This is a genomic window from Pseudomonas brassicacearum, assembly GCF_003732265.1.
GTDB classification, from domain to species: Bacteria; Pseudomonadota; Gammaproteobacteria; order Pseudomonadales; family Pseudomonadaceae; genus Aquipseudomonas; species Aquipseudomonas brassicacearum_D.
Map to the genome: position 1 here is coordinate 912,976 of NZ_MOBK01000001.1, position 230,686 is coordinate 1,143,661.

At 59.4% G+C, this 230,686-nt stretch carries 197 protein-coding genes and 3 pseudogenes (2 of these 200 running past the window's edge); 89 read left to right on the forward strand and 111 right to left on the reverse strand.

What is annotated here, in order from left to right; genetic code table 11:
- From BK660_RS04345 to BK660_RS04355, 3 genes are all read right to left on the reverse strand, one after another.
- Positions 1–298 carry the 5' end (the start) of a replication-associated recombination protein A gene (locus tag BK660_RS04345; RefSeq protein ID WP_123432244.1) on the reverse strand. It extends 1,025 nt beyond the left edge of the window, so only the first 298 of its 1,323 coding nucleotides appear in the window; its start codon is at positions 296–298; the stop codon falls past the left edge of the window.
- A 211-nt stretch (positions 299–509) separates the two neighbouring features.
- On the reverse strand, positions 510–1,133 hold the full coding sequence (gene lolA / locus BK660_RS04350; protein ID WP_054053642.1) for an outer membrane lipoprotein periplasmic chaperone LolA: 624 nt from the start codon (positions 1,131–1,133) through the stop codon (positions 510–512).
- A 67-nt stretch (positions 1,134–1,200) separates the two neighbouring features.
- Positions 1,201–3,606 carry a DNA translocase FtsK gene (locus tag BK660_RS04355; RefSeq protein ID WP_027925131.1) on the reverse strand — a complete coding sequence of 802 codons (2,406 nt, stop codon included), beginning with the start codon at positions 3,604–3,606 and terminating at the stop codon, positions 1,201–1,203.
- A gap of 308 nt (positions 3,607–3,914) precedes the next feature.
- Between BK660_RS04355 and trxB the strand changes: the two genes are divergently transcribed.
- The 4 genes from trxB (at position 3,915) to infA (ending at position 6,703) form a co-directional block, all read left to right on the forward strand.
- Positions 3,915–4,874: a thioredoxin-disulfide reductase gene (trxB, locus tag BK660_RS04360; RefSeq protein ID WP_123432245.1), complete on the forward strand. Its 960-nt coding sequence runs from the start codon at positions 3,915–3,917 to the stop codon at positions 4,872–4,874.
- 64 nt (positions 4,875–4,938) lie between these two features.
- Entirely contained in the window at positions 4,939–5,619 is a 681-nt protein-coding gene (gene aat, locus BK660_RS04365) for a leucyl/phenylalanyl-tRNA--protein transferase (RefSeq protein ID WP_123432246.1), read from the forward strand.
- A 57-nt stretch (positions 5,620–5,676) separates the two neighbouring features.
- Positions 5,677–6,384: an arginyltransferase gene (locus BK660_RS04370; protein ID WP_123432247.1), complete on the forward strand. Its 708-nt coding sequence runs from the start codon at positions 5,677–5,679 to the stop codon at positions 6,382–6,384.
- A 100-nt stretch (positions 6,385–6,484) separates the two neighbouring features.
- A complete protein-coding gene (gene infA, locus BK660_RS04375; protein ID WP_002553999.1) occupies positions 6,485–6,703 on the forward strand; it encodes a translation initiation factor IF-1 in 219 nt (72 codons plus the stop codon).
- A gap of 872 nt (positions 6,704–7,575) precedes the next feature.
- On the opposite strand, the gene clpA is transcribed toward infA, so the two are convergent.
- Positions 7,576–9,846 (reverse strand): ATP-dependent Clp protease ATP-binding subunit ClpA, encoded by a 2,271-nt coding sequence (gene clpA / locus BK660_RS04385; protein ID WP_027925125.1) that lies wholly within the window; start codon positions 9,844–9,846, stop codon positions 7,576–7,578.
- A 30-nt stretch (positions 9,847–9,876) separates the two neighbouring features.
- On the reverse strand, positions 9,877–10,239 hold the full coding sequence (clpS, locus tag BK660_RS04390; RefSeq protein WP_046032480.1) for an ATP-dependent Clp protease adapter ClpS: 363 nt from the start codon (positions 10,237–10,239) through the stop codon (positions 9,877–9,879).
- A gap of 225 nt (positions 10,240–10,464) precedes the next feature.
- Between clpS and BK660_RS04395 the strand changes: the two genes are divergently transcribed.
- Entirely contained in the window at positions 10,465–10,746 is a 282-nt protein-coding gene (locus BK660_RS04395; protein ID WP_123432543.1) for a cold shock domain-containing protein, read from the forward strand.
- Positions 10,747–10,806: 60 nt separating this feature from the next.
- Here the strand turns inward: BK660_RS04395 and icd are convergent, their stop codons facing one another.
- Positions 10,807–12,063 carry an NADP-dependent isocitrate dehydrogenase gene (icd, locus tag BK660_RS04400; RefSeq protein ID WP_027925122.1) on the reverse strand — a complete coding sequence of 419 codons (1,257 nt, stop codon included), beginning with the start codon at positions 12,061–12,063 and terminating at the stop codon, positions 10,807–10,809.
- 493 nt (positions 12,064–12,556) lie between these two features.
- Between icd and BK660_RS04410 the strand changes: the two genes are divergently transcribed.
- The 25 genes from BK660_RS04410 to BK660_RS04540 all read left to right on the forward strand — a co-directional run bounded on the left by BK660_RS04410 (position 12,557) and on the right by BK660_RS04540 (position 41,266).
- Positions 12,557–14,782 (forward strand): NADP-dependent isocitrate dehydrogenase, encoded by a 2,226-nt coding sequence (locus tag BK660_RS04410; RefSeq protein ID WP_123432249.1) that lies wholly within the window; start codon positions 12,557–12,559, stop codon positions 14,780–14,782.
- A 215-nt stretch (positions 14,783–14,997) separates the two neighbouring features.
- A complete protein-coding gene (locus tag BK660_RS04420; RefSeq protein ID WP_123432250.1) occupies positions 14,998–15,444 on the forward strand; it encodes an NUDIX hydrolase in 447 nt (148 codons plus the stop codon).
- 59 nt (positions 15,445–15,503) lie between these two features.
- A complete protein-coding gene (gene mnmA, locus BK660_RS04425) occupies positions 15,504–16,637 on the forward strand; it encodes a tRNA 2-thiouridine(34) synthase MnmA (protein WP_123432251.1) in 1,134 nt (377 codons plus the stop codon).
- On the forward strand, positions 16,634–17,257 hold the full coding sequence (gene hflD, locus BK660_RS04430) for a high frequency lysogenization protein HflD (RefSeq protein WP_123432252.1): 624 nt from the start codon (positions 16,634–16,636) through the stop codon (positions 17,255–17,257). Before mnmA ends, hflD begins: the two co-directional genes overlap by 4 nt.
- A gap of 124 nt (positions 17,258–17,381) precedes the next feature.
- Positions 17,382–18,752: an adenylosuccinate lyase gene (gene purB / locus BK660_RS04435; RefSeq protein ID WP_123432253.1), complete on the forward strand. Its 1,371-nt coding sequence runs from the start codon at positions 17,382–17,384 to the stop codon at positions 18,750–18,752.
- An 86-nt stretch (positions 18,753–18,838) separates the two neighbouring features.
- Positions 18,839–20,008 (forward strand): ribosomal protein uL16 3-hydroxylase, encoded by a 1,170-nt coding sequence (locus BK660_RS04440; RefSeq protein WP_123432254.1) that lies wholly within the window; start codon positions 18,839–18,841, stop codon positions 20,006–20,008.
- Entirely contained in the window at positions 20,001–20,426 is a 426-nt protein-coding gene (locus tag BK660_RS04445) for a GNAT family N-acetyltransferase (protein ID WP_027925115.1), read from the forward strand. The genes BK660_RS04440 and BK660_RS04445 overlap by 8 nt, the downstream gene beginning before the upstream one ends.
- A 162-nt stretch (positions 20,427–20,588) precedes the next feature.
- Positions 20,589–21,350 (forward strand): secretin N-terminal domain-containing protein, encoded by a 762-nt coding sequence (locus BK660_RS04450; protein ID WP_123432255.1) that lies wholly within the window; start codon positions 20,589–20,591, stop codon positions 21,348–21,350.
- Positions 21,351–21,823: 473 nt separating this feature from the next.
- Positions 21,824–23,149 (forward strand): isocitrate lyase, encoded by a 1,326-nt coding sequence (gene aceA, locus BK660_RS04455; protein ID WP_123432256.1) that lies wholly within the window; start codon positions 21,824–21,826, stop codon positions 23,147–23,149.
- 639 nt (positions 23,150–23,788) lie between these two features.
- On the forward strand, positions 23,789–24,202 hold the full coding sequence (locus tag BK660_RS04465; RefSeq protein WP_003223812.1) for an NADH-quinone oxidoreductase subunit A: 414 nt from the start codon (positions 23,789–23,791) through the stop codon (positions 24,200–24,202).
- A 10-nt stretch (positions 24,203–24,212) separates the two neighbouring features.
- Positions 24,213–24,887: a NuoB/complex I 20 kDa subunit family protein gene (locus BK660_RS04470; protein ID WP_007946424.1), complete on the forward strand. Its 675-nt coding sequence runs from the start codon at positions 24,213–24,215 to the stop codon at positions 24,885–24,887.
- A gap of 72 nt (positions 24,888–24,959) precedes the next feature.
- Positions 24,960–26,744, forward strand: coding sequence for an NADH-quinone oxidoreductase subunit C/D (gene nuoC / locus BK660_RS04475; protein ID WP_027925112.1), 1,785 nt, complete (start codon positions 24,960–24,962; stop codon positions 26,742–26,744).
- Between the two features lie 2 nt (positions 26,745–26,746).
- Complete coding sequence (nuoE, locus tag BK660_RS04480; protein WP_008020715.1) at positions 26,747–27,244, forward strand: NADH-quinone oxidoreductase subunit NuoE; 498 nt, start codon at positions 26,747–26,749, stop codon at positions 27,242–27,244.
- Positions 27,241–28,596, forward strand: a complete 1,356-nt coding sequence (gene nuoF, locus BK660_RS04485) for an NADH-quinone oxidoreductase subunit NuoF (RefSeq protein ID WP_027925111.1) — start codon at positions 27,241–27,243, stop codon at positions 28,594–28,596. The genes nuoE and nuoF overlap by 4 nt, the downstream gene beginning before the upstream one ends.
- Positions 28,597–28,734: 138 nt before the next feature.
- Positions 28,735–31,449 (forward strand): NADH-quinone oxidoreductase subunit NuoG, encoded by a 2,715-nt coding sequence (gene nuoG / locus BK660_RS04490; RefSeq protein WP_123432257.1) that lies wholly within the window; start codon positions 28,735–28,737, stop codon positions 31,447–31,449.
- On the forward strand, positions 31,446–32,453 hold the full coding sequence (gene nuoH / locus BK660_RS04495) for an NADH-quinone oxidoreductase subunit NuoH (RefSeq protein WP_027925109.1): 1,008 nt from the start codon (positions 31,446–31,448) through the stop codon (positions 32,451–32,453). The genes nuoG and nuoH overlap by 4 nt, the downstream gene beginning before the upstream one ends.
- A 12-nt stretch (positions 32,454–32,465) precedes the next feature.
- Positions 32,466–33,011, forward strand: coding sequence for an NADH-quinone oxidoreductase subunit NuoI (nuoI, locus tag BK660_RS04500; RefSeq protein WP_007946418.1), 546 nt, complete (start codon positions 32,466–32,468; stop codon positions 33,009–33,011).
- A gap of 9 nt (positions 33,012–33,020) precedes the next feature.
- Positions 33,021–33,524, forward strand: a complete 504-nt coding sequence (gene nuoJ, locus BK660_RS04505; protein ID WP_027925107.1) for an NADH-quinone oxidoreductase subunit J — start codon at positions 33,021–33,023, stop codon at positions 33,522–33,524.
- 2 nt (positions 33,525–33,526) lie between these two features.
- Entirely contained in the window at positions 33,527–33,835 is a 309-nt protein-coding gene (gene nuoK / locus BK660_RS04510) for an NADH-quinone oxidoreductase subunit NuoK (protein WP_007946416.1), read from the forward strand.
- Positions 33,832–35,685 (forward strand): NADH-quinone oxidoreductase subunit L, encoded by a 1,854-nt coding sequence (nuoL, locus tag BK660_RS04515; RefSeq protein ID WP_123432258.1) that lies wholly within the window; start codon positions 33,832–33,834, stop codon positions 35,683–35,685. The genes nuoK and nuoL overlap by 4 nt, the downstream gene beginning before the upstream one ends.
- A gap of 40 nt (positions 35,686–35,725) precedes the next feature.
- Positions 35,726–37,258: an NADH-quinone oxidoreductase subunit M gene (nuoM, locus tag BK660_RS04520; RefSeq protein WP_123432259.1), complete on the forward strand. Its 1,533-nt coding sequence runs from the start codon at positions 35,726–35,728 to the stop codon at positions 37,256–37,258.
- Positions 37,259–37,265: 7 nt separating this feature from the next.
- Positions 37,266–38,729, forward strand: coding sequence for an NADH-quinone oxidoreductase subunit NuoN (gene nuoN, locus BK660_RS04525; protein WP_123432260.1), 1,464 nt, complete (start codon positions 37,266–37,268; stop codon positions 38,727–38,729).
- A gap of 296 nt (positions 38,730–39,025) precedes the next feature.
- Complete coding sequence (locus BK660_RS32415; RefSeq protein WP_148057422.1) at positions 39,026–39,259, forward strand: iron-containing alcohol dehydrogenase; 234 nt, start codon at positions 39,026–39,028, stop codon at positions 39,257–39,259.
- 141 nt (positions 39,260–39,400) lie between these two features.
- Positions 39,401–40,363 (forward strand): hypothetical protein, encoded by a 963-nt coding sequence (locus BK660_RS04535; RefSeq protein ID WP_148057423.1) that lies wholly within the window; start codon positions 39,401–39,403, stop codon positions 40,361–40,363.
- Between the two features lie 108 nt (positions 40,364–40,471).
- The gene (locus tag BK660_RS04540) at positions 40,472–41,266 is read left to right on the forward strand and encodes a hypothetical protein (protein ID WP_259698478.1); all 795 of its coding nucleotides are present in this window, start codon (positions 40,472–40,474) and stop codon (positions 41,264–41,266) included.
- A gap of 85 nt (positions 41,267–41,351) precedes the next feature.
- Here the strand turns inward: BK660_RS04540 and BK660_RS04545 are convergent.
- Positions 41,352–41,731 (reverse strand): annotated as a pseudogene (locus BK660_RS04545) (DUF6124 family protein).
- A 592-nt stretch (positions 41,732–42,323) separates the two neighbouring features.
- On the opposite strand from BK660_RS04545, the gene BK660_RS04550 reads away from it, so the two are divergent.
- The 6 genes from BK660_RS04550 (at position 42,324) to BK660_RS04570 (ending at position 46,638) form a co-directional block, all read left to right on the forward strand.
- Positions 42,324–42,674: a toxin gene (locus BK660_RS04550; RefSeq protein ID WP_123432263.1), complete on the forward strand. Its 351-nt coding sequence runs from the start codon at positions 42,324–42,326 to the stop codon at positions 42,672–42,674.
- Positions 42,664–42,978 (forward strand): helix-turn-helix domain-containing protein, encoded by a 315-nt coding sequence (locus BK660_RS04555; protein ID WP_123432264.1) that lies wholly within the window; start codon positions 42,664–42,666, stop codon positions 42,976–42,978. The genes BK660_RS04550 and BK660_RS04555 overlap by 11 nt, the downstream gene beginning before the upstream one ends.
- Before the next feature lie 424 nt (positions 42,979–43,402).
- Positions 43,403–43,531, forward strand: a complete 129-nt coding sequence (locus BK660_RS32945) for a hypothetical protein (RefSeq protein ID WP_259698479.1) — start codon at positions 43,403–43,405, stop codon at positions 43,529–43,531.
- 43 nt (positions 43,532–43,574) lie between these two features.
- Positions 43,575–44,807 carry a YcaO-like family protein gene (locus BK660_RS04560; RefSeq protein WP_123432265.1) on the forward strand — a complete coding sequence of 411 codons (1,233 nt, stop codon included), beginning with the start codon at positions 43,575–43,577 and terminating at the stop codon, positions 44,805–44,807.
- On the forward strand, positions 44,804–45,766 hold the full coding sequence (locus tag BK660_RS04565; RefSeq protein ID WP_123432266.1) for a class I SAM-dependent methyltransferase: 963 nt from the start codon (positions 44,804–44,806) through the stop codon (positions 45,764–45,766). Before BK660_RS04560 ends, BK660_RS04565 begins: the two co-directional genes overlap by 4 nt.
- Entirely contained in the window at positions 45,763–46,638 is an 876-nt protein-coding gene (locus tag BK660_RS04570) for an alpha/beta fold hydrolase (RefSeq protein ID WP_123432267.1), read from the forward strand. The genes BK660_RS04565 and BK660_RS04570 overlap by 4 nt, the downstream gene beginning before the upstream one ends.
- A 136-nt stretch (positions 46,639–46,774) precedes the next feature.
- Here BK660_RS04570 and BK660_RS04575 read toward each other — a convergent pair whose 3' ends face one another.
- The 5 genes from BK660_RS04575 to BK660_RS04595 all read right to left on the reverse strand — a co-directional run bounded on the left by BK660_RS04575 (position 46,775) and on the right by BK660_RS04595 (position 53,125).
- Positions 46,775–47,107: a DUF2790 domain-containing protein gene (locus BK660_RS04575; protein ID WP_123432268.1), complete on the reverse strand. Its 333-nt coding sequence runs from the start codon at positions 47,105–47,107 to the stop codon at positions 46,775–46,777.
- 67 nt (positions 47,108–47,174) lie between these two features.
- A complete protein-coding gene (locus BK660_RS04580) occupies positions 47,175–47,375 on the reverse strand; it encodes a co-regulatory protein PtrA N-terminal domain-containing protein (RefSeq protein ID WP_123432269.1) in 201 nt (66 codons plus the stop codon).
- An 84-nt stretch (positions 47,376–47,459) separates the two neighbouring features.
- Complete coding sequence (locus BK660_RS04585) at positions 47,460–50,609, reverse strand: CusA/CzcA family heavy metal efflux RND transporter (protein ID WP_123432270.1); 3,150 nt, start codon at positions 50,607–50,609, stop codon at positions 47,460–47,462.
- Between the two features lie 16 nt (positions 50,610–50,625).
- The gene (locus BK660_RS04590) at positions 50,626–51,819 is read right to left on the reverse strand and encodes an efflux RND transporter periplasmic adaptor subunit (RefSeq protein WP_123432271.1); all 1,194 of its coding nucleotides are present in this window, start codon (positions 51,817–51,819) and stop codon (positions 50,626–50,628) included.
- A gap of 49 nt (positions 51,820–51,868) precedes the next feature.
- Positions 51,869–53,125, reverse strand: a complete 1,257-nt coding sequence (locus BK660_RS04595; RefSeq protein WP_123432272.1) for a TolC family protein — start codon at positions 53,123–53,125, stop codon at positions 51,869–51,871.
- Between the two features lie 456 nt (positions 53,126–53,581).
- Between BK660_RS04595 and BK660_RS04600 the strand changes: the two genes are divergently transcribed.
- Positions 53,582–54,256: a heavy metal response regulator transcription factor gene (locus BK660_RS04600; RefSeq protein ID WP_123432545.1), complete on the forward strand. Its 675-nt coding sequence runs from the start codon at positions 53,582–53,584 to the stop codon at positions 54,254–54,256.
- Entirely contained in the window at positions 54,253–55,674 is a 1,422-nt protein-coding gene (locus BK660_RS04605) for a heavy metal sensor histidine kinase (protein WP_123432273.1), read from the forward strand. The genes BK660_RS04600 and BK660_RS04605 overlap by 4 nt, the downstream gene beginning before the upstream one ends.
- Before the next feature lie 185 nt (positions 55,675–55,859).
- Here BK660_RS04605 and BK660_RS04610 read toward each other — a convergent pair whose 3' ends face one another.
- The 6 genes from BK660_RS04610 to BK660_RS04635 are packed head-to-tail and all read right to left on the reverse strand — an operon-like array spanning position 55,860 to position 61,795.
- On the reverse strand, positions 55,860–57,602 hold the full coding sequence (locus tag BK660_RS04610) for an ABC transporter substrate-binding protein (protein ID WP_123432274.1): 1,743 nt from the start codon (positions 57,600–57,602) through the stop codon (positions 55,860–55,862).
- Between the two features lie 47 nt (positions 57,603–57,649).
- On the reverse strand, positions 57,650–57,922 hold the full coding sequence (locus BK660_RS04615) for a DUF2160 domain-containing protein (protein ID WP_027925091.1): 273 nt from the start codon (positions 57,920–57,922) through the stop codon (positions 57,650–57,652).
- Between the two features lie 10 nt (positions 57,923–57,932).
- On the reverse strand, positions 57,933–58,733 hold the full coding sequence (locus tag BK660_RS04620; RefSeq protein ID WP_123432275.1) for a carbohydrate ABC transporter permease: 801 nt from the start codon (positions 58,731–58,733) through the stop codon (positions 57,933–57,935).
- Positions 58,734–58,740: 7 nt separating this feature from the next.
- Entirely contained in the window at positions 58,741–59,607 is an 867-nt protein-coding gene (locus tag BK660_RS04625) for a carbohydrate ABC transporter permease (protein ID WP_123432276.1), read from the reverse strand.
- Positions 59,604–60,701, reverse strand: coding sequence for an ABC transporter ATP-binding protein (locus tag BK660_RS04630; RefSeq protein ID WP_123432277.1), 1,098 nt, complete (start codon positions 60,699–60,701; stop codon positions 59,604–59,606). The genes BK660_RS04625 and BK660_RS04630 overlap by 4 nt, the downstream gene beginning before the upstream one ends.
- Complete coding sequence (locus tag BK660_RS04635) at positions 60,701–61,795, reverse strand: ABC transporter ATP-binding protein (protein WP_027925087.1); 1,095 nt, start codon at positions 61,793–61,795, stop codon at positions 60,701–60,703. Before BK660_RS04635 ends, BK660_RS04630 begins: the two co-directional genes overlap by 1 nt.
- Positions 61,796–62,223: 428 nt before the next feature.
- On the opposite strand from BK660_RS04635, the gene BK660_RS04640 reads away from it, so the two are divergent.
- Positions 62,224–64,074, forward strand: coding sequence for a sigma-54-dependent Fis family transcriptional regulator (locus BK660_RS04640; RefSeq protein ID WP_123432278.1), 1,851 nt, complete (start codon positions 62,224–62,226; stop codon positions 64,072–64,074).
- A 217-nt stretch (positions 64,075–64,291) separates the two neighbouring features.
- On the opposite strand, the gene cysS is transcribed toward BK660_RS04640, so the two are convergent.
- Positions 64,292–65,674 (reverse strand): cysteine--tRNA ligase, encoded by a 1,383-nt coding sequence (cysS, locus tag BK660_RS04645; RefSeq protein ID WP_123432279.1) that lies wholly within the window; start codon positions 65,672–65,674, stop codon positions 64,292–64,294.
- An 18-nt stretch (positions 65,675–65,692) separates the two neighbouring features.
- Positions 65,693–67,393 carry a glutamine--tRNA ligase/YqeY domain fusion protein gene (locus BK660_RS04650; protein WP_123432280.1) on the reverse strand — a complete coding sequence of 567 codons (1,701 nt, stop codon included), beginning with the start codon at positions 67,391–67,393 and terminating at the stop codon, positions 65,693–65,695.
- 249 nt (positions 67,394–67,642) lie between these two features.
- On the opposite strand from BK660_RS04650, the gene BK660_RS04655 reads away from it, so the two are divergent.
- Both BK660_RS04655 and lpxH read left to right on the forward strand, forming a co-directional pair.
- Entirely contained in the window at positions 67,643–68,146 is a 504-nt protein-coding gene (locus BK660_RS04655) for a peptidylprolyl isomerase (protein WP_123432281.1), read from the forward strand.
- Positions 68,143–68,895: a UDP-2,3-diacylglucosamine diphosphatase gene (gene lpxH, locus BK660_RS04660; protein WP_123432282.1), complete on the forward strand. Its 753-nt coding sequence runs from the start codon at positions 68,143–68,145 to the stop codon at positions 68,893–68,895. Before BK660_RS04655 ends, lpxH begins: the two co-directional genes overlap by 4 nt.
- Before the next feature lie 127 nt (positions 68,896–69,022).
- Here lpxH and BK660_RS04665 read toward each other — a convergent pair whose 3' ends face one another.
- The 8 genes from BK660_RS04665 to BK660_RS04705 form a co-directional block, all read right to left on the reverse strand.
- Positions 69,023–70,552 carry a DHA2 family efflux MFS transporter permease subunit gene (locus BK660_RS04665; protein WP_123432283.1) on the reverse strand — a complete coding sequence of 510 codons (1,530 nt, stop codon included), beginning with the start codon at positions 70,550–70,552 and terminating at the stop codon, positions 69,023–69,025.
- Positions 70,553–70,766: 214 nt separating this feature from the next.
- Positions 70,767–71,984 (reverse strand): HlyD/EmrA/EmrK family protein, encoded by a 1,218-nt coding sequence (locus BK660_RS04675; RefSeq protein WP_123432284.1) that lies wholly within the window; start codon positions 71,982–71,984, stop codon positions 70,767–70,769.
- A gap of 15 nt (positions 71,985–71,999) precedes the next feature.
- The gene (locus BK660_RS04680; protein ID WP_123432285.1) at positions 72,000–73,469 is read right to left on the reverse strand and encodes an efflux transporter outer membrane subunit; all 1,470 of its coding nucleotides are present in this window, start codon (positions 73,467–73,469) and stop codon (positions 72,000–72,002) included.
- The gene (locus BK660_RS04685) at positions 73,466–73,939 is read right to left on the reverse strand and encodes a MarR family winged helix-turn-helix transcriptional regulator (RefSeq protein ID WP_123432286.1); all 474 of its coding nucleotides are present in this window, start codon (positions 73,937–73,939) and stop codon (positions 73,466–73,468) included. Before BK660_RS04685 ends, BK660_RS04680 begins: the two co-directional genes overlap by 4 nt.
- Before the next feature lie 266 nt (positions 73,940–74,205).
- Complete coding sequence (locus BK660_RS04690) at positions 74,206–74,625, reverse strand: DUF3757 domain-containing protein (RefSeq protein WP_221178638.1); 420 nt, start codon at positions 74,623–74,625, stop codon at positions 74,206–74,208.
- A gap of 479 nt (positions 74,626–75,104) precedes the next feature.
- Positions 75,105–78,773 (reverse strand): translocation/assembly module TamB domain-containing protein, encoded by a 3,669-nt coding sequence (locus tag BK660_RS04695; protein ID WP_123432287.1) that lies wholly within the window; start codon positions 78,771–78,773, stop codon positions 75,105–75,107.
- The gene (locus BK660_RS04700) at positions 78,770–80,497 is read right to left on the reverse strand and encodes an autotransporter assembly complex protein TamA (protein WP_123432288.1); all 1,728 of its coding nucleotides are present in this window, start codon (positions 80,495–80,497) and stop codon (positions 78,770–78,772) included. Before BK660_RS04700 ends, BK660_RS04695 begins: the two co-directional genes overlap by 4 nt.
- 66 nt (positions 80,498–80,563) lie before the next feature.
- Positions 80,564–81,214, reverse strand: a complete 651-nt coding sequence (locus BK660_RS04705; protein ID WP_010458800.1) for a GNAT family N-acetyltransferase — start codon at positions 81,212–81,214, stop codon at positions 80,564–80,566.
- 293 nt (positions 81,215–81,507) lie between these two features.
- Here BK660_RS04705 and xthA point away from each other — a divergent pair, with 293 nt between their 5' ends.
- Entirely contained in the window at positions 81,508–82,320 is an 813-nt protein-coding gene (xthA, locus tag BK660_RS04710; protein ID WP_027925073.1) for an exodeoxyribonuclease III, read from the forward strand.
- A gap of 189 nt (positions 82,321–82,509) precedes the next feature.
- Entirely contained in the window at positions 82,510–83,850 is a 1,341-nt protein-coding gene (locus BK660_RS04715; RefSeq protein WP_123432289.1) for a substrate-binding domain-containing protein, read from the forward strand.
- Positions 83,851–83,990: 140 nt separating this feature from the next.
- Here BK660_RS04715 and BK660_RS04725 read toward each other — a convergent pair whose 3' ends face one another.
- Positions 83,991–85,220 (reverse strand): acyl-CoA dehydrogenase, encoded by a 1,230-nt coding sequence (locus tag BK660_RS04725; RefSeq protein ID WP_123432547.1) that lies wholly within the window; start codon positions 85,218–85,220, stop codon positions 83,991–83,993.
- A gap of 153 nt (positions 85,221–85,373) precedes the next feature.
- On the opposite strand from BK660_RS04725, the gene BK660_RS04730 reads away from it, so the two are divergent.
- The 3 genes from BK660_RS04730 (at position 85,374) to BK660_RS04740 (ending at position 87,956) form a co-directional block, all read left to right on the forward strand.
- Positions 85,374–86,303 carry a LysR family transcriptional regulator gene (locus BK660_RS04730; RefSeq protein WP_046032527.1) on the forward strand — a complete coding sequence of 310 codons (930 nt, stop codon included), beginning with the start codon at positions 85,374–85,376 and terminating at the stop codon, positions 86,301–86,303.
- A 207-nt stretch (positions 86,304–86,510) separates the two neighbouring features.
- Complete coding sequence (locus tag BK660_RS04735; protein WP_027925069.1) at positions 86,511–86,912, forward strand: MerR family transcriptional regulator; 402 nt, start codon at positions 86,511–86,513, stop codon at positions 86,910–86,912.
- Positions 86,913–87,056: 144 nt separating this feature from the next.
- Positions 87,057–87,956 carry a hydroxymethylglutaryl-CoA lyase gene (locus BK660_RS04740; RefSeq protein WP_123432290.1) on the forward strand — a complete coding sequence of 300 codons (900 nt, stop codon included), beginning with the start codon at positions 87,057–87,059 and terminating at the stop codon, positions 87,954–87,956.
- A 674-nt stretch (positions 87,957–88,630) separates the two neighbouring features.
- Here BK660_RS04740 and BK660_RS04745 read toward each other — a convergent pair.
- Positions 88,631–90,328, reverse strand: coding sequence for an AMP-binding protein (locus BK660_RS04745; RefSeq protein ID WP_123432291.1), 1,698 nt, complete (start codon positions 90,326–90,328; stop codon positions 88,631–88,633).
- Between the two features lie 193 nt (positions 90,329–90,521).
- Between BK660_RS04745 and BK660_RS04750 the strand changes: the two genes are divergently transcribed.
- From BK660_RS04750 to BK660_RS04765, 4 genes are read left to right on the forward strand one after another with little or no spacing between them, the layout of a single operon-like run.
- Positions 90,522–91,685 carry an isovaleryl-CoA dehydrogenase gene (locus BK660_RS04750; RefSeq protein ID WP_046032531.1) on the forward strand — a complete coding sequence of 388 codons (1,164 nt, stop codon included), beginning with the start codon at positions 90,522–90,524 and terminating at the stop codon, positions 91,683–91,685.
- Positions 91,686–91,697: 12 nt separating this feature from the next.
- Positions 91,698–93,305 carry a carboxyl transferase domain-containing protein gene (locus BK660_RS04755; RefSeq protein ID WP_123432292.1) on the forward strand — a complete coding sequence of 536 codons (1,608 nt, stop codon included), beginning with the start codon at positions 91,698–91,700 and terminating at the stop codon, positions 93,303–93,305.
- A 13-nt stretch (positions 93,306–93,318) separates the two neighbouring features.
- Positions 93,319–94,131: a gamma-carboxygeranoyl-CoA hydratase gene (locus BK660_RS04760; RefSeq protein ID WP_123432293.1), complete on the forward strand. Its 813-nt coding sequence runs from the start codon at positions 93,319–93,321 to the stop codon at positions 94,129–94,131.
- The gene (locus tag BK660_RS04765) at positions 94,131–96,080 is read left to right on the forward strand and encodes an acetyl/propionyl/methylcrotonyl-CoA carboxylase subunit alpha (RefSeq protein WP_123432294.1); all 1,950 of its coding nucleotides are present in this window, start codon (positions 94,131–94,133) and stop codon (positions 96,078–96,080) included. The genes BK660_RS04760 and BK660_RS04765 overlap by 1 nt, the downstream gene beginning before the upstream one ends.
- A gap of 39 nt (positions 96,081–96,119) precedes the next feature.
- On the opposite strand, the gene BK660_RS04770 is transcribed toward BK660_RS04765, so the two are convergent.
- A complete protein-coding gene (locus BK660_RS04770) occupies positions 96,120–96,761 on the reverse strand; it encodes a LexA family protein (protein WP_123432295.1) in 642 nt (213 codons plus the stop codon).
- A 129-nt stretch (positions 96,762–96,890) separates the two neighbouring features.
- Here BK660_RS04770 and BK660_RS04775 point away from each other — a divergent pair, with 129 nt between their 5' ends.
- Both BK660_RS04775 and BK660_RS04780 read left to right on the forward strand, forming a co-directional pair.
- Entirely contained in the window at positions 96,891–97,232 is a 342-nt protein-coding gene (locus BK660_RS04775; protein ID WP_123432296.1) for a DUF6124 family protein, read from the forward strand.
- A 484-nt stretch (positions 97,233–97,716) separates the two neighbouring features.
- Entirely contained in the window at positions 97,717–98,868 is a 1,152-nt protein-coding gene (locus tag BK660_RS04780) for a M14 family metallopeptidase (protein ID WP_123432297.1), read from the forward strand.
- Positions 98,869–98,920: 52 nt separating this feature from the next.
- On the opposite strand, the gene BK660_RS04785 is transcribed toward BK660_RS04780, so the two are convergent.
- The 5 genes from BK660_RS04785 to BK660_RS04805 all read right to left on the reverse strand — a co-directional run bounded on the left by BK660_RS04785 (position 98,921) and on the right by BK660_RS04805 (position 104,368).
- The gene (locus BK660_RS04785) at positions 98,921–99,466 is read right to left on the reverse strand and encodes a cytochrome b (protein WP_123432298.1); all 546 of its coding nucleotides are present in this window, start codon (positions 99,464–99,466) and stop codon (positions 98,921–98,923) included.
- Positions 99,463–100,557: a catalase family peroxidase gene (locus BK660_RS04790; protein WP_123432299.1), complete on the reverse strand. Its 1,095-nt coding sequence runs from the start codon at positions 100,555–100,557 to the stop codon at positions 99,463–99,465. Before BK660_RS04790 ends, BK660_RS04785 begins: the two co-directional genes overlap by 4 nt.
- Positions 100,558–100,679: 122 nt before the next feature.
- Positions 100,680–101,444, reverse strand: a complete 765-nt coding sequence (locus BK660_RS04795; RefSeq protein WP_123432300.1) for an enoyl-CoA hydratase-related protein — start codon at positions 101,442–101,444, stop codon at positions 100,680–100,682.
- A 48-nt stretch (positions 101,445–101,492) separates the two neighbouring features.
- Positions 101,493–102,818 (reverse strand): ferredoxin reductase domain-containing protein, encoded by a 1,326-nt coding sequence (locus tag BK660_RS04800; RefSeq protein WP_123432301.1) that lies wholly within the window; start codon positions 102,816–102,818, stop codon positions 101,493–101,495.
- On the reverse strand, positions 102,815–104,368 hold the full coding sequence (locus BK660_RS04805) for an amino acid adenylation domain-containing protein (protein ID WP_259698488.1): 1,554 nt from the start codon (positions 104,366–104,368) through the stop codon (positions 102,815–102,817). Before BK660_RS04805 ends, BK660_RS04800 begins: the two co-directional genes overlap by 4 nt.
- 316 nt (positions 104,369–104,684) lie before the next feature.
- On the opposite strand from BK660_RS04805, the gene BK660_RS04810 reads away from it, so the two are divergent.
- On the forward strand, positions 104,685–105,191 hold the full coding sequence (locus BK660_RS04810; protein WP_123432303.1) for an RNA polymerase sigma factor: 507 nt from the start codon (positions 104,685–104,687) through the stop codon (positions 105,189–105,191).
- Positions 105,188–105,940: an anti-sigma factor family protein gene (locus BK660_RS04815; protein WP_123432304.1), complete on the forward strand. Its 753-nt coding sequence runs from the start codon at positions 105,188–105,190 to the stop codon at positions 105,938–105,940. Before BK660_RS04810 ends, BK660_RS04815 begins: the two co-directional genes overlap by 4 nt.
- A 148-nt stretch (positions 105,941–106,088) precedes the next feature.
- On the opposite strand, the gene BK660_RS04820 is transcribed toward BK660_RS04815, so the two are convergent.
- A complete protein-coding gene (locus tag BK660_RS04820; RefSeq protein WP_123432305.1) occupies positions 106,089–106,925 on the reverse strand; it encodes an IclR family transcriptional regulator in 837 nt (278 codons plus the stop codon).
- Between the two features lie 242 nt (positions 106,926–107,167).
- Between BK660_RS04820 and BK660_RS04825 the strand changes: the two genes are divergently transcribed.
- The 9 genes from BK660_RS04825 to BK660_RS04865 all read left to right on the forward strand — a co-directional run bounded on the left by BK660_RS04825 (position 107,168) and on the right by BK660_RS04865 (position 117,252).
- Positions 107,168–108,187 carry an ABC transporter ATP-binding protein gene (locus BK660_RS04825; protein ID WP_027925047.1) on the forward strand — a complete coding sequence of 340 codons (1,020 nt, stop codon included), beginning with the start codon at positions 107,168–107,170 and terminating at the stop codon, positions 108,185–108,187.
- A complete protein-coding gene (locus tag BK660_RS04830; protein ID WP_123432306.1) occupies positions 108,184–109,053 on the forward strand; it encodes an ABC transporter permease in 870 nt (289 codons plus the stop codon). The genes BK660_RS04825 and BK660_RS04830 overlap by 4 nt, the downstream gene beginning before the upstream one ends.
- A gap of 6 nt (positions 109,054–109,059) precedes the next feature.
- The gene (locus BK660_RS04835) at positions 109,060–109,854 is read left to right on the forward strand and encodes an ABC transporter permease (protein ID WP_027925045.1); all 795 of its coding nucleotides are present in this window, start codon (positions 109,060–109,062) and stop codon (positions 109,852–109,854) included.
- A gap of 7 nt (positions 109,855–109,861) precedes the next feature.
- A complete protein-coding gene (locus BK660_RS04840) occupies positions 109,862–110,152 on the forward strand; it encodes a (2Fe-2S)-binding protein (protein WP_123432307.1) in 291 nt (96 codons plus the stop codon).
- 697 nt (positions 110,153–110,849) lie between these two features.
- Entirely contained in the window at positions 110,850–112,205 is a 1,356-nt protein-coding gene (locus tag BK660_RS04845; RefSeq protein ID WP_123432308.1) for an FAD/NAD(P)-dependent oxidoreductase, read from the forward strand.
- Entirely contained in the window at positions 112,202–113,317 is a 1,116-nt protein-coding gene (locus BK660_RS04850) for an NAD(P)/FAD-dependent oxidoreductase (protein ID WP_123432309.1), read from the forward strand. The genes BK660_RS04845 and BK660_RS04850 overlap by 4 nt, the downstream gene beginning before the upstream one ends.
- Positions 113,318–113,335: 18 nt before the next feature.
- A complete protein-coding gene (locus BK660_RS04855; protein WP_123432310.1) occupies positions 113,336–114,382 on the forward strand; it encodes an ABC transporter substrate-binding protein in 1,047 nt (348 codons plus the stop codon).
- Positions 114,383–114,727: 345 nt separating this feature from the next.
- A complete protein-coding gene (zapE, locus tag BK660_RS04860) occupies positions 114,728–115,858 on the forward strand; it encodes a cell division protein ZapE (protein WP_123432311.1) in 1,131 nt (376 codons plus the stop codon).
- An 80-nt stretch (positions 115,859–115,938) separates the two neighbouring features.
- Positions 115,939–117,252, forward strand: a complete 1,314-nt coding sequence (locus BK660_RS04865; RefSeq protein WP_123432312.1) for a protein kinase — start codon at positions 115,939–115,941, stop codon at positions 117,250–117,252.
- Between the two features lie 130 nt (positions 117,253–117,382).
- Here BK660_RS04865 and BK660_RS04870 read toward each other — a convergent pair whose 3' ends face one another.
- Positions 117,383–118,090: a YebC/PmpR family DNA-binding transcriptional regulator gene (locus BK660_RS04870; RefSeq protein ID WP_123432313.1), complete on the reverse strand. Its 708-nt coding sequence runs from the start codon at positions 118,088–118,090 to the stop codon at positions 117,383–117,385.
- A gap of 233 nt (positions 118,091–118,323) precedes the next feature.
- On the opposite strand from BK660_RS04870, the gene BK660_RS04875 reads away from it, so the two are divergent.
- A complete protein-coding gene (locus BK660_RS04875; RefSeq protein ID WP_123432314.1) occupies positions 118,324–119,724 on the forward strand; it encodes a type VI secretion system Vgr family protein in 1,401 nt (466 codons plus the stop codon).
- Here the strand turns inward: BK660_RS04875 and BK660_RS04880 are convergent.
- Both BK660_RS04880 and BK660_RS04885 read right to left on the reverse strand, forming a co-directional pair.
- Positions 119,721–121,112 (reverse strand): FAD-dependent oxidoreductase, encoded by a 1,392-nt coding sequence (locus tag BK660_RS04880; protein WP_123432315.1) that lies wholly within the window; start codon positions 121,110–121,112, stop codon positions 119,721–119,723. The two genes, BK660_RS04875 and BK660_RS04880, sit on opposite strands and share 4 nt — an antisense overlap.
- A gap of 69 nt (positions 121,113–121,181) precedes the next feature.
- Entirely contained in the window at positions 121,182–122,507 is a 1,326-nt protein-coding gene (locus BK660_RS04885) for an MFS transporter (RefSeq protein WP_123432316.1), read from the reverse strand.
- 267 nt (positions 122,508–122,774) lie between these two features.
- On the opposite strand from BK660_RS04885, the gene BK660_RS04890 reads away from it, so the two are divergent.
- Positions 122,775–123,647, forward strand: coding sequence for a LysR family transcriptional regulator (locus BK660_RS04890; RefSeq protein ID WP_123432317.1), 873 nt, complete (start codon positions 122,775–122,777; stop codon positions 123,645–123,647).
- Between the two features lie 103 nt (positions 123,648–123,750).
- On the opposite strand, the gene BK660_RS04895 is transcribed toward BK660_RS04890, so the two are convergent.
- The gene (locus BK660_RS04895) at positions 123,751–124,611 is read right to left on the reverse strand and encodes a LysR substrate-binding domain-containing protein (protein WP_123432318.1); all 861 of its coding nucleotides are present in this window, start codon (positions 124,609–124,611) and stop codon (positions 123,751–123,753) included.
- Between the two features lie 109 nt (positions 124,612–124,720).
- Here BK660_RS04895 and BK660_RS04900 point away from each other — a divergent pair, with 109 nt between their 5' ends.
- The 3 genes from BK660_RS04900 (at position 124,721) to BK660_RS04910 (ending at position 127,440) form a co-directional block, all read left to right on the forward strand.
- Complete coding sequence (locus BK660_RS04900) at positions 124,721–125,830, forward strand: 2-aminoethylphosphonate--pyruvate transaminase (RefSeq protein WP_123432319.1); 1,110 nt, start codon at positions 124,721–124,723, stop codon at positions 125,828–125,830.
- Between the two features lie 45 nt (positions 125,831–125,875).
- Positions 125,876–126,703: a phosphonoacetaldehyde hydrolase gene (gene phnX, locus BK660_RS04905; protein ID WP_123432320.1), complete on the forward strand. Its 828-nt coding sequence runs from the start codon at positions 125,876–125,878 to the stop codon at positions 126,701–126,703.
- A gap of 188 nt (positions 126,704–126,891) precedes the next feature.
- Positions 126,892–127,440, forward strand: a complete 549-nt coding sequence (locus BK660_RS04910; protein WP_123432321.1) for a cytochrome b — start codon at positions 126,892–126,894, stop codon at positions 127,438–127,440.
- Positions 127,441–127,453: 13 nt separating this feature from the next.
- On the opposite strand, the gene BK660_RS04915 is transcribed toward BK660_RS04910, so the two are convergent.
- The 21 genes and pseudogenes from BK660_RS04915 to BK660_RS05015 all read right to left on the reverse strand — a co-directional run bounded on the left by BK660_RS04915 (position 127,454) and on the right by BK660_RS05015 (position 150,058).
- Positions 127,454–128,371 (reverse strand): 1-aminocyclopropane-1-carboxylate deaminase/D-cysteine desulfhydrase, encoded by a 918-nt coding sequence (locus tag BK660_RS04915; protein ID WP_123432322.1) that lies wholly within the window; start codon positions 128,369–128,371, stop codon positions 127,454–127,456.
- A gap of 157 nt (positions 128,372–128,528) precedes the next feature.
- Positions 128,529–130,568 carry an NADPH-dependent 2,4-dienoyl-CoA reductase gene (locus tag BK660_RS04920; protein ID WP_123432323.1) on the reverse strand — a complete coding sequence of 680 codons (2,040 nt, stop codon included), beginning with the start codon at positions 130,566–130,568 and terminating at the stop codon, positions 128,529–128,531.
- A 770-nt stretch (positions 130,569–131,338) separates the two neighbouring features.
- A pseudogene (locus tag BK660_RS04925) lies at positions 131,339–131,991 on the reverse strand (Sir2 family NAD-dependent protein deacetylase).
- 49 nt (positions 131,992–132,040) lie between these two features.
- On the reverse strand, positions 132,041–132,235 hold the full coding sequence (locus tag BK660_RS04930) for an AbrB/MazE/SpoVT family DNA-binding domain-containing protein (RefSeq protein WP_123432548.1): 195 nt from the start codon (positions 132,233–132,235) through the stop codon (positions 132,041–132,043).
- Between the two features lie 647 nt (positions 132,236–132,882).
- Positions 132,883–134,088, reverse strand: coding sequence for an MFS transporter (locus tag BK660_RS04935; protein ID WP_123432324.1), 1,206 nt, complete (start codon positions 134,086–134,088; stop codon positions 132,883–132,885).
- A complete protein-coding gene (locus BK660_RS04940) occupies positions 134,088–134,828 on the reverse strand; it encodes an alpha/beta fold hydrolase (protein ID WP_123432325.1) in 741 nt (246 codons plus the stop codon). Before BK660_RS04940 ends, BK660_RS04935 begins: the two co-directional genes overlap by 1 nt.
- A 42-nt stretch (positions 134,829–134,870) precedes the next feature.
- Positions 134,871–135,728, reverse strand: coding sequence for a cache domain-containing protein (locus BK660_RS04945; protein ID WP_123432326.1), 858 nt, complete (start codon positions 135,726–135,728; stop codon positions 134,871–134,873).
- Between the two features lie 78 nt (positions 135,729–135,806).
- Positions 135,807–136,667, reverse strand: a complete 861-nt coding sequence (gene panC / locus BK660_RS04950; RefSeq protein ID WP_123432327.1) for a pantoate--beta-alanine ligase — start codon at positions 136,665–136,667, stop codon at positions 135,807–135,809.
- A 4-nt stretch (positions 136,668–136,671) separates the two neighbouring features.
- Positions 136,672–137,223: a glutathione peroxidase gene (locus BK660_RS04955; protein ID WP_123432328.1), complete on the reverse strand. Its 552-nt coding sequence runs from the start codon at positions 137,221–137,223 to the stop codon at positions 136,672–136,674.
- Between the two features lie 24 nt (positions 137,224–137,247).
- Entirely contained in the window at positions 137,248–138,372 is a 1,125-nt protein-coding gene (locus BK660_RS04960; RefSeq protein ID WP_123432329.1) for an acyl-CoA dehydrogenase family protein, read from the reverse strand.
- A gap of 42 nt (positions 138,373–138,414) precedes the next feature.
- The gene (locus tag BK660_RS04965; RefSeq protein WP_123432330.1) at positions 138,415–139,215 is read right to left on the reverse strand and encodes a crotonase/enoyl-CoA hydratase family protein; all 801 of its coding nucleotides are present in this window, start codon (positions 139,213–139,215) and stop codon (positions 138,415–138,417) included.
- Positions 139,212–140,285, reverse strand: coding sequence for an acyl-CoA dehydrogenase family protein (locus BK660_RS04970; protein ID WP_123432331.1), 1,074 nt, complete (start codon positions 140,283–140,285; stop codon positions 139,212–139,214). Before BK660_RS04970 ends, BK660_RS04965 begins: the two co-directional genes overlap by 4 nt.
- Positions 140,285–141,433: an acyl-CoA dehydrogenase family protein gene (locus BK660_RS04975; protein ID WP_123432332.1), complete on the reverse strand. Its 1,149-nt coding sequence runs from the start codon at positions 141,431–141,433 to the stop codon at positions 140,285–140,287. Before BK660_RS04975 ends, BK660_RS04970 begins: the two co-directional genes overlap by 1 nt.
- 111 nt (positions 141,434–141,544) lie before the next feature.
- Complete coding sequence (locus BK660_RS04980; RefSeq protein WP_123432333.1) at positions 141,545–142,852, reverse strand: amidohydrolase family protein; 1,308 nt, start codon at positions 142,850–142,852, stop codon at positions 141,545–141,547.
- Positions 142,853–143,052: 200 nt separating this feature from the next.
- Positions 143,053–144,330 carry a cytochrome P450 gene (locus BK660_RS04985; protein ID WP_123432334.1) on the reverse strand — a complete coding sequence of 426 codons (1,278 nt, stop codon included), beginning with the start codon at positions 144,328–144,330 and terminating at the stop codon, positions 143,053–143,055.
- A 140-nt stretch (positions 144,331–144,470) separates the two neighbouring features.
- Positions 144,471–144,974: a carboxymuconolactone decarboxylase family protein gene (locus BK660_RS04990; protein ID WP_185044966.1), complete on the reverse strand. Its 504-nt coding sequence runs from the start codon at positions 144,972–144,974 to the stop codon at positions 144,471–144,473.
- 1 nt (position 144,975) lies between these two features.
- Positions 144,976–146,151: a thiolase family protein gene (locus BK660_RS04995; protein ID WP_123432335.1), complete on the reverse strand. Its 1,176-nt coding sequence runs from the start codon at positions 146,149–146,151 to the stop codon at positions 144,976–144,978.
- Positions 146,148–147,050 carry a 3-hydroxyacyl-CoA dehydrogenase gene (locus BK660_RS05000; protein ID WP_123432336.1) on the reverse strand — a complete coding sequence of 301 codons (903 nt, stop codon included), beginning with the start codon at positions 147,048–147,050 and terminating at the stop codon, positions 146,148–146,150. Before BK660_RS05000 ends, BK660_RS04995 begins: the two co-directional genes overlap by 4 nt.
- Positions 147,051–147,063: 13 nt before the next feature.
- Entirely contained in the window at positions 147,064–147,915 is an 852-nt protein-coding gene (locus BK660_RS05005) for a fumarylacetoacetate hydrolase family protein (RefSeq protein WP_123432337.1), read from the reverse strand.
- The gene (locus BK660_RS05010; RefSeq protein WP_123432338.1) at positions 147,915–148,979 is read right to left on the reverse strand and encodes an amidohydrolase family protein; all 1,065 of its coding nucleotides are present in this window, start codon (positions 148,977–148,979) and stop codon (positions 147,915–147,917) included. The genes BK660_RS05005 and BK660_RS05010 overlap by 1 nt, the downstream gene beginning before the upstream one ends.
- Positions 148,980–149,326: 347 nt before the next feature.
- On the reverse strand, positions 149,327–150,058 hold the full coding sequence (locus tag BK660_RS05015; protein ID WP_123432339.1) for a TetR/AcrR family transcriptional regulator: 732 nt from the start codon (positions 150,056–150,058) through the stop codon (positions 149,327–149,329).
- Positions 150,059–150,241: 183 nt separating this feature from the next.
- Here BK660_RS05015 and BK660_RS05020 point away from each other — a divergent pair, with 183 nt between their 5' ends.
- Complete coding sequence (locus BK660_RS05020; RefSeq protein ID WP_123432340.1) at positions 150,242–151,873, forward strand: ATP-dependent acyl-CoA ligase; 1,632 nt, start codon at positions 150,242–150,244, stop codon at positions 151,871–151,873.
- Between the two features lie 67 nt (positions 151,874–151,940).
- Here BK660_RS05020 and BK660_RS05025 read toward each other — a convergent pair whose 3' ends face one another.
- A complete protein-coding gene (locus tag BK660_RS05025) occupies positions 151,941–152,741 on the reverse strand; it encodes an SDR family NAD(P)-dependent oxidoreductase (RefSeq protein ID WP_123432341.1) in 801 nt (266 codons plus the stop codon).
- A gap of 100 nt (positions 152,742–152,841) precedes the next feature.
- Here BK660_RS05025 and BK660_RS05030 point away from each other — a divergent pair, with 100 nt between their 5' ends.
- A complete protein-coding gene (locus BK660_RS05030; protein WP_123432342.1) occupies positions 152,842–153,582 on the forward strand; it encodes a DUF2889 domain-containing protein in 741 nt (246 codons plus the stop codon).
- A gap of 84 nt (positions 153,583–153,666) precedes the next feature.
- Here BK660_RS05030 and BK660_RS05035 read toward each other — a convergent pair whose 3' ends face one another.
- From BK660_RS05035 to BK660_RS05050, 4 genes are all read right to left on the reverse strand, one after another.
- Entirely contained in the window at positions 153,667–154,242 is a 576-nt protein-coding gene (locus BK660_RS05035) for an aromatic-ring-hydroxylating dioxygenase subunit beta (protein WP_123432343.1), read from the reverse strand.
- Between the two features lie 87 nt (positions 154,243–154,329).
- The gene (locus BK660_RS05040) at positions 154,330–155,730 is read right to left on the reverse strand and encodes an aromatic ring-hydroxylating dioxygenase subunit alpha (RefSeq protein ID WP_123432344.1); all 1,401 of its coding nucleotides are present in this window, start codon (positions 155,728–155,730) and stop codon (positions 154,330–154,332) included.
- Positions 155,731–155,852: 122 nt separating this feature from the next.
- On the reverse strand, positions 155,853–156,851 hold the full coding sequence (locus BK660_RS05045) for a fumarylacetoacetate hydrolase family protein (protein WP_123432345.1): 999 nt from the start codon (positions 156,849–156,851) through the stop codon (positions 155,853–155,855).
- A complete protein-coding gene (locus tag BK660_RS05050) occupies positions 156,848–157,549 on the reverse strand; it encodes an SDR family NAD(P)-dependent oxidoreductase (protein WP_123432346.1) in 702 nt (233 codons plus the stop codon). Before BK660_RS05050 ends, BK660_RS05045 begins: the two co-directional genes overlap by 4 nt.
- Positions 157,550–157,688: 139 nt before the next feature.
- On the opposite strand from BK660_RS05050, the gene BK660_RS05055 reads away from it, so the two are divergent.
- A complete protein-coding gene (locus tag BK660_RS05055) occupies positions 157,689–158,087 on the forward strand; it encodes a Zn-ribbon domain-containing OB-fold protein (RefSeq protein WP_123432550.1) in 399 nt (132 codons plus the stop codon).
- Entirely contained in the window at positions 158,087–159,277 is a 1,191-nt protein-coding gene (locus tag BK660_RS05060) for a thiolase family protein (protein WP_123432347.1), read from the forward strand. The genes BK660_RS05055 and BK660_RS05060 overlap by 1 nt, the downstream gene beginning before the upstream one ends.
- Positions 159,278–159,286: 9 nt before the next feature.
- Here BK660_RS05060 and BK660_RS05065 read toward each other — a convergent pair whose 3' ends face one another.
- From BK660_RS05065 to BK660_RS05090, 6 genes are all read right to left on the reverse strand, one after another.
- Complete coding sequence (locus BK660_RS05065) at positions 159,287–160,072, reverse strand: IclR family transcriptional regulator (protein ID WP_123432348.1); 786 nt, start codon at positions 160,070–160,072, stop codon at positions 159,287–159,289.
- Positions 160,073–160,160: 88 nt separating this feature from the next.
- A complete protein-coding gene (locus BK660_RS05070; RefSeq protein ID WP_123432349.1) occupies positions 160,161–161,747 on the reverse strand; it encodes an MFS transporter in 1,587 nt (528 codons plus the stop codon).
- Positions 161,748–161,785: 38 nt separating this feature from the next.
- On the reverse strand, positions 161,786–162,670 hold the full coding sequence (locus BK660_RS05075; protein WP_123432350.1) for a fumarylacetoacetate hydrolase family protein: 885 nt from the start codon (positions 162,668–162,670) through the stop codon (positions 161,786–161,788).
- 1 nt (position 162,671) lies between these two features.
- The gene (locus BK660_RS05080; protein WP_007942508.1) at positions 162,672–163,622 is read right to left on the reverse strand and encodes a 2,3-dihydroxybiphenyl 1,2-dioxygenase; all 951 of its coding nucleotides are present in this window, start codon (positions 163,620–163,622) and stop codon (positions 162,672–162,674) included.
- A 66-nt stretch (positions 163,623–163,688) separates the two neighbouring features.
- Positions 163,689–164,447: an SDR family NAD(P)-dependent oxidoreductase gene (locus BK660_RS05085; RefSeq protein ID WP_123432351.1), complete on the reverse strand. Its 759-nt coding sequence runs from the start codon at positions 164,445–164,447 to the stop codon at positions 163,689–163,691.
- 51 nt (positions 164,448–164,498) lie between these two features.
- The gene (locus tag BK660_RS05090) at positions 164,499–164,735 is read right to left on the reverse strand and encodes a ferredoxin (protein WP_123432352.1); all 237 of its coding nucleotides are present in this window, start codon (positions 164,733–164,735) and stop codon (positions 164,499–164,501) included.
- A gap of 413 nt (positions 164,736–165,148) precedes the next feature.
- Between BK660_RS05090 and BK660_RS05095 the strand changes: the two genes are divergently transcribed.
- The 4 genes from BK660_RS05095 (at position 165,149) to BK660_RS05110 (ending at position 168,933) form a co-directional block, all read left to right on the forward strand.
- Complete coding sequence (locus BK660_RS05095) at positions 165,149–166,411, forward strand: MFS transporter (RefSeq protein ID WP_123432551.1); 1,263 nt, start codon at positions 165,149–165,151, stop codon at positions 166,409–166,411.
- A gap of 26 nt (positions 166,412–166,437) precedes the next feature.
- Positions 166,438–166,758, forward strand: coding sequence for a 2Fe-2S iron-sulfur cluster-binding protein (locus tag BK660_RS05100; RefSeq protein WP_123432353.1), 321 nt, complete (start codon positions 166,438–166,440; stop codon positions 166,756–166,758).
- Between the two features lie 20 nt (positions 166,759–166,778).
- Positions 166,779–168,014 carry an NAD(P)/FAD-dependent oxidoreductase gene (locus tag BK660_RS05105; RefSeq protein ID WP_123432354.1) on the forward strand — a complete coding sequence of 412 codons (1,236 nt, stop codon included), beginning with the start codon at positions 166,779–166,781 and terminating at the stop codon, positions 168,012–168,014.
- A gap of 85 nt (positions 168,015–168,099) precedes the next feature.
- Complete coding sequence (locus BK660_RS05110; protein WP_123432355.1) at positions 168,100–168,933, forward strand: oxidoreductase; 834 nt, start codon at positions 168,100–168,102, stop codon at positions 168,931–168,933.
- A 56-nt stretch (positions 168,934–168,989) separates the two neighbouring features.
- On the opposite strand, the gene BK660_RS05115 is transcribed toward BK660_RS05110, so the two are convergent.
- The 5 genes from BK660_RS05115 to BK660_RS05135 all read right to left on the reverse strand — a co-directional run bounded on the left by BK660_RS05115 (position 168,990) and on the right by BK660_RS05135 (position 173,948).
- Positions 168,990–169,340 (reverse strand): nuclear transport factor 2 family protein, encoded by a 351-nt coding sequence (locus BK660_RS05115; protein ID WP_123432356.1) that lies wholly within the window; start codon positions 169,338–169,340, stop codon positions 168,990–168,992.
- A gap of 23 nt (positions 169,341–169,363) precedes the next feature.
- Entirely contained in the window at positions 169,364–170,665 is a 1,302-nt protein-coding gene (locus BK660_RS05120; protein WP_123432357.1) for an MFS transporter, read from the reverse strand.
- A 45-nt stretch (positions 170,666–170,710) separates the two neighbouring features.
- The gene (locus BK660_RS05125) at positions 170,711–171,499 is read right to left on the reverse strand and encodes an SDR family NAD(P)-dependent oxidoreductase (protein ID WP_123432358.1); all 789 of its coding nucleotides are present in this window, start codon (positions 171,497–171,499) and stop codon (positions 170,711–170,713) included.
- Positions 171,500–171,587: 88 nt separating this feature from the next.
- Positions 171,588–172,619: a hypothetical protein gene (locus tag BK660_RS05130; protein ID WP_123432359.1), complete on the reverse strand. Its 1,032-nt coding sequence runs from the start codon at positions 172,617–172,619 to the stop codon at positions 171,588–171,590.
- Between the two features lie 51 nt (positions 172,620–172,670).
- Positions 172,671–173,948: a cytochrome P450 gene (locus BK660_RS05135; protein WP_185044968.1), complete on the reverse strand. Its 1,278-nt coding sequence runs from the start codon at positions 173,946–173,948 to the stop codon at positions 172,671–172,673.
- 182 nt (positions 173,949–174,130) lie between these two features.
- Between BK660_RS05135 and BK660_RS05140 the strand changes: the two genes are divergently transcribed.
- Positions 174,131–174,793, forward strand: coding sequence for a TetR/AcrR family transcriptional regulator (locus BK660_RS05140; protein WP_123432360.1), 663 nt, complete (start codon positions 174,131–174,133; stop codon positions 174,791–174,793).
- A gap of 81 nt (positions 174,794–174,874) precedes the next feature.
- On the opposite strand, the gene BK660_RS05145 is transcribed toward BK660_RS05140, so the two are convergent.
- The 8 genes from BK660_RS05145 to BK660_RS05180 all read right to left on the reverse strand — a co-directional run bounded on the left by BK660_RS05145 (position 174,875) and on the right by BK660_RS05180 (position 186,107).
- Positions 174,875–176,479 carry a phytoene desaturase family protein gene (locus BK660_RS05145; protein ID WP_123432361.1) on the reverse strand — a complete coding sequence of 535 codons (1,605 nt, stop codon included), beginning with the start codon at positions 176,477–176,479 and terminating at the stop codon, positions 174,875–174,877.
- Between the two features lie 99 nt (positions 176,480–176,578).
- A complete protein-coding gene (locus tag BK660_RS05150; RefSeq protein ID WP_123432362.1) occupies positions 176,579–177,400 on the reverse strand; it encodes an SDR family NAD(P)-dependent oxidoreductase in 822 nt (273 codons plus the stop codon).
- 30 nt (positions 177,401–177,430) lie between these two features.
- Positions 177,431–178,249: an enoyl-CoA hydratase/isomerase family protein gene (locus BK660_RS05155; protein WP_123432363.1), complete on the reverse strand. Its 819-nt coding sequence runs from the start codon at positions 178,247–178,249 to the stop codon at positions 177,431–177,433.
- Entirely contained in the window at positions 178,246–179,217 is a 972-nt protein-coding gene (locus BK660_RS05160; RefSeq protein ID WP_123432364.1) for a VOC family protein, read from the reverse strand. The genes BK660_RS05155 and BK660_RS05160 overlap by 4 nt, the downstream gene beginning before the upstream one ends.
- Before the next feature lie 47 nt (positions 179,218–179,264).
- Positions 179,265–181,796 carry an efflux RND transporter permease subunit gene (locus tag BK660_RS05165; protein WP_123432365.1) on the reverse strand — a complete coding sequence of 844 codons (2,532 nt, stop codon included), beginning with the start codon at positions 181,794–181,796 and terminating at the stop codon, positions 179,265–179,267.
- A gap of 34 nt (positions 181,797–181,830) precedes the next feature.
- A complete protein-coding gene (locus BK660_RS05170) occupies positions 181,831–182,961 on the reverse strand; it encodes a YCF48-related protein (RefSeq protein WP_123432366.1) in 1,131 nt (376 codons plus the stop codon).
- Between the two features lie 95 nt (positions 182,962–183,056).
- Positions 183,057–184,415 (reverse strand): DUF1329 domain-containing protein, encoded by a 1,359-nt coding sequence (locus BK660_RS05175; protein ID WP_123432367.1) that lies wholly within the window; start codon positions 184,413–184,415, stop codon positions 183,057–183,059.
- Positions 184,416–184,445: 30 nt separating this feature from the next.
- The gene (locus BK660_RS05180; RefSeq protein WP_123432368.1) at positions 184,446–186,107 is read right to left on the reverse strand and encodes a DUF1302 domain-containing protein; all 1,662 of its coding nucleotides are present in this window, start codon (positions 186,105–186,107) and stop codon (positions 184,446–184,448) included.
- Positions 186,108–186,527: 420 nt separating this feature from the next.
- On the opposite strand from BK660_RS05180, the gene BK660_RS05185 reads away from it, so the two are divergent.
- Both BK660_RS05185 and BK660_RS05190 read left to right on the forward strand, forming a co-directional pair.
- Positions 186,528–187,373, forward strand: coding sequence for an SDR family oxidoreductase (locus BK660_RS05185; protein ID WP_123432369.1), 846 nt, complete (start codon positions 186,528–186,530; stop codon positions 187,371–187,373).
- Positions 187,374–187,462: 89 nt separating this feature from the next.
- The gene (locus BK660_RS05190) at positions 187,463–188,347 is read left to right on the forward strand and encodes a DMT family transporter (RefSeq protein WP_123432370.1); all 885 of its coding nucleotides are present in this window, start codon (positions 187,463–187,465) and stop codon (positions 188,345–188,347) included.
- On the opposite strand, the gene BK660_RS05195 is transcribed toward BK660_RS05190, so the two are convergent.
- The 9 genes from BK660_RS05195 to BK660_RS05235 all read right to left on the reverse strand — a co-directional run bounded on the left by BK660_RS05195 (position 188,344) and on the right by BK660_RS05235 (position 199,376).
- Positions 188,344–189,129 (reverse strand): tyrosine-protein phosphatase, encoded by a 786-nt coding sequence (locus tag BK660_RS05195; RefSeq protein WP_123432371.1) that lies wholly within the window; start codon positions 189,127–189,129, stop codon positions 188,344–188,346. The genes BK660_RS05190 and BK660_RS05195 overlap by 4 nt on opposite strands.
- A gap of 2 nt (positions 189,130–189,131) precedes the next feature.
- Positions 189,132–190,331 carry a phosphotransferase gene (locus tag BK660_RS05200; RefSeq protein ID WP_123432372.1) on the reverse strand — a complete coding sequence of 400 codons (1,200 nt, stop codon included), beginning with the start codon at positions 190,329–190,331 and terminating at the stop codon, positions 189,132–189,134.
- On the reverse strand, positions 190,328–191,365 hold the full coding sequence (locus tag BK660_RS05205; protein ID WP_123432373.1) for an amidohydrolase family protein: 1,038 nt from the start codon (positions 191,363–191,365) through the stop codon (positions 190,328–190,330). The genes BK660_RS05200 and BK660_RS05205 overlap by 4 nt, the downstream gene beginning before the upstream one ends.
- Before the next feature lie 231 nt (positions 191,366–191,596).
- Positions 191,597–192,958 carry a DUF1329 domain-containing protein gene (locus BK660_RS05210; RefSeq protein ID WP_123432374.1) on the reverse strand — a complete coding sequence of 454 codons (1,362 nt, stop codon included), beginning with the start codon at positions 192,956–192,958 and terminating at the stop codon, positions 191,597–191,599.
- Between the two features lie 27 nt (positions 192,959–192,985).
- Positions 192,986–194,653, reverse strand: coding sequence for a DUF1302 domain-containing protein (locus BK660_RS05215; protein WP_123432375.1), 1,668 nt, complete (start codon positions 194,651–194,653; stop codon positions 192,986–192,988).
- Between the two features lie 64 nt (positions 194,654–194,717).
- On the reverse strand, positions 194,718–196,208 hold the full coding sequence (locus BK660_RS05220) for an aldehyde dehydrogenase family protein (protein WP_123432376.1): 1,491 nt from the start codon (positions 196,206–196,208) through the stop codon (positions 194,718–194,720).
- The gene (locus tag BK660_RS05225) at positions 196,205–197,824 is read right to left on the reverse strand and encodes a GMC family oxidoreductase (protein WP_123432377.1); all 1,620 of its coding nucleotides are present in this window, start codon (positions 197,822–197,824) and stop codon (positions 196,205–196,207) included. Before BK660_RS05225 ends, BK660_RS05220 begins: the two co-directional genes overlap by 4 nt.
- Before the next feature lie 47 nt (positions 197,825–197,871).
- A complete protein-coding gene (locus tag BK660_RS05230) occupies positions 197,872–198,099 on the reverse strand; it encodes a ferredoxin (RefSeq protein WP_123432378.1) in 228 nt (75 codons plus the stop codon).
- Positions 198,096–199,376 carry a cytochrome P450 gene (locus BK660_RS05235; protein ID WP_123432379.1) on the reverse strand — a complete coding sequence of 427 codons (1,281 nt, stop codon included), beginning with the start codon at positions 199,374–199,376 and terminating at the stop codon, positions 198,096–198,098. The genes BK660_RS05230 and BK660_RS05235 overlap by 4 nt, the downstream gene beginning before the upstream one ends.
- A 240-nt stretch (positions 199,377–199,616) precedes the next feature.
- On the opposite strand from BK660_RS05235, the gene BK660_RS05240 reads away from it, so the two are divergent.
- Positions 199,617–200,240 carry a TetR/AcrR family transcriptional regulator gene (locus tag BK660_RS05240; protein ID WP_123432380.1) on the forward strand — a complete coding sequence of 208 codons (624 nt, stop codon included), beginning with the start codon at positions 199,617–199,619 and terminating at the stop codon, positions 200,238–200,240.
- Positions 200,241–200,245: 5 nt separating this feature from the next.
- Here BK660_RS05240 and BK660_RS05245 read toward each other — a convergent pair whose 3' ends face one another.
- Both BK660_RS05245 and BK660_RS05250 read right to left on the reverse strand, forming a co-directional pair.
- A complete protein-coding gene (locus BK660_RS05245) occupies positions 200,246–201,157 on the reverse strand; it encodes a LysR family transcriptional regulator (protein ID WP_123432381.1) in 912 nt (303 codons plus the stop codon).
- A 111-nt stretch (positions 201,158–201,268) separates the two neighbouring features.
- Positions 201,269–202,195: a quinone oxidoreductase family protein gene (locus BK660_RS05250; RefSeq protein ID WP_123432382.1), complete on the reverse strand. Its 927-nt coding sequence runs from the start codon at positions 202,193–202,195 to the stop codon at positions 201,269–201,271.
- 270 nt (positions 202,196–202,465) lie between these two features.
- On the opposite strand from BK660_RS05250, the gene BK660_RS05255 reads away from it, so the two are divergent.
- The 3 genes from BK660_RS05255 to folE all read left to right on the forward strand — a co-directional run bounded on the left by BK660_RS05255 (position 202,466) and on the right by folE (position 207,303).
- A complete protein-coding gene (locus BK660_RS05255) occupies positions 202,466–202,912 on the forward strand; it encodes a YajG family lipoprotein (RefSeq protein ID WP_123432383.1) in 447 nt (148 codons plus the stop codon).
- A 190-nt stretch (positions 202,913–203,102) separates the two neighbouring features.
- Entirely contained in the window at positions 203,103–206,666 is a 3,564-nt protein-coding gene (locus tag BK660_RS05260) for an indolepyruvate ferredoxin oxidoreductase family protein (protein WP_123432384.1), read from the forward strand.
- A 79-nt stretch (positions 206,667–206,745) separates the two neighbouring features.
- Positions 206,746–207,303, forward strand: a complete 558-nt coding sequence (folE, locus tag BK660_RS05265) for a GTP cyclohydrolase I FolE (protein ID WP_123432385.1) — start codon at positions 206,746–206,748, stop codon at positions 207,301–207,303.
- 39 nt (positions 207,304–207,342) lie between these two features.
- On the opposite strand, the gene BK660_RS05270 is transcribed toward folE, so the two are convergent.
- The 5 genes from BK660_RS05270 to BK660_RS05290 are packed head-to-tail and all read right to left on the reverse strand — an operon-like array spanning position 207,343 to position 213,522.
- Positions 207,343–208,098, reverse strand: a complete 756-nt coding sequence (locus tag BK660_RS05270; protein WP_123432386.1) for an SDR family NAD(P)-dependent oxidoreductase — start codon at positions 208,096–208,098, stop codon at positions 207,343–207,345.
- Positions 208,099–208,124: 26 nt separating this feature from the next.
- Positions 208,125–209,177 (reverse strand): phosphotransferase family protein, encoded by a 1,053-nt coding sequence (locus BK660_RS05275; RefSeq protein WP_123432387.1) that lies wholly within the window; start codon positions 209,175–209,177, stop codon positions 208,125–208,127.
- Positions 209,174–210,469, reverse strand: a complete 1,296-nt coding sequence (locus BK660_RS05280) for an acyl-CoA dehydrogenase family protein (RefSeq protein WP_123432388.1) — start codon at positions 210,467–210,469, stop codon at positions 209,174–209,176. The genes BK660_RS05275 and BK660_RS05280 overlap by 4 nt, the downstream gene beginning before the upstream one ends.
- A gap of 24 nt (positions 210,470–210,493) precedes the next feature.
- A complete protein-coding gene (locus BK660_RS05285; RefSeq protein WP_123432389.1) occupies positions 210,494–211,231 on the reverse strand; it encodes an SDR family NAD(P)-dependent oxidoreductase in 738 nt (245 codons plus the stop codon).
- A 50-nt stretch (positions 211,232–211,281) separates the two neighbouring features.
- Entirely contained in the window at positions 211,282–213,522 is a 2,241-nt protein-coding gene (locus BK660_RS05290) for a CoA transferase (RefSeq protein ID WP_123432390.1), read from the reverse strand.
- 189 nt (positions 213,523–213,711) lie between these two features.
- Between BK660_RS05290 and BK660_RS05295 the strand changes: the two genes are divergently transcribed.
- The gene (locus tag BK660_RS05295) at positions 213,712–214,119 is read left to right on the forward strand and encodes a VOC family protein (RefSeq protein ID WP_123432391.1); all 408 of its coding nucleotides are present in this window, start codon (positions 213,712–213,714) and stop codon (positions 214,117–214,119) included.
- Here BK660_RS05295 and BK660_RS05300 read toward each other — a convergent pair.
- The 3 genes from BK660_RS05300 to BK660_RS05310 are packed head-to-tail and all read right to left on the reverse strand — an operon-like array spanning position 214,116 to position 216,907.
- Positions 214,116–214,895 (reverse strand): SDR family oxidoreductase, encoded by a 780-nt coding sequence (locus tag BK660_RS05300; protein WP_123432392.1) that lies wholly within the window; start codon positions 214,893–214,895, stop codon positions 214,116–214,118. The two genes, BK660_RS05295 and BK660_RS05300, sit on opposite strands and share 4 nt — an antisense overlap.
- 24 nt (positions 214,896–214,919) lie before the next feature.
- Positions 214,920–215,948, reverse strand: coding sequence for an aromatic ring-hydroxylating oxygenase subunit alpha (locus tag BK660_RS05305; protein WP_123432393.1), 1,029 nt, complete (start codon positions 215,946–215,948; stop codon positions 214,920–214,922).
- 17 nt (positions 215,949–215,965) lie between these two features.
- Positions 215,966–216,907 carry a Rieske 2Fe-2S domain-containing protein gene (locus BK660_RS05310; RefSeq protein WP_123432394.1) on the reverse strand — a complete coding sequence of 314 codons (942 nt, stop codon included), beginning with the start codon at positions 216,905–216,907 and terminating at the stop codon, positions 215,966–215,968.
- 322 nt (positions 216,908–217,229) lie between these two features.
- Here BK660_RS05310 and BK660_RS05315 point away from each other — a divergent pair, with 322 nt between their 5' ends.
- The 3 genes from BK660_RS05315 to BK660_RS05325 are packed head-to-tail and all read left to right on the forward strand — an operon-like array spanning position 217,230 to position 220,402.
- Complete coding sequence (locus BK660_RS05315; protein WP_123432395.1) at positions 217,230–217,709, forward strand: MarR family winged helix-turn-helix transcriptional regulator; 480 nt, start codon at positions 217,230–217,232, stop codon at positions 217,707–217,709.
- Positions 217,702–218,883, forward strand: a complete 1,182-nt coding sequence (locus BK660_RS05320; protein WP_123432396.1) for an HlyD family secretion protein — start codon at positions 217,702–217,704, stop codon at positions 218,881–218,883. Before BK660_RS05315 ends, BK660_RS05320 begins: the two co-directional genes overlap by 8 nt.
- The gene (locus BK660_RS05325) at positions 218,876–220,402 is read left to right on the forward strand and encodes a DHA2 family efflux MFS transporter permease subunit (protein ID WP_123432397.1); all 1,527 of its coding nucleotides are present in this window, start codon (positions 218,876–218,878) and stop codon (positions 220,400–220,402) included. The genes BK660_RS05320 and BK660_RS05325 overlap by 8 nt, the downstream gene beginning before the upstream one ends.
- A 14-nt stretch (positions 220,403–220,416) precedes the next feature.
- On the opposite strand, the gene BK660_RS33545 is transcribed toward BK660_RS05325, so the two are convergent.
- Both BK660_RS33545 and BK660_RS33550 read right to left on the reverse strand, forming a co-directional pair.
- The gene (locus tag BK660_RS33545; RefSeq protein WP_404942935.1) at positions 220,417–221,262 is read right to left on the reverse strand and encodes a methyl-accepting chemotaxis protein; all 846 of its coding nucleotides are present in this window, start codon (positions 221,260–221,262) and stop codon (positions 220,417–220,419) included.
- Positions 221,263–221,280: 18 nt separating this feature from the next.
- Positions 221,281–222,069, reverse strand: a pseudogene (locus BK660_RS33550) (HAMP domain-containing protein); the annotation flags it as partial.
- 288 nt (positions 222,070–222,357) lie between these two features.
- Here BK660_RS33550 and BK660_RS05335 point away from each other — a divergent pair.
- Both BK660_RS05335 and BK660_RS05340 read left to right on the forward strand, forming a co-directional pair.
- The gene (locus tag BK660_RS05335; RefSeq protein WP_123432553.1) at positions 222,358–223,488 is read left to right on the forward strand and encodes a carbon-nitrogen hydrolase family protein; all 1,131 of its coding nucleotides are present in this window, start codon (positions 222,358–222,360) and stop codon (positions 223,486–223,488) included.
- Positions 223,489–223,491: 3 nt separating this feature from the next.
- Positions 223,492–224,532 carry an AraC family transcriptional regulator gene (locus BK660_RS05340; protein ID WP_123432399.1) on the forward strand — a complete coding sequence of 347 codons (1,041 nt, stop codon included), beginning with the start codon at positions 223,492–223,494 and terminating at the stop codon, positions 224,530–224,532.
- Positions 224,533–224,875: 343 nt separating this feature from the next.
- On the opposite strand, the gene BK660_RS05345 is transcribed toward BK660_RS05340, so the two are convergent.
- The 4 genes from BK660_RS05345 to lon form a co-directional block, all read right to left on the reverse strand.
- Entirely contained in the window at positions 224,876–225,724 is an 849-nt protein-coding gene (locus BK660_RS05345; protein WP_123432400.1) for a DUF2242 domain-containing protein, read from the reverse strand.
- 229 nt (positions 225,725–225,953) lie between these two features.
- Positions 225,954–227,825, reverse strand: a complete 1,872-nt coding sequence (locus BK660_RS05350; protein WP_123432401.1) for a SurA N-terminal domain-containing protein — start codon at positions 227,823–227,825, stop codon at positions 225,954–225,956.
- A 233-nt stretch (positions 227,826–228,058) separates the two neighbouring features.
- The gene (locus BK660_RS05360) at positions 228,059–228,331 is read right to left on the reverse strand and encodes an HU family DNA-binding protein (protein ID WP_027926068.1); all 273 of its coding nucleotides are present in this window, start codon (positions 228,329–228,331) and stop codon (positions 228,059–228,061) included.
- Between the two features lie 148 nt (positions 228,332–228,479).
- Positions 228,480–230,686: the 3' portion of an endopeptidase La gene (gene lon / locus BK660_RS05365; protein WP_027926069.1), read on the reverse strand. 190 nt of this gene lie beyond the right edge of the window; 2,207 of the gene's 2,397 nt are visible here — the last part of the coding sequence; its start codon lies beyond the right edge, outside the window — the gene reads right to left on this strand; the stop codon is at positions 228,480–228,482.

Consider the following 230,686-nt stretch of genomic DNA (forward strand, 5'->3'; position numbering starts at 1 on the left):
CGGCCTGTTGCTTGGCGATTTCCACTGCCTGACGGATTTCCTTCACGCCGGCCAGCACCGCCGAGACCGTTTCGAAGTGCGCATCCGAGACTTCCGCCAGCAACCGCGCCAGGGTGGTTTTGCCCACGCCCGGCGGGCCCCAGAAAATCATCGAATGCAGGGCACCCTGCTCCAGCGCTTCGCGCAAAGGCTTGCCGCGAGCGAGCAGGTGTTCCTGACCGACGTACTCGTCCAGATTGGCCGCACGCAGGCGGGCGGCCAAGGGCTGAGCAATCGGGGCGCTGCGAAACAGGTCCATCACGTGCGGTTAAAACCTCGCCTTTTGCGTAACTCTCGAGTTGGGCAAAAACCTGTGGCGAGGGGGCTTGCCCCCGTTCGGCTGCGAAGCAGTCGTAAAACATTGCATGCGGTCTATCTGATGTACCGCAATACAGGTTTTAGGGCCGCTTCGCGACCCAACGGGGGCAAGCCCCCTCGCCACACAACCTCGCTCCCACAGGTTTTGCGGTTTATTCCTGGATCACGTCCGCACCCTTGGGGATGTCGAACTTGAACTTGGACGCAGGGATCGGCTCGTTGGCCTTCACGCCGGTGAACAGGATATTGGTGCGCTGACCGACGCTGTCGATCAGTTGCATGTCGTTGACCAGACCGTTACGGAACGACAGGCGCAGGCTGTCGAACAGGGTGTCCTTGGTTTTCGGCTTCAGAGTGAAGTCGATCACGCCACCGGCTTCCTTGGCGCTGATGTCGAAGCTCTGGCTGATCTTGGACACGTCACCAGACAGCAGCAACGCCGGGGTCTGGGTCAGGCGCAGGTCGAGGGTCTTGATGGTGACCTGCTCCAGGTCCGGGTCCCACAAGGTCACTTTCTTGCCGTCGGACACCATGGTTTGTTCAGCCGGGGCATTGGTGTGCCAGTAGAACAGGCCCGGGCGCTGCAACGACATGTCGCCAGCCGTTTCCTGCAACTGGGTGCCGCTGCCATCAAGCGTCAGCTGGGAGAAACGCGCGGTCAGGGTCTTGGATGTTTCGAGTAATTGGGTCAGGCGCGCCACGTCCTTGTCATCGGCGTGGGCCGAAAGCGTGGTCAAAGCCAGAACCGGCAGCAACAACATGCGGATAAGACGCATGGGAGTCCTCTTGATATTCGTGGGGGTGCGAGTGGCGCGTCACTGCGCCACCCTGCTTCAAATCAAATCAGTCGCGTACCGGGCCAGGGGCCAGGACTTCACGCGAACCGTTGGTGTTCATGGACGTCACGACCCCGGCCATTTCCATGGCTTCGATCATGCGTGCGGCGCGGTTGTAGCCGATTTTCAGTTTGCGCTGAACGGCCGAAATGGACGCGCGACGGCTTTCGAGGACGAACTGCACCGCTTCGTCGTAGAGCGCATCGGTTTCAGCATCATCGTCGCCACCACCGCCGCCATTCTCAAAGCCGCTGCCGGCTTCTTCGACACCGGCGAGGATCTCGTCGTTGTACTCCGGTGCGCCGCGCAGTTTCCAGGCTTCCACCACGCGGTGAACCTCGTCATCGGACACGAACGCGCCGTGCACACGAATCGGCAGACTGGTGCCCGGCGGCATGTAGAGCATGTCACCGTGGCCCAGCAACTGCTCGGCGCCGCCCTGGTCGATGATGGTCCGGGAGTCGATCTTGCTCGATACCTGGAACGCCATACGCGTCGGGATGTTCGCCTTGATCAGACCGGTGATCACGTCCACCGACGGACGCTGGGTCGCCAGGATCAAGTGGATACCGGCAGCACGGGCCTTCTGGGCGATACGGGCGATCAGTTCTTCAACCTTCTTGCCGACGATCATCATCATGTCGGCGAATTCGTCGACGACCACGACGATGGTCGGCAGCTTGGTCAGCAGCGGCGCTTCGTCGTGAATGCTTTCGCGCTTGTACAGCGGGTCGGTCAGCGGCGTGCCGGCGTCCTGGGCTTCCTTGACCTTGGCGTTGAAGCCGGACAGGTTCCGTACGCCCATCTTCGCCATCAGTTTGTAGCGACGCTCCATCTCCGCCACGCTCCAGCGTAGGGCGTTGGCAGCGTCTTTCATGTCGGTCACGACCGGGCACAGCAAGTGCGGGATGCCTTCGTAGATCGACAGCTCAAGCATTTTCGGGTCGATCATGATCAGTTTGGCGTCTTCCGGGCCAGACTTGAACAGGATCGACAGGATCATCGCGTTCACGCCCACCGACTTACCGGAACCGGTCGTACCGGCCACCAGCAAGTGCGGCATTTTTGCCAGGTCAGTGATGACCGGCTTGCCGCCGATGTCGTGACCGAGGGCCAGGGTGACCGGCGACTTGAAGTTGTCGTACTCGGGGGTCGACAGCACTTCGGAGAACCGCACAATCTGCCGGTCTTCGTTGGGGATTTCGATACCGACGGTGGTCTTGCCGGGAATCACTTCAACCACACGCACGCTGGTCACGGCCAGGGAGCGCGCGAGGTCTTTCGCCAGGTTGGCGATGCGGCTGACTTTGACGCCTGCCGCCGGTTGAATTTCGTAACGGGTAATCACCGGGCCTGGGTGAATCGAATCCACCGAGACTTCGACGCCGAATTCCTTGAGCTTGATTTCCAGCAAATGGCCAACCGCAGCCAGGGATTCGGGCGAGTAATTGAGTTGTTTCTTTTCCGCAGGGTCGAGAATCGAGATCGGCGGCAAGGTGCCTTCCACGGCGCTGTCGACGAACAACGGTGCCTGCTTCTCTTTCTCCACGCGCTTGCTCGGTGCAGCGGGTTTCGGCGGCGCTGGCGCAATGACCGGCGGCACCTGCTTCTCGCGCTCCGACATGTGCTTGCTCAGGGCCTGTTCGCGTTCGATCAGGCGTTCCTTGACCTTGGCCTGCTCGCGCTTGTCGGTGACGGTCGGTGCGACCACGTCATGTACGCGGTCGTCCACTTCACGCAGTTGCGCCACCAGTTGCTTGCGTTCGGTACGGGCCGCCCACCAGCGATTGGCCGCGCCCTGGAACAGCTCGAACAGGTCGAGGGTGATCTTGCCGGTGACGTCCATCACCTTGAACCACGACAGGTCGGTGAACACCGTCAGGCCGAACAGGAACAGCGCGATGAACAGCAGCGTGCTGCCCTGGATGTTCAGCGCGTTCTTGGCCAGGTCGCCAAGGCTTTCGCCCAGCGCGCCGCCAGCACCCGCCGGCAGGCCTGTGGCCGCGTGGAAATGGATGTGCGCCAACGCAGCGCCGGACAGCACCAGAAACACCAGGCCGATCAGGCGCCAGGAGAACAGCCAGCCGCTCCACTGCCACGGTTCGTGGCGCTGACGGAAGATCTGATAGACCTTGACCGCCAGCAACAACGGGAAGATGTAGGCGAAGTAACCCAGCACCATGAACAGGATGTCGGCGCTGTAGGAACCGGCGGGGCCGCCGAAATTCTGCACGTCATCAATCTTGCTGTTGTGGCTCCAGCCCGGATCGTCCTTGCCGTAAGTCAGCAAGGCCATCATCAGGAACAGGCACAGAGCGCCAATGGCGATCAATGCACCTTCCTTGAGCCGGTAGTGCAAATGCTGGCGCCAGAGCGGAACGACTGTTTTGGGTGCTGCGGTGGATTTCTTCAAAACGCTTCTTTTCCTGCGCCCGAGGCGCGTCCATCTGTTGAATGACTATAAAAAACTGCCCAATCCAGGCAGGTAAAAAAGTGAACAGGCGCAACCGGGACTACTTTTAACACTGCACCCGGTCTTTTATAAACACGGTGCGCACTGCTTATTTTGTTACAACCCCCTTTGCACGCAGGCATTGTACGGGTTTGTTCGCCCGATAACATGCGTGAGGCACTGGGTACAGCATAGCCAAAAAGTGCCAATACAGGCGGCCAATTTGAGCATGCATTCTCTTTCGTGACAAAGGCTTATGAGGTGTTTTTATGAGCGAAGCGAAGCATTCACGCCTGATCATTCTGGGTTCCGGTCCTGCCGGTTACAGCGCAGCCGTTTATGCCGCCCGCGCCAACCTCAAACCCGTTGTCATTACTGGCATACAGGCAGGTGGCCAGCTCACCACCACCGTCGAAGTCGACAACTGGCCCGGTGACGTCGAAGGGCTCACCGGCCCGGTGCTGATGGAGCGCATGCAAAAACACGCCGAACGCTTTGACACAGAGATCGTTTACGACCACATCCATACCGCCAAGTTGCAACAGCGCCCATTCGAACTGATTGGCGACGGCGGCACCTACACCTGCGACGCCCTGATCATCGCCACCGGCGCTTCCGCGCAATACCTGGGCCTGCCCTCGGAAGAGACGTTCGCCGGCCGAGGGGTTTCCGCCTGCGCGACCTGCGACGGCTTCTTCTACCGCAATCAGGTGGTGGCAGTGGTCGGCGGCGGCAATACCGCCGTCGAGGAAGCCTTGTACCTGTCGAACATCGCCAAGGAAGTCCATCTGATTCACCGCCGCGACAAGTTGCGCTCGGAGAAGATCCTCCAGGACAAACTGTTCGAAAAAGCCGCCAACGGCAATATTCGTCTGCACTGGAATCAGAACCTGGATGAAGTGCTGGGCGATGCCAGCGGCGTGACCGGCGCGCGCCTGCGCGACAGCCTGACCGGCGAAACCCGTGAATTGGCGCTGGCCGGCGTGTTCATCGCCATCGGCCACAAACCCAATACCGATCTGTTTATCGACCAACTGCCGATGCACGACGGTTATCTGCGGGTCAAAAGCGGCAACGAAGGCGACGCCACTGCCACCATAATCCCCGGCGTGTTTGCCGCCGGCGATGTCGCCGATCACGTTTACCGCCAGGCTGTCACGTCCGCCGGGGCCGGTTGCATGGCCGCGCTGGACGCCGAAAAATACCTCGACGACATTCCCACCGTTTAACGGCACACTTTACGGCGGGCCCACCAGCCCGCCACCGCCCTCCCCTTCTGCAAGCCCGGATGCCATGCTGACTTGGTTACAACGCAATACCCTGACCTTTCCCCCGCTGGAAAAAGCCATGCGCGACCCCAACGGGTTGCTGGCCGCCGGGGGCGATCTGTCTGCCGATCGTCTGATTCAGGCCTATCGCCACGGCTGCTTTCCGTGGTTCTCCGAAGGCCAGCCGATTCTCTGGTGGTCGCCGGATCCGCGCACCGTGTTGTTTCCCGACGAACTGCACGTTTCCCGCAGCCTGGGCAAATTGCTGCGCCAACAGCGCTATCAAGTGACCTTCGATCAGGATTTCGCCGCCGTCATCCGTGCTTGCGCCGCGCCGCGCGATTACACCGACGGCACCTGGATCACCCAGGCCATGCAGGACGCCTACATTGAACTGCACAGGCGTGGCCACGCGCATTCGGTGGAAGTCTGGGATCAGGACGAGCTGGTCGGTGGCCTGTACGGCCTGGCGATGGGGCAGCTGTTCTTCGGCGAATCCATGTTCAGCCGAGCCGACAACGCCTCCAAATTTGGCTTTGCCACACTGGTGCGACATCTGAAAGACTCGGGTTTTGTGCTGATCGACTGCCAGATGCCGACCGATCATCTGCATAGCCTTGGCGCACGAGCGATCCCACGCCGCGAATTTGCCGGTTACCTGGCGCAACATCTGGATCAACCCAGTCGCGCAACCTGGGTTTGCTGAGCGACTTTTGCGCGGGTGGCTTACACTTAATTCAAAGCTTTTTCCCGAGGGTTGATCATGACCGAGTTGGCGCGTTTGAAGTTCTATGCCACTCAGCCCCACTCTTGCAGCTATCTGCCAGATGAACAGGCCACGACCCTGTTTCTCGACCCTAGCCAGCCCATGGATGTGCATGTCTATGCAGATTTGTCTGAAATGGGTTTTCGGCGCAGCGGCGACCACCTCTACCGGCCCCATTGCCAGAACTGCAACGCGTGCGTCCCGGCGCGCATCCCTGTGGCGCAATTCACCCCCAATCGCCAACAGAAGCGCATCTTCAAGCGCAACGCCGACCTGCAGGTTCGCCCCGCCAGGGCGCAGTTCAGCGAAGAGTATTTCGATCTCTACCAGCGCTACATCGAACAGCGCCACGCTGATGGCGACATGTACCCGCCGAGTCGTGATCAATTCTCCACGTTCCTTGTGAGGGATCTGCCGTTCTCGCGCTTCTACGAATTTCGTCTCGAAGGGCGGCTGCTGGCGGTTGCCGTCACCGACTTGCTGCCGAACGGTCTGTCGGCGGTTTATACCTTTTACGAACCGTCCGAAGAGCGTCGCAGCCTGGGGCGTTTCGCGATTCTGTGGCAGATCGGCGAGACCCGGCGCCTTGGACTGGAGGCTGTCTACCTCGGCTACTGGATCAAAAACTGCAAAAAGATGAGCTACAAGACCCAATATCGGCCTATCGAACTGCTGATTAATCAACGCTGGGTCATCCTGAACTAGAACCCCTTGGCTTAAACCCCATTTTTCGGGCACAATGCACGCCGCTTTTGCCTGGCGCAGTTGCACCGGGCCATTCATTGGACACCGAGGGCTTTACTGCATGTCGAAAGAAGACAGCTTCGAAATGGAAGGCACTGTCGTCGACACCCTGCCCAACACCATGTTTCGTGTGGAGTTGGAAAATGGGCACGTCGTAACCGCGCATATCTCCGGCAAGATGCGCAAGAACTACATTCGTATTCTTACCGGTGACAAAGTGCGCGTCGAGCTGACGCCCTATGACTTGAGCAAAGGGCGCATCACTTACCGCGCTCGCTAATCAAGTCAATACAAAACGCCCGGTTTATGCCGGGCGTTTTTGTTTGTCTGCGATTTGGTGGGGTTTTGGATTATTGGGTTCTTGGGTTTTGGGTGTATATCCGTTGCTGCGGTGATGGCTGAATATGGTTTCGCTCTTACAGCGAGTCCCTTTTTCAAACGCCAAAAAGGAACCAAAAGGCTTCGCCCCGGCGTACGGCACTTCGCTGAGGCTCAGTGTTCCCTCGCTACGGTATCCATCAGGGGACATCGCCTACGGTCTGCTTCGCTACGACCTCCTCTCGATGTGTGCGGCTTCGCCGCACGGCGCTACGCGCCTAATCCCCTGATGAACACCTCCACTCGGCCTGCCGAAGGGGCAAAAGATCAAAATCAAGATCAACGTCAAAAGCCAAAGGCAAAGCCAAAGCCAAAGCCAAAGCCAAAAGCTTCGCGAGCAAGCCCGCTCCCACATTGAATCGGCGTACACCCATTGCTTCTCACCACTCAACAGGCCGAGCGTTAGCTCGCCTGCAGCTTTTGATCTGCCCGCCCCTTCGGGAGGCTGAGTGGAGGTGTTCATCCGGGGAGTGGCGCGCAGCGCCGTTCGACGCAGTCGAACACGCTGCATGTAGGTCGTAGCGAAGCAGACCGGAGGGCAGTGTCCCCGGATGGATACCGGAGCGAAGGAACGCCGAGCCTAAGCGAGGGGCCGGACGCTCGGGGCGAGCCTTTTTTTTGCTTACTTTTTTTTTGGCGCTTGAAAAAAAAGTGAGTCGCCGTAAGGGCGAAACCCTAAGCAGCCGTTACCGCAGCAACGGATATACACTCAATCCAACAGACAACAAAAAGGCGCCCGAAGGCGCCTTTCGCTTTACAACAGATCAACACCCGTCAGGCCATTTCAGCCGTGGTCTCAAACTCGAAGGTCAGCTCGCCGTCCTTCAGATCGATATGCACCACGCCACCATGGTCGGCCAGCTCGCCAAAGAGGATCTCTTCGGCCAGTGGACGCTTGATCTTGTCCTGGATCAAACGCGCCATTGGACGAGCGCCCATTGCCGTATCGTAGCCCCCCACTGCCAGCCAGCCGCGCGCTGCGTCCGTCACTTCCAGCTGCACGCGCTTGTCTTCCAGCTGCGCCTGAAGCTCGGTAAGGAACTTGTCCACCACGCTTTTGATGACCTCATGGCTGAGGCGACCAAACTGGATAATGGTGTCCAGACGGTTGCGGAACTCTGGCGTGAAGCTCTTCTTGATCACTTCCATCGCATCGGACGAGTGGTCCTGATGGGTGAAACCGATCGAAGCACGCGCCGCTGTTTCGGCACCGGCGTTGGTCGTCATGATGACGATCACGTTACGGAAATCCGCCTTGCGCCCGTTGTTATCGGTCAGCGTACCGTGGTCCATGACCTGCAGCAGCAGGTTGAAGACTTCCGGATGCGCCTTCTCGATCTCATCGAGCAACAGCACGCAGTGAGGCTGCTTGGTGATGGCTTCGGTCAGCAGACCGCCCTGATCGAACCCGACGTAGCCTGGAGGCGCACCGATCAGACGCGATACGGTGTGGCGCTCCATGTACTCGGACATGTCGAAGCGAACCAGTTCGATGCCCAACGCCTTGGCCAGCTGACGCGCCGCTTCGGTTTTACCGACACCGGTCGGCCCTGCGAACAGGAACGAACCGACAGGCTTGTCAGGCGACTTTAGGCCCGCACGGGACAGCTTGATCGCCGTCGACAACGAGTCGATGGCGGCATCCTGGCCAAACACGGTGAGCTTCAGGTCACGCTCAAGGTTACGCAGCAGCTCTTTGTCGGAGCTGGTGACGTGCTTAGGCGGAATTCGGGCAATTTTCGCCACGATGTCCTCGACCTGAGGCACCTCGATGCGTTTCACACGTTTCTCGATTGGCTGCAGACGCTGGTAGGCGCCCGCCTCGTCGATGACGTCGATCGCCTTGTCCGGCATGTGCCGGTCATTGATATAGCGCGAAGCCAGTTCAGCGGCCGCACGCAGCGCCTCATCACTGTATTCGATGTTGTGGTGCGCTTCGAAACGCCCTTTCAGGCCGCGCAGGATGCCGATGGTGTCTTCCACCGAAGGCTCCGACACATCGACCTTCTGGAAGCGACGTGCCAAGGCACGGTCCTTCTCGAAGATCCCGCGGAATTCCTGGAAGGTGGTCGAGCCGATGCAACGGATATCACCCGAGGACAGCAACGGCTTGAGCAGGTTCGAGGCATCCATCACGCCACCGGACGCGGCACCCGCACCGATAATGGTGTGGATTTCGTCGATGAACAGGATCGCCTGCGGACGTTTTTTCAGTTCATTGAGCAGCGCCTTGAAGCGCTTCTCGAAATCACCACGGTATTTGGTCCCGGCCAGCAAGGCGCCCAGGTCGAGGGAATACACCACGCTGTTGGCCAGCAAATCCGGCACCTGGTTGTCGACAATGCGTTTGGCCAGGCCTTCGGCAATCGCGGTTTTACCCACGCCCGCCTCGCCCACCAGCAGCGGATTGTTTTTACGACGGCGCGCCAGAATCTGCGCAACGCGTTCGACTTCCAGCTCACGACCTACCAATGGATCGATTCGACCCTGGCGCGCGAGTTCGTTGAGGTTGCTGGCATAAGCATCCAGGGGATTGCCTGAAGATGAAGACTCACCGCCCTCGTCGTCCTGCATATCTTGCTCACCTTCAGAGTGATCGCCATGCCCGGGCACCTTGGAAATGCCATGGGCGATGTAGTTGACGACATCGATGCGCGCAACGCTCTGCTGTTTCAGCAGGAACACTGCCTGACTCTCTTGCTCACTAAAGATCGCGACCAGCACGTTGGCGCCAGTCACTTCGCGTTTGCCCGAGCTCTGTACGTGAAAAACAGCACGTTGCAGTACACGCTGGAAGCCCAGGGTTGGCTGGGTTTCACGATCTTCGTCATGGACGGGGATCAATGGCGTGGTGGAGTCGATGAACTCCTGCAGGTCGTGCTTGAGTTTGTCGAGGTTTGCGCCGCACGCACGCAAAACAGTGGCGGCAGCCTCATTGTCCAATAGGGCCAGCAGGAGATGTTCGACGGTCATGAATTCATGACGCTTCGAACGGGCCTCCTTGAAGGCTAGATTGAGGGTGACTTCGAGCTCGCGGTTTAACATAGCTTCACCTCATACCCAAGTGGTCGGCGATTAACCGTCCTTCTCGATTTCACAGAGTAGCGGATGCTGGCTTTCCCTGGCGTACTGGTTGACCTGCATGGCCTTTGTCTCGGCGATGTCGCGGGTAAACACTCCACATACTGCCCGCCCTTCTGTATGGACGGCCAGCATGACCTTGGTCGCCAGCTCGCGATTCAGGTTAAAAAACACCTCGAGCACTTCGACGACGAAATCCATCGGTGTGTAGTCATCGTTGAACAAAACCACCTTGTACATCGGCGGCGCCTGTAACGCAGGCTTTGCCTCCTGAACAGCAATACCCGCTGAATCGTCGTCGTGTGAATCAGGGCGATCCTGATTGAATGTTAGTCGAATCTGGCTGATTGCATGCATGGAAAGAAAGGTTCGTCAGTTGTGCTAATACAGTGGTGGGGGCGGCTAGGGACGATTTCAACACCGACCGCCCGGTCACCTTGACTATCGGGAAAACGGTGTTACAACCAATAGAGCCCACAGTGGGTAAAAAAGGTCCGCGGAGTCAATCTTATTTATAAAGAATGACTGCGGATGTACTGGATGATACTCCAGTGATGGAGTCTGTTGCAGAGGGATATGAGCATGGCAGTCGGCAAGGTGAAATGGTTCAACAACGCCAAGGGATTCGGTTTCATTAACACCGACGCCAGAGAAGGTCGTGACGAGGATGGCAAGGATATCGATTTCTTTGCCCACTATTCGGCCATCGAGATGGAGGGCTACAAGACCCTCAAGGCTGGACAGACCGTCAGCTTCGAGATCGTTCAAGGCCCGAAGGGATTGCACGCCGTAAAGATCGGTGCAGCGCCGCCAGAGAGCGAACCTGCCGCTCCCGTCGCCAAGCAGGAGACGGTATCGAACTGACGCCACCGGAATCCAGACATGAAAAAACCGCCCGAGGGCGGTTTTTTTGTGCCGGCTCGCTTACATATGCGAGATCAGCGCATCGCCAAAGCCGGAAGACGACACCAGCTTCGCGCCGTCCATCAGACGTTCGAAGTCATAGGTCACGGTCTTGGCGGAAATCGCGCCGTTGGTGCCCTTGATGATCAGGTCGGCCGCTTCGGTCCAGCCCATGTGACGCAGCATCATTTCAGCAGACAGGATCAGCGAACCCGGGTTGACCTGGTCCTTGCCGGCGTACTTCGGCGCAGTACCGTGGGTCGCTTCGAACATGGCAATGGTGTCGGACAGGTTGGCACCCGGTGCGATACCGATACCGCCCACTTCCGCCGCCAGGGCGTCGGAGAGGTAGTCGCCGTTGAGGTTCAGGGTCGCGATCACATCGTATTCGGCCGGACGCAGCAGAATCTGCTGGAGCATGGCGTCGGCGATGGCGTCCTTGACGATGACGTTCTTGCCGGTTTTCGGGTTCTTGAACTGCATCCACGGACCGCCGTCGAGCAGCGTCGCGCCAAACTCTTCAGCCGCCACTTCGTAGGCCCATTCCTTGAAGGCACCTTCGGTGAACTTCATGATGTTGCCTTTGTGCACGATGGTCAGCGAGTCGCGGTCGTTGTCGACCACATACTGCAGGGCCTTGCGCGCCAGACGCTTGGTGCCTTGCAGCGAAACCGGCTTGATGCCGATACCGCAGTTTTCGTCGAAGCGGATCTTGGTGACGCCCATTTCATCTTTAAGGAACTTGATGACTTTGGTCGCTTCCGGCGAACCGGCTTTCCACTCGATACCGGCGTAGATGTCTTCCGAGTTCTCACGGAAGATCGTCATGTCGACGTCGCCGGGCTTTTTAACCGGGCTAGGCACGCCTTCGAACCAGCGCACAGGGCGCAGGCACACATAAAGGTCGAGTTGCTGACGCAGGGCCACGTTCAGGGAACGAATGCCGCCGCCGACCGGGGTGGTCAGAGGGCCCTTGATGGAAACCACGTAATCTTTAACTGCGTCCAGGGTTTCCTGGGGTAGCCAGGTGTCCTGATCGTAAACCTGAGTCGCTTTTTCCCCGGCGTACACTTCCATCCAGGAAATTTTGCGCTCGCCGCCGTAAGCCTTCTTAACAGCAGCATCGACAACCTTGATCATGACCGGGCTGATATCAACACCAATACCATCACCTTCGATGAAGGGGATGATCGGGTTGTTAGGAACATTGAGAGAATGGTCCGCGTTGACGGTGATTTTGTCGCCGACTGCTGGAACCTGAATCTTCTTGTATCCCATGCTGAACTCCATTGTTTGGATTGAACATCTGGCTTCGTTCGAGCGTACCCCAGTTAAATCGGCACGCAAACCCTATGTTCCATCCATCTGCCGCAAAGCTGCACAGTTCGCGACGTACAAGCCTGAAAGCAAAGGGAAAAGCGCCAAACTCAAGCACGGTGCAAGACTCTACGCCCCACTCGCCCCTGCGACCTTTAGACCAATGGACGAGAATCGTTGCACATGAACCATCGGCAGATTGCCAGCTACCTATGTATAATGCGGCCGCTGACTAAAGGGTCACGACGGCGGAACGGCTCTATGACGAGAGTTTCCGCCCTATAAGCCGGTCTGTTACCGCAGCCCGAATGCTTGACGCCCTACTGATGCACCCAACATCACAGCAACGAAATCTCGATATTCGGCTCATGGATGACTTTGAACGAACGCGCTTACCCGGCGCCCCTCGAGTTTCTGCGCACGCTTTAGCAAAGAAGAGAGAGTTAATCCGAATATGCCCACCCGCTCGAAGATCATCTATACCTTCACCGACGAAGCCCCAGCCCTCGCCACCTATTCACTGTTGCCTATCGTAGAGGCCTTCACCGCCTCGGCTGATATCGCCGTTGAAACCCGCGATATCTCTCTTGCAGGACGCATTCTGGCCAGCTTCCCCGAGCAACTGGGTGACAAAGCCGTAGCCGACCACCTCGCCGAACTGGGCGACCTGGCCGTTACGCCTGAAGCCAACATCATCAAGCTGCCGAACATCAGTGCTTCCGTGCCGCAGCTGCAAGCCGCCATCAAAGAACTGCAAGCCCAGGGCTTCGCCGTTCCTGACTACCCGGAAACCGTGACCAGCGACGCCGACAAGCTCGCCAAGTCGCGCTACGACAAGATCAAGGGCAGCGCCGTAAACCCGGTTCTGCGCGAAGGCAACTCGGATCGTCGTGCACCGCTGTCGGTCAAGAATTACGCTCGCAAGCACCCGCACAAAATGGGCGCCTGGGCTAAAGACTCCAAGTCGCACGTTGCGCACATGAGCGCCGGCGATTTCTACGGCAGCGAAAAAGCCGCCCTGATCGAAGCCGCTGACGCCGTCAAAATCGAACTGATCGCTCAAGACGGCACCACCACCGTCCTGAAAGAAAAAACCACCGTACAAGCCGGTGAGATCCTCGATTGCGCGGTCATGAGCAAAAACGCTCTGCGCAGCTTCATCGCTGCCGAGATCGAAGACGCCAAAGCCAAAGGCGTGCTGCTGTCGGTTCACCTGAAAGCCACCATGATGAAGGTCTCCGACCCGATCATGTTCGGCCAGATCGTTGCCGAGTTCTATAAAGACGCACTGACCAAGCACGCTGACGTGCTGGCTCAGATCGGCTTCAACCTGAACAACGGCATCGGCGATCTGTACGCTCGCATCAAGGCCCTGCCTAGCGATCAGCAAGCGCAGATCGAAGCGGACATCCAGGCGGTCTACGCCGTTCGTCCGTCGTTGGCCATGGTCAACTCCGACAAAGGCATCACCAACCTGCACGTGCCGAGCGACGTCATCGTCGACGCCTCGATGCCAGCGATGATCCGTGACTCCGGCAAAATGTGGGGCACCGACGGCCAGCTGCACGACACCAAGGCTGTGATCCCGGATCGCTGCTACGCGACCATCTATCAGGCCGTGATCGAAGACTGCAAAGTCAACGGTGCTTTCGACCCGACCACCATGGGCAGCGTGCCAAACGTTGGCCTGATGGCGAAGAAAGCCGAAGAGTACGGTTCGCACGACAAGACTTTCCAGATCAAGAGCAACGGTGTGGTTCGGGTTTCCGACAGTGCCGGTCGCACTCTGCTGGAACAGTCGGTTGAAGCTGGCGACACCTTCCGCATGTGCCAGACCAAAGACGCGCCGATCCAGGACTGGGTCAAACTGGCCGTCAACCGTGCCCGCGCAAGCAGCACCCCGGCGATTTTCTGGCTCGACCCGATGCGCGCCCACGACGGCGTAGTGATCGAGAAAGTTCAGGCTTACCTGAAAGATCACGACACTGCCGGCCTGGACATCCAGATCATGGCGCCCGTCGACGCGATGAAGTTCACCCTGCAACGCACTCGCGAAGGCAAGGACACCATCTCGGTGACCGGCAACGTATTGCGCGACTACCTGACTGACCTGTTCCCGATCATGGAACTGGGCACCAGCGCCAAGATGCTGTCGATCGTTCCGCTGATGAATGGCGGCGGTCTGTTCGAAACCGGCGCTGGCGGTTCGGCTCCGAAGCACGTTCAGCAACTGCTGGAAGAAAACTTCCTGCGCTGGGATTCCCTGGGCGAGTTCCTGGCCCTGGCCGCTTCCCTTGAGCACCTGGGTGTGACTTACAACAACCCTAAGGCGCTGGTTCTGGCCAAGACCCTGGATCAGGCCACCGGCCAGTTCCTGGACAACAACAAGTCGCCATCGCGCAAAGTCGGCAACATCGACAACCGCGGCAGCCACTTCTACCTGGCGCTGTACTGGGCTCAAGCCCTGGCCGCCCAGACTGAAGACGCTGCACTGCAAGCGCAGTTCGCGACCCTGGCCAAAACCCTGACCGAGAACGAAGCAACCATCGTTGCCGAGCTCAACGCCGTTCAGGGCAAGCCAGTGGACATCGGCGGTTACTACCACGCCAATGCCGAGCTGATCAGCAAGGCCATGCGCCCTAGCGCAACCTTCAACGCAGCGGTTGCTGCGCTGGTTTAAGGTTGTAAGGAAGCAAAGAAGCCCCGGCCATGTGCCGGGGTTTCTGTTTGTGGCGCTCACACACTTCCAATGTGGACACCGAACAAATGTGGGAGCGGGCTTGCTCGCGAATGCGGTTTATCATTCAACAGTGATGTCGACTGACCCGCCGCCTTCGCGAGCAAGCCCGCTCCCACATTAATTTTTGTTCCAACTTTAGAATTTGAGGAAGGCTAATGGACTGGAAACCCCATATCACCGTCGCCACCATCGTCGAAGACAATGGCCGCTTCCTGATGGTCGAAGAACTCAAGCACGGCAACGTCGTACTCAACCAACCCGCCGGCCACCTCGATCCGAATGAAACCCTGATTGAAGCCGCGGTACGCGAAACCCTCGAAGAAACCGGCTGGGACGTCGAAGCCACCGGCGTAGTGGGCATTTACCTGTACACCGCCCCGAGCAACGGCGTGACTTACCAACGGGTCTGCTTCATTGCAAAACCGCTCAAACACCACCCGGACTATCAATTGGATGACGGCATCGTCGGTGCCAAGTGGCTGACGCGTGACGAATTGCTGGAACAGCGCGCAAACTGGCGCAGTGAGCTGATCATCCGCTGTATCGATGATTATCTGGACGGCAATCACTTCGGTCTCGATCTGATCCGCCCTTCTCTTTAGCCTTGCGGGCTCCAGCCTGCTAGAATCGCGTCCTTTTTCAAGACACTCATTGAATCCCTATGCGTGATCCAGCCCCTTCTGACACACAAAAGAAGCGCGTCATTGTCGGCATGTCCGGCGGCGTGGACTCTTCCGTTTCCGCTCTCCTGCTGATTGAGCAGGGTTATGAGGTGGAAGGCCTGTTCATGAAGAACTGGGAAGAAGACGATGGAACGGAATACTGCACCGCCATGGACGACCTGGCGGATGCGCAGGCTGTGTGCGACAAAATCGGTATCAAGCTGCATACCGCCAACTTCGCCGCCGAGTACTGGGACAACGTGTTCGAGCACTTCCTGGCCGAATACAAGGCCGGTCGCACGCCGAACCCCGACATCCTGTGCAACCGCGAAATCAAGTTCAAGGCGTTCCTCGACTACGCCATGATGCTCGGCGCTGACCTGATCGCCACCGGCCACTACGTGCGCCGCCGCGACATCGACGGTCGTACCGAACTGCTCAAGGGCCTGGACGCGAACAAGGACCAGAGCTACTTCCTGCACGCCGTCGGCGGCGAACAGATCGCCAAGACCCTGTTCCCGGTCGGCGAGCTGGAAAAACCGGAAGTGCGCGCGATTGCCGAGAAATACGAGCTGGCGACCGCGAAGAAAAAGGACTCCACCGGTATCTGCTTTATCGGCGAACGCCGCTTCAGCGACTTCCTCAAGCAGTACCTGCCGGCGCAACCCGGCGAGATCAAGACCACCGACGGCGAAGTGATCGGCCGTCACCACGGCTTGATGTACCACACCATCGGCCAGCGCCAGGGCCTGGGTATCGGCGGTTTGAAAGACGCCAGTGACGAGCCGTGGTACGTGCTGATCAAGGACCTGGAACACAACGAGCTGATCGTCGGCCAGGGCAATGACCACCCGTACCTGTTCTCCCGCGCCCTGCTCGCCTCGGACATCTATTGGGTCAACCCGATTGATTTGACCGAGCCGCGCAAACTGACCGCCAAGGTCCGTTATCGCCAGAGCGATCAGCCGTGCACGCTGGAGAAAACCGCCACCGGCTACCGCGCGACCTTCGATGACCCGCAACGCGCGGTCACCCCAGGCCAGTCCGTGGTGTTTTACGACGGTGAAATCTGCCTGGGCGGCGGCGTTATCGAAATTGCCGAGCCGTGGACCAGCAAAGGCCAGCAACAATGAGCCCCACTCAGGAGCAACTGACGGCGCTGGGCGGCGTGTTTCTCGCTGCCGTCCTCGTCGACAAGATTGCCAAGACTGGCCAGACCACCGAAGCCGGCCTGTCCTGCATGCTCGGCAGCCTGCTGATTCGCGACCCCAAGGACACGCTGGAAGTCTACGGCGGTGACGACCTCAATCTGCGCGAAGGTTATCGCGCGTTGGTGGGCGCACTTGAACGCGACCCGAGCGCCCTTCAGCGCGAACCCTTGCGTTACGCACTGGCGATGCTCGGTCTGGAGCGTCAACTGGCCAAGCGCGGCGACATGCTCGACGTGATCGGCAAGCGCTTGCCGCAGATTCAATCCCAGGTCGAGCACTTCGGCCCGGCCCACGAAAACGTGATTGCCGCGTGTGGCGCGCTGTACCAGGACACCCTGAGCACGCTGCGCCAACGGATTCAGGTCCACGGCGACATGCGCAACCTGCAGCAGCCGAGCAATGCCTCGAAAATCCGTGCCCTGTTGCTGGCCGGGATTCGTTCGGCGCGCCTGTGGCGACAGTTGGGCGGTCATCGCTGGCAACTGGTGATCAGCCGTCGCAAATTATTGAAAGAGCTTTACCCTTTGATGCGTAACGAATAAGTCACGCAGACAGCTATTTACTCCGCATTACGCGTAATACGCCGGTCAGTTGGCAACGGACCGACGGATTTTTTCATGTATGATACGCGCCCCATTTCGTTGCCCGACTGTCCGAGAACACCCCATGCAGCTTTCTTCGCTCACTGCGGTTTCCCCTGTTGACGGCCGCTACGCCGGCAAAACCCAGGCCCTGCGCCCGATTTTCAGTGAATACGGCCTGATCCGTGCTCGCGTTCTGGTTGAAGTGCGCTGGCTCCAGCGCCTGGCCGCTCACCCTGGCATCAGCGAAGTGCCGGCGTTCTCCGCCGAAGCCAACGCTGTGCTGAACACCCTGGCGGAAAACTTCGCTCTGGAGCACGCCGAGCGTGTCAAAGAGATCGAGCGCACCACCAACCACGACGTCAAAGCCATCGAATACCTGCTCAAAGAGCAAGCGGCCAAGCTGCCGGAACTGGCGGCCGTCAGCGAATTCATCCACTTTGCCTGCACCAGCGAGGACATCAACAACCTGTCCCACGCCCTGATGCTGCGCGAAGGCCGTGATGATGTGATGCTGCCGCTGATGCGCCAGACCGCTGAAGCCATTCGCGAACTGGCCATCCGTTTTGCCAACGTGCCAATGCTGTCGCGCACCCACGGTCAACCGGCTTCGCCGACCACCCTGGGCAAAGAGCTGGCGAACGTGGTTTACCGTCTGGAGCGTCAAATCGCCCAGGTCGCTGCCGTTCCGCTGCTGGGCAAGATCAACGGCGCTGTCGGCAACTACAACGCTCACCTGTCGGCCTACCCTGAGATCGACTGGGAAGAAAACGCCCGCGCCTTCATCGAAGACGAGCTAGGCCTGGGTTTCAACCCGTACACCACGCAGATCGAACCGCACGACTACATCGCCGAACTGTTCGACGCCATCGCGCGCTTCAACACCATCCTGATCGACTTCGACCGCGACATCTGGGGCTACATCTCCCTGGGTTATTTCAAACAGCGCACCATCGCTGGCGAAATCGGTTCGTCGACCATGCCGCACAAGGTCAACCCGATCGACTTCGAAAACTCCGAAGGCAACCTGGGCATCGCCAACGCACTGTTCCAGCACCTGGCGAGCAAACTGCCAATCTCCCGCTGGCAGCGTGACCTGACCGACTCCACCGTGCTGCGCAACCTCGGTGTCGGCTTCGCCCACAGCGTGATCGCGTACGAAGCCAGCCTCAAAGGCATCAGCAAGCTTGAGCTCAACGAGCAGAAGATCGCTGCCGACCTGGACGCTTGCTGGGAAGTGCTGGCCGAGCCGATCCAGACCGTCATGCGCCGTTACAACATCGAAAACCCGTACGAAAAGCTGAAAGAACTGACCCGCGGCAAGGGCATCAGCCCGCAAGCGCTGCAGACTTTCATCGACGGCCTGGACATGCCAGCCGCCGCCAAGGCCGAGCTGAAATTGCTCACCCCGGCGAACTACATCGGTAACGCTGTAGAGCAAGCCAAACGCATCTGATTGACCGCTGGACCTGCTTGAGACGCCCGGCCGCGCCGGGCGTTTTTATTCCTGTCTAAAAAGTAGTTTTTTTCAATAGGTTACACATGAATCCTGACATTCCTCTTCAACTTCTGGGCGGCATCACGGCGCGCGAATTCCTGCGCGACTACTGGCAGAAAAAACCGCTGCTGATCCGCCAGGCGATTCCTGATTTCGAAAGCCCGATCGACGCCGACGAACTGGCCGGCCTGGCGCTGGAAGAAGAAGTCGAATCGCGCCTGGTGATCGAGAACGGCGAGCGCCCATGGGAAATGCGCCGCGGCCCGTTCGCCGAAGACGAATTCAGCAAACTGCCGGAACGTGACTGGACCTTGCTGGTTCAAGCGGTCGATCAGTTTGTGCCGGAAGTCAGCGAACTGCTGGAAAACTTCCGCTTTCTACCGAGCTGGCGCGTCGACGACGTGATGATCAGCTTCGCCGCCCCTGGTGGCAGCGTCGGCCCGCACTTCGATAACTACGACGTGTTCCTGCTGCAAGGCCACGGCAAGCGCAACTGGAAAATCGGCCAGATGTGCGATGCCGAGAGCAAGCTGCTGCCACACGCAGACCTGCGCATCCTCGCTGAATTCGAAGCCACCGAAGAGTGGGTCCTGGAACCAGGCGACATGCTGTACCTGCCGCCCCGCCTGGCTCACTGCGGCGTCGCGGTCGATGACTGCATGACCTACTCGGTAGGCTTCCGTGCGCCAAGCGCCGCTGAAGTACTGACCCACTTCACTGACTTCCTCAGCCAGTTCCTGACGGACGAAGAGCGTTACACCGACGCCGACGCCCTGCCTGCAGTCGACCCACACCAGATCCAGCACGACGCCCTTGATCGCCTGAAAAGCCTGCTGGCCGAGCACATGAGTGACGAGCGCCTGCTGCTGACCTGGTTTGGCCAGTACATGACCGAGCCGCGCTACCCGGAACTGGTGGTTGGCCCGGAAGAGATCGAAGAAGACGACCTGCTCGCCAGCCTGGAGCAAGGCGCCGTCCTGATCCGCAACCCAAGCGCCCGCCTCGCCTGGTCCGAAGTCGATGACGACCTGCTGCTGTTCGCCAGCGGCCAGAGCCGTTACCTGCCGGGCAAGCTGCGCGAGCTGCTGAAAATGATCTGCGCCGCTGACGCGCTGCACATCGACAACCTCGGCGAGTGGCTGATCGATGAAGACGGTCGTGGCCTGATCTGTGAATTGATCAAGCAAGGAAGCCTGGGGTTTGCCGATGAATAAAATTCACGTACGTGTCGCAGACTGGCAGAAGGATATCGCCGAGATCCGGCGCATTCGTGAGACGGTATTCATCGCCGAGCAATCCGTTCCACCCGAGCTGGAATGGGATGCCGATGACGCCACCGCGGTGCATTTCCTGGCCTTCGAAGGCGACTTCCCGATTGGCACCGCTCGCCTGCTGCCCGATGGTCACATCGGCCGGGTTTCGGTGCTCAAAGACTGGCGCGGCCTGAAGGTCGGCGATGCACTGATGCATGCAGTGATTGGTGAAGCGGAGAAACGCGGGCTGAAGCAGCAACAGCTCAGCGCGCAAGTGCAGGCCACGGCGTTCTATGAGCGCCTGGGTTTTCACATCCTCAGCGAGGAATTCCTGGAAGCCGGGATTCCGCATGTGGACATGGTGCGTCACTCCGCATAACACCCTTGTGGCGAGGGAGCTTGCTTCCTCTCCACAGAAAACACCACAAAACGCCCCGCCATTTTCGGATGCCGGGGCGTTTTGCTGTCTACGATTCAACTTGCACCACGCCGGGCCGACAAACTGGCACTATCAAGACATTAGAAGTCGGAGATAACGGATATGTCCCTACGCACCCTGCTCACCACCCTGTTGCTGACCTGCAGTTTTTCAGCCATGGCTGCCACCGAGATCGTGCCCCTGAACTACCGCACCAGCGCCGATATGCTGCCCATGGCGCAGGATTTCATTGGCAAGGAAGGCCAGGTCAGCGCCTATGGAAATCAGCTGATCGTCAATGCAGATCAACGCAAGATCGACGAACTTAAAGCCTTGATCAGCCAACTCGACGTTGCCGCCAAGCGCTTGCTGATTACCGTCGACACCAATGAAAACAACTTTCAGGGCGATCAGGGCGTCTCGGTCAACGGCGCCAAGCCAAGCCAGACCCGAATCATCAATTACGGCACCGCCAGTCGCGACGGCGGCATCCAGCAGATTCAGGCCAGTGAAGGCACTCCCGCACTGATTCAGGTCGGCCAGAGCGTTCCGCTCACCAGCGCGCAGACTGATTCCTACGGTGATTTGCGCAGCCAGACTGAATACCGCAACGTCACTCAAGGCTTCTACGTTACCGCCAGCGTCACCGGTGACATCGTTCACCTGGCGATCAGTACCAACCGTGACCGCATGAGCCAGGAACGTCCCGATGTAGTGAACGTGCAAAGTACCGACACAACTGTCACGGGCCGCCTCGGCGAATGGATCCTGCTGGCCGGCGTCAATCGCCAGACCCAAGCCGACAAACAGGGCACGAGCCGCAACTACGCTACTCAGGGCCGGGATGACATGACCCTGCGGGTGAAAGTCGATACTTTGGACTAAACCACCGAAAACTGACTGATTAGTCGTATTAGACCAAAGATGTAGTGCCTGAAAAAAAGCACTACAAAACGTTTGACGATCGAAAAAAGCAAAGGCATGATGGCCTCGCTCCCGCTAATCAGGGGCCCTGGCAAGGGCCTTCGAAGCGATGCTCGCAACTACCCCGCGAGCCGCTTCGTGTCTGTACCGCCCACAAGGTGTGTTTGACGAGGTTGCCGACTGGAACGAAGTTGTCCCGAGGGACGGAAGCGTAATTAGGTAACCCGGCTTCACACTGATGTTTGCACCAAGGCCCACGATGCCCCAATGCGTTCGCCAGTTTGCCCTTACCTGCTCACTTCCCCTCGAGCCTATCGTTCATCCCGTCGCCACCCCGCCAAATCCGACTTGACCACCAAGCTTCTGGTCAGCGAGCGCATGAATTTTCCACCGCAGAACAACTTTCCGTAAAAGACGCGACGAGGTTTATCTCCATGGCACTGACACGCGAACAGCAAATTGCAGCCCTCGAAAAAGATTGGGCTGAAAACCCACGCTGGAAAGGCGTGACTCGCGCTTACTCCGCTGCTGACGTCGTCCGCCTGCGTGGCTCGGTTCAACCTGAGCACACCTTTGCAAAAATGGGCGCCGAAAAGCTGTGGAACCTGGTCACCCAGGGCGCCAAGCCATCCTTCCGTCCTGAGAAAGATTTCGTCAACTGCATGGGCGCCCTGACTGGCGGCCAGGCTGTACAGCAAGTTAAAGCCGGTATCCAGGCGATCTACCTGTCGGGCTGGCAAGTGGCTGCGGACAACAACTCCGCCGAATCGATGTACCCGGACCAGTCGCTGTACCCGGTGGACTCCGTTCCAACCGTGGTCAAGCGCATCAACAACTCGTTCCGTCGTGCTGACCAGATCCAGTGGAAAGCTGGCAAAGGCCCGGGCGACGAAGGCTACATCGACTACTTCGCTCCAATCGTGGCTGACGCTGAAGCCGGTTTCGGCGGCGTACTGAACGCTTACGAGCTGATGAAGAGCATGATCGAAGCGGGCGCCGCCGGCGTTCACTTCGAAGACCAACTGGCTTCCGTGAAGAAATGCGGCCACATGGGCGGCAAGGTACTGGTTCCTACCCAGGAAGCTGTACAGAAGCTGACCGCTGCTCGTCTGGCAGCTGACGTTGCCGGTACTCCGACCATCATCCTGGCCCGTACCGACGCTAACGCCGCTGACCTGCTGACTTCCGACTGCGACCCGTACGACCAGCCATTCGTAACTGGCGAACGTACCCAGGAAGGCTTCTACAAAGTGCGCGCCGGTCTGGACCAGGCCATCGCTCGCGGCCTGGCTTACGCTCCGTACGCCGACCTGATCTGGTGCGAAACCGCCAAGCCGGATCTGGACGAGGCTCGTCGCTTCGCTGAAGCGATCAAAAAGGAATACCCGGACCAACTGCTGTCGTACAACTGCTCGCCTTCCTTCAACTGGAAGAAAAACCTGGACGACGCGACCATCGCCAAGTTCCAGCGCGAACTGTCCGCCATGGGTTACAAGCACCAGTTCATCACCCTGGCCGGCATTCACAACATGTGGCACAGCATGTTCAACCTGGCGCACGACTACGCCCGCAACGACATGACTGCCTACGTGAAACTGCAAGAGCAAGAGTTCGCTGACGCTTCGAAAGGCTACACCTTCGTGGCTCACCAGCAGGAAGTGGGCACCGGCTACTTCGACGACATGACCACTGTGATCCAGGGTGGCACGTCTTCGGTAACCGCACTGACCGGTTCGACTGAAGAAGAACAGTTCCACTGATCTGCTTCGCCTGAACGATCGGCCGCTGCGGACCGACTGGAAAGCTAACCGCAACGCCGCACATCTGACGCCCCGACTGGTTCGGGGCGTTTTTTTGCCTGTGATTTAATGAACACCGCTCAATCCCTGTGGGAGCGGGCTTGCTCGCGAAGGCGCCGGATCAGTCGCCATCCATGGTGAATGACGAACCGCATTCGCGAGCAAGCCCGCTCCCACAAGGGATGGTGGCGCCCGAAGAAAACATTGATCCAGCGCGGTATCGGCGTCAGAAAAATCCGCTAAAACGGTCGCCTTCACTACTTGCTGTAACGCACATAAAAGACAACTTCCCTGCCCCAACCCGGATAACCCGTTTAAAAACCACTGCAAACAATATTGATTATCATTTGGCGACAACTATGTTCGTTACATTCCCTACAAAACAATATTGATGAAAACCCGGCTAATGCCCGCAACGCATGGGCTGCGCGGCTTTGGAGGTGCGCTATGTCCTTATTCCTGTAAATAATTTCGCTATAGGAATTTTACTTGCTGAGTGTTGTGCCATAAAATCAGCGGGATTGATTGCTGCGACATATCGTCACTGCTTTGTTTCTTTTCAAGCTCAGAGACCTTTGCTCTCTGTTAAGGATTACCAGCATGCCCGAAGCGACAGGACTCATGGCCCACAACTGGGGCTTTGCCATTTTCCTTCTGGGCGTCGTCGGCCTCTGCGCCTTCATGCTCGGCGTTTCCAGCCTCCTTGGGTCAAAAGCCTGGGGCCGCAGCAAAAACGAACCGTTCGAATCCGGCATGCTGCCTACAGGTGGCGCCCGTCTGCGGCTCTCAGCGAAATTCTATCTGGTCGCGATGCTCTTCGTGATCTTCGATATCGAAGCCCTCTTTCTCTTTGCATGGTCTGTGTCCGTCCGCGAAAGCGGCTGGACCGGATTCGTCGAAGCTCTCGTTTTCATAGCAATTCTGTTGGCAGGCCTTGTCTACCTATTCCGAGTGGGTGCCCTTGACTGGGCTCCGGAAGCTCGTCGTAAGCGGCAAGCGAAGCTGAAACAATGAGGCTTTGGCAATGCAATACAATCTCACCAGGATCGACCCCGATGCTCCTAACGAGCAGTATCCGATTGGCGAACGGGAAACCGTTTCCGATCCGTTAGAAGATCAAGTCCACAAAAACATCTTCATGGGCAAGCTCGAAGACGTGCTTAACGGCACGATCAACTGGGGGCGCAAGAACTCCCTGTGGCCGTATAACTTCGGTCTTTCGTGCTGCTACGTGGAAATGACCACCGCCTTCACGGCGCCCCACGACATCGCGCGCTTTGGCGCCGAGGTTATCCGGGCATCGCCGCGTCAGGCGGATTTCATGGTTATCGCCGGTACCTGCTTCATCAAGATGGCGCCGATCATTCAGCGTCTCTACGAGCAAATGCTCGAACCTAAATGGGTTATCTCCATGGGTTCGTGCGCCAACTCCGGTGGCATGTACGACATCTACTCTGTCGTTCAAGGGGTGGACAAGTTCCTGCCCGTGGACGTCTACGTGCCTGGCTGCCCGCCCCGTCCTGAAGCTTTCCTGCAAGGCTTGATGCTCTTGCAAGAGTCGATTGGACAGGAGCGTCGTCCGCTTTCCTGGGTCGTTGGTGATCAAGGCGTCTACCGCGCCGAGATGCCTTCCGAAAAGGAAAAGCGCCGCGAACAGCGAATCGCAGTCACCAACCTGCGCAGCCCCGACGAAGTCTGATCCAGATCTGCTTCTTTAATAGAACGAGACACTGGCTTCATTCTTTACGTTGACCGAAAGCGATAAATAACCATGACTACAGGCAGTGCTCTGTACATCCCGCCTTACAAGGCAGACGACCAGGATGTGGTCGTCGAACTGAACAACCGTTTTGGCGCGGACGCGTTCACCGCCCAGCCTACCCGCACCGGCATGCCGGTGCTTTGGGTTGCGCGTGCCAAACTCGTCGAAGTCCTGACCTTCCTGCGTAACCTGCCCAAGCCGTACGTCATGCTCTATGACCTGCACGGCGTGGACGAGCGTCTGCGCACCAAGCGTCAAGGACTGCCAAGCGGCGCCGACTTCACTGTGTTCTATCACTTGATGTCGATCGAACGTAACAGTGACGTGATGATCAAGGTCGCCTTGTCCGAGAGCGACCTCAACGTGCCGACCGTGACCGGTCTGTGGCCGAACGCCAACTGGTACGAGCGTGAAGTGTGGGACATGTACGGCATCAACTTTGCCGGTCACCCGCACCTGACCCGCATCATGATGCCGCCGACCTGGGAAGGTCACCCGCTGCGCAAGGACTTCCCGGCCCGTGCCACCGAGTTCGACCCGTTCACCCTGAACCTGGCCAAGCAACAGCTTGAGGAAGAAGCCGCGCGCTTCAAGCCTGAAGACTGGGGCATGAAGCGTTCCGGTGCGAACGAGGACTACATGTTCCTCAACCTCGGTCCCAACCACCCTTCCGCGCACGGTGCGTTCCGCATCATCCTGCAGCTGGACGGTGAAGAGATCGTCGATTGCGTACCAGACGTTGGCTACCACCACCGTGGTGCCGAGAAGATGGCCGAGCGTCAGTCCTGGCACAGTTTCATCCCGTACACCGACCGTATCGACTACCTCGGCGGCGTGATGAACAACCTGCCGTACGTGCTCTCGGTCGAGAAGCTGGCCGGCATCAAGGTGCCCGAGAAGGTCGACGTCATCCGCATCATGATGGCCGAGTTCTTCCGGATCACCAGCCACCTGCTGTTCCTGGGTACGTATATCCAGGACGTCGGCGCCATGACCCCGGTGTTCTTCACGTTCACCGACCGTCAAAAGGCGTACACGGTGATCGAAGCCATTACCGGTTTCCGTCTGCACCCGGCCTGGTACCGCATCGGTGGCGTCGCCCACGACCTGCCGCGCGGCTGGGAAAAACTGGTGAAAGACTTCGTCGAGTGGATGCCGAAGCGTCTGGACGAATACCAGAAAGCCGCCCTGGACAACAGCATCCTGCGTGGCCGGACCATCGGCGTCGCTGCCTACAACACCAAAGAGGCCCTGGAATGGGGCGTCACCGGTGCCGGCCTGCGTTCGACCGGTTGCGACTTCGACCTGCGCAAGGCACGTCCATACTCCGGTTACGAAAACTTCGAATTCGAAGTGCCGCTGGCCGCCAATGGCGATGCCTACGATCGTTGCATCGTGCGCGTCGAAGAAATGCGCCAGAGCATCAAGATCATCGAGCAGTGCATGCGCAACATGCCGGAAGGCCCGTACAAGGCGGATCACCCGCTGACCACGCCGCCGCCGAAAGAGCGCACGCTGCAGCACATCGAGACCCTGATCACGCACTTCCTGCAAGTTTCGTGGGGCCCGGTCATGCCGGCCAACGAATCCTTCCAGATGATCGAAGCGACCAAGGGCATCAACAGTTATTACCTGACGAGCGATGGCGGCACCATGAGCTACCGCACCCGGATTCGTACCCCAAGCTTCCCGCACCTGCAGCAGATCCCTTCGGTGATCAAAGGCAGCATGGTCGCGGACTTGATTGCGTACCTGGGTAGTATCGATTTCGTTATGGCCGACGTGGACCGCTAAGCATGAATAGCACGCTTATCCAGACAGACCGTTTCACCTTGAGTGAAACCGAGCGCTCGGCCATCGAGCACGAGTTGCATCACTACGAAGACCCGCGCGCGGCGTCGATCGAAGCCCTGAAGATCGTCCAGAAGGAACGTGGCTGGGTGCCGGACGGCGCTCTGTACGCCATCGGCGAGATCCTCGGCATCCCGGCGAGCGACGTTGAAGGTGTGGCGACGTTCTATAGCCAGATCTTCCGTCAACCCGTGGGCCGTCACATCATTCGCGTTTGCGACAGCATGGTCTGCTACATCGGTGGTCACGAATCCGTGGTCAGCGAAATCCAGAGCAAGCTGGGCATCGGCCTGGGTCAGACCACCGCCGACGGTCGTTTCACCCTGCTGCCGGTCTGCTGCCTCGGCAACTGCGACAAGGCGCCGGCGTTGATGATCGACGACGACACTTTCGGTGATGTGCAGCCTGCCGGCGTTGCCAAATTGCTCGAGGGCTACGTATGACCCTGACTTCCTTCGGTCCTGCCAACCGCATCAAGCGTTCGGCCGAGACTCACCCGCTGACCTGGCGTCTGCGTGACGACGGCGAAGCCGTGTGGCTCGACGAGTACCAGGCCAAGAACGGTTACGCCGCTGCGCGCAAGGCCTTTGCCGACATGGCGCAGGACGATATTGTCCAGACCGTGAAAGATTCCGGCTTGAAAGGTCGCGGCGGTGCAGGCTTCCCCACTGGCGTTAAGTGGGGCCTGATGCCCAAGGACGAATCCATCAACATCCGCTACCTGCTGTGCAACGCGGATGAAATGGAGCCGAACACCTGGAAAGACCGCATGCTGATGGAGCAACTGCCCCATCTGCTGATCGAAGGCATGCTGATCAGTGCTCGCGCGCTGAAAACCTATCGTGGCTACATCTTCCTGCGTGGCGAGTACACCACCGCCGCCAAGCACCTGAACCGTGCCGTGGAAGAAGCCAAGGCAGCAGGCCTGCTGGGCAAGAACATCCTGGGCAGCGGCTTCGATTTCGAGCTGTTCGTCCACACCGGCGCCGGGCGTTACATCTGCGGTGAAGAAACCGCACTGATCAACTCCCTCGAAGGCCGCCGCGCCAACCCGCGCTCCAAGCCGCCCTTCCCTGCCGCCGTTGGCGTGTGGGGCAAGCCGACCTGCGTGAACAACGTTGAAACCCTGTGCAACGTGCCGGCGATCATTGCCGACGGCGTGGACTGGTACAAATCGTTGTCCCGTGAAGGCAGTGAAGACATGGGCACCAAGCTCATGGGCTTCTCCGGCAAGGTCAAGAACCCGGGCCTGTGGGAACTGCCATTCGGCGTCACCGGTCGTGAGTTGTTCGAAGACTACGCTGGCGGCATGCGCGACGGCTTCAAGCTCAAGTGCTGGCAGCCTGGCGGCGCCGGTACCGGTTTCCTGTTGCCGGAACACCTGGACGCACAAATGTACGCCGGCGGCATCGCCAAGGTGGGCACCCGTATGGGTACCGGCCTGGCCATGGCGGTGGACGACAGCGTCAACATGGTTTCCCTGCTGCGCAACATGGAAGAGTTCTTCTCCCGTGAGTCGTGCGGTTTCTGCACCCCGTGCCGTGACGGTTTGCCGTGGAGCGTCAAGCTCCTGCGTGCGATCGAGAACGGTGAAGGGCAAGCCGGCGATATCGAGACCCTGCTGGGTCTGGTCGGCTTCCTCGGCCCTGGCAAGACCTTCTGTGCTCACGCACCGGGCGCCGTGGAGCCGTTGGGCAGCGCAATCAAATACTTCCGCCATGAGTTCGAAGCCGGCATCGCGCCTACCAGCGCCGTCGTCCCGCCTCTGGCACGGCCGATCGTAGTCGGCGCGTAAACGCTTAAAGAAGGCGAAGGGTCCGTGCCCTTCGCCTTCTCGTGTGATGACGCCTTTAACGGCTGTGTTGATTCACGCGAATAACAAGATTCCATTAGCCACGCCCGCTGACACCGGGCCAACGAAGAACTTTGAACCATGGCCACTATCCACGTAGACGGCAAAGAGCTCGAAGTCGATGGGGCAGACAACCTGTTACAGGCATGTCTGTCGCTAGGCCTCGATATCCCTTATTTCTGCTGGCACCCAGCCCTTGGCAGCGTTGGCGCTTGCCGCCAGTGCGCGGTCAAGCAGTACACCGACGAAAACGACAAGCGTGGTCGGATCGTCATGTCCTGCATGACGCCGGCGACCGACGGCAGCTGGATCTCCATCGACGACGAAGAAGCGAAAGTGTTTCGCGCCAGCGTCGTTGAATGGCTGATGACCAACCACCCTCACGACTGCCCGGTCTGTGAAGAAGGCGGTCACTGCCACCTGCAAGACATGACGGTAATGACCGGCCACAACGAGCGCCGTTACCGCTTCACCAAGCGTACCCACCAGAACCAGCAACTGGGCCCGTTCATTTCCCACGAAATGAACCGCTGCATCGCTTGCTACCGCTGCGTGCGCTTCTATAAGGATTACGCTGGCGGCACCGACCTCGGTGTGTTCGGCGCCCACGACAACGTGTACTTCGGTCGCGTTGAAGACGGCACCCTCGAAAGCGAGTTCTCCGGCAACCTCACCGAGGTCTGCCCGACCGGTGTGTTCACCGACAAGACTCACTCCGAGCGCTACAACCGCAAGTGGGACATGCAGTTCTCGCCGAGCATCTGCCATGGCTGCTCCAGCGGTTGCAACATCTCCCCGGGCGAGCGCTACGGTGAACTGCGTCGTATCGAAAACCGTTTCAACGGTTCGGTAAACCAGTACTTCCTGTGCGACCGTGGCCGTTTCGGCTATGGCTACGTCAACCGCGAAGACCGCCCGCGTCAGCCTCTGCTGGCCAACGGCGCCAAGCTGGGCCTCGACGAAGCGCTGGACAAAGCCGCTGACCTGCTGCGCGGTCGCAACATCGTCGGTATCGGTTCGCCGCGTGCCAGCCTTGAAAGCAACTACGCGTTGCGCGAGCTGGTGGGCGCCGAGCACTTCTACTCCGGTATCGAAGCCGCCGAGCTGGAGCGCATTCGTCTGGTCATGCAGGTGCTGAAAGACAGCCCGCTGCCGATCCCGAACATGCGCGACATCGAAGACCACGACGCGATTTTCGTTCTCGGTGAAGACCTGACCCAAACCGCAGCGCGTATGGCCCTGTCCCTGCGTCAATCGGTCAAAGGCAAGGCCGAAGACATGGCCGACGCCATGCGCGTTCAGCCTTGGCTCGACGCCGCGGTGAAGAACATCGGTCAGCACGCGCTGAACCCGCTGTTCATCGCCAGCCTGGCTGAAACCAAGCTCGACGACGTCGCCGAAGAATGCGTTCACGCAGCACCGGACGACCTGGCCCGCATCGGTTTCGCCGTGGCTCACGCCCTCGACGCCAGCGCCCCGGCCGTTGAAGGCCTGGACACTGAAGCCCTCGAACTGGCCAAGCGCATTGCCGACGCCCTGCTCGCCGCCAAGCGTCCATTGATCATTGCCGGCACCTCGTTGGGTTCCAAGGCGCTGATCGAAGCGGCTGCGAACATCGCCAAAGCCTTGAAGCTGCGCGAGAAGAACGGTTCCCTCAGCCTGATCGTGCCAGAGGCCAACAGCCTCGGCCTGGCCATGCTCGGTGGTGACTCGGTCGACGCCGCGCTGCAAGCCGTGATCGATGGCAAGGCCGACGCCATCGTCGTGCTGGAAAACGATCTGTACACCCGTACCGACAAAGCCAAGGTTGATGCTGCACTGACCGCCGCGAAAGTGGTGATCGTTGCCGACCATCAAAAAACCGCCACCAGCGATCGCGCGCACCTGGTTCTGCCAGCCGCCAGCTTCGCTGAAGGCGACGGCACCCTGGTCAGCCAGGAAGGTCGCGCACAGCGTTTCTTCCAGGTCTTTGATCCGAAGTACATGGACGCAAGCATCCTGGTTCACGAAGGCTGGCGCTGGCTGCATGCCCTGCGTTCGACCCTGCTGAACCAGCCGATCGACTGGACCCAGCTGGACCACGTCACCGCTGCCGTCGCCTCGAGCACGCCGCAACTGGCGCGCATCGTTGATGCCGCACCGTCCGCCGCGTTCCGCATCAAGGGCATGAAACTGGCCCGCGAACCGCTGCGTTATTCCGGTCGTACCGCCATGCGTGCTGACATCAGCGTGCACGAGCCGCGTACCCCGCAAGACAACGACACCGCGTTCAACTTCTCGATGGAAGGTTACTCGGGCTCGGTCGAACCGCGTCAGCAAGTGCCATTCGCCTGGTCTCCGGGCTGGAACTCGCCGCAAGCCTGGAACAAGTTCCAGGACGAAGTCGGTGGTCACATCCGCGCTGGCGACCCGGGCACCCGCCTGATCGAAAGCACCGGTGACTCGCTGAACTGGTTCGCCGCTGTACCGCGTGCGTTCAACCCGGCTCCGGGCACCTGGCAGGTTGTGCCGTTCTTCCACCTGCTCGGCAGCGAAGAGACTTCTTCGAAAGCCGCGCCGGTTCAGGAACGCATCCCGGCCGCTTACGTTGCCTTGGCCAAGTCCGAAGCCGATCGTCTGGGTGTCAATGACGGCGCCATGCTCAGCTTGAACGTTGCCGGCCAGACCCTGCGTCTGCCGCTGCGCATCAACGAAGAACTGGGTGCCGGTCTGGTTGCATTGCCTGCGGGCATCGCCGGCATTCCGCCAGCGATCTTTGGCAAATCCGTTGACGGTCTGCAGGAGGCAGCGCAATGACTTGGTTCACTCCTGAAGTGATCGACGTGATCATCGCAGTCATTCAGGCCATCGTGATTCTGCTCGCCGTGGTGGTGTGCGGCGCGCTGCTCAGCTGGGTCGAGCGTCGTTTGCTCGCCCTCTGGCAGGACCGTTACGGTCCGAACCGCGTCGGCCCGTTCGGCGCGTTCCAGATCGCGGCCGACATGATCAAGATGTTCTTCAAGGAAGACTGGACCCCACCGTTCGCCGACAAGATGATCTTCACGTTGGCACCAGTCGTGGCCATGAGCGCCCTGCTGATTGCCTTCGCGATCATCCCGATCACCCCGACCTGGGGCGTGGCGGACCTGAACATCGGCATCCTGTTCTTCTTCGCCATGGCCGGTCTGTCGGTCTACGCGGTGTTGTTCGCCGGTTGGTCGAGTAACAACAAGTTCGCCCTGTTGGGCAGCTTGCGGGCCTCGGCACAAACCGTGTCGTACGAAGTGTTCATGGGCCTGTCGCTGATGGGCATCGTGATCCAGGTCGGCTCGTTCAACATGCGCGACATCGTTGATTACCAGGCCCAGCACCTGTGGTTCATCATTCCGCAGATCTTCGGTTTCCTGACCTTCTTCATCGCTGGCGTCGCCGTGACTCACCGTCACCCGTTCGACCAGCCGGAAGCGGAACAGGAACTGGCCGACGGTTACCACATTGAATACGCCGGCATGAAATGGGGCATGTTCTTCGTCGGTGAGTACATCGGCATCGTGCTGATTTCGGCGCTGCTGGTGACCTTGTTCTTCGGTGGCTGGCACGGTCCGTTCGATATCCTGCCGCAGATCCCGTTCATCTGGTTTGCACTGAAAACCGCGTTCTTCATCATGATCTTCATCCTGCTGCGCGCTTCGATTCCGCGCCCACGGTATGACCAAGTGATGGATTTCAGCTGGAAGTTCTGCCTGCCGCTGACCCTCGTCAACATGCTGGTGACCGCTGCGATCGTGTTGCTCAACACGCCCGCCGTCGCGGCTCAGTGAGGATAGAGAATCATGAAGTACATATTTGACATCGTGCATGGCTTCTTCACCCAGCTTCGCAGCCTGGTGATGATTTTCGGCCACGCCTTCCGCAAGCGCGACACGCTGCAGTACCCGGAAGAAGCCGTGTACCTGCCGCCGCGCTACCGTGGCCGTATCGTCCTGACCCGCGACCCTGATGGCGAAGAGCGTTGTGTAGCCTGCAACCTGTGCGCCGTAGCGTGCCCGGTGGGCTGCATCTCGCTGCAGAAAGCTGAAACCGAAGACGGTCGATGGTACCCGGACTTCTTCCGCATCAACTTCTCGCGCTGCATTTTCTGCGGCCTCTGCGAGGAAGCCTGCCCGACCACCGCAATCCAGCTGACACCGGATTTCGAGATGGCCGAGTTCAAACGTCAGGACCTGGTGTACGAGAAAGAAGATCTGCTGATCTCCGGCCCCGGCAAAAACCCTGATTACAACTTCTATCGTGTTGCAGGTATGGCGATTGCCGGGAAGCCGAAAGGCTCCGCGCAGAACGAAGCCCAGCCGATCAACGTGAAGAGCTTGCTGCCTTAAGGAAGAAAGATGGAATTCGCTTTCTATTTCGCATCGGGTATCGCTGTGGTGTCCACGCTTCGCGTGATCACCAACACCAACCCCGTGCACGCCCTGCTCTACCTGATCATTTCGCTGATCGCCGTGGCCATGACGTTCTTCGCCCTCGGCGCACCGTTTGCCGGTGTCCTGGAAGTGATCGCCTACGCTGGCGCCATCATGGTGCTGTTCGTGTTCGTGGTGATGATGCTGAACCTGGGCCCGGCCTCGGTTCAGCAAGAGCGCGTCTGGCTCAAGCCCGGTATCTGGCTCGGCCCGGTCGCCCTCGGCACCCTGCTGCTGGTTGAACTGCTGTACGTGCTGTTCAGCCATTCCAGCGGCCAGGCCATCGGCCACACCACCGTAGACGCCAAGGCCGTGGGCATCAGCCTGTTCGGTCCGTACCTGCTGGTGGTCGAACTCGCCTCGATGCTGCTGCTTGCTGCAGCCGTCACGGCGTTCCACTTGGGCCGCAACGAAGCCAAGGAGCAATGACGATGCCTGCTATCCCTATGGAGCATGGTCTGGCGGTCGCCGGCATCCTGTTCTGCCTCGGTCTGGTCGGCCTGATGGTCCGCCGCAACATCCTTTTCGTGCTGATGAGCCTGGAGGTCATGATGAATGCCTCCGCACTGGCATTCATTGTTGCCGGTAGCCGCTGGGCGCAGCCGGATGGACAGATCATGTTCATCCTGGTGATCAGCCTGGCAGCCGCCGAGGCCAGTATTGGCCTGGCGATTCTGTTGCAGCTGTATCGCCGCTTCCACACTCTCGATATCGACGCTGCCAGCGAGATGCGCGGATGAATCTTCTCTATCTGACTTTCGTATTCCCTCTCATAGGTTTCCTGCTGCTGGCGTTCTCACGCGGCCGCTTCTCGGAAAACCTGTCGGCGCTGATCGGCGTCGGTTCCATCGGTCTGTCGGCCATCGTCACGGCTTACGTGATCTGGCAGTTCAACGTCGCCCCGCCCGAGGGCGGTCACTACACCCAGGTGTTGTGGCAGTGGATGGCGGTTGAAGGCTTTACGCCGAACTTCGCGCTGTACCTGGATGGCCTGTCGGTCACCATGCTCGGTGTGGTCGTCGGCGTCGGCTTCCTGATCCACCTGTTCGCGTCCTGGTACATGCGCGGTGAAGCCGGTTACTCGCGCTTCTTCGCCTACACCAACCTGTTTATCGCCAGCATGCTGTTCCTGGTCCTGGGCGATAACCTGTTGTTCCTGTACTTCGGCTGGGAAGGCGTGGGCCTGTGTTCGTACCTGTTGATCGGTTTCTACTACAGCAACCGCAACAACGGTAACGCGGCACTCAAGGCCTTCATCGTCACCCGTATCGGCGACGTGTTCATGGCCATCGGCCTGTTCATCCTGTTCCAACAGTTGGGCACGCTGAACATCCAGGAACTGCTGGTCAAGGCACCTGAGCACTTCAAGGTCGGCGACTTCTGGATCGTTCTGGCGACCCTGATGCTGCTGGGCGGCGCTGTCGGTAAATCCGCGCAACTGCCGCTGCAAACCTGGCTGGCGGATGCGATGGCCGGTCCTACCCCGGTTTCGGCACTGATCCACGCGGCAACCATGGTGACCGCAGGCGTTTACCTGATTGCCCGTACCCACGGCCTGTTTGCGTTGGCGCCGGACATCCTGCACCTCGTCGGCATCGTCGGCGGCGTGACCCTGGTGCTCGCCGGTTTCGCGGCACTGGTTCAGACCGACATCAAACGTATCCTCGCCTACTCGACCATGAGCCAGATCGGCTACATGTTCCTGGCGCTGGGCGTTGGCGCATGGGAAGGCGCGATCTTCCACCTGATGACCCACGCCTTCTTCAAGGCGCTGCTGTTCCTTGCCTCCGGTGCGGTGATCGTTGCCTGCCACCACGAGCAGAACATCTTCAAGATGGGCGGCCTGTGGAAGAAACTGCCGCTGGCCTACACCAGCTTCATCGTCGGCGGCGCGGCACTGTCTGCCCTGCCACTGGTGACCGCAGGCTTCTACTCCAAGGACGAAATCCTCTGGGAAGCGTTCGCCAGCGGCAACCACGGTCTGTTGTACGCAGGTCTGGTCGGCGCGTTCATGACTTCGCTGTACACCTTCCGCCTGATCTTCATCGCGTTCCACGGTGAAGCGAAGACCGAAGCGCACGCCGGTCACGGTATCGCTCACTGGCTGCCACTGTCGGTGCTGATCGTGCTGTCGACCTTCGTCGGCGCGATGATCGTTCCGCCGCTGCACGGTGTGCTGCCGGAAAGCGTCGGCCATGCCGGCGGCGAAGCCAAGCACAGCCTGGAAATCGCTTCGGGCGCCATCGCCCTGGCCGGTATCCTGCTGGCCGCGCTGCTGTTTCTCGGCAAGCGTCGTTTTGTCACTGCAATTGCCAACAGCGGCATCGGCCGCTTCCTTTCGGCCTGGTGGTTCGCTGCCTGGGGCTTCGACTGGATCTACGACAAACTGTTCGTCAAGCCATACCTTGCGATCAGCCACGTACTGCGCAAAGACCCGCTCGACCAGACCATCGGTCTGATCCCGCGTATGGCCAAAGGCGGCCACACCGCCCTGAGCCGTACCGAAACCGGTCAACTGCGTTGGTACGCGGCCTCGATGGCAGCCGGCTCCGTGCTGGTCATCGGCGCCATCGTGCTGGTAGCGGTCTGAATATGAACCTTGCGAACTTGCGAAAGGAATTGAGCCCGTCATGATTCTGCCTTGGCTAATCCTGATCCCCTTCATCGGCGGCCTGCTGTGCTGGATGGGTGAGCGCTTCGGCGCCACCCTCCCCCGCTGGATTGCGCTGTTGACCATGACCCTGGAACTCGCACTCGGCCTCTGGCTGTGGGCCCACGGTAATTATTCATTTGCTCCGGCGCCTGGCGCCGATCCGACCTGGGCGCTTGAGTTCAAGCACGTCTGGATCCAGCGTTTCGGCATCAGCGTGCACCTGGCCCTCGACGGCCTGTCGCTGCTGATGATCCTGCTGACCGGTCTGCTGGGTATCCTCTCGGTACTGTGCTCGTGGAAAGAGATTCAACGTCACGTTGGCTTCTTCCACCTGAACCTGATGTGGATCCTGGGCGGTGTCGTCGGCGTGTTCCTCGCCCTCGACCTGTTCATGTTCTTCTTCTTCTGGGAAATGATGCTGGTGCCGATGTACTTCCTCATCGCGCTCTGGGGTCACAGTTCTTCGGACGGCAAGAAAACCCGGATCTACGCGGCGACCAAGTTCTTCATCTTCACTCAGGCGTCCGGCCTGATTATGTTGGTGGCGATCCTGGGCCTGGTACTGGTCAACTTCAACAGCACCGGCGTGATCACCTTCAACTACGCCGACCTGCTGAAAACCAAGATGTCACTCACCACCGAGTACATCCTGATGCTCGGCTTCTTCATCGCCTTCGCGGTGAAGCTGCCGGTCGTACCGTTCCACTCCTGGTTGCCTGACGCTCACGCCCAGGCACCCACCGCGGGTTCGGTCGACCTGGCCGGTATCTTGTTGAAGACGGCGGCTTACGGCCTGCTGCGTTTCGCCCTGCCGCTGTTCCCGAATGCCTCGGCCGAGTTCGCGCCGTTTGCCATGACCCTGGGTCTGATCGGGATCTTCTACGGTGCGTTCCTGGCCTTCGCCCAAACCGACATCAAGCGTCTGATCGCCTACTCCTCCGTTTCCCACATGGGCTTCGTGTTGATCGGCATCTACTCCGGCAGCCAACTGGCGCTGCAGGGCGCGGTGATGCAGATGCTGGCGCACGGTCTGTCGGCGGCGGCACTCTTTATCCTCAGCGGTCAGTTGTACGAGCGCACCCACACCCGCGACATGCGTGAAATGGGTGGACTTTGGTCGAAGATTGCTTACCTGCCGGCCATCAGCCTGTTCTTCGCAGCAGCGTCCCTGGGCTTGCCGGGTACCGGTAACTTCGTCGGTGAGTTCCTGATCCTGATCGGCACCTTCGCCGCTGCGCCGTGGATCACCGCGATCGCAACGTCGGGCCTGGTGTTCGGTTCGGTCTACTCGCTGATCATGATCCACCGTGCCTACTTCGGCCCGTCCAAGTCGGACGCGGTGTTGCATGGCATGGATGGTCGCGAACTGATCATGGTGGTCGGTCTGGCGGCGCTGCTGATTTACATCGGCGTGTACCCACAACCGTTCCTCGATACCTCTGCCGCGACGATGCATGGCGTGCAGCAGTGGCTCGGCTCCGCCTTCACTCAACTCGCTTCGGCCCGGTAAGAGCGCTATGGAATTCACGACTCAACACTTTATCGCGCTAGCGCCGTTGTTGATCACCAGCGCCACGATCATCGTGGTGATGCTGGCGATTGCCTGGCGCCGCAACCACTCGCAGACCTTCCTTATTTCCGTGGCGGGCCTGAACCTGGCGCTGCTGTCGATCCTGCCAGCCCTGAAAGTCGCGCCATTGGCCGTGACCCCGTTGCTGCAAATCGATAGCTTTGCCTGCTTGTACATGGCGCTGATCCTGGTCGCCACCCTCGCTTGTGTGACCCTCGCCCACGCCTACCTCGGCGATGGCGGTTCGGGTTACCCGGGCAACCGTGAAGAACTGTACCTGCTGATCCTGATGTCCGCCGCCGGTGGCCTGGTTCTGGTCAGCGCGCAACACCTGGCCGGGTTGTTCATCGGTCTGGAACTGTTGTCGGTGCCGGTCTACGGTCTGGTGGCCTACGCCTTCTTCAACAAGCGTTCGCTGGAAGCCGGTATCAAGTACATGGTGCTGTCGGCCGCCGGTTCTGCGTTCCTGTTGTTCGGCATGGCATTGCTGTACGCCGATTCGGGCAGCCTGAGCTTCGTCGGTATCGGCCAGGCGCTGGCCGCCACCGGCCTGCCAAGCTCGCTGGCGCAACTGGGCCTGGGCATGATGCTGATCGGTCTGGCGTTCAAGCTGTCGCTGGTGCCGTTCCACCTCTGGACCCCGGACGTGTACGAAGGTGCTCCGGCACCGGTGGCCGCGTTCCTGGCCACCGCTTCCAAAGTCGCTGTGTTCGCGGTGATGGTGCGTCTGTTCCAGATCTCTCCAGCGGCAAGCAGCGGTGTGCTGAGCGACGTACTGACCATTATCGCCATCGCGTCGATCCTGTTCGGTAACCTGCTGGCACTGACCCAGAGCAACCTCAAGCGTCTGCTGGGTTACTCGTCCATCGCCCACTTCGGTTACCTGCTGATCGCCCTGGTGGCGAGCAAGGGTCTGGCCGTGGAAGCCATCGGCGTGTACCTGGTCACCTACGTGATCACCAGCCTCGGCGCGTTCGGCGTAATCACCCTGATGTCCTCGCCGTACAACGGCCGTGACGCGGATGCCCTGTACGAATACCGCGGCCTGTTCTGGCGCCGTCCGTACCTGACCGCCGTACTGACCGTGATGATGCTGTCCCTGGCCGGTATCCCGCTGACCGCGGGCTTCATCGGCAAGTTCTACATCATCGCGACCGGTGTCGAATCGCATCAATGGTGGCTCGTCGGTTCCCTGGTACTGGGCAGCGCCATCGGCGTTTTCTACTACCTGCGTGTGATGGTCACCCTGTACCTGATCGAGCCGAACCTGCGTCGCCACGATGCGCAACTGCACTGGGAACAACGTGCAGGCGGCGTGATGCTGCTGGCTATCGCTGTCGTAGCGTTCTTCCTCGGCGTTTACCCGCAGCCTCTGCTGGTCCTGGTTCAACAGGCCGGCTTGGCGGGTTGATCGCTTAAGCGACACGCGGTAGAAAACAGAAACGGCACCTTCGGGTGCCGTTTTTGCGTTTGTGGGATGTGTTGCGGCTGCCCTGCCCTCCTTGTGCAATTCCAGAAAGCTCAGGCGGGATTGTCCGCTCCTATGGGAAAGCTAAATCTTTTGGAGTCCTACGGGGGTGCCCTTTAATGCTTGACCTGAGGTACGCGGATAAATCGGACTTCCCCTACACCTAAAACGGAATCACCCGGCATTCAAACTTGAGGCTGCTCGCCAAAGTCCACCGTTTTACGAATCGGGACACGGACGTGACTAGACTCATCCCCAAAAGCGAACTCCATGGCCAACGTAACCAACTACTCGACCCTTACCACGCGATGGAAGACTTTCGACAGGCGCTGAACCGCCCGGATGAACTACCTGGCTTCGACGACTTGCTAAACGCAATGGGCCTCAATCGATCCAACTACATGCAAGGAGCCAACCAGCGAAAACTGATCGAGGCTGTCAGGAACGGCGACTGGGTAGTGGTGAAACCATGAGTCGTTACAGACAACGGCGGAGCGTCCTGGAACGCATTTAAACCCAAACCCGAGCCACCACCGGCCCAGCATCTGGTAGAAGAACACGCCTACACCCTGCCTCATCCGGTGGAATCCGGTTTTCACATCGTTCAGAAACCTGTGACTCTCGAAGCGTTGGAGCGCTCGCTGTACGAAGTCACACCCAGCGATGTGCTGCGCCGAGAGTTCCGGTCGCTCAATCGCCATCTCGATGAACAGGTAAAACCGGGGCAAATGGTCATCTTTAGCGACTCGCGCAACTATATGTGCCGACGCGAAGAGGCGCAGATGATGGCGGCTGCGGAAAAGGTGAATAAAGCGCTGAAAGATCTGACGGATGAAGAGGCATCATTCATGGTTGAGCACCATGAGGTGATTGAGCCGTTTTTGGGAGTTTCTTCCGGAGCGTTGGGTGTTGCATCCTTCATGGTAGGTCAGCATATGGACACGCTAAAAAACACACTGATAGAACTTGAGCGATTACACGTGGAGCAGCACCGCCAATATGGCCACCTGAATTCCCCGGACTTTTTTGCGAAACGTAAAAGACTTATGAAAAAACTGGATGCTGGTTTAGAACCTTTGGTTCGTAAAGCTACGGGACTATCAGATCATCCCAAACTGAAACGAGCACTAGGCTTGTCCACGCGAAGGATCGTGCACAACTGGAACAAGGCTGGAGCACCGAATCAATTGCCTGGCTACGCAACAAATATCGAGGGTGTGGCGCGAGCTTCAAAATATATGAAGGCAGGCGGTTATGTTGCGATTGGGCTGGGAGCGGGCTCTGCGGCGACGAAGATTTACGAAACCTGCCGCACCGGTCGCGAGGAAGAATGTCGTCAGGCGAAATTCGTAGAGGGGTCGAAACTGTCTGGAAACATCCTAGGCGGAGCAATAGCGGGCCGACTGGCGCCAACTCTTGCGCCAATGACATGCGCCGCGATTGGAGTAGGAACCGCTGGGACAGGAGGAGTCGTTTGCATGTTGGTTGTAAGCGGCCTGCTCGCCGCACAAATGGGAGACGGCGGTGGCCAAGCAGGAGAATTCATCGGTGAAAAACTGTACGAGGCGAGTAAATAATGCCCTTCGACCAAATTAACGACTTCCCCGGCAATCCACTTTTTATGTTGGACTACGTCTTTGCCGCTGATGGTCCTGGGATCGTTGGGACAACACTAAGGATCGCCCGTGATCGCCCAGCATCTTGACCTCATTTACCTCCTCTCATCGGGGGCTGTACTGCTACTTATTCTCCTCAGCGAGGCAATCGTGTTGTTTGCCGCCTATTTCCGGCTTGATCAAATGGAAGGCCACTTCATTGCGTCTCATCTTGTGGGCATTAATCGGAAAACTTTAGGAAACAGTCCGTTGGGACGAATGAAAAGGGTCCGGCAGATAGGCGCACTAACAGGTCGAATCACCTATTTTCAAATGCTGGATCGGTACGCGGTCATGGAGGCTGAAATCTTTCCGGAGCACCTCAAAAAATGGGTGAAGTTTCCGCGATACCTCATGCGGATCGCACTGACTGGAGCCTGTCTACTTTTGCTTTTGTTCGGGCTCGAGCGGATATTCAAGACAGTTTCCGAACCGGCAAGCGACCTGAAATTGCTATGTATGGCCGCATTGATCGCCTGTGTCGTCATGGCATTGATTGCGCTGTTTGTACGGACATACGTCAGTTTTTTCAAACTGGCTGAGATTGAATCCTTCCTGACAGAGTCGTACTTCGTCGCTCGCAATCGACGGGTGTTGGGAAACAGCGCTTATGGCCGTTTGTCCCGCTTGTCCCACATCTCGATCATTCTTTTACTGGACCATGATTTTTTGTCGGGAAGTGATCCTGATGCAATGAACGAGATTGCTCGCTTCCCATTACCCGTGCGACGCTGGGTCATCATTCCCGCTCGAATACTTGGCTATTCTTTTCTAGGTTATTGCGTGATCTATCTCGGCGGAGCCCTCTTTGGGGTATTTGCCTGACAGCAGCGAAACCGATTGTCAGCCTTTCAATAAAAACGCGGCCCTTCTGGCGCCGCGTTTTTTTGTGTCTGCTCAGTCTCGCTGATCAGCCAGCGGGGTCGACGTTATCCAACGCCTTGTTCACCGCCAGTTCGCCCAACATCACTACCTGCGAAATCCCCAGCAGCGTTCTGCGATGCGTGCCTTCCAGCAGCGCAGCAAAGTCGCCGAGCATGACCGTGGCCGATGCCAAGGATTCACAGGCATTGGCCAGCAACGATTCGGTATCGGCTTTGGGTTGACGAAGAACATTTCGTTGGGGGTGTATGGCGCGGCCATGATGTTGGCGGTGGGATTCAGATAGTAGTCGAGCGCGCGGTCGGCGGCTTCATGGAGTTTTCGGGTGTCGACAGAGGCGTAAGGGGATGTTGAGTCGGCGTCCGCAACGGAGTCTGCTTTGGGAGGGTTGGGTGTTGGTTTTTTCATAAGTAATTCCGGTGTGTGGCTGTGGAGCTGACCCATTCGGTTCCAATCGAAGGGGTGGCAGCTGTACGCAGGTTGGAACCCGGGACACCGAAAACCCGACAGACTCGAAGTCTCCCGCGTACAGCCGCCATAACGGAGTGCATACCATCAAGGTGCGCAAGCATACGTCATGAAAGCCACTTTTGCGCTTTCGGGGTGCCGGGGTTCCAATCCCGATCGCTGAATTGGCAGCGACGCTCACAGGCTAGAGAACGGACGTCCGACGGACAACCTGAAAACACTGTGGGAAGGTTCAGCTAATTCCACTAAACACTTAAACATTCAGAATAGAAATACGAACTGTGGTGCACGGAATTATAAGACCTGCTCCCACAGATTTAGAAGTGTAGACGAAGCCTGCTGCCCCCCGCGTCAGTCCTACTGCCAAGTATCCCCTCCCTTTTATCGAATGCTCTCACCGTACTGGTCGCCTTGTCCTACAGGTGTTTTTACGACCGGGGTCTACCGTTGAAATCAGAAACGAAAAGGATGGCGCTGATGCCTTGACCGATTCGATTATCGAGACACACTATACGTAGGTAGCGTACAGAACATGGATGCTCTTTTTATCGAATTACCTATGTTTCAGAAACACCGAGACGATTACCTGGATGACGATCTGTTTCGCAGCCTCCAGCTGGAGTTGCTGAAAAATCCGGAAGCGGGCGATCTCATCGAGTGCACCGGTGGGCTGCGCAAAATCCGCTTCTGCGATCAACGCCGAGGCAAGGGCAAGCGCAGCGGATTACGGGTGATTTATTACTGGTGGTCAGGCTTCGATCAATTCTGGTTATTCACCGTGTACGACAAAAACGAGCAAGACGACCTGTCGCCCGCCCAGAGAAAAATTTTCAGACAAGCGCTAGCAAGAGAAATCAACACGAGATCCCACTATGAAACGTGACATTTTTTCCGAACTGATGGATGGCCTCGAAGCCCTGGCCGATGAGCGCCAAGGCAAGATCACGTTGCGAACCCACAAAGTCCAGTTGCCAAAGCTGGTGCCGATCACTGCCGAGGAAGTGGTAGCCATCCGCCAACAGCTCAACCTCTCCCGGTCCGTGTTCGCCATGTACCTGCGCACTAACACCCGGACCCTCGAGAACTGGGAACAGGGACGCGCAACGCCCAATGCCCAGGCAACAACACTCATCCGATTGGTTGAACGTTTTCCGCAGACGATCGAACAGCTCGCAGCCCTGTCCTGAACCATCGAGGCATATCGGCACCTTCGGGAGCCGTTTTTCGTTTGTCGTAGGCCGAGAACCCAAACCACGAGACGCTCCGTTACTCCTTTCCACGCAAATGCTGTAGGAGCATTCGTCAAACTAAAGACTAAAGCGAACACAAAAAACAGTTATTGAGATTCTTCCCTGTTATCTGGCTGAAATTTCCCACAAGTGACAACGAAAAAGTTCAACCAACTATTCGTTTTGTAATGTCGCTCTTGGCGAAACTCACCACGGCGTCACGCAATACTCAGTCAATACATCAATTGTTGTGTACGTATTTCCGCGCTACTTCAACACGCCTTCGACACCTCCTGACATTTTTGACGGCCTGAACGCATGGCGAATACATTTGATCCGTGCTCGACAAAGCACATCCCACTAACAACAAGAGGATTCAATCATGGGTTATATCTCCAGCTGGAACGCTAACAAAGTCATCGATCTTGAACAGCAGGAAGCCCCCACTGCCGAACAGATCGAAGCACTTCAATTGACCGAGGAAGAACAGGCCGAACTGCAAGCCGATTAAAAAAACCGGGGGCAATGCCCCCGGTTTCTCGAAGGAACGAATAATGGAAAAGTTCATGGTTGCTGAACGGGAACTGACACTGGCCCAAGCCGAGCAGCGAATTCTTGCCGAACTGGAGGGCTTTGGACTTCATCTCGACATCCGCACTATTGGCAGCAAAATCGTTGCGACCCACGCGTCTGTCAGCACCTACAATCCTCGACGCAGGGCCAGAGGCGCCGGCAAAGGCTACGCAAATCAGGCCCGAGTCGGTGCTCTCTACGAAACCCTGGAACACTACCTCAGCGATCATTGTGATACTTCCATCGCCCACTACATCGCGCCGAGCTGTTTTTCCGACGACCCACTTTTTAACGACGACACGGCCCTTGCACTTATCGCAAAACAAAATGCCTGCACGGCTTGCCGAACTTATATCAATCCACTCAACCACTCTTCGTTTCACTATCCGATAGCCCTGTGCACACCGGGCTATTCAAACAATATCCTTGCGCCCGACACGACTAACTACCGCTCCCTGCGACGTTATGCCAGTAACAGCGGAACCGCTATCGGGGCGAGTTACAACGAGGCCGTGCTGCACGCCGCCAATGAATGTATCGAACGCGACGCAGTGTCATTGTTTCTTCTGGAGCATTTTTACTACGAAAACCACCCACCTTTACGCCGCGTGGCCCGATTACCCGATGACGATGTCCTGGGTCGATTGTGGTCAGACGCCGAGTCAGAAATCGGCGCCGAGATTGTCCTTGTCGATATCAGCAATGAATTTCTGCCGCGTACCTTTCTCGCCTTTTCAATCGGGCCTTGTGCAACTCCCAGAGTGTTCGGAACAGGGTGCTCACTCATGGCCCGACATGGCGCATGGCGCGCGCTGACAGAGCTCGTTCAGTTGCATCACGGGGCCGGCGAACCTGAACTCAAGCATTGCCTGCGTAACGCGGAACGTCATTTGCAGAATTTTCCCCGGTTGTTGCGCTGTTTGCGATTCGACCTCAATCCCCTGTTAAACCGGTGCGAGCAACAGTACGTCGCGCTGACCGCCATGCCCGATGAACAGCCGTTGGCTGAGCAGATCGATCTGCTGGCCAAAGACCTGCAACAGCATGGGCGGACGCTGGGCATTTCACAGCTGCATCAAACCAGACTGGGAACGACGCTGGTCAATGTCGTGATTCCAGGGCTGGAGCGATTTTTTGTTGTTTCCAGCGGCAATGTAGTGGTTCCGCAAGCGCGGGGCCGGCGCCTGGAAGCTCCTCAGGGAGTGAGCGCATGAACCCTCGGTACAAACCCGCCGATCCCTGGCGAGAAGTGCTGGTGGCTCAAACCTTCGGCCACGACTCCAACGCCTCGGGCACACTCAATTGCCATGTAGAACCGATCGGTCCCGGACGCCATCATCTCTTCGTTTTGCGCGTCAACGGCTGCAGCTGGGCAGGTCGAAAAATGCTGCAACAGACTGAAACCGGCGGTTGGTACATCAACAGCCTGCTCAAACCCTGGATGTTGCTTGGGCCGCTGGCCGATATGCAGTGGGGCGATGATGGCATCGCCCTCTATTTTCACAGCGCATCCATGGAGCAAAAGGTAGCGGCTTTCAGCCTGGCACAGGCTCGACCCGACAGTGAAGTCCATTTCCCGTTTCCTGTCACCGATGACAAGGGCCTGGAGTTCGTGTGCCCGACCGATTACTGGCAGTGCGACGACTCGCTCGCCACACAACTGGATGCCGACGAAATCCACCTGCGCCAGCATTGCGCAGCCCTGCTTGAAACGCTGTCGCTCCCCGGCACCGTGATTCTTGATCCGGCCTGTTCGACTGGCGAGTTCATAACGCACCTGGCCCGTGCGCTTCCTGACCGCCATTGCCTGGGTTCCGACCGTTCAGTCTCGATGATCGAATATGCCAAACGCCGTCATGCCACCGGCTCGGTGGAATTCTTTGTGGCAGATGCCCGAAACGCTGCGTCTTCCAGCCTCAAATGCGATGTGCTGATCCTGCGTTTTCTCAATGCCGAAGTGATGACTCGCACCGATGCCCGGCAGACCTTTCACGAGATGGTGGCCTGCGTGAATCCGGGCGGCACCCTCCTCGTTTTCGGTCATACGCCGGTGCTGCTCGCGGTGCCGTACCTCGCCCAGATGTTGAAACTTGAGCTGGTCTCCAGCGTAGCGGCCCGCCCCGGGCAAATGGAACTGTTCCAGTTCTACCGGCTGAGGGTCCCACTGCAATGAAGCCTTCATTCAAAAACGGCTACTTCCCGACCTGCGACGGGCACTTGATCTATTGGGAACGACACGGCACCCCTGATGCCGAACCCATATTTTTCCTGCATGGAGGACCGGGTGGGCGCAGCACTCGTCATCATCTGGAGTTCTTTGACGTCGACCGTTTCGACATCGTCCTGTTCGATCAGCGCGGCTGCGGACGCTCTCATCCCCACGGCGAGCTCAAGCACAACAACACCGGACTGTGCGTGGAAGACATTGATGCTCTGCGCCAGCATTTGGGTTTCGAAAAAATCAGCCTGCTGGGGGTCTCTTGGGGAAGCTGGCTGGCGATTCAGTTCCAGCAGCGTTATCCCCACGTCGTGCTGAAAACCACCTTGGTCTCGGTGTTTGTACCGTTTACTGCGAACGTCAGTGCATACGATCAAAAGTTGCGCGAAGGTTTGGCGGGGGTAAGTCCCGGGACCGATGGCTGCAGTGCGCGGCAGATCTACCAGATACTCGGCAACGGCTGCACAGCGCAGCAACGTCAGGCGGCCACCCACTGGTTGAAGGCCGCTTTGCAGTTGAACGGGCAGACGATGCGCCAAGGCACGCTCGACGACTTCGTCGATGAAGAAGCCGTGCGCGCTATTCGCCTGGAGATGCACTACCACCTCAATCAGTATTTCTTCACTCGCAGGCAAGAGAATCTTATCCTCGATGCCAACACCCAAGTGATACAAGGCATCAAGGATACGTTTGGCATGACCAGCCTGCGCTGGCTTCGTCAACGCCTGGACCTGCAGTGCCAGTTGCTCCACGCCGGGCACGATGCGTTTGATGGGGCCGTGCTGAAAGCCGTGCGACGCACATTGACGAGGAGCCTGTGCCCGTAACACGACGCGTCTGTCTGATATTGGTTCGGCGAGGAAATCCTGGTGCCTGAAAGATGCCATCGCCAGCTCGCTTGTATGTTTAGACTTGAAGGGGCGGTCGGGTTTCAAACATTGCAGATCGCGAGGTTGTGCGCTTTCAGCCGCCACGTCTGCGGCAGTCGCCGGCCACGGTGTATTTGATGGTGTTGAGTATGCCCATGGAGTCTTCGTAGGTCATGGCGGTGGGGACGACAGCGCAAGCCACTACCGGGCTCACAACGCTCACCACTTTCACCACATCCAGCTTCATCCCGTATTCGTAATCCTTCACCACCGGCGCCGCTTTGCCCTGGCTGGCGGCGTACTGCTCCATGGCTTTGCTGTTGGCGCTGAGCGCTTTTTCGAACGTGCGGTCACCGCCACCTTCAGCCAGCACTTTCACGGACATCGCCATCACCGCGGCGAACGTCATCCACTTGATCAACTTCATGTTCAACACCTCCATAAATAAGCCCGACATCGGCACTCGATGACGGGCTTGTTCAAGTGCGCGACGCTTACAAGTCCTGGGTCTTTTCGTCTTTCTTCTCATTGACGACGACCGGATCGCGGGCTTGCTCCCTGGCAACGAACAGCTCTACGGAGCGATCTTTGGCGGCCATCATTCTTGCGAATGTCTTGTCGCCGCCACCGGCCGCCATGACCACAGAAGACATCACCAACGCCGCTGCAAACGCACCCATTTGTACAAGTTTCATCTTTGATTCCTCGTTTAATTAACTAACGGAATCAAGGTAACAATCCGAACCTTTCGTGACGGTGGCGCGAAAATTACATATCCGTTATGTGCCAGAAAAAGGGTCTTCATCCCGGCGATGGGCAAGTTGATACAGCGCCGGCAAGATCAGCAGCGTGAGAATCGTGGAAGACAGGATTCCGCCGATCACCACCGTCGCCAATGGGCGCTGCACTTCCGCGCCAGTACCGGTCGCGAGCGCCATCGGGATAAAACCCAGGGACGCCACCAGTGCCGTCATCAACACAGGTCGCAGCCGTGTCAGTGCGCCTTCGTTGATCGCATCGCAGAGCGAACGCCCCTCCTCCCGCAGGTTGCGGATAAACGCGATCATCACCAGCCCGTTGAGCACCGCCACACCTGACAACGCAATGAAACCGACGCCCGCCGAGATGGACAACGGAATATCCCGCAACCACAGCGCCATCACTCCGCCGGTCAACGCAAACGGAATCCCGGTAAACACCAGCAAGCCGTCCTTGAGGTTGTTGAACATCATGAACAACAACCCGAACACCAACAGCAACGCCACTGGAACCACAATCTGCAAACGCCTGGCTGCCGATTGCAGTTGCTCGAACTGCCCGCCCCAATGGGTCCAGTAACCCGCCGGCACCTGCACATCACGTTCGATCGCTTGGCCCGCCTCTTCGACGAACGAACCGATATCCCGCCCACGCACATTGGCGCTGACGATCACCAGGCGCTTGCCATTTTCGCGGCTGACCTGGTTCGGCCCGAGCACCAGATCGAGGCTGGCGACTTCTTGCAGCGCGATGAAACCGATCTGACTGGCCGTACCATTGACGGCTGGCACCGGAATCAGCAGCGTCGACAAGCCTTCAATGTCCTTGCGCATGGCATCGGACAAGCGCACGACCATGTCGAAACGCCGATCGCCCTCATACAACGTTCCGGCCGGACGCCCGCCAACAGCCACGGCAATGGTGTCCTGCACATCGCCGACGTTAAGCCCGTAACGCGCAGCCTTGTCGCGATCAATGTTGATGGTCAGCACCGGCAGCCCGGTGGTTTGCTCGACCTTGACCTCGGACGCGCCGTTGACCTTTTGCATGGCGGCGGCGATTTTCGCCGCGGTGGCGTTGAGTACGTCCATGTCATCGCCAAACACCTTCACTGCCACATCACTGCGCACGCCGGAAATGAGTTCGTTGAAGCGCAACTGGATCGGTTGCGACACCTCATAGTGACTGCCCGGCAGCGTCGCCGCGGCGGCTTGCAATTCGGCCATCAGGGTTTCGCGGGACTTGCCCGGGTCCGGCCACTGTTCTTTCGGCTTGAGCATCACGTAGCTGTCGGAGATGTTCGGCGGCATCGGGTCGGAGGCGATTTCGGCAGTGCCGGTGCGAGCGAACACGCGCTCTACTTCCGGCACTTTGTTCAGAATCAATGTCTCAAGACGCTGCTGCATAGCCACCGTTTGCGTCAGGCTGGTGCCTGGAACGCGTAAGGCTTGCAGGGCAAAATCGCCTTCGCTGAGGCTGGGTACAAACTCGCTGCCCATGCGGCTGGTGATCACGCCGCTGAGCACGATGATGCCCAACGCCGCGCCCACAGCAACGGCACGATGGCTCATCACCCAAGCCAATGCCGGCGCATACACGCGACGCGCGCCGCGCATGACTACGCCCTCTTCTTCCTTGACCTTGCCAGTCACGAACAGCGCAATCGCCGCCGGGACAAAGGTCACCGACAACAGCATGGCGCCGAGCAACGCGATGACCACGGTGAAGGCCATCGGGTGGAACATTTTCCCTTCAACGCCGCTCAGGGCGAAAATCGGCAGGTACACGACCATGATGATCAACTGGCCGAAAATCAGCGGTCGTCGCGCCTCTTTGGCGGCGGCAAACACTTCATGGAAACGCTCACTGCGCGTCAGAAGTCGCCCGTGACGCTGCTGTGCATGGGCCAACCGGCGCAGGGTGTTTTCAACAATGACCACCGCACCGTCGACGATGATGCCGAAGTCGAGAGCGCCGAGGCTCATCAGGTTGGCGCTGACCTTGTTGCTGAACATACCGGTTAAGGTGAACAGCATCGACAGCGGAATCACCATCGCGGTAATCAGCGCCGCGCGGATGTTGCCAAGGAACAGGAACAGAATCGCGATCACCAGAATCGCGCCTTCGATGAGGTTTTTTTTCACCGTGGCGATGGCTTTGTCGACCAGGTGCGTGCGGTCATAGACCGGCACAGCGATCACGCCTTTGGGCAGAGATCTGTTGATCTGTTCAAGCTTGCCGGCAACCGCTTGGGAGACGGTGCGGCTGTTTTCGCCGATCAGCATGAACACCGTACCGAGCACCACTTCACGGCCATTTTCCGTAGCCGCGCCGCTACGCAATTCGCGACCGATTTCCACGGTGGCGACGTTCTTCACCCGGATCGGCGTGCCGTCGACGTTGGCCATGACGATGTTGGCGATGTCTTCGGTACTCGCCACTTGTCCCGGTGCGCGAATCAGTAACTGCTCGCCGTTGCGCTCGATGTAACCGGCGCCGACGTTGGCGTTATTGCGCTCAAGCGCCGTGATCAGATCGGTCAGGGTCAGCTTGTACGCGGCCAGGTGTTTCGGATCTGGCGCGATCTGGTACTCCTTGGCGAAGCCGCCGATGGTGTTGATCTCGGCAACACCGGGCACGTTGCGCAATTGCGGCTTGATGATCCAGTCCTGGATCTCCCGCAGGTCAGTCGGTGTGTAGGCCGTGCCGTCATCTTTCAACGCACCTTCCTGCGCCTCGACCGTCCACAGGAAAATCTCGCCCAGGCCGGTGGAAATCGGCCCCATCACCGCTTCCGCGCCTTCGGGTAATTGCTCCTTGGCGATCTGCAAGCGCTCGTTGACCAATTGGCGGGCAAAGAACAGGTCGGTGCCGTCCTTGAAGATCACCGTGACCTGCGACAGCCCCGAGCGCGACAGCGAGCGGGTCTGCTCCAGCGCCGGCAAACCGGCCATGGCGGTTTCAATCGGGAAAGTGATGCGCTGCTCGGTTTCCAGCGGCGAGAACCCGGCGGCGCCGGTGTTGATTTGCACCTGGACGTTGGTGATGTCGGGGACGGCGTCGATCGGCAGTTTTTGATAACTGGCGATACCGAGGCCGGCCATGAGCAAAACGGCGAGCAGCACGATGATGCGCTGCTCAATGGCAAACTGGATCAGGCGTTCGAACATGAGAACCTTCCGGGGGTCAGTGAGAATGTTCGGCCGAGGCTTTGCCCAGTTCCGATTTGAGAACGAAGCTGCCAGTGCTGGCGACTTGCGCGCCCGCCTCCAGCCCTTGGGTGATTTCCACAAAACCGTCCGAGCGACTGCCCAGCTCTACTGCTCTCGTCTCGAAGCCGTCTACGGTGCGCACGAATACCGTGGGTGTGTCCTCGACGGTCTGAATCGCGGTTTCCGGTACGGCGACGTTGGCCTGGCGGCTGTCGGTGGCGACCAGTGCAGTGACGAACAGCCCCGGACGCCACGAGCCCAGCGGGTTTTCCAGGGTCACGCGCACGGTCGCAGTGCGGGTCTGTTCGCCGAGCAGGCTGCCGACATAGGCCACGCTGCCGACCACTTCGGCATCCAATTGCGCGGCGCTGACGACAACCTGTTTGCCCACTTGCACCTTGTTCAGATCCTTGGGCGAAACGCCGAACGTCACCCACACCCGCGACAGGTCCGAAAGGGTGAACGCTGCCGTGGTTTCATCGACCACCTCCCCCGGCGTCAGGTGCTTCTCCACCACGACACCGTCGAACGGCGCGCGCAGTTCATAGCGATTACCGCCGGTGGCAACCACACTGCCGCTGAGCACGCTGATTTTCTGCCGGGCGTTGTTCACGGCGATTTCGGCTTCTTCCAACGCCTGGCGCGCCTGGAGGAAATCCTGCTCGGCGGAGATCTTGTCCTGCCAGAGTTTTTTCTCGCGCTCGTAGGTCGTGCGCGCCAAGACCAAGCGGCGTTGCGCGGCCGCCTGTTCGCTGCGTTGATCGGAAATCTGCTGACTGGCAATCACCGCCAGCAAATGGCCCTTTTTCACCGACTGGCCAAGATTGACCGACACCGTTTCGACCACCCCCGGCACTCGCGGCACCAAGTGGGCGGTGCGGTCTTCGTCGAAGCGCACTTCGCCGGGGAATGGCAAGCCGAGGCTGATGTTCTGTGCCCGCGCCTCGGCCAGTTGAATCCCGGCCGCGGCGATCTGTTCGGCGCTCAATTCAATGTGCCCTTCTGCAGCGTGTTCGCTGTGAGCGCCTGCACCCTCTTCAGCGTGATCGGCATGTCCCGCCGTTCCATCGGCGATGGCGTCGATGGGCGCCTTGCCCGGCCATATCGAACCTATGCCAATGCCCAGCGCCAATGTCGCCGCAGCAACAACAATCAGTTTTTTGTCCATGGAAACTCCTCTGCGCCGTGCCATCGCGCAGTGTTTGAAAAGATGAAATTCAAGGGCTGACGGCGAGGTCGCCAAAGATCCGTTCGATGCGTACCCGGGCGTCGGTTGCCTCGCTGACTGCCTGGATGTATTGGCTACGGGCGCTGATCAAGGTGCGCTGGGCGTCAAGTACGTCGAGGAAGCCGAACTTGCCCATTTCAAACCCGCGCGTGGCGCTGTCGACCGCACTTTGCGCGGCGGGCAGGATGCTCTGGTTGAACGCTGTGACCTCAGCGTTGGCGGTCTGCCATTGTGCAAGGGTGGTCTGGATTTGCGTGCGCAAACGCAGTTCGGTGGCGTTGCGCAGATCCCTTGCCTGATCGGCTCGACGCGCTGCTGCGAGGATGTTGCCCTGATTGCGATTGAACAGCGGAATCGGCATCGACAAGCCGACCACGTTGACCCGCTCGCGCTCCAGTTCGCTGTACTGACTGCCGACGCTGACGGTCAGATCGGGAATGCGCTCAGACTTCTCCAGCCCCAACGACGCTTCGCGCTGATCGATCTGCAACGTGGCCAGACGCAGCTCGGCGGTTTCGTTCAGACGCTCCAGCAAACGGATCGGAGGTGGCACCACGGGGATGTTTTGCATGGCAGTCTGCACAGTGGTCGACGTCGGCAACGGTGCGCCCATGACCTGCGCCAATTGCTGATAAGCGGTGGCCTGATCGCGTTCGGCACGGCTCAGTTCCAGCCGCACTTGCGACAGTTGCACGAGCGCGCGCGTGCCTTCGACGGGCGATGATTTGCCGGCCTCGATCCGTCCTTGCGCCACGCGCAAACCGTGCTCGGCCAGTTGCATGGATTGGCGCGACAACTGCAAGTGCTGCTGCGCGATCTGGACGCTGTTGAATGCCTGAATCACATCGGCGCGCAATGTGTTGCGCTCGCGCTCCAACTGGATGCCGGCGGCGTCCTGCGCGCGCCTGGCGACGTCGATGCGGGCGCCGCGTTTGCCGCCCAGTTCGATCGGCTGGCTGAGCATCACCGTGGTGGTGCGCGAGTCGCGGCGGGTGTCTTCAGCCTCCCACGAGACTTCAGGGTTGGGGATCAGGCCGGCCTGTTTGCGGTCGCCCTCGGCGATACCGATTTCCCACTGTGCGGCGGCGAGCTCGGGGTTACCGGCGAAGGCTGTTTGCAGGGCTTGTTCAAGGGTCAGTGTCGATGCTGGCGCAAGCCCCGATGTGGCCAGCAACAAAACGCTACTGGCCAGCACCAGGCTTTTTTTCAGGCGTAAGCACGCCGTCACTTCTGTTAGACCGGGCAATGGAAGACTTCCTTAATTGAAGTATCGTTGACGCCGCCACGGTAGGGTTTTTAACTTATCGACAAGGTGACTGGAACATTACAAATCCGTTATCCAGCGTTTCGACAAGTAGTTATGCACCCGCATGAAAAGTGTAAAACTCCATGTCGCAATACAACGAAACAAATACACTTAATTAAACCGACAAACAGTACTTGCCTGAACTCAACTATCCTGAATACGGACAATCTTGCTGCGACAGGCTGTCGCAGAAGACCGATTCAGAGCCTTAAAACAATGTTTTTCATTGACTCTGTAGCCACTACAGCCTTTAACTTTGCACGCCTGTACGCTGAGAAATTCCTGTAGGAAAACAGTTAGGCTGTTAATAACACCCGTCCGGAAGACCTTAAAAAAACAACAACTTTTCCAGGCCACCTTAATTAAATTTTCATTCAATGAAAGTGGTGATTGATCATGCGAATCCTTGTCATCGAGGACGAGCTTAAAGCTGCCGAATACTTGCATCAGGGTTTGACGGAAAGTGGTTATATCGTTGACCACGCCGCCACCGGCGCCGACGGTCTGCATCTGGCGCAACAACAGGTTTATGACCTGATCATTCTCGACGTCAACCTGCCGGAACTGGACGGCTGGGGTGTGTTGCAACACCTGCGGCGCACCCACTCCACGCGGGTCATGATGCTCACCGCGCGCGGGCGTCTGGCCGACAAGATCCGCGGTCTGGACCTGGGCGCCGATGATTATCTGGTCAAGCCGTTCGAGTTTCCGGAATTGCTGGCACGGGTGCGCAGCCTGATGCGCCGAAACGAGACTCCCCCGGTGCCACAAGTGCTGAAAGTCGCCGATCTGGAGCTTGATCCGGGGCGCCACCGCGCCTTTCGTGGCGCGCAGCGTATAGACCTGACCACTAAGGAGTTCGCCCTGCTGCATCTGTTGATGCGCCAGTCCGGCGAAGTGTTGACCCGCACGCAGATCATTTCCCTGGTGTGGGACATGAATTTCGACTGCGACACCAACGTCGTCGAAGTATCGATCCGGCGGTTGCGGGCGAAGATCGATGAACCGTTCGACAACAAGTTGATCCACACCCTGCGCGGTGTCGGTTACGTGCTGGAAGCGCGAGAATGAAGCCGGCCAGCCTGTCTATGCGCCTCGGCCTGACGGTCAGTATTCTCGGTGCGTTGCTCGTAGTGTTTCTGGCGACCCTCGCCTATTTCGCCTTGACCCATAAACTGAATGCGCTTTCCAGAGACAGTCTGGAAAAGAAAATGGAGCAGGTCGAACACAGCCTGTCGCTGTACATCGACACAGGCGAAATCAGCACCAGCCCGCACTTCCTGCTCGATCAGGTCATGGGGCACGACAACCTCACGCTGACGATTTACGACCGTGGCAACTTGCGTACACCGCTGCTCAAATCCGGTACCGGCCTGGCCGATCCGCGCCTTGAATTGAAGGTGGTGCGGGCGGTCAGCGATGAACTGGCGTTTTCCTCCTGCACAGATGCCAAGGGCACGAAGTTTCTCACCGCCTCGAGGCTGATCGGTCTCAAGGATGGCACCCGCGTGTCGGTATTGCTGTCGATGGACAATGCCCACGATGAGGCCTTGCTCAGCGCCTATCTGCGTTCCACGCTTCTGGCTTTACCGTTGCTGCTGATCTTCATCGGCCTGAGTGCCTGGGCTGCGGTGCAACGGGGCCTGGCGCCGATGCGTGAATTTCGCAAAGTGGCGGCGATGGTTTCGACGCAGGATCTGGATCACCGACTGTCGGTGGTGAACATGCCGCAGGAGTTGAGCGAACTGGCGCAGGGTATCAACTTCATGCTGCATCGGCTGGATGCGGGGGTGCAGCAGTTGTCGCAATTTTCCGATGATCTGGCCCATGAGTTGCGAACGCCGATCAATAACTTGATGGGCAAGGCGCAGGTGACACTTTCGCGCGAACGTAGCGTGGAGGAGTACAAGGACGTGCTGGTTTCCTGCACCGAGGAGCTGGAGCGCGTGGCGCGAATTGTCTCGGACATGCTGTTTCTGGCACAGGTGAGCCATCCGTCGGCGCTGGCGCCCTTTGAGTCGATTGCGCTGGAGGTTGAAGCGCTGAAAGTGGCCGAGATGTTTTCCCTGTCGGCACAGGACAAGCAGATTCAGTTGAACGTGTTGGGCAGTGCGTCGGTGCGGGGTGATCGCCTGATGATCCAGCGAGCAATTTCCAACTTGCTGTCCAACGCGTTGCGCCATTGTCCGACCGGGAAAACCGTGACGCTGTTAATCGAGCAAGGCGCGACACAGACCTCACTACTGGTCAGCAATCCCGGCGCAGGCATCGAGGCGCAGCACCTGCCGCATCTGTTTGATCGTTTTTACCGCGTCGACAGCAGTCGCTCGCGTTCGCAAGGTAGCACCGGGTTGGGACTGGCGATTGTGCGCTCGATCATGAGCCTGCATCAGGGCGTGGCCGAGGTGAAGAGCCTGCCGGGGGCGGTGACGGTGTTCCGGTTGGGATTTCCTGTGATTGAGGGGGGCGCCCTGAGGCATCTGACTTGAGATTTTCGCTGTCGGCGCCGGCCTCATCGCGGGCAAGCCCGGCTCCCACAGTGATCACCGTCGTCCACAGAATGTGTGAACACCCCTGAAACCTGTGGGAGCGTGGCTTGCCCGCGATGGCGGACTATCAGGCACCAACAAAAACGGCACCTTTCGGTGCCGTTCGCCTTGCTCAGTACAGAGGCTTACTTACGCGCATCCGCCCACGACTTCAGCAGTTCGTTGTAGCTCACGGTTTCGCCCTTCGGCTTCTCGTTCGCCAACTTAGGCTTCGGTGCACCCGGCTGATCGAACCAGTATTGCGCATCGCGCTCGGGGTTCATTTTCGGTGCGCAAGTGGTTTGCGCTTTCGAACGTTCCAGACGGGACATGATCGCGTCCTGATCCTTGGCCAGACCATCCAGAGCCTCTTGCGGAGTTTTCTCGCCGCTGGCCGCTTCGGCGATGTGGCTCCACCACAGTTGCGCCAGACGCGGATAGTCCGGCACGTTGGTCCCGGTCGGGGTCCATTGCACGCGGGCCGGGCTGCGGTAGAACTCGACCAGACCACCGAGTTTCGGTGCCAGGTCGGTCATCGCTTGCGAGTTGATGTCCGACTCGCGAATCGGCGTCAGGCCGACGATGGTTTTCTTCAGCGACACGGTTTTCGAGGTCACGAACTGCGCATACAGCCACGCCGCCAGCTTCTGTTTCTCAGGCGTGGACTTCATGAACGTCCACGAACCCACGTCCTGATACCCCAGCTTCATGCCCTCTTCCCAATACGGACCGCGCGGCGATGGCGCCATCCGCCATTTCGGCGTGCCATCGGCGTTGACCACCGGCAGGCCCGGTTTGGTCATGTCCGCGGTGAACGCGGTGTACCAGAAGATCTGTTGTGCAATGTTGCCCTGAGACGGTACCGGCCCCGACTCGGAGAAGGTCATGCCCGCCGCTTCCGGTGGTGCATAGGCCTTGAGCCAATCGACGTACTTGGTAGTGGCAAAGACCGCCGCCGGGCCGTTGGTGTCGCCGCCGCGGGTCACGCTGGAACCCACCGGGTGGCAATCCTCGACGCGAATGCCCCACTCGTCCACCGGCAAGCCGTTCGGCAGGCCTTTGTCGCCGCCACCGGCCATGGAGAACCAGGCATCGGTGAAGCGCCAGCCCAGGGACGGGTCTTTCTTGCCGTAGTCCATGTGCCCGTAGACCCGCTTGCCGTCGATTTCCTTGACGTCTTCGCTGAAGAATTTGGCGATGTCTTCATAGGCCGACCAGTTCACCGGCACGCCCAATTCGTAGCCGTACTTTTCCTTGAACTTGGCTTTCAACTCCGGACGCTCAAACCAGTCGGCGCGGAACCAGTACAGGTTGGCAAACTGCTGGTCAGGCAACTGATAGAGCTTGCCGTCCGGCGCGGTGGTGAAGGAAATACCAATGAAGTCCTTCAGGTCCAGGGTCGGCGAGGTGAAGTTTTTGCCTTCATTGGCCATCAGGTCGGTGATCGCTTCGGTCTTGCCGTAGCGGAAGTGGGTACCGATCAGGTCCGAGTCGTTGACCCAGCCGTCATAGATGCTCTTGTCCGATTGCATCACGGTTTGCAGCTTTTCCACCACGTCGCCTTCTTGCAGCAGGTCGTGGGTCACCTTGATCCCGGTGATCTCGGTAAAGGCCTTGGCCAGCACCTTGGACTCGTATTCGTGGGTGGTCAGGGTTTCGGAGACGACTTTGATGTCCATCCCGCGAAACGGCTCGGCCGCCTTGATGAACCACTTCAATTCCGCGAGCTGCTGGTCGGCCGTCAGGGTGGACGGTTTGAACTCGGCGCCAATCCATTTCTTCGCAGCGTCTTCATAGGCGTCGGCCCAGGCCGCAGCGCTCAACCCACTGAGTGCCAGCATGGCTGCCAATGAAATGCTATGTCGCAGCTTATTGTTTTTGTCGAACATAGAGACCTCCTGTTTGATTTTCGGAGCAACATTGCCGAGCGATTCGACTAGCCCCAACGCATCACAGCCAACAGCCACACCAGGGACAACGCGGACGCTACCCAGATGCTCCAGTCGGTGACGCCAATTACCAGCAAATGCAGGTAGGCGCTGCCGAGAAGACCGATAAACAGCCGATCGCCACGGGTGGTGGCAATCGGCAACAAACCCCGCCGAAGAATGCTCGGCGAACGCAATTCCCAGGTCGTCATGCCCACCAGAATCAGGCCAATGACAATGAAGAACGCCGCGGTGGGGACCGTCCAACTCATCCATTCCATCATCAGCTCCTCATACCCGGCCGAGGGCGAAGCCCTTGGCCACATGGTTGCGAACAAACCAGATCACCAGCATGCCCGGCAGGATGGTCAACACCCCCGCCGCCGCCAGCACGCCCCAATCGATACCGGACGCCGACACCGTGCGCGTCATCACCGCCGCAATCGGCTTGGCGTTGACCGACGTCAGCGTGCGCGCCAGGAGCAATTCGACCCAGGAAAACATGAAGCAGAAAAACGCCGTGACGCCGATCCCGGAACCGATCAGAGGGACGAAAATCTTCACGAAGAACTTGGGAAAACTGTAGCCGTCGATATAGGCGGTTTCGTCGATTTCCTTGGGCACACCGGACATGAAGCCCTCAAGAATCCACACCGCCAATGGCACGTTAAACAGGCAATGAGCCAATGCCACGGCGATATGGGTGTCGAACAGGCCGATCGAGGAATACAGCTGGAAGAACGGCAGCAGGAACACCGCCGGTGGTGCCATGCGGTTGGTCAGCAACCAGAAGAACAAGTGCTTGTCACCGAGGAAGCGATAGCGCGAGAAGGCATACGCCGCCGGCAGCGCCACGCTCAGGGAGATCACCGTGTTCAGGCTCACGTAATACAGCGAGTTGAGGTAACCGGTGTACCAGCTCGGATCGGTGAAGATCACCTTGTAGTTATGCAAGGTGAAGTCCGAAGGAAACAGCGTCAGGCCACCGAGGATTTCGGTGTTGCTCTTGAACGACATGTTCAGCAGCCAGTAGATCGGTACCAGCAGGAACAGGATGTAGATCAGCAACGGAATGAGCTTTCTTTTACTCATGGCAGCCTCAGCGGTTGGCGTCAGAGTGAGTCATGGCGGTGTAGAACAGCCAGGACACCAACAGGATGATCAGGAAGTACACCAGCGAAAACGCCGCTGCCGGTCCCAGGTCGAATTGCCCTACGGCCATCTGGGTCAACGTCTGACTGAGGAACGTCGTGGCATTCCCCGGGCCGCCACCGGTCAGCACGAACGGCTCGGTGTAGATCATGAAACTGTCCATGAAGCGCAGCATCACCGCGATCAACAGCACGCTTTTCAGCTTGGGCAACTGGATGTGCCGGAACACCGCCCACGCCGAGGCGCGATCAATCCGCGCCGCCTGGTAATACACGTCCGGAATCGCCCGCAGCCCTGAGAAACACAGCAGCGCCACCAGCGACGTCCAGTGCCACACGTCCATCACCAGCACCGTGACCCAGGCGTCCATGGTGTTCGATGCATAGTTATAGTTGATGCCCATGGCATTCAGGCTCGAACCCAGCAAACCGATGTCGGCGCGGCCGAAGATCTGCCAGATGGTGCCGACCACGTTCCATGGAATCAGCAGCGGAATGGCCAGGATGATCAGCACCAGCGACGACCAGCGCCCCTTGGTCGGCATGGTCAGGGCGATGGCGATGCCCAGCGGGATTTCGATGATCAGCACGCAAGCGGAGTAGATGAACTGCCGCAGCAGCGAGTCATGCAGGCGCGGATCGAGCAATACTTGCTTGTACCAGTCGGCGCCGACGAAGTAGCGGCTGGACTGGTCGAAGATGTCCTGCACCGAATAGTTGACCACCGTCATCATCGGGATCACCGCACTGAAGGCCACCAGCAGGAACACCGGCAACACCAGCCACCAGGCCTTGTTGTTTTGCACCTTGTTCATGGCTGCGTCTCCAGCAAGTATTCATCGGCATAGACCATCAACCACTGCGCCGGAAAACTGATGTACGCCGTGCCTTCAGGCACCGGTTTGTCTTCGGCCAGGCGCACTTTCAACGGCGCGCCGTCGAGGTTCAGGGTCAGGATCTTGTAGGTCCCGAGGTCTTCGATGTGTACGACCTGTGCCTTCATCGCATCATCAAAGGGTTCTTCCCACACGTGGACGAACTCCGGGCGGATACCGACTTTCAGGGTTTTCCACTCGGACTCGGCGATGCGCTGTTGCTGCGCTTCGGACAACGGCAAGTGCGTCGAGGCGAACCCCACGCCTCCCGGTTGCGGCGTGACCTCGATCAGGTTCATCCCCGGACTGCCGATGAAATAGCCGACAAAGGTGTGGCTCGGCCGTTCGAACAATTCTCGCGGTGTGCCGAATTGCACGATCTGCCCGCCGTACATCACCGCGATCTTGTCAGCGAAGGTCGAGGCTTCCAGTTGATCGTGGGTGACGTAGACCATGGTGATGTTGAACTGCTCGTGGATCTGCTTGAGCTTGCGCCGCAGCTTCCACTTCAGGTGCGGATCGATCACGGTCAGCGGTTCGTCGAACAGGATCGCCGAGACGTCATCGCGCACCAGCCCGCGGCCCATGGAGACTTTCTGCTTTTCGTCGGCGGTGAGGTTGCTGGCCTTTTTGCTCAGCAGCGCCTGCAGGTCCAAGACCTCGGCGATTTCCTGCACCTTGGTGTGAATTTTCGCCTCGGCCATGCCCTGATTGCGCAGCGGAAACGCCAGGTTATCGAAGACGGTCATGGTGTCGTAGACCACCGGGAACTGAAAAACCTGAGCGATGTTGCGCTTCTCCGGCGTCAGGTCGTTGACCGCTTTGCCGTCGAACAACACGTGCCCCTGCGAGGGGCTGAGCAATCCGGAAATGATGTTGAGCAAGGTCGACTTGCCGCACCCCGAAGGCCCGAGCAACGCATAGGCGCCGCCCTGCTCCCAGATATGGTCCATCTCGCGGATAGCGTAATCCTCGGGGCCGGCCGGGGTTTTGGTGTAGCTGTGGGCGAGGTTCTGCAAACGGATTTCGGCCATCAGGCAACCCTCGCGATACGGCGACCGGGCGCCTGGACCAGTCGTCCCTGCGCATCGAACACAAACAGTTTATGGGTCGGGATATAGATGCGGATCGGCGCGTCGACGTCGTATTCGTGAACGCCCGGCAGGTGCAACACCAGCAGGAAATGCTCGTTGCGCACGTGCAGGAAGGTTTCCGAACCGCTGATCTCGGCGACTTCGACCGTCACGGCCAGTTCCAGGTCATCGTCATTGCTCGGCACCAGCGAGATGTGGCTGGGCCGTACGCCAAAGCGGAATTCGCCCTCGCCCACCGGCCGCAGATCCACGTTCAACGGGAAGTGCACGAAGTTGGCGAAGCTGACTTCGTTGCCGGCAATGCGCCCCGGCATCAGGTTGATCGGCGGCTCGGAGAACAGCTCTGCCGCGAGCACGCTTTGCGGCTGGTGATAGACCTCGGACGACTTGCCGCTCTGGATCACCCGACCTTCATGAAGAATGGTGGTGGTGCCGCCCAGTGCCAGGGCTTCGTTGGGTTCGGTGGTGGCGTAGATGGCGATGGTATGGCGAGCCTTGAACAGCTCGCGCATTTCCTGGCGCAGCTCTTCGCGCAGCTTGTAATCGAGGTTGACCAGTGGTTCGTCGAACAGGATCAGCTCGGCGTCCTTGACCAGTGCGCGGGCCATGGCCGTGCGCTGTTGCTGACCGCCGGAGAGTTCGAGGGGATGGCGCTGGAGGAATTTCTCGATGCGCAGCATCTTCGCGGTTTCCAGCACTTTGCTCTGGATCAGCTCGTTGGACACACCGCCCTGGCGCAACGGCGAGGCAATGTTCTCGAAGACGGTCATGGTCGGGTAATTGATGAACTGCTGATAGACCATCGACACGTTGCGCAGGCGCACCGGGCGCTGGGTGACGTCGACGCCGTTCATGAGGATGCGGCCGCTGTCGGGCTTGTCCAGCCCGGCCATCAGGCGCATCAGACTGGTTTTGCCGGACAGCGTGCGCCCGAGCAAAACGTTGAAGGAACCGGGTTCAAAACTCAGGCAGGCATCGTCGATCCAGGTCTGGCCCTCGACGGTGCGGCTGACGTGCTCCAGGGTTAATGACATGGCTCGGCCTTTTTATTATTTGGAGTCAAGCGACCGGAGCTACAGAGCGAGTTTCGTGCCAGAAATTGCAAGGTGTTGATCTGGTTTGAAAATCCTTCGATGAAGGGCGTGAGCACTTTCGTTGCTGAACAGAAATGAACAACTGAGGCTGAACAACTGAACAATCCGCTGGTTGACAATGAACAATAGTGAACAACACTCTACACACCGTTTTACTGCGAGGAATTCCGAAATACACACGCCCTGTGTAGCAGCTGCCGAAGGCTGCGTCCGGCGGCGAAGCCGTCGTAAAATCGGGCGGTGCGGTGTATCAGGATGACCACGTTTTCAGGTTTACGACGACTGCGTCGCCGGACGCAGCCTTCGGCAGCTGCTACATGAATCGCGTTACTTACAACAAAAATAATAATGCTCAGAGATCGACTGCCATGGCCGCACCCGCCTCGCCGCTCTCCCACGATGCCGTCATTCAGGACTCCTGGAAACGTTGTCGCGCCTTCGGCCTCGATCATCAGAGCGCGCCAGCGTTCGATCAACTGCCGGCCGAAGGCATCGCCCAATTGCTGGAGAGCCAGCATTCCCTGGTGCAGACCACGCATCAGGAAGTCCTGCCGTATTACGAAAACATCCTGAGCAACTCCAACTGCCTGATCATGCTCGCCGACAATCAAGGACAGGTCCTGACGTCGTGGGGCACCCAGCGCTTTATCGAGCCGAGCCTGACCCGTGGTTTCAGCGCCGGTGCCAGCTGGATGGAGCGTTGCAGCGGCACCAACGCCATCGGCACCGCCCTCGCCTGCGAGCAGGCCGTGCACATCGAACACGATGAACACTTTCTGAAAGCCAACCGCTTCATGACCGGTTCCGCCGCACCGATTTTTGATGCCGAGCGCAAGGTGATCGCGGTGCTGGACGTGTCCAGCGACAGCTACCTGCCGCCGTCCCACACCCTCGGCATGGTCAAGATGATGAGCCAGACCGTGGAAAACCGGCTGATTCTCAACCTGTTCCATGGCCAGCATTTTCAACTGACGTTCAACACCGGGTTGAACAACCTGGACAGCCAATGGGCGGGGTTGTTGATCTTCGATGAGACCGGCCAGGTGCTGTCCGCCAACCGCCGGGCCGACAATCTGCTGGGCATCAGCCTGTCGCGGGTCAGCGTCGAGAGCCTGTTCAAGGTCTCGCTGCTGGAATTGCTGAATCAGCCCGACGGCCTGCCGTTTGCTCTGCAAGCCTCGGGGCGCAACCGCTTTCAATGCCTGCTGCGGCGGCCGAAACAGGTGCCGATTCAAGCGAGACTGTTTTCTGAACCCAAGAGCGCCGAACCGGTGGTCGTGGCGGCACCCGAAACGATCAGCCTCAACACCCTGCACTTCGGCGACAGCCGCGTGGAAAAAGCCGTGCGTCAGGCTGAACGCCTGCTGGAGAAGGACATCCCGCTGCTAATCCACGGCGAAACAGGGGTCGGCAAGGAAGTGTTCGTCAAAGCCCTGCACCAGGCCAGTTCCCGCAGCAAACAACCGTTCATTGCCGTCAACTGTGCAGCGATCCCCGCCGAACTGGTGGAATCCGAACTGTTTGGCTATGAGAAAGGTGCGTTCACCGGCGCCAATCAGAAAGGCAGCATCGGGCTGATCCGCAAGGCCGACAAAGGCACCCTGTTCCTCGATGAAATCGGCGACATGCCATTGCCGACCCAGGCCCGGTTGTTGAGGGTTTTGCAGGAACGTTGCGTGCAACCAGTGGGCAGCAGCGAGCTGTTCCCGGTCGATATCCGGATCATTTCGGCGACCAACCGTGCGTTGCGTGAGCAAGTGCAACTGGGGCGGTTTCGTGAAGACCTGTATTACCGGATCGGCGGCTTGACCCTGGAATTGCCGCCGCTACGGGAACGCAGCGACAAGCAGGCCTTGTTCAAACGTTTGTGGGAGCAGCACCGCGAGCCATCGCAGTGGGCCGGGTTGAGCCGCGAGGTGCTGGAGCTGTTCGGCCGTCATCCGTGGCCGGGGAATTTGCGTCAGGTCAGCAGCGTGATGCAGGTGGCGCTGGCCATGGCCGAGGAGCAGCCGGTGCGGCCGGAGCATTTGCCGGATGATTTTTTTGTCGATCTGGAGATGGAGCCGGTGGATTCGCCTGAGGTACTGGCGGTGGATTTGAATGATGTCGAGGATTTGAATCGGCAGTTGCGGGCGGCTGGGGGGAACATCTCGCACTTGGCCCGGAGGTTGGGGGTTAGCCGTAATACCCTCTATAAGCGATTGCGCCAGTCGGAATGACAATTAAGCCGTACTGGCTGTGGTTGACTTGAGACCTTCGCGAGCAAGCCCGCTCCCACATTTGGTCGGCGGTGAGTTGAGTTCTATGTACACCACACATCCAATGTGGGAGCGGGCTTGCTCGCGAAGGCGTCAGCCCTATTACCGCAAACCTGAAACCCTGCACATAAACAAAAACCCGCACAAGGCGGGTTTTGTTTTGTAGCGATCAAGGCAATCAGTCAGCCAAACGCCAGGTCGTGCCGCCCTTGCCGTCTTCCAGCACCACGCCCATGGCGGTGAGCTGGTCGCGGATGCGGTCGGATTCGGCCCAGTCTTTACCGGCACGCGCCGCCAGACGCGCAGCGATCAGCGCATCAACCTCAGCTGCATCTACACGCCCTTCGGCGCCAGCCTGCAAGAAGTCATCGGCCTCAAGCTGCAACACGCCCAGCACGCTCGCCAGTTCCTTCAGGCGCGCCGCCAGACCCGCCGCCGCATTGAGATCGCTCTCGCGCAGACGGTTGATCTCACGCACCATCTCGAACAGCACCGCGCAGGCTTCCGGCGTGCCGAAGTCGTCGTTCATCACCTGGGTGAAACGCTCGACAAAGGCTTTGCCGCCGGCCGGCGCCACGTTCGGCAGGCCTTTCAACGCGTGGTAGAAACGCTCGAGGGCGCCTTTGGCGTCCTTGAGGTTGTCTTCCGAGTAGTTGATCGCGCTGCGGTAGTGGCTCGACACCAGCAGGTAACGCACGACTTCCGGGTGGTACTTTTCCAGCACGTCGCGAATGGTGAAGAAGTTGTTCAAGGACTTGGACATCTTCTCGCCATTGATGCGAATCATGCCGCAATGCATCCACGCGTTGGCGTAGGTCTTGCCGGTCGCCGCTTCGCTTTGGGCGATTTCGTTTTCATGGTGCGGGAATTCGAGGTCGCTGCCGCCACCATGAATGTCGAAGGTCTCGCCCAGGCAGCAGGTCGACATCACCGAGCACTCGATGTGCCAGCCCGGACGACCGTCGCCCCACGGCGAAGGCCAGCTCGGCTCGCCCGGCTTGGCGCCTTTCCACAACACGAAGTCCAGCGGGTCCTGTTTGGACTCGTCGACTTCGATCCGTGCGCCAATGCGCAGGTCTTCGATCTTCTTGCGCGACAGCTTGCCGTAGCCCATGAACTTGGCGACGCGGTAGTACACGTCGCCATTGCCCGGTGCGTAGGCGTAACCCTTGTCAATCAGGGTCTGGATCATGCTCAGCATGCCCGGAATGTGATCGGTGGCCCGTGGTTCCATGTCCGGCTTGAGGATGTTGAGGCGCGCCTCGTCCTCGTGCATCGCAGCGATCATGCGCTCGGTCAGCGCGTCGTACGGCTCGCCGTTCTCGCGCGCACGATTGATGATCTTGTCTTCAATGTCGGTGATGTTGCGCACATAGGTCAGGTTGTAACCGCTGAAGCGCAACCAGCGGGTCACCAGGTCGAACGCGACCATGCTGCGGCCGTGGCCAATGTGGCAGTAGTCGTACACGGTCATCCCGCAGACGTACATGCGCACATTGTTGCCATCCAGCGGCTTGAACACTTCTTTGCTCTTGGTGAGCGTGTTGTAGATCGATAGCACTTTAGTGGTTTCCTTGAATCACTGGCCCCACGAATCACGCAGGGTCACGGTACGGTTGAACACCGGATGACCTGGTTTCGAGTCCTTGATATCCGCGACGAAGTAACCTTCGCGCTCGAACTGGAAACGGTCTTCCGGCTGTGCATTGCCAAGCGAAGGCTCGGCACGACAACCGGTGAGTACCTGCAGTGATTCAGGGTTGATGTTGTCCAGGAAACTGGCGCTGTCTTCGGCCTTCTCAGGGTTGGCCGAACGGAACAGGCGATCGTACAGACGCACTTCGCACTCGACGCTGGCAGCGGCCGGCACCCAGTGCACCACGCCTTTGACCTTGCGGCCTTCAGGGTTCTTGCCCAGGGTTTCCGGGTCGTACGAGCAACGCAGTTCGACGATGTTGCCATCGGCGTCCTTGATCGCTTCGTCGGCACGGATCACGTAGCTGCCGCGCAGACGCACTTCGCCGTTGGGTTCCAGGCGTTTGTAGCCTTTTGGCGGCTCTTCCATGAAGTCATCGTGGTCGATGTAGATTTCACGGGCAAACGGCAGCGTGCGCACGCCCAGTTCTTCTTTCTGCGGATGACGCGGCAGTTCGAGGTTCTCGACCTGGTCTTGCGGGTAGTTGGTGATCACCACCTTCAACGGACGCAGCACGCACATGGCGCGCGGAGCGTTCTGGTCCAGATCCTGACGGATGCTGAATTCGAGCATGCCGAAATCGACGACGCCGTCAGAACGGTTGGTGCCGACCATGTCGCAGAAATTGCGGATCGACGCAGGCGTGTAGCCACGGCGGCGGAAACCCGACAGCGTGGACATGCGCGGATCGTCCCAGCCGAACACGTGCTTTTCATCGACCAGTTGCTTGAGCTTGCGCTTGCTGGTGATCGTGTAGTTCAGGTTCAGGCGGCTGAATTCGTACTGACGCGGGTGCGCCGGCACCGGCAGCGCATCCAGGAACCAGTCGTACAGCGGACGATGGCTTTCGAATTCCAGGGTGCAGATCGAGTGGGTGATGCCTTCGATGGCGTCCGACTGACCGTGGGTGAAGTCGTAGTTCGGGTAGATGCACCACTTGTCACCGGTCTGGTGGTGATGCGCATGACGGATGCGGTACATGATCGGGTCGCGCAGGTTCATGTTCGGCGAAGCCATGTCGATCTTGGCCCGCAGCACACGTGCGCCGTCCTGGAATTCGCCGGCCTTCATGCGGGCGAACCAGTCGAGGTTTTCTTCCACGGAGCGATCACGGAACGGGCTGTTCTTGCCCGGCTCGGTCAGGGTGCCACGGTATTCCTTGGCCTGTTCCGGGCTCAGGTCGTCGACGTAGGCCTTGCCGGCCTTGATCAGTTCAACGGCCCAGTCGTGCAACTGGTCGAAATACTGCGAGGCGTAGCGCACTTCGCCGGACCATTCAAAGCCCAGCCATTTGATGTCGCTTTCGATCGCGTCGATGTATTCCTGGTCTTCCTTGGCCGGGTTGGTGTCGTCGAAACGCAGGTGGGTGACGCCGCCGAATTCCTGGGCCAGGCCGAAGTTCACGCAAATGGACTTGGCGTGACCGATGTGCAGGTAGCCGTTGGGCTCTGGCGGGAAACGGGTGACGATCTGCGTGTGCTTACCCGAGTCCAGGTCCGCCTGGATGATCGGGCGCAGGAAATTGACCGGCACGGCAGGGCCGGTCTTGGCATTCGAGGTAGGGTCGACAGTGGGCTTGCTCATAGGATCCTTGAACGTACAAGTGCGCGGCCGGAAGAAGGCCAGGTAAAACAAAGCCGCTATCATAGCCGATGCTGTCAAGCACCTGACAGAGCGCGCCTGCAAACGGTCGCATTTAATCGGCTATCAATGAAAAACAACCTCGAAATTCGCGCCCGGCACGCTAAACTGCGCACCTTGGCTGTTACTGGCCAGACCGGTTGGGGGCTGTAATGCCCCGAAACCCACGAATTCTTAGAAAGAGTACCGATCATGACCCAAGTCAAACTGACCACCAACCATGGCGACATCGTCCTGGAACTGAACGCTGAAAAAGCCCCGATCACCGTGGCCAACTTCATCGAGTACGTTAAAGCCGGTCACTATGAAAACACCGTTTTCCACCGTGTCATCGGTAACTTCATGATCCAGGGCGGCGGTTTCGAGCCAGGCATGAAAGAAAAGAAAGACAAGCGCCCAAGCATCCAGAACGAAGCCGACAACGGCCTGCCGAACGTGAAGTACAGCGTTGCCATGGCCCGCACCATGGAGCCGCATTCGGCTTCCGCCCAGTTCTTCATCAACGTGGCTGACAACAGCTTCCTGAACCACAGCGCCAAGACCGCTCAGGGCTGGGGCTACGCCGTATTCGCCAAAGTCGTTGCAGGCGAAGAAGTGGTCGACAAGATCAAAGGTGTTTCCACCACCATGAAGTCCGGCCACCAGGACGTACCAGCAGACGACGTGATCATCGAGAAAGCCGAGATCATTGAGTGATACTGCTGATTTCAGACTTGCATCTGGAAGAGGAGCGCCCGGACATCACCCGGGCGTTTCTGGATTTGCTCGCCGGACGCGCCCGCTCGGCGAGTGCGTTGTACATTCTGGGCGACTTTTTCGAAGCGTGGATTGGCGACGACGCCATGACGCCCTTTCAGCGTTCCATCTGCCAGGCCCTGCGCGAATTGAGCGACAGCGGCACGGCCATTTTTCTGATGCACGGCAATCGCGACTTCATGCTCGGCCAGGCCTTTTGTAAACAGGCCGGCTGCACGTTGTTGAAGGACCCGAGTGTCGTGCAGTTTTATGGCGAGCCAGTGCTATTGATGCACGGCGACAGCCTCTGCACCCGCGACGAAGCCTATATGAAGCTGCGTCGCTACCTGCGCAACCCGATCAGCCTGTTCATCCTGCGGCACTTGCCGCTGCGCACCCGGCATAAGCTGGCGCGCAAGCTGCGCAGTGAAAGCCGTGCGCAAACGCGGATGAAGGCCAATGACATTGTGGATGTCACGGCGGAGGAAATTCCGCAGATCATGCAGGAGTACGGCGTGAAAACCTTGATCCACGGCCATACCCATCGCCCGGCCATCCACAAGTTGCAGCTGGGCGAGCAAGCGGCCAAGCGCATTGTGCTGGGGGATTGGGACCGCCAGGGCTGGGCGTTGCAGGTGGATGAGCAAGGGTTTGCGCTGGCGCCGTTCGACTTCACCCCGCCACCGCAGCTGGCCGCTCCCGCCCACTGACTGCCAAACACAAATCCCCTTGTAGGAGTGAGCCTGCTCGCGATAGCGGATTCACATTCAACATCTTTATTGACTGATCCACCGCTATCGCGAGCAGGCTCACTCCTACAAGGGGATTGCGTTTAGTTTAGTGACCGGAGGCAGCCGGCCCCGCTTTCGCTGCAAACGGCGGTTTTGCCAGCCAAACAATCAATATCAACCCCATGAACCCCCAGCCCAGCAACGTGAAGTAATCCACGGTGGAGAGCATGTACGCCTGACTCGTCAGCACATGATCCAGCTGCGCGTAGGCCGGGTTCCCTGCCCCGCCCAAGGTGTTCAAGGCATCACGGGTGGCCGGGTCGAACGTGGTGATGCTTTCGCTCAAATACGCATGATGCTGATCCGCCCGGCGAATCCAGATCCAGGTGGTCAGCGACGCCGCAAAACTGCCGCCCAACGTGCGCAGGAACGTCGCCAGGCCAGCACCGTCGGCGATCTGGCTAGGTGGCAGGTCCGACATCAAGATGCTCAGGGTCGGCATGAAGAACAGTGCCACGCCAATGCCCATGAACAGTTGCACCAGGGCGATGTGCTGGAAGTCCACTTCATTGTTGAACCCGGCGCGCATGAAGCAGCTCAGGCCAATGGCCAGGAACGCCAAGCCCGCCAGCAATCGCAGGTCAAACTTGTGCGCGTATTTGCCGACAAACGGCGACATCAGCACCGGCAGAATTCCGATCGGCGCCACAGCCAACCCCGCCCAGGTCGCGGTGTAGCCCATCTGGGTTTGCAGCCATTGCGGCAGGATCAGGTTGATGCCGAAGAACCCGGCGTAACCCAACACCAGCACGAGCGTGCCGATGCGGAAGTTGCGGTAGGCGAACAGCCGCAGGTTCACCACCGGGTGCTGATCGGTCATTTCCCAGATGATGAACACTGCCAGCGCTATCACGGAAGTGGCCGCGCCAATCAGGATGAAACTCGACTCGAACCAGTCCAGGTCATTGCCCTTGTCGAGGATAATCTGCAACGCACCGACGCCGATGATCAACGTGATCAACCCTACGTAATCCATCGGTTGGCGGCTGGTTTCCACCGGGCGCGCCTTGAGTTGCTGGCGCACTACCATCACCGCGAAGACGCCGATCGGCACGTTGATGAAGAAAATCCACGGCCAGCTATAGCTGTCGGTAATCCATCCGCCGAGGATCGGCCCGGCAATCGGCGCCACCACCGTGACCATCGCCAGCAACGCCAGGGCCATGCCGCGCCTCGCGGGGGGATAGACCGCGATCAGCAGCGTCTGGGTCATCGGGTACAACGGACCGGCCACCAGGCCTTGCAGCACCCGAAAACCGATCAGTTCCGGCATCGAGGTCGAGATGCCGCAGAGAAACGAGGCCAGCACAAACAGCACCGTGGCCCAGAGAAACAGCTTCACTTCACCGAAGCGGCGGCTGAGCCAACCGGTCAGCGGCAGCGCAATCGCGTTGCTCACGGCAAAGGAAGTAATCACCCACGTGCCCTGCTCCGAACTCACGCCCAGATTGCCGGAAATGGTCGGCAGCGCCACGTTGGCGATGGTGGTGTCGAGCACTTGCATGAAAGTCGCCAGCGACAGGCCGATGGTGCTGAGCAACAGGCTGGGCGGCGTGAAAGAGGCGTTATTGCTCATCGCGAATCCTTTGAAACCTGATTGGCGCCGCGCCTGTTACAGACGCGGCTGACCGTGTGGGAGCGAGCTTTTGTGGCGAGGGGGCTTGTCGGAATGCCGCATCACCCCGTTGGGTCGCGAAGCGGCCCTGGAAGATGGGACTGCTGCGCAGTCCAACGGGGGCAAGCCCCCTCGCCACAAAGGCTCGCTCCCACAGGGTCGGTGTGATGACGAATCAGCGTTGCGCGGTCTTGCTGACCGCAGCGCTGTTGTCGTGGATCAACTGAGTGATCATCGCGTCGGCTTCCGCCAACTGACGGTCATAGACATTGGTGCTGAACGAGGCCTTTTGCGGCGGCTGTTGCGCCAGAACCGGGCCGCTCTGGTCGTGCAGGTTCACGTCGACCTGCGTCGACAGCCCCACGCGCAACGGGTGCCTGGCCAGTTCTTCGGCGTTGATGTGGATCCGCACCGGCACGCGCTGCACAATCTTGATCCAGTTACCGGTGGCGTTCTGCGCCGGCAGCAGGGCAAACGCACTGCCGGTACCGGCGCCGAGGCTGTCGATGGTGCCGCTGAATTTCACGTCGCTGCCGTACAGGTCGGCCTGGATATCTACCGGTTGACCAATGCGCATGTCACGCAGCTGGGTTTCCTTGAAGTTGGCGTCGATCCACAGCTGATCCAGCGGAATCACCGCCATCAGCGCGGTGCCCGGCTGAACCCGTTGACCCAGTTGCACGGAACGCTTGGCCACGTAACCGGTGACCGGCGCGATCAAGGTGCTGCGCGAGTTGTTCAGGTAGGCCTGACGCAGTTGCGCGGCTGCCGACATCACATCCGGGTGTGACGAAACCACGGTGTCATCGACCAGCGCACTGGTGGTTTTCAATTGTTGTTTGGCGTTGGCCAGGGCGTTTTGCGCCGAGGTCAGGTCGTCACGGGCGTGGGACAGTTCTTCCTGGGAAATCGCGCCGCCGGCAGCGAGGTTTTTCCGGCGATTGAAGTTGTCCTGGGCCTTCTGCACTTCGGCCTGCTGCGCGTTGACCTGGGCTTTCATGCCGTCGACGTTGCTGTACAAACCACGCACCTGGCGCACGGTGCGGGCCAGATTGGCCTGGGCACTTTGCAGGCCGACTTCGGCGTCATTCGGGTCGAAGTTGATCAGCACCTGGCCTTCGTGGACCAGGTCACCGTCATCCGCGCCGATGCTGACCACGGTGCCGGTGACCAGCGGGGTGATTTCCACCACGTTGCCGTTCACGTAGGCGTCGTCGGTGCTTTCATTCCAGCGCCCGTACAGTTCGTGATAACCCCAGACGCCGACACCGGCGAGGACGACCAGGATGGCCAGCGCGACCAGCATGACTTTGCGTTTACGCGGATTGCTCGTGTCTTGAGCGTTGTCCGGCGGTGTGTTGGTTGGAGCAGCAGGTGTATCGACAGTGGCCATGACAAATACCTTGAATTAGTTGTGCTGCGTGGCTGGGAGGGCGTTGGCTGCGGTCAGGGTTTCGCCCTGAAAACCGCCGCCCAGCGCTTGCATCAATTGGATCGACAGGTCGATCTGCTCGGCATTCAGGTTGGCCAGCTGACGCTGGGCCTGGAGCAATTGCTGCTCGATGCTGAGCACGTCCAGGTAGTTGCCGATGCCGGAACCGTAACGCTGGACCACGGTGTTGTAAGAATCCTGGGCAATGTCGGTGGCGTGCTGCTGGGCACTGATCTGCCGGCCGATATCGCGCAACTGGTTGATGGTGTCGCTGACATCACCGAGCGCTTTCACCAGGCTTTTGTTGTACTGCGCCACCGCGAGGTCGTAATCGGCGTCGCGCGAATCGAGGTCGGCGCGCAGGCGGCCACCGTCGAAAATCGGCACAGAAATGGTCGGCGCAATGTTGAAGAAACGGCTCGCTGAACCAAACATTGCATCCCCCAACAGCGATTCGGCACCGGCCGCGGCGCTGAGGTTCAAGTTGGGATAGAACTGGGTTTTGCCGGCGGCGATGTTCTTGCTCGCGGCCTCGACCCGCCAACGCGCAGCCACCAGGTCGGGACGACGACCGAGCAATTCGGCGGGCAGCACCGATGGCAAAGCGACTGCGCTGGCCTGAAGGATCTTCGGTCGGGCGATTTCGTTGCCACGATCCGGGCCTTTGCCGAGCAGCACCGCCAAGGCGATTTTTGCGCTGTTCAGGCGTTTCTCAGCGTCGATCAGGCTGGCTTCGGACGTGGCTTCCAGGCTTTGGGTCTGCTGGAACTGGTACTGGCTGTCGATCCCCGAGCTCAGGCGACGCTGGCCTAAATCGAGCATTTGCCTGGTTCGCTTGAGGTCTTCATTGGCCAGGTCGTAGACGATGTGCGCCTGACCCAAATCGCTGTAGGCGCGGGCGACGTCGGCGGACAGGGTCAACTGCGCGGCCTGTTGATCGACCTCGGCAGCACGGGCCTGGCCCAACGCGGCTTCCCAGGCGTCACGCTGACCGCCCCACAGGTCGAAGTTGTAATTGAAGCTGGCGCCGATGTTGCGCACGGTGGCGTAAGTGCCGCCCTGCCCGGTCGGGTCCTGGTCGCGGGACAGACGCGAACGGCTGACGCCGGCGCTGGCATCGAGGGTCGGCATGCGCGCGGCGTCGGCGGCGTAGGCAGCTGCACTGGCCTGATGCGCCCGGGCGTCGGCGATTTGCATGTCGGGGCTGTCGTGCAGGGCTTCGCGGATCAGACCGTCGAGCTGCGGGTCACCGAGGCTTTTCCACCAGTCGTTTTTCGGCCAGGACGCCGGCGACAGAGTTACGCCGCTGAGGGACTGGCCGGCCTTGAGGGTTTTGGCATCGAGGCTTTTGCCTTCGGTGGTCAAGCCGCTGTAGCTGGCGCAACCGGCCAGGGTCATGGCGGCCAGGACCAGGCTCAGCCCGGTGCGCAGGGTTTTACTGTTCATTTGTCACCTACCCGCAGCAGGGTGATCGAATCACCGGCGGCTACCAGGATTTTCTTGAGGATGTGTTCCAGGGTTTTCAACTCATCGGGGCTGATGGCGCCGGCCAATTCGTTCATGGCGTCGGCGCCAATGTGCGGCAGGCGGTCGGCGAGGCTCTGGCCTTCTGCGGTCAGCACCAGTTGAACCTGGCGGCGATCCGCCTCGGAGCGTTGGCGAATGAGGAAACCTTTCTGTTCCAGACGATCGAGCATGCGGGTCATCGAGCCGCTGTCCAGCGACAGGTGACGGCACAACTCGGCCGGGGTATCGACGCCGTACTGGGCCACGATGATCATCACTTTGAACTGCGCGGCGGTGATGCCGTGAGGTTCCATGTGGGTGTCGATGATCCGGTCCTTGAGCAGCGCGGCACGTCCTAGCAGGAGGCCGAGGTGGCAGTTTTCAAAATCGTCCGGGGTGAAATGTTTCATTTGCTCACCTAATAACTGCCTAGGCAGTGAATGTATGACGAGATGTTACTGCCTAGGCAGCCAATGTCAACGTAATAGTTAGGTTGCTTCGTATATGACAGATAAATGGCGCAGCACAAAAGCAAAAAATCGCAGCCTACGGCAGCTTCTTCAGGTTTTTATGTACCCTGTAGAAGCTGCCGCAAGACTGCGATCTTTATGCTTTTTGCTTACAACGTTGCCGCAGTGGCCGACCCAGGCTTGAACCAAGTCGGCGCGAGACTTACTTACTCAAACGTGCACTGCTCCGGCGCCACGCCCGCGCAACGAGGCAGCACGCTGCCATCGGCCTGGGTCTGGTTGGTCCAGGCAGCGCCCACTGGCTTCACCGCGTCAGCGGATTTCAGCGTCATTCGCACACCTTCGCGTTTTGGTCCCACATAATCGCAGGCTACGAAGTTTTTCGCGTTGACGACATACGCTTCCTCGAAGGCTACGGCTATCAGATCCTCCTTTGCAGCTATCGGGTTCTCGCCTGTCCATTGCAGACCTTTACTGGCCGCTGCGGTGTAGACAAAGCCGCCGTCTTTCATCGCTGTTTGCTGGATCGCCCCGACAGTCGGGCAAGCGTCGCCGGCATAGGCATTAGCCATCAAAGCCATCATTACAACTACGCCAGCGGAAAATTTCTTGGTAATACCGATCATGCTTGTTACTCCATGTGCACTTAAAGATTAGTCATCATCCATCTACGACTTGTTATTAGCCCAGTCAGATAAATCAATTGATCGCATCAATTGCGATGACGCATCCTAGTACAGAAACTCATTTCAACAAACAGCAGAGAGGAGTAAAAAAAACATCAAAACGTGTCAACTTACCCCACTACAAAAAAATGACAAATAATAAAAAAATAAAATCCAAACTGACAGCCAAACCCTTAGATATCAATATCCTCAACACCTGAAGCGATCAAACCCTCATCAGCACAGGCCTCACAAAAAAGACAAACAGACAGTTTCCCACAAGGAAACATCCACTCGCCCTACGAGAACAACAAAGTTAATCGCTCAAACCGTGACAACTTTTCTTACTCCTTATAGTGAATATCCCCACACACTAAAACCTCCCTCCTTACTTCACATTGTTATTACATGAAGAGGAGGGAGCATTTGAAGTTTTTAAATCAAAAATCCCGCTTGTAAAAGATGTCCAGCGAACTCGCCACGCCGCTCGCCGCTTCGAGGTAGACCTTCTTGCTCAGCTTGTAGCGCAGGGCAATGGTGTTGGCCGGTTCAAACACGCCCACGCCATAACGCAAACTGAGCTTCTCGGAGATATTGCCACTGGCCACGACGCTGGTGGCAGTGCCGCTGCCCTCGGTGTCCAGTTGGAAATCCTGAATCCCCAGATTTTTGGCCAACCCGCTGGTCACCCCGGAACTGCCCATCAAGCCCAAGCCAAGCGCTGCCTGGGCCAGCATGTTGTTGTCTTCGCCGTTGCTGCTCAGCGGACGCCCCAGCACCAAATAGGACAAGGCCTGTTCCTGGCTCATGGCCGGTTCGGAGAAGATCTGCGTGGTCGGCTGCTCGGCACTGCCGCTCAAGCGAATACCGGCGATCACGTCGTCAGTCTGGCGAATGGCCTCGACGTCCAGGTAAGGCTGATCGAGCGGGCCGGCAAACAACAAGCGCGCCCGGCGCACGGTCAGGCGCTGGCCGTAGGCGCGATAACGCCCGTCGTTGAGCCACAGCTCGCCGCGTGTGTCCAGGTTGTCGCCGATGTGCACATGCCCCTGCACATTCGCGGTCAGGCCAAACCCGGCAAAGCTCAACTTGTCTTCGCCGACCACCACATCAATGTCCATCTTCATGGCCAACGGTGGTTTACCTTCTTCGGTCTGCTGGCCGACGATCACCACGTCATCGGAGACCTTGACCGTCGAGGGCGGCAGTTCGCGAATGGTGATCTCGCCTCTGGGCACCAGCACTTTGCCAGCGATGGCCAACTCGTCACCCTTCATCGAGATTTTCAGGTCCGGCGCGACTTCCAGCTTGGCGTACGGCTCGACCGTCACCGGCAACTGCGAGCCCTTGAGCGCCAGGTCCACCACCAGCGCCTGTCCCCAGGCGATGTTGCCATTGAGGGTGCCCTGCCCGGTCTTGCCGCTTTTCCAGTCGCCATTCAATTGCACGGTTTCACCGGCAATGACTGCTCGCAGTTGCAAGGCTTGCAGCGCCATCGGCAATTCCGCCCCGGAGACTTCGCCGTCGCTGAGCAGCAAGCTGCCGTTGACCTGCGGCGCCAACAGGCCACCGGAAATCGTGCCACTGCCATTCAAGCGCCCGGTGAGCTTCTCGACCATAGGCACGAAAGGCCGCGCCACCGACAGGTCCAGCCCGCTCAAACGGAATGAGCCGGTGAGCGGTTTGTTTTTCGGCAACGGGTTGATCTGCGCCTGGACCATCAGTTCGCCGAGTTTGCCGCCGACGAAGTTGAGGTCAGTGTCGATGCGTTTCGGCGTGAGTTTGCTGGTGAGTTTCAGCGTCTGGTACGGGAAGTCCAGCCACTGGTCCTTCTCCTTCATGCGCAACGTGCCGCCGCTGGCGTCGATGCTGATCTGACCGTTCGGGCCGCTGACGGGCAAGTCCAGTTGCAGGTCGGCGTTGAGGCTGCCCTTCCAGGCGAAATCTTTCGGCAGCCACTGCGCCAGGCTTTCAATCGGGAATTGCTTGAGGAGGAAACGCAGCTTCGGCTCCGGCATCAAGCGCTGGTCTTCGCCGCACAGGCTGGCCGGGCCGGACATCCAGCAATGGGCGCCCAAGTTGATTTTGCCGTCCGCCAGCCGCTCCAGTTTCGCCGGGCCTTGCAGCTTCCAGTCCTGCCCACCGGTCTGGATATCGCCGCTGGCCAGGCGCCCGCGCCAGTTGCCTTTGTCCAGCGCACCGTCGAGACCGAGCGCCAGTTTCAGCTGTGGGCCTTGCAGGTCGAGGCTGAGTTTCTGGTTTTTGATGTCGCCCTGGCCACTGGCGGTCAGTGTGCCCAGCGAGGTGTCACCGGCCTGAATGCCGCTGCCCTTGAGGTCGATTTTCGCCCGTTGAGCACTGTCGAGGGTCGCGTCGAGGTTGAGGCTTTGCAGGCGATTGTCGTCGAACGCCAATTGCGAGCCTTGCAGCCCGAGTTTGCCTTGCGGCGCCTTGAGCGTGCCGGCGACATCGATGCGGCCGTTCAGTTGACCGCGCAGTTGCGGCCAGAGCTGGGCCAGACGCGGCATCTTGATATCGATCTGACCGGCGAGTTTCTGTTGCAGGCTGCCCTTGCCGTTGATGCTGTTGTCGCCGAGGCGGATTTGCAGCGCATTCAGATTCCACTGCTCGCCGCCGCCATCCGCCTTGGCCTGAATCACGGCGGGTTGCCCGCGCAGCTTGCCTTTCAGGTCGAGGTCGGCAGTGAGGCTGAGTTTTTCATTCTTCATCTCGCCTTGGCTGCGCAGCGGTCCGGCCAGCGTGCCCGGCAATTGCGCCACCCAGTACGCCGGGTTGATCGCCGACAGGTCGAGCGCGGTGTCCCACGCAATGCCATCGGCGAACTGCAGGTTCAGGTGCCCTTCGGCCTTGCCCTGCCCGGCCTGGAGCTGGATCTGTTGCAGGTAGATTTTCGTCAGGTCACCGCTGAACGGGCTGTTCAGGGTGAAAGCGCCGGCCGGACCATCCGCAGCCGCCTGGAAGCTGCCGAGGTATTTGCCGTCGGTGTAGGAGATGTCGCCGTTGAAGCTGCGCAACGCCACTTCCGGCTCGTCGATCAGCGGATAGAGGCGGTGCCACGGGAAATCCAGCCAGGCGATCTTCGCGTCGGCGCTCAGGCCTTTGCTCCAGTCGAGGGTGCCGCTGAGCTTGAGGCTTTGCTTGTCGTTGGCGGTGAGGTCGAGGGCGGCGATCTGCGCGCCCTTGGCGTCGACCTTGCCTTGCAGCAGCAACGCAACCGGGCCTTGTTCGGCGGGCAGCGTGGCGTTGCCGAGCACTTGGTAACCGTTTTTCAGGTCGCCGTCGCCGGTGAGTTCCAGTTGATTGAGTTGCAGGGTGTCTGGCAGGTCGGCGGCGGGTTTGAAGCCGTCGGCGGTGATTCTTACCTTGGCTGGCAGGTTGTCTGCGAGTGGTTGCAGCTCGCCGGTCAATTGCCCGTTCAGGTAACCGCTGCTGTCGGCTTTCAGGTTCAGGGTTTTCAGCAGGTCGCCGTCGACCTTCAGCGCCAGCGTCCAGGGCGCGGGGGCTGACAAGGTGAGTTGGCCTTCAACCTTGAGCGGCCAATTGCCGGTGGGCTGCAGCAGGCCGGAGAGGTTCAGGCTCAGGTCATCGCGCTGCAACTTCACCGAGTCGATCTGCATCCCTTGCGCGGTCCAGTGCGCCGCCAGTTGCAGGCCTTTGAGCTCTTCGCTGCCGTTGAACAGCAGGCTGCCGATCTGCACATCACCCAGCTCGATGGCCAGGGGTAACTTCAGATCCGGAAGGCTGATCGGCCCACTGCTTTCTTCTTCGGCACCGGGCGGAAATTGCAGGCTGACTTGATCGGCCTTCACCTGTTCAAGGCACAACGTCATGCGTGTCAGGCACAGCGGCGACCAGGCGAAAATCACCTTGCTCAGCTCAACCCGGCTGGTGTCTTGCTGCCATAGCACATGATCGGCGCTCCACTGCCCGCCCAAACGGCCCTGGAAATTCTCGACGGTCAAACCCGGCACGAAACCCAACGCCCAGCGACTGCCCGTGGCCGTGCCCAGCACCGAAGCGATGCTCAGGACCACCAGCATCAGCAGCGCCAGAATCGCCAGCAGCGTTATTTTCAAACCACGATTCACAGCTCAGGCCCCATGGAAAAGTGCAGCCGAATGCCGCCATCATCGTCCAGCGCGTGGGCCAGGTCGAGGCGGATCGGCCCCACCGGTGAGACCCAACGCACGCCGATGCCGACCCCGGTCTTGAGGTTTGGCAGTTCGAGTGTATTGAAAGAGTTGCCCTGGTCGACGAAGGTCGCGACCCGCCACTTCTCGGCGATGGAGTATTGATATTCGGCGCTGGCCGCGACCATGTAGCGGCCGCCGATGCGATCGCCCTCGGAGTTCTCCGGGGACAGGCTCTGATAGTCGTAACCGCGCACGCTCTGATCGCCACCGGCGAAGAACCGCAGCGACGGCGGGACTGAGCTGAAGCCATTGGTGGCGCTGCCGCCCACCTGCACCCGGCCGAGAAAGCGGTGTTTGTCAAAAACCGTGGTCAAGCCTTTCACCAACGCAGTGCCATAGAGCAAATTGCTGTCTGAGCCCAGGCCTTCTTTCGCCACTTTGGACTCGAATTGCAGGCGATAGCCGTTGTGCGGGTCAATGCGGTTGTCACTTTTCAGGTAGGAATAGCTGACGCCGGGCATCAACAACGTACTCAAACCCGAGTCATCGCCCAAGGAATAATCCTCGCGCTGCCATTTCAACGACACCACGCGCTGCCAGCCGCTGGGCAATTTGCTGTGCCATTCCGGGCCGAGGGTCAGCAGCTTGCTGTGGGTGTCGGTGCCGGCGATGTCTTCATTCTGGTAACCCCCGGCAAAGCGCAGTTTGTCGGTCAGCGGCGGGTCCAGCGGGATGTCGTAGAACAGCCCGACGTTTTGCCGGGGCGCCGACAGCTCGGCTTCCCAGCCATAACTGTGCCCCTGCGGATTGACCCAGTGTCGGGTCCAGTTGGCTTTGACCCGGGGACCGACGTCCGTGGAATACCCCAGGCCCAGGCCCATGGTTCGCGGCTTGCGGGTTGCGAGTTTGACGTCGACCGGGATCACATCGTTCTTGGACGCCGTCGGTGCCGCATCGACGCGCACACTTTCGAAATAGCCACTCGATTGCATGGCCTGGTTGAGTTCCGCGATCAGTTCGGAGTCGTAAGGGGCGCCTTGCTTGAACGGCACCATGCGTTGCAGCAGGTCTTCGTCGAACGGCGAATCGCCTTCAAAGCTGACCTTGCCCAGCGAATAGCGCGGACCGCTGTCGTAGATAAGCTCGATGTCGGCCACGCCAGCGCGCGGGTCCACCAGCAACTTCTGACTGGTGAAGTGGCCGCTGAAAAAGCCGAAGCGCGAAGCCTGATTCTGGATCAGGCGCTTGGCGTCTTCGTAGTGACCATGATTGAGCACGGCGCCGGTTTTCAGCGACGCGCCTTGGGGCACACGAAAGGATTTGAGGGAGGCCGCCGGGCCGTCGACGCGAATCGTGACATTGCGCAGGTGCACCGGCTCGCCGGGGTCGATGTTGAGCACCAGGCGCGGCGTCTTGCCGCCCTTCACATCGCTGTCGATCTGCGGCTGGTAATAACCCAAGGCCTGGGCGGCCTTGCGCGCCTGCTCCTCGGCGCCACGACTGAAGCGCAGCAACGCTTCTTCGTCACGATCGCCGAGGTTGCCGATATAGCCCTCTATATTGGCTTTCAGTTCATCGTTGGACGGTTTTATCCGCACATCCAATTCACTTTGCGCCAGCGCCGCGCAGCTGGTGAACAGCATCAACGCGCCACTGGTAATTCGTCCTGGAAATTTCATAGGCGCGGATGCTATCACGAGCTTGGGAGCGTGATAGAGCCTCGCTTGGCGTTAAAGTTCTACGGTTTATGCCGTTGCGGTTTGCAACACCTGCGGATTGGCGTGAAAAAACACGTGCTCGCGAATCGGTCCTACAGCGACCTCGCCAATTTCCTCATAACCCTGACGCTTATAGAACTCCAGATAGCGAGGATTCCCGGTGTCGAGGATCACGCCTTGGGAGGTCTCATCGACGGCGCACCAGTTATGCACCGCTTGCAGCAGTTGTTCGCCGAAGTGTTTGCCCTGGAATTGCGGGTGAATCCCCAACAGCGGCAGCACGTGGACCGAGTCACTCGGCACGCAGGCTGCGACGGCGGCGTGGTAATCGAGGTAGCGGCGAGTGCAGCGAAAACCGGCGCTGAGCACCATGCGCAAACGCCAGGCCCAGCTTTCGGTGATGCCCAGGCGTCGTTGCGGCGGCGCGATCAGCGCGATGCCGATCAAACGGTCGTTGACCAGCAGACCGATGGCGGGCAAATCCTGAAGGAAATGCTGTTTGACCAGTTCGCGCACGGTGGCCCGTACCCGATGTTCATAACCGGGACGTTCGGCCTCGAACAGGTAACCGAAGGTCGGCTCGTGCCGGTAGGCGTGGTACAGCAGGGAGCGCGCTTCGTGGGCATAGCCGCTGTCGAGCATGTGAATGTCGGCGATGGCGGTCGAGGTTTCAGGCATAACGGTTGATCTCCCCGGTACAGCTCAAATGGCTGTGCTCTTCTTGGTACGAGCCTATCGGTGCTGACACAGTTCCCTACTGATCGATATCAGTGTTGTCTGTGTTGATGCCATCGCCAGCAAGCTCGGCTCCCACAGGTATAGACCAGACTCGGACGGTAGGCGTGAGACTGCTCGCGATGAGGCCCGCCGTGGCGATGAAACACCTACCGCCGAACACGAATCCCCTCACCCCACACTGGCCCGATTCCTACATGTCAGCTAGCATCGCCCTTTTGCCAGGACTGCCGACCATGAAGATCGTCTCCTTCAACATCAACGGGCTGCGCGCTCGCCCGCATCAGCTGGCGGCGCTGATCGAAAAACACCAGCCAGACGTCATCGGCCTCCAGGAAACCAAGGTTCACGACGACCAGTTCCCGCTGGCCGAGGTTCAGGCGCTGGGCTATCACGTTTATTTTCATGGGCAGAAAGGCCATTACGGCGTCGCCCTGCTCTCGCGCAAAGAACCGCTGGCCCTGCACAAAGGCTTCGCCACCGATGAAGAAGACGCTCAGCGCCGCTTCATCTGGGGCACGTTCGCCGATGCCAATGGCGTGCCGGTGACGATCATGAACGGCTATTTCCCACAGGGCGAAAGCCGCGACCACCCGACCAAGTTCCCGGCCAAGGAACGCTTCTACAGCGACCTGCAGCAACTGCTGGAAAGCCAGTTCAGCAATGATCAACCGGTGGTCGTCATGGGTGACGTGAATATTTCCCCGGAAGACTGCGACATCGGCATCGGTCCGGACAACATGAAACGCTGGCTGAAAACCGGCAAGTGCAGCTTCCTGCCAGAAGAACGCGAATGGATGGCCCGCCTGAAAAACTGGGGCCTGGTGGACAGTTTCCGTCACTTGAACCCGGACGTGGCCGACCGTTTCAGCTGGTTCGATTACCGTAGCCGTGGGTTTGAAGACGAGCCAAAGCGTGGGCTGCGCATCGACTTGATCATGGCGTCCCATGGCTTGTTGCCACGGGTCAAGGATGCGGGCGTGGATTACGACCTGCGCGGAATGGAAAAACCCTCCGATCATGCGCCGATCTGGCTGGAATTGAGCTGATCTCAAGACATAAGAACTTCTAATGTGGGAGCGGGCTTGCTGGCGAAAGCGGTGTGTTATGCGACTTTTATGTCGACTGATACGACACCTTCGCGAGCAAGCCCGCTCCCACATTAGATAACTGTCATCTTTCGGAAATCTTACTGACTTATTCTCCCCGCACTTTCTTTGGTTTTTTAAGGTGCGGGCATGACGCTGCGCGTTTTGTTTCTATGGATGCTGTGCGCCGGCCTGCCCCTGACGGCATCGGCCGCTGATTTACCGACACCCGCCAATGGCCCGGTGCTGCGCATCCAGGGCTCCAACACCATCGGCGCGGCCTTGGGCCCGGCGTTGGTCGAAGGGCTGTTGCGCGAACAGGGCCTGCTCAAGGTTCACCGCGAAGCACCGGACACCGCAAACGAATTGCGCATCGTCGGCGAAACGCCTCAGGGCCGTCGCGTGGTGGTGGAAGTGGCGGCGCACGGTTCCAGCACTGGCTTCAGCGCGCTGAAAAATGCCACAGCCGACCTCGCCGCCTCCTCGCGTCCGATCAAGGACAGCGAAGTGGTGGACCTCGAACCCTTGGGCGACTTCAAAAGCCCCGACGCCGAGCAAGTCATCGCGATTGATGGCCTGGCGATCATCCTTCACCCGCAGAACCCACTGAACCAGCTCAACACCGAACAACTGGCGCGAATCTTCAGTGGCGAAGCCAAAACCTGGGAAGAACTCGGCGGCAGCGGTGGCGCGATTCATTTATATGCGCGGGATGACCAGTCGGGCACTTACGACACGTTCAAGGAACTGGTCCTCAGCCGTCGCGGGAAAACCCTGAACAGCGCCGCGAAACGCTTCGAATCCAGTGAGCAATTGTCCGATGCCGTCAGTCTCGACCCGCAGGGCATAGGTTTCATCGGCCTGCCCTATGTGCGCCAGGCCAAAGCCGTGGCGATCGTCGATGGCCAATCCCAGGCGATGCTGCCGCTCAATAGCCTGATCGCCACGGAAGACTATCCGTTGTCCCGCAGACTGTTTTTCTACCTGCCGCCCCATGGGAAAAATCCTTGGGCCGAGGCCTTGGCCGTGTTCACGCAAAGCAGCAAAGGCCAGGCGATTGTCGCGGCCAACGGTTTTATCGCCCAGACCGTCCAGGCCATCACGGTCACACCGAATGCGTTGATGCCCGAGGGCTATCAGGCACTCAGTCGTCATGCGCAGCGGCTGTCGGTGAATTTCCGTTTTGAAGAAGGCAGCGCGACGCTCGACAACAAGGCCCTGCAGGACCTGACGCGGGTGCTCGACTATATAAAGCAGCATGGCAAAACCAACAGGGAGGTCACGCTGGTCGGCTTTGGCGATGCCAAGAGCGACCCGGCGCGCGCCGATCTGCTATCGAAGCTGCGGGCGATGGCGGTGCGGCGGGAACTGGTGAAAAGCGGCGTGGTGTTTCGGGAGATTCGCGGCTTTGGCGCCGAAATGCCGGTGGCGGCGAACAATGCGGATGAAGGGCGGATCAAGAATCGGCGGGTTGAGGTTTGGGTGTATTGAGTTGAAATGCTGACCAATGTGGCGGGGGAGCTTGCTCCCGCTGGGCTGCGAAGCGGCCCCTCTTATCCCGGTTAAAAGAAGAGGGACTGCTACGCAGTCCAACGGGAGCAAGCTCCCTCGCCACAAAAGCCCACCTGGTCTTACTGCCCGCTACGCATCATCTCTTTCGGCACATATTTACCGATCTCGAACTTGCCGATCGCTGCGCGGTGCACTTCGTCCGGGCCGTCGGCCAGGCGCAGGGTGCGCTGCATGGCATACATGTAGGCCAGCGGGAAATCGTTGGAAACGCCTGCCCCACCGTGGATCTGGATCGCCCGATCGATAACGCGCAGGGCCACGTTTGGCGCGACCACTTTGATCTGCGCGATTTCGCTCTTCGCCACCTTGTTGCCCACGGTGTCCATCATGTACGCCGCTTTCAGTGTCAGCAGGCGTGCCATGTCGATTTCCATCCGCGAATCGGCGATCTTGTCGATGTTGCCGCCCAGACGCGCCAAAGGCTTACCAAACGCGGTACGGCTGACCGAACGCTTGCACATCAATTCCAGCGCCCGTTCCGCCATGCCGATCGACCGCATGCAGTGGTGAATCCGGCCTGGGCCAAGACGACCCTGAGCGATTTCGAAGCCGCGTCCTTCGCCCAAAAGGACGTTTTCGTAGGGCACGCGGACGTTTTCGAACAGCACTTCGGCGTGGCCGTGCGGCGCATCGTCATAACCAAACACCGGCAACGGACGCACGATCTTCACGCCCGGGGTATCCACCGGCACCAGGATCATCGAGTGCTGAGCGTGGCGCGGCGCATCCGGATCGCTCAGGCCCATGAAGATCAGAATCTTGCAGCGTGGATCGCAGGCGCCAGAGGTCCACCACTTCTTGCCGTTGATGACCCACTGATCGCCATCACGCACGGCGCGGGCGGCCATGTTGGTGGCGTCGGAGGAAGCCACGTCCGGCTCGGTCATGGCGAATGCCGAGCGGATCTCGCCGCGCAACAGCGGTTCGAGCCAGCGTTGTTTCTGTTCTTCGTTGGCATAGCGCACCAACACTTCCATGTTGCCGGTGTCTGGCGCGGAGCAGTTGAACGGCTCCGGACCCAGCAATGAGCGGCCCATAATTTCGGCCAGCGGCGCGTATTCGAGGTTGGTCAGGCCGGCGCCGAGTTCGGACTCAGGCAAAAACAAATTCCACAGGCCTTCGGCCTTGGCCTTGAGTTTGAGCTCTTCCATGATTGCGGTCGGCTGCCAGCGATCGCCTTCGGCAACCTGGCGTTCGAACACCGCCTCGGCGGGATAAACGTAAGTGTCCATGAACGCGGTCACGCGCTCACGCAGTTCCTGAACCTTGGGCGAATAAGCGAAATCCATGAGCATTTACCTTCTTGGGCAGAGGTTGTTTTTGGTCATGTATCGATGCTAGAACAGCGTTGATAATTTACCTAGCCTATTCTCGGCGTGTATTAACATTCATCACCGATATATGATCGGGTGATTGAGAACCAACAATAAGAGTGCAGCGCAATGAATCTGAGCAAGGTCGACCTCAACCTTTTCATCGTCTTCGACGCGATCTACACCGAAGCCAACCTGACCCGCGCCGGGCAGATTGTCGGCATTACCCAGCCAGCGGTCTCGAACGCTCTGGCTCGCCTGCGCGAGACCTTCAACGATCCGTTGTTTGTGCGCACCGCTCAAGGCATGGTGCCGACGCCCATGGCCCAAAACATCATCGGCCCGGTGCGTAACGCCCTCTCCCTGTTGCGGGTGTCAGTGCAGGAAAGCCGCATTTTCAACCCGCTGCAAGCGGTAAAGACCTACCGCATCAGCATGACCGACCTCACCGAAGCGGTGATCCTGCCGCCACTGTTCCAGCGCCTGCGACGCCTGGCGCCAACAGTGATTATCGAAAGCTTTCTGTCCAAACGCCGCGAAACCACCAAGGAACTGGCGGCTGGCCGTCTCGATTTCGCCGTGGATGCGCCGCTTAATACCGATCCACAAGTGCGTCACGTCAAGTTGATGGAAGACCGTTACGTGTGTGCCATGCGCAAGGGCCATCCGCTGGCGGGCAAAGAGAAATTCACCCTCGATGATTACCTGTCGCTGACCCACATTCATATTTCCAGCCGTCGCAGTGGTCTGGGCCATGTCGACCTGGCACTGGGGAAAATGGGTATTCAGCGCAAGATCGCCCTGCGCTCCCAGCATTACCTGATGGCCTCGCAAGTGTTGCAGCAGACCGACATGGTCATGACCGTGCCGGAGCGCTTTGCCCGACGCAATGACTTGCACGCCTTCAGCTTGCCGGTCAACGACGTGCCGCCAGTGGAAACTCACCTTTACTGGCACGAAAGCACCGACCAGGACCCGGCGAACCGCTGGATGCGCGAGCAGATGATCGAGTTGTGCCAGCAGGTGACTGCACATGAGAAGAAGCTTGAAAAGGTGTAGGACTTAATACCGAGGTGCTCCCATCGCGAGCAGGCTCACTCCTACATGGGATCTGCAGTGAATAGAAAATCCATGTCGGTGCAGAGATCTCCTGTAGAGGTGAGCCTGCTCGCGATGGGGCCAGTAATGACACAGAAGATCCCAGCCCCTTGACGTAAACGTCAACCTGCCATTAGCTTAGCGCCATGACCTTTTTCGAGCGCTTCCATGAGCAGCCAGACCTATAGCATTTCCGACCTCGCCCGCGAGCTCGACATCACGACGCGGGCCATTCGCTTTTATGAAGAGCAAGGCCTGCTCAGCCCCGAGCGTCGCGGCCAGGAACGTATCTACTCGCCCCGCGACAAGGTCAGCCTGAAGTTGATCCTTCGCGGCAAGCGCATCGGCTTCTCCCTGGCCGAGTGCCGCGAGTTGATCGAGCTGTATGACCCCACCGGCGGCAATCAGAAACAACTGCAAACCATGTTGAGCAAGATCGCCGAACGCCGCGAACAGCTGGAACAGCAGATGCTCGACATCGAGCAGATGAAGCTGGAACTGGACACCGCGCAGGAACGCTGCACTCAGGCGCTGGAACAGACCATTCAGAACCAGAAGGTCATTCAGTAACCACACGAGGATCTAGTGTGGGAGCGGGCTTGCTCGCGAAAGTGGTCTATCAGTCAACATAGATGTTGAATGTAAGTCCGCTTTCGCGAGCAAGCCCGCTCCCACATTAGAATGATGTTCGCCCATAACAACAGGTCGATTCCCATGTCTCTACCCACCCACGTACGCATGGTCGAAGTCGGCCCCCGCGACGGTCTGCAAAACGAAGCCCAGCCGATCAGCGTTGCCGACAAGGTTCAACTGGTCGATGCCCTGACCGCCGCCGGCCTGGGCTATATAGAAGTCGGCAGTTTCGTTTCCCCCAAATGGGTGCCGCAAATGGCCGGTTCCGCTGAGGTCTTCGCGCAAATCCAGCGCAAACCCGGCGTGACCTATGGCGCGCTCGCCCCCAACCTGCGCGGGTTTGAAGATGCGATGGCGGCCGGGGTCAAGGAAGTCGCGGTGTTCGCCGCCGCGTCTGAAGCTTTCTCGCAACGCAATATCAACTGCTCGATCAGCGAAAGCCTGGAGCGTTTCGTGCCGATCATGGACGCCGCCAAACAACATGGCGTGAGCGTGCGCGGTTACGTGTCCTGTGTGCTGGGTTGCCCTTACGAAGGTAACGTCGCCCCCGAGCAAGTTGCCTTGGTGGCACGCGAGCTCTACGCCATGGGCTGCTACGAAGTATCGCTGGGCGACACGATTGGCACGGGCACCGCTGGCGCCACGCGCAAGATGTTCGAAGTGGTCGCGGCCGACGTGCCCCGTGAAAAACTCGCCGGGCACTTCCACGACACCTACGGCCAGGCCATGGCCAATATCTACGCCAGCCTGCTGGAAGGAATCTCGGTGTTCGACAGCTCCATCGCCGGCCTCGGCGGCTGCCCCTACGCCAAGGGCGCCAGCGGTAACGTTGCCACAGAAGACGTGGTTTACCTGCTCAATGGCCTGGGCATCGAGACCGGTATCGACCTGGATGCATTGATCCTGGCCGGCCAACAGATTTGCACGGTGCTGGGGCGTCCAACCGGTTCGCGCGTGGCCAAGGCTCGTAGCGCCCAGTGAGTGTGTCCGGGTGTTACCGCGCGGACACAAAGGTGGGCGCGAGCGAGTAACACGGAAACAGATTCCAGGGTTTTCCCTGAGGCGCAAAACCCTACAAAAAGCCAAACCATTGATTTTAAAGGCTTTTAAAAAGTTGGCACGGCTTCTGCTATCTCTACTGCATAACAAGAACAAAAAAAGCAGCAAACCCTAATAAAAATAAGACGTAACGACTCTGACATAACAAAAACAACACGGCAGAGACGCAGCTAACAGATTTTTTTGGAGAAGATGTGCTTTTCAGGGTGCTTTTCGGAGTTACCCGCAACCGGGCAGAGAACAATAAAACTACCCTCAGGTAGCTCCCGAACTGGTTGGATCGCTCAGCGAAAAAGTAGATCAGCGCTCAAAAAAATACGTTTGCTCTTGATCCCGGATGGGGATCGACAAAAACAGCGGTAAAGGGTCACGGTCACCAAAAACAAAAACAGACCGCCCCTTAATAATAAAAAAAGAGCACGCGCAACGACAAAATTAAAGGGGAGCTTCGGCTCCCCTTTGTGCTTTCCGGGATTTGTGATTCCCCCCGCTCTCTGTAGGAGTGAGCCTGCTCGCGATAGCGGTGGGTCAGTCGACATCTGTTTTGGATGTACTACCGCTATCGCGAGCAGGCTCATTCCTACAAGGGAATGTGTTTAGCCTTCGTTGTCGCGCAATTCTTCGATACTGATCTCGCGCATCCTGAATTTCTGGATCTTGCCCGTCACGGTCATCGGAAACTCCTCCACGAACTTGAAGTAACGCGGCGTCTTGAAGTGGGCGATGCGCTCCTTGCACCAGGCTTGCAGCTCTTGCTCGGTGGCGCTGTGGCCCGGGTGGAACTTGATCCAGGCAACAATCTCTTCGCCATAACGCGAGCAGGGAATGCCGATCACTTGCACGTCCGCCACCGCAGGGTGGGTAAAGAAAAACTCTTCCAGCTCCCGCGGGTAAACGTTCTCTCCGCCACGGATGATCATGTCCTTGTTGCGCCCGGCGATGCACACGTAGCCTTCGTCGTTCATGCTCGCCAAGTCGCCGGTGTGCATCCAGCCAGCCTGATCGATGGCTTCTGCGGTGCCTTGCGGGTTATTCCAATAGCCAAGCATCACGCTATAACCACGGGTACAGAGCTCGCCAATGGTGCCGCGCGGCACGAGGTTACCGGCCTCGTCGATGATTTTGCTTTCCAGCTGCGGCTGGGTGCGGCCGACGGTGGTCACGCGTAATTCCAGCTCGTCTGACGGACCGGTCTGTAACGACACGGGACTTGTTTCCGTCATGCCGTAGGCAATCTGCACTTCGTTCATGTGCATTTCATTGATGACCCGGCGCATCACCTCGATCGGGCATGTGGCACCAGCCATGATCCCGGTGCGCAGGCTCGACAGGTCGAATTCAGCACGCCGGGGCTGATCGAGCATGGCGATGAACATGGTCGGTACGCCATACAGCGCCGTGGCTTTTTCTTCGGCGACAGTGGTCAGGGTCAGCAAGGGATCGAAGGCATCGTTCGGGTAAATCATGGTGCTGCCGTGGGTGATGCAACCGAGGTTGCCCATGACCATGCCGAAGCAGTGATACAGCGGCACCGGGATCACCAGCCGATCGTTCGCGGACAAGCCGAGGCTTTCGCCGACCATGTAACCGTTGTTGAGAATATTGTAGTGACTGAGGGTCGCGCCTTTCGGGAACCCGGTGGTGCCTGAGGTGTACTGGATGTTCACCGGCTGATCGAAATGCAGGCTGTCCTGGCGTTCGCGCAGCTGTTCAATCGAAACGCTGGCGGCCAGACCCGTCAATTGCGACCACGGCAGAAAACCTGAAGGTGGCTGCGCATCGAGGCTGATGACGCCGCGCAAATCAGGCAGGCGTTCACTGTGTAACTGTCCGATGGATTGCTCGTCCAGTTCAGGAACGAGACCTTGCAGCATCGCGTGATAGTTGGAGGTTTTGAACGCGCCAGCACAGACCAGCCATTGGCAACCGGATTGCTTCAACACGTATTCGAGCTCGGAACTGCGGTACGCCGGGTTGATGTTGACCAGAATCACACCGATTTTCGCGCTGGCGAACTGGCTGATACACCACTGCGCGCAGTTCGGCGCCCAGATGCCGAGACGATCACCGGCCTGCAAGCCCAGTGCGAGCAACGCTCTGGCATGCAGGTCGACGACCTCGGCCAGTTGCTGCCAGGTGTAACGCAGCTGTTGATGGCGCACGACCAGCGCCTCCCCGCTCGCATGCTGCGCGACGGTGTTATCGAACGCCTGGCCGATGGTCATCGCCAGCAAGGCTTTGTCCTGGGAACCACGGGTATAGCTGCGCTGCGGGCTTGCACTGGGTTGATCCATGACGACCCCTATTGTCTTTATTAATGGGCAGGCGGCTGGGCCGCTTTTCAATCTTGAACTGGCTCTACTCTCGCTCAAGTTGACGTTAACGTAAAGGGTGATTGACAGCCATTCGTCACAGGCTTACGTTAACGTAAAGGTGAGAGCCGAATCACTGCCCTCCCCACCCTACAAAAAAGCCAAAAGGTGCCCCATGAGCTACCCATCCCTGAATTTTGCCCTCGGTGAAACCATCGACATGCTGCGCGATCAGGTTCAGTCCTTCGTCGCCAAAGAGATCGCCCCGCGCGCCGCTCAGATCGACATCGACAACCTGTTCCCCGCTGACCTGTGGCGCAAATTCGGCGACATGGGCCTGCTGGGCGTTACCGTGCCGGAAGAGTACGGCGGCGCTGGCCTCGGTTACCTGGCTCACGTGGTAATCATGGAAGAAATCAGCCGCGGCTCGGCGTCGGTTGCCTTGTCCTACGGCGCCCACTCCAACCTCTGCGTCAACCAGATCAACCGCAACGGCAACCACGAACAGAAAAGCAAATACCTGCCCAAGCTGATCAGCGGCGAACACATCGGCGCCCTGGCCATGAGCGAACCGAACGCCGGTTCCGACGTGGTTTCGATGAAGCTGCGCGCCGACAAGCGCGGCGACAAGTACGTGCTCAACGGCAGCAAGACTTGGATCACCAACGGCCCTGACGCCAACACCTACGTGATCTACGCCAAGACTGACCTGGAAAAAGGTCCGCACGGCATCACCGCGTTCATCGTCGAGCGTGACTGGAAAGGCTTCAGCCGCAGCAACAAGTTCGACAAGCTCGGCATGCGCGGTTCCAACACCTGCGAGCTGTTCTTCGATGACGTCGAAGTGCCGGAAGAAAACATCCTCGGCGTGCTCAACGGCGGCGTGAAAGTGCTGATGAGCGGCCTCGACTACGAGCGCGTCGTGCTCTCCGGCGGCCCGACCGGGATCATGCAGGCGTGCATGGACCTGATCGTTCCGTACATCCATGACCGCAAGCAATTCGGCCAAAGCATCGGCGAATTCCAGCTGATCCAGGGCAAAGTCGCCGATATGTACACCCAACTCAACGCCAGCCGCGCTTACCTCTACGCGGTGGCACAGGCTTGCGAGCGTGGCGAAACCACGCGCAAGGACGCTGCCGGCGTGATCCTCTACAGCGCAGAACGCGCCACGCAAATGGCCCTCGACGCGATCCAGATTCTCGGTGGCAACGGCTACATCAACGAATTCCCGGCCGGACGTCTGCTGCGTGACGCCAAGCTGTACGAAATCGGCGCCGGTACCAGTGAGATCCGTCGCATGCTGATCGGTCGCGAACTGTTCAACGAAACCCGCTAAACGGAGCTGTCCATGGCTACCCTGCATACCCAGCTCAACCCTCGTTCGGCGGAATTCGCGGCCAACAGCGCGGCGATGCTCACACAGGTCGACGCCCTGCACACCCTGCTCGCCCAAGTGCAGCTCGGTGGCGGCCCGAAGGCCCAAGAACGCCACACCTCGCGAGGCAAATTGCTGCCCCGCGAGCGCATCAATCGCTTGCTCGATCCGGGCTCGCCGTTTCTTGAGATCAGCCAACTGGCGGCCTACGAGGTCTACGGTGAAGACGTTCCAGCCGCTGGCGTGATTGCCGGGATCGGCCGCGTGGAAGGCGTCGAATGCATGATCGTCGCCAACGACGCCACGGTGAAAGGCGGTTCGTACTACCCGCTGACCGTGAAAAAACACCTGCGCGCCCAGACCATCGCCCAGCAGAATCGCCTGCCGTGCATCTATCTGGTGGACTCCGGTGGCGCCAACCTGCCGCGTCAGGATGAAGTGTTCCCCGATCGCGAGCACTTCGGGCGGATCTTTTTCAACCAGGCCAACATGAGCGCCATGGGCATTCCGCAGATTGCCGTGGTGATGGGCTCGTGCACCGCCGGTGGCGCTTATGTGCCAGCGATGGCGGACGAAGCGATCATGGTGCGCCAGCAAGCGACGATTTTCCTCGCCGGCCCGCCGCTGGTAAAAGCCGCAACCGGTGAAGTGGTCAGCGCCGAAGACCTCGGCGGGGCCGATGTGCACTGCAAGATTTCCGGGGTCGCCGACCATTACGCCGAAAGCGATGAACACGCCTTGGCCATTGCCCGACGCAGCGTTGCCAACCTCAACTGGCGCAAGCTCGGCGAACTGCAACAACGCGCCCCGATTGCCCCGCTCTACGCCAGCGACGAGTTGTACGGCGTGGTCTCGGCGGACGCAAAGCAGCCGTTCGATGTGCGCGAAGTCATTGCGCGTCTGGTCGACGGTTCGGTGTTCGATGAGTTCAAGGCGCTGTTCGGGACCACGCTGGTGTGCGGTTTTGCCCACCTGCACGGTTACCCGATCGCAATCCTCGCCAACAACGGCATCCTCTTCGCCGAAGCAGCGCAGAAAGGCGCGCACTTTATCGAACTGGCCTGCCAGCGCGGCATCCCGTTGCTGTTCCTGCAAAACATTACCGGTTTCATGGTCGGCCAAAAGTACGAGGCCGGCGGCATTGCCAAGCATGGCGCGAAACTGGTGACCGCCGTGGCGTGCGCCAAGGTGCCGAAATTCACCGTGATCATCGGCGGCAGTTTTGGTGCCGGTAACTACGGCATGTGCGGTCGCGCTTACGACCCGCGCTTCCTGTGGATGTGGCCGAACGCACGCATCGGCGTGATGGGCGCCGAGCAAGCCGCCGGCGTGTTGGTGCAGGTCAAACGCGAGCAGGCCGAGCGCAGCGGCCAAGGCTTCAGCGCCGAGCAGGAAGCCGAGATCAAGCAACCGATCCTCGATCAATACGAAGAGCAGGGTCACCCCTACTACTCCAGCGCACGGCTGTGGGACGACGGTGTCATCGACCCCGCTCAGACCCGCGATGTGCTGGCCCTGGCCTTGTCCGCGTCGTTGAACGCGCCTATCGAACCGAGCCGCTTCGGCGTGTTCCGGATGTGATCGGGAGAAAACCATGAGCGACTTCAAGACCCTCGAACTGCTGACCGACCCACGGGGTTTCGCCACCCTGTGGCTCAGCCGTGAAGAAAAGAACAACGCGTTCAATGCTGAAATGATCCGCGAACTGATTCTTGCGCTGGACACCGTGGCCAGCGACGCCAGCCTGCGGTTTTTGCTGGTGCGTGGTCGCGGCAAGCACTTCAGCGCCGGCGCGGACCTGGCATGGATGCAGCAATCGGCCGAGCTCGATTACCACACCAACCTCGACGACGCCCGGGAACTGGCGGAGTTGATGTACAACCTCGCCAAATTGAAAATCCCGACCCTGGCCGTGGTGCAAGGCGCCGCATTCGGCGGTGCGCTGGGCCTGATCAGTTGCTGCGACATGGCGATTGGCACCGACGACGCGCAGTTCTGCCTGTCGGAAGTGCGCATCGGCCTGGCGCCCGCGGTGATCAGCCCGTTCGTGGTGCAAGCCATCGGTGAGCGCGCGGCCCGCCGTTACGCGCTGACCGCTGAACGCTTCGGTGGTCAACGGGCGCGGGAAATCGGTTTGTTGTCGGAAAGCTATCCGGCCATCGAGCTGGAGCAAAAAGTCGAACAGTGGATCGACAACTTGCTGCTCAACAGCCCCGCCGCCATGCGCACCAGCAAAGACTTGTTGCGTGAAGTCGGCCACGGCGCGCTGACCCCGGCCCTGCGCCGTTACACCGAAAACGCCATCGCCCGCATCCGCGTCAGCCCTGAAGGTCAGGAAGGCCTGCGCGCCTTTTTGCAAAAGCGTCCGCCGAGCTGGCAAGCCCCCACCACCAAGGAGCCGCGTTGATGAGCGCACCTGTTCTCACCACCTTGCTGGTGGCCAACCGTGGCGAAATCGCCTGCCGGGTCATGCGCACCGCAAAGGCCCTGGGCCTGACCACCGTGGCTGTGCACAGCGCCACTGACCGTGAAGCGCGACACAGCCGCGAAGCGGACATCCGCGTCGACCTCGGCGGCAGCAAAGCCGCCGACAGTTACCTGCAAATCGACAAGCTGATTGCCGCAGCCAAGGCCAGCGGCGCTCAGGCGATCCATCCGGGTTACGGCTTTTTGTCGGAGAACGCCGGGTTTGCCCGCGCGATTGAAGACGCCGGCCTGATTTTCCTTGGCCCACCCGCCTCGGCCATTGACGCGATGGGCAGCAAATCCGCCGCCAAAGCCCTGATGGAAACCGCCGGCGTGCCACTGGTGCCGGGTTATCACGGCGAAGCACAGGATTTCGACACCTTCCGCGAGGCGTGTGAGCGCATCGGTTATCCGGTGCTGCTCAAGGCCACCGCCGGCGGTGGCGGCAAAGGCATGAAAGTGGTCGAGGATGTCAGCCAGTTGGCCGAAGCCCTGGCCTCGGCGCAGCGTGAAGCAAAATCCTCCTTCGGCGACTCCCGGATGCTGGTGGAGAAGTACCTGCTCAAACCGCGCCACGTGGAAATCCAGGTCTTCGCCGACCAGCATGGCAACTGCCTGTACCTGAATGAACGCGACTGCTCGATCCAGCGTCGCCACCAGAAAGTCGTCGAAGAAGCACCTGCGCCAGGCTTGAGCCCGGAGCTGCGTCGCGCCATGGGTGAGGCGGCTGTTCGCTCGGCGCAAGCCATCGGTTATGTCGGCGCCGGGACCGTGGAGTTTTTGCTGGATTCGCGCGGCGAGTTCTTCTTCATGGAAATGAACACGCGCCTGCAGGTAGAGCACCCGGTCACCGAAGCCATCACCGGCCTCGACCTGGTGGCCTGGCAGATTCGCGTGGCCCGTGGCGAAGCACTGCCGATGACCCAGGCCGAAGTGCCGCTGATCGGTCACGCGATTGAAGTGCGCCTGTACGCCGAGGACCCGGCCAATGATTTCCTGCCGGCCACCGGGCGTCTGGAACTGTATCGTGAATCCGCCGCAGGCCCGGGACGTCGGGTCGACAGTGGTGTTGAAGAAGGCGATGAGATTTCGCCGTTCTACGACCCGATGCTCGGCAAGCTGATTGCCTGGGGTGAGGATCGCGAACAGGCGCGGTTGCGCTTGTTGAGCATGCTTGATGAGTTTGCGATTGGCGGGCTCAAGACCAACATCAATTTCCTGCGCCGGATCATCGCCCACCCGGCGTTTGCCGCGGCAGAACTGGACACCGGGTTTATCCCGCGCTTCCAGGAGCAATTGTTGCCCGCGCCGTCGGACCTCAGCGATGGGTTCTGGCAAGCCGCCGCTCAGGCCGTTGCCCAGAGCCAGGCCGATGCACCGCGCGCAGATGACGTGAGTTCACCGTGGGCAATCAGCAATGGTTTCCGGGCTGGGTTGCCGAAAGAAATCACCTTGCACTTGAGCTGCGAAGGCCAGGATCGCGCGTTGACCCTGGGCGATGTCTGCACGGCCCAGCTTAAAGGCGAGCAATTGCTGACCGAGCACCATGGTGTACGCCGCCAGCATCGGGCAATCCGTCGTGGCGACTCCGTTTATCTGCAATGGGAAGGTGAGCTGCGCCGCATCGAGTCCTACGACCCGATCAGCGCAGTCGAAGCCAGCCACAGCCATCAGGGTGGGCTCACCGCCCCAATGAACGGCAGCATCGTGCGTGTGCTGGTGGAGGCCGGGCAAACGGTCGAAGCCGGGGCGCAATTGGTGGTGCTGGAGGCGATGAAAATGGAGCACAGCATTCGTGCGCCCCACGCGGGTGTGATCAAGGCCTTGTATTGCCAGGAAGGCGAAATGGTCAGCGAAGGCAGTGCGTTGGTCGAACTGGAAGAAGCGTGAAATGAAGATCGGTCCTACGTTCTACGAGGACCGATCTGATTAGAATTTGGCCGTTGCCTGAACCACTACGCCGAGAATTCGACATTCATCGGTGTAAAGGGCCTTCGGATATGTCGGATTGAGCGGGACCAGGTAACGCTGCCCGCCCTCTTCGATCAACTTGCGAAACGTCGCCTCGGTGCTGTCCGACCACTGCGCGATCACCAGCTTTCCGGGCTCCGGCACAATGGCCGGGTCCACCAGGATCATCATGCCCTCGGCGATGCTCACGCCCGTCGGAGCCGTCATCGCATCGCCCACAACCACCAGCCAGAACGCCGCGCCCTGTGCGTGGTAATCCGTCAGTTCGAAGCGTGGCTTGCCGTAGACCGCCAGCTCGCCATCACGCACCTGCATCGGCTCGCGCCATTCACTGACCGGGTAACGGAAGTACGGGTTGTACTTGTGCGTCAGGCAAGGCTCGTCTTCCTGCAAGACCTCGCGAATCACCATCGCCACTTCCAGAAAATCCATCCCGAGCGCGCGCAAGACACGATTCATGTCTTGAATGCTCGGCTGACGGCGTTTATTCAGCCAGTGACCCACGCCACCCTGGGACATCCCGAGACGGTCGGCGAGTACTTCTTGAGTGACTTTGAGGTCACTCATCTTGGCTTTGACTAACTCAATCCATTTATCCATGTGCGGCACGATACGTGGGGTACTCCGACCAACGAAACACAACTTGTAGTATTTAAATTCCAGTCACAAATACAGTTCGTACTAGGATGGATTCACGGATCTGAATCTATCACGGAGCTTGCCATCGTCATGACGTTACCCAGCAATGACCTGCCAGATATGCAAATCGATACCACCCTGACCTCGCCCAAAGGCAATGCTGCCGCACAGCGAGCGCTGGATTATTACTTGAAACCAACTGTGTCCGAACCCGCTGCCATGGAGCGGTTCTTTGATGTAAACCCGAGTGTCAGCGCAGAAGAGGCACTGGTGCATGCCTCGGATTTGTTGCGATGTGCGGCGGCGACGGCACATGAATCAGCCAGCAATCTGCAGGGTGCGAGCCGCGACCTGGCCAATTCGACCGTGCACATGATCGACATGGCGAAGGCGATGATCGATCGGTCTTTGCAAGAGCATCGGAACGCATGAAACGGGCGAGCGTTTGAGGAGGACTGGAAAGAGTTTTCCAATCGAGCAGATAAAATCATTTGACTTGCAAACGAGAATGATTATTATTGCATGCAGCTGGTCGCGAGATCAGTCGATTGTCCAAGCGACCTTAGGTCGGTCTCCTGGACATCTCCTCATCAGGCTAATCACGGTTTTTGACCCGGCTTTTTGCCGGGTCTTTTTTTGCCAGTTATTCTGGCTTTTACCTTCAGGCTAATGAAGTCTTTGGGTGCTGCAAATTCGATGGCGCGGATAATATCAAAAGCATATCGGTTGGCAAGAGAAGCCCGGCATCATTGGGCCAAACGAATGTAAAAATAGCACTTGAGAATCAATCGCACAGTCACTAAGCTGCGTCGGCGTCATGGAGGACGCCCCCCCTCTGCACCCCGCAATTTCCCTCGGTTTCCCCCCTGCCTTGCGTGTAAAGTAGCCGCCATAAAATCATATTCAGGAACCGACTATGACCGTGGCCAAATCTTCCTTCGACATCAGTGCAAACTTCGACAGCGGCAACATTGAAGTGCTGGATATCAGCAATCCGCTTCAAGCGCTGCTGGCCATCAAACCCGACACCCGCAGCCCGCATTTTCAATGGTTCCACTTCAAGGCCAGCGGTCTGCACGTGGGTCAGGAGCATTGGTTCCGTCTGAACAACGCCAGCAAGTCCTCGTACAACAAAGCCTGGGACGGTTATCAGGCTGTTGCGTCGTACGACCACGTCAACTGGTTCCGCGTACCGACTATCTTTGAGGGCGACTGCCTGCGCTTCAGCCTCGAAGCCACCGCCACCCATGCCTGGTTTGCCTATTTCGAACCTTACAGCCGTGGCCGTCATGACTGGTTGATCGAACAGGCACTGACCAAGGCCGGCACCGAGCTGCTGGCCACTGGCAAGAGTGCTGAAGGGCGCGATATTCAGTTGCTGCGCAAAGGCACCGGTGCTGCAGGCCGGCGCAAGGTCTGGATGATCGCTCAGCAACACCCTGGCGAACACATGGCCGAATGGTTCATGGAAGGCGTGATCGAGCGCCTGGAAAAACACGACGATCCAGTGTTGAACAAGCTGCTGGCCAGCGCCGACCTGTACCTGATACCGAACATGAACCCGGACGGCGCCTTCCACGGTCACTTGCGCACCAACGCCATGGGCCAGGACCTGAACCGTGCCTGGCAGAGCGCCAGTCAGGAGATCAGCCCGGAAGTGCTGTTCGCGCAACAGCAGATGGAAAAATATGGCGTCGACCTGTTCCTCGACATCCATGGCGATGAAGAAATCCCATACGTGTTCACCGCTGGTTGCGAAGGCAACCCGGGCTTTACGCCGCGCATCGAAAAACTCGAAGAGCATTTCCGCAGCCATCTGAAACACCTGACCAAGGATTTCCAGACCAAGCACGGCTACACCCGTGACGAGCCGGGAAAAGCCAACATGACCCTGGCCTGCAACAGCGTCGGTCAGAAATTCGACTGCCTGTCGTTGACCCTGGAGATGCCGTTCAAGGACAACGACGATGCGCCGAATGCGCTGACAGGCTGGTCCGGCAAGCGCTCCAAGCAATTGGGCAAAGACGTGCTGACCACCGTCGCCGACATGATCGACACCCTGCGCTGATTATCCGGCTCATGTAGCCGCTGGCGCAGCCTGCGCCAGCGGCTACAACGGATCAGCCGCGATCCTTGCCCCGCAACATGCTGTCCAGCACATCATCGCGCCGCACCCAACCGTGAAACAATGCCGCCGCCAAATGCAGCAGCACGGTCAAAAACAGCAGATACGCCAGATACCCATGGGCCTTGCGCAAAAACGCAAACACCTGCGCATTGGCCGGCAGGATCGATGGCAACTGGAACGAGTTGCTGAGCATCACCGGATCACCCGCCGCCGAAATCATTGCCCAACCGAGCAACGGCAAGACGAACATCAAGGCATACAGCAAGACATGCGAGGCCTTGGCCGCCAGCGCCTGCCAGCTCGGCAAATCGGCCGGCAACGGCGGTTGTTGCGTGGAAAAACGCACGAACAAACGCACGATCACCAGCAGCAGAATCGCAATGCCCAACGGCTTGTGCAGATGGATCAACCACTCATGGCGCTCGGACACCGAGGCCACCATCCCCGCGCCGATAAATAGCATCGCAATGATCATCAGCGCCATCAGCCAATGCAGCAGCCGCGCCAACGGCGCGAAATGGTTCGGTTGGGCGCTCATTGTTGAGCCTCCTGTTTAGCGGCGGGCAACTGACTGACTTCACTGGTGCGACGCAAGTAGGAACTGGCGTAACCGGCTGAACGCGCCGCGAGCAACGGGTCGTCGGAACCTTCGATGCCGCTGGGCAACACGAGCGGGTCGTAGTTGATGTCGCGGCACTCGCCATTGAGTTGCGGCTGGGTGCGTTCAAGGACCAGCGTGCCGGCGTTCAGCACTTTGCGACCGTCGGGCCAGGCCTTGCTGGCGTCGTTGACCGGATCCCCCGGGTTCGCCAGCGTAATCATCAACTGCCAACGCAACGGTCCGGCCGACAAGCGCTGAACCAGGTCTTTCTCAAGAAAATCACTGCCTTCAGGCGCTGTGGCGCCCGTCGCATCCTGTGCCACCGGCACCATGTTCCAACGCACCGCCTGGCGTTGGCCCGAGGCATTCACCAGGTAGAACGCGTTGACGCTGTTGTACGTCTCGGTCGCATAACTGGCCGACGGCTTGGCGGTTTTGATCCAGGCCAGGAACGGCGCCGTTTCCGGATGCGAACCGAAGAATGCCGGGACTGCCGCCGGGTCAGGTTTACCGGTGGCGGGAAGCGGCGACTGGGCTTGCTGCAATTGATAGAACGCTTCAGGCGTGCCCACCGGGAACACCGGCATGCTGTTCATCCCGGTGCGCCACTGCTGTCCGTTGGCCTGGGTAAAGCGCAACGCCATGCTGCGAATCGGTACGGCGCTGTCAGGCGCGTAAGGATTGCCCGCTGGCAACGCAAAACGTCCAACCACCGGGGTCTGGGCTTCGCTAAACACTTGGGCACTGGAATAGCTGCGTGCTTGGGCGGTGCTTTCGAAATGGCCGATCACGCACACGCCTTTGGCATGATTGCGCCGGAAACCCGGGTGCACGCCGTTATTGGTTTCCAGCACGTTGATCAGTTTTTTCGGCGTCAGACGTTGTGGGTCAAAGGTGCCGTTGACGTAGGCAAAGGCACCGGCCAGCGCGGCGACCACCAGGGCAATGCCGGTCAGGCGTAACGTCAGGCTTGCGCCACTCAGCGGTGGCCGGGTGGGCCCGGTTGGCGGTGTTGAGCGATCAACCATGAAAGACTCCAGGGCCATCGGCCACAGGGGGAAGGAGCTATGAGACGAACGTCACGTAGGATTATTCCCCCTGAACTGTAGTTTCTTTCAAAGCGCCGCGAGCGACGAATACTCAAACCCCCTCACACGGGGTTAAAACACGCCTCACGCTTATCGAGAAAAGCCTGCATGCCCTCTTTTTGTCCGGGGGTTGCAAACAACCCGTGGAACGCCCTTCTCTCGTACAGCAGACCTTCGCGTAATCCGTGCTCCAGTGCGCGATCAACCGCTTCGCGCGCGGCCATGGTGGCGGTTTTGGCGAAACCGGCGATGGTCTGCGCCGCCGCCATGGATTCTTCCAGCAGGTCGGCGGCGGCAATGACTCTCGACACCAGCCCCGCCCTTTCGGCTTCCTGGGCAGACATCGCGCGACCGGTCAGGATCATGTCCATGGCTTTGGATTTTCCGATCAGGTGCGTGAGACGCTGGGTGGCGCCCATGCCGGGCATTACGCCCAGTTTGATTTCCGGTTGAGCAAATCGCGCCGTATCGGCAGCAAAGATCAAGTCGCACATCATCGCCAATTCGCAGCCGCCACCAAACGCATAACCGGCGACAGCGGCCAGCGTTGGCGTGCGTAACGCGGCAAAGGCTTCCCACCCGGCAAAATAATCCTCGTGGACCATGTCCAGATGGGACTTTTGGCTCATTTCCTTGATATCGGCACCGGCCACGAAAAACTCATCGGTACCGGTCAGGACGAAACACCCCACCCCGGGATCCCGATCCAATCGTTGCAGCGTGTCCAACAATTCGCGCATGACCTCATCGCTCAGGGCGTTTCGGGCTTGCGGGCGGTTGAGACGAATCAAGACGACTCGATCATGACGTTCGATCAATGTGTGCATGGTGACCTCTTTGAAAAATAGTTGAAGGGTTAAAAGCCAGCGCTCACCTCAGGAATCCCAGATCGCGCCGTAGGCTGGAATGCCGCGACTCTCCATTTCCTCGACCACTCGGCGAGTCAGTGTCTGGTTGGAAATGCAGATCACGACCTCTGCACCGGTCGCTTGAATCGCGTCATAGGCCAGTTGAACCAGGTCGGGTTTGCCAAGCACATCGGTGTCCCAGATCAAGGCATCGGGCTCGGCCTCAAGAATCTCCTCCACCAGTTCATCACCGTAGGTTTTGCGTGGGTTGCGGGTCGACCAGATCAAATGGATCGGCACCTGCCTGGCAAGCAGATGAGGCAGTACCGGGCCGATACCGCTTCCGGTTGCGACATACACCACGGACTTGAACAGGGTTTCGATGTGCGCCACGCCGGCGGTGGTAATGCCTTTGACCCAGACGTGAGTCGGCATTTGCTCGATGAATTCGCCGGTCCAGTCCCCGGCCCGGGAAATGATCAGCCGAAAACCGGCCTGCCCCGGCGTGGGAATGTTGGCAAACGAATGCCACTCCATCAGCGGGTTGAGACTGATGGCGTTGGACGAACCGGCAAACGGCGTGACATGCCCGAACCGGGCAATGACGGCGTGGGATGAAGTCCTGAGTAACTGCACCGGCACTTTGCGCAAACGCAACCATGGCAACGCAATGCTGAACGTCAGCACCACCAGCATCCAGAAGGGCACCGAGGTGGCCAGTACTTCTTGCAGCGGCGCTTGCGGGTTCTGATCACGGGCAAACAAAAGGGTCGAGACCCAAAACAATACGAGTGCCGTCCAGCCACCGAAGCGGTGAGTTCGCTCGAAGCCATTGTGGAAACGGGACCGTACCCAGGGATGCGCCATGGTCGCCACCAGCAGCAACACCCCCAGCAACGCAGCATTCACCCAAAGCAGCGTTGTCGAAACGCCGCCCTTGCCGCCAATCCAATGCCATCCCATTGAGCCCAGCAATGCGACGAACCAACCAATGGCGGCCAGGGCTCCGCCACTGTGCAGGCCACCCAAGTGATAGACCTTGGCCAATGAGCGACGAATCGTCAGCGGCCAATGGGTAGGGGCCCGGGTGGCCAGCCAGAACAACAGATTGATGACGTATTGCTGGCGAATCAAAATCGCCAACGACAGATTCGCCACAACCAGTCCCGCCAGCGTTTCCAGGGCCACACCGGAGGATGTCCACCATTGCCCGGCGTTCAACCCGTGCGCCAGCGCGCCACCATTGAGTACCAGAACCAGTGCCACAAGACGGTTGTAATGGGAAAACCACGGCAGCGTTCCAAGGCGTCGCCACAGCGCACGCTTGGCGGGTAAACCGCTGGCGGCGCTCATGCGTTCACCCTCGGTACAGCGTTGGCATCCAGGTTGGCCTGTTGCGCCTGGGCCAGCAGCAGCCGCTTGTCGACTTTACCCCGTGAAGTCAGGGGAATGTGGGCCACAGCGATGATCAACGAAGGGACGCAATAGTAGGCGAGGCGTGCCTCGCAACGACGTCGCGCGGCCTCGATGTCGGTGGACGCAGGGCTGACGAAGGCCACCAGATGTCGACTGTCGAGTTTCAGCGTAACCGCTCGCTCGCAGGCGTCGCATGACTCCAGCACCGCCGACACACTATCGAGTTCAACCCGAAAACCCCTCACCTTGACCTGATCGTCGACGCGGCCCAAGTGTTCGAGCTCGCCCTCCGCCGTCCAGCGCCCCAGGTCGCGAGTACGGAACATCATCCGGTCCTGACCAAGAAACGGATCGGGCCGATAACGTTCGGCGGTGAGCGCAGTATTCCCCAGGTAACCCGCCGTTACGCACTCCCCGCCCGCCCACATCTCCCCTTGCACCCCAATGGCACACGGTCGACCGTCTTCATCGAGTACATACACCGTGTTATTGGGCGTGGGTTTGCCGATGGTCAGGGACCTTCCGGTCCGATAACGCTGCATGGTGTTGACGATGGTGGTCTCGGTCGGGCCGCAGGCATTGTAAAAAGTGCAAAACGACGACCAGCGATCGGCCAGTAGCTGGGGACACGGCTCGCCGGCAACGGCCACAACCTTGGCCTGTTGGCAACGCGCGGAATCCAGTGTGCCGAGAATTGACGGCGTGGCGATCAGCACGTCGCATTGCTCGGCGGTCTGAGCAATGTCTTTGCCCCGGATCATCAACGTCGCGCCATGGGCCAGGCAACCCAGAATCTCCCACGCGGCCATATCGAAGGCGATGTTCAGCATCTGCCCGACCTTGAGCCCAGGCTTCATGCCGAGGTTGCCCGGTTCCGTCAGCAGAATATTGCAGACATTGCGGTGGGTTACCCGAACGCCGTTGGGCTGCCCGGTGGTGCCGGAGGTGAACAACAAAAAGCACAGTTGATCCGGGGTCGTTGACGGCGTACCGGCCACGTTCACTTCGTCCGATGAGGTGGTCGGCACTGTCATGAACGCATCGAGGCAAATGCAGTGCTGCGCCGCTGTCAGGGGAATCTGCGACTCGAGGTTCGACAGCGTCAGCACAAGACGCGTGGCAGCAACCTCCATGATGTGGCGCAATTGCGGTGCCGGGGTGATCCCCACGTGCTGGGGAATGTAGGCCGCGCCAGCCTTCAATACGGCCAACATGCCCACCAGCATGGGGATCGAGCGTTCCACGAACAGTGCAACGTGATCACCGGGCTTGACGCCCTGGCTGATCAACACGGCAGCCAGGCGATTGGCCTGTCTGTTCAATTCGTTATAGGTGATGGACTCACCTTGCCAAAGGGCCGCAACACCTTGCGAGTGGGTCACGGCTTGCGCTTCGATTGCGTGATGAATCGAGGAGAACGCTGGCGTGACCGTCGGCCCACGGCCCAATGTCTGCCAAAGGTCCTGATCAACAGCCGGCGTAGGCATCGGCGAATAGGCCAATGCGGGGTTGAGGGGGATTGCGTGCTCTTGCATGTCAAAAATCTCATCGGGCTCAATGTTCAAGCTCAAGACCGGACAGTTGCGCCGAGCCGATGGACTGGCTGGACGCAATGCCGCTTGCGCTTGTTACGAGGCTTGAGCCACGACGCTTGACGTCGTTACATGGACTGCAACCAATGAGGAAAAGTCCTACATAAAGTAGGCCGTGGGATTTTCTTTTACGGCAGAGGGAATAACCTGCCTTAGACGGCGTCTTCCTTGTCACTGCCGCCCTTCACTGACTCAGAACTCGCCCTTTCCCATGAACGATATCGACGAACAACTCAGAGAAATCATTCCCAGGCTCCGGCGTTTCGCCGTATCGCTGACGCGCAATCCCAGCAGCGCCGACGATCTGGTGCAGTCGAGCCTGGAGCGAGCGCTGTCGAGTTGGGCGGACAAACGCCCCGAAGGCGACTTGCGCGCCTGGCTGTTTTCGATACTGTACCGGCAGTTTCTGGATGCCCATCGCCGTTCCCGGCGCTATGCGCGGATGCTCGAATTCTTTACCGGGCGTGACGACGCACAGCCATCGGTCGAACGCACGGTGATTGCTCAATCGACGTTGCAAGCCTTCGACCGGCTCAGCACCGAACAGCGCGCCTTGCTGCTCTGGGTGTCGGTGGAAGGTTTGAGTTATAAAGAGGTCGCCGAGATTCTCGACGTCCCCACCGGCACCGTGATGTCGCGCCTATCCCGCGCCCGCCAGGCCTTGCGCCAGCTCAGCGACGGCGAAATCACCAGCCCTTCTTTGCGGATACTCAAATGATCAGCATGCCCCCGAGCGAGCGTGACCTGCACGCCTACGTCGATCACCAACTCAGCGACGCCGACCGACGTCTGGTGGAAACGTATCTGGCCAGCAACCCGCAAATGGCGGCGCAAGTGCGCGCCTGGCAGCACGACGCCCAACAATTGCGCGCGGCCATGAGCGGCGCCCTGCACGACACTGCCAACCCGGACCTCGACCCGGCGCTGATTCGCCAGCGCCTCAAACGCCAGTCACGCCGCCATCTGGCCAGCGCGGCGGTGCTGTTGATTGCCGTCAGCGTCGGTGGGTTGAGCGGCTGGCAAGCGCGCCAAATGACCCTGCCCAGTCCTCCGCTGCCGATGACCGATGCGCTGCAGGCTTATCGTCTGTTTGCTCAGCAAGGCATTCTGCCGGCGGACTACAAAGTCAGCGACGATGGCGACATGCAGGGCTGGCTCGACCGTTATTTCACCCGCGCCAATCGCCTGCCGGACCTGTCGAGTGCAGGCTTCAAACCGGTCAGCGGCCGTTTGCTCAGCACTGAGCAAGGGCCCGCGGCGATGGTGGTTTACGAGGATCAGGGCGGGCACAAGATCAGCTTCTACGTGCGCCCACCGGGCCCGAAAAACATATTCCTGCCGCGGGGCAGTCGCAGCGATGGCGAATTGCAGGCCGAATACTGGTCCGGCAGCGGTTACAACTACGCAATGGTCAGCCCGAGTGACACGCCGACGGCGCAGATGCTCAAGCAGACGGAGCAGTTCTGACATTCCCTTGGGGGAGCGACACAGATCCAATGTGGGAGCGGGCTTGCTCGCGAAGACGGCGTGTCAGTAGGTATAGATGTGTCTGACACACCGCTTTCGCGAGCAAGCCCGCTCCCACAGGGGTTCAGTGATCATTTCGAGAGTGTGTTCAGACCTGCCCAAACACCTGCGAAGGCCGTCGCAACAATGGATCAAACGGATTGATCCGCGGCCCGATCATCGCCGCTTCGCGCTTGAGCATCTCCACCACCGTTGGCAACCTATCCGGCCCCAGCCGGTCACTCACTGTCGCCACACTCAACGCCGCCACCGCCCGCCCCTCTCGATCCAGAATCGGCACCGCCACCCCGGCCATGCCTTGCAGCACACCGGTGTTGCGCCCCGCATACCCCAGCGCGCGCACGTTCTCGACCTCCGAGCGCAGGAACACTTCGTCGTACAGATGGAAATCCTTGAGTCGCGGCAGGTTGTAGTGGATCACCGTGTCGCGCTCCTCTTCCGGCAGGAACGCCAGGATCGCCAGGCTGCCCTGACCCACGCCCAGCGCCACGCGGCCGCCGATATCACCGGTGAACGTGCGGATCGGAAACGGCCCTTCACTGCGGTCCAGACAGATCGCGTCGAAACCGCTGCGCGCCAGTAAGAACAATGAATCCCCCAACGAAGCCGAAAGCCGCAGCAGCGACGGACGCACCAGTTCGCGCAGGTTGCCGGTATTGCCCGCACGCGCCGCCAAGGCAAAAAAATCCAGGCTCAGTCGGTAGCGTTTGCTGCGCACATCCTGCTCGACCATGCCCTCGTCCATCAGGCTGCGCAACAAACGGTGCGTGGTCGGTTGCGACAAGCCGATGCGCTGCGCCAGTTGTGTCACGCGCTCCCCACCCTCGACGGTGTCACCGAGGCTACGCAGCACCGCAAACAATCGGGAGACCGCACCGACACCGACTTCATTTTTGTTTTCATTCCGCTCAGTGGAATCCGACATATGGTTTCTCGACAATAAATTTACTCACTGAATGAAATCGAAAATAGTCATCGCTTCAGTGAAATAGGCCATTGAGCCCATCCTAGTCTTCGTCCTAATCTGCGTCCACAGGGGCGATTCGAACAACAGCGGCAGCCGACTCCAGTCGAGCGCCAACGCACCCAGCAAGACCTTTTCGTATCTGCCCATACAAAAAAGCGCGCCTTCGGGTGACGCATAACAATCTCAGGTGGAGCGCAGTCATGGCTTTTGTGCAACTTGAAGGACTCGGCAAACGTTACGGCGAGATCGACGCCGTGGTGGCCACTAACCTCTCGGTGGAGAAAGGCGAGTTCGTGTCCCTGCTCGGCCCGTCCGGGTGCGGCAAAACCACCACCCTGCAAATGATCGCCGGCTTCGTCGAAGTCACCAGCGGGCGCATCCTGCTCGACGGTCGCGACATCACCCACGCCAAACCCGCCAGCCGTGGTTTGGGCGTGGTGTTCCAGAGTTACGCGCTGTTCCCGCACATGACCGTCAAGGACAACGTCGCCTTCGGCCTGCGGATGCGCAAAGTGCCCGCCGCCGAGCTGCAGCAACGCGTGGCCCGGGTGCTGAAACTGGTGCGCCTGGATCAACATGCCGAGCGTTATCCCCGCGAGCTTTCCGGTGGCCAGCGCCAACGTGTCGCATTGGCCCGGGCCTTGGTGATCGAGCCGCCGGTGCTGCTGCTCGACGAGCCTCTGTCCAACCTCGATGCCAACCTGCGCGAAGAAATGCAGTTCGAAATCCGCCGCATCCAGCGCGAAGTCGGGATCACCACGTTGATGGTCACCCATGACCAATCCGAAGCGCTGTCCATCAGCGACCGCGTGGTGGTGATGCAGGCCGGACGCATCACGCAAATCGACGCGCCTTACACCCTCTATGAACATCCGCGCACCGAGTTCATTTCCGGCTTCGTCGGCAAAGCCAATCTGCTGCCCGGCGAGCGTGACAGCGCCGGCGTGGTGCAAGTGCGCAGTGGCGGCGACCTGACCCTGAGCCTGCGCCCGGAAAAAATCGACCTGCGCGAACAAGATCACGGGCGACTGCAAGGCAAGATCGCCAGCCGCTTCTTCCTCGGCAGCCAATGGTTGTACGGCGTCTCAACGGCCTTGGGCGACATCAGTGTGGTGCGCCGCAACGACGGTTCGACGCCGTTGAACGAAGGCACGGCCGTCGGCCTTGATTGGGATGCAAAACTGCTGCGGGTGCTGACCGTCGACGAGGTGTCGGCATGAGTACGCTGGCCGCCGTTCGCCAGGGGCGTCAGGGCTATTTGCTGTCGGCACCGGCCCTGGCGTTGTACATCAGCTTGCTGGCGATCCCGCTGCTGCTGACGCTGGTGCTGTCGTTCAACGTCTTCGACTACAGCTCGGGGATCAAGGGCGACGCCTACACCCTCAGTCACTACAGCAGCCTGCTGGGCGACCCGTACTTCTACGAAATCTTTCTGCGCACGATGTGGATCAGCGCCCTGACCACCCTGCTGTGCGTGGTGATCGGCGTGCCCGAGGCTTACATCCTCAGCCGCATGGGCGCGCCGTGGCGTTCGATCTTTCTGATCCTGATCCTCACACCGCTGCTGATTTCGGTGGTGGTGCGGGCGTTCGGCTGGAGCCTGTTGCTCGGCGCCGATGGCCTGGTCAATCAAACCCTGCAAGCCTTCGGCGGTTCGCCGATGAAGCTGTTGTACACACCGTTTGCGGTGGTGATTGCGCTGGTCCACGTGATGCTGCCGTTCATGATTATTCCGGTCTGGACCTCGCTGCAGAAACTCGACCCGGCCGCCGAACAAGCGGCGATGTCCCTCGGCGCCAGTCACTTCACGGTGATGCGCCAGGTGATTCTGCCGCAGATCATGCCCGGCGTTCTGTCCGGCACCTTGATCGTGTTCGGCCTCGCCGCCAGCTCATTTGCGATCCCTGGCCTGCTGGGCGGGCGCCGCCTGAAAATGGTCGCCACGCTGATCTACGACCAGTATCTGTCGGAGCTGAACTGGCCGATGGGCGCGGCGATCGCTGTAGCGCTGTTGGTGCTCAACCTGCTGATCATGCTGTCGTGGAACCGGATGATCGAAGGCCGTTACAAGAAGTCATTGGGATAACTCGTCATGTCCAAGAACGGTCCTTTCGCCCTGCTGTTTCATGCCCTGGTGGTGCTGTTCATGCTCGCGCCGCTGGTGGTGGTCTGCCTCGTCGCGTTCACCCCGGAAAACACCCTGAGCCTGCCGACCACCGAGTTTTCCCTGCGCTGGTTTCGCGCAGTGTTCGAGCGCGCCGACTTTGTGGATGCGTTCTACAACAGTTTGATTCTGGCGTTCTGCGCCGCCAGCCTGGCGACCCTGATTGCGGTGCCGGCGGCATTGGCGATCACCCGTTTCGAGTTTCCGGGTCGGGACTTTTTCAATGGTCTGTTCCTGTCGCCGATCATCATTCCGCACCTGGTGCTCGGTGTTGCGTTGCTGCGCCTGTTTGCCCTGATGGGGGTCAACGGCAGCTTCGCCTGGCTGATTTTCGCCCACGTGCTGGTGATCACGCCGTACGTGCTGCGACTGGTGCTGGCCTCGGCCATTGGCCTGGACCGCAGCGCCGAACATGCCGCGCAATCCCTCGGTGCCGGGCGCTTCACGCTGTTCCGGGAAATCACCTTGCCGATGATTCTGCCGGGCGTTGCGGGGGGCTGGTTGCTGGCGTTCATCAATAGCTTTGATGAGGTCACGCTGTCGATTTTCGTCACCTCGCCGGCCACGCAAACCTTGCCGGTGCGCATGTACGTGTACGCCACCGAATCCATCGATCCGATGATGGCGGCGGTGTCGGCCCTGGTGATCGCGCTGACCGCGCTGACGATGATTCTGCTTGATCGGGTCTACGGCCTTGATCGGGTGCTGGTGGGAAAACAATGAGGGCGCCATGGCTTTGCTGAAACGACTGGCCGAGGGCGACCGCCCGGCCGTGAACTTTACCCTCGACGGCCAACCGGCCAGCGCCCTGCTCGGCGACACCGTGCTGACGGCGGTGCTGACCTGCAGCGAGCATCTGCGCGGCAGCGACTTCAGCGCCGAACCCCGCGCCGGGTTCTGCCTGATGGGCGCGTGCCAGGACTGCTGGGTCCGCCTGGGCGACGGCCGACGCGTACGCGCGTGCTCGACGCTGCTTGAAACCGACCACCAAATCACCCGCGAACCGGGGCGCTCGCTATGAACACGTTGCCAATCTGCCGCAACCGAATCCCCTGCAGGAGTGAGCCTGCTCGCGAAAGCGATGTGTCAGTCACCTCCTATGTTGAAAGTGCCGCCGCCTTCGCGAGCAAGCCCGCTCCCACAGGGGTTCAGCGTCGATCACAACACCTGAAATCGACACAAATCAAATGTGGGAGCGGGCTTGCTCGCGAAAGCGGTGTGTCCGTCACCAGCTGTGTCGAAAGTACCGCCGCCTTCGCGAGCAAGCCCGCTCCCACAGGGGTTCAGCGTCGATCACAAAACCCGCCATCGACACAAATCAAATGTGGGAGCGGGCTTGCTCGCGAAAGCGATGTGTCAGTCACCTCCTATGTTGAAAGTGCCGCCGCCTTCCCGAGCAGGCTCGCTCCCACAGGGATTCAGCGTCGATCACAAAACCCGCCATCGACACAAATCAAATGTGGGAGCGGGCTTGCTCGCGAAAGCGGTGTGTCCGTCACCACCTGTGTTGAAAGTACCGCCGCCTTCGCGAGCAGGCTCGCTCCCACAGGGATTCAGCGTCGATCACAAAACCCGCCATCGACACAAATCAAATGTGGGAGCGGGCTTGCTCGCGAAAGCGGTGTGTCCGTCACCACCTGTGTTGAAAGTACCGCCGCCTTCGCGAGCAAGCCCGCTCCCACAGGGGGTTTGCGGCGGTCATCTGAAGGGTGGTGGGTATGAAGCCCGTAGTCATCATCGGCGCCGGCCCCGCCGGGATTCGGGCGGTGCAGACGCTGGTGGCGCATGGCGTTCGCCCGGTGTTGCTGGATGAAGCCGCGCGCGGTGGCGGGCAGATTTATCGGCGTCAGCCGGCCAACTTCAAGCGCTCGGCGGTCAAGTTGTATGGCTTCGAAGCGCGCAAGGCCAAGGCGCTGCATCAGACCCTCGATACGTTGCGCGAACAGCTCGACTATCGGCCCGACACCCTGGTGTGGAACGCCGAAGCGGATGCGCTCGACACGCTGCATGAAGGTCGCGCCGCACGCATCGAGTTCTCCCGTGTGATTGTCGCCACGGGCGCCACCGACCGTATCCTGCCTGTGCAAGGCTGGACGTTGCCAGGCGTCTACAGCCTCGGCGCGGCGCAGATCGCCCTGAAATTCCAGGGCTGCGCCATCGGCGAACGCGTGGTGTTCGCCGGCAGCGGTCCGTTGCTGTACCTGGTCGCGTATCAATACGCCAAGGCCGGTGCGAAAGTGGTCGCGGTGCTCGACAGTTCGCCGTTCAGTGCCCAGGTCCGCGCCCTGCCCGGCTTGCTCCCGCAACCGGCGACGCTGGCCAAGGGCATTTATTACCGCAGTTGGCTGACCGCACACGGCATCCCGGTGCATCAGGGCGCCACCTTGCAACGCATCGATGGCGAACACCGCGTGCGGTCGCTGAACTGGTCCGACGCAAAGGGCGAACATCAACTGATGTGCGATGCCGTCGCCTTCGCCCATGGCTTGCGCAGCGAAACCCAACTCGCCGATTTGCTCGGTTGCGAGTTTGCCTGGAACCCGCTCAACCGCGCCTGGCTGCCACAACGTGACAGCGCCGGACGCAGCAGTGTCGCCGAGGTGTACCTGGCCGGTGACGGCGCCGGGATCATGGGCGCCGATGCCGCGGAAATGGCCGGTGAACGGGCAGCCTTGGCGGTGCTCGAAGACAGCGGCTACCTGATTGCGCCACAGCGCGGCGTCCAACTGGAGCAATCGCTCACCCGAATAAACACCTTTCGCAAAGGGCTGGAACAGGCATTCATCTTCCCTGAACACTGGGCAGCCAACACCGCGGACGAGGTGATGATCTGCCGCTGCGAAGAAGTGCGCGCCGGTGACATCCGTCAGGTTGTGCGCGAAGGCCACTGGGAAATCAACCGGGTCAAAGCCCATTGCCGCGTGGGCATGGGCCGCTGCCAAGGGCGCATGTGCGGCGCGGCCACCGCAGAAATCATTGCCGGCGAGAGCCAGCGCGGCGTGTCGCAAATCGGGCGGCTGCGTGCGCAGGCGCCGGTCAAGCCGCTGCCGTTTGGCCTGGAGATCGAATCGTGATTGAAGTCGACGCGATCATCATCGGCGGCGGCATTGTCGGTGCCTCGGCCGCTCTTTTTCTCAGCAAAGCCGGACGTCGCGTGGCGTTGCTGGAGCGGGACTTTTGCGGTTCGCATTCCAGTGGCGTGAACTATGGCGGCGTACGCCGACAAGGTCGGCCGCTGTCACAACTGCCCTTGTCGCAAAGGGCACACGAGATCTGGGGACAGCTGCCACAGTTGATTGGCATTGACGGTGAATATCAACGCAGCGGTCATTTGAAGCTCGCACGCAGCCTCGACGACTTGCGTGCGTTGCAGGATTACGCCGCCAGCAGCCAGGGTTTCGGCCTCGATTTGCAGCTACTGGATCGCGCTGAATTGCGCGCACGTTTTCCCTGGGTCGGTGATGTCGCCGTCGGCGCTTCGTATTGCCCCGACGATGGTCACGCCAACCCGCGACTGGTTTCCCCCGCCTTCGCCCAAGCCGCGCAGCGCCACGGCGCACAGGTGCATGAACAGTGCGCCGTCACTGCCGTGGAACACGACGGCCAGCGCTTTCGGGTCAGCACTCAAAACGACCTGGAACTGCACGCGCCGTGGCTGCTGAACTGCGCCGGCGCCTGGGCCGGCAGCCTCGCTGAACAGTTCGGCGAAGCGGTGCCCATGCACGCCGGGCACCCGGCGATGCTGGTCACCGAGCCGTTGCCACTGGTGATGAACGCCAGCACCGGTGTCGAAGGCGGCGGCATTTATGCCCGACAGGTCGCTCGCGGCAATTGCGTGCTTGGCGGTGGCCAGGGTTTTGCCCTCGACACTGCGAGGGCACGCCCCGGCCAGCAGGCGGTAATCGAGATCCTGCGCCAGGCCGTCGAGCTTTATCCGTTTCTTGAAGGCGCCCAGGCAATTCGCACCTGGAGCGGCACCGAAGGTTATCTGCCCGACCGCCAACCGGTGATCGGTCACAGCAGCACGCTACCCGGTCTGTTGCACGCGTTCGGCTTTGCTGGCGCGGGTTTTCAGATCGGGCCGGCGGTGGGCCAGGCGCTCACCGAGATCATCTGCCACGGCGCCCCGTCGACGTCGCTGGATGCGTTTTCCATCACCCGGTTTCACCCCATTTCCGTAGCTTGATAGAGGAAGGTCGCGCCAATGAATCACTTCAAACGCACTGCACTGCTCGGATTTTCATGCCTGAGTGCCCTGCTCACGGTGACCCAGGCTCACGCCGAGCCGACGCTTTACCTGGGCATGAACGGCGGGACCATGGAGCGGCTGTATGCCGACAAGGTGTTGCCGGTTTTCGAAAAAGCCAACAACGTCAAAGTGGTCATCGTGCCGGGCACCTCCGCCGACATCCTGGCCAAGGTCCAGGCCAGCAAAGGCAACCCGCAGTTGCACGTGATGTTCCTCGACGACGGCATCATGTACCGCGCCATCGCCATGGGCCTGTGCGACAAGCTTGAAGACAGCCCGACCCTGGCGCAGATTCCAGCCAAGGGCCGGATCAAGGATCAGGCCGTGGCAGTCAGCCTCGGCGTCACCGGGCTGGCGTACAACACCCGGTTGTTCAAGGAAAAAGGCTGGAGCGCGCCGACGTCATGGATGGACATGGCTGACCCGCGTTTCAAGGACAAACTGGTGTTCCAGTCGATGGCCTCGTCGACCTTCGGCCTGCACGGTTTCCTGATGTTCAACCGCATTCAGGGTGGCAGCGAAACCGACGTCGAACCGGGCTTCAAGGCCTGGCCGAACACCGTCGGACGCAACGTGCTGGAATACATTCCGAGCTCGGCGAAAATTTCCGAAATGCTCCAGACCGACGAAGCCGCGCTGTTCCCTTTGACCCCGACGCAGGTCACCGCGTTGAAGCTCAAAGGTATGCCGGTCGAGTACGCGCAACCGAAGGAAGGCGCCGTGGTGCTCAACGTCGCGGAGTGCGCCATCGCCAACAACACCCAACCGGAACTGGCACAAAAACTCGCCGCGTTCTTGCTGACGCCCGAAGCACAAGCCGCCGCACTTGAGGACGGCGACCAGATCCCGTCCAACCCGAACACCCCGACCACCGACAAGACGCGCGGCCAGGTCGAGGCGATGAAGCAGTATCTGGAAACAGCGATTGCCATCGATTGGGACCAGGTCAACGAACAGCGCCCGGCGTGGAATGCACGCTGGAATCGCACCATTGAACGCTAGATAACCGCAGCCACACAACCGATGCAGCAGCTCGTCCGGCTCTGTAGCAGCTGTCGAGCACCGCGAGGCTGCGTTCGGCTGCGAAGCAGTCGTAAACCCTGCAAACGCGGTCTTTCTGAGACACCGCGCTGCCTGATTTCACGACTGCTTCGCAGCCGGACGCAGCCTCGCTGGAGCTCGACAGCTGCTACAGGGCCGAACGCAGCCTCGCGCTGCTCGATAGCTGGTACAAGGCTGTCTACCCGTTTCGTCCGTCGACATGACTGGATGGGTAATTACCCATCTGGTTACACTACGCCGCCGCTGCTCGGGGAGCCGGCCTGACGACTACGGGGTGACATGACAATGGCCGCTCGACCGCCCAACCGTTCGCGACTGACACCACGCCTGCCTTCCTTGCGCAGCCTTTTCGGCAAGGCGCTTGCCTCACCTGCCAGCGGCACGGCGGCCGGTAAAGCCGTCCACGATTACTTCCGCCAGAAAGCCCATGCCCAGGGCTACACCCTCAGTCACAGCCAGCAGCGAGTGATCGACTGCATGGCGCAACACGCCACCGCGCTGCTCGGCGCGTCGACAAAAACCCTTCCCGGCCTCTATTTGCACGGTGCGGTCGGACGCGGCAAGAGCTGGTTGCTCGACGGCTTTTTCCGAGCGATCCCGATCGAGCAAAAGCAGCGAATGCACTTCCACGAGTTCTTTGCCCGATTGCATCAGGGAATGTTCACCCACCGCGATCAGCCCGATGCGCTGGCCTTCACCCTCGATGAACTGCTGAGCGATTGCCGGGTGCTGTGTTTCGACGAGTTTCACGTTCATGACATCGGCGATGCGATGCTCATCACGCGGCTGTTCAAGGCGCTATTCCGTCGCGGCATTCTGCTGCTGGTGACGTCTAATTATCCACCGGAAGGCTTGCTGCCCAACCCGCTCTACCACGCACGTTTCAAGCCGGTCATCGACCTGATCCACGCCCGCATGCAAGTGATGGAAGTCGGGGGCCCGCATGACTACCGCAGTCAGGTCAGAACCCACGCGCAGCAGGTGTTTACCCAAGGCCGTTATGTCTGGCCGGGCAGCCTGGCGCAACGTCAGGTGTTGAACCTGCCCGAACGCGTGTCCCCTCCCTTGCAACTGGCGGTCGGCACCCGGCACCTGCAAGCGCGGCATTGCGAAGATCGGACCATCGGCTTCACCTTTGACGCTCTGTGCGAACACCCCACGGCGGTCATGGATTACCTAGAGCTGTGCCGGCGCTTCGATCACTGGATCATCGACGAACTGCCCAAACTCGCCGACTGCTCGATTGCCGCACAGCAGCGGTTCATCAACCTGATCGACGTTCTATACGATCAGGACAAACACCTGACGCTCCTCGGACAGCAATCGTTGCGCGAAAGCCTGGGTGGCGATGCCATCGACCTGGCGCGCACGCGCAGCCGCTTGGGCCAGTTGCTGGAAGTGCGCGCACTGGCCTGACAGGTGCGCCACCTTTACCGCTATCATGTCGCCCATTTCCAGGCCTCCGCGCCTTCCCCTGATCAATAGCGAACCCGCCCATGGATACCCTCGCCCAACTGCGCGCCGGCCAATTGACTGGCATTACTCGCCTGGACCTGGCCTGCGGCCTGACAGAATTCCCGCGGGACATTTTCGACCTGGCGGATTCGCTGGAGGTGCTCAACCTCAGCGGCAACGCCTTGCGCAGCCTGCCGGATGACCTGCATCGCCTGACCCGGTTACGCGTGCTGTTCTGCTCGGACAACCTGTTCACCGAACTGCCGGCGTGCCTGGGCCAATGCGCCGCGCTGACGATGATCGGCTTCCGGTCCAATGCCATCGAAACGGTCCCCGCCGCCGCGCTGCCGCCGTTGCTGCGCTGGTTGATCCTGACTGACAACCGCATCGCTGAACTGCCCACCGAACTGGGCGACCGCCCGAACCTGCAAAAACTCATGCTCGCCGGCAACCGCTTGCAACGCCTGCCCCGCAGCCTGAGCCAGTGCCATCGACTCGAACTGATCCGCATCGCTGCCAATCAGTTCAAGGAACTGCCCGAATGGCTGCTGGCCCTGCCCAGCCTGACGTGGCTGGCGTACGCCGGTAATCCCCTGGAAACCGAAGCGGATGCGGCGGCACTGGAAGCCACTCCGCAGATTCCCTGGGAGCAATTGCACCTGGAGCAGCAGTTGGGCGAAGGCGCTTCGGGGGTGATTCATCGGGCCACCTGGGCGCAAACGGGGCAACCGGCCACGCAGGTCGCGGTCAAGCTCTACAAGGGCGAAATGACCAGCGATGGCTCACCCCTGCACGAAATGAACGCCTGCATCACCGCCGGCCTTCACCCGAACCTGATCCGCGTCGAAGGCCGAATCGTCGATCATCCCGAGCAGCAGGCCGGGCTGGTCATGCAACTGATCGACCCGAGTTATCGCAACCTGGCCGCGCTGCCGAGCCTGGCGTCCTGCACGCGAGACGTCTACACCGATGACACTCGCTTCAGCGCGGGCGTGGCAATGCGCATCGCCCATGGCGTGGCCTCAGTGGCCAGGCATTTGCACCAGCACGGCATCACCCACGGCGATCTCTATGGCCACAACATCCTGTGGAACGAGGACGGTGATTGCCTGCTGGGGGATTTTGGCGCGGCGTCTTTTCACGCGACCTGCGACAGCCCTGAAAGCCGGGCGCTGCAACGCATTGAGGTGCGGGCATTTGGGGTGTTGCTGGGGGAATTGCTAGAACGCATCGACTCGGGGTTGAGCGATGTTGCGCGTGAAGAGCTGGAAGTTTTGCAGGAGCGCTGCTGCCATCCGGAAGTGCTGAAGAGACCCGGGTTTGGCGAGATTTTGCGGGAGCTGCAGGATCGGTGACCGCTTTGCGGCCATTCGCGAGCAAGCCCGCTCCCACACTAGATCTATGTCGCACTGAAGATTAAATGTGGGAGCGGGCTTGCTCGCGAAGGCGGCCTGTCAGACGACAAAGTCGCCCATGCTGGACTACTTAACCCGCCAGACCCACAAACATATCCTGCACATCATCATGGTTGTCGAGGCCTTCCAGGAACGCTTCAACCTCAGCCATCTGCTCATCGCTCAAACCACTGACCGGGTTCTTCGGCTGGTAGCCCAGTTTCGCCGCCAACACCGTGAAACCTTGCTCCGGCAGTGCTTTTTGCACCGCGTCCAGGTCCGCAGGTTCGGTCAGGAACAGGGTCGTGCCCTCTTCTTCGCCCGGCTCAAAGTCCTGGGCACCGGCTTCGATCGCCGCCATTTCCGGATCGGCGTCCGGGCTGTCCGGGGACGCTTCGATCATGCCGACATGGTTGAAGTCCCACGCCACGGAGCCGGAAGCGCCCAGTTGGCCCTTACGGAACGCCACGCGGATTTCCGCCACGGTGCGGTTGATGTTGTCGGTCACGCATTCAACGATCAGCGGCACCTGATGCGGGGCGAAGCCTTCGTAAGTCACGCGATGATATTGCACGGTTTCGCCCAACAGGCCCGCGCCTTTCTTGATCGCGCGATCGAGGGTTTCCTTGGGCATCGAGGCTTTCTTGGCCTGTTCAACCACGAGTCGCAGGTGTGCGTTGGTGGCGGTATCGGCGCCGTTACGCGCAGCAATGGTGATTTCTTTCACCAGTTTGCCGAAGATCTTGCCCTTGGCGTTGGATGCCGCTTCTTTGTGTTTAACCTTCCACTGTGCGCCCATTACTCACTCTCTTGATCAGTGGCGCCGAGACATCTATTGGCCGACGCATTGCGCAAGTTTATACGGCCTAAAGTTGGCAATCGACCAAAAAATGCGGACGGGTCCACCGGCTTCACGTATCGACTTTTTCGCCAGCATTCGTAGGGCGATTCTGAAACAGCGATTTGCGGTGACCATTGAGGGGCGCGGTTTCGTACCCTTCGCGTCCGCAATCCATGGCAGAAGCGCACTCAATGCACAACGACAAGGAAAGTCTCTACACCCTGACCCTCCTCGACAGCGGTTTAAGCCTGCAGGTGTTGCAGTTCAGCGGAACTGAAAGCCTGAACCGGCCCTACCGGTTCGACATTGAAGTGATTGGCCTGGCACCGGCGATGAACCTCGACCCGTTGCTGCAACAACCGGCTCTTCTGACGATGGACGATCGCATCGCCGTTCACGGCATTCTTCACAGCGCCAGCCGTGAACACCGCGGTCCGCATTGCATCGGCTATCACCTGGTGCTGGTGCCTTACCTGCACACCCTCGACCGACACCGCTGCCGTCGGGTGTTTCATCACCTCAGCGTGCCGGCAATCCTGCGTCAGTTGTTCCAGGAACATGCGCTGCCCGAGGACAGCTATCGCCTGGAACTGGCTACCGCGCACTACCCGCCCCGACCGTTTTGCATTCAATACGAAGAGTCCGACCTGACACTGATGCAGCGACTCTGCGAAGAAGAAGGCATCCACTATCACTTCGAACACCGCTGCGACGGGCATGTGCTGGTGCTGGCGGATGACAGCCAGGCATTCCCCCAGGCGCCGCTCGTGCTGCCCTTTCGAGAGGATGCGCTCAGCGGGACTTCTTTACCGGTGATCAGTGAGCTGTTCCAACGTCACAGCGCGCGCGCCCTGCCCGCCCGCCGCGTTGCCAACCATCGCGGATTTCAGGCATCGGGTGACGGCGCCGCCAACCACACCTTCGCCAAGACATCCCCTTTCACCGGTCGTCCCGCCCCCGAACAGGCGCACCGCGAGCAGCTCAGTCGCCGGTCACTGGAGCGTCTGCGCTGCCAGCATCGACAGATTGAAGGGCAAAGCAAGCACGCCGGCTTGCGCAGTGGCAGCATCGTGCAAGTGACGGAACATCCGCTGTCGGGCTTCAACGATCAGTGGCTGATCACCGACGTCCAGCACGGCGGGCAACAGCCTTCAATCCTCGCCGACCAACGTCCCCGGCGCTACAGCAATCAGTTCACCGCCATTCCCTGGTCAACGGAATTCAGGCCCGCGCTCACGCAACCCAGGCCGAGCATTCCGGGCTATCAGACGGCATGGGTGCTGGGCGTGGCCGGGCAACCGGCAGCGCTGGATGAGCAACATCGAATCCACGTGCGGCTGTGGCCAGCCCTGCAAGAGGACGCGGATGAATCCGCCGGCTTGTGGCTTCCCGTGGCCTTCGCCACACCGGAGCGCGGGATTGATCCCTCCAGCCTGCCCCTCGCGGGCTCCGAAGTGCTGATCAGCTTTCTCGACAGCGACCCGGATCGCCCGGTGTTGTGCGCCACCGTTTTCAACCCGACCAAGCCTCGCGCCGCCTATCAACCCCGCAGCGATGGGCGATTGCTGCTTGATTGGCTGATCAATCGCTAGCCCTTGTCCGCCTTGCCGGCCGCTGCGGCAAATTTGGCCAGGCGTACGTCCAGGTGCCGTGGGCGGCGGCCGTGATCTTCGGCGCGTTCCTTGCGGCGGATGGCGTTGCGCACCATCAGCGAGCCGAGGTAACGAATCGGCTCCGGCGGAAAAAACCCCAAGGGGCCGTTCACCAGCGGAGAACGGGTCCAGGCGTTGTCCAGCCCCAGCACCATCGAGGCCAGAATCTGCCCGCCCATGTGGCACGGGCCAACGCCGCTGCCGGAATAACCGAACCCGTAGAACACATTCCCGCTGGCGCTCATCTGGCCGAAGAACGGCAGGCCGGTGACCGAGCGATCTGACGGGCCGTTCCATGTCGCGTCGACCTTGGCGTCGGCGAACGCAGGGAAGAACTCATTGAGGCTGTCTTTCAACAACCCGGCGTACGGCGACGGCTGATCAAACACCGGTAACATCCGCCCACCATAGGCAAAGGTGTTGCCGCCCTTGCCGAGCATGATCCGGCCGTCCGGGGTGTTGTGGTAGTAGTGCACGAAAATCCGCGAATCAAGCACGGTGACGCCGCTGGTCAGGCCGATCTCGTTGAGCAGATCGGGACGCGGTTCGGTGATCAACATGTCACTGGAGACAATCGCCACGCTGCGCTCGAACTGCGGGAACGCCCGGGCCATCCAGGCGTTCATCGCCAGCACCACCCGGTCTGCGCGAACGGTGCCGTTGCGGGTTTGAATGCCCGCTGGCTTGCCCTCCTCCAGCCCGGTCATCGCGGTGTTTTCGTAAATCTTCACCCCCAACTGCAACGCCACTTGCCGCAAGCCGCGCACCAGTTTCCCGGGTTGTACGCTGGCCGCCGCAGGGGAAAACCAGCCCTCCAGATGCTTGCGGGAACCGGCCATGCGTTGCACGTCGGCGACCGGACGCTGGGTGAACGAGTTGATGCCGTTGCGTTCCAGCGCGGCAATCACTGCATCGGTCGAGCCGCACTGGGCACGATTGGTCGCGGTGTAGAGCGTGCCATCGAGGCGGTAATCGGCCTCCACGCCGTACTGTTCGCAAAAGGTGCCAATCGCGTAAATGCTGCGCTCGGATTCCTTGACCAGGCGCACCGCCTCTTCGACGCCGAACAGCCGCTCCAGGGTGAAATACTTGGCCGACCACGACAACGCACAACCGCCGTTGCGGCCACTGGCGCCGGCGCCGCAGATGTCGGCCTCGATCAGCACCACATCGAGTTCCGGGTTCTGCTCCTTGAGCATGATTGCGGTCCACAAACCGGTGTAGCCACCACCGACGATGCACACGTCTGCACGGGTATCGCCGTCCAGCGCCGGGCAGGTGTCGGACGTATCAGCCTTTAAGGCCTGGTCCAGCCAAAAGGGTCTCATGGGGAAATCTCCAGTCAGATGCCCACACGCCAGCCTGCCGCCGGTGCAGCAGGCTGCGAGGGACAGGATTCAGGTACGCAGGGGTTTGATCGCCATCGCCCGATTGGGCACGAAGGGATAGTTAACACGCAAGCCAGCCGGGCGGCTGTTCCAATGGGGGATCAACACCAGGGCCGAGAACAACGCGCAGCCGGCGAAGACGATGAACACGGTGACCGAGTCAAAGTAACCCGGCAGCAACCCGCCGAGAATTGCCCCGACCGAACCGCAACCGTTGACGAAACCCGCCGCCGTCGCGCCCGCCTTGGCGGTGCCGAAATCAATCGCGGCCGCGCCGCTGATCATCGAGTCCGGCCCGTACAGGGTCAGGCCCATGACAAACAACAGGATGACCACCAGCAAGACGCTGCCGGTGTGCAAGGCGCCCATGAACAAGGCCAGGGTCACGGTCAGCGCCAACAGGCTGAGGACGCAAGCCGGCATACGGCGGGCACCGAACACTTTGTCCGACGCGAGACCGAGCAGGATCGGCCCGAGCAGCCCGGCCAGTTCAAACGCGGTCGGGATGATCGCCGCGCCGACCTTGCCCACCGTGGGCATTTGTTCGAACACGATCACCGGGCCCCACAGCAGAATCGCGTAACGCGCCGGTTTCAGCAGAAAGTACGCCAGGCCCAGGACCAGCACCGTGCGGTTGCGCAGGATGTCCTTCAAGGGTTCCAGGATGCTGATCTTGCTTTGCGCGTCAGCCTCTTCAGCGGTCAACTCGGGTTCGATGTCCACCGCCGGCAGGCCGACGTCTTGCGGTGTGTTGCGTTGAAAAATAAAAAACAGCACGGCGACCAGCCCAACCACCGCCGCACTGGAAATGAACGCCGCATGCCAGGTGCCGATCAGCGTATACGCCCACCAGCCCGCAAACGGCGATGCCACCAGCCCACCAAAGGCATAGCAGGAACTCCATAACCCCAGCACTCTGCCGCGCTGTTGCGCAGGGAAGAAACTGCCGAGGTTTTTGCACAGCCCGGACCAACCGGTGGACTGCGCCAACCCTTGAATCAACATGCAGGTGGCGAAGATCGGCAGTGTCGCGTAAGTGCCCATCACCAGCGCCGCTGCCGCCGAAATCAGTAACCCGCCGAACACCACGACCCGTGGGCCAAAGCGGTCGGCGAGCATGCCCCAGGTAAACTGCCCGAGGGCGTACGCCGCCAGGTAGATCGCGTCGAGGTTGGCCATGGCCATTTTGTCGAGCATGAAGGTGGGGTCTTCGGCGATCCCCAGTTTGGCCACGGAAAACGCTTTGCGGGTGAAGTAGAAAGCGGCGTAGGCGAGCCAGGTGATCGCAAAGATCTGCACGCGCCAGCGCTTGATGGTGCCGATGGGATTGTTCATTGTGGTTCTGACCTCAGGGTGTGAGTGTGCCGGCAGAATGGGTAGAAAACGCCTGTGTTTTTATTGTTGAGCACTGCGGTATCGCGGTTTCCCTGTCGCGATACCGGTCAGATGAGTCCTGCTGTTGCACGCACAGGCTCATGGCCACCGCTGCTGTTCGACTGACCAGTCACCGGGGCTGAGGTGGATAAAAACAATTACTGATTAATAAGTGAAATCGATTTATCGTATTTCCAAAATAAGCTCAGCTTGTTACTGGAGGTTTCGATGTCGGTTTCCCACGCCCAACTCAAAGCCTTCCACGCCGTGGCCGTCCACGGAAGCTTTACCAAAGCCGCCGAGCGGCTATTCCTCACGCAACCGGCCATTTCCGACCAGGTGCGCAAACTCGAAGAGCGCTTCGGAGTGTTGCTGTTCCATCGCAACAAACGCTCGGTGCGCCTGACAGATCTGGGCGAGCGCTTGCTCGCCATCACTCAGCGGCTGTTCGTGATCGAGGCCGAAGCCCAGGAGCTGTTGCAGGACTCCCAGGCCTTGCAGACCGGCAGCCTGATCCTCGCGGTGGATGCGCCGGTGCATGTGCTGCCGCAGATCGCGCGGTTCTGCGAACGCTATCCGGGCATCAGCGTGAAGATTGAAACCGGCAACACCGATGAGTCGTTGTTTCGCCTGTTCAACTATCAGGCTGACCTGGCGTTGCTGGGCCGGGATGTCAGTGATGAACGGCTGATCTCATTGCCCCTGCGCAATGACCCGATGGTGGCGTTTGTTTCACGCCATCATCCGTGGGCGGATCGCGAATCGATCTGCCTCGCGGACCTGGATGACACGCCGTTGGTGCTGCGTGAAATCGGTTCGGTGACACGCCAGACACTGGAAGAGGAAATGGCCCGTGCCGGGTTTCGCATTCGCCCGGCGATTCAGGTGGAAGGACGGGAAGCGGCGCGCGAGGCGGTGGTGGTCGGGATTGGGGTTGGGGTGGTGTCGGCTGCCGAGTTTGGTGCGGATTCACGGGTGTGTGCGTTGCCGATTACTGATTGCACACGGCGGCTGACGGAGACACTGGTGTGCTTGCGCGAGCAGAGTTCGCGGCGGGTGGTGGCGACGTTTCTGGAGATGGTTCGCGAGAGTCTGGTGTAGGCAGGTCCGGCCCCTTCGCGAGCAAGCCCGCTCCCACAGGGGTTATGTGAACGCCACAAATCCAGTGTGGGAGCGGGCTTGCTCGCGAAGGCCGCACCTCGGTCTAACTGATTGGAGCCAACTCAAAAAACGCCTGTATCAACCGCAAATCCCGCCGCCGCTCCATGCACCCGATCATGTGCCGGTTCACCAGCCCCTCGCCAATAATCGGCACCGCCGCCACCCGTGGATCATGGCTGACTTCCACCGAAGACACCACGCCCACCCCCAACTCCGCCGCCACCGCTTCGGTCACCGCCTCCCGACTGTCCAGCTCCAGCAACACCCGTGGGTTGACCTTCGCCTGATCGCACGCCTGATCGAACGTGCGCCGGGTAATCGAACTCGGCTCACGCAACACCATGATCACCTGATCCAGCGCCTTGAGCTTGACGCTGCTCGCCTTCGCCCATGGATGACTTTCCGGCACCAACGCGCATATCCGCGATTCGCTCAACGCCTGTAGGTGCAGGCCCTTGCGCGGTTCAACCTCGGTCAACACCGCCACGTCGGCGTGCTCGGACAACAACGCCGCCAGGGTTTCCTGGGCATTGCCCAATCGCAGGTTCACGGTGATGCCGGGGTAGCGCGCGCGCAGGCTGGCCAACATCGGCATGACCATGTGCGGTCCGTCTGCCGCCACTTCCAGGCGCCCGGTCAGCAACTGTCGGTTCGCTTCGAGCATCACCTGCGCCTCTTCCGCCAGGCCGAACATGGCCCGGGTGATCGCGGCCAGTTTGGTGCCCTCCTCCGTCAGCTCCACCCGTCGCGCGGTACGGCGCAACAAGGTGATCTGGTAATGCTCTTCCAGGGCTTTGATGTGCCCGGTCACCGCCGGCTGGCTGATGAACAATCGTGCGGCGGCGCGAGTGAAGCTGCCTTCGCGGGCCACGGCATCAAAGGCCCGAAGCTGGAACAGGTTCATGGATAACTCTCACTGATGGCTGGCATAACAACAAACAATTTGATTGATAGCACGGCAAATTGCAATTTATGTCCCGTAGCTTCATCCCATCGAATGCGAGGACACGAGAATGAGTACTGCCGAACCCATCCTGCTCACCCCCGGCCCACTGACCACATCGGCCCGCACCCGTCAGGCGATGATGGTCGACTGGGGTTCATGGGATGACCGCTTCAATCAATTGACCGCCAGCCTCTGCGAGCAACTGCTGGCGATCATCAACGGCGGCGCCAGCCACCACTGCGTGCCCTTGCAAGGCAGCGGCACCTTCGCGGTCGAGGCAGCGATCGGCACGTTGGTGCCCCGTGACGGCAAAGTATTGGTGCTGATCAACGGCGCCTACGGCAAACGCCTGGCGAAGATCTGCGAAGTGCTCGGCCGCTCTTTCAGCACCTTCGAAACTGCTGAAGACGAGCCGACCACCGCCGCCGACGTCGACCGTCTGCTGCACGCCGACGCCAGCATCACCCACGTTGCACTGATTCACTGCGAAACCAGCACCGGCATCCTCAATCCGCTGTCGGAAATCGCCCAGGTGATTGCGCAACACGGCAAGCGCTTGATCATCGACGCCATGAGCTCTTTCGGCGCGCTTCCGGTGGATGCGCAACAGGTGCCGTTCGACGCGCTGATCGCTGCGTCGGGCAAATGCCTGGAAGGCGTACCGGGCATGGGTTTCGTCTTTGCTCGCAAAGAATCGCTGGCGAATGCCGCCGGCAACTCGCACTCGCTGGCGATGGACCTGTTCGACCAGCACACCTACATGGCCAAGACCGGCCAATGGCGCTTCACCCCGCCGACCCATGTGGTCGCGGCGCTGCACGAAGCCTTGCTGCAATACAACGAAGAAGGTGGCTTGCCGGCGCGGCATCAGCGCTACGCCGACAACTGCAAAGTGCTGCTGGAAGACATGGCCCAGCTCGGTCTGCGCAGCTTCCTGCCCGCCGCGATTCAGGCGCCGATCATCATCACGTTCCACGCACCGAAAGATCCGCGCTACCAGTTCAAGGAATTCTACGAACGGGTCAAGGCCAAGGGTTTCATCCTCTACCCCGGCAAATTGACCCAGGTTGAAACCTTCCGCGTCGGCTGCATCGGCCACGTCAACCAGGCCGAGATGCACGCGGCCGTGGCGGCGGTGGCTGAAGTACTGCGTGAGATGGAAGTCCTCGACATCTGACTCACAACAAATTTGCTCATCATTCCAAAAGACAGGATTTGAGACATGAACTACAACAACCCAACCAAACTCCAAGCCGCCATCCTCGACTGGGCCGGCACCGTCGTTGACTTCGGCTCCTTCGCTCCCACCCAAATCTTCGTCGAAGCCTTCGCCGAGTTCGACGTCCAGGTCTCCATCGAAGAAGCCCGTGGGCCGATGGGCATGGGCAAGTGGGACCACATCCGCACCCTGTGCGATCAGCCACAAGTCGCCGAGCGTTATCGCGCCGTGTTCGGCCGCGCACCGACCGACGATGATGTCACCGCCATCTACAAACGCTTCATGCCGCTGCAAATCGAAAAAATCGCCGAACACTCGGCCCTGATTCCAGGTGCGCTGGACACCATCGCCAACCTGCGCCAGCAAGGGATCAAGATCGGCTCGTGCTCCGGATACCCGAAACAGGTCATGGACAAAGTGGTCGAGTTGGCCGCCACCAACGGTTACGTCGCCGACCACGTGGTCGCCACCGACGAAGTCCCCAACGGTCGCCCATGGCCGGCTCAGGCCCTGGCCAACGTGATTGCGCTGGGCATCGACGACGTCGCCGCCTGCGTGAAGATCGATGACACCGTGCCAGGCATTCTCGAAGGTCGTCGTGCCGGCATGTGGACCGTGGCGCTGATCTGCTCGGGCAACGCGCTGGGCCTGGACTACGAAGGTTATCGCGCCCTCGGCAGCGATAAGCTGGACAGCGAACGCAAGCGCATCCACGCCATGTTCGAAAGCTCGCGCCCGCACTACATGATCGACACCATCACTGACTTGCCGGAAGTGATCGCCGACATCAACAAGCGCCTGGCAAATGGCGAAATGCCGCAAAGCAGTTGATCGCAGTTTTCCGAGCATAAAAAAGCGCCAGTTCCATTACGGAACTGGCGCATTTTTGATGTCAATCAGCTGAACCAGAGCGTTATACGGCACAATCACTCAAGGCAAATCCGCCAAAGCGGATTACAGTTAAGGAACACCGTCGGTCAAGAACGGTGGCTTCAGACCAGACCTGTGAGGAACACCGTATGCCCTGGAAGAATTCCGAATCACGCTACAGCACCGTATCAATCACGCTGCATTGGTTGATGCTGGTCTTGTTGGCGCTGGTTTACGCCTGTATCGAGTTTCGCGGGATCTTTCCCAAAGGCAGTGGCGGTCGCGCGCTGATCGTTGAATCGCACTTCATGCTGGGCCTGACCGTGTTCGTGCTGGTCTGGCTCCGCTTGTTCGCCCGCAGCCTGGGGCCCGCACCGCAGATCTTCCCCGCCTCGCCCAAGTGGCAAATCACGCTGGCGAAGTTGATGCATTGGGCGTTGTACATTTTCATGATCGCAATGCCGATTCTCGGGTGGCTGGTCACGAGCGCCAAGGGTAATCAAGTGATGTTCTACGGCTTTGACCTGCCGATGCTGGTTTCGGAAGACAAGGCGCTGGCCAAGCAGATCCAGGGCTGGCATGAACTGGGCGGCACCATCGGCTACTGGCTGATCGGCCTGCACGCACTCGCCGGGATCTATCACCATTACGTGGTGCGGGATAACACCTTGCTGCGGATGATGCCAAAGCGCGGTTGAACACCGCCCGTACTTATTGAAATCCCCGGCGGCCCTGCAGGCCGCCGGTGTGGATGAAGATCAAGCGTGTACCCTTTTCAAAACGCCCTGCCTCGACTTGCTGCTTGAGCATCAGCAGCGCCTTGCCGGTGTAGAGCGGTTCGAGCGGCACACCGCAGGCTTGTTCGGTCTGATCGATGAAGTCGAGTAACGACTGATCGACTTTGGCAAAGCCGCCACGGCTGGCGTCCAGCAGTTCGAAGTTACGCCGCGGCACATCCGCTTCTTGCAGTATCGATTCGACCTGTTGCGCAACGCCGTGATCGTCGGGCACCGCCATTGCGCCATACACAATGCGTTCACCCGCCTCGGCCAGCACCAGGCCGGCCAGGGTGGTGCCGGTTCCGCACGCCAGCCACCAGCCGTCGAAGTCGCTCCATCCCAAACGATTCAATTGATCGTCGACCATTGCCTTCAACGACACGCACCCGCGCGCGCCACGCAGACCGCCGCCCCCTTCCGGCACCGGATACACATCGGGGTATTGCGCCTGCCACGGCTGCCAGAAACCCGGTTCATGCCGCGCGCGGTAGCCGCCGTAGCCCAACCAGTGCAATTGCATGCCGAATGCCTGCAGGTCTTTCACCGTCGGGGTGTCGTGTGGATGGCCGCGCAGCAGTCCGACGGTGTTGAAACCGAAGCGTTTACCAGCGGCGGCCAGCGCGTGCAGGTGATTGGAGTGAGCACCGCCCAGGCTGATGATGCCTTTGGCGCCGGCGAGGTTGGCGGCGTTGAGGTGCTCGAAGAGCTTGAACCACTTGTTGCCGCTGATTAGCGGGTCGATTTGGTCAAGGCGCAGGATCGCGACGTCGATGCCGGCGGTAGTGAGCCAGTCGAGAGGGAGGGGGTCGAGAGGGGCTTGGGGGAGCCAGTTTGCTGGAGGAAAAAGCATTAGCGCCTGATTGAGCTCAGTTAAGAGCCAGCATTCTAGACGCTCTAAGGACGCCTTCGCGAGCAAGCCCGCTCCCACATTTGATCTTCGTTGCCACATAGATCGAGTGTGGGAGCGGGCTTGCTCGCGAAGGCCATTGGTATGCTTAACCTGCTGATTACAACTCAGCAGCCAACCGCGAACCCTGATTGATCGCACGCTTGGCATCCAGCTCCGCCGCCACGTCCGCGCCACCAATCAGATGAACATTCTGCCCGGCCGCGACCAACCCGTCCTGCAATTCACGCAGTGGGTCTTGCCCGGCGCAAATCACAATGTTGTCCACCGCCAACACTTGCGGCTCACCGCTTTCGCCGATGCGAATGTGCAGTCCTTCGTCGTCGATCTTCAAATACTCGACGCTGTTGAGCATCTGTACCTGCTTGTTCTTGAGCCCCGTGCGGTGAATCCAGCCCGTGGTTTTACCGAGGCCGTCGCCGACCTTGGATTTCTTGCGTTGCAACAGGAACACATCACGCGCCGGTGCATGCGGTTCGGCCTTGATGCCCGCCACGCCACCGCGCGCTTCAAGGTGAGTATCGATGCCCCACTCCTTCCAGAACGCGTCGCGGTCCTGACTGGTGGCGACGCCCTGGTGGACGAGGAATTCCGACACGTCGAAACCGATGCCGCCCGCGCCGATCACCGCGACCCGTTTGCCCACCGGTTTGCGCTCCAGGATCACGTCCAGGTAGCTCAACACCTTGGCGTTTTCCACGCCAGGAATCGCCGGGGTCCGTGGCGCGATGCCGGTGGCGAGAATGATCTCGTCGTAACCGCCCTCGACCAGTCGAGCCACGTCGACGCGGGTGTTCAGGCACACCTCGACGTTGGTGGTCTGCAATTTGCGGTTGAAATAGCGCAGGGTTTCGAAGAACTCTTCCTTGCCCGGTACGCGCTTGGCGATGTTGAACTGACCGCCGATTTCGCTAGCCGAATCAAACAGCGTCACCTGATGCCCGCGCTCGGCGGCCACCGTCGCAGCGGAAAGCCCCGCAGGACCGGCACCGACCACGGCGATTTTCTTGATCTGTTGCACCGGCAGGTAGTTGAGTTCGGTTTCATGGCAAGCACGCGGGTTGACCAGGCAACTGGTCAACTTGCCGCCGAAGGTGTGATCGAGGCACGCCTGGTTGCAACCGATGCAGGTGTTGATTTCATCGGCGCGCCCTTCAGCGGCCTTGTTGACGAAGTCCGGGTCGGCGAGGAACGGCCGCGCCATCGACACCATGTCGGCGTCGCCTTCAGCCAGAATCTGTTCGGCCACTTCCGGGGTGTTGATACGGTTGGTGGTGATCAGCGGAATGCTCACCGAGCCACGCAGTTTGGCGGTGACTTTACTGAAAGCCGCGCGCGGCACTTTGGTGGCGATGGTCGGAATCCGCGCTTCGTGCCAGCCGATCCCGGTGTTGATGATCGTGGCACCGGCCTGTTCGATGGCCTTGGCCAGGGTGACGATTTCTTCCCAGCTGCTGCCGCCTTCCACGAGGTCGAGCATTGACAGGCGGAAGATGATGATTAAGTTCGGGCCGACCGCTTCACGCACGCGACGGACGATTTCCACCGGCAGGCGCATACGGTTTTCGTAGCTGCCGCCCCAACGGTCGGTGCGGTGGTTGGTGTGGGCGGCGAGGAACTGGTTAATGAAATAACCTTCCGAGCCCATGATCTCGACGCCGTCGTATTCGGCGGTTTGCGCCAGCACCGAACAGGTGACGAAATCGCTGATCTGCTTCTCGATGCCTTCCTCGTCCAGCTCTTTGGGCTTGAACGGGTTGATCGGTGCCTGGATGGCGCTGGGTGCGACCTGTTTCGGGCTGTAGGCATAACGCCCGGCGTGGAGGATCTGCATGCAGATCTTGCCGCCCGCCTCGTGCACAGCGCGCGTCACGATCTGGTGCTTGAGCGCTTCTTCCTCGGTGGTCAGCTTGGCCGCCCCGGAATACACCCCACCCTCGTCGTTAGGGCCGATGCCGCCGGTGACCATCAGGCCAACGCCGCCGCGAGCACGTTCGGCAAAGTACGCCGCCATACGTTCGAAACCGCCGGGTTTCTCCTCAAGACCGGTGTGCATCGAGCCCATCAGGGTGCGGTTGCGCAGCGTGGTAAAACCCAGGTCCAGCGGGGCCAACAGGTGCGGGTAGTGAGCGGCGGCCATTTGTAACTCCACATCGAGCGATCACGGAAAAAGTGCAGGAGCTCTTTGGCTCCCGTCAGTCATGGTGGACAGACTAAGAGTCGCATCGCTGTCACTCAATGACCGAAACTGACAAGTTAATGATCAAAATGCGCAGCACCCCTTGGCAAGCGCCGACAGGCGCCCTACCCTAGCCGCAAACCCTGCCATGAGTTTTCACTACGATTGGAATTCTTTTCATTAAGAATGGAACCAGCCAACCATGGCCAGCCGTGTCGCGAAAACCTTAAACGCCAACATGGGCGCCGTTTGTGAAAGGTTTTATGTCATGAAGTCGGGCCGTTGCTAGAAGAATTTCCGCGGTGCGGCGCTGAATAGCCGCACACCGAAGCACACCTCCTGCTTGGCAATACTCTTGGCTCCCCAGCAAATATCGCTCAAACATCGAGCGACCTCGGCGAGGCTGCCGATTCCGGCGCTGGCACAACGCATTCGATACTCCTGAAGGTTTCCATAGGCGCCACTATAAACTTGTGGTTTAGACGGCCTATTGCATTTACTGCCTTACCTTCAGTGGTCATTAGAAAATAAAATGACGTCATTAGTTCTTAAAACGGGTAAGCATGTCCGCCCCCCTTTGCGGCAGGCAGCAATCGGCCAGAAGGAGACATTCGTTTGCGTCGGGACTTGCAGACGTTATCAGCGTGGCATTAGTTAACTATCCAACAGAGATGTTTTGCTGATGTGCGACGAATTACGTCGGCGGCAGCTCCCATCAGCATGAACTCCCCCTATTCACCCATTGCGACGCCTGCCTTATTCACATGAATGACCGAAGCCCCAGACGCCAACGCAAGGTCGAGAAGGCCTGCGGCATGCATGACAATCCCAGATGCGCCCACTGAGATAAGAAGATCGCAATTCTTCACCAGGAGCAGTGCGGCCTTCCAAACCTGGGGTGGCAAATCCTCCCCGTGCCAGACCACCGCAGGGCGCACTTTGCCGTTACAGCGATGACACCTAGGAGGCTCGATCAGAGCGCCGGCACAGCTGATTGATCTGGTGAAACTACCGCAGGCCGATAACAGGCGAAAACATTTGGGCATTGCCAAACTGCCATGCAAATGCACCGCATTTTAAGAGCCGGCTCGCTCATGAAGGTCGTCATTATTCTGGGTGATAACAGAAACCTGGCGTTGTGAGTCAGCCATGCGCGCTACCGCAAGATGTGCCGCATTTGGCTCTGCTTGAGCGACTCGGAGCCGCCGCCATAAATACCACCTCCATACCAGCGCCGGTTTTCCCGAAAGGCCTTGGCCGTCTCTAAATCCCTTGGATCGTATCCTGCCCAGATTCCAGAAAGTTTTTCGCGGTACGTGGGGATACCGCTATTGGCAGAGATACCGGCGTCAGTAAAAAGACCACCTTCTTGGCCTTCTGTAATTCGTCTACAGCTTGCTCTGTGACAGTCATAGTACCGATCTTCTCCTGCTTTACTGCTTCGCGCTCACAGAGTCACTCGACTTCGGCGTCAGAACTATCGCACCGTCGATTACGTCAATGGTCAGGACGTCGCTGATGCCCAGACCTAAGCTGGCGAGTAGGTCAGGCGGCAGGTCAATGATGACGTCGCCACTTCCATCTGCAGGATCTTGGCATTTCACTGTCCAGCGTTGGGCTTCGGTCATGATATTACTCACGCTTTGGTCTTGGTGATGACGATTCATTATGCTCGCGAATGTCTTCGCCAGTTGAAGCATGACGCAGATTGCTAATGGCTTCTTCTGGCCGGTAGTCGCCCGTTACGATGGACTGCGCACCGCTAAAATTACTGCCGTCTGCGACCTGAGTCTTGAACTTGCACGGCAGCGCATGTAGATACGCTGTCATCTGTGATCGAGCAATTCACGAAATATAGCGATATCTAGTGATGTATAGCGAAATTCGCTATACATCACTAGATATCGCTAGACCTGCCTATATTTGTTACGCCAGTCCTGTGTGCGGATCGTTAAGAGTGCTGGTGCGGTGCGGTGCGGCATTGCCGACATTTTCTGGGAGTCAGTTACCTGATTTTTGCGAATTCATGCTAGTGATAGCTCCAATGCCGGCTGCCACCTTTTGGGCCGGTTTCTTCCCCTCACGGCAGGTAGATATCGACCAAGCGGAGCCATATTGATGCGAAGCTTATGCTTGCTGCGTAGACTGACAGAATGTGGACAAGCCAGGCCGCCCGACTTAATGGACTACCCCGGAACGCAAACCGGCACATCATGACTGTTCATCAACTACTGGATTTTGTTAACTCAATTTTGAACGAGAAACCAGCCCGGCATCAGTTGCAAATTCGGCCCGCTCGCCGACATAAACAGACCACCGTCACAAACCCGGCTATCGACATCAGTGCAGCACACAGAAATATCGCAGCGAACCCAAACCCTGAAGCAATCAGCCCCATCACCGGGCCGGCCATCCCCACGGCAATATCAAAAAATAATGAAAGGGCACTCAGCGCCGAATTACGGTTAGCGGCCGGCGTGCTAGCCAATGTCTCCATCCCAAGCCCCGGATAGACCCAAGACACCCCGATCCCGGTCAACGCACCACCCGCAATGGCCAACGCAGGAGATGGCGCAAGCCATATCAACAACATGCCCAACGTCTGTACTAGCAGGCAGCCGCCCACCACTTTGTATCCTCTGTATCGCTGCAGTATTCCCGGCGACGACAACCGGGCAACGATAAACCCAGCCCCGAAACCACTCAGACAGTAGGCGGCGTGGTCCCACCCCAGGCTGTCGAAGTACAGCGCGACGAATGCCGTCAGCCCGCCAAACCCTACCGAGCTGCACACCAGAACCAGGCCATTGGGCATGACCGCGAACAGAACTCGATAAAACGCCAGCCGAGTTCCGGCAATCAACGGTGCCGGGCGCTTGCCCAGAGCCAGAAGCAGGAACATCAGGCCCAGCAACACGGTGCACAAGCCGACACTGGAAATACCCAATGAACTGCGCAGCAACACGCCTAAAGGCGCGCCGACTGCCGTACCGCCGTAAGCCGCGATTCCGTTCCACGACATGACTTGTGCTGCCCGAGGGGCGCCACACAACCCGATGGCCCAAGTGCAGCAAGGTGTTGAGATCATGGCCGTGGACGCGCCCAGCACCAACCGCCCCAGCAGCAACAGCGTCAGGGTCAACCAGGGCTGGGCGTGCAAGATTATGGCAAGCGTCGTCAGGGTGCCGCTCAACATCAAGCCGCTTAACCCACACACCACCGCAAATTTGGCACCCCGGCGATCCGCCACGCCACCGGCCAAGGGGCGGGCCAGAAGCGTCGCCAGGTACTGTGAGCTGATCATGACGCCCGCGACAACCGAGGTCAGGCCCAAGTCATTGAGGACATAGCCCGGCAATACCGCAAGCGGCAAGCCGCTGCATACGTACGAGATAAAGTTGAAAATGATAATGGACAGGATCAACCCATGGCTGCGGATTGCCTTGTCGCTGCTACGGCTTAAAACACCGATATCGTCCATCACTCATGCCGCTCTATGCCCCGTACGACATCCGCGAGCAACTGCGGGTGCGATACGAATGGTTCGTGCGCGGTATCTATTTCGATGATCATGCTCGCATCGGCACGTTGCGCAAAACGCCTCTGCCAGTCGACGGGCAGGATGTTGTCACGCAATGTGAGGATGTAACTGGCCGGAATCGTTCCCGGGTACCCCGCGCGGCTGATGGAGTCTGTTGCCACGCAGGGTGGCGTCGTGTCCTGGCTCACTTCGCTCAACAGCCACGCCAATGTTTGCTCACTCAGATCCTGACCAAACATGGCCACGGCCAGCGCTTGAGGGGTTGTTTGCGCGGGGTCCAGCGGCCAGCCGACATGCTCCGGGTTTTCGCCATGCAACTGGGTGCCGAGCAGCTCCAGAATCGATTGCCCCTCACTGGGCAATGCGCACGCCAGGTACACCAAACGTGAATACAGTTGAGGAGCGGCCTGCACCATCATTGGCAGCAAGGCGCCCGCGATGGAGTGCCCAAGCAAGACCGCCCGGTTCAGGCCAAGTGCTCGCAGGTCCTCATTGAGTTCCGTGACCACATCGTCGAGCCGCAGAGATCCAACATCACGGCCACGCTTTGTGCCGCACCCGGGCATATCGAGCGTAATCACGCGTTCAAAGCATCCGGGTTGCTGTTGCAGCGCCTCCACGAAAGGCCCCCAACACCACGAACCATGGTTGCCGCCATGCAGCAACACCAAATCAGTCATGCGCACGCTCCTTACTGTGGATGCCGGTAATCCCGGTCTTGATCACTTGATTGCGTAGCAGCCCACGGCAACGACGTACCCGTTCACCCGCTGCAGAAAGGTCCTTTTGTATTCGTTCTGCCCGGTAATGGGGTTGCGCCACAGGTAAGCGATTTCCCCGGTTTCATGGGTCTTCATCTGCTTGAGAATGTCCTCGCCAATCGGTTTGCCGTCGGTTGAGCGCAATGACTTGAAGTCGGTGCCGATCAGCCGGGGTGTAAAGCCGTGAGCGACAAACCGCTTGGTTTTCAAGTCCACAACAAAGGCGTAAAGGTCATCCTGAGTGAGCTGTTTATCGTGCTGATTGATGAGATCGAGAGTGGTTTTCGCGTCGCTGGCAACTTGCCCGGAAATCTGGTGCAGCAGCTGTTGTGCCTGTTCGGGGCTGGAGCGTGGCATGTAGTAACCCACGGAGATCACTCGATCCTGCACACGCTCATAGAACACGCGTTTGCGCTCGACCTTGGCGTGCTGCCAGTTCCACCAGCGGTATTCGGCGCTTCGCACAACGCCATCCTCTGGTTGCGAAATGATTTGCTGGAATATCGCTTTGAGGTCGTCGTCCAGGACGCTGAACACCGGTTTTCCAATCAGCGAAGCTGAAGGGCCGCCGCTGGCAAGCATCACACCAGAGGTATCCACCACATAGATGTACAGCTCACCATCAACATAGGCCCCCTGCCGGCTGAATTCGGCCAGGGCTGCGTCGCCTTTGGCTTTGTATTCGGCGACAGCTTTTGCCAGTAACGCATTGGCGCGCTGTGTGTCGGCGTCATAGGCATCCACTGGCGTTTGCTGTGCGACTCCGACAAGGGAGAACAAGCACAGGCAAAGCCCAGCGAAGACGCGATAAAGGCTCATTGATTTTCCTCTGATGATCTTTCTGATGTGGCGAAGTACAGCGTCCGCCAGGGTGGCTGGCGATCCGTGATGTTTGATTCAGTCACCCGGGCGAATGTCCACCGTCAGATTGTCAATCAGGCGGGTTTTGCCGATGCGCGCAGCTACCAGAATCACAAGATGGGTATCGTGGCTTGTCGCAGGTTTCAGATCCTGCGCATTGCGGACTTCGAAATACTCCAACTGAAAACCAGCGACGGTTATGCGCTGGCGACACTCATGAACCTGGCGCTCCTCAACCTGCCTCTCGTCCTGAATGGACGCAGCCATCTGCTTCAGACACTCGTAAAGAAGGGGCGCTACCGTGCGCTCCTGCGCATTCAGATAGCCGTTGCGCGACGATAATGCCAATCCATCCGAGGCCCGGATCGTAGGGGCCGCGACAATGTCAGTCAGCACATTGAGATCCCTGACCATCGAACGAATGACGGCCAGCTGCTGATAGTCCTTTTCCCCGAAAACCGCTACGTCCGGCTGAACAATGTTCAGCAGTTTCATGACGACCGTTGCCATGCCATCGAAGTGTCCAGGGCGTGCGGCACCGCAAAGACCTTCGGACACCTTCGGCACACTGACGATGGTTTGATTGAGCATTCCATCGGGATAGATCTGTTCGACACCCGGGGCAAACAGCGCATCACAGCCGGCGTTGACCAACCGCTCTCGATCCGCGTCGGGCGTGCGAGGATAGTTGGCCAGATCCTCATTCGCCCCGAACTGGAGCGGGTTGACGAAGATGCTGGCAACGACGAAGTCAGCTCGCTGTTTTGCGCAATGAATCAGGGCGATATGACCGTCATGCAAGTTGCCCATGGTCGGCACCAGCGCGACTTTCTTGTTTTCACCCCGGGCGCGAGTCACGAGCGCGCGAAGCGCGCCAACCGTATCGACTGTCAGCACCGCTTCACGCCTCCTTGGCCAGTTGCACTTCGATTGCCTCAAGCAACCGAGGATCATCAGCGGCAACGTCCGGAGCGAAACGAGCGACAACCTTGCCGTGACGATCGATCAGAAACTTCTCGAAGTTCCAGAGCACATCCGTCGTATTGGCGGACTCAATGCCATACCCCTTCAGACGTTCCCGGAAAGGACCTTCACCCGTCGTCTCAGGCTGTGTGGCCGTCAGTTCGGCGTAGAGAGGATGCTGGTCGGCGCCGACAACCGATATTTTCGAGAACAACGGAAAATGAACGTCATAGTTCACTGAACAGAACTCAACGATATCCGCGTCGCTACCCGGTTCCTGCTCCCTGAAGTTGTTGGCAGGGAACCCCAGCACTTCCAGCCCCTGGGATTTTTTGCTTTGGTAGAGTTTTTCCAACCCCTCGTATTGCGGGGTCAGGCCACATTTTGAAGCCACGTTCACCACCAGCAGGACTTTGCCCCGATAGTCGCCAAGGCGGCTGGCGCTGCCATCGATCTGCTTCAGCGGAATATCGTAAAGGGAATTACTCATTTATCTGCCTCATGCAGGTGTGCTTCAAAGGGTACGGCCGATGATTTCTTTCATGATTTCCGAGGTGCCGCCGTAGATGCGGGCGACTCGGGCGTCGACCCAGGCGCGACTGATCTTGTATTCGCTCATGAAGCCGTAGCCGCCATGAAGTTGCAGGAACTCGTCGAGCAACTTGCCCTGCATTTCCGACCCCAGCAGCTTGGCCATTGCAGCGATTTCCGGTGTCAACTCGCCGCGCATCACCTTGGCCAGGCAGTCGTCGACGAATACTCGCAACATGGTGGCCTGGGCCTTGGCTTCCGCCAGCTTGAAGCGGGTGTTCTGGAAGTCGAGAACCGGCTTGCCAAAGACCTTGCGTTCACGGGTGTAGCCGATGGTTTCTTCCAGCAGCGTGTCGATCGATTGAGCGGCGCGGATAGCAATGATCAAGCGTTCCCAGGCCAATTGGTGAGTCAGGTATTTGAACCCCATCCCCTCCTCGCCCAAACGATTACCAACCGGCACCCGCACCTCATCAAAGAACAGCTCGGCGGTGTCCTGTCCTTTCAGGCCGATCTTCTCCAGCAGACGGCCCTTGGCGAAGCCGGCACGGGTGTCTTCGACGCAGATCAAGGTCAGCTCTTTGGCCGCAGGATCCATCTTGGTGGCGGTGACCACCAGCCCGGCATTGCCGCCGTTGGTGATGAAGGTTTTCTGGCCGTTGACGATGTAGTCATCACCGTCACGCCGCGCCGACGTGCGCATGGCTCGCAGGTCGCTGCCAATCCCCGGCTCGCTCATCGCGATCACGCCAATCAATTCGCCGCTGACCATGCGTGGCAACCATTGCTGCTTCTGCTCTTCAGAACCGTAGGCAACGATGTAAGGGGTGACGATTTCCGAGTGCGTGGTGAAACCCACGGCGGTGGCATTGGCTCGCGCCAGTTCTTCGATCATCACCGCCGAGTGACCGAAGTCGCCTCCCGGGCCGCCGTATTCTTCGGGCACCGTGGAGCACAGCAAGCCGTTCTCACCTGCCTTGAGCCAGACTTCCTTGGGAACGATGCCGTTTTTTTCCCACTCATGCAGGTAGGGCACGATTTCGCGGTCGACGAAACGGCGGGCCTGATCACGGAACATGTTGTGGTCTTCACGAAATACGCCACGCATCTTGCTTACTCCAGATCGATTCTTGTTGTGGGCAATGAGTAATCAGCGGTCCCGGTATTGCGGGTCGCGCTTGTCGACAAACGCCGCCACCGCTTCCTGATGGTCCTCGGTGTGATGCGCCAGCGCCTGGTACGCAGCAGACAATTCCAGTAGCGAGTCGAGTCGCATATGTTGGCCTTCGCGCAGCAGGCGCTTGCACAAGCGCAACGCATGGCCCGGGTTGCTGGCGATCCGCCGCGCCAGTGCTTGCGCTTCCGACTGCAGGGTTTCATGGGTGCAGACTTGCTCGACGAGGCCCCATTCCAGCGCTTTGGTCGCATCAATAGCGTCACCGGTGAACGCCATCAGGCTGGCTTTCGGGATGCCGATAATGCGCGGCAACAGCCAGGCGCCGCCGTCACCCGGAACAATGCCCAGACGCACGAAACTCTCGGCGAAAATCGCCTTGGGCGCCGCCAGACGGATATCGCACATGCACGCCAGATCGAGACCCGCACCAATCGCCGGGCCGTTGACCGCAGCGATGACTGGAATATCCAGCTCATAGATCGCCAAGGGAATACGCTGAATGCCGTCACGGTAGGTGTTACGCAGCTCATAAGGCGAGCCGGCAAAGATGCCGCCGCGCTCGTGCATATCCTTGACGTTGCCGCCGGCACAGAACGCACTGCCATTGCCAGTAAGCACCATGACCCGTACCGAGGTGTCGCGACGCAGTTCGGCACAGAGGTCGACAAACTCCTGAATCTGCTCAGGTGTCGTCAGGGCATTGCGGGTTTCGGGGTGGTTCATGCGCACAGTGACGATGCCGCCCTCGCGCTCGATCTGAAGAAACGGGCTCATGCCGGATTACTCACAAGGCAGGTTAATGATTGTTGGCCATGCTGGGTCAGCAATGGCCAGTATCCCTCGCTGCCACCCTGGCAAACCTGGGCGCCCAGACGTTGACTCCACAGGCTGGCCGAACCGAATTCGCTGCGCCACGCCCACAACCGGCGGGTGTGCAAATGCAGGGGATATTCCTCGGTAAAGCCAATGGCACCATGCACCGAATGGGCAAAACCGGCGCCCACACTGGCGGCTTCTGCCGTGCTGATTTTTGCAGCGGCAATGGTCAGTGCAGCAAGTCCACAACGGGATTCTACGAAGGCCGACTCGGCGGCAATCCCGGCGGCAGCGGCTTGTTCAGCGAATACGGCGAGTTGCTGTTGAATGGCCTGAAACGAACCAATGGCCTTGCCGAACTGTTTGCGTTCACCGGCATAGTTGGCGGTCATGTCCAATAGAGCGTGCAATGCCCCGGCAATCTGCGCCGAGCGCAACATTGCGCCGCCCAACTCCAGGACATTTGCGTCAAACCCTTCAGGCAGCGCAGCGTGCGCCAGTACCTGAGCGCTGGTGAAACCCAGGTCATCGCGCGGTTCGCCCGCCACATTCAAGCTCAGCGTGAGTTCGCTGGCTGCACTGCGCGCAAGCAACACTACATGCGCAACACCGGTCGCACTGTTGGCAATCGCTACGATCGCTTCAACATTGCGCCCCCAAGGTACTGAATAGGCAGTGCCATAGACGCGCTCCCCCTCAAGCACCAGATCGGTGTGCGCGGCGATACTCAGGGCGCCCGCCCGCCCCTCCAACCCGGCCTTGCTCAACAGCCAATTGGCAAACAGGGCCTCACCCAACGGTGCGGGAACAGAAAAGCGCCCCGCGGCACGGACCAGCACATACATATCAGCCCAGCTGGCTTCGGCACCGCCCAATGCTTCGCTGACACCCGCCAGGGTAAAGCCCGACTCGTCCAGCGCAGACCATAACTCGGCCGGCCATTCGCCGCCTTCACAGCCCATCACATAAGCCGGCGTCGCCAAATCGGCAAACAGTCGTTCAATCGTCGCTTCAAATATCTCGCGCATTATCGCAACCCCAAGCCGCGGGCAATGATGCCGCGCAGAATTTCGCGGGTGCCCCCACGCAGTGAAAATGAGGGCGCCATTTGTGTCAGGTAAGCCAGCACGCGCGCATGTTCGCTGCCGCCGTCTTGCCGTGGCTCGGTTTCCAGTAATAACTGGGCAACCTCGGGAATTTCCTGCTCAAAGGCATTGCCGAGGTCTTTCACGCAGGAGGCCGCCCAGGCTGGGTGCTCACCGGCGGCCAGTTGTGCCGTGACCGACAATGACATATTGCGCAGTGTCAGCAGCTTGGCCGAAAGACGCCCGATCTCTCGCGCTTGTAACGCATTGGGCCTCTTGCCCACCGCATCAATCAGTGTTTTCAACAACGCCATACAGCTGAGGAACCGCTCAGGGCCGCTACGCTCGAAGGCCAGTTCGGCAGTCACCTGGTCCCAACCTTTGCCTTCAGTGCCGATCAGCGCGTCGGCGGGCAAGCGCACATTGTCGAAAAACACTTCGTTGAAGTGCTCGCCACCGGCCAGATCGCGAATAGGTCGGATGGTGATGCCGGGCAAGCTCAGATCGACGATAAATTGCGACATCCCCTCATGGCGGGCCGCCTGCTTTTCACCCGTACGCACCAGCGCAATCATGTACTGCGAATGGTGGGCATTCGTTGTCCAGACCTTCTGGCCGTTGAGTAGCCAGCTGTCGCCCTCACGGACGGCGGTGCTCTTGATCGAGGCCAGGTCAGAGCCGGAATTGGGCTCGCTCATGCCAATGCAGAAGTAACTTTCACCCCGGCAAATGGCCGGCAGGTAATGCTGCTTTTGTTTCTCGGTACCGAAGCGATTGATCAGCGGCCCGCTTTGGCGGTCAGCGATCCAATGGGCCGATACCGGTGCGCCGGCCGCCAGCAATTCTTCAATAATCACATAACGGGCAAACGGCCCCGCCTCTGCACCGCCGTACGCCTTGGGCAAGGCCATGCCGACCCAACCCCGGGCGCCGAGTTTTTTACTGAACTCTGCACTGAAGCCCATCCACGACTGGGCACTCAAGGTCGGTGGGTAATCGGCCAACGTGTCGTGAATGAATGCCCGCACTTGCGCGCGAAGCGCTTCAGCCTCAGGGGGAATATTGCTGTAGGTAAATTGACTGATTGCCATATGCGCTCTCTAACGCTGAACACTGGCGCAATCGCTTCGAACGAAACGACCACAGAACGGCAACCACTCCTGCGACCGTCGTTGGCCGACGGCCGCAGGAGCAGCGGCACCTTACAACGCGGTTTGCGCGTCAGCCTGGGCGAACATCGCATTGATGTCGCCGGAGGTGACCGGCTTGTTGTCGTGGCGACCATGGTCGGCACCACCCAGGCCCAGGGCGGGTTCGATGCTGACGTGGGTAGCCTGAGCCCGCAGCGCGCCGACCGTGCAGTTTTCCCGACCGTGAATGGAGAACGGATCGAAGGAGAACTCGCGCATCGCGTTCAAGTGAGTGACCTTGTCGATCATCTCTTTGGGCAGGTGCTGCAACCCTGCCCACGCTGTTTCCGGGGAGTTCGGCCAGGTGCAGTCGGAGTGCGGGTAATCGCTTTCCCAGGTGACCATCTCGGCGTTCAAATAGTCGAGGTTTTTCAGGCCGAAGTTGTCTTCGATAAAGCAGGTGATGAAGTGCTTGTTGAAAATATCGCTCGGCATCTTCCCGTCGAAGTTGGAGTTGGTCCACGCGTTGTGATGACGGTGCGTGAAGTCAGCACGTTCCAGCAGATAAGGAATCCAGCCGATGCCGCCTTCGGAAAGCGCCATGCGCAGGTCCGGGAATTTCTTCCACATCGGCGCCCAGATCCAGTCCGCGGCGGAGTTGGCGATGGAAATCGGCATGGAGGTGATCCAGGCATCGATTGGCGACATATCCGATGCGTGGTTGGCTTTGACGCCGGTACCGATATGGCAGCAGATCACGACTTTGTTATCGCTGCAGGCCTTCCACAATGGATCCCAGTAATCGCTATGGATCGACGGGTAACCGTGAATCGCCGGGTTGTCAGACAGAGACAGCGCGTGCACACCCTGTTTAGCCAGACGCTCCACTTCGGCAGCGGCGGCTTTCATGTCCCACCACGGTACGATCATCAGCGGAATGAAACGACCTGGTGCAGCGTTGCACCAGTCGTGCAAATGCCAGTCGTTGTAGGCCTGGATAGCGGCCATTGAGACGTCGCGGTCTGCATGCACCTGGAAGCGCTGCCCGGCAAAGCCCGGGAAGGTTGGAAAGCACAATGAACCGAGCACGCCGTTGGCGTTCATGTCGTCGACGCGGTCCTTGATGTTCCAGGTGCCACGGCGCATTTGCTCGTAGCCCAACGGCTCCATGCCGTATTCCTCTTTAGGTCGACCGACCACAGAGTTAAGGCCCATGTAGCCCGTGGCCTGCTCCTCGAAGACCCACACATCACGATCACCTTTCTTGACGACATGAGGCTCGCGCCCCTTGAAGCGCGCAGGCATGTGACGAGCAAAAGCATTCGGTGGCTCGATCGCGTGGTCATCGACACTGACGAGAATCAGATCTTCAACTTTCATTGTTTTCCCCTTCGCATTCGGGCTTGTTGTTGTGCCTGAATCATAGTGCACATCCCGCTTTAATTAAACACATTTTTTGAATGTGTTCATATTAAATCCGACGTCAGGAAAATAGCTTGAGGCAGAACGGCTGAACCGCGGCAGGCGCAAGACCTGTCGCGGTTCACCCAGAGGATTTACAAGCGGGGTACGGACGCCGTTCAGTCCCACAACACATGCAGGTAATGCGGACCGCGCAGCTGTGCACCGACGATCTGCGGCCCCGGCTTGTCCGGGTCGAGACGGATATTGGGCATCAAGTCGAGGATCGCATTCAGTGCGCAATTGATCTCGGTTTTGGCAACGAACTGACCGATGCACATGTGCGGGCCAAAGCCGAAGCCAAACGAAGGTTTCGGTTTGCGGTCAATGTCGAATTTATCGGCATTTTCGAACGCGTCCTCATCGCGGTTGGCGGAGGTAACGATACATTGCACCATCGCCCCTTTAGGGATGGACACACCGCGAATTTCCAGATCCTTGGCCGCCTGACGCACCTTGAAGGTAGCCACCGGCTCAAAACGTACCGCTTCATCAATGGCCTTATTTACAAGGCTACGATCATTACGCACCCGTTCCAGCACATCCGGATTTTGCAGAAGCAGTGCCATCAAGGTTCCGAACGTGCGGGTCGTGGTTTCGCTGGCCGCCGGGAGCAGTGAGCGCACGAAGGTGGTGATCTCATGATCGTCCAGAGAACGCCCCTGGTACTCAACGCCGATCAGCCGGCTGATCAAGTCATCCCCCAATGCGCCCGCAGCCCGACGCTCGGCCACCACCACTTTCACCACGTCATACAGCGCTTGTGCGGCGTCCATGGCGGCGCCACGGGCGGCGGCGGCCTTTTCCGGGTCGACTTGCGGACCGGCCAGAATGGCTAATGCCCAAGCGGCGTATTGCTCGATCTGTTCCGGGCGATCCTCGGGAAAGCCGATCAACGAGTAAATGACCCGGATCGGGAAATACAGGGCGAAGTCCATCAGGTCGCCGCCCTTGGCGGGCACCATCGGTTTGATGTACTCCTCGCGAATCACCCGGTCGATCCTGGTTTCTTTCCAGCGATTAACCGTCTCTGGCATGAATACCGGTTGCAGCAGATTACGCATGCTCTTGTGAGCATCACCGTCCATTGCCGTTAGGATCAAACCGTCGAAAAACGCACCCAGCCCTTCGGCAATAAAGCCGCTGGTAAAGGTGCCAGCATCACGCATGACGGCCATGACATCGTCGTATTTGAACAACGTGAAGGTGGGTCGGTTGGCATCCAGACCGGCAATCGATGGTACGCCGAGGCGGGCCATGAAGTTGTCTTGGAGCACGGGCGAGTTGGCGCGCATTTCGCTGTAGGTCGCGTGAAGATCGATATCACTGGTGCCGCGATAATTGCTGGCGACGTCAGTAAAAACCTTGGTCAGGTCGCTCTGTACCGGTGTGGACATGATCGTCTCCGTTGTTATTGTCATTATTTTTTTGGCCAGCCCGCATAAAGACTAACGCTTACGGGTGATCATAGGCTTGATCAGGATAGTATTAGACACTTATTAATTTTTCGATCAATTATTTGGTCCATACAACCTGTTCAATAGGCCTGCTGCACCAGTGTCATGCGGCCACCCGCCAACATCAGCGCGCAGTACAGCCCAAGCTCTACCACTTGGGCAGTGGAGAAAAATTCTTCTAACCGGGCAAAATGTTCGTCATCGATGCTCAGGTAATCACTGGCAAACAACTCGGCATAACGCAGCGCTGCACGCTCGGCGGGCGTGAAGTAGTCGCTGTCCGTCGCCATGCACGCAATATCTTCATCCGACACGCGGTCGGATTTTCGCGCCAACTGGCAGGCCTTGCAGGTGGTGATGCTGGCAATCTTCAGCCGCACCAGTTCGCGCAAACGCTCATCCAGCAGACTGTCGCTGTGCAGACTCTCCATCAGACCCAGCCAGGCCAACGCCACCTTGGGTCGATGCGCCCAGACCTGCACCGGCGTCGTAGAGCTGAGCATGCGACTGCGTTGACCGCGCCCGACCGCGTCTTGCAACGCGGCGGGCATGGCATCCACAGGAATCAACGGTAGGCGTGCCATCTCAATCGAGCCGTTCGATGATGGTGGCCGTGCCCAGGCCACCGGCACAACAAATGGCTTGCAACCCATAACGCGCGCCACGGCGCTCGAGCTCATTCAACATCGTGGTCATCAGACGCGCGCCGCTGGCCCCCAATGGGTGTCCGAGGGCAATGGCGCCACCGTTGACGTTCAACTTGCTGTGCGGCACACCCGTCTCCTGCATCCAGGCCAACGGCACGGAGGCAAAAGCTTCGTTGACTTCAAACAGGTCAATGTCATTGATACTCAGCCCTGCCTTGGCGAGTACCTTTTGAGTAGCGGCAATCGGCCCAGTGAGCATCAATGTCGGATCAGAGCCGACCGTGGTGAAGGCCACGACACGCGCCCGTGCCTTGAGGCCGAGTTTTTTTGCCGTTTCGCCACTCATCAATAGCAATGCTGCCGCACCGTCAGAGATTTGCGACGAGTTACCCGCGGTGATGCGTCCGGTGTCCGGACGAAAACTGGTTTTAAGCGTCGACAGTTTTTCCCGCGATGTATCGCGGCGAATGGTTTCATCGTGACGCAACACAACAGCTGGGTCCGTCAGCTCCTTTTCACGGAACTGCTCAACCACAACCGGTACGGTTTCATTTTCGAAATAACCGGCATCAGAGGCAGCCGCAGCACGCTGGTGACTGGCAAACGCGAAGTCATCCAGGGCATCGCGGCTGAGTGCCCACTTGTCGGCCATACGTTCGGCCGCCTCACCCTGGCTGGTCAGTTCATACCGTTGCGCCGCCATCCAGCCAAACGCAGCGCCATGGATTTCACGGTTGCTGCCCATGGGCACGCGGCTCATGTTTTCTGCGCCACCCGCCACCACAATATCGGCGGCTCCTGCCGCAATGGCGCCAGCGGCCATATGCACGGCCACTTCACCCGAACCACATTTGCGGTCGATGGTCAGCCCCGCAACGGTGACCGGCCACCCAGCTCCGAGCAAAGCCGTGCGCGCAATATTGGCCGACTGCTCGCCAATCTGCGTGACACAGCCGAAGATCACATCATCGACCAGCGTCGGCGACACATCGACCCGCTCCAGCAAGCGGTTGAGCACCAACGACCCAAGGTGATCAGCGCGCACGCCGGCAAGGCTGCCACGAAACTTACCGATGGGCGTGCGTACCGCATCAACTATGACGATGTCTTTCATAGCGCACTCGCCTTTAGCCCTGAGCCCGGCACTTGTTTACCCTCTTCATAGCGGTAAACCCCATGCCCTGACTTGCGTCCCAGCCGCCCGGCGGCGACCATTTTGATGATCAGCGGGCAAGGTCGAAACTTTTCGCCCAAGGTCTGGTGCAGATAACGCAACACCGACAACCGCGTGTCCCAACCGGTCAAATCACCCAGTTCCAATGGACCCATCGGGTGGTTGAAGCCCAGGCGTAGCGCGGTGTCGATGTCTTCGGCGGTGGCAGTGCCTTCCTGCAGCATCCACATTGCCTCGTTACCCAGGAGCGCGGACATGCGGCTGGTGGTCAGGCCTGGCGATTCATTGACGACGATCGAGGTTTTACCGATCTGCTCGCACAGGGTGCGCGTGCGCGCCACCACTTCATCGCTGGTGGCCAAACCACGCACCAGCTCCACCAGCTTCATTTTGTGCACCGGGTTGAAGAAGTGCATGCCGATAACGCGATCCGCACAATCCACCGACGCTGCAATTTCGGTGACGCTGAGAGCCGATGTATTGGTGGCGATAATCGCGTTCTCCGCCAGCAGCGGTGCCGCCTGACCGATCACCGCCTTTTTCACCGCCAATTGCTCGGAGACCGTCTCCACCAGCCAATTGGCTCCTGTCGCAGCTTCGCTCAAGTCGCTGCAGGTCAGCAGATTGGCTAATGATTGCCGAGCCTGTTCTTCGCTGACTTTACCCAGGCGAACACCATCGGCAAGGATCTTTTCGATGCTTGCCCGAGCGCTCGTCAATGAGGCGGCATTGGTATCAACCAACAGCGTATTGAAACCGGAGCTGGCGAACGCATGAGCAATACCGGTGCCCATCAGACCCGCACCGACGACGACTACTTTTTCTTTATTGGCGTTCATGTTTGGCTCCAGATTAGGCGCGGTTCTTTTTACCGACCACATTGCGCAATGTACCGATGCCTTCGACGCTGGCTTCGACTACATCGCCTTCCTTGAGGAACAGACCGGTGCCCATCCCCACCCCCGCCGGCGAACCGGTGAACAGCACGTCACCACTGGCAAAACTCGACCGCTGCTGCACGAAGCGAATCAGTTGGCCCACATCCCAGGTCATTTCGCCGGTGGACCCGTCCTGGCGCATTTCGCCATTCACTTTCAAGGTCAGGCGCAGCTTTGGTGAACCTTCCGGGAACTCGTCTTTAGTGACGATCCAAGGCCCAAGGCCAGTGGTCTGGTCCTGGCTTTTAGCCGCAAACAAATCCATGCCAATACCTGCCGGCCCGCTGCGTTGCAGGTCCCGCGCACTCACATCATTGCCAACGGTGTAGCCGAGTACGCACGCAAGCGGGTTTTCCAGGTCGATTTCTTCGGTGCCGATGACGGCCACCAGCTCAACTTCGTGATCGAGCTCCTCAGTCAGCGGTGGGAAACGAATCGGGTCATTGGCGCCAATCAGCGCACCATAGGCCTTGAGAAAGGCCACCGGCTGTGCCGGCGCCTTCAATCCGAACTCCACCAAATGCTTGGCGTAATTGGCACCCGCCACGACCACCCGGTTCACCGGTTCGATCGGGGGCAGCAGGCGCACCTTTGACAGAGGCAGCGACGGCCCGGCGAAACGTATCGAACTGATACCACGCCCTGCCGCCACCGCCGGCGCCCAGTCTTTGAAATCACCGGAAATGGGCGTCACCTGATCTTGAGCGACATCCACTACAGCCCAAAAAATACCTGTCGCAAAATACTCACAACGCGCCAGTTTCATCAGGCACCTACCTTGCCCAACTTGGCAGGATCCAAGTGCAGCAAGCGGCATGCGTTTTCATAACGAATCTTGCGCATGTCCGAATCGGACAACTTCAGACCATGGGTCAGATCGTGGCGTACGGCATCGCTGCCACCGAAGTTGCTGCCGTACAGCACATGGTCCGCACCGATGATGTCGACCAGGGCTTGGCGCATCGGCACTTCATGCAGTTCTACGTCGAAGTAGAAGTTCTTCATGTACTCGAGCAGCGGCTTTTTGTTGTATTTGACGTCGAGGTTTTCGTTGGTCTTGGCCAGACGACCGAGCTGGTACGGTACATAACCGCCACCGTGGGTGATGTACACCTTGAGGTCAGGGAAACGATCCAGAACGCCGCCGCAAATCAGGTTCCAGAAACAACGGGTTTCGTCGTACTGCATCCCCACGATGGCGGTGGTTTCGTAGCGGTCGCTGTTAGCGTTCTTGCCCCAGGTAACCGACTGGTTATAGCCATGGACAAAAATCGGCAGATCCAGATCGCACAGGGTTTTCCACACCACATCGAGCTCAGGCGAATCGAATTCCAGACCACCGAAGTTGGCACCGCCAGCGACCAGGCCCTTGGCACCCAGCTCTGTGCAAGCGTGACGTATTTCAGCCGCCGCCGCTTCCGGCGCATTGAGCGGTGCATGAGCCCAGAACATCAGGCGATCGGGGGCAGCGGAGCAGTACTCGGCCAACGTGTTGTTGACGGTGCGTGCGAATGGCACGGCGAATTCGGCTTCAGTCCAGTACATGTAGCAATGGGACGGGACGGAAACCACCTGAAGATTTTGTCCGGCGGCATCCATACCGGCCAGGCGCACTTTCGGATCAGCCCAGCGAGCAAAATACTCTTCAAGCTTTGGCCCCTTGCCGGAACGTACGGCCGCCTTACGCTCAGGCGATCCGAGGCCCAGAATCCAATCACCTACACGCAGCTTGATATCGCCGTCGGCGTGTTGCTCGAAGAACGGCCCCCAGTGAGGGTGCTGGTTGTAATAGCCAGGGTGGGGTGCGTGGGCGTGTAGATCGATAAGCATGTCTAGGTACCTCGAAGTTGGCACTTTTTATTGGTTATTGGCGCGGCGCCTTCACGTGATCAGGATCAGACCGCCGTGAAAAGAGGAAGCCTGGGGCTCACCGCTAAGACCAGAGCTTAAATTTAAATTGATCAGAAATCAAAATACTGTTCAATTTATTTTGCCGGCACGCGAAGAAGCCCGAGCCAGAGCCATCGACCCAAGTCAACAAAACGCCTTTCAGGGGTAACAAATGCCAACGGGAAGGAAAAAGTGCGGCGTACAGACAAGAAAAAATTAACGCCCAAAAACACAAAGCCCCCGATATACGGGGGCTTTGCCTATAGCAGAAGGGGGTGAGTGAGCGGTCAGCGACGGGTGCGGGAGGTGGAACCCATGATCAACGCCCCCAGCAGTTTTTTCACCCGCACCGGAAACAGTCGGCGCCCCGCCGCTTCCGGCACCAGGATTTCGCTCAATACGTAACGAATGATCATTTCGCAGATCAGTTCTCGATCAAGACGGACCCCGAGGCGTTCATCCCAATCGTCGAAAACAATGCCCAGGCCATCCTGAAAACGCACGATCGAATCATGGAAAATTCGCCGAAAGAAGCCCAACGCGTAGTCTGGGGCGACCACCAACAACCGCCGCGCACGACTTTGCTCAAGGTAGTTGTCGAGGTAGGCAAACAGCGCATTGAGACGTGCTTCCGGGTCACTGATATTGCCCAGCTCCTGCGACAGGGAGGTGTGGAAACTTTCGCGCTTATGCCGCGAAAAGGTATCCAGCAGGTCCTCCTGTGACGCGAAATAGCGATAAAAAGTACCCCGCGAGACACCGGCGACCTGGCACACATCGAGGATCGAAATACGATCCGCGCCAGACATCAGCACGACCTCCTCAGTGGCTTTAAGGATATTGGCGATGGTTTCTTCCGAACGGCGGTTCGGCTTGACCTTGGCGCCTGCCACGGCATTGGCGGCAGTACGTCGCTCCACCGGTTTCACCGGCGTCACCCCTGCATCAGGCACCGTGTTCTTTTTCGTTCTGGAGGCCGGCGTAGGCGCTTCTGCTTTCTGGGATGCGGCTTTTGGCATGGATTGACGGGCTCATGGAGAGTAAAGATAGTGCAACACTAGCACAGGAACTGTGCACAAATAAGATTTTATGTTCAACTTATTGCTAAAGACATTTTATCATTTTGTATTTAGAATCTAATTCTCTCACCAAAATAAAATCAGGCAGGCCACCCACTATGGGTGCCTAAACGGAGAATACCCATGGGCAGTAGCGGCAATCCAGATACCTGGGCAGTAGGAGAACGAGACACTGTCATCGAAGCGTTAGATCGTGCAGTAGCAAGGCATCCAGACAAAATCTTGTTGGATTTCAGTGGCGAGTTATACACTTACGCTCAGGTTGACTCACTCTCAACCAAAATGGCCAACGCCCTGGCCACCCTGGGCGTTAAAGCCGGTGAAACCGTGCTGACAATGCTCGATAACAATATCGATGCCGTCACCACCTGGCTGGCCATCAACAAGCTCTGCGCCGTGAGCGTGCCAATCAACACCGCGCTCAAGGGCGAGTTTCTCCGCCATCAGATTGCCGATACCGGCACCTCGGTGGTGATCTGCGAAGCGGCCTACCTGCCACGCATCACGCCGCTCGCAGAACAACTGCAGGACGTCCAGCACATTCTTCACCGTGGCACACTTGAGACCGTAGCTGATTGCCGAATTCGCGTTGCGCCGCTGGATGAATGGCGTGGCCATGACGCCACCCCGCTCGCCAACAAGCCGCAGCCTTCAGACCTTGCCTGCCTGATCTACACCTCAGGCACCACAGGCCCTTCCAAGGGTTGCATGATCAGCTACAACTTCATGTGCAACCTGGCACGCCTGCAACTGCGTGCCGGTCCGGCCAATGCCGACGACGTGACGATCACGCCGCTGCCGCTGTTCCATATGAATGCGCTGTGTGTATCGATCATCGCCAGTATTCTGGTGGGCGCGCGCGCCGCCATTCTCCCGCGTTTCTCGGTCTCGAACTTCTGGCAAGAAGTCGAACGTTCGGGCGCGACCATCGCCTCTATCCTTGGCGGCATGGGCGGCCTCCTCGCCCAGGCGCCAGATAACGAAGCAATGTTGCGCTGCGTCGGGCAGATCCATACCGCTCGAGGCAACCCTTACACCGAAGAAACCAAAAAAATCTGGCGCGAGCGTTTCGGCACCAAACTGGTCGGCGGCAACGGTTATGGCCTGACCGAGGCGTGCGTCATCACTTCGCTGGCCGCCGGTGAATATGCCGCGCCGGGTTCCTCGGGCAAACGCATTGCGGACTTTGACGTAAGAATCGTCGACGACCTCGATCAGGAAGTGTCGCCCAACTGCGCCGGCGAAATCGTCGTACGACCGCTACGTCCGGACATCATGTTCCAGGGCTACTGGCGCCGTCCGGAAGACACCCAGAAGCTGATGCGCAACATGTGGTTCCACACCGGCGACATTGGCAAGTTCGACGACGATGGCTTCTTCTACTTCGTCGACCGCAAGAAGGATTACCTGCGCCGCCGAGGGGAAAATATTTCCAGCTTTGAAATGGAAGCAGCCTTTGCTGTTCACCCGGCGCTGGCCGAAGTGGCGGTACACGCGGTGCCGTCAGACAAAGGCGAGGACGATGTGAAGGTGACTGCCGTGCTGCATGAAGGCGTAACGCTGGACCCGGAGCAACTGTTCCATTGGGCCACTGAATCGGTGCCCTACTATGCCCTGCCGCGCTATATCGAGTTTCGCAGCAGCCTGCCGAAAAACCCACAGGGTCGGGTGTTGAAGTATCTGCTGCGTGATGAAGGCAAAACCCAGAGCACCTGGGATCTGGAAACCACATCGATTGTGGTCTCCAAGAAATAATTGTCGCACCCAAACAACAGCTATAAAAAAGCGCGGCTCTGGCCGCGCTTTTAGTTGAAGGGTGGGATCAGTACTCGCGCACAGGAATACCTTTGGGACGGGAGTTATAACCGGGCAGATGCAACCCTCCGTCGACGTGAATAGTCTCGCCAGTGATAAAACGGGACATCTCGGACGCGAGGAACACCACCACTGGACCAATGTCGGCCTCAGGCTCGCCGCAGCGACCCAGCGGGCGCATCGACGCAGACATTTCGGCAAACCCGGGGTTCTCTGCGGCGAGTTTGTGGAAAGTGGCCCCCATCGCAGTAGGAGCAATGGCATTGGCGCGAATATTGAAACGTCCCCACTCCGACGCCGCGCTGCGCGTCAGACCGACGATCGCGGCCTTCGCCGTGTTGTAGTCGCCGTGCAACCAGGCACCGATCTCGATATCGATAGAATAGAAGTTGATGATCTTGCCACCGCCTCGCGCTTTCATATGAGGCAACGCAGCTTTCATCGCCCACCAGGCAGCCCACACCGTAGAGCCGAGTGTTTGCTCCAGCATTGCGTCGGTTTTTTCTTCCAGGAGTACATTGGGGGTTGGCGCAAAGGCGTTGTTGACCAAAATATCCAGTCCACCGAATTGGTCAACGGCCAGTTGCACGGCAGCCTCGATATCGGACTTGCTGCACACGTCGGTCTTGATGAATACCGCCTTGGCGCCCAGGGCTTGCAGTTCGGCGACTACGGCCTCTCCACTGGTGACATCCAGTTCGGCGACCACCACGGCAGCGCCCTCCTTGGCAAAGTTCAGCGCAATGCCGCGACCAATTCCACCACCTGCCCCGGTAATCAGCGCAACCTGTTCATTTAGCAGTGCCATAGTCACTCCGCTTTTTGTTTTTTGTGAACATTATTGGTTATAGTGTCTAAATATAGCTTATTTTTTCAGGCTAAACAGCACTGGGACAAGGATATTGAGAATGACGGTATTTCGTCGCCGCGTGGACATCATTGCTCATCAAGCCGATGGCACAGGCGAGGTCCGTGCCGCCCTGGAAGACGACTTCCACCACTTCCGGGTATGGGTGCGCCACCATCAAGGTGAAGTCTTTGCCATTGGTGGCGAAGCGCTGCGCTACCCCTATTCCATGTGCCCGCAGGCGTGCGGTCAATTACAGCAATTGCTCGGCATGAAACTGGACCGGGTAGCCCACTCCGTTACCCGGCAGACTGATGCCAGCCATCAATGCACTCATCTGTTCGACCTGGCGGGCCTCGCCATTGCAGCTGCCGCACGCGGTACTCATCTACGTCGCTATGAAATCAATATCGGTCAGCGTGTCGCCCATCGCACCCGCGCGACCTTGATACGCGATGGCAATGTGGACCTGACCTGGGAAGTCAACGGCACAATGATCGAAGGGCCCTTTCCCTATTCCGGCATCAACCTTCGCGAAGGCATGGCACGCTGGGCGCTGAATACTCTCAACGAAGAAGCCGCCGAAGCGGCTCTGCTACTTCGTCGTTGCACACTGATTTCGATGGGCCGCGCCTACAACCTTGACGAGCAGATTCACGCCGCAAACACCGGTCTCTGCTACAGCCAACAACCGGAACGCGCTGAACAGGCGCTGCGCATAAAGGGATCGACCCTGGATTTCAGCCATGAACAACTCAAGCTGTGCGCCCAGGATCAGGAGTGGCTCAGGCAAATGCTTTAGCCACGGCATTCGCGCGTCAACAGCAGCGCCGTCAATGCCCTCTGGACACGGCGATCCGGTTTGGAACCGGGCCGCCGATGCAACCTAGAGGAAGACGGCCAGATTGGGTGTACCAAGCACCGCCTGGTCAATGATGACTTCACGCCGGGAAAGCTTGAACCCTGCTTCGTGCCGGCGCAGCACATCACGTCGTTCACCACTGATGACATCGACATGGTGATCGTTGAAACGGCTACGGGTCAGCAGCAGGTAACTGGTCACCACAAACTCATCGCTCTTGTCGGTTTCTTCGACAAACACGTTGGTCACCAGACGCCGGGTACGCGAGGGAGGATCTTCCGCCCAGGCGCTTTTGCCAGACAGGCGCAAAATGCGGCCCATGATCGAACGGTAGTCATCGTGGTAGTGCTGAACACTGCGCACAATGGTGGTCCTGAGCTCGGACGCCACGCGAGTCTGGCGCAGCGGCACGGTGTACACCAGGTCGGTGTCCAGGCGTTCGGCCCATTCCTGCAGGCGAATCTGGTCGAGCAGCGTGGCTTCCTCGTAGAGAAAGGTCACCACATCGTTGTATATCGGCGAGCCCACCGGTACCCGCTTGGTACCGACTGGGGAACCCGGCTGGATATCCTCCACACCGCGTTGTTGAACCTGAGCCATGAGTCATTTCCTCACTTTTATTCTTGTTAATGCTGTTACCGGCGATTGCGACCCGAAGACCGCAATCGAACCTGGGCCAACGGGCGCTTATTGCTCGTTCGGTGCAGTCATCAGCTCGTGCCAGTACAGCCACCAGTGCCACTGGGTATCGTCCTTGGTGAAACCTTCGTTGACGATGCCAGGGCCAGGCCAGCCCTCGGGTGCTCCGGTTTCAAAGCAGGCCTGGTATTTCAGCGTGCTCTTGCGGCCCATTGCACCTTTGGCGGCCAGGGTCATGTGTGGCCAGGTATCAGAGTCATCTTGCTCGACCATGCCCGAGGTGCCGAACAACTGGATGGTTTGCTTGAGCATCTTGTCGCGCAATTCAGGGGAAGCGTCTTTCTCGGCAAACACCCAGTTGACGAACTCCAGCTTGTCCGGCCCGCGCGGCACGTAAGCGTGCAAGGTCATCGAACCTACTACGCTGCCATCCGGCTGCGGAATGTAAACGAAGCCGAAAAGAATGTTCGGGAACATCCCGCCGACTTGCGGCGGCATGCTGGTCAGCACTTTCAACTGATCCTCAGTCAGATTGCGCGCCAGTTGCTCGACCATGTCGGCAGTCATGCCGGCAGGTGGCAATGCTTCCAGTTTTTGCTGCACCGTCAGCTCTGCCGGATCGAGGCCGGTCAGACGTTTGATCTTGCGTGCCAGATCGATGCAGCGCAGCGCATGGCCGTGCGGCGAGCTGATTTCCACGCCGATCATTTCCGGGCTGAGGTCAGCGGTTTCACCCTCGCCTTTTTTGGCGTAGTTACCCACTTCGCCCAACCATCGGTGCAAGGTCAGCGTGTGGAACCCGTCGGCCGCCGATTGTTCCCCAGCGGTTTTCCAGTTGGCGTTAACGATAAAGCGCTGCGGTGGGCCGAGCACTTCCATGCCCTTGTCGGAGCGACAGAACAACATGTCGTAATACCACTTGGCATCGCCCAGGAACTCGTCAAACGACGGTCCTTCAATGTTCCAGGTGGCAAATACCAAACCGCCATACAGCGTGACCCGTGCCTTTTTCAGGCCCAGCTCTTCTTTGGGCAGCATCTTGCCGTGCATGCATTCGCGCTCGACGGGCGAGCCGACGAAGTCACCATTGGGACGGAAGGCCCAGCCGTGATAGATGCACTTGTGGATTTGCGTGTTGCCGCAATCGGCGGTGCTGATGCGCATTCCGCGGTGCGGGCACACGTTGAGGTTTACAAACACCTCGCCTTCTTTGCCACGGGCAACAATGACCGAATCAGACCCCATGTCACGCACCATGAAGTCGCCGGAATTAGGAATCTCGGACTCATGACCCAGGAGTACCCAGATCTTGCCGAAGATTTTTTCCATTTCCAGCTCGTAAATTTCGCGGTCAGACAACACGCGCATTTGTACTTCACGGCTGGATGGATAGATGAGGTCCGAGACCTTGGTTCCATCCGACAATACGGGGCTTGTTCTTGTTAGCATGATTGCCTCCTAATCAGAGCGTCACGACAGTGGTCGCAACGAAATATAAGACACTTTCTTTATTTATGTACATAGAATTCACTTTCGAGTTGTAAGTGATTTCTTCGCAACTCAGGTAATCGTCAGTCCTTGGTCGGCGCCTTGCCCACTTGAGTTCGCAGCACACCGATGCCGTCGATCTCCAGTTCAACCACATCGCCAGGCTTTAAATAGCGCAGTTGCTCCAGGCCGCAGCCGTTGCCGACCGTGCCGGAACCCAGAAATTCGCCGGGGTACAAGGTTTCTGAGCGCGACACGTGGGCAATCACATCTTCAAAGCTCCAGCGCATGTCACGGGTATTTCCGCGTCCCCACTCCTCGCCATTGACCCGGGCAACCATGTTCAGGTCGTAGGGATCACCCAGTTCATCTGCGGTGACCAGGCACGGCCCCATGATATTGGCCGTGTCGAAATCCTTGCTCTTGGCCGGGCCGAGCATGCCGGGCATTTCCAGGGCCTGCGCATCACGAGCACTCATGTCGTTGAAGATGGTGTAACCGACGATGTGCCCACGGGCGGCTTCACGGCTGATGTCCTTGCCACGCTTGCCGATGTAGCAACCGAATTCCAGTTCGAAATCCATCGCCCGGCTAAAGCTTGGCCACTGGAATTCATCGTCGATGCCGATCACCGCAAAACGATTGCCCTTGTAGTAGATGGGCTGCTTGTTGAAGGTCTCGATCACCCGGTCGTCGGCGCGCGTATTCATCGCCTTCAAGGTGGCTTCCGGATCTTCGGTGCGCAGTGCGCGCGCGCGACGAGCCGCCGCGAAGCTCTGGCGCAGGTGCAGTTCGAAGCAAGAGCAGTCACGCATTTGTGGGGGTGGCTGGATCGGGGCGCGCAGCTTCACACTGGCACGCTCCAGCACCGCCGCAGAGGGCGCCTTGGCCACCAGCGAACGGGCCAGTTCCAGCGCCGGCTCACCCGCCTCCACCAGCGCCAGAATGCTGCTCAACGCAGCCGTGTCGCGACTTTCCAGCAAGCGGTAAGCGATCTGCAGATCCAGCACCTGCTGGTCCTGATTGAGTAATGCACCCGCGCGGTCAAAACCCTCGGCGTCGGTATAAGTCACCAGTCTCATACGCGGCCACTCACTGGCAACAGCGCACCGGTCACCGCCGCGGCTTCGTCGGACAACAGAAACGCGACCACCGCCGCCAAGGCCTCCGGGGTCACCCAGCGGCTGCTATCGGCATCCGGCATGTCGGCACGGTTGGCGGGAGTATCGATGATGCTTGGCAGCACGGCGTTAACCGTCACACCACGATCTTTCAGTTCTTCCGCCAGGGCTTCGGTCAACCGGGCGACACCGGCCTTGGAGGCGGCATAAGCCCCCATACCCGTCGCGGCTTTGACCGAGGCCAGCGCGCCGATGTTGACGATGCGTCCTGCCATGGAGGTCACCAGGTGCGCCAGCGCCGCTTGGGAACTGACCACTGCAGTCCGAACGTTCATCTGATAGAGGCGATCCCAAGTCTCCAGGCTACCGCCTTCGACGGTCTCCCAGGCAAAGCCGCCCGCGACATTGACCAAGCCATCAATACCGCCCCACTGCGCGGCGATTTGCTCGAAAGCAGCGCTGGCCGACTCGGTCGAGGTCAGGTCGACGCCGCCCAGGCACAGCAGATTTTCCGTGTCCAGCAAGGCGGCAGGCGCCTCGCTGCGATCCAGCAAGGCAACCCGGGCGCCCCGCGCCAGCAGGAATTTGCCAAGTGTGCTGCCGAGGGCACCAAACCCGCCGGTGACGACTACCCTCTTGTCCAGTAACGACTGGGACATCGCGAAATCCTCTTGTTGTTGTTTTTCGGCTCGAAGGTTCAATTCGTGCCTTCGTCGGTACGAATATATGACACTTTTAGAAAATATGTACAAATGATACCGTATGACTTCAAGTCAAACACTCACCTGCGGACCGCTGATGCCTAGAAAACTTCCTGCACTCAACGCCGACAACCGCGCCTTCTGGCAAGGCGGCGAACGGGGCGAACTGCTCGTTCATCGCTGCGCGGCCTGCAGCCGGTATTTCCACCCCCCTGCTCCGCTTTGCCCGCTCTGTGCGAGTTTTGATGTGGCGCCAGAGGCGGTGTCCGGTAAGGGCAAAGTGCTCAGTTACACCATCAACTACCAGGCTTGGGCCCCCGACCTGGAAGTGCCCTATGTGGTCGCGATCATCGAACTGGTGGAACAAGCCGGCTTGCAATTTGTAAGCAACGTGGTGGGCATGGCGGTCTCGGACGTACATATCGACATGCCAGTACGGGTCAGCTTCCTCAATGTCGAGGATGTCTGGTTGCCGCTGTTCGAGAGGGATCAGTGATGTTCGATCATCGTTATGAAAAAGACGTCGCCATCACGGGCATCGGCCAATCGGAAGTCGGGCGACCCTCAAGCAAATCAGCAATGCGTTTGACCCTGGATGCCTGCCTGGAAGCGATTGCCGATGCAGGGCTGCAACGCAGCGACATCGATGGCGTGGCTTGCTGGCCGGGAGATAACAACAATGGCGACCCGTTTTCGCCGGTCGGCCCCAGTGCGCTGAAGAGTGCCCTTGGGCTTAACGTCAACTGGTTCGGCGGCGGTTATGAAGGGCCCGGCCCACTGACCGGCGTAATTAATGGCGCCATGGCAATTGCGGCCGGCCTGTGCAAGCACGTACTGGTGTTTCGCACCATCACCGAAGCGTCAGCCCGCATGACCAATAAACAAGCCGGCGCCCTGACCAACAAAACCCAAGGTCGCGACAGCAGCTACGCCTGGCAGTGGTTCACGCCATTCAATGTGCAATCAGGCATCAACCTCATGGCGTTGTATGCCCAGCGTCACTTCCATGAATACGGCACCCGCCCGGAGCAACTGGCACAAATAGCCCTGACCTGTCGCCAGAACGCCATGCGCAACCCCAAAGCGGTGTTTCGCACGCCGATGAGCATGGACGACTACATGGCATCGCGGATGATTTCCACACCGCTGCGCATGTTCGACTGCGACGTGCATTGCGACGCATCGACCGCCATCGTCCTGTCGCGCCGGGATATCGCCCAGGATCAGCCGAACAAACCGATCCGAATTGAAGCCATGGGAGCTGCATTGAACCAGCCCTGGTCATGGGACCAGATCTCCCTGACCAAAATGGCCGCTTTCGATGTCGGCCAGATGATGTGGGCACGCACCGATTACACTCCGCAGGATGTTGGCTCTGCGCAGTTGTATGACGGATTTTCGATTCTGACCATGATCTGGCTGGAAGCCCTCGGCCTGTGTCCCACCGGAGAAAGCGGAGCCTTCGTGGAGGGCGGCACTCGCATCGCATTGGACGGTAGCTTGCCAATCAATACCAATGGCGGACAGTTATCCGGTGGCCGGACACATGGACTTGGTTACGTGCATGAAGCCTGCTTGCAACTGTGGGGCCGTGCCGAAGGTCGGCAAACCCGAGAACACCAGGTCAGTACGGTGGCGGCAGGTGGCGGCCCCCTGGGGGGCAGCCTGCTGCTGGTACGCGAGTAACGGGGTGACTCAGTAGAGAACGCCGGCCACTTCGTTACAGAACTCGATCAACGCCTTGCCCAGTTCGGCAAGGCCTTCTTCGTCCCGTTGGCCACGGAACATCACCGCTGAAACAGTGAAGTCAATGCTGTGGGTCGGCGAGTAGACCGGCGCTGCAATGGCGAGAATACCCCCCGAGAAATGTCCATCGTCAATGGACCAGCCTCGCTCGGCTGCTTGTCTCACTTCCTCGCGGTAAAGTTCCAGCGACAAAGGCTGGGCCCAGCGAATGCTCTCGAAACTGCTCTGTACTTCCGGGTCGTCAAGGTCGATCTGAGTGGCGAACAAGCGCCCACTGGCGCCCATCAGAATCGGCAGGCGCTGACCTTCAGCCATGTCGATGCGCACATCAGTCGGGCTCGCGGCGGAACTGACAATGACGATGCGGTCAGGGCTCATTTTACGCCAAAGGGTGATGGTCACCCGCTGGCGCGCCGCCAGGTTCTGCAACAGAGGCTTGGCCATCTGGACCCGATGGCCCTGGGTGACCAATTGTTCCACCAGGCGTGCCAGCCCCAAGCCAACCGAGTAGCGCTTGGACATGGCGCTGAAGTCGACCACCTCCTCTTGCACCAGCGTGCGCAGGATGTTGAAACAGGTGCTGGGGTTGATCTTCAATTGCCGGGCGATGTCCACCGAACGTTCCGGCGTACCCACCTGGCTGAGGTAGCGCAGGATGCGAATGGCGTTGGAAACGGGCTTGACGAGTGTTGCGCCGGCCGCTTTTGAGGTGTCGTTGACGTCAGTGAGGTCCATGCCCGATCCAGTAACTTTAAAGTGCCGCCATTCTAGCCTGAGAATGAATGACGACGTAAAAGTTTTATCTGGGAATGAATCGAACACTTTAGTCAGATAGTTTCACCAGCGGCTGGTAGATCAGCCGACGAGTTTGCAGGCCCTCGCGACGAAAACGCTCGATGAGACGCTCCTGATCATGGTCTGCCTGAGTTACCCGCATCTGCTGGCGCAAATACTCCAGCCAGGACTCGACGATAAAGCGCTCACTGTAAAGTTGCTCGTCCGCCATGTCGCGATAAAGGCGCCAGTTTTGCGCACCGTTACGCCGTCTTGACTTGCCGACTGCATACACCGCAGTCAGAAAGTCATCGCGGTTGGACTCCGTGACCTGGTAGACGATCTCAATGGATACCGGCCCATCTGAATAGGACACCGGACTGGCCAGCTGCAGTTTGTCGGTCAACTGCACCTCGGCAAAATCTGCCTCCTGGCCCAGTTCCACGTGACCGTTACGGGTCAGCGCAATACCAAGCAGTAACAAAACCGTCGAGAGCAACAAGCTCTGGCTCAACCCGAGATATTGCGCCAGTGCCCCCCATATCGCCCCGCCGGCGGCCATCGAGCCCATCAAGACCAGCACATAGACCGACGCGACCCGTGCGCGTACCCAGTTGGCGGCATACGTTTGCACAACCGTGGAAATGGTCGCGTTGACCGCCATCCAGCCAAACCCCGCAAGTAACATCATCGCGCAAACCCCATAGCGATTATGGGAAAGCGCAGCAGTGAGGGTCGCGAGGGCAAAGGCGATGGCGCCGCACACCAGCAGATACCGCATGCTCAAAATGCGATACAGACGCGGCAAGTTGAGTGCCGCCAACACTGCACCGGCACCCAGAAATGCCATGAGCAAGCCGTAACCACCGGCGTCCATGCCCAATTCCTGCTTGGCAACCAACGGCATCAATGCCCACAAGGCACTGGCGCTGCTGGTGAATACCAGCACCTGCTTCATGGCGCTGAACAATACCGCCGAATGACGGATGTAACGCAGACCACTGCGCATGCCTCCCGTCAGGGTTTCCGGCGGCAAACCCACGGCTGGTGGGTTCGGAACCAGGCGAAACAGGAAAAGCAGCACTGCGAACATGCACAACGCGATGACCAAAAACACCGAAGTGGTGTTCCAGTAAGCAATCAACGCACCGGCCAGCGCCGGTCCCAAAGCCCGGGTCGCATTAATGGAAATGCCGTTCAACGACACGGCAGCCGGCACCTGGTCGCGGGAAAGTACACCGACCATGGTCACCATCCACGCCGACATTCCCAACGCACTGCCGGTGCCCAGGACAAAGGTGAACGCCAGCAACCCCCAGGTTTCCAGGTGCGCGCTGTACGCCAGCATGCACAGCACCAGCGCGGCGAAGAGCATCATGCACTGCGTGATAATGAGCCAACCGCGGCGGTCCACCCGATCGGCAATCACGCCACCCGGGAAGGCAAACAGGAAGACCGGCAGAGTCACGGCGGTTTGCACCAGAGAGACCATTGCGGCAGACGTTGTCAATGTGGTCATGATCCATGCGGCAGCGACCGTCTGCATCCAGATCGCCATATTGACCACCGCCGCCGCCAGCCATAAGCCGCGGAACGCTTTATTGCGAAACGGCGCCCACGCCGACCCCTCGCTCATCATCACTCCCCAGCGCTCAAACCCATCAAAAATAGCGGTTAATTATCCAGCGGTAGGCCCAGTCGCCCGATCGCGCGCGCAGGGCTCAACCGACGTGGTGCAGCAATGGTATTGCGCAGTAGCCCGATGCCTTCAATGTGCGCCTCGACCCGGTCACCCGGCCGTAAAAAACGTCCGGTCTCCAGGCCCACACCGTGGGTGGAGCCGGTAAACACCAAGTCACCCGGGCGCAGACTGATGCGCGCATCCAGATAATTGAGCAGCTCATCCAGGGTAAAAATCATCTGCCGGGTATTGTCCTGCTGGCGCAGTTCATCGTTGACGCTCAGGCGCATCTCCAATGCTGGCTGCCCGGTGACACCCAATTCATCCGCCGTCACGACCCAGGGACCTACCGGCGTTGCGCGGTCCATGGCTTTCTGGGTCAACAGGTCCAGGCGACCAATCTGTTTACCGGCATCCCGCGCACTGATGTCATTGCCCACCGTGTACCCCAGCAAGCAATCACTGGCATGGGGTTCATCGAGCAACGGCCGGCCCACCACGGCGACCAGTTCGACCTCATAGTCGAGCTGGGTGGTCAGCGGCGAATAATCGATCTCGTCGTAAGCACCAACCAGCGCGGACTCAGGTTTGATGTAGGCCAGCGGGTGCGCCGGCGCATCGCTGCCCAGACGCTTGAGGTGGCTGAGGTAATTGAGGCCCACACCAAAAACCCGGCTGCCCGGCTCCAGCGGCGCCAGCAGGCGTGCAGCCGACAAGGGCAACCATTCGCCAGAAAGATCCAGGGCGTCTGGCGCAAGATCCGCGCCGAGTCCGGCCCACTGGGCGAATGGCGCATTAATCCGCCGCAGGCGATCCGTTTGCGCATCCAGCAACGCCCAGAACGCCTGCCCGGCCACCTCGACCCGCGCCAGACGCATGTCAGCGCTTGGCCAGGTAGATTGGCAGGTACTCGGCGTCGAGCACTTCTTCCGGTGTCTTGACGCTGGCACCGAGAATCGGACCGACCATTTCGTGGCCCCACAGACTGAGTTTTTCCGGGTTCAACTCATAGGGGTCGCCTTGCCATGGCTCGATTTCCGCAATGGTCTCGAAGGCAAAGCCGGACGGATTGAAGTGATAGAACGACAGGTGCGGGTCCTGGGCGTGTTGGCCCAGGGTCATCATCATCGGCAGTTCGCGCTGACGCACGATGTCGTAGGTTTCACCGACGTCGCGCACATTGCGCACAAACAGCCCGACATGCTGCACGCCCATGCGTCCTGGACCGTGGCCGTAAGCAATGTCATGACTGGTGTGATGGTTGAGTTTCGAACGGAAGAAACCGGTGCGCCCTTTACCCGCGCCAGCGCCATACCAGCTGAAACCCATGACGTTGAGCAGGAAATCTTCCAGTTCAGGTGTGTAGTCCGGTGTAATCAGCACCACATGGCCCGCACCGCGTTCGTCGGCCAGGAAACCGCTGTGTGGACGCCCTGGCTGGAATGAGCGCGGCAGCCATTTTTGCCCGTAAAAAAGTTCGTGCTGATAGCCCACAGGGTCGCGGAAGCGCACTAACTCGCGCACGCCACGCTTTTCGCACAATTGAGCATCGCCACGGGTGTATTCGACATTGGCTGCCGCCAGCTTCTTGATGCCAGCTTCGAACGCCATGCGCCCTACGGCTTCCCAGCCGATGTAGGCAATCCGGTCGACCTTGCCTGGATGGAACGCAAAGCGATGACGGCGATCGTCGATTTTGAAGTACAGCGACTCTGGGTCACTCTCGGGGTTTTTGCCGATACCAAAGCCCATCACCTGTGGGCCGTACTCACGCCACGCTTCGAGATTGGGGGTTTCGAAGCCCATGTAACCGATACCGATGATGTCCACGTTATTCACCTTGTTATTGTTCGAGATGAAACGGTGCCGCTGGCACCTGCCCTGGCGTCGCGTGTGTCAGATCGCCAGTAACCCGCCGTCGATGACGAAGTCCGAACCGGTAATGAACGAAGCCTCATCGGAGGCGACAAATACCGCCATTGCCACCACTTCCTCAGGTTCGCCAGGACGGTCCATCAAGACGCCATCCAATAGCATGGCGCGCATCTTCGGGTCCTCCAGAAACGGCCGGGTGCCGGGTGTGGCGACAAAGCCCGGGCTCAGGCTGACCGCACGAATGCCGAACGGCGCGCCTTCCACCGCCAACTGGCGAGTGAAGGACACCACAGCGCCTTTGGCCGCCGAATGTGCCGAGATACCGGCGACTTTCGAGCCGCCCCAGGCCGCCGTGGACGACACGTTGATGATCACCCCGCGCTGTTCGGCCAAGTGGTGCCAGGCATACTTGGTGGTATAGAACAGCAGATCGATTTCGTTGCGCATGGTGTACTGCCAATCTTCGATCGACAGCTCACTGACCAGCCCGAAACGTGCGGCGGAAGCGTTGTTGTAGAGGACGTCGATGCGCCCATGCTCAGCGACGGCGGCATCGATCCAGGCCTTGGCCTGCTCGTGATCGCCCAGGTCTACAGGGGCCGAGCCATACAGGGTAAACCCCTCGGCCCGCATCAAGGCTGCCGTCTCTTCGTGGCCTTCAGCGAAAACGTCGCACCCGACCACAATCGCCCCTTCGCGGGCAAAGCGCAGCGCCGCCGCACGGCCCTGACCACCGCCGGTTCCGGTAATCAACGCGACTTTGTTCTGTAAACGTCCCATCAGCACATCCTCACCTCAGTGGTTATCACGTTGCGAGCGAGACTCGCGCCATCAAACGGCTTCGTCTTCAGAGGTGATGGGTTCAAGCCAAATGGCCTCCGCGGGACAGGCGGCAGCGCCTTCACGGGCTTCTTCCTCCAGTTCCGGCGGAACACGGGCATCGTCCATGTACACAAGGCCATCGGCATCAAGTTTGTACAGGCTTGGGCAAATCGCGGCACACAAGCCATAACCACAGCAGCGGCTACGGTCCGCCACGGCTTTGAATTGCGCTTTTTCTGAACTCATCTTTTTCTCCTTATCAGGCTCAGCTTTAAGCAAATTATGAACACTATTTTATTTTATGTGCAATTAATTTTTAACGCGGATATGCTGGTAATCGCCGCTGAACAACTGTGGGAGCGAGCTTGCTCGCGATAGCGGTCTGGCAGGCGACATTCAGGTTGAATGTCCCGGCCACGTCACGAGAAAGCCCGCTCCCGCAATGTTGAACATGAACAGCTCCAGATTGATTCAAAGGCGAATGCAACGCAGGAAATTCGTTTGTCTTTGAGTCAGATAGCTGTGCTGGACAAAGCGGAATTTCTGATTTTATTCTGAATAAAAAAACAAGATTCTGTTCAAAGAATCTGCTCATGATGGTCCGAATCACCATCCGTAGCAGTGCTTGGCTCAACAAAACCAATAAGGAAGCCAACCCTATGCACCCGTCTAAAAACGAAGCGGCGATTGATCTTCACGAATTCCGCCAGAGCTGGAGAATCCTGATTTTGGCGGTTGCCGGTGTTGCCATCAGCATCAACGCTGCCCTGCTCTATGGTTTCGGCACCCTGGTCGTGCCACTGGGCGATGCGTTTGGCTGGAGCAAGAGCGAGCTACAGGCATGCATTACCTTTTTGTTTGGTGGTGCGGTCGTGTCGTTGCAGTTGGTGGGTTGGTTCAACCTGCGCTACGGCATTAAACGCGTCACGGTCATTTCCCTGCTGTTGCTGTCCCTCGGCTACCTGGCGACCACTCAACTGACCCATTCGATCTGGTCGATGTACATCGCCTTTGCGCTGCTGCCCATCGTGGGCATGGGCGCCCTGGCGGTCACCTGGACCCAACTGATCAGCCTGTGGTTCGACCGCAACCGTGGCCTGGCGCTGGCCATCGGTCTGTCCGGTACCGGCGTCACCGCGGCAACCATTCCCCGCCTGATGGCGTGGGGCATTGAGCAATGGGACTGGCGCGCAGCCTTCGTGATTCTCGCGCTGCTCAACCTGTTGGTGCTGCTGCCGCTGATTCTGCTGTGGTTCAAGCTACCTGCTGCGGTGGCTAACCGTAGTGACGCCAGTGCGCTGGAGCAATTACCCGGCATGGGTTTTCGTGAAGGCATGGGCTCGCTGAAATTCTGGACCTGCAACCTGGCGCTGGGCCTGGTGATTTCTTCGATTGTCGGCATGGTCACCAGTACGGTGCCCATGCTGCAAGCCAGGGGATTGTCGGCTGGATCGGCCGCCACCATCTTCAGCGGTTTTGGTATTTCGCTGATCTTCGGCCGCCTGTTGATCGGCTACCTGATCGACCGCTTGTGGCCACCGGCGGTAGCTGCTCTCAGCCTGGTGCTGCCCGCCATTGGCTGTTTCATCTACCTGAGCCCGACCACTGAATTCGCGCCCTTGCTGTTGGCGGCGGTGTTGGTCGGTTTTGGTGCCGGGGCAGAATTCGATATTGCCGCGTTCCTGATTGCCCGCTACTTCGGTTTGCGCGAGTACGGCCGTCTGTTTGGCGTCCATCAGGGTTTGAACACCGTGGCCTCGGCCCTGGCACCGCTGCTCTTCGCCTACCTGCTGGCACGCACCGGTTCATACACGGCGATGCTGGTGTACAGCGCCGCCTGCTGCCTGATCGGCCCTCTGCTGTTACTGACCCTGGGCCGCGTGCCGCGCTTCAACGCACAAACTGTTTCCAGCCAATCCTGAGCCCCCAACAAGAATCGGAGCAGAACATGCCCACATTGACGTTTATTGAACATAACGGCACCGCCCATCAGGTCAAAGGCGACATCGGCCAATCGGTAATGCAAGCCGCGACCTTCGCCTCAGTGCCGGGCATTCCTGCCGACTGTGGTGGCGCCTGCAGCTGCGCCACTTGCCACACCTATGTCGACGAGGCCTGGCTTGGCAAAGTGCAAGCGCCGGAAAGCATGGAAAACGACATGCTCGAATACGCTTTCGAACGCCGGGACAACAGCCGTTTGAGCTGTCAGTTGATCATCAGCCAAGAAATGGACGGCATGGTTCTGCACCTGCCGTCGTCGCAATTCTGAATGCGCTTGAAGGAGCTCTCATGACCCTCGCCTCAGTCGTTATCGTCGGTGCTGGCCAGGCCGGTTTTCAGGTGGCTGCCTCCTTGCGCCAGGAAGGCTATGACGGGCGCATCACCCTGATCGGCGATGAGCCCGGCCTGCCTTATCAGCGGCCGCCATTGTCCAAGGCCTACCTGCTCGGCAAGATCCAGGGAACCAATCTGCTGTTTCGCCCTGCCGAGTTTTACGCCACCCAACGCATTGAACTGCTGCATGACCAGGCGACGGCAATTGACCGCCAGAACGGTCGCGTCGTGTTGGCCTCCGGTGATGCTGTCAGCTATGACCACCTGGTGTTGGCCACGGGCGCGCACAACCGGCCGTTGCCGGTGCCAGGCGCCGACTTGCCGCAGGTATTCGGCATCAAAACCAAAGCCGACGCGGATGCCTTGGCGCCGCTGGCTAAAGAAGCGCGCAATGTGGTGGTGATCGGCGCCGGGTTCATCGGTCTGGAGTTTGCAGCGGTCGCCGCCGCACAGGGCGCCAATGTCCATGTGCTGGAACTGGCCGAGCGGCCAATGGCCCGTGCCGTATCGCGGGAAATGTCTGAGTTGTTTCGCCAGGCCCATGAAGCCTGGGGCGTACATTTCGACTTCCGCCAGGGCTTGAGCCGCATTGATGGCGACAACGGTAAAGTGTGCGCCGTGCAAACCGCTGACGGACGTGCCCTGCCTGCCGACCTCGTGGTGTTTGGTATCGGTGTGATCCCCAACGCCCAACTGGCAACCGAAGCGGGTCTGGCCATCGAGAATGGCATCAAGGTCGACGCCAACCTGCTCACCTCTGACCCGCGAATTTCCGCGCTGGGTGATGTCGCCAGTTTCCCTTGCCTGCAAAACGATGAACAACACACACGCCTCGAGTCGGTGCAGAACGCCATCGACCAGGCCCGCGCAGTGGCCGCACGGCTGATGGGTAAACCGGCGGCTTACAGCGCCCTGCCCTGGTTCTGGACCGATCAGGGCGACCTGAAGCTACAGATTGCCGGACTCTCCAACGGCTACGACAGCACTGTTGTCCTTGGGTCTGCCCAAGATAAACAACTGTCCGTGCTGTGTTTCCGCAATGACCGACTGGTGGCCGTCGAGTCCTGCAACCGCATGGGCGATCACATGGCCGCGCGCAAGATTCTCGCCCGCGCGCCCAAGTTGACCGCAAGCGAAGCCGCCGCTGACGGATTCGATCTGAAAGCCTGGGAAGCGGCCAACCGCGACTGAGCGCCGAGCAGACCCGTAATACCTGCAGCCGCGCCCGCCTACGAGCTGACGCGGCTTTTTTTTGCACTACGACTGGAGCGATGCAATGAACAAAGTCTGGTTTATTACCGGTGCGGCCCGAGGCCTTGGGGCGGCCATTGCCAAGGCCGCATTGGCTGACGGTGACCGCGTGGTGGTCAGTGGCCGGCGCATCGAACCGCTGGAAGATGTCTTTGCCGAGTATGGTGAACGCGTTTTGGCGGTGGCCCTGGATGTGACGGACCAAGCCCAGGCACTGGCCGCCGTAGAGACTGCCATCGCACGTTTTGGTCGTATCGATGTGCTGGTCAACAACGCCGGCTATGGGCAACTGGCGCCCTTTGAAGACAATCTTGCCAGCGAAGCCGACAGGCAGTTCGCGACCAACGTGTTTGGTGTGTTCAACGTCTGCCGCGCCGCATTGCCTGTCATGCGTGCGCAACGTAGCGGTCACGTATTCAACGTGTCTTCGATGGGCGGTGTTGTCGGGATGGGCGGTGCGGCGCTGTACTGCGCGTCGAAATTTGCCGTGGAAGGTTTTTCCGAATCCCTGGCCCTGGAAGTGGCCCAGTTCGGCATCAAGGTCACGCTCGTGGAACCCGGGGTTTTCCGTACCGACTTCCTCGACCCCAGCTCCGCTGTCTTTGGTACCCGTGGGCTAGAGGATTACGCCGCATTCACGGCCAAGGTCATGGGCGCTTCGGCCGCCTACAACCACCAGCAAACCGGCAACCCAGCGAAGTTGGGAGCCGCGCTGGTGCACCTGGCTAACAGTGAACATCCGCCGTTGCGTTACCTGGCAGGCTCCGACGCTTATCAACAAGTCAGCAACAAGCTCAATAACATGCTCGCGGAAATCGAGCTGTGGCGACAGCTTTCATACTCCACCGACGGCCTATAAGCCGCCCATGCACACAGCCTTTTTAACAAGGCTGTGTGCACATGGGTGTTCAACCGTTACTGATTGATGAAGTAACGCACAAACAGCTTCCCTTCTTCGAACCGATACAACTCGATTGTCTCGATGCCCCCTTCCTGCTCGCGAAAAGCGTTCAGGTGATGACACGCAGCTTCATTACCATTGACGATGCACTGACGCACCTCGACGCGAATCTTCGACTGCTGTTGCGCCCACATGCCCTCCAGAATTTGCCAGGCATCGTGCTGTGGTTTGCCGACGTATTCGATACTCAAGCCATTGGCCGAAACGCTTTGGTAGTGGGCAAAAAAACCCTCTTTGTCGCCTTTGTTCCAGCAGTCGATCTGGCCATGCAGGAAATGCTCGATTGCGTGTTTGTCCATGCTCATATCACGTTCTTCCTCGGGTGGGTTCAGGCGTGTTGCCGTTGCTGCAGAGTGTGCTGAAGCGCCAGAAATGCCGGCTCCATCCTCAACCACAACAAAATGGTGGGGCCGATAATCGCGCAGCACAGACAGCACACCAACACGGCTGAATAACTGCCGTACACATCGTAAAGATGACCGAACAGCATGGGCACAAGCCCGGCAGCAACGGTGATCAGGCACAGGTGCAAACCAAAGGTACGGGCGTAGTCTTTCAGGCCGAAATAGCGTGCCATCAGGAATGCCGCCAGATCGAATTCAGCCCCGGCACTTGCGCCGATGCACAAGGTGGCAAAGACCATTAACGGCGTGCTCTGCGCCCCACCAAAGAGAAAGATCGCACACCCCAGCGCGGGTAGCGCCAGGCTCACCGCCGCCACCAAAGAAGGCGAAAAACGGTCGAGCATGTAGCCCACCAACAAACGTCCGCCGATGATGGAAATACCAAAGGTGCTGAAAATCTGGCTGGCTTGCAGTCCGCTCAAGCCCTTGCTTTGCAGCATCGGCACCATGTTGGTGACCATGCCTACGGTCAACGAAACCGACAATATCAACGCGATGTTAAAGCCCCAGTATTTTCCCGAGCGCAACGCTTGCTTGAATGACATCCCGGTCAGCTCCGGGTGTTCCTTCTGTGCCGTCGCCTCGGTGCTGACGTGTGGTTCTGGCATGCGCAACCACATCAATGACAGGGGCAGCGTAAACAGCAGGGGCATCGCCCCCAGTGCAATAAACCCCGCCTGCCAGCCATAGAGGGCAATCAATCGAGATAGCAGTGGCGGCAGAATCATCGCCATCAGCCCGGTCCCACACAGAATCACCGCCAGCGCCAGACCACGGTTGCGCTCGAACCAGAGGTTGACCAGTTGTGTCCAGGTGATCGCAATCGTGCCGGCACAGACGATCGGCATGCTGAAAAACGCCAGGTACAACCAAGCAATCGAGCCCTGAATTTGGGTGATGGCAAAGTAACCGACGATCTGCAATACGATCGAAACAATCGCCACTCGACGCAAACCGTAACGGCGGTAAAGCCAGCCGACCAACTGGGTGGAAATCGCTACACCGGCGAACAAGAAAGTGATCGAAGCCTGCAAATCGCCACGGCTCCAGCCGAACGCCTGCTCCAGCGGAATGACCAGGGTGCCGAAGGCATACAGCAGCGCAGCGGAAAGGCTGGTGCAAATGCCAAACAGCCCCAGCAGCACCACGCGCCAGCCGCGCTTGAACTCGGAGAAATCATTGCCACCATGCGCGGTATTGCTGCTGTTGCGTGTCTCAATTGTCATGACCTGACTCCCGGCGCGGGCCGCCATCGCGGCCGCGCGACATGATTAATGGCCCTTGAGGATTTCTTCGACTTTGGGCAGCGCGATCATGGTGGCGCCGCCATCCACCAGCAGCGACGTGCCAGTGATATAGGAGGCCTCGTTGGAACTCAGAAACATCACGGCATTGGCAATGTCGGCGGACTCGCCCAAGCGCCCGACCGGGAAATGTGCGGCGAGTTTATGCGGCAGTTCATTGCCAAGGGTTTCCAGCATATGGTCAGTGCCGATCAGACCGGGTTCGACGACGTTGACCAGAATATTCATGGCGCCGAATTCCACCGCCAGGCCGCGAGCAAATGAATTCATGAACGCTTTGCTGGAACCATAGGCAATCAGTCGTGGCGTGTATTTGCGGTTGGCTTCGCCGGACGAAATGAAGATCAGCCGGCCTTTGTCGACCGCTTTGGACAGGTAAGGCGCACTGTCCTTGGCCAACCAGAACAGCGACTGAATATTGCTGCGAACAATGTGATCGAAGGTGTCATCGGCCATTTCGACGATCAGCCCATGACTGGTATCGGCGGCGCAATGCACCACGATATCCAGGCCGCCAAAACGTTCGACGCCACCCTGGACCATCGACTTGATCGCCTCGCGGTCGGCGATGTCTCCGCCGACCAGGCAGGCTTCACCGCCCAGGGCCTTGATTTGCCCGATGGTTTCTTCGCCGTATCGAGCGGTGCGTGCGGACACCACCACTTTGGCGCCCTCACGGGCATAAGCCAGGGCAATGGCGCGCCCCATGCCTCGACCGGCACCGGTGACCAGCACGACTTTGTCGCGGAATTTCATCGTGATTCCTCTTTGTTGTTATTAGGAGAGGCTTTTGATGCAGCGCTTGCGCCGGGCAACTGTTCGCAACCCGGCGCACTCAGCTGATTTACAGGTCCTTGCCGGGAACGTTACGGGCCGAGCCGTTACGCCGATCCGATTCGCCCCAGCCCAGCCAGTGCGAAGGCTCACGGGTATCACCAACTCGACGCCACCGCCCTTCCTGCTGCGCCGTGACCGGAAAACCACCCACGAAGTCGATCATTTCGCCCTTCTCGTCAGGCAGGAATTCCCACTCTTCCTTGCCTTCCAGCACGATTTTGGCGGTCTTCAAAAAGTAGCTACCGTCCTTGTGCTCGGTCTGTCCTTCGATATCGGTGGTAACCCGCACCTCGCCTTTTTCATTGTTGAAAATGGCGTAACCCAGGTGGTCGTGACCGACCATGAAAGAGCCGGTATCCCACGTCCCGTCTTTATAAACGGTGACAAAGGACCACCAGATCACGTGCTTGTTGTTGTTCACCACCAGGTCTTTCTTGAAGTGGATGGCGCCGCCCTCGGCCATGTAGAACTGGTCCAGCGCCATGGCGCCTTTTACCGGACGCCCCTCGCAGACACCGGCGATATCCCACAACTGTGAAACGTAGAAAGTGCCCCACTCCACACCCGGCAAGTACCACTGCAAACCCGGTCCGAGCAGACGACCTTCGAGGTGAAACAAGCCTTCTTCTTTCCAGGTCAGACGTTCGCTGCTGGCTGTGATTTCCCAGCCATTACCGGGTTCACCCGGTTGACTGGCCCAGCGCGCGGTATCACCTTCCAGGCTATGCACAGGCAGTGGCGTCAGTGCCTGGCGGGCCATTTTTTCGTGGTCCATGCGCAGGTGGGCGTTGTCGACGTGGTTGTTCAAGTAGTAGAACTTGGTCGGGTTCGGCGTGCCATTGGGCGCCATCAACGACCGTACGAATGAATAGATATTGCCCTGCTCATCGCGCACCGATCCAAACGGCGAGCTCTTGCTCAACTGCAGGCCGAAAAAGCCGCGTTCGGCAGACATCGAAGCGCCAGTGACCGTGTGCGGGCCGACCAGTTGCTGGAAGCCGAAATCACCGCGCTCAGGAATGGTTTTGAACGTTCTCATAATGCCCTCTGTTGTTTTTGTTCAGGCTTGGAAACGGGTTTGAATCGTCGATCAGTCCCAGATCACCGGGAGCGTCGAAACGCCACGCAGCTGTGCTCCGCCGATCTGCGGTACTGGCTGAGTCGGGTCGAGACGCAAGTTGGGGAACAGATCGAGGATCGCGTTGACCGCGCAGCTGATTTCGACCTTCGCCACAAACTGACCGATACACATGTGCGGGCCAAAGCCGAATCCAAAGGACGGTTTTGGCTTGCGATCAATGTCGAATGCATCGGCGTTTTCAAAGGCATCTTCGTCGCGGTTGGCGGACACCACCATGCATTGGACGAATGAGCCCTTGGGGATTTTCACACCGTGAAACTCCACTTCCTTGGCGGTTTCGCGCACCTTGAACGTGGCCACCGGTTCAAAGCGGGTGGTTTCGTCCATCAGCTTGCCGATCAGCGAGCGGTCGGCCTTGACGCGTTCGAGCAAGCCAGGTGTGGTGAGCAGCAAAGTCATCACCGACCCGAACATGCGCGTTGTGGTTTCACCAGCGGCTGGCAACAGCGAGCGGGTGAAGGTAATCACCTCGTGGTCATCCAGCGTGCGCCCCTCGTATTCCGCGCGAAGCAAACGACCGACCACATCATCGCCTTGACTGCCCTCGGCACGGCGTTGCACCACGACTTCGGCAATGGCGTCGTAAAGTCCTTTGACGGCGATGCCGGCCTGACGTCGCGCTTCCACCATTTTGCTCGGGTCAATCTGGTTGCCGCCGACAATGGCCAAGGCCCAGGCGGCGTACTGCTTGTACTTGGAGGGATCATCCGACGGGAAGCCCATCAGGGCGTACATGACGCGAATCGGCAGTTCGAGGCCGAACTTCATCAGGTCGGCCTTCTTGGCCGGCAACATCGGCTGGATGTATTCCTCGCGGATCACTTGATCGATCTGCGGGCGCCACTTGTTCACGGTCTCCGGCATAAATGCCGGTTGCAGCAAGGCGCGCACCTTGCGGTGTTCGTCACCGTCCATGGCAAGAATGATCAAGCCATCGAAAAACGCCCCCAGACCTTCGGCAATAAAGCCGCTGGTATAAGTCGCACCATCGCGTAGAACGGTCATTACGTCCTGATACTTGAACAAGGCGAACGTCGGGCGTGTGCCCTGCTGGGTGCCAGCATTGGTCGGCACGCCGAACTGCTTGATGAAGTCGCCTTCATAGATCGGCGATTTCAAGCGTTGTTCGCGGCACACCGCATGAATATCCAGGTCAGTACCACGGTACATTTCCGACACGGCGGAGTACGCGGTTGCCAGGTCCAGTGCTGCACTTTCGTTGCTCATCAGGATCTCCTGTCTTGTTTTTATTCTGCTTGCACACCAAGATTGCCCGGCTGCCAACCTATGGTATGCGGTTGTATCTGCACCGGTGGCCCGCTTCGTTTGACTCGGGGTCAAACGAAGGCACTCAGGAAAATGCTTCAAGGTATGAATAGCCTGGCCAATACAGGCATGAGGAGTACGAGGTGGCGGTAAAGGCAGAAGGTGGCGAACAGGGCAAACGCAATACGATGAATCGCCTGCTCGCTGCTGCTCGCGTGGAGTTCGCCAGAAAGGGCCTGGCCGGGGCGCGTGTGGAAGAGATTGCCCGCGAAGCCGGCGTTACCAAACAACTGGTCTACCACTACTATGGTTCGAAAGAAGGCTTGTTCGTGGCGGTACTGGATGAGTCGTCGAGCAATATCATGTCCGAGCTGGTTAACCTCAACGTCGAGCCGTTAACACCCCCTCTGGCGATGCGCACAGTACTTAACCATTTCTTCGATCAATATCGTTTCGACCCTTTCCTCGGCAGCCTGGCACTGGAAGGTATTCGCTATCACGACGCCCACGAAACACCGCGTAACCATTTTCTGGAAATGGCGCCAGCGTTAATCAACAAACTCGACGCCATCCTGGTTCGCGGGGCTGCCAGCGGTGATTTTCGCGCAGGTATCAACCCGCGCTTGCTGTTGGCCAGCGCCTCCTTGGTGACCACTGGCTGGTTCACCAACCGCTACTCGATGTCGGCGCTTGCGGGGCTGGATACCGACTCGGCAGAAGGAATGGCCACGTGGCGTCAGTACTCGGCGGACTTCGTCCTGGCGAGTATTTCGTTGGGTGCAGAAAAAAACGCCGACAGCCTATAACGGCGGTCTGTGGCGAGGGAGCAAGCTCCCTTGCCACAAAAGCTCAGCGTTCGCGCTTTCGCTAACGGACCTGCAACAGGTTCAGTTGCCTTTTTTACTCAGGTACTTGCTCACCCGCTTGGCTGCCAATCGCCCGGCCATGCCGTTGACCCCACCACCCGGATGAATCCCCGCGCTGCCAAAATACAGACCCGCCACCGGCAAGGTATCGCCTCCCAAACCGTATGCAGGGCGCATGGTGCTCGAACGCATGGAGGTGGTGTCGATATGCACCACGCAACCATTCACGGTATTCAATCGCGCCGTAAAGTCCGGGGCGGCCTCGATGTGGCGGCCAATCACCTGCCCTTCGATCCCTTCAATGTAGTCATACAGCTGTTCTTGCACTTGGTCGGCGACCCGTTCACGCAATGCGTCCCAACCCTCATTGGGGTTCACCGGCATCACCGGCGGATAGATGTACAACACGTCCTGGCCAGTCGGCGCTTGTGACGGGTCGGCGGCGCTCGGTGCGGCGACGGTGATATAGGGCAACTTCGGCACCTCGCCACGGGCGCAGGCGGCAAAGTTTTCCAGCACGGCTTCTTCGGTACCGATCAACATCACGGTTTTACGCAGATCCACGCCATCACCGCGCGCAGCTTCAAAACGTGGCAGGGAAATCTGCCCACGCAAGGCCACGTCCACCTTCAGTGGTCCAGAACCCTTGCCATTGGCGGGGGCCATGGCGATGCGGGTCAAAAGGTGTTGAGGGATTTCACCACGGGTGACCATATCCAGCGCCGGTTTGGGGTGGCAGCCGGCAATGACGGCACGGGCCGTGAACTGGCGACCATCAGCCAGTTTCACACCCTTGATCCGTCCATCTTTGGCAACGATTTCACTGACGCTGGCCGACACCAGCACCTTGCCTCCCAACTCTTCCAGCCGAGCCTGCATGGCGTTGCTCAACTGCTGCATCCCACCCAGCACTCGGCCCACACCAAATCGGTGGAGAAAACCCAGCAAGGCGTAATAAATCCCACCGCCATCGGCGCTGATATCCCCCGCCAGGCCGGTCAGTGCACACATTGCGGAGAGGGTCACCGGGTGCTCGAAACGCTCCCGCGCCGCCTGCAACGCGGACCCCGTCATCAGCGCCATCAGTTCAGGTTTCAAGGCTTTGTGTTTGATTGCAGTACCGAGCATCTTCAGCTTCACGCCCAGGTTGGTCTTCGCCGGGTCGACGCGCATCATCGGCAGCGCGATATCGAGGAACATGTCGATGACCTTCATGAACTCAAGAAACGCTTCGGCGTCCTTGCTGCTGAAGCGGCGAATCTCGGCAGCGGTTTTCTCACGGTCACGCCAGAAAATCAGCGATTGTCCGTCCGGGTGCAGGTACACATACCCCGGCGCGAGTTCCACCGATTTGAAACCGTGGCGGTCCAGCCCCAATTCCGCCGGTACATGGGAATGTACCCGCATCGACATCATGTCCAGCGCACAAGGGTGAACCAGGTGCTGCGGCGCTTCAGGTATCAGGTAGCCAGACGAGGCCATCCCGCCGACTTTGTCCAAAGCTTCAAGTACCAGCACCTTCTTGCCTTCCATGCCCAGGTAGCAGCCCGCCGACAAGCCATTGGTGCCACCACCGACCACGATCACATCGAAATCAGTGTTACTCACAGTTTGGTTCGGGTTCATCACAGGCTTCCATGTTGAAGTTCAACCACGGCGGCTCGCAGCGGCTGTGGCGGCGAAGATCAGCCTCGGCGCACCGCATAGGGTGCGCCGCGGCAAGCGTTACATGCCGGTGCGGCCCATCTGCGCAAACAGTGCGCGCATCGCCACGAGGGAGGGTGTGTGGCTGCTGAAACCGCCGTCGGCGACCAAGGTGGTGCCGGTAACAAAGGAGGACTCATCACTGGCCAGGAACGCCACGACGTCGGCGATCTGCCGTGGCGTGCCAAGCTCGGCGGTGCAGTGGTTGTCGCGCAGAATGTCGAGCAAGGGTTCAGGCATGGCGTGTTCCGAAGGCGCCAGTCCGATCTGCACGGCGTTGCCGCGAATGCCTTGCTTGCCGTACTGCGAGGCCACCATGCGTGGCAGCATCATCAGCCCCGCCTTGGACGTGGCGTAGCCGGTCAGGGACATGTCGCCCTGCATGCCCAGGCCCGAGGTGGCGAAGATGATCGAACCCTTGCCGTGTTCGAGCATGACCGGAATCACATGCTTGGTGCACAGCACCGCGCCACGCAGGTTGACGGCGATGGCGCGGTCCCAGGCTTGCATGTCGAGGTTGACGAAATCGCGGTCCAGCTGACGTTGCTCGGCATTCAGTATCGCCGCGTTGTTGTGCAAGATGTCGATGCGGCCAAAACGCTCTTTCACTTGGGCAACCATCGCCCGCACAGCGTCTTCGGAGGACACGTCGGTGGCAATCGCCAAGGCCTGATGGCCCTCGGCGACCAGCGATTGTGCAACGGCCGTGGCCCCCTCGAAATTGATATCGACCACGGCAATACTCGCACCATGGGATGCCAAGACCCGCGCGCATTCGGCGCCCAGACCGCCACCGGAGCCGGTAATAATGGCCACTCGTCCTGCCAGTTTGCCTGTACTCATGCCCTTATCCTTTTTGTTTTAGGGGGTGCTTTACTCGCCGGTAAAACGCGGTTCGCGCCGCTCGCTGAAGGCCTGGGCCGCTTCACGGGCGTCCTTGGTCGGGGCCAGCAAAGCGAACAGATCGAGTTCGAGGTCCAGACCTCGCTTGAGATCCATTTCCAGCGCCGCCCGCGCGGCCTGTTTGACAAAGGCCGATGCGGTGGGTGGTTTGCTGGCGATGCGCTGGGCAAAAGCACGCACCTCTTCCAGGAAGTTGGCATTGTCACTGGCCAGCCGACTGACCAGGCCAATGCGCTGCGCTTGTTCGGCGCCTACGCGGTCACCGGTGAGCAACATGTCCAACGCCTGACCCGGCGCCACGACTCGGGACAGCCGCTGCGTGCCGCCGCCACCGGGAATCAGCCCCAGTCCGGTTTCCGGCAACGCGAACACGGCATCGGGGGCCGCGAAGCGGATATCACACGCCAGCACCAGCTCCAGCCCTCCTCCCATGCAGTAGCCATGAATGGCAGCGATCACGGGTTTGGTGATGCCGTCCAGGGATTCGATCCAGCGTACGTTTTCCATGCGCTGACGCACTTGCAGGCTGGACTCCGGGCCCCGACGTTCCTTGATATCGGCGCCTGCGCAAAAGCCGCGCTCGCCTTCCCCGCGAATCACGATCACGCGAATCTCAGGGTCTCTCTGCAACTGTGCCAGTGCTTGCGGCACCCCCTGGCGGATCTCATCGTTGATGGCATTGATCTGTCCGGGGCGAGTCAGCACGACCCAGCCCACCATCGCATCGCGCTCCAGGCGCACCGCACCGTTGATCAGCACGGGAGCCTGCTGGTTTTGCGCTGTACTCATGCAGGGCACTCCTCGAACTCGAAGACCTGGCCATTGAGTTCTTGTGGATCGATTTTGATCAATGGACGACCGCCCACGGCCTCCGAAGATTCGATCCACTGGAACCGGGTGCCACGTGCGCGCAGATCTTCTGCCTTGGCGGCCAGGTCATTGACACCGATGCGGATGTAATACGGACCCGGGCCCCAGTTATTGACGTAGTGACCGGCGTCGGTGTTCCAGTAGGTCGCCTCGAGTACATCAAGGGTGGCACTGTTGGGCACGGTGAAACCCATACGCGCACGGCGGTAGCCTTCGCTGCGGATGTTCTCGACCGGCCCGCTCGGTTCCCAATCGAGGTTGGTCGATACCTTGCGCAGGGTTTCATCAAGGTCGCGTACCAGGAAGCCACGGGCCGTGACGCGCACCATGTCGCCAGGCTTCTGATCGCGCGGTTGCATCGGTGGCAACTGATAGGTTTCGGGCGGCATCTGCAACGGCTCGGTCGGCATGATTTCAATGCACAGCCCCCCGTCCACAGAAGGCTGGTAATACGGTTGCTCGGGGGTAGCCCCCAGCCACAGACGATCGAACGGCATTTCCGGGGTGCGCTGCGCCATGCGGAATGGCAAGCGACGACGCATCAGTTTGTCCACCAGTGCATCGAACTTGTCCCCATGCAGGGCGAGCACGATGGAGTGGGTAATCATCGGCCGATGATGGCCCTGGAAATCTTTCAGGCTTTCCAGAAAGTCATGGAACAACGGGTCGCCAGGGTTTGGCCGATCCAGGTGCCACTGCGGTTCAATGCGCGTGGGCGACACCGCCAGGGATTTATGTACACGCAGAAAGTGCGCGATGTACGGGTGATTATCGAACGCCTGGCGCCAGCGTTCGTGTTTGAAGATCCCGAGCTTGTCGACCAACATTTCCGTCATGCCGTCCGGGTCCGGGACCATCATGTCGGCACTCATCAATAACTCGAACATAATTCTCTCCTTGCAATTGCCAGCCAGGGCCTGTGCCTGGCTATTAGTCAGCGGGCACGCCGGGGTAAGGCGAGCTCAGTCAATGAGTGGGTTGATGCGCCGGCGACGGGCTTACGCGGTTCCTGCTGCGCGCGGGCGTCTTCGAGATCGAGGGTCACGCCGGCCTTGGAATTGCCCTTGGGATTGAGCAGGTAATGCGACAGGGCCGGGATCAACACCAGTGCACCGAGCATGTTCCAGAGGAACATGAAGGTCAGGAGAATGCCCATGTCGGCCTGGAACTTGATCGGTGACCAGGCCCAGGTAATCACCCCGGCGGCCATGGTCAGGCCCACCAGCGCGACGACTCGGCCGGTGAAATCCAGCGAGCGACGATAAGCTACCGCCAGGCTGCCACCCCGTTCCTGCACCGCCAGTTGCACACTGAGCAGATACAGCGCGTAGTCCACACCGACACCGACACCCACGGCGATCACCGGCAAGGTGGCCACCTTGAGGCCGATCCCCAGCCAGACCATCAACGCCTTGCAAATGATCGTGGTCATCAGCAGCGGAATCAGTGCCACCAGGGTTGCGCGCCAGCTGCGGAAGGTCAGCAGGCAGAGCAACGCCGTGGCGCCGTACACCGCCAGGTACATGGTGATGATGCCCTTCTCCACTTCGATATTGGTGGCGGCCTCGATACCGGCATTCCCCGCGGCCAGCAAAAACTCAACCGGTTGTTCAGCGCCAGCGGCGGTGTTGTTTTCCTTGGCGAACGCCTCGGAGACTTTCAACACTCGGCTCAGGGTGTCAGCCTTGTGGTCGGCCAGATAAGCAATCATCGGGGTCACAGAGCATTGCTGATTGGTGATCCCCGGGGCGGAAATCATCGCCGCATCCACCGCCGAGTTGGTGATCGCCTGGTCACGGCTGATGCTCAGCCATTTCGGGCTGCCTTCGGCCATGCCGGAACTGATCATTCGTACGGTTTCGGCCAGCGACTGCGTGGTTTGTACACCCGGGGTCTGGCGCAGGCGCCAGGCCAGCTTGTCCATGCTTTGCAGCGATTGGTACAGACGGCAGCTGTCTTCATTGGTTTTCATGATGACCACGAACTGATCACTGGAAAGACCGTAATGACTGGTGATGTAGGCGTTGTCGCGGTTGTAGCGCGAATCGGCACGCAACTCGGGGGCGCCGGGGTCCAGGTCACCCACCTTCAGGTGCATCATCACCACACTGCAACCCAGGGTCACCAGCAGCGACAGAGCGATGACCGCCGTGGCCCACGGACGTTCGGTGAAGCGGTCGAGGCCGCGCCAGAGACGCCCGAGCAGACCACGATTGGCTTCGCCAGCCTGGTCTTTGGCAATCGCAAAACGCGCGGCTTTTTGACTGACACCGAGGTAGGACAGCGCCACCGGAATCAACAACAACTTGGTGAAAATCAGCACGGCGACGCCGATGCTGGTGGTCAGGGCCAGGTCGCGGATCACCGGAATATCGATGATCACCAGCACGGCAAAACCGACAATATTGGTCAGCAGCGCAGTCAGGCCGGTGAGGAACAAGCGGCGGAAGGTATAGCGCGCAGCCACGTATTTATGGGTGCCACGGCCGATGTCCTGAAGGATGCCGTTCATCTTCTGGGTGCCATGGGAAATACCGATGGCAAAAATCAGGAACGGCACAAGAATCGAGTAAGGGTCCAGCTCGTAGCCGAGGATTTGCATCAGCCCCAGCAACCACACCACGCCCGCCACCGCCACGCTCACCAACAGCAACGTGCTGCGCAAGCAACGGGTGTAGAAATAGACAAACAGCCCGGCGATCACCACCGATGCGCCGAAGAACAGCATCACCGAATACAGGCCGTCGATCAGGTCGCCTACCAGCTTGCTGAAGCCGACGATGTGGATGCCCACCTTGTCGCTTTCCAGCGAGCGAATCTGCGCTTCCAGTTGCTTGGAGAAATCACCGTAGTCCAGTGGTTTTCCAGTCTGCGGATTGGTGTCGAGCAACGGCGCGACGATCATGCTCGACTGACTGTCGTTGGCCACCAGATTGCCGACAATGCCGGCGCGCATGATGTTGCGGCGCAACGCTTTGATCGACTTGTCGCTGCCATCGTAATCCGACGGCATCACCGCACCGCCATCAATGCCCTCCTCCGTCACTTCTTTCCAGCGAACGATGGGCATCCATAGCGACTTCATCCAGGAACGGTCGATACCCGGGATCAGGTACAGGGTGTCGTTGACCTTCTGCAGCGCCAGCAAGTAATCGGCGTCGTAGATATCACCGGTCTTGTTTTCCACCACCACGCGAATGCTGTTACCCAACCCCGGAAGCTGGTCTTTATAGGCCAGGTAGTTCTTGATGTAGGGGCTGGAGCTAGGGATCATTTTCTCGAAGCTGGCATTCACCTGGAGCCGTGTCGCAAAGAAGCCCAGCACCACAGTTGCGAGCAAGCAGGCAACGACGACCACCATGCGATGACGGAAAATCACCCGTTCAAACCAGCCCCCGGAGCTCTTGTCAAAGTCCTCCAGGTTGGCAATCACTGGCATCCCGCTGTTGAATTTTTGCTCGACCATTTTTTCTTCTCGTAGGGGTATCGTGCCGACGGCGTCAGTTGGCCTGGGCGATATCGATGACCTTGGCGCCACTAAAGCGCGTGACAACCAGGCTCCCGGCCTGATGGGTGGCACTGGCTGCATACACCTCGCCCACTCGTGCATCCGCCAGCGGGGTGACCTGCAAACTCTGTCGATCGACGCTGACCAGCTGCCCACCCTGGCTCACGACGATCAAGGCGTTGCCCTGCTCGACGATGCTGACCAGGCTGCTATTGAGGTTGGTTTCCACGGGTTGCCATTGCTGGCCGTCATCACGGCTGGCAAACAGATTGCCGCGCAGCCCATAGGCCAGCAGCAAATGGTCGTAGGCACGGACGCCGAAATAGGTGCCGGTGTAAGGCGTATCGATTTTCACGAATCGTTGTTGCTGGCCATCCAGGCGTAGCAACAGCCCCTGTTCACCACTGATATAAACAGTGCCCGCGTGCTCGGCCAGGCCATACAGGTGCATGCGCCGGTCGTTGTCACTGCGCTCGATCCACGGCTCCCAGTTCTGGCCGTTGTCCGTGCTGTGCAACAACAGGCCAAAGGCACCCACGGCAAAACCGTTGCCTTGGGCATCGAACATCACGTCCAGAAAGGGGGCGGCCAATACGCCCGGGGTCGCCGAGTTCCCGGCGGCCATGGCAACTTCCTTGAGCACCAGTGCTGCGGACTCATCGCCTTTTTCGGCGCGCGGGCCGTAATAAGCATTGAGCAACGTCAGCAGGCGGCGCCCATCAAGTTGCACCTGCCAGTGTTGACCGCCATCGGTGGTGTGCAGCACCAGCGCATCGTGGCCGACGATCCAGCCATTGCGTTCATCGCGAAAGCGTACTTGCACCAGATCGCCGGACACCGGACTGTCAACCTGCTGCCAGGTCAGTCCGCCATCGGTGGAACGCTGGATCAGCCCGTGCAATCCGACACTGATCAACGCGTCCCCAGCCTGGGCAACCGACAGCAAGGGTGCAGGCAAGTGTTCGTCCACCTGCAACGCCGGCACGTCCAGCGAATCAGCGGAAGAGGTGACGGCGCAATAGGCAGGCGCCGTCATCCATGCACTCACGCCGACGGCCAACGCAACAGCAAGCAGCAGACGCGAGGTGGAAAAAACAAAAGAAGCAGGGCTAGGGTTAGTCATTATTTTTATACCTCAACCATCCAGCACGACAAAACCCGCCTGTTCTACCCGTCAGGTTCGATGCGCAAACCGGCGGGCAGAACAGGCGACACACATCAGCGCTGGGTAACTCGGGCCACGATGGCTTCAGGGTTCATGTCCCGCTCGGAAAGCGGTTTGTCGATGAACTTGTAGCCCCCTTTCAGCCCATCGTTGAGCAACGCGTACATGCCTTTGTTGAAGTCATAAACGACGTTCTTCACGTTGTAGGGAATGTTCTTGTCATAAAGCTGCACGCCACTGAGGAAGATCGAGCGATACAACGCGCCGCTCTTGTCCCAAGCGTCATACAAACCAACACCGAAGGTGTCTTCATCCAGGTAATAGGTGCGTTTGCTGTAGACGTGGCGCATGCCCGGCTTCAGGTTCGCCTCCACGACCCACACCCGATGCAGCTCCCAACGCTCGTTGGCCGGGTTGGCATGGTGCGGCATGAACTGGTCTTCCTGCTTGGTCCCGAAGTAGAACTTGTAGGCGTTGTACGGGATGTACATCTCTTTGCGGCCGACCAATTTGTAGTCGAAGCGGTCCTGGCTGCCGGAGAACATTTGCAGTTCGTCGAACAGTGTTACACCGCCCTGACTGGCCACAGGTGTATCGAAAGCAAACTCCGGCGCCAGTTTGACTCGACGCTGACCCGGGGAGTAGCTGAACGAGCGACGGGCCTTGGCCAGAGGATCGAGGAAGTCAGTCAACACCACGACTTCACCGGAGCGTCGCGCCGGATAGTCATTGCGCGAGAACACCCGGGCATACATCAGGGGATCACGGTCCGCCTGGGTAACCTGATAGTACGGCGTCTCTTCAAACGTCGCCTGTTCGGCAGTCTTGGTGATCGAACCATTGGCATCGATTACCCAACTGTTCGAAGACGAGGTCGTCGAGTAGCCAGTGCCGATCTTGTAGCGCACTTGCTGGTTCCACATCACTTCGTTGCCGTTCTTTGGAATCGGGAACGGCAAGCCGCCACGGCAGGCAGGATCGACCGCCAGGCCATCTTTCTGGATCTGACAGCTGCTGGCATTGCGAACGGTGGCGTCCAGCACCGCCTGTGGATAGGCAGTGGTGCGGTGGCTTGGGTAAATGTCGATGTAATACGTCGGGTACTTCTTGATCAGGGTCTTTTGCCCTTCACTGAGTTTATCCGCGTACTGGTCGACGTTTTTGGCGTCGATGCGAAACAGTGGCTTTTCATCCTTGAACGGGTCGACCCAGAACCCGCTATCCGGTACGAAACCGGCCGGTGCCTTGGTCAGGCCACCGTCATAGGCAGGGATGGTGCCCTCGGCGTTGCCCGCCTTGATCGCCCCGAAAGGGGTGAGGCTTTTGCCCAGCTCCGAGGCATCACCGCCCGCCGCCAGGGTGTAGGTCGCCATGCTCATCAGGGCAATGGATAAGGCAAGTTGTCGTTTCATGAACACGTTCTCCGATTCTTATTGGATTTGTCAGAAGGAGGTTTTGAAAGTAAATGCCAGCCAGCCACGGTCAGTGCCGCCGACGTTGCCGTTGCCGGAGACAGTGCCATTGTTCAGGGTTTTGGTTTGCGCATCAGTATCGGCATAACGCAGGCCGAACTCATACAGTTGGGCGTAGGTGAGTTTGACGCCGACAGAGTACGACAACGCGCCTTCGCTGCCGCCGCCGGCCGTCGCCGCGTTACCATCCAGGCCGTAGTTGACGGTGAGCGGAACGTCCATATCCCAGGACGGGAAGATTGAAATGTACTGCGGGGTGTAGTTGACAGCGACAGCGTAGTAATTCTTCGTCGAGCAACCGTCGGACTCACCACCAGAATTGGCGACGCGTGGCGTGTTGCCATTGACGCAACCGGCCTCGCCCACACCTTTGTACAACTCTTCGTGTTCGGTCACCCGGTCCAGGTGGCTGTAAGCAAACTCAGCGACCAGCGTGGCGTTATCCGAAATGAAGTTGCGCGGCACCCCGTAAACGGCGTTGGCGATAAAGTGGATCGTGTCGCCACGAGGACCTTCTTCATCCAATGGATCGACACCGGTGGCGTTCAACGCGCCATTCATGCGATAGGACAACTCAGAACCCACCGCCACGGTATTGAACACCCGGGCAAAGCTCAGACCCGCCAGCTTCACGCCGCGTGGGTAGACCACTCGATAAGAGCCAAGTGCGGCTTTGACTTCGGGGGACAACCAAGGCTGGTAGTCGTCGAACTGACGGTAGTAGGCGCCAAAGGTCGATTCAATTTCTTCGACGTTGAGCTTACCCATCACACCCCAGTTCTTGCCGTCACGTCCGAAGCGCGAGTCCTGGCGTTGCAGCGTTGCGCCGTTGGCAGCCACCGGCAGCTGGTCCGGGCCTTCGAACAGCGGGTCCGCTGCACCGAAATAGGTACCGCCATAAGGAATCCGGGTAGGTTGCCATTCATAGAAGTACTGAGCGGCAAGCGAAAGGTGATCAGTCACCTGAGCCTTGGCGGAGATTTGACCAAGCGGCAGGAACACTTCCTTGGTTTCGATACCCGGACTGGTGGAGGCTTTTACGCCATCGCTTGGGGCTTGGGAATAAGACACGGCATGCGCGCCGAACAGCAGGCTCTCGCCCCAGTAGTTCGTGTGGCGGCCGACTTTCACGTTGACTGGCGTATCGCCGAGGTTGAAGTTGCGCCACACGAATGCATCGAGAATTTCGCCCGAAGGCCCGTGCATGTAGCGATCCACTTCATCGCTGTATTTGTTGTTGTGGTAGCTGGTGGCAAAGCCTGGAACGTTACTGCGAACGTCGTCGTCAGCATAAGCCTGGTCAAACCAGCCGGCAGCACTGAGTCGGGCGCCCCATTCGTTGAGGTAGGAGAAATCGAATTCACTCAACACATCGAGGCGATTTGTCACAATATCGTTTTTGTCGAACTTCCCGTCTGATTCGTCGAAGTTCGTCGTTCTCATGATGTTGTGGTCCTGACTATCGGTCCGCATCCCCAGGTTGTAACGGACCGTATTGTCCCAACGCACACGGTAGTCTGGGTTCGACATGTCGAACGAGGCCGCCATCAAACCCTGTGCACTGCCAACCATCAACAGCGTCAGAGCACCTTGAGTCAGCACCCGCCGACCCTGCTTGGTCTTCACATTCATACACACTACCTTTTATTTTTATTTTCTGTCGTTAAGTGCGTTCAAACAGTCATTCCAGCGATCTGCGAAACCCCACAGGATCGATGCAAGTCCCGCCTGGACAGTCCGCTCAAGAGGCCTGGCACGCTCCAGGACTTCTTTCCCCTTCAGCTGAAAGCCACCGTAACGGATTAGAATTCAAAATTCCACATAAAGATTGCAGTTCTCTATTCAGAATTATACCCGCGAATTCCTGATGCCACGATTCAGACAAAGGTGCCGTCAGGAGCAATACTGCACACAAAACACATAAACGTTCAAATAATCTTTGACGGTTTTCTTCTTTAGGCTTTCAATAGCCCCGGCAGACCCACTGAATACGGGGCGTTTGGCTAGAAAAACGGCACATGAACCGGCAGAAAAAAAACAACAGGAGCCACCATGAACATTGATTTGAGTGCAAAGCGCGTGATCATTACGGGCGCTTCTCGAGGCATTGGCCTGGCCATCGCCAAGGCTTTTGCGGCTGAAGGAGCGCGGGTAGCGATATGCGCACGCGATGCGGCAGCCGTGCGTGATGCCGGTGCGCAGCTGGGTGAACACGCCCAGGCGGTTATTGCCCGGGTTGTGGATGTCACCGACAGCGAAGGGGTGAAAGCTTTCGTCGCTGAAGTTGCACAGGCCTGGGGTGGTGTCGATGTGCTGGTGAACAATGCGGGTCAAGGCCGTAGCGGCAATATCGATACCCTCACCCCGGAAGCCATCCTCGAACATGCCAACATTCTGCAGATGGGGCATTTCCGCTTCGTCCAGGCCGTGGTGCCGTTCATGCGTGAACAGCGATGGGGGCGAATCATCGAAATAAACGCCCTGGCCGGCGCGATTCCGACACCTGACGGTATTCCTTCGGTGATCAACCGCGCGTCGTGCATCGCCCTCTCCCGCTCGTTGGGCATGTCCCTGCCCAAGGACAATATTTTGGTCAACAGCCTGAACATGGGCTGGATCGACACCGGCCAGTGGGATCGTCACTACAAAGAGATGGGGCCGGGCGTCACTCGCGAGGAGTTCGACGCCATGGTGATGAAAGTCGTGCCGCTGGGACGCTACGGCAAACCTGAAGACGTAGCGGGTATGGCGCTGTTCCTGGCCAGTGAATACGCCAGTTTCATCAGCGCGGCCTCGATCGACATTGCCGGGGGCATGGGCGGGCAGATTGCCTACTTCCCGACGCTCAAGCGCGATTTTGCCGCAGCCATTGCCGCACGCAACGCTGCCGGCGAGTAACGCGCGCACGGCCGAGCATTCATTGATCGCCGCGAAAGCGGCGTTGGTCCCGGTGCGCTCAACGCACCCTCAACGTTGGCGCCCCCGTGATGAATTTGCTGTTACCTGTCCTGGCTACACTGATCTGGGCTGCCAGTACGGTGGTCAATCGTCTGTCGGTGGGGGTGATCGATCCCGCGGCCATTTCTTTCTACCGTTGGCTGACTGCATTGCTGGTGTTGTCGCCAGTGTTGTTGCCCAGGGTGTGGCGCTTGCGTCGCCAGATCCGGCCGCATCTACTCAAACTGTGGTTGCTGGGCCTGCTCGGCATGTCGCTTTACCAGTCGCTGGCGTATTTCGCGGCGCACACTGTCAGCGCCACCTCTATGGGTCTGATTTTGGCGACCATGCCACTACTCACCGTGCTGCTGGCCTTCCCGGTACTCAATACCCGACCGACCGCGACGCTGCTGGTCGGCACCCTGGTGTCATTTGCCGGACTGACCTGGTTGCTGGCGGCAGGCGACTTGCCCTCGCTCTGGCAGCATGGCGTGGGCCAGGGTGAGCTGATGATGTTGCTCGCATCATTGTCGTACGCGCTGTACTGCGTGCTGGTGAAACGCTGGCAGATTCCCCTGCCGACCTGGGAAAGTCTGTATGTGCAAATTATCTGCGGCACCCTGCTGCTGGTGCCGCCATTCGTCTTGGCGCCGTCGATCGCCCTGACGGCCAGGAACATCCCGCTGGTGCTATTCGCGGGGCTGTTCGCCTCAGCACTGGCACCAGGACTATGGATGCGCGGCCTGCAAACACTCGGCGCAGAAAAAACCGCCGTGCTGATGAACCTGGTGCCGTTGTTTACCGCCGTGTTGGCGATCGTGTTGCTCGGAGAAACACTGCACCTGTACCACGCAGTGGGTGGCGGCTTGATTTTGCTGGGGATTGGATTGGCACAATGGAAACCCGCCCGGGTTTTGGCCCGGGCTGCGACCTAGGCGACCAGCAAGGACTCTCGCAGTTTTTGCAAGCCCTCAGTGCTCAAACCACTGAAACGCTGCAGATAGGCATCCAGCCCACCATACTCGGCCTCGATCACCGCATAAGTGGCATTCAAGTATTCGGGGCGGGCATCCACCACCGCGTCGAACGCCGCTTCGCTGACCGTCTGGCCCACCATCCGGCTCACCGCATGTCTCATTGCCTGTTGGCGCTCAATGCTCAGCTGACTGAAACGCCGGGCCGAACGTAAATAGTCGGTCATGATGTGTTCAGGTTCGACGCCCAAGGCGTGTAACAGCAGCATGATCGCCACGCCGGTGCGGTCCTTGCCCGCCGTGCAGTGAATCAGGACCGCCCCATTGCCGTGCGCAAACAACTCAAACAACGCGGGTAACAGGGGCGCCAACATTCTCGGCAGTCCCCGGTAAACCTCCAGCATCATGCCCCGCGCGCCCTCCTCCAACGGGTTGTCCGCCAACAGGGAGGCAATACGCGGATCGGCACGGACATCACCGACGACCTCCAGGTGAAGGTCCTGGATTGCACTATCAGGCAAGCGGTTCGGGTAACGTTCACGCTCGCCCGCACTGCGTAAATCGCAGACAGTCTGCAACCCCAGCCGCTGGAGCGTCTGCCAGTCTTCAGCAGTCAAACCATGCAACTGGTCTGCCCGCAATAAAACATCTGCGCCAATGCGCCGACCACATCGGGTAGGCATTCCTTTCAAGCTGCGAAAGTTATCGGCGCCTTGCAGGCGGAAATCTTCCTCACGGGACATGCTCAACTCTCCAATAAGTGTTGATACGCTTGCGTCAACGGACGTGCGCCCTGCCCCAGTGCCGGTGTCCGACGCGGCTTACGGCCATGGGTCAGCAAGCGCAGAGTATCGAAATCTTCAGCGGCGGCGAAGAACCGTTCCACCATTGGCAACCCGGCCTGCCCCCACTCATCCATGTTCGACATCCAGGTCTGCATCCCCCAAACCGGCCAACGACGCAACTGTTCCCAGGCAGCGTCCTGGCCCAGCACGCCTTCGGCCCCCAGACTGATCAATTTTTCCCGGTACACACGCAACAGATTCTGTGCATCCGTACGGCGTTCCGCCACCGTCAGCGCACCGAGCATGAAATACGCGACATCACGCCATGGTCGGCCACGCCGGGCCAGTTGCCAGTCCAGCCAGATCCGCTGGCCGTCACTGCGTAAAAAACTGTTGCCCTGGTGCGAATCGCCATGGATCAGACAGCTGGGTGAAGTCTGCTCCAGTTCGAAGGCTGCCAGCTCATCGAAGGCATGGCTGAACAGCTCAGGCGTCTCGTACATCCATTTCGGCAGCAGTTGTTGGTACTCGGGTTTGCGCAGATTGACCTTGATGTAGTTGTACATGCGCAGCAGACCATCGCTGTCCACCGGGTTGGCCATCGAGACCGGCAACCAGCGCTGTTCCTGCAACTGCGGACTGTTCCAGGTCGCCGCATGCACTGTCGCCAATGACTCCAACCCCTGGGCAACACCGTCCACGCCAAGGTGATCGGTGCTATGACCAAATTGCCCGGCGGCCAGACCGAGGTCTTCCATCATCACGACACCTCGGCCACCGCCATCGGCGTCCCAGTCGGTGAAAAAGGTGGTCGGCAATGGCGCGTCGGACCAGCCGCGCGCCAGATGATACAAGCGCGCTTCCAGTTCACAGATATCGCCGCTTTCGAAACCCTCGGACCAGTTCGACTTCAGGCACACATGCGCAGGAATGCCCGCACGCTGGCCGACCTCGTTCAACTCAAGCCTGGCGCGCAATTTGGTGGTGTGCCCGTTACGGACCTCCACCGCGGTCAACGCCAGGACCTCGATGCCTGGATAACGCGGCTGCAATAGCTGCGTGAGCCAGGCTGCGGTGATCTCACTCAGTTGCCGAGGCAATCGACCTGTGCGCTGCGGGTATGGCCGCCCGGCGGCCATGTCCAGCAGGCTGTCCGTCACGGTGTCAGCACCCGGCCAGCGTTGCTCGGAACCTTCAGCTTGAGGAGTTCGATCGCATTACCGCTACGAATTCGTTCGCGGTCTTGAGCCGACAAACCCAGCCCCTCGGTCAGATCGCCATGGTCATAGGCACCCCCAAAGTTGGTGCCGTACAACAGACGCTCCGCCCCCACTACCTCCGCAACGCCACGCCGCAGTCCAGGTGCATGCACATCGAGGTCGAAGTAGAAGTTCTGCATGTAGTCCATCAACGGACGCTGGTTGCGCGAGTCAGGTGCCATGGCCCGATTGAGTTCGCTCAGGCGACCCAACTGGAAAACCGCCATGCCACCGGCATGGGTGATGTAGGTTTTCAGGGTCGGGAATACATCCAGCGCGCCGCCACAGATCAAGTACCAGAAGAACAGCGTTTCATCGACACAGTCACCCACGATGGAGGTGGTTTCGAACTTGTCGTCAGTGTGTTTTTCGCCCCAGTAAATCGACTGGTTGAAGCCGTGCACCATGATCGGCACGTCCAGCTGAACGAGCTTTTCCCAGACCGGGAACAAGCGTTCATCGTGAGCTTCCAGGCCATTGAAATTGGCCCCGCCGACGCACACGCCCTTGGCCCCTAACTGAGTCACGGCGCGTTCGATTTCCTTGGCCGCGTTCAGCGGATCGGCCAGGTTGGCGTGGCACCAGAAATCGAAGTGGTCGGGATCGGCCCGGCAAAATGCCGACAACTCGTCGTTGCAGATACGCGCGTATTCGTTGGCGAAATCGCCTGCCCAATACATGAAGCAGTGGGACGGCGTGGACATCACCAGTTTGTCGACCCCTCGTTCGGCCATCAGCTTTCGACGGCTGGCGTGGGTCATGCGCGCGAGAATATTGGCCTGCGCCTCGGCATCGGTCGCCGCTTTGGCCGGTTGCTTGGTGCCGAGGGAAAAATGCCCCACGGTCAGCCCTTGCACCTTCATGAACGGCCCCCAGAACTCATGGCGGTTCAGCATGCCCTCAGTCAGCAAGTGGGCGTGGACATCAATCAGCATGGCGTTCTCCTTGTTGTAATAAGCCAGCAGACCGAACGACCGATTGGCGGGGCGTCCGGATCGATTTAAGGGATAAATGCGTCACGCCAAATATAAACATATTTTAAATATGTGTTCAGTTAATTATTAATAAAAAAGCGGATCCCGAACACACACAAACCAGCGCTTTCGGAAAATCAGCCAAAAAAAAGCGGCCCCCTCAGGCCGCAAAAGCGTGTTCACTTGATGCAATCAGCGTTGCGTTTCCTGGGAAACGATCGACTCCGGTTTCATGTCGCGCTCGGACAAGGGTTCGTCATGCACCTGGTAGCCACCCTTCAAGCCATCGTTTAGCAGTGACCACATACCTTTGTTGAAGTCGTAACTGACGTTCTTCACTGTGTAGGGCAGGTTTTTGTCATACAGCTGCACACCGCTCTGGAACAGCGCGCGGTACAGCACCCCGCCTTGGTCCCAGGCGTCATACAGACCGGCACCAAAAGTATCTTCGTCAAGGTAATAGGTGCGCTTGCTATAGACGTGGCGTTTGCCCGGTTTCAGTGTCGCCTCCACGACCCACACCCGATGCAGTTCCCAGCGCTCGCAAGCCGGGTTGGCGTGGTGGGGCTGGAATTGTTCTTCCTGGCCGCAGCTGAAATAGAACTTGTAGGCGTTGTAGGGAATGTACATTTCCTTGCGACCCACCAGTTTGTAATCGAAGCGGTCCTGGCTGCCAGAGAACATCTGCAACTCGTCGAACAGGTTCACCCCACCCTGGTTGGGCACTGGCGTGTCATAGGAGAATTCCGGCGCCAGCTTGATGCGGCGCATGCCCGGCGTGTAGCTCCACGCGCGACGCGGCTGGGTTTGGGGGTCGAGGTAGTCGGCGAGGATGATCAGTTGCCCGGCGCTGCGGGCCGGGTAGCTGTCCAGCGCCCAGGCGCGGTAGTACAACTGCGGATCCCGATCAGCCTGTTTGACCTGGTAGTACGGGGCCTCCTCCATGGTGGCGGACTCGGCGGTCTTGGTCACCGAACCCCGGGAATCCACGACCCAACTGTTGGACGACGCCGTGGTGGTGTAGCCCGTGCCCTTGTAGCGCAGCACCTGGTTCCAGATAACCTCGTTACCGTTTTGCGGCAGTGGAAACGGCAACCCACCCCGGCATGCCGGGTCGACAGCCAGGCTGTCCTTGGTGGTATGGCAACTGCTGGCGTTGCGCGTGGAGGCATCGAGTATCGCTTGCGGGTACGCCGCGGTGCGGTGACTCGGGTAGATATCCAGGTAGTAGTCCGGGAATTTATTCAGCAGCATTTTTTGCCCACCGCTCAGCCGGTCGGCGTATTGCTCCATGTTTTTGGAGTTGATGCGCAACAGCGGTTTTTCATCCTTGAACGGGTCGGCCCAGAATCCGCTGTCTGGTTTGAAACCGGCCGGACTCTGCTTCAGGCCTCCCGTGTAAGGGGGAATGCTGCCATCGGCATTGCCCGCGATAATCGCGCCAAACGGTGTCAGGGTTTTGCCGATCTGTGCGACCTGATCGGCCGGTGCCGCGGCCTGACTGCAGGTGGCGATGCTCAACAGCGCCACCGCCCATGCAAATTGTCCTTTCATAAACAGGTACTCCGTTTCTTGGCTTATTTAGAGGGAGGTTTTAAAGGTGAAGGCCAGCCAGCCACGGTCAGTTCCGCCCACGGCGCCGTTACCACCGACGGTGTCGCCGGGAACGTTCTTGGACTGGGCGTCGGTGTCTGAGTAACGCAGGCCGAACTCATAACGCTGGGCATAGGTCATTTGCACGCCGGCAGACCAGGTCAGGGAGCCTTCGTTACCACCGCCGGCGCTGGCGGCGTTGCCGTACAAGCCATAGTTGACGGTCAGCGGTACGGTCATGTCCCAGGACGGGAATACCGACAGGTATTGCGGTGTGTAGTTGACGGCAAAGGCGGCATAGTCACGGGTCGAACAACCGTCGCTCTTATCCCCGGAACCCGGCGTGCCCACACGTGGATCGACGCAGTTAGGGCTGTTCTCCCCCAGATAAAGCTCTTCGTGCTCGGTCACTTTGCGCAGGTGGCTATAGGCGAACTCGCCCACCAGCGTCGCGTTCTTGGCGATAAAGTTGCGCGGTACGCCGTACACAGCGTTGGCGACAAAGTGGAAGGTATCGCCGCGTGGTCCTTCGTTGTCGGTGGGATCGACGCCCACTGCGTTCAAGGCACCGTTCTGGCGATAGGAAATCTCGCTGCCTACCGAAACGGTGTCCAGTACCGTAGAAAGACTCAGGCCGACGAGTTTGACGCTCCGTGGGTACACCAGTCGATAACTGGCGGTAGCGGCCGAGATTTCCGGCGCCAGCCAGGGTTGGTAGTCATCGAACTGGCGGTAGTACACACCCACCGTCGATTGAATTGCATCGACATCGTACTTGGCCATCACCCCCCAGTTGGCAGAGTCACGACCGTATTTGGATTTCTCCCGGTTGAAGGAGAACCCTGGCGCTACCGGCAAGCGATCCGGACCTTCGAAAAACGGGTCGGCCGCACCGAAGTAGGTACCGCCGTAGGGAATGCGGGTGTAGTCCCACTCATAGAAATACTGTGCGGCCAGGGTCAGGTTGTCGGTGGCCTGGGCCTTGACGGATATCTGCCCGATGGGCAAGAACACTTCCTTGGTTTCGATACCCGGACTGGTCACTGCCTTGGCACCATCGAGCGGCGCTTGCGAGTAGGAAATGGCATGGGCGCCGAACAGCAGTCCCTCACCCCAATAGTTGGTATGGCGACCGATCTTGACGTTTACCGAAGAGTCGCCAAGGCGCAGGTTCTTCCAGACAAACGCATCGAGTATTTCCCCCGACGGGCCTTCGACATAACGCTGCGTTTCCGAGCTGTAGTGATCGTTGTAGTAGCTGGTCTGGAAGCCGGGGACATGACTGTGCACATCATCGTTGTGATACGCCTGGTCATACCAGCCGGCGGCGCTGAGCCGCGCGCCCCAATCCTTTTTGTAGGAGAAGTCGACTTCAGTCAGCAGGTCGACACGGTTGGTCATGATTTCGTTCTTGTCGAACTTGCCGTCCGATTCATCGTAGTTGGGGTTGTTCATGATGCGTGAGTCCTGCCCCTCCGTACGCATCCCCAGGGTGTAGCGCACGGTATTGTCCCAACGCAGGTGAAAATCCGGGTTGGTCAATTCGATGGGCAACGCCATCGCCGCACCACCGTAGCCCAACGCCATTTCCCCCACTGCCAGCAGTACCATCGCCCGCTGGGCTCGCATGCGCCCCTTTTTACTCATGTGTTTCATGCAAACCACCTTTTGTTTTTATTGTCAGTCGTTTCGTCTGCGCCCCCGTTTGAGGGCGTCCTGGCTAGCGCCCGATGGGGTAGATGATGGATTTTTCCTGGGTGAACTCTTTGAGCCAGTTCGGCCCGAACTCGCGGCCCAGCCCTGAACGCTTGAAACCGCCGATGGGGGCATAAGGCAGGCTGCCGCTGCCTCCATTGAGGTACACGCTGCCCGCACGAATGCGTCTGGCCAGGGCGTAGGCCGTCGCGGCATCTGCCGAGGCCACGGCGCCATTGAGGCCAAAGCGCGAGTCGTTGGCGATGGCCACGGCTTCGTCGTCACTGTCGAAGCCGATCACCACCCCCACCGGCCCGAAGATTTCTTCTTGCGCGATGAGCATGTCGTTGCGCACGTCATCGAACAGCGTGATGTCGCTAAAGAAGCCTTGGCTCAGGTGTGCAGGTCGCCCGCCGCCACACACCAGAGTGGCCCCCGCATCGCGGCCACTGGCAATGAAATGCTCGACCTTGGCGCGCTGCGACGCCCGGATCAGCGGCCCCATCATCACGCTCGGGTCCGCTGGATCGCCGATTTTCCATTGCCCGGCGATGGCTTTGGCGCACTGCACAAATTGCTCGCGTACCGAGTGGTGCACCACAAAGCGCGTCAGCAGCGCGCAGCCCTGCCCCGCATTGACCGCCAGCCCGGCGACGGCCCCCAGAGCGGTGGCTTGAATGTCGGCATCGGCACGTACGATCAATGCCGATTTGCCGCCCAGTTCCAGGTGCACGCGCTTCAGGGTCGGCGCCGCCTGACTCATGATGCTGACGCCCACCGCTTCGGAACCGGTGAACGAGACCATGTCCACCCGTGGATCGCTGCTCAACAGGCTGCCCACCTCAATGCCGCCGGTGACAATGTTGAGCACCCCCTTGGGCAAGCCGACCTCTTCGGCGATCTGACCGAACAGCAACGCCGAGAACGGGGTGAATGGCGAAGGCTTGAGCACCAAGGTGTTGCCGGCCAGCAAGGCCGGAAACACCTTCGCCACGTTGAGCAGAAACGGAAAGTTGTAGCCGGTGATGCCGGCCACCACGCCAATGGCCTCACGTTCCACCGTGCCGCTGCCGAGAATCATCGGCCCCGTCGGGTTGAACGGGTTGGGATTGGCCTGCACTGGAATCTGCTGGCTGTCGCTGTGCATCGACTGCTCGATGGCCGTCAGCACATGGCCCAGCGGCATATCCACCTGCATGGCGTACGTCACGCCTTGCGAGCAACCGACTTCAGCGATGATCAGCGCAGCGATCTGTTCACGCTTGGCCACCAGAGCGGCGTGCATGCGTCGCAGATAACCGGCACGTTCGGCCATGCTCAGCCACGGCCACGGACCGTTGTCAAAAGCGTTGCGTGCGGCGGCAATGGCCGCCTCGGCGCTGTGCAGATCACCGGTGGGCGCATGACCGATCACCGCTTCTGTGGCTGGGTTGATCACAGCTTTGAGCGGGCCGTCGACACCCACCCACGCGCCATCGATGTACAGCTTGTCCAACTGGGTAAAGGGAACACTCATGGTGCTGGAGCTCCTGAGATTTTGCCGGTGATAAGTTCCGCGGCGCGCATGGCGATGGCCATGGCCGGGGCGTTGGTGTTGCCGGAAACCAGGCACGGCATGACCGAGGTGTCGACCACCCGCAGGCCCTCGACGCCACGCACACGCAGTTGAGGGTCGAGTACTGAGGCGCTGTCGGCCCCCATGCGGCAGGTGCCGGAGACGTGAAAGGCGGTCTGCCCGAAGCGGCGGAACGCGGCAAGAATTTGCTCGTCACTCTCCACCTGCGGCCCGGGTGTCAGTTCACCGACGATGAATGGCTGGAGTACCGGTTGCGCGGCCAGGCGGCGGAACCAGCGAAACAAGGCAATCGCTGAAGTGCGGTCGATTTCGGCGCTCAGGTAATTGGCGGTGATCTGCGGCGGTACCGAGGCGTCCGTCGATTGAATACGCAACTCACCCTGGCTTTGTGGGCGCAGGAAATAGCCGCCGATGGTCAGGCCAGGCTGCTTGTCGATTTCGACCTTGTTGCCATCGCCGTCCATGGAGTAAAGGCTGACGCCAATTTGCGCGTCCGGTCGATCCAGTTCCGGGCGTGTTTTGATAAATCCGCCGGCCTCGTGGGCGGCATGGGTCATCGGTCCTTTTTTGCGCAGGAAGTACTGCGCCACCGCACCCAGCAAACCCACCCCATGGAAGCAATGGTTGAAACTGCCGCGGGTGACCCGGTACTGCATGGCCATGTACACGTGCTCACGCAGGTTGCGACCTACTTCGGGGGCGTCCTGCAGCACGTTGATTCCCAGCGAGCTCAGCAGTCCCGCCGGGCCGATGCCGGACAGTTGCAGCAACTTGGGCGACTCGATAGCACCGGCGCACAACAACACCTCGCGACGCACCTCGAAACGGGCCAAACCGTTACTGCCGCTGACTTTCACCGCACAGGCACGACGATCGCTGAACTCGATGCGTTGCACATCAGTGCCGGTCATGACCGTCAAGTTCGGCCGTGCGCGCACCGGGTCGAGGAAGGCTTTGGCGGCACTGAAACGCTGGCCCTTCCAGGTGGTTTGCGGTTGATAGCCAAAGCCACCCTGACTGACCGAGTCGACATGATTGGTGTCATCGGTGCGCGCCGCGCCAAGCTCGCCTGCAGCACTGATCACCGCATCGCACAGAGAGTCGCCAGACGGGTGCACCGTCACTTTGAGCGGGCCTCCGACGCCCCGCCATTGACTCTTGCCCAGTTGGTGGTCTTCGAGGGCAACGAACTGCCGGCCCATGTCTTGCCAACCCCAACCCGTGCAGCCCTGCGCTTCCCAGTTGTCGTAGTCGGCGGGTGCACCTCGCACATAGACCATGCCGTTTACCGAGCTGGAACCGCCAATTGTCTTGCCCTTTAACCACTGCTCGTCGCTCATGCCCTCGCCGCGCGCGGCCTTGTAGCTCCAGACATGAGGGTTACCCGGGTTGAGCAGTTTGCCAATGCCGCGTGGCATGGCAATCAACGGACTGGTGTGATCCGGACCGCTCTCGATCAGCAGCACCGAAACGGTCGAGTCGGTCGATAGTCGATTGGCCAACACGCAGCCCGCTGACCCCGCACCAATAATGATGTAGTCGTAAACTTTGCTCATTTTGTTCTTCTTTTGCTGGTTGCTTTAAGCCTTCGCTGCCAGGTCAATCAGCTTTCGGCCGATACCTGTCGAGGTTCAGCGGGTGAATCGCGCACCTCGATAATCCGTTCCGGACAGGCCCGGGCGCCCCGTTGCGCCAGCCCCTCTTGCCCGGCAGGCACGCTAAAGCCGCTGCTCGCGATGTAGCCGTTGTCATCGAGCGGATACAGCGCAGGCGCGACGTTGTTGCAGCGGGCATGACCCACGCAGCCGGATCGATCGATCAGCACCTTCATGCGCTGGCCGCCTGTTGACTGGAGGGCGTTGCCGCCGACTCAGGCAGATCCCACTGCAAGTGCAGGTCTTCCATGCCAAAAACGCCGAAGGCGTTGAACCTGGGCGTGCTGTTGTCGGCGATGCGAAAAGGTGGCAGCCGTTGCAGCCACAATTCCATGGCGATGCGCAGTTCCCGGCGCGCCAGGTGCGAGCCGACGCAACGGTGTACGCCATAGGAAAACGCCATGTGCGGCGATGCACCGGCACTGCGCTGGAAGTCGACTCTGTCAGCCTCGTCGAACACTTCAGGGTCAAGGTTGGCCAGCTCTGTGCTGATCAACACCCTGTCGCCCTTCTTCATCAGGACATCGCCGATCTGCACGTCGCAGGTGACCGTACGGCGCATGTTGACGATGGAGTAGGAACGCAGCAGTTCTTCCACCGCGTCGCCAATCAATTCGGGGTTGGCCCGCAGCTGAGCCTGCTGTTCGGGGTGGCGTGCCAGATGACGGAAGAACAGGCCCAGGCAGGACGTCACTGTGTCCAGGCCAGCAATGAATATCAGGAAATTGATGCCGAGCATTTCATCGTCAGTCAGCGGCCGGCCATCGATCTGGCTGGTGAGCAGATAACTGGTGAAGTCGTCACCGGGGTTGGCACGACGCTCGGCGATGTGATTGCGGATCCAGGTGGTAATGGCCCGCGCGTTGTCAGTCACCGTTTGCATGTCGAAGCTTTTGATCAGCGTCTGCGTCCAGTGCTGGAACAATGGCCGGTCTTCCAGCGGCCAGCCCATGAGGGTCAGGAAGATCAACGTCGGAAACGGTTTGGCGAACGCCTCGTTGAAATCACAGCGGCCCTGAGCCGCCACCTCGTCGATCAGTTGGTTGGCCAGCTGGCGAATGTCCTGCTCCAGCGCCTCGACCTTTTTCTGCGTGAACAACGGGTTGAGCAATGCGCGGTATTTGCCGTGTTCCGGCGGGTCGATTTCCAGCGGCGCCAGGCGCCAGCTTTCACCGAGCAACATCGCATAAGGCGTGAGGCCGACACTGCTGAAAGTCTGTGGATCCTGCAGAATGCGCCGCAGGTCCTCGGCCCGCCGAGGCACCCAGGTACCCGGCAAAAAGCCCAAGCGCGGAATCCAGAAAATCGGTGGGGTCGTCTGGTGCAGCGCGGCTGCCCAGGTATAGGCGTTTTCGCCCTGGGAGGTGAGCTCAGCCCACAGATCGAAGTCGCATACCAAGTGCATGGGGATATGCGCGGGAACCGGCGTGGACGTATCAGCGGGGTGGTTCATTATTGTTCTCCAGGGTCTCTGACGGACTGGAGAAACGGTAAGGCCGGAGCATCGAAGCCACAACGGACAGAACTTCAAATCTGTACGGCATCCCAGGAATTAATTAACACTTTCGTTGAAAATGTTCTAAAACATACCTTATCGGTGTAAAAAATCCTCTGTCGCTGATGACCGATCATCGCCGGGCAACCCCTGCCCTGCGCCAAGACACTAATAAAAATAGATCTGCCGAGGTACAGAATGTCTCACTTCGCTTCCGTGCAAATTGTCGATAAAAGCCACTCTGGACAACGCCACGCGTTGCGTTCTCAACGCACCCGTGAACTGCTGCTGGACCACATGTATCGCCTGGCTCTGGAAAAGGGCTACGAAGGGATCACCGTCCAGCAACTACTGGACAGTACAGGCGTGGCACGCTCCACCTTTTACGCGCACTTTCGCGACAAGGAGGACCTGATCGTTGCCGGGTATGAATTCATTGGCGTGCCCTCAACCAAGGTCACCGAGGTGGATGGCGACCGTCGTGTCCTGCTGGATGTTTCAGCCTGGCTGTTCAGCGCGACCGAACGCCACGCGGCGTTGACGACCGCGTTTTTCAGCGGGCCGGGGCAGAGCGTGATTCTCGCCCACCTGGAAAATATCCTGATCATTCAGGTGCGTGAGCATTACCGCAAACAAGGTCTGTACCAGGTCGAGCATATGCGTGGCGAAGCCGCGGTACGCTGTTTCGTGGGGGCCTTGATCGGGCTGTGGTTGTGGTGGGTGCGCCACGACTATCCGAACTCGGCGCAAGAAATGACCGAGACATTCGACAGCCTGATGAACAATGGGACCTGGCCGCCAGACCATACCGCGCGCCAATAGCGAGGCTACGAGGCGCAGGCCATGATCAGGAACTGCCGGAAAGCCTGCGCCGGCCCCGACAAACGATGATCCGGCAGCCATATCAGCCCCAGTTCCATAGGTGGAATAACGTCCACAAGCGGGCGGATCTCAATCTTCTTGCCCTCCAGGGACCAGGCCCGGTAGAGCATGTCCGAGAGAATGGTCACGCCGAAACCATGCCCCACCAGCCCGCGCAACGCTTCCATGGATGAAGTGCGAAAAGCCACCTTTGGCGCCAGTCCACGGGATTCCCAATAGCGCATCGTCGAGGCGTCACCTTCGTCTAGCGTGGCAAGGATATAGGCGTGCTCGGCGACATCTTCGAGGTTGATCGAGGTGGCTGTCATCAGCGGATGCTGACTGGCCAGCCAGAGTTGCCGACGGGAACGAATCAGCACCTGGTGTTCGAAACCGTTAAGGCTGGGAGTGTTGGACACGATCGCCAGGCCCAGGTCGAGATCGCCATTGCTCACCGCCTGTTCGATGCTCTGACGGTCCATGTCGATCAGGTCGATCTCCACTTGTGGATAGCTGCGCTTGAACCGGGCCAACAGCGCGGGCAGGAAGTACCCCAAAACCGTGTAGGAGGCGCCCACGCGCACCGTGCCTTGCATGGAGTGCCCAAGAAAAAGCGGCTCACTGAGGGCGTCCTGCAAGGTGTCGAGAATATGCCTGGCGTGCTGGGCGAACTTGTTGCCTTCAGCGGTCAGCGTCACGCCATGGGGCAACCGGTCGAACAGGCTGACGCCCATGGTCTCTTCCAGATGCAACACCGCTGCGGTAATCGCTGATTGCGACACGTGTACTTTCAACCCGGCCTGAGAGAACCGCCCGGTGTCGGCAGCCGCGATAAAGTAACGCAGCTGACGCATGGAAATGTCTTTACCCTTGATCATTCGCGGTCCCGATACCTGTCACCCTTGCAAAACACCCCACACATCACTGTGCATCAGCGCCTCATCTGCTGCGCCAAAGGCGCCCCTTAAGGGCGCTCTGCACGGGAGGTTTCAGCGACGAATCGTGGCGGTGATCTTGGCGTGCGGTCCGCTGACTTGCGCGGCCCAGGCTTGCGCCGCCTGATCGAGCGTGTAATCAACGTAATCGACCTGGATCTGTTGCTCTTTGGCGATCTTCAACAGACGCAGCCAGATTTGTTCGCGGTCGGCGGGCGGACGTTGCCCGGTGCCGATGCACGACAGGTTGCGGAACAACAGATCGGCGATATCCAGATTGAGCTGACGACCGGCGCCGGTGCCGATGGTCATGATCCGCGCGCCCCAATTGGTGGCTTTCAGGGACGTCAGCATTGGCTGACCACAGACAAGGTCGAGGACCACATCAAAACCACCGTCGGCGGCTTCTTTGAGCGCGGCGACGTCATTGCTGCCGCCCAACGTGACGACCTCGTCAGCGATGCCACGTGATTTCAAACGCCCCAGTGCATCGGCCGACCGCGCAGCGCCGACAACCTTGCCCGCTCCCATGCCACGCGCCAGTTGCAAGGCGATCTGGCCAAGCGTGCCAGTGGCGCCCAACACCAGGACTTTTTCGCCCTTCTGGATCTGTGCTTTCTCCAGCGGCACGATGGCGCCAGTCGCGGCGATGCCCATGCTGATGGCGGTTTTATCGTCGACGTCGTCCGGTACATCCCACACTTCGGCTTGCGGCACCAGCGTGCGTTCGGCCCACGCACCGAACGGCAATACCGAGCGCTCTCCGAAATACACCCGCCGACCATCCGGGGCACGGCCCACGCCTTCTCCGCGAATCACACAGGGATACTCGACGCCCAGGCGGTAGGCCCCCAAGACATCCCAGCCGCCAAGGCCTGCAGTGTCAACGTCGATCAGTACTGCGCCGTCTTGCGCTTGCGGCTCACGAAACTCGCCGACTACCGGCGCCGCATTGCGCTCGGAAATGACTGCTGCACGCATGGGTTTCTCCTTTCTTGTTTTGTTTTCAGCAAATGCCCGGACAGATAATTGAACATATATTCATTATTTGTCCATATATTTGCTGAAATCAACCGCCAATGCGCCTGCTTACCGTAAGAAAGAGCAGGCATCCTGGCAGGATGCCAAGGGACAACAACCCAGCGAAGCAACGCTGGCCAGCCCCCTACGTCGGCGCTTTCCTCAAAGAAACGCCGGGTGAGCTATACCCAAAGATCCTGCAATGTACTTTCCGAGTACAGGAGGTTGATCATGAAATCGAGAACCCAATCGGCGGCTCTCATAGCCGCTGTGATGCTCTTCGGCTGTACGACTTCATCTAACCAGACCGTCACCATTCCCTTGAATGCCACGCAGCGCAACCTCGGCCAGATTGGCAATACGACGTTGGCCATTCAGGGCAACGAGACAGCCTTTTCCTTCTTCATCAGTGGAGTCCCGAGCGGAACCCTAAGACCCTTGAACCTCTATACGTTCATCAATAAAGGCAGCTGCGAACAGCCCGGGCCAGTCGCCTATGCAATGAATGACCGGATCAACACCAACCGTATTTCCGCAACGCGTGGCTGGACCTATTCGCGTAGTGCGCCAGTGGCAATGTCAGAGCTGTTTTCCGGTGGGTACTCGGTGGTTATCAGGACCACGCCGGCCGATGGCAACGTGGATATTTTCTGCGGGGATATCAAGCAACAACATTGACGCCTCACCGGGAAACAACCCGTCTACGAAACCGTAAAAAACCCACTCGCATTCCGGTATCTGAATATCCAATACCACTTCGCTGTTTTTGTGATTTTACGATCCAAAACCCCCTCCCTAGACTCCGGCCTATAACTAGGCATCGCCGCTCTCCTGGCGCCGCCGTGACAATAAAGCCTGGAGGATGAACATGAGTGCGTCCCCGTCTCTGGATGACAAATACATCCAGCACAGCGGAAAAGTTTTGCTCACCGGGATTCAGGCGCTGGTGCGTCTGCCTCTGATGCAGCGCCAACGCGACCTGGCCAGTGGTCTGAATACCGCCGGGTTCATTTCCGGCTATCGTGGTTCGCCACTGGGTGGTTTCGACCAGGCCTTGTGGAAGGCCCGTGACTATCTAAAGGAGCACCACACGGTGTTCCATCCGGGCATGAACGAGGATCTCGCCGCCACATCGATCTGGGGGACACAGCAAGTCAATCTGTTCGAGGGTGCGACTTACGATGGCGTGTTCGGCATGTGGTATGGCAAAGGCCCGGGCGTGGACCGCTGCGGTGATGTGTTCCGCCACGCCAACGCTGCCGGCACCTCGCAATTTGGCGGTGTGCTGGCCATCGCCGGTGATGACCATGGCGCCCGTTCCTCCTCGCTGCCCCATCAGACCGAACACATTTTCAAAGCGGTCATGATGCCGGTACTGGCGCCGTCGGGCGTGCAGGAATACCTCGACTACGGCATGCACGGCTGGGCCATGTCGCGTTATTCCGGTTGCTGGGTTGCCCTCAAAGCGGTGGCCGATACGGTGGAAAGCGCGGCCGTTGTCGACATCGATATTCATCGCGTACAGCCAATCATTCCCGATATCCCGCTGCCCGAAGGCGGCTTGAATATCCGCTGGCCTGACCCGCCCCTGGCGCAGGAACAACGCCTGCTTGAACACAAGCTATATGCCGCCCTCGCCTATGCCCGGGTCAACCGTCTCGACCGGATCGTGATGGACTCGCCGAAAGCACGTATCGGCATTATCACGTCCGGAAAGTCATACCTCGACGTGTGCCAGGCGCTGAAAATCCTCGGCATCGACGAAACACTCGCGCAGCAGATCGGCCTTCGCGTGTACAAGGTCGGCATGGTATGGCCGCTGGTGGCTGAAGGCGTGCGGCAGTTTGCCGAGGGCCTGGAAGAAATCGTGGTGGTGGAAGAAAAACGCCACATGATCGAGTACCAGTTGAAGGAAGAACTCTACAACTGGCGCGAAGACGTTCGCCCGCGCATCGTCGGCAAGTTTGACGACAAGGGCGAATGGAGCCTGCCGCACACCGGGTGGTTGCTGCCGGCCACTAACGACCTGACCCCGGCGATGATCGCCCGTGCGCTGGCCAAGCGTATCTTGCGCCTGCATCAGAGCGGCGCGCTGCAAATCAGCCTGGCCGTGCTGGACGCGCAACTGGCCAGCAAAGGCCAGTTCAGCAACCTGATGGAACGGGTGCCCCACTACTGTTCCGGTTGCCCGCACAACACCTCGACCAAGGTCCCGCAGGGCAGTCGTGCGCTGGCCGGCATCGGCTGCCACTACATGGCGGCATGGATCTACCCGCAGACCCAGACCTTCAGCCAGATGGGCGGCGAAGGCGTGGCATGGATCGGCCAGGCGCCTTTCACCAAGACCCAGCACGTCTTCGCCAACCTGGGCGACGGCACCTATTTCCACTCCGGCATTCTTGCGATTCGCGCCGCTATCGCGGCCAAGGTGCAAATCACCTACAAAATTCTCTACAACGATGCCGTGGCCATGACCGGCGGACAACCCGTGGACGGCACCCTCAGCGTCGCGCAGATCAGCCGGCAGCTCGCGGCCGAAGGCGTACAGCGGATCGTGGTCGTCAGCGAGGATGTCGAAAAATACCAGTACATCCATGACCTGGCAGACGGCGTGCCGGTGCTGCGTCGCGACAAGATGGATGAAGTGCAGGAACAGTTGCGCCAGTTCCAGGGTGTATCCGCAATTATCTATGACCAGACCTGTGCCGCGGAAAAACGTCGGCGCCGTAAACGCGGCAAGTTCCCGGACCCGGCACGTCGGGTCGTGATCAACGAAGCGGTGTGTGAAGGCTGTGGCGATTGCAGCAGCAAGTCCAACTGCATGTCGGTGGTGGCCGTGGAAACCGAATACGGCCGCAAGCGTGAAATCGATCAGTCCTCTTGCAACAAAGACTTCACCTGCCTCAACGGTTTTTGCCCGAGTTTTGTCACGGTCGAAGGCGGCACCTTGCGCAAACCCAAGGCCCTGGCGGCCGCGAAGGATGACGTGTGGGATTTGCCGACGCCCGCGACCGTCGCGCTGGTTGAGCCTTACAGCATCCTGGTCACTGGAGTGGGCGGCACGGGCGTGGTGACTATCGGCGCCCTGCTGGGGATGGCGGCGTTCATCGAAGGCAAAGGCACGCTCAATCTGGACATGGCCGGCATGGCGCAAAAAGGCGGCGCGGTGTGGTCGCACATCCGCATTGCCGCGCACCAGGAACAGCTGTTTGCCCCCCGGATTGCCGAGGGTGAAGCCGCCCTGCTGCTCGGTTGCGACCTGGTGGTCAGCGCCAACACCGAAACCCTGTCCAAGCTGCGGCACGGCGTCACCCACGCGTTGATCAACAGCGAGGAAAACATCACCAGCGCCTTTGTGCGTACCTTCGCTCAGCAAGCGGAAAGCGGTGATTTGCTCAAGCACCCCGATCCGAAGTTCCAGACCCAAAGCATGTCGGCACAAATTGCCGAAGCGGTCGGTTCTGACCAGGCGGACTTTATCGATGCAAGCAAAATTGCCACGGCGCTGATGGGCGACTCGATTGCCACCAACACCTTCATGCTCGGCTATGCCTACCAGAAAGGTTGGTTGCCGGTGGGTAAAGCGGCGCTGCTACAGGCCATCAAACTGAATGGCACGGCGGTACCCTTTAACCTTTCAGCCTTTGACTGGGGCCGGTGCACCGCCCATGACCTGCCAAGGGTACTGCGCAAGCTGGAGGCCGGCAAAGTACGCAGCGCAGACCGTCAGCTGTCACAAAGCCTGGAAGAAACGCTGGCACGACGCACTGAGTTCCTCACGGCCTACCAGAACAAGGCCTATGCCCAGCGTTATCAGCAACGGGTCGAAGCATTCATGAAGGCGGAAACGGCACTGCTTGGGCAACCGGGTAAACTCTCGGCAAGCGTCGCCCGCTACTACTTTAAAGTGCTGGCGATCAAGGATGAATACGAAGTGGCGCGTCTGTTTACCGATGGCCAATTCCTGGAAAAAATCCAGGCCAACTTCGAGGGCGACTACCGCCTGCGCTTCCATCTGGCACCGCCGCTGCTGAACGATAACGGCTCCGGTCGCGAACCGAAGAAACGCAGTTTCGGCCCGTGGATGCTGCAAGGCTTCAAGCTGCTGGCCAAGCTCAAGTTCCTGCGCAACACCTGGCTCGATCCGTTCGGCCGTACCCATGAACGCAAGGTGGAGCGCAACTGGCTGGCCAACTACGAACGCATCCTCGACCTCGTGCTGACGGGTTTGACTGCCGAAAATCTGAGCCTGGCTCAGGAGTTGGTGGAGCTGCCTGAAAGTGTTCGCGGGTACGGTCCGGTGAAAGAGCGATTCCTCGGTCACGCGCAACAGCGCCAGACGCAGTTGTTGGTGCAGTGGCGCACTGGCTCGACCGGACAATTTCATGATGCCAGCCAGGGCAACCGTAAAATCGCGGTGACCCAACTTTAAACCTCATAGCCCGCGCTTCGGCGCGGGCTAGATGTTTGCGCTCATCGGCAAGGCGCAGTCAAAAACAATAAGGTGAGCAATGAACGAAGAACTGGCTAACCACTACCGTGAAATTCTCCAGGGTGTCGGCGAAGATCCAGAACGAGAAGGCTTGCGGGACACGCCAAAACGCGCGGCAAAAGCCATGCAGTACCTGTGTCATGGCTACCAGCAAAGCCTCGAACAGATCGTCAATGGCGCGTTGTTTGAATCGGACAACGATGAGATGGTCATCGTCCGGGACATCGAACTTTACTCCCTGTGCGAACACCATCTACTGCCGTTTATTGGCAAGGCCCATGTCGCCTATATCCCGACGGGCAACGTGCTGGGGCTGTCGAAAATCGCGCGTATTGTCGATATGTTCGCCCGTCGTTTGCAGATTCAGGAAAACCTGACACGGCAGATTGCCGACGCCATTGCCCAAGTGACTGATGCTGCCGGGGTGGCGGTGGTGATCGAGGCCAAGCACATGTGCATGATGATGCGAGGCGTGGAGAAGCAAAACTCGGTGATGAGCACCTCGGTGATGCTCGGCGCCTTCCGCGAGTCGTACAACACCCGCCAGGAGTTTTTACAACTGATCCGCGGTCGCTAGGCGTGTGTGCCGGGTTCGCCCAGGCACACCGCCTGCCACTCAACTGAGCATCAACATCCCGCCGTCGACCACCAGTGTCTGACCGGTGACAAACCGCGAACCGTCGCCAGCAAGAAATACCAGCACGGGGGCCAGGTCCCGGGCCGGTTCGCCCAGCTTTCCGCCGATCGGCACTTGCCCGGCCATGTACGCATCGTGCTGCTGCAATTGCTCGGCGCTCATACTCGCGCGGGTGGCGTCGTACATCGGCGTCCACATCGCCGGAGCGATGGCGTTGACGGTAATGCCCAATGGGCCCCACTCCCGCGCCACCGTGCGTGTCCATGCCAGTACAGCGCCCTTGCTCGCGGCGTAATGGGCTTTGCCCGGCTGTCCGAGCACACCTGCTGCCGAGGCGAAATTGATGATCCGCCCGCCGCTGCCCTTGAGCAGCTCATAGGCCGCGCGGTTGGTCAGGAAAGTGCCACGGGTATTCACCGCAAAGACCTTTTCCCACTCGTCCAGCGTAATGCTGTCGGCGCTGGCATTGGGCGCGATGCCCGCGGCATGCACCAGCACATCCAGCCCGTTGAGCTGATCAGTGGCCCAGGCAAAAGCCGCGTCCACCGATTGACTGTCAGCGATATCGCAGACTCGCGTGTGCGCCCAACCACCACCGTCACCGGTTATCGAGGCCGCTTCGCCCAGATCCAGGCTGACGACATAGGCCCCCTCCTCCACAAACGCCTTCACCACTGCCGCGCCAATACCGCGGGCGCCCCCTGTGACGATGATCCGTTTACCGGCCAGTTGCATGGGCTGTTCCTCTTGTTTGGGATTTGTCAGGCTGATTGATCAATGCGCTGCAACGCTGCCGCGAAAAGGCGCAGCGCCGAGGCGTGGTGCTTTTCACCCGTGGCTCTGGAGGCTTTACCCGCACAGGCACGGGCATGGCTGACTTCAAGAAAGATGCCGAGCTTGAAACCCGCCAACACCAGATACCAGGTGAAGTCCGCCAACGAACGTGAGCTGCCGGCGCGGTAATGGGCGACCAATTCCTCACTGCTGCAAAAGCCATCCCAGGGATGGACTTCGATGGTGCCCGCCCCGCGACCGTCGGCACCGGGCCAGGTCACCACCAGCCAGGCAAGGTCGAGCAAGGGATCACCGACGGTCGCCAGTTCCCAATCGACCACGGCAGCCAGCTCCCCGTTGTCGTGCCGGAACATGACATTGGACAGGTGAAAATCACCATGCTGGATACCGGCCTGGAATTGCTGCGGGCAATGATCGCTTAACCAGTTGGCTAAGCGTTCGAGCCCCGGCAAGCCACTCGCACCGGGCCAACCGGGATAGTCTTTGACACTGTCCAGCTGCGCCAACCAGCGTGACACCTGTCGCTGATGAAACCCTTCAGGCCGACCAAAATCCGCCAGCCCCACGGCCTGGTAGTCAATTTCGCCCAAGCGCAAAAGCGCATCCACCATGGCCAGTCCCATGCGCCTGCGCATGGCAGGCTGCTGTGCGTGCGGCACCGGCAAGCCCGCCGCACTGTTGGGATTAAAACCCTGCACCGGCTCCATCAAGTAGAAACTGGCGCCCAAAACAGACGGGTCAATACAGTCGGCTATCAAACCGGCATGGGGCACTTGTGAGCCGGCCAATGCCTTGAGCAAACGTGCTTCGCGGGCAATGGTTTTACCGCCGATCTCGCACAATTCCCTGGAAGGCCGACGCAATACGAATTCACGCGACCCACGCCGAAAGCGCAGCAACAGATTTTGTGTACCGCCGGTCAAGCGTATCGGCGCCTCGATGGAGCCGCTTTCCAGGCCTTGGGAATCCATCCAATCGGCCAGACGCTCAAGGTCGACCATATCCTGCCAATCGTTCATACATCCCGCTCGCCAAGGGTGGCCAGCACGTCGGCGTATTTTTCCCGAGCACGGGCCGCGGCGGTGGGCCGGTGGTAATCGGGGAACAATTCGTCGCAAGGCTGATAATCGCGCAGCAACTGTTTAGCCACCGTGACTTTGTGCACCTCAGTTGGCCCGTCGGCCAGTCCCATCTGGAAAGAACGCACGATGTAACCGGTAAACGGCATTTCGTCACTGACCCCTAGCGAGCCATGCACATGCAGGGCTCGTGCAGCAATGTCATGCAGAATCTTTGGCATGACGGACTTCACCGCAGCGATGTCTTTGCGCACCCGTTTGTAATCCTGATACTGGTCGATGCGCCACGCCGTGCGCATCACCAGCAAACGAAACTGTTCCAGCTCGACCCATGAGTCGGCAATTTTTTCCTGGACCATCTGCTTGTCCGCCAGACGACTGCCTTGCGTACTGCGCGACAGGGATCGTTCACACAGCGCATCCAGGGCTTTTTGTGCCTGGCCAATGACGCGCATGGCGTGGTGCACGCGGCCGCCACCCAATCGTACCTGGGCCACAACAAATGCCTGCCCGGGCGCGCCGAGCATATCGCTCGCGGGCACTCGCACCTTGTCGAATGACAGATAAGCATGGGTGGCGGCCGGGTCATCGGCGATACCGACGTTGCGGATAATGCTCACCCCAGGTGCGTCAGCAGCGACGATAAACATCGACATGCCTTCGTACACCGAGACATTTTTATCGGTCACCGCCATCACGATATAGAACGCTGCGTAGCGGGCATTGGAGGCAAACCATTTTTCGCCACTCAGCAGCCAGTCATCGCCATCGCGCACCGCTTCGGTGGTGAACACCGCGGGGTCCGCGCCGCCCTGCGGTTCGGTCATGGCGAAGCAGGACACGATATCGCCATCGAGCAACGGTTGCAGGTAGCGCTGCTTCTGCGCCGGAGTGCCGTAGTGGGCAAGGATTTCGCCATTGCCGGAATCCGGCGCCTGGCAGCCAAACACGATCGGGCCAAACAGCGATCGGCCGAGAATTTCATTGATCAGTGCCAGGCGCACCTGACCGTACCCGGCCCCGCCCAATTCCGGACCCAAGTGACACGCCCACAACTTGCGTGCTTTCACCTGCGCCTGCAACGGTTTGACCAATTGCTTGAACAGCGGGTCATGGATATTCCATGGGCTGCCCAATACATGGTCGAGGGGCTCGACTTCCTCACGCACAAACTGCTCGATCCAATCCAGTTCCGCTTGAAACTCGGGGTCGGTCTGAAAGTCCCAGGCCATGGTGTTTCTCCTAGCAAAGAGTGATCAGGCCAGCAGCATGCCGCCGTCGACCAACAGGGTTTGGCCCAGTAGATAACTCGCGAGCGGCGAGGCAAGAAACAGCGCCACGTTGGCCATGTCCTGAGGCGTGCCCAGGCGCCCTTGCGGAATCGAACGCAGTGCGCCTTCGAGGCGTTTAGGGTTGCTGGTGGTCACCCGAGTCAGCTTGGTTTCCACCAGCCCCGGGGCAATCCCATTAACCCGGATACCGTCACGGGCCCAGGCTTCGGCCAGGGTGCGAGTCAGCCCAAAAGCGCCGGTTTTCGAGGCGTTGTAGGCCGGATTTCCGCGAGTGGAGTGGAACGCTGCGGCCGAGCTGACGGTGATCATCGAACCCTTGGCCTGCATCAACAGCGGATGAAACTTCTGCGCACACACCATCAGGCTGGTGAGGTTGACGTCGAGCACATGCTTGAAGCCCTCGGTCAGAAATTCCTGACGATCGTAGAGCACCGTGCCCTGCGCTTGCACCAGCACATCCAGTTGGCTGAATGGCACACTGGCGGCCTCGATCAATGCTGCGTCCGCGACGTCGACCTGGGCATAGTGCAGGCCCTCAAGGTTTGAGTCGGGCGAATCCTGATACGCCGCCGCAGAGGCTCGCGTACCCCAGACATACACCACGGCGCCACGCTGGCGAAAATTCTGCGCAATGCCATTGCCGATGCCACTGGAACCGCCGATCACCAGCACGGTTTTGCCGCTGAAATCCAACTCGTACATGGGTGTTCCTTGTGCTTGTCGAAGAATGCTGCCGGACAACCGGCCCGCCGTTACAGCGCTGCCAGACCGGCCGAGACCAGGCGCTCAAGGTCGCTGTGGGTAACGCCGAGCGCTTCCAGGACTTGCCGGGTATGTTGGCCAAGGGCCGGTGGCGGGCGTTGCAGCGACAACGGCAAGTTGCCGAAATCCCAGAACGCGCCGATTTGTTGCAGGTCGCCGTACACCGCATGGGAATAATGGGCATGCAGACCCGCGGCGGCGTGTTCGGGGCTGTCGAGAAATGCATCCATCTGCGCCTCCAGCACGGCTTGCGCCGGCACCTGTTCGGCAGCCAAAGCTGCGAGCGCCGCCTGGCGGGTAAGGCCTGCAAAATAGTCGTGGGGCTGATGGCCCACCAATGCGGTGAAACGCTGCACTTCATCAGGTTCCAGCGCTGCCACCACCAGCCAGGCATCGCTGCACAGATAGAGCCGATGTGCGTCACTCAGACCTGTCTGTTGCGCATCCATATGAACGACAGGCGTGAGGCTGCCGTCTTCCAGCACCACCGCTTCACTCATCGACAGCAATGTGGCACCTAACAAGGAAGAGCTGACCATTTGCCCGGCGCCGCTGCGGTTGCGTTCGTACAACCCCAGCAGCAAGGCATAGAGCGAAGATAGACCGGCAAAAAAATCGCCGACGCCAAAGCGCAGCCACATCGGCGCCTGCCCCGTACCGCCCTGCTCCACTTCCCAACCGCAGGAGGCCTGCATCAGTTGGTCAAAGCCCGGCCAGTCTGCACGCGGGCCGGTCGGTCCGTAGGCGCTGACATGGCAATACACCAACTGCGGGTTAAGCGCTTTGAGACTCTCGTAGTCGACCTTGAGTTTGCGTGCGGCCGGCAGCCGCATGTTGTGGTGCACCACATCGGCCCAACGTGCCAGCGCCTCAACGACAGGCTCGGTTTGCTGATCACCCAATTGCAGCGCCACCCCCAACTTGCCACGCTGAGTACCGCTGAAAATCCGTTCAAGGCGGCGCATGGCGTCGCCTTTGGGGGCCTCGATTTTAATGACCTCGGCGCCAAGGTCCGCCAGTAGCATGCAAGCAAACGGCCCGGCCAGGTAGGCGCCCAGATCCAGTACTTTCAAACCGTGCAGCGGCGGCAAAGGTGCAGAGGGGTCGGACTCGTGCCGTTGCACTGGAACCACGTCATCAGTGCCGGGCAGTCCGGCGTTCCCTTCCCCGGCCAGTGGCGCACTGCCGCCGACTCGTGCAGGAGGCTGCACTTGCCAGGCCGGTCCCGGTTGCAGGGTTTTGCCCAGTTGAACGTCGTCGACTTCAACCACATAGCCATTCAGGCGCGCTTGCTCATCGAAGTAAATATCGCCAAAGGCACCGGCAATTTGCGCGGCCACATCGTGCTGCCAGAAATGCTCGACCCAATCCTGCGCCGGTCGTGTGGCGATGATCGCCTTGTTGGCGCCGAAGTTAGGCGCCACATGACTCGGTGGCCACAGCGCATTCAAGCGAGCCACTTCAGTTTCGCCCAACTCACTGAGCGCTGCGGCCATCCACGGTGATTTGTCCGGCGAATAGTGCACATGCAACCAGCGACCATCAGCGCACAGGTGCAATGGAATCGGGATGTGTTTATCCAGGCCCTTGGCAAAGGCCGGCGTCGGCGTTTGTGCGCGGTTCCAATGCATGGTCATTGGCACCAAGGCTGCTTGGGCCAAACTCGTATGAGCAATGCCGCCACAGCCGTCACGGTCGCGCGCCAATAACCGCGCCATCACCCCGACCACACACAACCAGCAGGCCAGCCAGTTGGCAAATGGCATGCGTACAAACACCGGACCGGGACGATGCGCAGGCTGCTCGTCCAACAGGCCCAGACGCGCCAGGATTAATGTTTCCCGAGGAATGGCATTCGCCAGCGCATGCCGTTGCGGCCAGCCGCCGATCGCGGAAATAACCAGGCGAGGAAAGTCTGCAACGAGCTGCGCGTCTGCCAAACCATGGGTCTGTGCCATTGCGGGGGTGAAGTCGTGCAGCAGCACATCGGCGGTGCCTAGCAGTACTTGCAACTGCTGGCGGTCGGCAGGGTTTGCCAGGTCAAGGGTGACGCTACGCTTGCCGCGGTTCAGCACCGCGAAGAGAGCCTGTTGATCTCGGGCCGGGTTGCCAGGTGACTCAACCATCACCACTTCGGCGCCCGCTTCGCACAGTTGCAAGCCGGCGGCTGAACCGGCGATGCCGGAGCACAGGCTGATGACGCGAATTCCTTCGAGGATTGCCTGGCTCATACAGCACCTTTCAGTGACTTGCTCTGCTCATAGCGTTTTGCAGCGAAGCTGCAGAACGAATCCATGGCGTCACCCTAAACCACTGACGATAAATTCCATAGATAGATTAGTATTCCGAATATAGAATCATAAGCCCTAATATGAACAAAACCTTGTAATCCGTTCAATAGTACAATCAAAGGTCTCGACATGATCCTGCGCATGGACCACTTCACCATCGTTTCTGACCAGTTGGCAGCGACACGGGATTTCTACATCGAGGTACTGGGCCTGGTCGAAGGACCACGCCCACCCTTCCCGGTCCCCGGTTTCTGGCTGTATACCCAGAACCAGCCAGTCCTCCATGTGGTGGGCGTCGCGCAAATGCCGGAGCCGCGACGTGGCGTGCTCGACCATATGGCGTTTCGTGCGAGTGGCTTGCAGACGATTTGCGCGCACCTGGCCAAGCATGGCGTGCGCTTCAAGATCATTCGTGCTCCAGGCGCGGAGCGCACCTGGCAGCTGTTCATGCAGGACCCCAACGGGGTTGAAGTGGAGCTGGACTTCGACGCCAGTGAAGAGCCGCCAGCCGATTGGAAGAATTACCGGGGCCGCTAAATCAGCCCGGAGTAACTGCCGCCGTCGATCTGCAGATTTTGCCCGGTGATATAGCTGGCCTGAGCCGAACACAGAAACGCACAGGCTGCCGCCAGTTCACTCGGCTGGCCAAATCGACGCGCCGCTATCGGCTTGAGCATTTCCACCCGCGCCTGCTCGACACTGAGCTGTCGATGCCTGGCCAACTGCTCGGTCATGAAACGCAGGCGGTCGGTTTCAATGCGCTCGGGCAGCAGATTGTTGATGGTCACGTTATCCCGTGCGACCTCGACTGACAGCGCTTTGCAAAAAGCCGTCAGCCCGGCACGCGCAGCCGTGGAAAGTCCCAAGGGCAAGCGTGGCGACTTGACCATCGCCGACGTGATATTGACGATGCGGCCAAACCCTCGCTCGCGCATTCCGCCCACCACCGCCTGAATCAGCAAAATGCCCGAGAGCATGTTGGCCTCAATGGCGGCCAGCCAGGCTGCGTGGTCCCAGTCTTCCAGGCGGCCCGGCTCCGGGCCGCCGTTGTTGGTCACCAGAATATCCACCACCGGACACTCGGCCAGGAGCGCCTGACGCCCTGCCGTGGTGGACAGGTCTGCCACCACCGTGCGCGGAAGACGGCCAGTGCTGCGAAGAATGTCCTGGGCAGTTTGCGCCAGGGTTTGCGCATCGCGGCCATTGATCAGCACGTCGCAGCCCTCTTGCGCCAACGCCAGCGCACAGGCCTTGCCAAGCCCTCGGGAGGATGCGCACACCACCGCAATTCGCCCACCAATACCCAGATCCATTTCAGTGCTCCCCGCGTGATGGTGTCAGTCATTCATGCCCAACAAGGCACTGATATCGCGCCCGGGTTCAGCATCGCTGCCGTAGGCGAATAGGCCGGCACGCTGGCGTTCGACCAACTGCTCCATCTGATAGCGATAACGAGTGCCCGGCGTATCGAAACGCGAGTGCAGGTCACGACGTTCGTCAGTGTCGAAATAGCGCTGATTCTGCGGGCGCACCACCGAGTTGTCCTGGGGCTGAATGATGTAGTTGATGCGCGGCATCACGTAGCGAAAAGGCGCCGGTGCAGCGGTGGTGTTGAAGGTGACGTCACACCGCGAGCGATGCTTGCCCACCGGCAAGAACGGTTGCAGGTTAGGCACGTCGTAACCGGGGCGAAAGCGCGGATAGGAGATGCACACGTTGCTGCGTAAATGAATGTGCAGCACCGCGCGAAAATCCTGGTACTTGGCGCGCACACCGCCGACCCAGCGCATGATCGGCGCCACTGACTTTTGTGCCACGGTACGGGTACGGGTCACGGTTTCGGAGGTCCATTGCACCTCCACCACATCCGACTCACTGATGCCGTCGCCAATGGTATTGGCATGCAGAAAATCGGCATGGGTCAGGTCAATCAGGTTTTCCACCGAGAGCGCCGATGTCGCATCGAAACGCACCGTGCGCTGGGTGTAACCGGGAAGGCTGCCATCCTGCGGCAGAAACGGAATATGCGGCAGCAATTGCGTGTCGGCAGCGTCCGGGTTGCCGTACCAGACCCAGATGTAGCCGTAACGCTCCACCAATGGATAAAACCCGCGACCTCCGGTAAACGCGGTCAGCACCGGTGCCTTGTCTGGTCGGTGGGGGTGAAACTCAGCAGCCACCGCTTGCCCGTTGTCCCGCCACAGGTAGTAGGGCTGAGCGTGAATGATGCGGCGGATGGGCTGCGCGCTCAGGTCGCGGCTATGGGAAACCGGGAACCAGGTGTCACGCAGGTCGTAGTTGATCGGCGTCCAGTCACCCCGCACTTTGCCAGGGAGGGTATCGGTGGAGGAAGGCACGGCATGCATAGTGGGTTCTCCAGTGCTCAGACGACTGCGCTGACGGGAATCAAGTGCGGTTGGCGCAAGGTTTTCAGCTCGCGGGACGAGGCTTCAAGCAAGGCCGCGATGGCCGTCCCATCAATAAGACCGTTCACGCTGAAAGGCGCCCGTTTGCGCAGGCGTGCGATTCGCCAGCGCAACGGTGCTTTGGCCGGCACCTGTTCATGCACGTAGCCACGCCAACACAGGCTGGTAGTGCCACGACGGTTGGCACCGCTCGAGATCATCAGCGTGATGAGCGGCAACTCGTCTTCGCTGAGTAAATCCACACGAATAATGCCGCCTTGCAACGCGACGGCAGTGCGCACAATCAAGGGATAATCCACCACAAACTGCGACGGCAGAAATTGTGTGCTCCATACCGCACCGCGCTCCAGAACCGCACGCCCCTGCTCGCTGCGTAAATCGCCAAGGAAAAAATCGGTGAGGCGCACATGGGTAAAATCGAGCAAGCATTCCGGGCCGTCGAGCATCGCAGCCAGGTACTGGTCGTGACTCATGTTGACGATGGTGGAACCGGTAAATTCGCGTCCGCTTGGCTGGTAATCGCTGCTGGGCAATTCCCCTTGCGGCGCTCCATCACCCAACCATGCATGGACAAAACCATTTGCCTCCCTCACCGCAAAGGCTCGCGCGGCGTATCGCGCAGGTACGCGCTCACCGGCGTGCAGATTGGGGATCTGCGTACAGCCACCACTGGCGCCGTCAAAGGTCCAGCCGTGATAACCGCATTGCAAACCGGACTCGACTACCCGACCCAACGCCAGCGGCACGCGCCGATGTGGACAACGATCTTCCAATGCAAAGGCTTGACCGGCGGCGTTACGGAACAGGACCAGTTCCTCGCCCCCAAAGGCCACTGCCAATGGCGTTTGATCATTCACGGCCTCGGAAAGGGCCATGGCCCACCAGCCTGGGGTCATCATCGGGTTGCCTCATTGTTATTGTGTTTTGGGCAATTGCGTTGAACGCAGTCAATGCTAACGGTAGCGCTTCGAGGTTAATCCGGCAAACCAAAATATACAGTTTCATAATTTCTGTCGAAATCTAAATAAATGCTGACAATCACTCATTACTTTCAGTGACAGCCCTAGATAAAAGGCTTGCAGAGCACAATCAGGCTTCTTTTGCGACCAACAAATGGACATTTATTAATTTTGTGATCATGTTCTTATAGGAAATAGCTAGCGAACAATCCATAAGCCTGATTACCATGAGCATGCTCATTGACTTCAAGGTGCGGTGAAGATGACCCAATCCACCCTCGGTTTCGTGCTCCATGACGTTGCCCGCTTGATGCGTAAACGCTTTGAACAATGGGCTCGCGCTGCCGGTCTTACGCGCTCCCAATGGCAGGTCCTCGCCAAGCTTTCCATTCATGAGGGCATCCACCAGAAAGGGTTGGCTGACTTGTTGGAAATCGAATCAGTCACGCTGGTGCGCCTGCTGGACAAGATGCAGGAGCGCGGCCTGATCGAGCGTCGCAACCATCCCACAGACCGCCGCTACTCCTTGCTGTTTCTCACCCCGGCTGCTCATCCGCTGTTGCAATTCATGCGCACTATCGGCGAGCAAACCCGACTGGAAACCATGGCGGATTTCTCCATCCAGGAGCACGACCAATTGCTGCAATACCTCGAACGTATGCGTGAACACTTGTTGACGGCCTGCAGTCAGCCCGTGGAGGAATCCGCAGACTGTAAGGCGGATGAGGTGAAGCATGGCTGAGCCGACATTGCAGCGCCCTGCCGTGCACGCTGACGCCAGACCGCTCGAGCCACTGGAGAAACCCCAGGTGTCGGCACCCGAAGCTCCGGCCCCTGATAGCCCGGTTCAAGAACCGACAGACCCGGCACGGCAACGCTGGCGCATCGGCCTGTTTCTGCTGGCGCCCATTGCCGTCGCGGCCTGTGCGACCTGGTATGTATTGGGGGGCCAGGTCGTGAGCACCGACAATGCGTATATCCAGGCAGAACGAGTGGGGGTTTCCACCGATGTGGCCGGGATCGTCGCGGCCATTGAAGTCTCTGACAACCAAGCCGTCAGCAAGGGGCAAGTGTTGTTCCGCCTCAAGCCCGAACCTTTTGAAATCGCCCTGGCCCGCGCCAAGGCGCAGCTGGAAAATGCACGCAACCAGATCCTTTATCTCAAGGCCAGCTACAACCAATCGCTGGCCGAGATCGCCCAGGCTGAAGCCAGGCTGCCTTACTACCAGACCAATTTTCAACGACTGGAAAAGCTGATCAGCGTTGCTGCCGTATCAAAGACAATCTACGACGACGCCCACCAGGGCCTCGACAATACCCGCCAGCAGGTGTCGATTGCCAAGGCCCAGGCTGACGCGGCGCTGGCCCAACTGGGCGGGCAGCTGGATAGACCTATTGAGCAACACCCCTCCTACCTGCAAGCACAAGCAACGTTGAAGGAAGCCGAACGTAATCTGCGCAACTCCGTGGTGACCGCTCCGTTCGACGGCATCGTGACCAACGTTGACTCGCTGCAAGTAGGTGCGTACCTGCAACCACCACAATCGGGTTTCAGCCTGGTGTCGAGCGAACACTTGTGGGTAGCCGCGTCCCCGAAAGAAACCGAGCTGACCAACGCTCATGCGGGCCAAGGCGTAACCATTGAAGTAGACACCTACCCCGGCGTGACCTGGCATGGCACCGTGGAGAGCATCAGCCCGGCTTCCAGCTCGAGCTTTTCATTGTTGCCGGCACAGAACACCACGGGCAACTGGGTGAAGGTTGTGCAGCGCATTCCCGTACGGGTCCGTATCGACGATGCTGCTGGCAAACCTGCACTGCGCCATGGCATGAGCGCCGTGGTTGAAATCGATACCGGCACTGCCCGTGGTTTGCCCAAACCGCTGGCAAACCTGCTCGCACGCCATCATGAGTGAAGTGACCGGGCCACTGCCGCCATCGCCATTGCGGGTACTGATCACATTGTGTGTGGTACTGGCAGTGGTCATGCAGGCGTTGGACACCACCATCGCCAACGTCGCGCTGCCCTACATGCAGGGCGCCGTATCGGCCAGCGCCGATCAGATTAACTGGGTACTGACTTCCTACATCGTCGCCACAGCCATCATGACGCCGCCCTCGGCATTCCTTGCCCGACGCTTCGGTCGCAAGCGCGTGTTGCTGTGGTCGATCTTTGGTTTTGTCTTGGCCTCGGTGCTCTGTGGCATCGCCCGCTCCCTGGAAGAAATCATTCTGTTCCGATTGCTGCAAGGGCTGGCAGGGGCGGCATTGGTGCCACTGTCACAAGGCATTCTTCTGGACATCTACCCACAGAAAGACCGAGGTTCAGCGGTGGCCTTGTTCGGAGTATCGGTCATGGTCGGTCCCGTGCTCGGGCCCATGCTTGGCGGCTGGTTAACAGAGCACCTCAGCTGGCGCTGGGTGTTCTTCATCAACTTGCCTATCGGATTGCTGGCCTTTATCGGCATGACCCGCTTCATTCGCGAAACCCCGGCCGACAAAACCGCACGCCTGGACTGGCTGGGCTTTGGCTCGCTCAGCGTGGCCATTATGTCGATTCAATTGTTCCTCGACCGCGGCGAACAACTGGGCTGGTTCGACTCCGGGGAAATCCTCCTTGAGGCGTTGGTAGCCGCTGTCGCTTCATATATTTTCATCGTCCACACCTTCACCCACGACAAGCCTTTTATCAGCCTGAAGCTGTTCAAGGACCGCAATTACTCGGTGGCCGTGGTGTTTATCTTCATCATTGGTATCACCTACCTGGCGTCGCTGGCGCTTATGACACCGTACCTGCAAACCCTGATGGGCTACCCGGTGCTCACGGCTGGCATGGTCATGGGGCCGCGCGGCCTGGGGACGATGCTCAGCATGTTCCTGGCCGGGAGGATCATCGGCAAAGTCGATATTCGCTGGATATTGTTTTGCGGTTTGGTGCTGTCCGCCTGGTCGATGTACATGATGACCGGCTGGACGCCGGCAGTGTCCATCAACACCATCATCTACGTGGGCTTTGTCCAGGGCGCGAGCCTGGGTCTGTTGTTCGTCCCGCTGACCACCATAGCCTTTAGCACCCTGCCCCCGAATCTGCGTGGTGACGCCACCGGCCTGTACAACTTGTCACGCAACGTCGGCTCCAGTGTTGGCATCTCGATCGTGACGGTGCTGCTGGCACAGAACACCCAGATCAACCACGCCGAAATCGGTGCAAACATTACGCCGTTCAACCGCCTGTTCGATGCCTGGCCCGTCAGCAACCTGCTCAATCCATTAACCGCCGGCGGACGTGCAGCGCTGGATAGCATGATCACAGTGCAGGCCAGTTGGGTGGCTTACCTGGATGACTTCAAGCTGCTGATGTGGCTATCGATTGGCGTCATACCGCTGCTATTGGTATTCAGGACGCCAAAGATTCAGAAAACCACACCTGCGTAATCAACTCAGTTCGATCACGCCTCGAAGCGGAAGCGTCCCACCGCCAGGTTCAGTTCGTCAGACAGCTCACGCAAGGAAACCACGGCCCTCGATACCTGGTGGGTAATCGCATCCCCCTCGCCGGCCATGCGTGAGATGTGCTCGACGTTCTCCACGATGCCGCGCCCACCCTCGCTCTGCACGCTCACCGCATCGGCAATCCGGTCTACCCCGCGCGTGGAGTCACCGACCAGCTCCGTCGCTTGTTGCAGGGTACTTTCCAACTCAAGCAACAGTCGGCTGCTGTCGTCCAGTGCAACAGTGCCCGCGCTCAATGCTTCGTCGACGACTTCGGACTGACTCTCCAGCTTCATCGTCAACTGGTTGATCGAATTGGCTGCGGTCGCAGAACGTTGTGCAAGGTGGCGCACCTCGTCGGCCACCACACTGAAACCGCGCCCGCTCTCTCCGGCCCGCGCCGCTTCAATCGCCGCGTTAAGCGCGAGCATGCTGGTTTGTGCGGAGAGGTCCTTGACCTGACCGATACTGGCGGTAATCGCTGTAGTGCTTTCGACAAAGTCGCCCACTGAACCGCGAATAGCAGAAAATGCAAAGCGCACATTGCCGATTTTCTCGAGCAGTCGCGACAACGCCAGATGGCCGTCCTGCGCTCCGCGCAAACTGGCCTCGGCACAACTGCGCAGGCTTTCAGCGTGCGTGGAGATCGCCGCAATCCCGTCGCTCATCTGCTCGATTGTCGTTGAAACTGCGCCCACCGCGCCGGCCTGTGCCGTGGAGCTTTCAGCCACGCGCGCCGAGGCACCCACCAGTTCCTCGGCCGAGGCGCCAACCGATGCCGCGACGCCCGCGACCTGGCGCATGGCCTGCTGGAAGCTGTCAATCAGTTGGTTGAACGCCTGAGCCGTGTGGGCCACTTCGTCTCGACCCATGACCCGAACGCGCCGGGTCAGATCGCCATCGCGCAACTCGATCGACGCCTGCTCGATCTCCCGGATGGGCCGGATGATTTGCGCGCGCAACAATAGACTGACCACGATGGCGAGTGCGCTGGCGCCCAGTAACACCACGACCAGCATCCGTGAGACCTGTTGTTGTAGCTTGGCGGCCTCGGCAAATGCGCGGGAGGTCAGCTCTGCCTGCAGGCCCAGCAAGCGGTTGAATTGACCTTGTAAGCCATTGTTGTCGGCGCGCACCCGGCCCAGCAGCGAGGCAGCCTGTATCTGATCGCTCAAGGCTGTGCGCTTGAAATCGGCCAGGCCTTCACCCACCACCGCGGCCTGCTCCTGTACCGCACGGTAAAGCTCTTTTTCCTCCTCACCCAAACGCGTCTCGCGGGCTACCTTGTCCAGCCCGGCTCGCATATCGTCGACACTGGCCTGCATATCCTCCAGATATGACTCCAGCTCCTCGGTAGAAGCCTGCCCATTCGATTCAAGGATGCGCGCCCCGATGGCATAGGCGCCAACCATCGCAGCCTGCGACGCCGCCGAGGTTTCCAGCACTTGGCGATATTGCTGGAAACGCAACTGGTCGATTTCCTCGATAACCGCTTGTTGCGTGGCCAGCCCGCGGTACGCCAGACCCGAGACCAGCAGTAGAGCGAGTACAAATATTCCGGGCAACACGAGGAGCTTGGCTCCGATGGAGAGACCTTTCAGAAATGACATGGTGGTTACCGTTTTTGTTATAGGGCGTGATTGAGCAGGTCGCCTATCCTGATTTATTCTTTATACAGTATTTGATTCTACTGTCGGAATATTAATGAAAAAACGGACTCCCGTTGCGACGCTATGGCAGCTCTCTTACTTGGCTCCGCTTAAATCGGGATTTCATTTGGCATGAAAAAAAACCTCACAAGGGATGGAAATTTTTTCTCCAACCCGTTGATTTGCCATACCCTGCGATTCTAAACATACTGAAAATCCATGCTGCACACGGCCGTTGACTGCTTCCTCATGCGCAAACTTTTGTACCTGACCTTTTCCATGGCGATCATTGCCGCCCTTACCACTTACGCGATGTGGGCCGCGGATCGCCCGGTGGGCCATTACCTGTCGGACCTGCGCATCAACCTGGCCATCGATCAAGGCACACCCGCCGATCGCGGCAACCTGCTGGGCATCCAGCCCGAACTCTTCCCCACCGATTATCAAAGCCCCGAACGCCTGCACCGCAAACTCGCGGCCTATTTGCAGAAGGCCCAGGACCAGGGCCTGCTGAACGACAAGACCATCGTCGTGCTGCCTGAACATGTCGGCACCTGGCTGATGGTCAGCGGCGAGAAAGATGAGCTGTACCAGGCCACGACGCTGCAGGAAGCGATGAACTGGCTGGCGGCGAGCAATCCGCTGCAGTTCGTTCGTGCGCTGATCAGCGCCAAGGGCGACAGTCGGATCGACGATGCCCATTTGCGGATGAAGGCCAAAGGCATGGCCAAGAATTATCAGGCCCTGTTCGGCGGCTTGGCGAAAGAGTTTCACGTGACGCTGGTAGCGGGCAGCATCGTGTTGCCGGAGCCCAGCGTGATCGACGGCACGCTGAAAATCGGCCGCGGCGCGCTGTACAACAGCAGTGTGATCTTTGGCCGCGATGGCCTGCCGATTGGCCAGCCTCAACGCCAGATGCACCCGGTGTTCGAGGAGCCTGAGGACATCAAGACCAATGAACAACAGGCACTCACCGTCGTCGATACGCCTGCCGGGCGCCTGGGCGTGTTGATCGGCAGCGACAGCTGGTACCCGGACAATTACCGCAAGCTCGATGATCAGGGCGTGCAACTGGTGGCCGTTCCGGCGTACGTCATCGGCCGTGACACTTGGGATAAGCCTTGGCGCGGTTACCGCGGATTGCCGACACCCGCCTCCGTCAGCCTCAAGCCCGGCGAACTGAGCGAAGGTCAGGCCTGGCATCGCCTGACCCTGACCGCCCAACCGCCCGCGAGCCAGGCCATTGCCGGCATGAGCGTGTTCCTGCGTGGACAGTTCTGGGACAAGGGCAGCGCCGGGCAAAGTTTTCTCAGCAACAACGGTCAACAGTTCGCCGACGGCAATGCCCGTGGCGCGCGGTTGCTGAACCTCTGGTTGTGACCCATGAAACCGCTACCGATGCGCCTCGGGGATTTATCGGTGGGTTTCGTCCATAGCCTGGCCGATGCGGTACGCAGCCACGGTGCAGACCCGCAACCGTTGCTCGACCAATACGGGCTGGATGCAGCCCGGTTGGCGGAGCCCGGTGCCCGGCTGTCGATCCCGCGCTATATGCGTTTGGGCCATGGGGCGATTCAGCTGACGGACGACCCCGCGTTGGGTTTGCGCATGGGTCAGCTCAGTCGCCTGAGTCAGGCCGGTCTGGCCGGTGTCACGGCTGCGCAGGCACCCACGGTTCGGGAAGCCGCGCGCTGCCTGATTCGTTTCGAAGCCTTGTACGGCTCCAACTATCGCGGTCAGTCGAGCTTTCATGAAGACGCTCAGGGCGCATGGCTGCGCTTCTATTCCATCAGCCCCTACAACGCCTACAACCGCTTTGTGGTGGATTCGATCATCGCCGGCTGGTTGCACCAGTTATCCAGCATCAGCCCTGCCCCGTTGCGCGCCGAGCGTATCGAGATCGAATTCGACGCGCCGGATTACCGCGAGGTTTATGCCCTGCTGGGCGATTGCCCGATCCAGTTTGGCGCCGAGCACAATCAACTGCGCCTCAGCCTGGCCAGCCTCGCTCAACGCAACCCGGAACACTGTCCGAGCACCTGGCGACATCTGCTGCAACTCTGTGAACGGGAACTGGAACAGCTGACACGCACCCGCAGCCTGCGTGAACGCATCACTCAGTTGCTGGGGCCGTTGCTCAATGGCGGCCGGGAACCCGACCTGGAAGAAGTGGCGGCACGCCTGAAGCTGCCCACCTGGACCTTGCGCCGCAAACTGGCCGAAGAGGGCACGCAATTTCGCGCGATTCTCAACGACACCCGTCGCGACCTGGCCATGACCTACATCCGCGATACCGAACTGGCGTTCGGAGAAATCGCCTACCTGTTGGGTTTCGCTTCAGCGGAAGCCTTCCAACGGGCCTTCAAACGCTGGAATGGCCAGACTCCCGGCGAGTTTCGCCGTAGCCATCGCCAATCCGCTTGACGCTTACAGCTCGGTAGCGTCTTCGGCGGGTTCCAGCGGGTCCAGTTCAAACGCCTGGTACTCGAGCAGCTCTTCTTGATATTCGTCCATTTTTGAATCCCCCAGCGCTCGTTTAAAAAATGCCTGAATAAATGACCAACGCCTTGAGCATAAAGTGCCCCCGTGAAAGAAAGATGACGCGGATGCACCGCTCAGCGGCTAGTTAATAAAACGTAGCAGGCGGTCAGGAATTTATCACAGGTTTTTTTCGATACAGGCTGTAGGACTACGGCCTGGCTGATGCAGATCAACGTTAAGCGCCTACGGGATCGGTGTCGTCAGACCCGATCCCGTAGATAAACGATTACTGACCGGAGACTGGCATCGCCGGGATCGGCTCGCTGGGTGGCGGCAGGTCCGACGGTGGTGGCGGCGTGACCGCTTCTGTGGCCGGTGCCGGTTCACTGTTTTGCGCCGGGGTAATCGGGGCGGTTTCAGCCGGCGGTGCAACTGGCTCAGAGGCCGTTGGGGCCGTTGGGGCCGGTGCAGGCTCAGCCGCTGGTGCTGGTGCTGGGGCTGGCGTCGCTTCCGCGGGAGTTGGTGCCAACGCGGCAGGCGCCGCTTTGGGTTCAGGCACGCCCAGGTCGGTCTTCGGCTTCTCGACGATGTGCGCGGCTTTCTTCGCTTCCGGCGGCAGGAACAATTCGACCAGGGTGAAAAAACGCTCGTAGAACTTGGCCGACGAAACGGTTTCGCTGGCGACCTTGACCATCGAATCGTCGGACGATCCGATCGGCATCGACACCGAGCCCAACACACCGACACCCAGGCTGGCAGAGTTGTTGGTTTTCTTCAGCGCATAACGGTCCTGCAAGGCGTTGGCGAACATGGTCGCATGGTGCCCTTCGCTGCCGTCATCGGCGCAGACCACACTGAAGCTGATCTCCATGTGCGTATCGCCGGTCTGCTGGAAACTCTTGTGCCCGCTGATCAGCTTGGGATCGCTGCTGGTAATGATGTAACCCTGGCTGAGCAAGGCACGCCGCGCGGCTTCGCAGGTCTGCGCATCGCTCACGGGGTAATTGCGCGAAAAGGTGCCGGAGTCGGAGAAGTTCTCATGCTCATAAATCGCGGCTTTCTTGGAGGAGCAGCCGGCAGCAGCAGCGAGCACCAGTGCCAACCCGACGAGACGCATGGGAATTGATTTAAACATTGAACATCCTGAGGAAAACGGTCCGGGGCGTATTGTGCAACAGATCGATGCTTAGCGGAGCATCGATTAGTGTCTTAAAACAGATACAAGTGTAAAGACTCCCTTTGACGGGAAAAGGTCGCTCCACACTCGCCTGCGGCGACGGATAACCGTTTCACTTTCCCTTCAGGCATAAAAAACCCCGGCCTTTCGGCCGAGGTCTTTGTGTCGCGAGACGCTCAATCAGGCATCAATAACGCTTGATGTCCGCTTCGCTTTCCAGCTGCTTGCGGTAAGCCGCGAAGTCTTGCTGGCCAATGCGCGAGGCGAGGAAGCGGCGGTATTGAGCCTTTTCTTCTTCGGTCGGCGCGGCCGCTTCGTTCACGTTGTTCAGACGCACGATCACCAGGCTACCATCGGCCAGGGTCACGTTGCTGAAGGTCGGCTTGTCCTTGGCGGCAGGCTTGGGCATCCGGAACAGCGCCTGCAACACAGTCGGGTCAATCCCTTCCTGAGCGCGGGTAGCCGCTTCGGTCACTTTCCAGTTCTGGCCGTCGATGGCCTTGTCCAGCGGGGTCTTGCCGTCGCGCAGGCTGGCAATCAGCTGTTCAGCCTTGGTCTTGGCGGCAGCGCTGGCGTGCTCCTTGGCCAATTGCGCGCGGATGGCCGTGTTCACGGCTTCCAGCGGCAGCTGTGCCGGTTTCAGGTGTTCCTTGGCGCGCAGAACGATCACGGTTTCCGGATCGAGTTCGATGGCGGTGCTGTTGGCACCCTCATCCAGCACTTCAGGACTGAACGCAGCGGTTACTACTGCACGGTTGGCCGCAATGCCCTCACCGCCTTCACGACCAAATGGCTTGGAAGTGTGAACGGTCAGTTTCAGGTCTTGCGCCGGCTGGGCCAGATCGGACGCTTCGAATGAGGCGTCTTCCAGTTGCTTGGTCGCCTCAACAAAACGCTGCTCGACTTGCTGGGCTTTCAGCTCGCGGGTCAGCTTGTCTTTCAGGCTGGCAAACGTCGGCACCTCAGGTGCTTCCACACCCAACAGCTTGATCAGGTGAAAACCGAAGTCGGTACGAACCGGCTCGGAGACTTGATCCTTGGCCAGCGAATACAGGGCCTTTTCGAAAGCCGGGTCGTAGACGCCAGGACCTGCGTAACCGAGGTCACCGCCATTGTTGGCCGAACCCGGGTCCTGGGAGAACTCTTTGGCCAGTGCCTCGAATTTCTCGCCTTTGGCCAGGCGCGCCTGCACGTCTTCGATCTTGGCCTTGGCTTGCGCCTCGGTCACTTTGTCGTTCACTTCAATCAGAATGTGCGCAGCCCGACGCTGTTCGGACAGGTTCGCGGTTTCTTTCTGATACGCCGCTTGCAGGTCTTCATCCTTGACGGCGACCTGATCAAAGAAGGAAGCCTTCTTCAATTCCAGGTAGTCGATGACCACCTGATCCGGCGTCATGAATTCCTTGGCGTGTTCGTCGTAGTAGGCTTTGACTTCTTCGTCGGTCAGCTTCACAGCCGCCGGGTCAACCTTGACGTTCAGGGAAGCGAAATCGCGGGTCTGTTTTTCCAGACGGGCGAAAGCCAGTACCTGAGCGTCAGTGACGAAACCGCTACCCGCCAGGCCAGCACGCAGCTGACCGATCAGCATTTCCTGAGCCAGCATCTGGCGGAACTGCATACGGCTGTAGCCGAGCTGACGGATCACCTGGTCGAAACGCTCCGGACTGAACTTGCCGTCGACCTGGAATTCAGGCGTCTGCAGGATCACTTGGTCCAGGGCCGCTTCGGAGAAAGCGAACTTCGAGTTCTGTGCGCCTTGCAGCAGCAATTTGCGATCGATCAAGCCTTTGAGGGCCGATTCGCGCAGCATTTTTTCATCGAGCAAGGAAGCATCGAAATCCTTGCCCAGCTGTTGCATGAGCTGACGGCGTTGCATATCAACCGCCTGGCTCAGCTCGTTCTGGCTGATTTCTTCACCATTGACCTTGGCCGCATCATTGCTGTGCGTAGTGGCCTTGAAAATGGCATCGAAACCGGTCAAAGCCATCAGTGCAACGATGACCCCGATAATGGTCTTGGCAATCCAGCCTTGTGAATTGTCCCTGATATTCTGCAGCATGCGTCCCCCAGAAACGGTTGAACTTCAAAATTAGGCAACCGTGGAGCGTGGGTAGAATCCGGATAGAAGAAAGGCGCATCCGGGGATGCGCCTTCTCGTAACTGGCGGAGCGGACCGAGGGTTCGAACATGCGACCCTCGGTGTCTCGGACCGGCAACTTGCCGACTGGACTACCGCTCCGCTGCCAGGTCAGGCATGACCCCGACCCGGATAGGCAAAAACCTGAATCGAACTTAGTTGACAGCTTCTTTCAGTGCTTTACCGGCTTTGAAACCTGGTTTTTTGGCTGCTGCGATTTCCAGAGTCTTACCAGTCTGTGGGTTACGACCGATGCGAGCTGGACGATCAGTGACGGAGAAAGTACCGAAACCAACCAGAACAACGGAGTCGCCAGCCTTGAGAGCGCCAGTGACGGATTCGATTACTGCATCCAGGGCTTTACCAGCGCTGGCTTTGGAGATGTCCGCAGATACGGCGATAGCATCAATCAGTTCCGACTTGTTCACTCTAAGTCCCCTTATATCTATTTGAGTATGATTCTAAGTTTTTTTGGTGAAAACAAAAACGAGTGCTGAATGGCCTACAGACACTTAAGAGCCGCTTTATAACAAGGGCTCTAAAAAGCTGTCAAGGAAGCCACCCGGCCAAATGCTACTAATGCGTGCTAATTCTTTCCTTAGAGTCAGACTCGCGTTTTTCATCCTTTGCAACGATCTCTGGAGCCACATCAGGCAGGGGCTCCGGCGCGTATTGCAGCGCAATTTGCAGGACCTCGTCAATCCATTTAACCGGTTTAATCTGCAGATCTTGCTTGATATTGTCAGGAATTTCCTTCAGATCGCGTACGTTCTCTTCAGGAATGATCACTGTCTTGATCCCGCCACGGTGAGCAGCGAGCAGTTTTTCTTTCAAACCACCAATCGCCAGCACCTGGCCACGCAGGGTGATTTCACCCGTCATCGCGACGTCTGCGCGCACCGGAATTCCGGTCAATGCCGACACAAGCGCCGTGCACATGCCCACACCGGCGCTAGGGCCGTCCTTAGGGGTCGCCCCTTCCGGCATGTGAATATGCGTGTCGCGCTTCTCGTGGAAGTCCAGGGGGATCCCCAGGCTCTTCGCACGGCTGCGGACCACGGTCAGTGCTGCGGTGATCGACTCGACCATCACATCGCCCAGGGAACCGGTCTTGATCAACTGGCCCTTGCCCGGTACCACCGCGGCTTCGATGGTCAGCAATTCGCCACCCACTTGCGTCCACGCCAGCCCGGTCACCTGACCGATCTGATCTTGCGATTCGGCGAGGCCGTAGCGAAATTTCCGCACGCCCAGGAAGTGTTCGAGCATCTCGGCAGTGACTTTCACCGAGAAGCGTTTTTCCATCGCATGCTCTTTGACCGCCTTGCGGCAGACCTTGGCAATCTGACGCTCCAGCCCACGCACACCGGCTTCGCGGGTGTAGTAGCGGATGATGTCGCGGATCGCTTCGGCGTCGAATTCCAGCTCGCCTTTCTTCAGGCCGTTGGCAGTGATCTGCTTCGGCGAGAGGTATTTCACGGCGATGTTGATTTTCTCGTCTTCGGTGTAGCCCGGCAGGCGAATCACTTCCATCCGGTCCAGCAAGGCTGGCGGGATGTTCATGGAGTTCGAGGTGCACAGGAACATCACATCGGACAGATCGTAGTCGACTTCCAGGTAGTGATCGTTGAAGTTGTGGTTCTGCTCGGGATCGAGCACTTCCAGCAACGCCGACGCCGGATCGCCACGCATGTCGCTGCCCATTTTGTCGATCTCATCGAGCAGGAACAGCGGGTTGCGAACACCCACCTTTGTCATCTTTTGAATCAATCTTCCTGGCATCGAACCGATGTAAGTACGGCGATGACCACGGATTTCGGCTTCGTCACGCACGCCACCGAGGGCCATGCGCACGAATTTGCGGTTGGTGGCATGGGCAATCGACTCCGCCAGCGAGGTTTTACCCACGCCAGGAGGACCGACCAGGCACAACACCGGGCCACGAATTTTCTTTACGCGTTTTTGCACCGCGAGGTATTCGAGGATCCGCTCTTTGACTTCTTCCAGACCGTAGTGGTCTGCGTCGAGAATGTCTTCGGCGCGTGCAAGGTCCAGGCGCACTTTGCTCTGGGCCTTCCACGGCACCTGAACCAGCCAGTCGATGTACGAACGCACCACGGTCGCTTCCGCGGACATTGGCGACATTTGTTTCAGCTTGTTCAGCTCACCCTGGGCTTTGGCCAAGGCATCTTTCGGCAGGCCGGCGGCATCGATGCGCTTTTTCAGCTCTTCGATTTCGTTGTGGCCTTCGTCGCTGTCGCCGAGCTCCTTCTGAATGGCCTTCATCTGCTCATTCAGGTAGTACTCGCGCTGACTGCGCTCCATTTGTTTTTTGACGCGACCGCGAATGCGTTTTTCGACTTGCAGCAGGTCGATCTCGGCATCCAGCAACGCCAGGACGTGCTCGACCCGGGCCGACAAATCGATGATTTCGAGGATTTCCTGCTTCTGCTCGATCTTCAGGGCCATGTGCGCGGCCATGGTGTCGACCAGGCGGCCTGGCTCGTCGATGCTGTTGAGCGACGACAGGACTTCAGCCGGGACTTTCTTGCCCAGCTGCACATATTGTTCGAATTGAGCCAGCAGGCTGCGCACGAATACTTCCGACTCGCGCTCTGGCGCGTCGACTTCGTCGATCAACGAGACTTCGGCACGGCAGTGGCCGTCCACTTCGCTGAAGCGCTCCACGGCGCCCCGCTGCTCGCCTTCGACCAGAACCTTTACAGTGCCATCAGGCAGCTTGAGCAGCTGCAGAACGGTCGCAATCGTACCTACGCGATAAA

Bases quoted from the DNA above. Each gene is read 5' to 3' on its own strand.
- lolA (WP_054053642.1), bottom strand. From the start codon at position 1,133: ATGCGTCTTATCCGCATGTTGTTGCTGCCGGTTCTGGCTTTGACCACG.
- trxB (WP_123432245.1), top strand. From the start codon at position 3,915: ATGAGCGAAGCGAAGCATTCACGCCTGATCATTCTGGGTTCCGGTCCT.
- aat (WP_123432246.1), top strand. From the start codon at position 4,939: ATGCTGACTTGGTTACAACGCAATACCCTGACCTTTCCCCCGCTGGAA.
- BK660_RS04370 (WP_123432247.1), top strand. From the start codon at position 5,677: ATGACCGAGTTGGCGCGTTTGAAGTTCTATGCCACTCAGCCCCACTCT.
- infA (WP_002553999.1), top strand. From the start codon at position 6,485: ATGTCGAAAGAAGACAGCTTCGAAATGGAAGGCACTGTCGTCGACACC.
- clpA (WP_027925125.1), bottom strand. From the start codon at position 9,846: ATGTTAAACCGCGAGCTCGAAGTCACCCTCAATCTAGCCTTCAAGGAG.
- clpS (WP_046032480.1), bottom strand. From the start codon at position 10,239: ATGCATGCAATCAGCCAGATTCGACTAACATTCAATCAGGATCGCCCT.
- BK660_RS04395 (WP_123432543.1), top strand. From the start codon at position 10,465: ATGGCAGTCGGCAAGGTGAAATGGTTCAACAACGCCAAGGGATTCGGT.
- icd (WP_027925122.1), bottom strand. From the start codon at position 12,063: ATGGGATACAAGAAGATTCAGGTTCCAGCAGTCGGCGACAAAATCACC.
- BK660_RS04410 (WP_123432249.1), top strand. From the start codon at position 12,557: ATGCCCACCCGCTCGAAGATCATCTATACCTTCACCGACGAAGCCCCA.
- BK660_RS04420 (WP_123432250.1), top strand. From the start codon at position 14,998: ATGGACTGGAAACCCCATATCACCGTCGCCACCATCGTCGAAGACAAT.
- mnmA (WP_123432251.1), top strand. From the start codon at position 15,504: ATGCGTGATCCAGCCCCTTCTGACACACAAAAGAAGCGCGTCATTGTC.
- hflD (WP_123432252.1), top strand. From the start codon at position 16,634: ATGAGCCCCACTCAGGAGCAACTGACGGCGCTGGGCGGCGTGTTTCTC.
- purB (WP_123432253.1), top strand. From the start codon at position 17,382: ATGCAGCTTTCTTCGCTCACTGCGGTTTCCCCTGTTGACGGCCGCTAC.
- BK660_RS04440 (WP_123432254.1), top strand. From the start codon at position 18,839: ATGAATCCTGACATTCCTCTTCAACTTCTGGGCGGCATCACGGCGCGC.
- BK660_RS04445 (WP_027925115.1), top strand. From the start codon at position 20,001: ATGAATAAAATTCACGTACGTGTCGCAGACTGGCAGAAGGATATCGCC.
- BK660_RS04450 (WP_123432255.1), top strand. From the start codon at position 20,589: ATGTCCCTACGCACCCTGCTCACCACCCTGTTGCTGACCTGCAGTTTT.
- aceA (WP_123432256.1), top strand. From the start codon at position 21,824: ATGGCACTGACACGCGAACAGCAAATTGCAGCCCTCGAAAAAGATTGG.
- BK660_RS04465 (WP_003223812.1), top strand. From the start codon at position 23,789: ATGCCCGAAGCGACAGGACTCATGGCCCACAACTGGGGCTTTGCCATT.
- BK660_RS04470 (WP_007946424.1), top strand. From the start codon at position 24,213: ATGCAATACAATCTCACCAGGATCGACCCCGATGCTCCTAACGAGCAG.
- nuoC (WP_027925112.1), top strand. From the start codon at position 24,960: ATGACTACAGGCAGTGCTCTGTACATCCCGCCTTACAAGGCAGACGAC.
- nuoE (WP_008020715.1), top strand. From the start codon at position 26,747: ATGAATAGCACGCTTATCCAGACAGACCGTTTCACCTTGAGTGAAACC.
- nuoF (WP_027925111.1), top strand. From the start codon at position 27,241: ATGACCCTGACTTCCTTCGGTCCTGCCAACCGCATCAAGCGTTCGGCC.
- nuoG (WP_123432257.1), top strand. From the start codon at position 28,735: ATGGCCACTATCCACGTAGACGGCAAAGAGCTCGAAGTCGATGGGGCA.
- nuoH (WP_027925109.1), top strand. From the start codon at position 31,446: ATGACTTGGTTCACTCCTGAAGTGATCGACGTGATCATCGCAGTCATT.
- nuoI (WP_007946418.1), top strand. From the start codon at position 32,466: ATGAAGTACATATTTGACATCGTGCATGGCTTCTTCACCCAGCTTCGC.
- nuoJ (WP_027925107.1), top strand. From the start codon at position 33,021: ATGGAATTCGCTTTCTATTTCGCATCGGGTATCGCTGTGGTGTCCACG.
- nuoK (WP_007946416.1), top strand. From the start codon at position 33,527: ATGCCTGCTATCCCTATGGAGCATGGTCTGGCGGTCGCCGGCATCCTG.
- nuoL (WP_123432258.1), top strand. From the start codon at position 33,832: ATGAATCTTCTCTATCTGACTTTCGTATTCCCTCTCATAGGTTTCCTG.
- nuoM (WP_123432259.1), top strand. From the start codon at position 35,726: ATGATTCTGCCTTGGCTAATCCTGATCCCCTTCATCGGCGGCCTGCTG.
- nuoN (WP_123432260.1), top strand. From the start codon at position 37,266: ATGGAATTCACGACTCAACACTTTATCGCGCTAGCGCCGTTGTTGATC.
- BK660_RS04550 (WP_123432263.1), top strand. From the start codon at position 42,324: ATGGATGCTCTTTTTATCGAATTACCTATGTTTCAGAAACACCGAGAC.
- BK660_RS04555 (WP_123432264.1), top strand. From the start codon at position 42,664: ATGAAACGTGACATTTTTTCCGAACTGATGGATGGCCTCGAAGCCCTG.
- BK660_RS32945 (WP_259698479.1), top strand. From the start codon at position 43,403: ATGGGTTATATCTCCAGCTGGAACGCTAACAAAGTCATCGATCTTGAA.
- BK660_RS04560 (WP_123432265.1), top strand. From the start codon at position 43,575: ATGGAAAAGTTCATGGTTGCTGAACGGGAACTGACACTGGCCCAAGCC.
- BK660_RS04565 (WP_123432266.1), top strand. From the start codon at position 44,804: ATGAACCCTCGGTACAAACCCGCCGATCCCTGGCGAGAAGTGCTGGTG.
- BK660_RS04570 (WP_123432267.1), top strand. From the start codon at position 45,763: ATGAAGCCTTCATTCAAAAACGGCTACTTCCCGACCTGCGACGGGCAC.
- BK660_RS04575 (WP_123432268.1), bottom strand. From the start codon at position 47,107: ATGAAGTTGATCAAGTGGATGACGTTCGCCGCGGTGATGGCGATGTCC.
- BK660_RS04580 (WP_123432269.1), bottom strand. From the start codon at position 47,375: ATGAAACTTGTACAAATGGGTGCGTTTGCAGCGGCGTTGGTGATGTCT.
- BK660_RS04585 (WP_123432270.1), bottom strand. From the start codon at position 50,609: ATGTTCGAACGCCTGATCCAGTTTGCCATTGAGCAGCGCATCATCGTG.
- BK660_RS04590 (WP_123432271.1), bottom strand. From the start codon at position 51,819: ATGGACAAAAAACTGATTGTTGTTGCTGCGGCGACATTGGCGCTGGGC.
- BK660_RS04600 (WP_123432545.1), top strand. From the start codon at position 53,582: ATGCGAATCCTTGTCATCGAGGACGAGCTTAAAGCTGCCGAATACTTG.
- BK660_RS04605 (WP_123432273.1), top strand. From the start codon at position 54,253: ATGAAGCCGGCCAGCCTGTCTATGCGCCTCGGCCTGACGGTCAGTATT.
- BK660_RS04610 (WP_123432274.1), bottom strand. From the start codon at position 57,602: ATGTTCGACAAAAACAATAAGCTGCGACATAGCATTTCATTGGCAGCC.
- BK660_RS04615 (WP_027925091.1), bottom strand. From the start codon at position 57,922: ATGGAATGGATGAGTTGGACGGTCCCCACCGCGGCGTTCTTCATTGTC.
- BK660_RS04620 (WP_123432275.1), bottom strand. From the start codon at position 58,733: ATGAGTAAAAGAAAGCTCATTCCGTTGCTGATCTACATCCTGTTCCTG.
- BK660_RS04625 (WP_123432276.1), bottom strand. From the start codon at position 59,607: ATGAACAAGGTGCAAAACAACAAGGCCTGGTGGCTGGTGTTGCCGGTG.
- BK660_RS04630 (WP_123432277.1), bottom strand. From the start codon at position 60,701: ATGGCCGAAATCCGTTTGCAGAACCTCGCCCACAGCTACACCAAAACC.
- BK660_RS04635 (WP_027925087.1), bottom strand. From the start codon at position 61,795: ATGTCATTAACCCTGGAGCACGTCAGCCGCACCGTCGAGGGCCAGACC.
- BK660_RS04640 (WP_123432278.1), top strand. From the start codon at position 62,224: ATGGCCGCACCCGCCTCGCCGCTCTCCCACGATGCCGTCATTCAGGAC.
- BK660_RS04650 (WP_123432280.1), bottom strand. From the start codon at position 67,393: ATGAGCAAGCCCACTGTCGACCCTACCTCGAATGCCAAGACCGGCCCT.
- BK660_RS04655 (WP_123432281.1), top strand. From the start codon at position 67,643: ATGACCCAAGTCAAACTGACCACCAACCATGGCGACATCGTCCTGGAA.
- BK660_RS04665 (WP_123432283.1), bottom strand. From the start codon at position 70,552: ATGAGCAATAACGCCTCTTTCACGCCGCCCAGCCTGTTGCTCAGCACC.
- BK660_RS04675 (WP_123432284.1), bottom strand. From the start codon at position 71,984: ATGGCCACTGTCGATACACCTGCTGCTCCAACCAACACACCGCCGGAC.
- BK660_RS04680 (WP_123432285.1), bottom strand. From the start codon at position 73,469: ATGAACAGTAAAACCCTGCGCACCGGGCTGAGCCTGGTCCTGGCCGCC.
- BK660_RS04685 (WP_123432286.1), bottom strand. From the start codon at position 73,939: ATGAAACATTTCACCCCGGACGATTTTGAAAACTGCCACCTCGGCCTC.
- BK660_RS04690 (WP_221178638.1), bottom strand. From the start codon at position 74,625: ATGATCGGTATTACCAAGAAATTTTCCGCTGGCGTAGTTGTAATGATG.
- BK660_RS04700 (WP_123432288.1), bottom strand. From the start codon at position 80,497: ATGAAATTTCCAGGACGAATTACCAGTGGCGCGTTGATGCTGTTCACC.
- BK660_RS04705 (WP_010458800.1), bottom strand. From the start codon at position 81,214: ATGCCTGAAACCTCGACCGCCATCGCCGACATTCACATGCTCGACAGC.
- xthA (WP_027925073.1), top strand. From the start codon at position 81,508: ATGAAGATCGTCTCCTTCAACATCAACGGGCTGCGCGCTCGCCCGCAT.
- BK660_RS04715 (WP_123432289.1), top strand. From the start codon at position 82,510: ATGACGCTGCGCGTTTTGTTTCTATGGATGCTGTGCGCCGGCCTGCCC.
- BK660_RS04725 (WP_123432547.1), bottom strand. From the start codon at position 85,220: ATGGATTTCGCTTATTCGCCCAAGGTTCAGGAACTGCGTGAGCGCGTG.
- BK660_RS04730 (WP_046032527.1), top strand. From the start codon at position 85,374: ATGAATCTGAGCAAGGTCGACCTCAACCTTTTCATCGTCTTCGACGCG.
- BK660_RS04735 (WP_027925069.1), top strand. From the start codon at position 86,511: ATGAGCAGCCAGACCTATAGCATTTCCGACCTCGCCCGCGAGCTCGAC.
- BK660_RS04740 (WP_123432290.1), top strand. From the start codon at position 87,057: ATGTCTCTACCCACCCACGTACGCATGGTCGAAGTCGGCCCCCGCGAC.
- BK660_RS04745 (WP_123432291.1), bottom strand. From the start codon at position 90,328: ATGGATCAACCCAGTGCAAGCCCGCAGCGCAGCTATACCCGTGGTTCC.
- BK660_RS04750 (WP_046032531.1), top strand. From the start codon at position 90,522: ATGAGCTACCCATCCCTGAATTTTGCCCTCGGTGAAACCATCGACATG.
- BK660_RS04755 (WP_123432292.1), top strand. From the start codon at position 91,698: ATGGCTACCCTGCATACCCAGCTCAACCCTCGTTCGGCGGAATTCGCG.
- BK660_RS04760 (WP_123432293.1), top strand. From the start codon at position 93,319: ATGAGCGACTTCAAGACCCTCGAACTGCTGACCGACCCACGGGGTTTC.
- BK660_RS04765 (WP_123432294.1), top strand. From the start codon at position 94,131: ATGAGCGCACCTGTTCTCACCACCTTGCTGGTGGCCAACCGTGGCGAA.
- BK660_RS04770 (WP_123432295.1), bottom strand. From the start codon at position 96,761: ATGGATAAATGGATTGAGTTAGTCAAAGCCAAGATGAGTGACCTCAAA.
- BK660_RS04775 (WP_123432296.1), top strand. From the start codon at position 96,891: ATGACGTTACCCAGCAATGACCTGCCAGATATGCAAATCGATACCACC.
- BK660_RS04780 (WP_123432297.1), top strand. From the start codon at position 97,717: ATGACCGTGGCCAAATCTTCCTTCGACATCAGTGCAAACTTCGACAGC.
- BK660_RS04785 (WP_123432298.1), bottom strand. From the start codon at position 99,466: ATGAGCGCCCAACCGAACCATTTCGCGCCGTTGGCGCGGCTGCTGCAT.
- BK660_RS04790 (WP_123432299.1), bottom strand. From the start codon at position 100,557: ATGGTTGATCGCTCAACACCGCCAACCGGGCCCACCCGGCCACCGCTG.
- BK660_RS04795 (WP_123432300.1), bottom strand. From the start codon at position 101,444: ATGCACACATTGATCGAACGTCATGATCGAGTCGTCTTGATTCGTCTC.
- BK660_RS04800 (WP_123432301.1), bottom strand. From the start codon at position 102,818: ATGAGCGCCGCCAGCGGTTTACCCGCCAAGCGTGCGCTGTGGCGACGC.
- BK660_RS04805 (WP_259698488.1), bottom strand. From the start codon at position 104,368: ATGCCTACGCCGGCTGTTGATCAGGACCTTTGGCAGACATTGGGCCGT.
- BK660_RS04810 (WP_123432303.1), top strand. From the start codon at position 104,685: ATGAACGATATCGACGAACAACTCAGAGAAATCATTCCCAGGCTCCGG.
- BK660_RS04815 (WP_123432304.1), top strand. From the start codon at position 105,188: ATGATCAGCATGCCCCCGAGCGAGCGTGACCTGCACGCCTACGTCGAT.
- BK660_RS04820 (WP_123432305.1), bottom strand. From the start codon at position 106,925: ATGTCGGATTCCACTGAGCGGAATGAAAACAAAAATGAAGTCGGTGTC.
- BK660_RS04825 (WP_027925047.1), top strand. From the start codon at position 107,168: ATGGCTTTTGTGCAACTTGAAGGACTCGGCAAACGTTACGGCGAGATC.
- BK660_RS04830 (WP_123432306.1), top strand. From the start codon at position 108,184: ATGAGTACGCTGGCCGCCGTTCGCCAGGGGCGTCAGGGCTATTTGCTG.
- BK660_RS04835 (WP_027925045.1), top strand. From the start codon at position 109,060: ATGTCCAAGAACGGTCCTTTCGCCCTGCTGTTTCATGCCCTGGTGGTG.
- BK660_RS04840 (WP_123432307.1), top strand. From the start codon at position 109,862: ATGGCTTTGCTGAAACGACTGGCCGAGGGCGACCGCCCGGCCGTGAAC.
- BK660_RS04845 (WP_123432308.1), top strand. From the start codon at position 110,850: ATGAAGCCCGTAGTCATCATCGGCGCCGGCCCCGCCGGGATTCGGGCG.
- BK660_RS04855 (WP_123432310.1), top strand. From the start codon at position 113,336: ATGAATCACTTCAAACGCACTGCACTGCTCGGATTTTCATGCCTGAGT.
- zapE (WP_123432311.1), top strand. From the start codon at position 114,728: ATGGCCGCTCGACCGCCCAACCGTTCGCGACTGACACCACGCCTGCCT.
- BK660_RS04865 (WP_123432312.1), top strand. From the start codon at position 115,939: ATGGATACCCTCGCCCAACTGCGCGCCGGCCAATTGACTGGCATTACT.
- BK660_RS04870 (WP_123432313.1), bottom strand. From the start codon at position 118,090: ATGGGCGCACAGTGGAAGGTTAAACACAAAGAAGCGGCATCCAACGCC.
- BK660_RS04875 (WP_123432314.1), top strand. From the start codon at position 118,324: ATGCACAACGACAAGGAAAGTCTCTACACCCTGACCCTCCTCGACAGC.
- BK660_RS04880 (WP_123432315.1), bottom strand. From the start codon at position 121,112: ATGAGACCCTTTTGGCTGGACCAGGCCTTAAAGGCTGATACGTCCGAC.
- BK660_RS04885 (WP_123432316.1), bottom strand. From the start codon at position 122,507: ATGAACAATCCCATCGGCACCATCAAGCGCTGGCGCGTGCAGATCTTT.
- BK660_RS04890 (WP_123432317.1), top strand. From the start codon at position 122,775: ATGTCGGTTTCCCACGCCCAACTCAAAGCCTTCCACGCCGTGGCCGTC.
- BK660_RS04895 (WP_123432318.1), bottom strand. From the start codon at position 124,611: ATGAACCTGTTCCAGCTTCGGGCCTTTGATGCCGTGGCCCGCGAAGGC.
- BK660_RS04900 (WP_123432319.1), top strand. From the start codon at position 124,721: ATGAGTACTGCCGAACCCATCCTGCTCACCCCCGGCCCACTGACCACA.
- phnX (WP_123432320.1), top strand. From the start codon at position 125,876: ATGAACTACAACAACCCAACCAAACTCCAAGCCGCCATCCTCGACTGG.
- BK660_RS04910 (WP_123432321.1), top strand. From the start codon at position 126,892: ATGCCCTGGAAGAATTCCGAATCACGCTACAGCACCGTATCAATCACG.
- BK660_RS04915 (WP_123432322.1), bottom strand. From the start codon at position 128,371: ATGCTTTTTCCTCCAGCAAACTGGCTCCCCCAAGCCCCTCTCGACCCC.
- BK660_RS04920 (WP_123432323.1), bottom strand. From the start codon at position 130,568: ATGGCCGCCGCTCACTACCCGCACCTGTTGGCCCCGCTGGACCTGGGT.
- BK660_RS04930 (WP_123432548.1), bottom strand. From the start codon at position 132,235: ATGACCGAAGCCCAACGCTGGACAGTGAAATGCCAAGATCCTGCAGAT.
- BK660_RS04935 (WP_123432324.1), bottom strand. From the start codon at position 134,088: ATGGACGATATCGGTGTTTTAAGCCGTAGCAGCGACAAGGCAATCCGC.
- BK660_RS04940 (WP_123432325.1), bottom strand. From the start codon at position 134,828: ATGACTGATTTGGTGTTGCTGCATGGCGGCAACCATGGTTCGTGGTGT.
- BK660_RS04945 (WP_123432326.1), bottom strand. From the start codon at position 135,728: ATGAGCCTTTATCGCGTCTTCGCTGGGCTTTGCCTGTGCTTGTTCTCC.
- BK660_RS04955 (WP_123432328.1), bottom strand. From the start codon at position 137,223: ATGAGTAATTCCCTTTACGATATTCCGCTGAAGCAGATCGATGGCAGC.
- BK660_RS04960 (WP_123432329.1), bottom strand. From the start codon at position 138,372: ATGCGTGGCGTATTTCGTGAAGACCACAACATGTTCCGTGATCAGGCC.
- BK660_RS04965 (WP_123432330.1), bottom strand. From the start codon at position 139,215: ATGAGCCCGTTTCTTCAGATCGAGCGCGAGGGCGGCATCGTCACTGTG.
- BK660_RS04970 (WP_123432331.1), bottom strand. From the start codon at position 140,285: ATGCGCGAGATATTTGAAGCGACGATTGAACGACTGTTTGCCGATTTG.
- BK660_RS04975 (WP_123432332.1), bottom strand. From the start codon at position 141,433: ATGGCAATCAGTCAATTTACCTACAGCAATATTCCCCCTGAGGCTGAA.
- BK660_RS04980 (WP_123432333.1), bottom strand. From the start codon at position 142,852: ATGAAAGTTGAAGATCTGATTCTCGTCAGTGTCGATGACCACGCGATC.
- BK660_RS04985 (WP_123432334.1), bottom strand. From the start codon at position 144,330: ATGTCCACACCGGTACAGAGCGACCTGACCAAGGTTTTTACTGACGTC.
- BK660_RS04990 (WP_185044966.1), bottom strand. From the start codon at position 144,974: ATGGCACGCCTACCGTTGATTCCTGTGGATGCCATGCCCGCCGCGTTG.
- BK660_RS04995 (WP_123432335.1), bottom strand. From the start codon at position 146,151: ATGAAAGACATCGTCATAGTTGATGCGGTACGCACGCCCATCGGTAAG.
- BK660_RS05000 (WP_123432336.1), bottom strand. From the start codon at position 147,050: ATGAACGCCAATAAAGAAAAAGTAGTCGTCGTCGGTGCGGGTCTGATG.
- BK660_RS05005 (WP_123432337.1), bottom strand. From the start codon at position 147,915: ATGAAACTGGCGCGTTGTGAGTATTTTGCGACAGGTATTTTTTGGGCT.
- BK660_RS05010 (WP_123432338.1), bottom strand. From the start codon at position 148,979: ATGCTTATCGATCTACACGCCCACGCACCCCACCCTGGCTATTACAAC.
- BK660_RS05015 (WP_123432339.1), bottom strand. From the start codon at position 150,058: ATGCCAAAAGCCGCATCCCAGAAAGCAGAAGCGCCTACGCCGGCCTCC.
- BK660_RS05020 (WP_123432340.1), top strand. From the start codon at position 150,242: ATGGGCAGTAGCGGCAATCCAGATACCTGGGCAGTAGGAGAACGAGAC.
- BK660_RS05025 (WP_123432341.1), bottom strand. From the start codon at position 152,741: ATGGCACTGCTAAATGAACAGGTTGCGCTGATTACCGGGGCAGGTGGT.
- BK660_RS05030 (WP_123432342.1), top strand. From the start codon at position 152,842: ATGACGGTATTTCGTCGCCGCGTGGACATCATTGCTCATCAAGCCGAT.
- BK660_RS05035 (WP_123432343.1), bottom strand. From the start codon at position 154,242: ATGGCTCAGGTTCAACAACGCGGTGTGGAGGATATCCAGCCGGGTTCC.
- BK660_RS05040 (WP_123432344.1), bottom strand. From the start codon at position 155,730: ATGCTAACAAGAACAAGCCCCGTATTGTCGGATGGAACCAAGGTCTCG.
- BK660_RS05045 (WP_123432345.1), bottom strand. From the start codon at position 156,851: ATGAGACTGGTGACTTATACCGACGCCGAGGGTTTTGACCGCGCGGGT.
- BK660_RS05050 (WP_123432346.1), bottom strand. From the start codon at position 157,549: ATGTCCCAGTCGTTACTGGACAAGAGGGTAGTCGTCACCGGCGGGTTT.
- BK660_RS05055 (WP_123432550.1), top strand. From the start codon at position 157,689: ATGCCTAGAAAACTTCCTGCACTCAACGCCGACAACCGCGCCTTCTGG.
- BK660_RS05060 (WP_123432347.1), top strand. From the start codon at position 158,087: ATGTTCGATCATCGTTATGAAAAAGACGTCGCCATCACGGGCATCGGC.
- BK660_RS05065 (WP_123432348.1), bottom strand. From the start codon at position 160,072: ATGGACCTCACTGACGTCAACGACACCTCAAAAGCGGCCGGCGCAACA.
- BK660_RS05070 (WP_123432349.1), bottom strand. From the start codon at position 161,747: ATGAGCGAGGGGTCGGCGTGGGCGCCGTTTCGCAATAAAGCGTTCCGC.
- BK660_RS05075 (WP_123432350.1), bottom strand. From the start codon at position 162,670: ATGCGTCTGGCGCGGGTCGAGGTGGCCGGGCAGGCGTTCTGGGCGTTG.
- BK660_RS05085 (WP_123432351.1), bottom strand. From the start codon at position 164,447: ATGGGACGTTTACAGAACAAAGTCGCGTTGATTACCGGAACCGGCGGT.
- BK660_RS05090 (WP_123432352.1), bottom strand. From the start codon at position 164,735: ATGAGTTCAGAAAAAGCGCAATTCAAAGCCGTGGCGGACCGTAGCCGC.
- BK660_RS05095 (WP_123432551.1), top strand. From the start codon at position 165,149: ATGCACCCGTCTAAAAACGAAGCGGCGATTGATCTTCACGAATTCCGC.
- BK660_RS05100 (WP_123432353.1), top strand. From the start codon at position 166,438: ATGCCCACATTGACGTTTATTGAACATAACGGCACCGCCCATCAGGTC.
- BK660_RS05105 (WP_123432354.1), top strand. From the start codon at position 166,779: ATGACCCTCGCCTCAGTCGTTATCGTCGGTGCTGGCCAGGCCGGTTTT.
- BK660_RS05110 (WP_123432355.1), top strand. From the start codon at position 168,100: ATGAACAAAGTCTGGTTTATTACCGGTGCGGCCCGAGGCCTTGGGGCG.
- BK660_RS05115 (WP_123432356.1), bottom strand. From the start codon at position 169,340: ATGAGCATGGACAAACACGCAATCGAGCATTTCCTGCATGGCCAGATC.
- BK660_RS05120 (WP_123432357.1), bottom strand. From the start codon at position 170,665: ATGACAATTGAGACACGCAACAGCAGCAATACCGCGCATGGTGGCAAT.
- BK660_RS05125 (WP_123432358.1), bottom strand. From the start codon at position 171,499: ATGAAATTCCGCGACAAAGTCGTGCTGGTCACCGGTGCCGGTCGAGGC.
- BK660_RS05130 (WP_123432359.1), bottom strand. From the start codon at position 172,619: ATGAGAACGTTCAAAACCATTCCTGAGCGCGGTGATTTCGGCTTCCAG.
- BK660_RS05135 (WP_185044968.1), bottom strand. From the start codon at position 173,948: ATGAGCAACGAAAGTGCAGCACTGGACCTGGCAACCGCGTACTCCGCC.
- BK660_RS05145 (WP_123432361.1), bottom strand. From the start codon at position 176,479: ATGAACCCGAACCAAACTGTGAGTAACACTGATTTCGATGTGATCGTG.
- BK660_RS05150 (WP_123432362.1), bottom strand. From the start codon at position 177,400: ATGAGTACAGGCAAACTGGCAGGACGAGTGGCCATTATTACCGGCTCC.
- BK660_RS05155 (WP_123432363.1), bottom strand. From the start codon at position 178,249: ATGAGTACAGCGCAAAACCAGCAGGCTCCCGTGCTGATCAACGGTGCG.
- BK660_RS05160 (WP_123432364.1), bottom strand. From the start codon at position 179,217: ATGTTCGAGTTATTGATGAGTGCCGACATGATGGTCCCGGACCCGGAC.
- BK660_RS05165 (WP_123432365.1), bottom strand. From the start codon at position 181,796: ATGGTCGAGCAAAAATTCAACAGCGGGATGCCAGTGATTGCCAACCTG.
- BK660_RS05170 (WP_123432366.1), bottom strand. From the start codon at position 182,961: ATGACTAACCCTAGCCCTGCTTCTTTTGTTTTTTCCACCTCGCGTCTG.
- BK660_RS05175 (WP_123432367.1), bottom strand. From the start codon at position 184,415: ATGAAACGACAACTTGCCTTATCCATTGCCCTGATGAGCATGGCGACC.
- BK660_RS05180 (WP_123432368.1), bottom strand. From the start codon at position 186,107: ATGAATGTGAAGACCAAGCAGGGTCGGCGGGTGCTGACTCAAGGTGCT.
- BK660_RS05185 (WP_123432369.1), top strand. From the start codon at position 186,528: ATGAACATTGATTTGAGTGCAAAGCGCGTGATCATTACGGGCGCTTCT.
- BK660_RS05190 (WP_123432370.1), top strand. From the start codon at position 187,463: ATGAATTTGCTGTTACCTGTCCTGGCTACACTGATCTGGGCTGCCAGT.
- BK660_RS05195 (WP_123432371.1), bottom strand. From the start codon at position 189,129: ATGTCCCGTGAGGAAGATTTCCGCCTGCAAGGCGCCGATAACTTTCGC.
- BK660_RS05205 (WP_123432373.1), bottom strand. From the start codon at position 191,365: ATGCTGATTGATGTCCACGCCCACTTGCTGACTGAGGGCATGCTGAAC.
- BK660_RS05210 (WP_123432374.1), bottom strand. From the start codon at position 192,958: ATGAAAGGACAATTTGCATGGGCGGTGGCGCTGTTGAGCATCGCCACC.
- BK660_RS05215 (WP_123432375.1), bottom strand. From the start codon at position 194,653: ATGAAACACATGAGTAAAAAGGGGCGCATGCGAGCCCAGCGGGCGATG.
- BK660_RS05220 (WP_123432376.1), bottom strand. From the start codon at position 196,208: ATGAGTGTTCCCTTTACCCAGTTGGACAAGCTGTACATCGATGGCGCG.
- BK660_RS05225 (WP_123432377.1), bottom strand. From the start codon at position 197,824: ATGAGCAAAGTTTACGACTACATCATTATTGGTGCGGGGTCAGCGGGC.
- BK660_RS05230 (WP_123432378.1), bottom strand. From the start codon at position 198,099: ATGAAGGTGCTGATCGATCGATCCGGCTGCGTGGGTCATGCCCGCTGC.
- BK660_RS05235 (WP_123432379.1), bottom strand. From the start codon at position 199,376: ATGAACCACCCCGCTGATACGTCCACGCCGGTTCCCGCGCATATCCCC.
- BK660_RS05240 (WP_123432380.1), top strand. From the start codon at position 199,617: ATGTCTCACTTCGCTTCCGTGCAAATTGTCGATAAAAGCCACTCTGGA.
- BK660_RS05245 (WP_123432381.1), bottom strand. From the start codon at position 201,157: ATGATCAAGGGTAAAGACATTTCCATGCGTCAGCTGCGTTACTTTATC.
- BK660_RS05250 (WP_123432382.1), bottom strand. From the start codon at position 202,195: ATGCGTGCAGCAGTCATTTCCGAGCGCAATGCGGCGCCGGTAGTCGGC.
- BK660_RS05255 (WP_123432383.1), top strand. From the start codon at position 202,466: ATGAAATCGAGAACCCAATCGGCGGCTCTCATAGCCGCTGTGATGCTC.
- BK660_RS05260 (WP_123432384.1), top strand. From the start codon at position 203,103: ATGAGTGCGTCCCCGTCTCTGGATGACAAATACATCCAGCACAGCGGA.
- folE (WP_123432385.1), top strand. From the start codon at position 206,746: ATGAACGAAGAACTGGCTAACCACTACCGTGAAATTCTCCAGGGTGTC.
- BK660_RS05270 (WP_123432386.1), bottom strand. From the start codon at position 208,098: ATGCAACTGGCCGGTAAACGGATCATCGTCACAGGGGGCGCCCGCGGT.
- BK660_RS05275 (WP_123432387.1), bottom strand. From the start codon at position 209,177: ATGAACGATTGGCAGGATATGGTCGACCTTGAGCGTCTGGCCGATTGG.
- BK660_RS05280 (WP_123432388.1), bottom strand. From the start codon at position 210,469: ATGGCCTGGGACTTTCAGACCGACCCCGAGTTTCAAGCGGAACTGGAT.
- BK660_RS05285 (WP_123432389.1), bottom strand. From the start codon at position 211,231: ATGTACGAGTTGGATTTCAGCGGCAAAACCGTGCTGGTGATCGGCGGT.
- BK660_RS05290 (WP_123432390.1), bottom strand. From the start codon at position 213,522: ATGAGCCAGGCAATCCTCGAAGGAATTCGCGTCATCAGCCTGTGCTCC.
- BK660_RS05295 (WP_123432391.1), top strand. From the start codon at position 213,712: ATGATCCTGCGCATGGACCACTTCACCATCGTTTCTGACCAGTTGGCA.
- BK660_RS05300 (WP_123432392.1), bottom strand. From the start codon at position 214,895: ATGGATCTGGGTATTGGTGGGCGAATTGCGGTGGTGTGCGCATCCTCC.
- BK660_RS05305 (WP_123432393.1), bottom strand. From the start codon at position 215,948: ATGCATGCCGTGCCTTCCTCCACCGATACCCTCCCTGGCAAAGTGCGG.
- BK660_RS05310 (WP_123432394.1), bottom strand. From the start codon at position 216,907: ATGATGACCCCAGGCTGGTGGGCCATGGCCCTTTCCGAGGCCGTGAAT.
- BK660_RS05315 (WP_123432395.1), top strand. From the start codon at position 217,230: ATGACCCAATCCACCCTCGGTTTCGTGCTCCATGACGTTGCCCGCTTG.
- BK660_RS05320 (WP_123432396.1), top strand. From the start codon at position 217,702: ATGGCTGAGCCGACATTGCAGCGCCCTGCCGTGCACGCTGACGCCAGA.
- BK660_RS05325 (WP_123432397.1), top strand. From the start codon at position 218,876: ATGAGTGAAGTGACCGGGCCACTGCCGCCATCGCCATTGCGGGTACTG.
- BK660_RS33545 (WP_404942935.1), bottom strand. From the start codon at position 221,262: ATGCGCCAGGTCGCGGGCGTCGCGGCATCGGTTGGCGCCTCGGCCGAG.
- BK660_RS05335 (WP_123432553.1), top strand. From the start codon at position 222,358: ATGCGCAAACTTTTGTACCTGACCTTTTCCATGGCGATCATTGCCGCC.
- BK660_RS05340 (WP_123432399.1), top strand. From the start codon at position 223,492: ATGAAACCGCTACCGATGCGCCTCGGGGATTTATCGGTGGGTTTCGTC.
- BK660_RS05345 (WP_123432400.1), bottom strand. From the start codon at position 225,724: ATGTTTAAATCAATTCCCATGCGTCTCGTCGGGTTGGCACTGGTGCTC.
- BK660_RS05350 (WP_123432401.1), bottom strand. From the start codon at position 227,825: ATGCTGCAGAATATCAGGGACAATTCACAAGGCTGGATTGCCAAGACC.